This is a genomic window from Cellulomonas sp. zg-ZUI22 (assembly GCF_017353535.1).
In the GTDB taxonomy this organism is placed as follows: domain Bacteria; phylum Actinomycetota; class Actinomycetes; order Actinomycetales; family Cellulomonadaceae; genus Cellulomonas; species Cellulomonas wangleii.
In genome coordinates this window covers 1,491,949-1,681,822 of sequence record NZ_JAFMUZ010000001.1, presented here as the reverse complement: position 1 = coordinate 1,681,822, position 189,874 = coordinate 1,491,949, and the positions used below count along the sequence as shown (strand labels likewise).

The 189,874-nt window shown below is 74.7% G+C and carries 169 protein-coding genes, 1 tRNA gene and 2 riboswitches (1 of these 172 cut by a window edge); of the genes, 64 read left to right on the top strand and 106 right to left on the bottom strand.

Features of this window, described 5'->3' with window-relative positions:
• Positions 1–733: 733 nt before the first annotated feature.
• The 6 genes from J1G43_RS07745 to J1G43_RS07720 form a co-directional block, all read right to left on the bottom strand.
• Entirely contained in the window at positions 734–1,195 is a 462-nt protein-coding gene (locus J1G43_RS07745) for a hypothetical protein (protein ID WP_207338869.1), read from the bottom strand.
• 181 nt (positions 1,196–1,376) lie between these two features.
• Positions 1,377–1,559 (bottom strand): YbdD/YjiX family protein, encoded by a 183-nt coding sequence (locus J1G43_RS07740; protein WP_207338870.1) that lies wholly within the window; start codon positions 1,557–1,559, stop codon positions 1,377–1,379.
• A 1-nt stretch (position 1,560) separates the two neighbouring features.
• A complete protein-coding gene (locus J1G43_RS07735) occupies positions 1,561–3,930 on the bottom strand; it encodes a carbon starvation CstA family protein (protein ID WP_207378237.1) in 2,370 nt (789 codons plus the stop codon).
• Positions 3,931–4,242: 312 nt separating this feature from the next.
• Positions 4,243–4,419, bottom strand: a complete 177-nt coding sequence (locus J1G43_RS07730) for a hypothetical protein (protein WP_207338872.1) — start codon at positions 4,417–4,419, stop codon at positions 4,243–4,245.
• A gap of 39 nt (positions 4,420–4,458) precedes the next feature.
• Positions 4,459–4,968 (bottom strand): hypothetical protein, encoded by a 510-nt coding sequence (locus J1G43_RS07725; RefSeq protein ID WP_207338873.1) that lies wholly within the window; start codon positions 4,966–4,968, stop codon positions 4,459–4,461.
• Entirely contained in the window at positions 4,965–5,351 is a 387-nt protein-coding gene (locus J1G43_RS07720) for a hypothetical protein (protein WP_207338874.1), read from the bottom strand. The genes J1G43_RS07725 and J1G43_RS07720 overlap by 4 nt, the downstream gene beginning before the upstream one ends.
• Positions 5,352–5,705: 354 nt before the next feature.
• Here J1G43_RS07720 and J1G43_RS07715 point away from each other — a divergent pair, with 354 nt between their 5' ends.
• On the top strand, positions 5,706–7,271 hold the full coding sequence (locus J1G43_RS07715; RefSeq protein WP_207338875.1) for a UxaA family hydrolase: 1,566 nt from the start codon (positions 5,706–5,708) through the stop codon (positions 7,269–7,271).
• Positions 7,272–7,307: 36 nt separating this feature from the next.
• Here the strand turns inward: J1G43_RS07715 and J1G43_RS07710 are convergent, their stop codons facing one another.
• Complete coding sequence (locus J1G43_RS07710; protein ID WP_207378236.1) at positions 7,308–8,267, bottom strand: AraC family transcriptional regulator; 960 nt, start codon at positions 8,265–8,267, stop codon at positions 7,308–7,310.
• Positions 8,268–8,393: 126 nt separating this feature from the next.
• Between J1G43_RS07710 and J1G43_RS07705 the strand changes: the two genes are divergently transcribed.
• The 3 genes from J1G43_RS07705 to J1G43_RS07695 all read left to right on the top strand — a co-directional run bounded on the left by J1G43_RS07705 (position 8,394) and on the right by J1G43_RS07695 (position 13,159).
• Positions 8,394–9,116: an NAD(P)-dependent oxidoreductase gene (locus J1G43_RS07705; RefSeq protein WP_207370401.1), complete on the top strand. Its 723-nt coding sequence runs from the start codon at positions 8,394–8,396 to the stop codon at positions 9,114–9,116.
• 57 nt (positions 9,117–9,173) lie between these two features.
• Positions 9,174–9,590, top strand: a complete 417-nt coding sequence (locus J1G43_RS07700) for a Fur family transcriptional regulator (protein WP_207338878.1) — start codon at positions 9,174–9,176, stop codon at positions 9,588–9,590.
• 113 nt (positions 9,591–9,703) lie between these two features.
• Positions 9,704–13,159 (top strand): bifunctional proline dehydrogenase/L-glutamate gamma-semialdehyde dehydrogenase, encoded by a 3,456-nt coding sequence (locus J1G43_RS07695; protein ID WP_207378235.1) that lies wholly within the window; start codon positions 9,704–9,706, stop codon positions 13,157–13,159.
• Positions 13,160–13,163: 4 nt separating this feature from the next.
• Here the strand turns inward: J1G43_RS07695 and J1G43_RS07690 are convergent, their stop codons facing one another.
• Positions 13,164–13,865, bottom strand: coding sequence for an NUDIX domain-containing protein (locus J1G43_RS07690; protein ID WP_207378234.1), 702 nt, complete (start codon positions 13,863–13,865; stop codon positions 13,164–13,166).
• A gap of 79 nt (positions 13,866–13,944) precedes the next feature.
• On the opposite strand from J1G43_RS07690, the gene J1G43_RS07685 reads away from it, so the two are divergent.
• Positions 13,945–14,949 (top strand): SPFH domain-containing protein, encoded by a 1,005-nt coding sequence (locus J1G43_RS07685; protein ID WP_207370397.1) that lies wholly within the window; start codon positions 13,945–13,947, stop codon positions 14,947–14,949.
• Between the two features lies 1 nt (position 14,950).
• Entirely contained in the window at positions 14,951–15,844 is an 894-nt protein-coding gene (locus J1G43_RS07680) for a hypothetical protein (RefSeq protein WP_207370396.1), read from the top strand.
• A gap of 11 nt (positions 15,845–15,855) precedes the next feature.
• Here the strand turns inward: J1G43_RS07680 and J1G43_RS07675 are convergent, their stop codons facing one another.
• Positions 15,856–16,071 carry a hypothetical protein gene (locus tag J1G43_RS07675; RefSeq protein ID WP_207370395.1) on the bottom strand — a complete coding sequence of 72 codons (216 nt, stop codon included), beginning with the start codon at positions 16,069–16,071 and terminating at the stop codon, positions 15,856–15,858.
• Between the two features lie 125 nt (positions 16,072–16,196).
• On the opposite strand from J1G43_RS07675, the gene J1G43_RS07670 reads away from it, so the two are divergent.
• On the top strand, positions 16,197–16,829 hold the full coding sequence (locus J1G43_RS07670) for a sulfite oxidase-like oxidoreductase (RefSeq protein ID WP_307859507.1): 633 nt from the start codon (positions 16,197–16,199) through the stop codon (positions 16,827–16,829).
• A 77-nt stretch (positions 16,830–16,906) separates the two neighbouring features.
• The gene (locus J1G43_RS07665) at positions 16,907–17,629 is read left to right on the top strand and encodes an FAD-binding oxidoreductase (protein WP_307859506.1); all 723 of its coding nucleotides are present in this window, start codon (positions 16,907–16,909) and stop codon (positions 17,627–17,629) included.
• A gap of 20 nt (positions 17,630–17,649) precedes the next feature.
• On the opposite strand, the gene J1G43_RS07660 is transcribed toward J1G43_RS07665, so the two are convergent.
• Positions 17,650–18,618: a DUF808 domain-containing protein gene (locus tag J1G43_RS07660; protein ID WP_207370393.1), complete on the bottom strand. Its 969-nt coding sequence runs from the start codon at positions 18,616–18,618 to the stop codon at positions 17,650–17,652.
• Positions 18,619–18,732: 114 nt separating this feature from the next.
• Here J1G43_RS07660 and J1G43_RS07655 point away from each other — a divergent pair, with 114 nt between their 5' ends.
• Both J1G43_RS07655 and J1G43_RS07650 read left to right on the top strand, forming a co-directional pair.
• Positions 18,733–19,302: an MOSC domain-containing protein gene (locus J1G43_RS07655; RefSeq protein ID WP_207370392.1), complete on the top strand. Its 570-nt coding sequence runs from the start codon at positions 18,733–18,735 to the stop codon at positions 19,300–19,302.
• 34 nt (positions 19,303–19,336) lie between these two features.
• On the top strand, positions 19,337–19,678 hold the full coding sequence (locus J1G43_RS07650; RefSeq protein ID WP_207338887.1) for a DUF2200 domain-containing protein: 342 nt from the start codon (positions 19,337–19,339) through the stop codon (positions 19,676–19,678).
• A gap of 70 nt (positions 19,679–19,748) precedes the next feature.
• Here J1G43_RS07650 and J1G43_RS07645 read toward each other — a convergent pair whose 3' ends face one another.
• The 4 genes from J1G43_RS07645 to J1G43_RS07630 all read right to left on the bottom strand — a co-directional run bounded on the left by J1G43_RS07645 (position 19,749) and on the right by J1G43_RS07630 (position 24,746).
• Positions 19,749–20,279, bottom strand: a complete 531-nt coding sequence (locus tag J1G43_RS07645; RefSeq protein ID WP_207338888.1) for a hypothetical protein — start codon at positions 20,277–20,279, stop codon at positions 19,749–19,751.
• 257 nt (positions 20,280–20,536) lie between these two features.
• A tRNA-Met gene (locus J1G43_RS07640) sits at positions 20,537–20,610 on the bottom strand.
• A 19-nt stretch (positions 20,611–20,629) separates the two neighbouring features.
• Positions 20,630–21,613 (bottom strand): DMT family transporter, encoded by a 984-nt coding sequence (locus J1G43_RS07635; protein WP_207338889.1) that lies wholly within the window; start codon positions 21,611–21,613, stop codon positions 20,630–20,632.
• A gap of 130 nt (positions 21,614–21,743) precedes the next feature.
• Positions 21,744–24,746 (bottom strand): UPF0182 family protein, encoded by a 3,003-nt coding sequence (locus J1G43_RS07630; protein WP_207378233.1) that lies wholly within the window; start codon positions 24,744–24,746, stop codon positions 21,744–21,746.
• Between the two features lie 107 nt (positions 24,747–24,853).
• Between J1G43_RS07630 and J1G43_RS07625 the strand changes: the two genes are divergently transcribed.
• Complete coding sequence (locus tag J1G43_RS07625) at positions 24,854–25,435, top strand: PPA1309 family protein (protein WP_207370389.1); 582 nt, start codon at positions 24,854–24,856, stop codon at positions 25,433–25,435.
• Positions 25,436–25,481: 46 nt separating this feature from the next.
• Here the strand turns inward: J1G43_RS07625 and J1G43_RS07620 are convergent, their stop codons facing one another.
• Complete coding sequence (locus J1G43_RS07620) at positions 25,482–26,714, bottom strand: PDZ domain-containing protein (protein WP_207338892.1); 1,233 nt, start codon at positions 26,712–26,714, stop codon at positions 25,482–25,484.
• 125 nt (positions 26,715–26,839) lie between these two features.
• On the opposite strand from J1G43_RS07620, the gene J1G43_RS07615 reads away from it, so the two are divergent.
• A complete protein-coding gene (locus J1G43_RS07615) occupies positions 26,840–28,300 on the top strand; it encodes a zinc-dependent metalloprotease (protein ID WP_207378232.1) in 1,461 nt (486 codons plus the stop codon).
• A gap of 22 nt (positions 28,301–28,322) precedes the next feature.
• On the opposite strand, the gene J1G43_RS07610 is transcribed toward J1G43_RS07615, so the two are convergent.
• Positions 28,323–28,886, bottom strand: a complete 564-nt coding sequence (locus J1G43_RS07610; RefSeq protein WP_207800284.1) for a M48 family metallopeptidase — start codon at positions 28,884–28,886, stop codon at positions 28,323–28,325.
• 277 nt (positions 28,887–29,163) lie between these two features.
• Between J1G43_RS07610 and J1G43_RS07605 the strand changes: the two genes are divergently transcribed.
• Entirely contained in the window at positions 29,164–29,322 is a 159-nt protein-coding gene (locus J1G43_RS07605; RefSeq protein WP_089798585.1) for a DUF5679 domain-containing protein, read from the top strand.
• A gap of 269 nt (positions 29,323–29,591) precedes the next feature.
• Entirely contained in the window at positions 29,592–30,656 is a 1,065-nt protein-coding gene (locus J1G43_RS07600; protein ID WP_207378231.1) for a ThiF family adenylyltransferase, read from the top strand.
• An 85-nt stretch (positions 30,657–30,741) separates the two neighbouring features.
• On the opposite strand, the gene J1G43_RS07595 is transcribed toward J1G43_RS07600, so the two are convergent.
• The 3 genes from J1G43_RS07595 to J1G43_RS07585 all read right to left on the bottom strand — a co-directional run bounded on the left by J1G43_RS07595 (position 30,742) and on the right by J1G43_RS07585 (position 33,498).
• Positions 30,742–31,083: a WhiB family transcriptional regulator gene (locus J1G43_RS07595; RefSeq protein WP_307859505.1), complete on the bottom strand. Its 342-nt coding sequence runs from the start codon at positions 31,081–31,083 to the stop codon at positions 30,742–30,744.
• A 133-nt stretch (positions 31,084–31,216) separates the two neighbouring features.
• Positions 31,217–31,381: a hypothetical protein gene (locus J1G43_RS07590; protein ID WP_207338896.1), complete on the bottom strand. Its 165-nt coding sequence runs from the start codon at positions 31,379–31,381 to the stop codon at positions 31,217–31,219.
• Positions 31,382–31,485: 104 nt separating this feature from the next.
• The gene (locus tag J1G43_RS07585) at positions 31,486–33,498 is read right to left on the bottom strand and encodes an ATP-dependent helicase (protein WP_207338897.1); all 2,013 of its coding nucleotides are present in this window, start codon (positions 33,496–33,498) and stop codon (positions 31,486–31,488) included.
• Between the two features lie 80 nt (positions 33,499–33,578).
• Between J1G43_RS07585 and J1G43_RS07580 the strand changes: the two genes are divergently transcribed.
• Positions 33,579–33,839: a mycoredoxin gene (locus J1G43_RS07580; protein WP_207338898.1), complete on the top strand. Its 261-nt coding sequence runs from the start codon at positions 33,579–33,581 to the stop codon at positions 33,837–33,839.
• 11 nt (positions 33,840–33,850) lie between these two features.
• Here the strand turns inward: J1G43_RS07580 and nudC are convergent, their stop codons facing one another.
• A complete protein-coding gene (gene nudC / locus J1G43_RS07575) occupies positions 33,851–34,849 on the bottom strand; it encodes an NAD(+) diphosphatase (RefSeq protein ID WP_207378230.1) in 999 nt (332 codons plus the stop codon).
• A 234-nt stretch (positions 34,850–35,083) separates the two neighbouring features.
• Here nudC and J1G43_RS07570 point away from each other — a divergent pair, with 234 nt between their 5' ends.
• The gene (locus J1G43_RS07570; RefSeq protein WP_207338900.1) at positions 35,084–36,019 is read left to right on the top strand and encodes a phosphotransferase; all 936 of its coding nucleotides are present in this window, start codon (positions 35,084–35,086) and stop codon (positions 36,017–36,019) included.
• 58 nt (positions 36,020–36,077) lie between these two features.
• Here the strand turns inward: J1G43_RS07570 and J1G43_RS07565 are convergent, their stop codons facing one another.
• Positions 36,078–39,608 carry an ATP-dependent DNA helicase gene (locus tag J1G43_RS07565; RefSeq protein ID WP_207378229.1) on the bottom strand — a complete coding sequence of 1,177 codons (3,531 nt, stop codon included), beginning with the start codon at positions 39,606–39,608 and terminating at the stop codon, positions 36,078–36,080.
• A complete protein-coding gene (locus J1G43_RS07560; RefSeq protein ID WP_207378228.1) occupies positions 39,605–42,832 on the bottom strand; it encodes an ATP-dependent DNA helicase in 3,228 nt (1,075 codons plus the stop codon). Before J1G43_RS07560 ends, J1G43_RS07565 begins: the two co-directional genes overlap by 4 nt.
• Before the next feature lie 119 nt (positions 42,833–42,951).
• Between J1G43_RS07560 and J1G43_RS07555 the strand changes: the two genes are divergently transcribed.
• Positions 42,952–43,620, top strand: coding sequence for a TetR/AcrR family transcriptional regulator (locus J1G43_RS07555; RefSeq protein WP_207370383.1), 669 nt, complete (start codon positions 42,952–42,954; stop codon positions 43,618–43,620).
• 51 nt (positions 43,621–43,671) lie between these two features.
• A complete protein-coding gene (locus J1G43_RS07550; RefSeq protein ID WP_207338903.1) occupies positions 43,672–43,899 on the top strand; it encodes a DUF3107 domain-containing protein in 228 nt (75 codons plus the stop codon).
• Positions 43,900–43,972: 73 nt separating this feature from the next.
• Here J1G43_RS07550 and J1G43_RS07545 read toward each other — a convergent pair whose 3' ends face one another.
• Positions 43,973–44,749, bottom strand: coding sequence for a ferritin-like fold-containing protein (locus J1G43_RS07545; RefSeq protein ID WP_207338904.1), 777 nt, complete (start codon positions 44,747–44,749; stop codon positions 43,973–43,975).
• 358 nt (positions 44,750–45,107) lie between these two features.
• On the opposite strand from J1G43_RS07545, the gene J1G43_RS07540 reads away from it, so the two are divergent.
• Positions 45,108–46,967 (top strand): DEAD/DEAH box helicase, encoded by a 1,860-nt coding sequence (locus tag J1G43_RS07540; protein ID WP_207378227.1) that lies wholly within the window; start codon positions 45,108–45,110, stop codon positions 46,965–46,967.
• Positions 46,968–47,046: 79 nt separating this feature from the next.
• On the opposite strand, the gene J1G43_RS07535 is transcribed toward J1G43_RS07540, so the two are convergent.
• Complete coding sequence (locus J1G43_RS07535) at positions 47,047–47,667, bottom strand: MarC family protein (RefSeq protein ID WP_207338906.1); 621 nt, start codon at positions 47,665–47,667, stop codon at positions 47,047–47,049.
• Positions 47,664–48,506, bottom strand: a complete 843-nt coding sequence (locus J1G43_RS07530; RefSeq protein ID WP_207378226.1) for a PHP domain-containing protein — start codon at positions 48,504–48,506, stop codon at positions 47,664–47,666. Before J1G43_RS07530 ends, J1G43_RS07535 begins: the two co-directional genes overlap by 4 nt.
• Before the next feature lie 65 nt (positions 48,507–48,571).
• On the opposite strand from J1G43_RS07530, the gene J1G43_RS07525 reads away from it, so the two are divergent.
• Entirely contained in the window at positions 48,572–50,125 is a 1,554-nt protein-coding gene (locus tag J1G43_RS07525) for an aminopeptidase P family protein (protein ID WP_207338908.1), read from the top strand.
• 36 nt (positions 50,126–50,161) lie between these two features.
• Here the strand turns inward: J1G43_RS07525 and J1G43_RS07520 are convergent, their stop codons facing one another.
• On the bottom strand, positions 50,162–50,806 hold the full coding sequence (locus tag J1G43_RS07520; RefSeq protein WP_207338909.1) for a general stress protein: 645 nt from the start codon (positions 50,804–50,806) through the stop codon (positions 50,162–50,164).
• A 100-nt stretch (positions 50,807–50,906) separates the two neighbouring features.
• On the opposite strand from J1G43_RS07520, the gene J1G43_RS07515 reads away from it, so the two are divergent.
• The 14 genes from J1G43_RS07515 to J1G43_RS07450 all read left to right on the top strand — a co-directional run bounded on the left by J1G43_RS07515 (position 50,907) and on the right by J1G43_RS07450 (position 67,177).
• Positions 50,907–52,217: a magnesium transporter MgtE N-terminal domain-containing protein gene (locus tag J1G43_RS07515; protein WP_207338910.1), complete on the top strand. Its 1,311-nt coding sequence runs from the start codon at positions 50,907–50,909 to the stop codon at positions 52,215–52,217.
• Positions 52,210–52,752: a DUF1003 domain-containing protein gene (locus J1G43_RS07510; protein ID WP_207338911.1), complete on the top strand. Its 543-nt coding sequence runs from the start codon at positions 52,210–52,212 to the stop codon at positions 52,750–52,752. The genes J1G43_RS07515 and J1G43_RS07510 overlap by 8 nt, the downstream gene beginning before the upstream one ends.
• Before the next feature lie 53 nt (positions 52,753–52,805).
• The gene (locus tag J1G43_RS07505; protein ID WP_207338912.1) at positions 52,806–53,972 is read left to right on the top strand and encodes an Mrp/NBP35 family ATP-binding protein; all 1,167 of its coding nucleotides are present in this window, start codon (positions 52,806–52,808) and stop codon (positions 53,970–53,972) included.
• Positions 53,973–54,321: 349 nt separating this feature from the next.
• Entirely contained in the window at positions 54,322–55,755 is a 1,434-nt protein-coding gene (locus J1G43_RS07500) for an endo-1,4-beta-xylanase (protein WP_207338913.1), read from the top strand.
• 102 nt (positions 55,756–55,857) lie between these two features.
• Entirely contained in the window at positions 55,858–56,670 is an 813-nt protein-coding gene (locus J1G43_RS07495) for a DeoR/GlpR family DNA-binding transcription regulator (protein WP_207378225.1), read from the top strand.
• Positions 56,667–57,872, top strand: coding sequence for a galactose-1-phosphate uridylyltransferase (gene galT / locus J1G43_RS07490; protein WP_249670579.1), 1,206 nt, complete (start codon positions 56,667–56,669; stop codon positions 57,870–57,872). Before J1G43_RS07495 ends, galT begins: the two co-directional genes overlap by 4 nt.
• Before the next feature lie 89 nt (positions 57,873–57,961).
• Positions 57,962–59,209, top strand: a complete 1,248-nt coding sequence (gene galK / locus J1G43_RS07485; RefSeq protein WP_207378224.1) for a galactokinase — start codon at positions 57,962–57,964, stop codon at positions 59,207–59,209.
• A gap of 139 nt (positions 59,210–59,348) precedes the next feature.
• Positions 59,349–60,371: an efflux RND transporter periplasmic adaptor subunit gene (locus J1G43_RS07480; RefSeq protein ID WP_207378223.1), complete on the top strand. Its 1,023-nt coding sequence runs from the start codon at positions 59,349–59,351 to the stop codon at positions 60,369–60,371.
• The gene (locus J1G43_RS07475) at positions 60,368–61,174 is read left to right on the top strand and encodes an ABC transporter ATP-binding protein (protein ID WP_207338917.1); all 807 of its coding nucleotides are present in this window, start codon (positions 60,368–60,370) and stop codon (positions 61,172–61,174) included. Before J1G43_RS07480 ends, J1G43_RS07475 begins: the two co-directional genes overlap by 4 nt.
• Positions 61,171–62,379 carry an ABC transporter permease gene (locus tag J1G43_RS07470; protein ID WP_207338918.1) on the top strand — a complete coding sequence of 403 codons (1,209 nt, stop codon included), beginning with the start codon at positions 61,171–61,173 and terminating at the stop codon, positions 62,377–62,379. The genes J1G43_RS07475 and J1G43_RS07470 overlap by 4 nt, the downstream gene beginning before the upstream one ends.
• Before the next feature lie 206 nt (positions 62,380–62,585).
• Entirely contained in the window at positions 62,586–63,572 is a 987-nt protein-coding gene (locus J1G43_RS07465) for a hypothetical protein (protein WP_207378222.1), read from the top strand.
• A 28-nt stretch (positions 63,573–63,600) separates the two neighbouring features.
• Positions 63,601–65,220, top strand: coding sequence for a hypothetical protein (locus J1G43_RS07460; RefSeq protein WP_207378221.1), 1,620 nt, complete (start codon positions 63,601–63,603; stop codon positions 65,218–65,220).
• A complete protein-coding gene (locus tag J1G43_RS07455) occupies positions 65,217–65,936 on the top strand; it encodes an ABC transporter ATP-binding protein (protein WP_207370376.1) in 720 nt (239 codons plus the stop codon). The genes J1G43_RS07460 and J1G43_RS07455 overlap by 4 nt, the downstream gene beginning before the upstream one ends.
• Positions 65,933–67,177 (top strand): ABC transporter permease, encoded by a 1,245-nt coding sequence (locus tag J1G43_RS07450; protein WP_207378220.1) that lies wholly within the window; start codon positions 65,933–65,935, stop codon positions 67,175–67,177. The genes J1G43_RS07455 and J1G43_RS07450 overlap by 4 nt, the downstream gene beginning before the upstream one ends.
• Before the next feature lie 49 nt (positions 67,178–67,226).
• On the opposite strand, the gene J1G43_RS07445 is transcribed toward J1G43_RS07450, so the two are convergent.
• From J1G43_RS07445 to J1G43_RS07420, 6 genes are all read right to left on the bottom strand, one after another.
• A complete protein-coding gene (locus J1G43_RS07445; protein ID WP_207338923.1) occupies positions 67,227–68,039 on the bottom strand; it encodes an exodeoxyribonuclease III in 813 nt (270 codons plus the stop codon).
• Positions 68,040–68,096: 57 nt separating this feature from the next.
• Positions 68,097–68,576 (bottom strand): VOC family protein, encoded by a 480-nt coding sequence (locus J1G43_RS07440; RefSeq protein WP_207338924.1) that lies wholly within the window; start codon positions 68,574–68,576, stop codon positions 68,097–68,099.
• 167 nt (positions 68,577–68,743) lie between these two features.
• Positions 68,744–69,625, bottom strand: coding sequence for a bifunctional methylenetetrahydrofolate dehydrogenase/methenyltetrahydrofolate cyclohydrolase (locus tag J1G43_RS07435; RefSeq protein WP_207338925.1), 882 nt, complete (start codon positions 69,623–69,625; stop codon positions 68,744–68,746).
• Positions 69,626–69,639: 14 nt separating this feature from the next.
• Positions 69,640–70,920, bottom strand: a complete 1,281-nt coding sequence (glyA, locus tag J1G43_RS07430) for a serine hydroxymethyltransferase (protein WP_207370374.1) — start codon at positions 70,918–70,920, stop codon at positions 69,640–69,642.
• Positions 70,921–70,987: 67 nt separating this feature from the next.
• A riboswitch (ZMP/ZTP riboswitch) is annotated at positions 70,988–71,077 on the bottom strand.
• Positions 71,078–71,513: 436 nt separating this feature from the next.
• Entirely contained in the window at positions 71,514–73,013 is a 1,500-nt protein-coding gene (locus tag J1G43_RS07425; RefSeq protein ID WP_207378219.1) for a hypothetical protein, read from the bottom strand.
• Positions 73,014–73,170: 157 nt separating this feature from the next.
• Complete coding sequence (locus J1G43_RS07420) at positions 73,171–73,707, bottom strand: MarR family winged helix-turn-helix transcriptional regulator (RefSeq protein WP_374191788.1); 537 nt, start codon at positions 73,705–73,707, stop codon at positions 73,171–73,173.
• A 39-nt stretch (positions 73,708–73,746) separates the two neighbouring features.
• Between J1G43_RS07420 and J1G43_RS07415 the strand changes: the two genes are divergently transcribed.
• Positions 73,747–74,679, top strand: a complete 933-nt coding sequence (locus J1G43_RS07415) for a DMT family transporter (protein ID WP_207378218.1) — start codon at positions 73,747–73,749, stop codon at positions 74,677–74,679.
• Positions 74,680–74,751: 72 nt separating this feature from the next.
• On the opposite strand, the gene J1G43_RS07410 is transcribed toward J1G43_RS07415, so the two are convergent.
• The 3 genes from J1G43_RS07410 to J1G43_RS07400 all read right to left on the bottom strand — a co-directional run bounded on the left by J1G43_RS07410 (position 74,752) and on the right by J1G43_RS07400 (position 76,945).
• Positions 74,752–75,762, bottom strand: a complete 1,011-nt coding sequence (locus J1G43_RS07410) for a hypothetical protein (protein WP_207378217.1) — start codon at positions 75,760–75,762, stop codon at positions 74,752–74,754.
• Positions 75,759–76,331 (bottom strand): SigE family RNA polymerase sigma factor, encoded by a 573-nt coding sequence (locus J1G43_RS07405; RefSeq protein ID WP_372437905.1) that lies wholly within the window; start codon positions 76,329–76,331, stop codon positions 75,759–75,761. Before J1G43_RS07405 ends, J1G43_RS07410 begins: the two co-directional genes overlap by 4 nt.
• Positions 76,332–76,453: 122 nt before the next feature.
• Positions 76,454–76,945, bottom strand: coding sequence for a GNAT family N-acetyltransferase (locus tag J1G43_RS07400; protein ID WP_207338932.1), 492 nt, complete (start codon positions 76,943–76,945; stop codon positions 76,454–76,456).
• A 48-nt stretch (positions 76,946–76,993) separates the two neighbouring features.
• On the opposite strand from J1G43_RS07400, the gene purU reads away from it, so the two are divergent.
• The 3 genes from purU (at position 76,994) to J1G43_RS07385 (ending at position 80,152) form a co-directional block, all read left to right on the top strand.
• Positions 76,994–77,860, top strand: a complete 867-nt coding sequence (purU, locus tag J1G43_RS07395) for a formyltetrahydrofolate deformylase (RefSeq protein WP_307859503.1) — start codon at positions 76,994–76,996, stop codon at positions 77,858–77,860.
• A gap of 212 nt (positions 77,861–78,072) precedes the next feature.
• Positions 78,073–79,518: a PHB depolymerase family esterase gene (locus tag J1G43_RS07390; RefSeq protein ID WP_207370369.1), complete on the top strand. Its 1,446-nt coding sequence runs from the start codon at positions 78,073–78,075 to the stop codon at positions 79,516–79,518.
• A gap of 163 nt (positions 79,519–79,681) precedes the next feature.
• Positions 79,682–80,152, top strand: coding sequence for an aromatic ring-opening dioxygenase LigA (locus J1G43_RS07385; protein ID WP_207338935.1), 471 nt, complete (start codon positions 79,682–79,684; stop codon positions 80,150–80,152).
• A gap of 126 nt (positions 80,153–80,278) precedes the next feature.
• Here the strand turns inward: J1G43_RS07385 and J1G43_RS07380 are convergent, their stop codons facing one another.
• The 11 genes from J1G43_RS07380 to pulA form a co-directional block, all read right to left on the bottom strand.
• Positions 80,279–81,067 (bottom strand): ATP-binding cassette domain-containing protein, encoded by a 789-nt coding sequence (locus J1G43_RS07380; protein WP_307859502.1) that lies wholly within the window; start codon positions 81,065–81,067, stop codon positions 80,279–80,281.
• A gap of 62 nt (positions 81,068–81,129) precedes the next feature.
• Positions 81,130–82,335, bottom strand: a complete 1,206-nt coding sequence (locus tag J1G43_RS07375; protein ID WP_207339838.1) for an ROK family transcriptional regulator — start codon at positions 82,333–82,335, stop codon at positions 81,130–81,132.
• Positions 82,336–82,460: 125 nt separating this feature from the next.
• Entirely contained in the window at positions 82,461–83,639 is a 1,179-nt protein-coding gene (gene mmsB / locus J1G43_RS07370) for a multiple monosaccharide ABC transporter permease (RefSeq protein WP_207338937.1), read from the bottom strand.
• A complete protein-coding gene (gene mmsA / locus J1G43_RS07365) occupies positions 83,636–85,192 on the bottom strand; it encodes a multiple monosaccharide ABC transporter ATP-binding protein (protein WP_207338938.1) in 1,557 nt (518 codons plus the stop codon). Before mmsA (J1G43_RS07365) ends, mmsB (J1G43_RS07370) begins: the two co-directional genes overlap by 4 nt.
• Before the next feature lie 78 nt (positions 85,193–85,270).
• Complete coding sequence (chvE, locus tag J1G43_RS07360; protein ID WP_207338939.1) at positions 85,271–86,428, bottom strand: multiple monosaccharide ABC transporter substrate-binding protein; 1,158 nt, start codon at positions 86,426–86,428, stop codon at positions 85,271–85,273.
• 359 nt (positions 86,429–86,787) lie between these two features.
• Positions 86,788–87,570 carry an ATP-binding cassette domain-containing protein gene (locus tag J1G43_RS07355; protein WP_207338940.1) on the bottom strand — a complete coding sequence of 261 codons (783 nt, stop codon included), beginning with the start codon at positions 87,568–87,570 and terminating at the stop codon, positions 86,788–86,790.
• Positions 87,571–87,635: 65 nt separating this feature from the next.
• Positions 87,636–88,862 (bottom strand): ROK family transcriptional regulator, encoded by a 1,227-nt coding sequence (locus J1G43_RS07350; RefSeq protein ID WP_207378215.1) that lies wholly within the window; start codon positions 88,860–88,862, stop codon positions 87,636–87,638.
• Between the two features lie 47 nt (positions 88,863–88,909).
• Positions 88,910–90,148: a multiple monosaccharide ABC transporter permease gene (gene mmsB, locus J1G43_RS07345; RefSeq protein WP_207338942.1), complete on the bottom strand. Its 1,239-nt coding sequence runs from the start codon at positions 90,146–90,148 to the stop codon at positions 88,910–88,912.
• A complete protein-coding gene (gene mmsA / locus J1G43_RS07340) occupies positions 90,145–91,692 on the bottom strand; it encodes a multiple monosaccharide ABC transporter ATP-binding protein (protein ID WP_207338943.1) in 1,548 nt (515 codons plus the stop codon). Before mmsA (J1G43_RS07340) ends, mmsB (J1G43_RS07345) begins: the two co-directional genes overlap by 4 nt.
• A 74-nt stretch (positions 91,693–91,766) precedes the next feature.
• Positions 91,767–92,894 (bottom strand): multiple monosaccharide ABC transporter substrate-binding protein, encoded by a 1,128-nt coding sequence (gene chvE / locus J1G43_RS07335; protein WP_207338944.1) that lies wholly within the window; start codon positions 92,892–92,894, stop codon positions 91,767–91,769.
• Between the two features lie 273 nt (positions 92,895–93,167).
• Complete coding sequence (gene pulA, locus J1G43_RS07330; protein ID WP_207378214.1) at positions 93,168–99,053, bottom strand: pullulanase-type alpha-1,6-glucosidase; 5,886 nt, start codon at positions 99,051–99,053, stop codon at positions 93,168–93,170.
• A 263-nt stretch (positions 99,054–99,316) separates the two neighbouring features.
• On the opposite strand from pulA, the gene J1G43_RS07325 reads away from it, so the two are divergent.
• The gene (locus J1G43_RS07325; protein ID WP_207378213.1) at positions 99,317–100,624 is read left to right on the top strand and encodes an alkaline phosphatase; all 1,308 of its coding nucleotides are present in this window, start codon (positions 99,317–99,319) and stop codon (positions 100,622–100,624) included.
• Between the two features lie 87 nt (positions 100,625–100,711).
• Here the strand turns inward: J1G43_RS07325 and J1G43_RS07320 are convergent, their stop codons facing one another.
• Entirely contained in the window at positions 100,712–101,704 is a 993-nt protein-coding gene (locus J1G43_RS07320) for a malate dehydrogenase (RefSeq protein WP_207338947.1), read from the bottom strand.
• 135 nt (positions 101,705–101,839) lie between these two features.
• Positions 101,840–103,057 (bottom strand): NADP-dependent isocitrate dehydrogenase, encoded by a 1,218-nt coding sequence (locus tag J1G43_RS07315; RefSeq protein WP_207338948.1) that lies wholly within the window; start codon positions 103,055–103,057, stop codon positions 101,840–101,842.
• A gap of 245 nt (positions 103,058–103,302) precedes the next feature.
• On the opposite strand from J1G43_RS07315, the gene J1G43_RS07310 reads away from it, so the two are divergent.
• A complete protein-coding gene (locus J1G43_RS07310) occupies positions 103,303–104,466 on the top strand; it encodes an aquaporin (protein WP_242635224.1) in 1,164 nt (387 codons plus the stop codon).
• 138 nt (positions 104,467–104,604) lie between these two features.
• On the opposite strand, the gene J1G43_RS18990 is transcribed toward J1G43_RS07310, so the two are convergent.
• Complete coding sequence (locus J1G43_RS18990) at positions 104,605–105,285, bottom strand: hypothetical protein (protein ID WP_242635223.1); 681 nt, start codon at positions 105,283–105,285, stop codon at positions 104,605–104,607.
• A 129-nt stretch (positions 105,286–105,414) separates the two neighbouring features.
• On the opposite strand from J1G43_RS18990, the gene J1G43_RS07300 reads away from it, so the two are divergent.
• Positions 105,415–106,689: an NAD(P)/FAD-dependent oxidoreductase gene (locus J1G43_RS07300; RefSeq protein ID WP_207338949.1), complete on the top strand. Its 1,275-nt coding sequence runs from the start codon at positions 105,415–105,417 to the stop codon at positions 106,687–106,689.
• A gap of 75 nt (positions 106,690–106,764) precedes the next feature.
• Here J1G43_RS07300 and purH read toward each other — a convergent pair whose 3' ends face one another.
• Positions 106,765–108,399: a bifunctional phosphoribosylaminoimidazolecarboxamide formyltransferase/IMP cyclohydrolase gene (gene purH / locus J1G43_RS07295; protein WP_207338950.1), complete on the bottom strand. Its 1,635-nt coding sequence runs from the start codon at positions 108,397–108,399 to the stop codon at positions 106,765–106,767.
• 52 nt (positions 108,400–108,451) lie between these two features.
• Positions 108,452–108,541: riboswitch (ZMP/ZTP riboswitch) on the bottom strand.
• A gap of 55 nt (positions 108,542–108,596) precedes the next feature.
• Positions 108,597–109,256 (bottom strand): phosphoribosylglycinamide formyltransferase, encoded by a 660-nt coding sequence (gene purN, locus J1G43_RS07290; RefSeq protein ID WP_207338951.1) that lies wholly within the window; start codon positions 109,254–109,256, stop codon positions 108,597–108,599.
• 72 nt (positions 109,257–109,328) lie between these two features.
• On the opposite strand from purN, the gene J1G43_RS07285 reads away from it, so the two are divergent.
• Positions 109,329–110,021 carry a hypothetical protein gene (locus J1G43_RS07285; protein ID WP_207338952.1) on the top strand — a complete coding sequence of 231 codons (693 nt, stop codon included), beginning with the start codon at positions 109,329–109,331 and terminating at the stop codon, positions 110,019–110,021.
• Between the two features lie 18 nt (positions 110,022–110,039).
• Here J1G43_RS07285 and J1G43_RS07280 read toward each other — a convergent pair whose 3' ends face one another.
• The 3 genes from J1G43_RS07280 to sucC all read right to left on the bottom strand — a co-directional run bounded on the left by J1G43_RS07280 (position 110,040) and on the right by sucC (position 113,685).
• Positions 110,040–111,314: a DUF6350 family protein gene (locus J1G43_RS07280; protein ID WP_249670582.1), complete on the bottom strand. Its 1,275-nt coding sequence runs from the start codon at positions 111,312–111,314 to the stop codon at positions 110,040–110,042.
• Positions 111,315–111,593: 279 nt separating this feature from the next.
• Positions 111,594–112,472, bottom strand: a complete 879-nt coding sequence (gene sucD, locus J1G43_RS07275) for a succinate--CoA ligase subunit alpha (RefSeq protein ID WP_207338953.1) — start codon at positions 112,470–112,472, stop codon at positions 111,594–111,596.
• Between the two features lie 31 nt (positions 112,473–112,503).
• A complete protein-coding gene (gene sucC / locus J1G43_RS07270; RefSeq protein ID WP_207339841.1) occupies positions 112,504–113,685 on the bottom strand; it encodes an ADP-forming succinate--CoA ligase subunit beta in 1,182 nt (393 codons plus the stop codon).
• Positions 113,686–113,893: 208 nt separating this feature from the next.
• Between sucC and J1G43_RS07265 the strand changes: the two genes are divergently transcribed.
• Positions 113,894–114,562: a uridine kinase gene (locus J1G43_RS07265; protein WP_207378212.1), complete on the top strand. Its 669-nt coding sequence runs from the start codon at positions 113,894–113,896 to the stop codon at positions 114,560–114,562.
• Between the two features lie 47 nt (positions 114,563–114,609).
• Here J1G43_RS07265 and J1G43_RS07260 read toward each other — a convergent pair whose 3' ends face one another.
• From J1G43_RS07260 to J1G43_RS07245, 4 genes are all read right to left on the bottom strand, one after another.
• Positions 114,610–115,110, bottom strand: coding sequence for a hypothetical protein (locus tag J1G43_RS07260; protein WP_207338955.1), 501 nt, complete (start codon positions 115,108–115,110; stop codon positions 114,610–114,612).
• A gap of 185 nt (positions 115,111–115,295) precedes the next feature.
• Positions 115,296–116,870, bottom strand: coding sequence for an OmpA family protein (locus tag J1G43_RS07255; RefSeq protein WP_207338956.1), 1,575 nt, complete (start codon positions 116,868–116,870; stop codon positions 115,296–115,298).
• Positions 116,871–116,956: 86 nt separating this feature from the next.
• Positions 116,957–119,530 carry a DNA helicase PcrA gene (gene pcrA, locus J1G43_RS07250; protein ID WP_207338957.1) on the bottom strand — a complete coding sequence of 858 codons (2,574 nt, stop codon included), beginning with the start codon at positions 119,528–119,530 and terminating at the stop codon, positions 116,957–116,959.
• A gap of 57 nt (positions 119,531–119,587) precedes the next feature.
• On the bottom strand, positions 119,588–119,935 hold the full coding sequence (locus tag J1G43_RS07245; protein WP_207338958.1) for a hypothetical protein: 348 nt from the start codon (positions 119,933–119,935) through the stop codon (positions 119,588–119,590).
• 123 nt (positions 119,936–120,058) lie between these two features.
• Between J1G43_RS07245 and J1G43_RS07240 the strand changes: the two genes are divergently transcribed.
• Entirely contained in the window at positions 120,059–120,676 is a 618-nt protein-coding gene (locus J1G43_RS07240) for a hypothetical protein (RefSeq protein ID WP_207338959.1), read from the top strand.
• A gap of 31 nt (positions 120,677–120,707) precedes the next feature.
• Here the strand turns inward: J1G43_RS07240 and J1G43_RS07235 are convergent, their stop codons facing one another.
• Both J1G43_RS07235 and J1G43_RS07230 read right to left on the bottom strand, forming a co-directional pair.
• A complete protein-coding gene (locus J1G43_RS07235) occupies positions 120,708–121,319 on the bottom strand; it encodes a response regulator transcription factor (RefSeq protein WP_242635501.1) in 612 nt (203 codons plus the stop codon).
• A gap of 38 nt (positions 121,320–121,357) precedes the next feature.
• Positions 121,358–122,680: an ATP-binding protein gene (locus J1G43_RS07230; RefSeq protein ID WP_207338961.1), complete on the bottom strand. Its 1,323-nt coding sequence runs from the start codon at positions 122,678–122,680 to the stop codon at positions 121,358–121,360.
• A 148-nt stretch (positions 122,681–122,828) separates the two neighbouring features.
• On the opposite strand from J1G43_RS07230, the gene J1G43_RS07225 reads away from it, so the two are divergent.
• Together J1G43_RS07225 and J1G43_RS07220 are read left to right on the top strand one after the other, a co-directional pair.
• Complete coding sequence (locus tag J1G43_RS07225; RefSeq protein ID WP_207378211.1) at positions 122,829–124,307, top strand: PspC domain-containing protein; 1,479 nt, start codon at positions 122,829–122,831, stop codon at positions 124,305–124,307.
• Positions 124,307–124,627 (top strand): hypothetical protein, encoded by a 321-nt coding sequence (locus J1G43_RS07220; protein WP_207378210.1) that lies wholly within the window; start codon positions 124,307–124,309, stop codon positions 124,625–124,627. Before J1G43_RS07225 ends, J1G43_RS07220 begins: the two co-directional genes overlap by 1 nt.
• A gap of 146 nt (positions 124,628–124,773) precedes the next feature.
• Here J1G43_RS07220 and J1G43_RS07215 read toward each other — a convergent pair whose 3' ends face one another.
• The 24 genes from J1G43_RS07215 to J1G43_RS07100 all read right to left on the bottom strand — a co-directional run bounded on the left by J1G43_RS07215 (position 124,774) and on the right by J1G43_RS07100 (position 146,140).
• Positions 124,774–125,319, bottom strand: a complete 546-nt coding sequence (locus J1G43_RS07215) for an aromatic ring-opening dioxygenase LigA (protein ID WP_374191787.1) — start codon at positions 125,317–125,319, stop codon at positions 124,774–124,776.
• 170 nt (positions 125,320–125,489) lie between these two features.
• Positions 125,490–126,614 (bottom strand): glycosyltransferase family 4 protein, encoded by a 1,125-nt coding sequence (locus J1G43_RS07210; RefSeq protein WP_207370315.1) that lies wholly within the window; start codon positions 126,612–126,614, stop codon positions 125,490–125,492.
• A 9-nt stretch (positions 126,615–126,623) separates the two neighbouring features.
• Positions 126,624–127,043 (bottom strand): DUF3817 domain-containing protein, encoded by a 420-nt coding sequence (locus J1G43_RS07205; protein ID WP_207338965.1) that lies wholly within the window; start codon positions 127,041–127,043, stop codon positions 126,624–126,626.
• A gap of 56 nt (positions 127,044–127,099) precedes the next feature.
• On the bottom strand, positions 127,100–128,716 hold the full coding sequence (gene guaA, locus J1G43_RS07200; protein WP_307859501.1) for a glutamine-hydrolyzing GMP synthase: 1,617 nt from the start codon (positions 128,714–128,716) through the stop codon (positions 127,100–127,102).
• A gap of 74 nt (positions 128,717–128,790) precedes the next feature.
• Positions 128,791–129,345: a hypothetical protein gene (locus J1G43_RS07195; protein WP_207378209.1), complete on the bottom strand. Its 555-nt coding sequence runs from the start codon at positions 129,343–129,345 to the stop codon at positions 128,791–128,793.
• A gap of 2 nt (positions 129,346–129,347) precedes the next feature.
• Positions 129,348–129,911 carry a hypothetical protein gene (locus tag J1G43_RS07190; protein WP_207338967.1) on the bottom strand — a complete coding sequence of 188 codons (564 nt, stop codon included), beginning with the start codon at positions 129,909–129,911 and terminating at the stop codon, positions 129,348–129,350.
• A 56-nt stretch (positions 129,912–129,967) separates the two neighbouring features.
• A complete protein-coding gene (locus J1G43_RS07185; RefSeq protein WP_207338968.1) occupies positions 129,968–131,374 on the bottom strand; it encodes a hypothetical protein in 1,407 nt (468 codons plus the stop codon).
• A complete protein-coding gene (locus tag J1G43_RS07180) occupies positions 131,371–131,775 on the bottom strand; it encodes a hypothetical protein (RefSeq protein WP_207338969.1) in 405 nt (134 codons plus the stop codon). Before J1G43_RS07180 ends, J1G43_RS07185 begins: the two co-directional genes overlap by 4 nt.
• A gap of 204 nt (positions 131,776–131,979) precedes the next feature.
• Positions 131,980–132,519: a hypothetical protein gene (locus tag J1G43_RS07175; RefSeq protein ID WP_207378208.1), complete on the bottom strand. Its 540-nt coding sequence runs from the start codon at positions 132,517–132,519 to the stop codon at positions 131,980–131,982.
• 1 nt (position 132,520) lies between these two features.
• Positions 132,521–132,949 carry a hypothetical protein gene (locus J1G43_RS07170; RefSeq protein WP_207338971.1) on the bottom strand — a complete coding sequence of 143 codons (429 nt, stop codon included), beginning with the start codon at positions 132,947–132,949 and terminating at the stop codon, positions 132,521–132,523.
• Positions 132,950–132,978: 29 nt separating this feature from the next.
• Positions 132,979–134,412, bottom strand: a complete 1,434-nt coding sequence (locus J1G43_RS07165; protein ID WP_207338972.1) for a hypothetical protein — start codon at positions 134,410–134,412, stop codon at positions 132,979–132,981.
• A 165-nt stretch (positions 134,413–134,577) separates the two neighbouring features.
• Complete coding sequence (locus J1G43_RS07160; protein ID WP_207378207.1) at positions 134,578–135,201, bottom strand: hypothetical protein; 624 nt, start codon at positions 135,199–135,201, stop codon at positions 134,578–134,580.
• Positions 135,198–136,283, bottom strand: coding sequence for an OmpA family protein (locus J1G43_RS07155; RefSeq protein WP_207378206.1), 1,086 nt, complete (start codon positions 136,281–136,283; stop codon positions 135,198–135,200). Before J1G43_RS07155 ends, J1G43_RS07160 begins: the two co-directional genes overlap by 4 nt.
• A 53-nt stretch (positions 136,284–136,336) precedes the next feature.
• Positions 136,337–137,086 (bottom strand): hypothetical protein, encoded by a 750-nt coding sequence (locus J1G43_RS07150; protein ID WP_207378205.1) that lies wholly within the window; start codon positions 137,084–137,086, stop codon positions 136,337–136,339.
• Positions 137,087–137,188: 102 nt separating this feature from the next.
• A complete protein-coding gene (locus J1G43_RS07145; RefSeq protein WP_207338976.1) occupies positions 137,189–137,404 on the bottom strand; it encodes a hypothetical protein in 216 nt (71 codons plus the stop codon).
• 153 nt (positions 137,405–137,557) lie between these two features.
• A complete protein-coding gene (locus J1G43_RS07140) occupies positions 137,558–138,268 on the bottom strand; it encodes a response regulator transcription factor (protein ID WP_207338977.1) in 711 nt (236 codons plus the stop codon).
• The gene (locus tag J1G43_RS07135) at positions 138,261–139,448 is read right to left on the bottom strand and encodes a sensor histidine kinase (RefSeq protein WP_207378204.1); all 1,188 of its coding nucleotides are present in this window, start codon (positions 139,446–139,448) and stop codon (positions 138,261–138,263) included. Before J1G43_RS07135 ends, J1G43_RS07140 begins: the two co-directional genes overlap by 8 nt.
• Positions 139,445–140,359, bottom strand: a complete 915-nt coding sequence (locus J1G43_RS07130) for a type II secretion system F family protein (protein WP_207338979.1) — start codon at positions 140,357–140,359, stop codon at positions 139,445–139,447. The genes J1G43_RS07135 and J1G43_RS07130 overlap by 4 nt, the downstream gene beginning before the upstream one ends.
• Positions 140,356–141,279: a type II secretion system F family protein gene (locus J1G43_RS07125; protein ID WP_207378203.1), complete on the bottom strand. Its 924-nt coding sequence runs from the start codon at positions 141,277–141,279 to the stop codon at positions 140,356–140,358. The genes J1G43_RS07130 and J1G43_RS07125 overlap by 4 nt, the downstream gene beginning before the upstream one ends.
• Positions 141,276–142,694 (bottom strand): CpaF family protein, encoded by a 1,419-nt coding sequence (locus J1G43_RS07120; RefSeq protein WP_207338981.1) that lies wholly within the window; start codon positions 142,692–142,694, stop codon positions 141,276–141,278. Before J1G43_RS07120 ends, J1G43_RS07125 begins: the two co-directional genes overlap by 4 nt.
• Positions 142,691–143,041 carry a hypothetical protein gene (locus J1G43_RS07115; RefSeq protein ID WP_207378202.1) on the bottom strand — a complete coding sequence of 117 codons (351 nt, stop codon included), beginning with the start codon at positions 143,039–143,041 and terminating at the stop codon, positions 142,691–142,693. The genes J1G43_RS07120 and J1G43_RS07115 overlap by 4 nt, the downstream gene beginning before the upstream one ends.
• Entirely contained in the window at positions 143,038–144,606 is a 1,569-nt protein-coding gene (locus J1G43_RS07110; protein WP_207378201.1) for an AAA family ATPase, read from the bottom strand. The genes J1G43_RS07115 and J1G43_RS07110 overlap by 4 nt, the downstream gene beginning before the upstream one ends.
• Positions 144,606–145,334 carry a Flp pilus assembly protein CpaB gene (gene cpaB, locus J1G43_RS07105; protein ID WP_207338984.1) on the bottom strand — a complete coding sequence of 243 codons (729 nt, stop codon included), beginning with the start codon at positions 145,332–145,334 and terminating at the stop codon, positions 144,606–144,608. The genes J1G43_RS07110 and cpaB overlap by 1 nt, the downstream gene beginning before the upstream one ends.
• Entirely contained in the window at positions 145,331–146,140 is an 810-nt protein-coding gene (locus J1G43_RS07100; RefSeq protein WP_207370309.1) for a hypothetical protein, read from the bottom strand. Before J1G43_RS07100 ends, cpaB begins: the two co-directional genes overlap by 4 nt.
• Positions 146,141–146,297: 157 nt before the next feature.
• On the opposite strand from J1G43_RS07100, the gene J1G43_RS07095 reads away from it, so the two are divergent.
• The 3 genes from J1G43_RS07095 (at position 146,298) to J1G43_RS07085 (ending at position 150,501) form a co-directional block, all read left to right on the top strand.
• Positions 146,298–146,666 carry a DUF192 domain-containing protein gene (locus J1G43_RS07095; RefSeq protein WP_207370308.1) on the top strand — a complete coding sequence of 123 codons (369 nt, stop codon included), beginning with the start codon at positions 146,298–146,300 and terminating at the stop codon, positions 146,664–146,666.
• 263 nt (positions 146,667–146,929) lie between these two features.
• Positions 146,930–148,768, top strand: a complete 1,839-nt coding sequence (locus J1G43_RS07090; protein WP_207378200.1) for an ABC transporter ATP-binding protein — start codon at positions 146,930–146,932, stop codon at positions 148,766–148,768.
• A complete protein-coding gene (locus tag J1G43_RS07085; protein ID WP_207338988.1) occupies positions 148,765–150,501 on the top strand; it encodes an ABC transporter ATP-binding protein in 1,737 nt (578 codons plus the stop codon). The genes J1G43_RS07090 and J1G43_RS07085 overlap by 4 nt, the downstream gene beginning before the upstream one ends.
• 71 nt (positions 150,502–150,572) lie before the next feature.
• Here the strand turns inward: J1G43_RS07085 and J1G43_RS07080 are convergent, their stop codons facing one another.
• Positions 150,573–151,436 carry an SURF1 family protein gene (locus J1G43_RS07080; protein WP_207378199.1) on the bottom strand — a complete coding sequence of 288 codons (864 nt, stop codon included), beginning with the start codon at positions 151,434–151,436 and terminating at the stop codon, positions 150,573–150,575.
• Between the two features lie 224 nt (positions 151,437–151,660).
• Between J1G43_RS07080 and J1G43_RS07075 the strand changes: the two genes are divergently transcribed.
• From J1G43_RS07075 to J1G43_RS07065, 3 genes are all read left to right on the top strand, one after another.
• Entirely contained in the window at positions 151,661–154,216 is a 2,556-nt protein-coding gene (locus J1G43_RS07075) for a phosphoketolase (protein ID WP_242635221.1), read from the top strand.
• Positions 154,217–154,309: 93 nt separating this feature from the next.
• Entirely contained in the window at positions 154,310–156,430 is a 2,121-nt protein-coding gene (pta, locus tag J1G43_RS07070; protein WP_207339845.1) for a phosphate acetyltransferase, read from the top strand.
• Positions 156,427–157,647, top strand: coding sequence for an acetate kinase (locus J1G43_RS07065; RefSeq protein ID WP_207338990.1), 1,221 nt, complete (start codon positions 156,427–156,429; stop codon positions 157,645–157,647). Before pta ends, J1G43_RS07065 begins: the two co-directional genes overlap by 4 nt.
• Before the next feature lie 94 nt (positions 157,648–157,741).
• On the opposite strand, the gene J1G43_RS07060 is transcribed toward J1G43_RS07065, so the two are convergent.
• The 7 genes from J1G43_RS07060 to J1G43_RS07030 all read right to left on the bottom strand — a co-directional run bounded on the left by J1G43_RS07060 (position 157,742) and on the right by J1G43_RS07030 (position 165,348).
• Entirely contained in the window at positions 157,742–159,355 is a 1,614-nt protein-coding gene (locus tag J1G43_RS07060) for a succinic semialdehyde dehydrogenase (protein WP_207378198.1), read from the bottom strand.
• Positions 159,356–159,469: 114 nt separating this feature from the next.
• Positions 159,470–161,185 (bottom strand): phosphoenolpyruvate--protein phosphotransferase, encoded by a 1,716-nt coding sequence (gene ptsP, locus J1G43_RS07055; protein ID WP_207378197.1) that lies wholly within the window; start codon positions 161,183–161,185, stop codon positions 159,470–159,472.
• A complete protein-coding gene (locus J1G43_RS07050) occupies positions 161,182–161,481 on the bottom strand; it encodes an HPr family phosphocarrier protein (RefSeq protein WP_207338993.1) in 300 nt (99 codons plus the stop codon). The genes ptsP and J1G43_RS07050 overlap by 4 nt, the downstream gene beginning before the upstream one ends.
• A gap of 64 nt (positions 161,482–161,545) precedes the next feature.
• The gene (locus J1G43_RS07045) at positions 161,546–163,183 is read right to left on the bottom strand and encodes a PTS fructose transporter subunit IIC (RefSeq protein WP_207378196.1); all 1,638 of its coding nucleotides are present in this window, start codon (positions 163,181–163,183) and stop codon (positions 161,546–161,548) included.
• Positions 163,180–163,641, bottom strand: coding sequence for a PTS sugar transporter subunit IIA (locus J1G43_RS07040; protein WP_207338995.1), 462 nt, complete (start codon positions 163,639–163,641; stop codon positions 163,180–163,182). Before J1G43_RS07040 ends, J1G43_RS07045 begins: the two co-directional genes overlap by 4 nt.
• A 1-nt stretch (position 163,642) precedes the next feature.
• A complete protein-coding gene (gene pfkB, locus J1G43_RS07035; RefSeq protein ID WP_207338996.1) occupies positions 163,643–164,590 on the bottom strand; it encodes a 1-phosphofructokinase in 948 nt (315 codons plus the stop codon).
• The gene (locus J1G43_RS07030; RefSeq protein WP_207370359.1) at positions 164,587–165,348 is read right to left on the bottom strand and encodes a DeoR/GlpR family DNA-binding transcription regulator; all 762 of its coding nucleotides are present in this window, start codon (positions 165,346–165,348) and stop codon (positions 164,587–164,589) included. Before J1G43_RS07030 ends, pfkB begins: the two co-directional genes overlap by 4 nt.
• Positions 165,349–165,635: 287 nt before the next feature.
• Between J1G43_RS07030 and J1G43_RS07025 the strand changes: the two genes are divergently transcribed.
• From J1G43_RS07025 to J1G43_RS07005, 5 genes are read left to right on the top strand one after another with little or no spacing between them, the layout of a single operon-like run.
• Positions 165,636–166,694, top strand: coding sequence for an iron-siderophore ABC transporter substrate-binding protein (locus tag J1G43_RS07025; protein WP_207378195.1), 1,059 nt, complete (start codon positions 165,636–165,638; stop codon positions 166,692–166,694).
• The gene (locus tag J1G43_RS07020; RefSeq protein ID WP_207370301.1) at positions 166,691–167,746 is read left to right on the top strand and encodes an iron ABC transporter permease; all 1,056 of its coding nucleotides are present in this window, start codon (positions 166,691–166,693) and stop codon (positions 167,744–167,746) included. Before J1G43_RS07025 ends, J1G43_RS07020 begins: the two co-directional genes overlap by 4 nt.
• Positions 167,743–168,801, top strand: coding sequence for an iron chelate uptake ABC transporter family permease subunit (locus tag J1G43_RS07015; RefSeq protein ID WP_207338999.1), 1,059 nt, complete (start codon positions 167,743–167,745; stop codon positions 168,799–168,801). Before J1G43_RS07020 ends, J1G43_RS07015 begins: the two co-directional genes overlap by 4 nt.
• On the top strand, positions 168,798–169,673 hold the full coding sequence (locus tag J1G43_RS07010; RefSeq protein WP_207339000.1) for an ABC transporter ATP-binding protein: 876 nt from the start codon (positions 168,798–168,800) through the stop codon (positions 169,671–169,673). Before J1G43_RS07015 ends, J1G43_RS07010 begins: the two co-directional genes overlap by 4 nt.
• A 4-nt stretch (positions 169,674–169,677) precedes the next feature.
• The gene (locus tag J1G43_RS07005) at positions 169,678–170,778 is read left to right on the top strand and encodes an alpha/beta hydrolase (protein ID WP_207378194.1); all 1,101 of its coding nucleotides are present in this window, start codon (positions 169,678–169,680) and stop codon (positions 170,776–170,778) included.
• A 104-nt stretch (positions 170,779–170,882) separates the two neighbouring features.
• Here J1G43_RS07005 and J1G43_RS07000 read toward each other — a convergent pair whose 3' ends face one another.
• From J1G43_RS07000 to J1G43_RS06985, 4 genes are all read right to left on the bottom strand, one after another.
• On the bottom strand, positions 170,883–172,007 hold the full coding sequence (locus J1G43_RS07000) for a GuaB3 family IMP dehydrogenase-related protein (RefSeq protein ID WP_207339002.1): 1,125 nt from the start codon (positions 172,005–172,007) through the stop codon (positions 170,883–170,885).
• Between the two features lie 46 nt (positions 172,008–172,053).
• Complete coding sequence (gene guaB, locus J1G43_RS06995; RefSeq protein ID WP_207339003.1) at positions 172,054–173,577, bottom strand: IMP dehydrogenase; 1,524 nt, start codon at positions 173,575–173,577, stop codon at positions 172,054–172,056.
• A 42-nt stretch (positions 173,578–173,619) separates the two neighbouring features.
• Complete coding sequence (locus J1G43_RS06990) at positions 173,620–174,294, bottom strand: response regulator transcription factor (protein WP_207339004.1); 675 nt, start codon at positions 174,292–174,294, stop codon at positions 173,620–173,622.
• Between the two features lie 197 nt (positions 174,295–174,491).
• Positions 174,492–175,469: a MerR family transcriptional regulator gene (locus J1G43_RS06985; RefSeq protein ID WP_207370299.1), complete on the bottom strand. Its 978-nt coding sequence runs from the start codon at positions 175,467–175,469 to the stop codon at positions 174,492–174,494.
• Positions 175,470–175,727: 258 nt separating this feature from the next.
• Here J1G43_RS06985 and J1G43_RS06980 point away from each other — a divergent pair, with 258 nt between their 5' ends.
• Positions 175,728–176,024, top strand: a complete 297-nt coding sequence (locus tag J1G43_RS06980) for a WhiB family transcriptional regulator (RefSeq protein WP_203671336.1) — start codon at positions 175,728–175,730, stop codon at positions 176,022–176,024.
• A 211-nt stretch (positions 176,025–176,235) separates the two neighbouring features.
• Here J1G43_RS06980 and groES read toward each other — a convergent pair whose 3' ends face one another.
• On the bottom strand, positions 176,236–176,529 hold the full coding sequence (gene groES, locus J1G43_RS06975) for a co-chaperone GroES (RefSeq protein WP_207339006.1): 294 nt from the start codon (positions 176,527–176,529) through the stop codon (positions 176,236–176,238).
• Positions 176,530–176,792: 263 nt separating this feature from the next.
• Between groES and J1G43_RS06970 the strand changes: the two genes are divergently transcribed.
• Together J1G43_RS06970 and J1G43_RS06965 are read left to right on the top strand one after the other, a co-directional pair.
• Positions 176,793–177,995: a class I SAM-dependent methyltransferase gene (locus J1G43_RS06970; protein ID WP_207339007.1), complete on the top strand. Its 1,203-nt coding sequence runs from the start codon at positions 176,793–176,795 to the stop codon at positions 177,993–177,995.
• Entirely contained in the window at positions 177,995–179,143 is a 1,149-nt protein-coding gene (locus J1G43_RS06965) for a glutamate--cysteine ligase (RefSeq protein ID WP_207378193.1), read from the top strand. The genes J1G43_RS06970 and J1G43_RS06965 overlap by 1 nt, the downstream gene beginning before the upstream one ends.
• Before the next feature lie 30 nt (positions 179,144–179,173).
• Here J1G43_RS06965 and J1G43_RS06960 read toward each other — a convergent pair whose 3' ends face one another.
• A complete protein-coding gene (locus J1G43_RS06960) occupies positions 179,174–180,382 on the bottom strand; it encodes a hypothetical protein (RefSeq protein ID WP_207378192.1) in 1,209 nt (402 codons plus the stop codon).
• Between the two features lie 104 nt (positions 180,383–180,486).
• Between J1G43_RS06960 and J1G43_RS06955 the strand changes: the two genes are divergently transcribed.
• Together J1G43_RS06955 and J1G43_RS06950 are read left to right on the top strand one after the other, a co-directional pair.
• A complete protein-coding gene (locus J1G43_RS06955) occupies positions 180,487–180,876 on the top strand; it encodes a PadR family transcriptional regulator (protein ID WP_207339010.1) in 390 nt (129 codons plus the stop codon).
• Positions 180,873–181,436, top strand: coding sequence for a hypothetical protein (locus tag J1G43_RS06950; protein WP_207339011.1), 564 nt, complete (start codon positions 180,873–180,875; stop codon positions 181,434–181,436). Before J1G43_RS06955 ends, J1G43_RS06950 begins: the two co-directional genes overlap by 4 nt.
• 33 nt (positions 181,437–181,469) lie before the next feature.
• Here the strand turns inward: J1G43_RS06950 and tsaD are convergent, their stop codons facing one another.
• Positions 181,470–182,552 carry a tRNA (adenosine(37)-N6)-threonylcarbamoyltransferase complex transferase subunit TsaD gene (gene tsaD / locus J1G43_RS06945; protein ID WP_207370297.1) on the bottom strand — a complete coding sequence of 361 codons (1,083 nt, stop codon included), beginning with the start codon at positions 182,550–182,552 and terminating at the stop codon, positions 181,470–181,472.
• A gap of 47 nt (positions 182,553–182,599) precedes the next feature.
• Between tsaD and J1G43_RS06940 the strand changes: the two genes are divergently transcribed.
• Complete coding sequence (locus tag J1G43_RS06940; protein ID WP_207339013.1) at positions 182,600–183,265, top strand: malonic semialdehyde reductase; 666 nt, start codon at positions 182,600–182,602, stop codon at positions 183,263–183,265.
• A gap of 21 nt (positions 183,266–183,286) precedes the next feature.
• Here the strand turns inward: J1G43_RS06940 and J1G43_RS06935 are convergent, their stop codons facing one another.
• The 7 genes from J1G43_RS06935 to J1G43_RS06905 all read right to left on the bottom strand — a co-directional run bounded on the left by J1G43_RS06935 (position 183,287) and on the right by J1G43_RS06905 (position 189,340).
• Positions 183,287–184,168 (bottom strand): sulfurtransferase, encoded by an 882-nt coding sequence (locus J1G43_RS06935; RefSeq protein WP_207378191.1) that lies wholly within the window; start codon positions 184,166–184,168, stop codon positions 183,287–183,289.
• Positions 184,165–184,656 carry a ribosomal protein S18-alanine N-acetyltransferase gene (gene rimI / locus J1G43_RS06930; RefSeq protein WP_207339015.1) on the bottom strand — a complete coding sequence of 164 codons (492 nt, stop codon included), beginning with the start codon at positions 184,654–184,656 and terminating at the stop codon, positions 184,165–184,167. Before rimI ends, J1G43_RS06935 begins: the two co-directional genes overlap by 4 nt.
• Entirely contained in the window at positions 184,653–185,342 is a 690-nt protein-coding gene (gene tsaB / locus J1G43_RS06925; RefSeq protein WP_242635220.1) for a tRNA (adenosine(37)-N6)-threonylcarbamoyltransferase complex dimerization subunit type 1 TsaB, read from the bottom strand. The genes rimI and tsaB overlap by 4 nt, the downstream gene beginning before the upstream one ends.
• Positions 185,342–185,890 carry a tRNA (adenosine(37)-N6)-threonylcarbamoyltransferase complex ATPase subunit type 1 TsaE gene (gene tsaE, locus J1G43_RS06920; RefSeq protein WP_207339016.1) on the bottom strand — a complete coding sequence of 183 codons (549 nt, stop codon included), beginning with the start codon at positions 185,888–185,890 and terminating at the stop codon, positions 185,342–185,344. The genes tsaB and tsaE overlap by 1 nt, the downstream gene beginning before the upstream one ends.
• Positions 185,887–187,092, bottom strand: coding sequence for an alanine racemase (alr, locus tag J1G43_RS06915; RefSeq protein ID WP_249670583.1), 1,206 nt, complete (start codon positions 187,090–187,092; stop codon positions 185,887–185,889). Before alr ends, tsaE begins: the two co-directional genes overlap by 4 nt.
• A gap of 77 nt (positions 187,093–187,169) precedes the next feature.
• On the bottom strand, positions 187,170–187,847 hold the full coding sequence (locus tag J1G43_RS06910) for a nucleoside/nucleotide kinase family protein (protein WP_207339017.1): 678 nt from the start codon (positions 187,845–187,847) through the stop codon (positions 187,170–187,172).
• Positions 187,844–189,340 (bottom strand): NAD(P)H-hydrate epimerase, encoded by a 1,497-nt coding sequence (locus tag J1G43_RS06905; RefSeq protein WP_207378190.1) that lies wholly within the window; start codon positions 189,338–189,340, stop codon positions 187,844–187,846. The genes J1G43_RS06910 and J1G43_RS06905 overlap by 4 nt, the downstream gene beginning before the upstream one ends.
• A gap of 143 nt (positions 189,341–189,483) precedes the next feature.
• Between J1G43_RS06905 and J1G43_RS19605 the strand changes: the two genes are divergently transcribed.
• Positions 189,484–189,874, top strand: partial view of a hypothetical protein gene (locus J1G43_RS19605; protein WP_207378189.1) — the start only. The gene runs 1,085 nt beyond the window's last position; the window shows 391 of its 1,476 coding nt (coding positions 1–391); it begins with the start codon at positions 189,484–189,486; the stop codon falls past the right edge of the window.

Sequence of the window (189,874 nt, the reverse complement as noted above, 5' to 3'; positions counted from 1 at the left end):
AAGAGGGGCATCAACTGGCATCATCCCTGACCAGACCCACGGGGTGGACCCAGCCAGGCTCGACACCACAAACATGGCATCGACTACTTGGCACACTGTTGAGTTCTCAAGGAACAGACGCGCATCCTCGTCAACGCTTTCGCGCTTTCGCAGGAGGCTTTGTTCGATCTTCAATCTACCAGGCGTTCTCCGCGCCCCTGACCACCGTGGTGATCCAGGCCCTGGCGAACGCCGCCGCACGACTCTACCCGACGCGCTGAGCGCCGAGAACCACCATGCGGGGGATGCCCAGCTCCTGCGGGGACCGACCACCGAACGACTGCTCGGTGTCCGTTCCTCCCTGCTGGGCGGGCTAGAGGAACGTTACGCGGGCGCCGAGCGCACGGTCAAATCCCGGACGGGTGATGCGGACCACGGCGCCGCGAGCACGTCCCGTCCCTCCCGCCGTCCGCACCCGGCCCTTCTCTCCGGGTGCCGCGGCGTGCGCCCGTGGCGCCGCTGGCACGCGGCGGTGCGCCCGCCGCGGCCGGGCAGCAGGGGCTCGCGTGCGACCCCGACGTCCGGCTGCCCACCGGTCTGCCGCCGGCGCGACCACACCGACGTCGATGTCGGCTCCACCCCTGTGTTCGCGTGGTGTCCCGGCCGGAGGTCGTCCGCAGTCGACGCGGCGCCCACGCGCGGCGACGGCGCACGTCGCCGACAGACCTGTCCGCGCGGACGAGCTCCCGTCGCCTCACCTCATCGAGAGCGCGCGCATGGCGCGACGGTCGAACGACCAGCGCGCGGGGAGGGCGCCCAGCCGTCTTCCCAGCTCGGCACGGAGCGCGGCCGAGTCCTCCACCACCATGATCCGCATGGCGACGGAGGAGTGCCGGTCCCACAGCTCGACGAGGTCGGCGCCCCGCGGCACCCACTCGTAGTCGAGCCCGCTGATGTCCGAGATCGACATCGCCCTCACGCCACGCCGAGTCTGCTCCACGAGGTGGTCGCCGTCGATCCAGTGTCGTCTGACCGGACAGAAGGCGACGTAGACGACGGCACCGACGACGCACGCGCCGATGGACGCCGGCCGCCACGGTCCGTCGAGGGTGAGCAGACAGATCGGGACTCCCAGCAGGAGGCCCAGTGCGGAGAGGGCGACGCCGTTGGCGACGCTCTCCTCCTCGCTCACGAACTCCCGTCCCTGTGCGGGCACCGTCCACTCCTGACGTCAGGTCGTCGAACCCTCGAAGCCTGCCGCCACTCCCCTGCCCTGGCCACATGACCGAGCGCGTCGTGCTGCCGGCGCTGCGCGTCCCGAGGTAGCGGCAGGCGGGCGGGGCGAGGGAGCCCGGACCCGGGTGGCACTCACGTGCCCCGGGTCCGGGCCCCTCGCCTCAGCAGCAGCTCTCGTGCGCCACGCGCTCGCGCGCGTCGTCGCGTGCCCGCCACCACTGGGCGCGGGTCAGCGGCGGGTGGTCGCCGTGGTGGGTGGCGTGCGCGGCGACGTACCGGTCGTACGCCGCCTCACCCGTCATCTCCCGCACGTACCACCGCACGGCACGGAGCACCTTCCTCATCTCAGTGCGACCCTCCTGCCAGCAGCTTCGGGTCACCGACCACGGCGTACTCCGCCTCGACCTTGCGCTCGAGCGGGGTCGGCACCAGCAGCCCGGACGGTGCGTAGAAGTGCGACGGCTCGTCGGGGTCCTCGCTCGTGCCGACCTCGTCCCCGCGTCCGGCGCCGGCCTTCAGCGCCTTGACGACCGCCACGACGGCCGTCGCCATGAGCAGCCCGACGAGCACGACGAACAGGATCGACAGCGTGCCCTGGATCGCGGTGTTGCGCACGGTGGCCTCGGCGTTCGCGAGGGCGTCGCCCTCGAGCCCGCCGGCCGCGATCTTGTCCTTGGTCGCGTTGTGCAGCGCCCAGTAGCCGATCGCCAGGTCGCTGGAGAAGATCTTCTGGTAGGACGCCGTGAACGTCGTGGCGGTGTCGAACGCGAGCGGCACCAACGGGATCCAGGCCCACTTCACGAAGCCCTTCTTCACGACCATCACCGTGACGATCGTCAGCGCGCTCGCCGCGATGAGCTGGTTGGCGATGCCGAACAGCGGGAACAGCGTCCGGATGCCGCCGTTGGGGTCGGTGACGCCCATGAGCAGCAGCGATCCCCACGAGGCCACGACGACGCCCGTCGTGAGCCACGACCCCAGGCGCCAGCCCGGGTCCCGGAACCTCGGCAGCAGGTTGCCGATGGCATCACCCAGCTGGAACCGCGCGACGCGGGTCACCGCGTCCACGGCGGACAGGATGAACAGCGCCTCGAACATGATGGCGAAGTGGTACCAGAACGACATCATCGCTTTTCCGCCGACGACGTTGTGCATGATGTTCGCCATGCCGACCGCGAGCGTCGGTGCGCCGCCCGTGCGGGACACGATCGACGGCTCGCCGACGTCCTTGGCGACCTGCTCGAGGGCAGCGGCGCCCGTGAGCGTCACCTCCTCACCGTCGACGACGGAGTCCCACGTGACCTCCGGCTGGTTGCCGGCCGGGTCCGAGACGCCGAGGTTCGCGATGGCGGCCGCGGCGTTCTCCTCGGGCGTGCCGTCGGCCGAGTACTGCTCGCCGGCCGTCTGCTCGATCGACGCCGGGGACATGTTCATCGAGAAGTAGATGCCCTGGTTGAGGGAGACCGCGGCGGCCAGCGCCATGATGGCGACGAACGACTCCATGAGCATGCCGCCGTACCCGATCATGCGGACCTGCGACTCCTTCTGGACCATCTTGGGGGTGGTCCCGGAGGAGACCATCGCGTGCATGCCGGACAGGGCGCCGCAGGCGATGGTGATGAACAGGAACGGGAAGAGCGCCCCGGCGAACACCGGGCCCTCCGAGTTGAACGCGAACTCGGTGACGTCGGGCATCTGCGCGATGGGCCGCACGACGATGATCCCGACGGCGAGCAGGAGGATCGTCCCGACCTTCATGAACGTCGACAGGTAGTCGCGCGGCGTGAGCAGCAGCCACACGGGCAGCACGGCGGCGAAGAACCCGTAGATGACCATGCACACGACGAGCGTCGTCGGGGTGAGGTGGAAGAAGTCACCCCACGAGGACTCGGCGACGTAGCGTCCGCCGATGATCGCCGCCAGCAGCGCGACGAACCCGATGATCGACACCTCGGTGACCCGGCCCGGGCGCAGGTACCGCAGGTACAGGCCCATGAGCAGCGCGATCGGGATGGTGCAGCCGACCGAGAAGACGCCCCACGGGGACTCGGCCAGGGCGTTGACGCAGACCAGCGCGAGCACGGCCAGGACGATCATCAGCATGACGAACACGACGATGATGGCGACCGTGCCGCCGAAGCGCCCGATCTCGTCGCGTGCCATCTGGCCCAGCGACCGACCGCCGCGACGCATCGAGTAGAAGAGCACCAGCATGTCCTGCACGGCGCCGGCGACGACGACGCCGAGGATGATCCACAGCGTGCCGGGCAGGTAGCCCATCTGCGCCGCGAGCACGGGCCCGACCAGCGGCCCCGCACCGGCGATGGCGGCGAAGTGGTGCCCGTAGAGCACACGCCGGTCGGTGGGGTCGAAGTCCCGGCCGTTGTTGATGCGCTCGGCGGGGGTCGCCCGCCGGTCGTCGGGCCGCATGATGCGCCTCTGGATGTACAGCGCGTAGAACCGGTACGCGATCGCGTACGTCGACACCGCGGTGACGACGAACCAGATCGTGTTGACCTCCTCGCCGCGCACGACGGCGAGCATCATCCAGCCGAACGCCCCGAGCAGCGAGATGCCCACCCAGAGCGCCACCTTCATCGGCGTCCAGCGCGGCTTCTCGACGACGCCGACCGGTACCCCGGCGTCGTCACGCAGGATCTCCGCCTGTTCCTCCGGCGTGTACTCGGGCACGCGCGGTTCTTGCGTGGTCGTCATGTCAACTCCGTCGGTGACAGCGAGGCGGCCGTCGTCGCCCGCCCGACGGCCCTGAGCAGCACCATCGTGGACGTAGCCCGAGGATTGCGCACGGGACTCACGTCACTCGCGCCGCACCAGGTCCCGTGCCTGCGGACCGGCGGGTCGACCCGGTGCCGCGTATGCGCAGGTCTGCCGCCCTGAGGCACCGCTCACGGCTGGTCAGCGGCCCCGCGAGGGGCGGTCGGAGTGCGGATCGGCGACGCCTCCCGGCGCGGTGTGCACATCGTCCCGGCCGGGGCCGTCGTCGACCGACGACGAACCCGTAGCCGGTCATTCCGCGAGCCTCCACAGCAAGAGCAGTCCCAGGAAGACGACGAGCGACACCGAGCGCAGAGCTGACGGGTTCGCCCACGCCTCCAGCACGGTGCGGTCGGCGGTGCGTCGCCTCACGTCGACGAGCGTCAGCACCACCATGACCACGCCGGCGGCGATCACCACGAACTCCACGCGTCGAGCCACCTCCTCGTCACACAGCCCCGCGACCCGTCACAGGAGGCCCGCACGCCGCAGTGCTCTCGCCGACCCCGGGTCGTTCAGGGCTGCCGCGGGACTGCCCGTCCGGACCGCCGCCGCGAGCTGAGCCCGGAACTCGCGGGTTCCCCAGACCACCGGGACCTCGAGGGCGCGGCCATCGCTCCACTCGAGGTCGATCACGGACCCGTAGAACGGGATCCAGTGGAACGTCGCACCGATGAGGTCGGACATCTCGAAGACCTCGGGCCCGCGCCCCTCCTCACGCGTGATGGTCGCACCGGAGATCTCGATGACGAGGTGCTCAGAACGCAGCCACACGGCGATGACACCGACGGCGACGGTGCCGCCGACGGCCGACACGTACAGCCATGGCGGCTCGAGGAACGCCCATGACCCCAACCAGCAGAAGGCCACCATGAACGCGTACGCGGGCCACCCGAGCGAGTTCGAGTCGACGGTTCGACCGGGAGCACCACCGTCGACAAGCACCGCGTCACGCCCGGAACCGCGGTGACGGCTCACGACCTCACCACGGCCTCACGGAGCAGCCCTGCGCGCTCACGCACGCGGGACGGCGTGTCCGCCGTGAACCGGAGCTCGACGGGCAGGCGACGACCCACGACCTCGAGCGACACCATCGACACGACCCGCGAGTCGCTGAACCGGTTCGCGAAGCCGGAGTACGCGACGACGCGGACGTCGAGGATCTTCTCGCGGTCGATGCCGAAGGTCCGGAGCCACGAACGGACGAGGAGCCGGTCGGTACGGGGGTAGCAGCCGACGACCACCGCCCGCAGCGCGATGGCGACGGACGCCGCGAGCAGGCAGAGCGGGAGCGGCTCCGTGAGCGTGCCGGCACCCAGGGCTGCCACCACCAGGAGCAGCTCCAGCAGTCCGACGCTCACGGCAGCGGCTCGGCCGAGCCCGACAGGAGGGCGCACCCACCCCACCTCCACCGCTCGCGGACCTCGTCGCCGGCCACCACTCGCGGCCGCTGCGGGGATGCTATCGGCGCAGCTGCCCGTTGCGTCCCGTCTCACCCGGTCCCGGGATCAGGGAGCCGGCGCACGGCATCGCCGTGCCGACGCCACCGGTTCGTCACGGCACGGTGTCGGTGGGACCGCGACGGCAGCGAGGCCATCAGCGCATCGCACGAAGTGGCCGCCCGAGCGCGGACGCCGTCGGCGAGACCATCGACGGGCTCGTCACCCCATGACAGGATGTAAGCGGTTTCCCGCCCGACGACAGCAAGGAACCCGGTGCCCCTCGCCTCCCCCGGACGCTCCGACGCCGCCACGTCCACGCCGCCGCGCACCGCCCTCCTGCTCGCTCCCGGCGACGACGTCGCGGTGACCGTCGTGGACGTCCTCGCGGGCACCTCCGTGGCGCTGGGCGACACCGTCGTCACGGCGTCGAGCGACGTCCCGCGCGGCCACAAGCTCGCGGTCCGCCCCCTTCCCGCCGGCACCCAGGTGCACAAGTACGGCCAGGTCATCGGTCGCACGACCGCCGACGTCGCGGTCGGCGCCCACGTCCACGCGCACAACCTCGGCATGGACTCCGTGGCCCACGCGTACGAGTTCGGCACGGCGCGCGTCACGATCCCGCGGGCCACCACGACGCGCACGTTCGAGGGCTTCCGGCGCGCCGACGGCCGCGTCGGCACCCGCAGCTACGTCGGCATCGTGACGTCCGTGAACTGCTCGGCCTCCACCGCCCGCATGATCGCCGACCAGTTCCGCGGCCCGGTGATGGACGCGTGGCCGCACGTCGACGGCGTCGTCGCCCTGACGCACGACTCGGGGTGCGGGCTGGTGCCCGAGTCCGAGGGCGGGCAGGTGCTACGTCGAACGCTGCGCGGCTACGCGTCGCACCCCAACGTGCAGGGCCTGCTGGTGCTGGGCCTCGGCTGCGAGATGCTCGCCGTCCAGGGGCTGCTCGCGGACCTGCCGGCGTCCCCCGACACGCTCGTCGAGCACCTGACCATCCAGGACTCGGGCGGCATCCGGGCCACGGTCCGTGCGGGCGTCGCGGTCGTGCGGGCCATGCTCGACGACCTCGAGAGCCGCCGCCGCGAGACGGTCCCGGCCTCCGAGCTCGTCCTGGGCCTCAACTGCGGCGGGTCGGACGGCTACTCGGGCATCACGGCGAACCCCGCCCTGGGACGCGCATCGGACCTGCTGGTCGCCCAGGGCGGCACGAGCGTGCTGGCCGAGACGCCCGAGGTCTTCGGCGCCGAGCACCTGCTCACGCGCCGCGCCGTCAGCGAGGCCGTGGGCCGCCGCCTGCTCGACCGCATCGACTGGTGGCAGGACTACATGACCCGCGGCGGCGGCACGCTGGACAACAACCCGTCCCCCGGCAACAAGGCCGGCGGCCTGACGACGATCCTCGAGAAGTCCCTCGGCGCGGTCGCCAAGGGCGGCACCGCCGAGCTCACGGCCGTGTACGAGTACGCCGAGCCCGTGGTCGACAAGGGCTTCACCTTCATGGACACCCCGGGCTACGACCCGGTCTCCGTCACCGGCATCGTGGCGGGGGGCGCGACGGTCGTCGTGTTCACGACCGGCCGCGGGTCCGTGCTCGGCGCCAAGCCCGCGCCGTGCGTCAAGGTCGCCACCAGCACCGAGATGTACGAGCGCATGCGGGAGGACATGGACCTTGACGCCGGACGCATCGTCACCGGCACGGCGACGATCGACGAGGTCGGCGAGGAGATCCTCGACCTCGTGCTCGCCGTGGCGTCGGGGCGCGCCACCGTCAGCGAGGAGCTCGACCTGGGACGCGACGAGTTCGTGCCCTGGCAGCTGGGGGCCGTGACCTGACCGGCGACCCGCCGGACGGCCGCACCGCCCGGGTCGTCAGCGCGGCACCCGGCCGCCGTCGCGGCGCACGGAACCCGGTGACCGCCCCGTCGTGCGGGTGAACGCGCGGCTGAACGCCGCAGCGGACTCGTACCCGGCGGCCGCGGCCGCCTGCGCGACCCCGTCCCCGCGGGCGAGCCGGTCGGCGGCCACGTGCATGCGCCACGTCGCCACGTACTGCATCGCCGGCATGCCCACGACCTGCGTGAACCGCGCCGCGAACGCCGACCGCGACATCGCCACCTCCCGCGCGAGCGCCGCGACCGTCCAGGGACGCGCGGGATCCCGGTGCACGGCCGCGAGCGCTGCGCCGACGTCCGGGTCGCGCAGGGCGCCGAGCCACCCGTCGGTGGGCTCCTGCGCGTCGAGCCACGCGCGGACCGCCTGCACGACCAGGACGTCGGCGAGCCGCGTGAGGACCGCCTCGCCGCCGGGCCGCAGCTGCGCCAGCTCGGCGGTCATGAGCTCGAGCGTCCGCGCGACCCACGGCGCGCCGACCGACGCGGGTACGTGCAGGACCGCCGGCAGCAGGTCGAGCAGCGGGCGCGCCGCCGGACCGTCGACGGTGAGCACGCCGCACACGAGCTGCGTGCGGTCGCCCCGACCCTCGTGCCGCAGCACCGAGTAGCTCTCGGTGACGTACTCCTGCGGCAGCAGGTCGACCCTCCCCAGGGAGGGCGCGGCGAGGTCGCTCGCGAGCAGGTGCCCCCGCCCGTGCGGCACGAGCGCGAGCTCGCCGGCACCCAGCCGCAGGGGCGGTGCGCCGGCCACGTCCACCCAGACCTCGCCCTGCGTGACGACGTGGAAGGTCAGGCAGTCGCCGAACGCCGGCATGTCGACCGCCCACGGACCGGCGGCCTCCGTGCGGCAGTAGAAGACGCCTGCCACCCGCAGCCGGTGCAGCGCCTCACCGACGGCGTCGGGCGCGGGGCGGGGCGGGGCGATCACGAGGCTCACGGGATCTCCCGACGTGGACGATCGGTCATGCACGGGCGACTCAGGAGCATAGACCGTCCAGCCCGCCGCTGGTTCCCTGGACGCAGCAGCCGACCGCACCGGACGGCACGAACCTTGGAGGCCACCATGCAGGTACTCGTCGTCGGAGCAACCGGCGGATCCGGACGAGCCGCCGTCGCCGAGCTCGTCGCACGCGGCCACACCGTGACGGCACTGTCCCGGCACGGGTCGACCCTCGCCGGGCCGGGCGTGCGAGGCGTCGACGGGGACGCGACCGACGCCGCCACCGTGGACGCCGTCGTCGCCGGGCAGGACGCGGTCGTCGTGACGCTCGGCATCAGCGAGAGCCCCGTGCGCGTCCGCCTGCGTGGGCCCGCCCGCACGCCCGCGGACGTCCGCTCACGCGGCACCCGGACCGTGGTGGACGCCATGCGGCGGCACGGCGTGGACCGACTCGTCGTCCAGACGTCCTACGGCGTCGGGGCGACCCGTCCGCTGCTGCCGCCGGCCACCCGCCTCGCCTTCGCCCTGCTGCTCGCGCCGCAGATCGCGGACACCGAGCGGCAGGCGCGCGTCGTCCACTCCAGCGGCCTGGACTGGGTCGAGGTGCAGCCCGTCAACCTCGTCGACACGGACCTGCCCGGTCCGGCGTTCGCGTCGGTGACGGGCGAGCAGCGCGGCATGACCGTGTCGCGCACCCAGGTCGCCCGCTTCCTGGTCGACGCCGTCGAGGACGACGCGTACGTCGGTGCCGGGGTCGCGCTCTCGCACCTGACGCCGGCGCGCGCCACCCGTCCCCGTCGTCGCCGCTACACCCCCGAAGGATTCTCATCTACCGTGTCCCGTTGAGAACACGCCGGGCCGGAGGCAGGAGCCGCCCGGGCCGGACGCTCGGGAGGTGGGGGCATGGTCGGACAGCGGATGACGCGGCAGCGGGTCGCGATCGCGGAGCTGCTCGAGGACGTCGACGAGTTCCACAGCGCGCAGCAGATCCACCAGATGCTGCAGCAGCGCGGGCAGGAGATCGGCCTGGCGACGGTGTACCGCACCCTCAACGCGATGGCCGAGAAGGGTGACCTCGAGGTGCTGCTGCAGCCCACCGGGGAGCACACCTACCTGCGCTGCGAGCCGCGCAGCGAGCACCACCACCACCTGGTGTGCCGCGTGTGCGGCCGCACGGTCGAGGTCGCCGCACCGGAGCTCGAGCAGCTCGTCGACGCCCTCGCCGCCGGGCACGACTTCACCGACGTCGAGCACTCGATCGACTTCGTCGGCACCTGCCGCGACTGCGCACGCGCCGGACGCAGCCACCCCCGGTCCTGAGCTCCGCGGCACCCCGCCGCACGGCCTGTCACTTCCCCTGCCGGCCCGCACGTCCGGATACTGGCGGCACGCACCGCACCACCCGCGCGGTGCACCCCAGCAGCGAGGACGCCATGACCGACACGTCCACCTCGCCCGGCGGCACGACCGCCCAGGACCCCGCCGCACACGTCACGCAGGTGGTCGCGCTCGTGCGGCGCTGGCTGCGGGAGGCGGCCGACCACCCGGTCGACCCGGCGGCCGCCCACCTCGCCGCGCTGCTGCGCGGCGAGGACGGGCTGGCGTTCGCGGTCGGGTTCGTCGACGGCGTGGTCCGGCCCGAGGACCACGCCGTCGCGGCCCGCCGCCTGCGTGAGCTCGCCGTCCGACCCCCACGCTTCCTGGCCCCGCACCTGCGGGCCGCGGTGCGCGTGGGCGGCCTGGTCGCACCGGCGCTGCCGCACGTCGTGGTCCCCGTGGCGCGGCGCGTGCTGCGCCACATGGTCGGGCACCTGGTGGTCGACGCGACCGACCGCCGCCTGGGGCCGACGATCGCGCGGCTGCGCACGGACGGCACCCGCCTCAACGTCAACCTGCTCGGGGAGGCCGTGCTCGGGCAGCGTGAGGCCGCGCGCCGGCTCGCCGGGACGCGTCGGCTGCTCGCGCGCGACGACGTCGACTACGTGTCGGTCAAGGTGTCCGCCGTGGTCGCCCCGCACGCGCCGTGGGCGTTCGACGCCGCCGTCGACGACGTCGTCGCGCACCTGACGCCGCTGTTCGAGCAGGCGGCCGCCTCCCCCACCCGCAAGTTCGTGAACCTCGACATGGAGGAGTACAAGGACCTCGACCTCACGGTGGAGGTCTTCACCCGGCTGCTCGACCGCCCGGGGCTGACGGACCTCGAGGCGGGGATCGTCCTGCAGGCCTACCTGCCGGACGCCCTGCCGGCCATGCAGCGCCTGCAGGAGTGGGCGGCGGCCCGCCGCGCGCGCGGGGGCGCGGGCATCAAGGTGCGCCTGGTCAAGGGCGCGAACCTGCCGATGGAGCAGGTCGAGGCCGAGCTGCACGGTCTCCCGCTCGCCACGTGGGGCAGCAAGCGGGAGACCGACGCGCACTACAAGCGCGTGCTCGACTGGGCCCTGACCCCCGAGCGCGTCGCGAACGTGCGCCTCGGCGTGGCGGGGCACAACCTGTTCGACGTCGCGCACGCGTGGCTCCTGGCCGGTGAGCGCGGCGTGCGCGACCGCGTCGAGATCGAGATGCTCCTGGGCATGGCGCCCGGGCAGGCGGCCGCGGTGCGCCGCGACGTCGGCAGCCTGCTGCTCTACACCCCGGTGGTCGCGCCCCGGGAGTTCGACGTCGCGATCGCGTACCTCGTGCGGCGCCTCGAGGAGGGCGCGTCGAGCGACAACTTCATGTCCGCGGTCTTCGACCTCGCGCAGGACGAGGCCCTGTTCGACCGCGAGCGCACCCGCTTCCTGACCGCGCTGGACGACGCGACCGCACCGGTACCCGAGCGGCACCGCGTGCCCGACCGGCACGCGGCCGTCCCGCCCTCGGCGCCGGGCGCGTTCACCAGCACACCCGACACGGATCCCGCGGTCCGCGAGAACCGGGCCTGGGTGCGCGACCTGCTCGCGCGCGTGCCGGCGTCCCGGCTCGGCGTCGCCGGTGCGCAGGCGGCGCAGGTGACGGACGGCCGCGCGCTGGACGCCCTGGTGCGGGACGCGCGTGACGCGGGCCGGGCGTGGGGCGCGCGACCGGCGGCGGAGCGCGCCGCCGTCCTGGACCGCGCCGCCGACGCCCTCGGGGCACGCCGGGCGGACCTGCTGGAGGTCATGGCCGCCGAGGCCGGCAAGACGATCGACCAGGGCGACCCCGAGGTGTCCGAGGCGGTCGACTTCGCGCACTGGTACGCCGAGCTCGCCCGCGGCCTGGACCACGTCGACGGGGCGACGTTCGTGCCCGACGCGCTGACGCTCGTCACTCCCCCGTGGAACTTCCCGGTCGCGATCCCCGCCGGGTCGACGCTCGCGGCGCTGGCCGCCGGCTCGGCCGTCGTCCTCAAGCCCGCACGTCCCGCCGAGCGGTGCGGGGCTGTGCTCGCCGAGGCCCTCTGGGAGGCGGGTGTCCCGCGGGACGTGCTGCGCCTGGTGCAGGTCGACGAGGACGCCCTCGGCCGCGAGCTCGTCGCGCACCCCGCGGTGGACCGGGTGGTCCTCACCGGGGCCTACGAGACGGCCGAGCTCTTCCGCTCGTTCCGCCCCGACCTGCCGCTGCTGGCCGAGACCAGCGGCAAGAACGCGATCGTCGTGACGCCGTCGGCCGACCTGGACCTGGCGGTGCGCGACGTGGTCGCCTCGGCGTTCGGGCACGCGGGGCAGAAGTGCTCGGCGGCCTCGCTCGTCGTCCTGGTCGGATCGGTCGCGACGTCGCGACGGTTCCGCTCGCAGCTCCTCGACGCCGTGTCGTCGCTGGTCGTGGGGACGCCGGACGACGCGCGCACGCAGCTGGGCCCGCTGATCGAGCCCGCCGGCGGCAAGCTGCTCACAGGCCTGACGGACCTCGAGCCGGGTCAGGCGTGGGCGCTGGCCGCGCGCCGGCTCGACGACGCCGGCCGCCTGTGGACCCCCGGCGTGGTCACCGGGGTGCGGCGCGGGGCGCGCACGCACCGCACCGAGTACTTCGGGCCCGTGCTCGGCGTCATGACCGCGGCGACTCTCGACGAGGCGGTCGACGTGGTGAACGACGTCGACTACGGGCTGACGTCGGGCCTGCACAGCCTGGACGCCGACGAGATCGCCACGTGGCTCGACCGCGTGCAGGCAGGCAACCTCTACGTGAACCGCGGGACGACCGGCGCGATCGTGCGGCGTCAGCCGTTCGGCGGGTGGAAGCGGTCGGCCGTGGGCCCCGGCACCAAGGCCGGTGGCCCGAGCTACCTGGTCGGGCTGGGGTCGTGGGCCTCGGCCCCCGCCACGAGCACGGCACCCGTGGCCGCGGCGGCGGCCGCGCTGGTCGCCGCAGCCCGCGCCGAGCTGGCGAGCCCGGACGCCGACCGCGTCGAGCGCGCGGCCCGCAGCGACGCCGCCGCCCGGTCGGACCTGTTCGCGGCGCGCGACGTCAGCGCGCTGGCCTGCGAGCGCAACGTGCTGCGCCACCTGCCCGTGCCCGAGCCGGTGCTGGTGCGGCAGGCCGCGGACGCGCCCCCGGCCGACGTCGTGCGGGTCCTGGCGGCGGCTGCGGCGGCCGGGGCGCGGGTGGTCGTGTCGATCCCTGCGGACCTCCCGCCGCGCCTGGCGTCCGCGGCTGCCGCGCTCGGTGCCGTGCACGTGGAGGACGACACGGCGTGGTCCACCCGCGTCGGCGCGCTGCCCGGCGGCCGCGTCCGGCTCGTCGGCGGGGCCGCGGCGGACGTCGCCCGGGCCACCGGTGGGCGTCCCGACGTCGCGGTGTGGGACCACCCCGTGACCGAGGCGGGTCGCGTCGAGCTGCTGCCGTTCCTGCGCGAGCAGGCGGTCAGCGTCACGGCGCACCGGTTCGGCACGCCGCACGACCTGACGTCGCGGAGCCTGCCGCTGGGGCGGTGACAGGTCAGTCCCGCGTGATCGGCGGGTGCAGGGTGGTGACGTCGCCGAGCCGGTAGAGGGTGGCGGGGCGACCCCGCCCCTCGGAGCGGGTGCGCCCGGTGTCGACCAGCAGGCCCGGTACGCCGGTGACCTTGCGGTGGAAGTTGCGCGGGTCCAGCGCCCGGCCCCACACGGCCTCGTAGACACGCCGCAGGTCGGCGACCGTGAACTCGGGCCCGCAGAACGCGGCGGCGAGCGGGCTGTACTCGAGCTTGGCGCGGGCACGCTCGAGCCCGTCGGTCAGCACGCGCGCGTGGTCGAACGCGAGGGGCAGGCGCTGCGCGTCGGTGACCGGCACCCAGGCGGCACGCGCGGCGTCGCTGCCGGCGTGCGGCTCCGGCAGGTCGGGCGCCAACGCCAGGTACGCCACCGAGACGACCCGCATGCGGGGGTCGCGGTCCGGGTCGCCGTAGGACGCGAGCTGCTCGAGGTGGCCGGGGACGTCGCGCACGCCCGTCTCCTCCGACAGCTCGCGCTCGGCCGCGGCGTCGAGGCCCTCGTCCGGGCGCACGAACCCGCCGGGCAGCGCCCAGGCGCCCCGCCACGGGTCAGCGCCGCGCTCCACGAGCAGCACGTGCAGGACGTCACCCCGCAACGTGAGGACGACGAGGTCGACCGTGACCGCGAACGGCGGGTAGGAGGCGGCGTCGTAGCCAGGGAGCGTCATGCCCCGACCATATCTCGTCACGTTGACGAGATACCAGGCCCTGCTTTATCGTCGCCGTGACGACAAAGAAGGAGGAGACATGGCGACCATCACGCGCTACCCCGGGGTGCGGCACCTGCGCTCGACCCCCACGGCCCACGTCATGCAGCTGCGGGACGGCACGCTGCGCCGCTCGGGCGTCGGCCTGGCGTTCTGGTTCCGGCCCCTGACGGCGGTGCTGTCGGAGGTGCCCGTCGACGACCGCGAGCTGCCGCTCGTGGCGCACGCGCGCACCGCCGACCTGCAGGACGTCACCGCGCAGGTCACCGTCAGCTACCGCTTCGAGAACCCCGAGGTCGTGGCCCAGCGCCTCGACTTCAGCATCGACCCCGCCACCGGGCGGTGGACCGGCGAGCCGCTGCAGCAGGTCGGGCAGCTGCTCGGCGAGCTGGCCGCCGGCCACGTCATGGACGCGCTCGCCGGCGCGACGCTGCGCGAAGCCGTCTCGTCGGGCGCCGGCCCGCTGCGTCAGCAGGTCACCGCAGCGCTGGTGGCGGACAAGCGCGTGGCCGCCACCGGCCTGCGCGTCCTCGGCGCCCGCATCAGCTCGGTGCGGGCCGACGCCGACCTGGAGCGCGCGCTGCAGACGCCGGCGCGGGAGGCCGCACAGTCGGAGGCGGACCGCTCGACGTTCGAGCGCCGCGCCCTGGCCGTCGAGCGGGAGCGGGCCATCGCGGAGAACGAGCTCACCAACCGCATCGAGCTGGCGACCCGCGAGCAGCACCTCGTCACGCAGGAGGGCACCAACGCCCGCACCCGGGCCGACGAGGCCGCGGCCGCCGCGCTCATCGAGGCCCGCAGCCAGTCCGAGCGCCGCCAGCTGCACGCGACCTCGACGGCCGAGGCCACCCGGCTCCAGGGCGAGGCCGAGGGCGCCGCCGAGCGCGCCCGCATGGCCGCGCTCGCCGACGTCGAGCAGGGCGTCCTGCTGGCTGTCGCCCTGCGCGAGCTGGCCGCGCACCTGCCGGCGATCGGGCAGGTGACGGTCACGCCCGACATGCTCACCGGCGCACTGAGCGCGCTGACCGCCCGGCGGGGTGAGTGACGTGCCGCTCGCACCCCGCGCGGTGGTGGTCCACCGTCGCTCCGAGCTCGAGGAGCTGGTGGACCGCCACGGCACCCGCGGCCAGGTCGAGTTCTTCCTGCGCAGCCGTGGGCGGGACCTGGCCGACGTGCAGGGGCGCCACGACGCGCTCGCCGACGCGCTGCGCACCGTCCGGGCGGCCGTGCCGACGGACTGGCGGCGCGGCGACGTCGAGCGCGGCGACCTGCACCGGTTCGCGTTCGACCCGCAGGACGTCTGCCTCGTCGTGGGACCCGACGGGCTGGTCGCCAACACGGCGAAGTACCTGCGCGACCAGCCGGTCGTCGGCGTCGACCCTGAGCCGGGGCACAACGCCGGGGTCCTCGTGCGGCACGTCGCCGCGCAGGTGGCCGGCGTGCTGGGGGACGTCGTGCGCGGGTCCGCGCGCATCGAGGACCGGGCGCTCGTGCGCGCCGCCCTCGACGACGGCACGTCGCTCGACGCCCTCAACGAGGTGTACCTCGGCGACAGCGGTCACCAGTCGGCCCGGTACCGACTGACGTCCCCTGACGGCGACGAGCGGCAGTCGTCGTCGGGGGTGGTCGTCACCACCGGGACCGGTGCGACCGGCTGGGCGACCTCGCTCGCGCGCGGACGGGACGACGCCCCGCCCCTGCCCCGGCCGACCGAGCTCACGCTCGCCTGGTTCGTGCGCGAGGCGTGGCCCTCGCCCACCACCGGCGTGAGCCGCACCGCGGGGCTCCTGGCGGCCCGCGAGGAGCTGACGATCGTCGTCGAGTCCGACGCGCTGGTGCTGTTCGGCGACGGGCTGGAGGCGGACCGGCTCACCGCGACCTGGGGCCAGGCGGTACGGCTGAGCCTGTCGGACCGGCGGCTGCGGCTCGTCGCACCCTGAAGGCCGGGCCCTCAGGCGTCGGGGGCGTCGTCCCGCGCCACGAGGTACACACGCCCCGACGCGTCCCGCACCCGCTCGAACCCACCGCGCAGCTCACCCTCGCGTGCCCGCTCGGCCTCGTTCGTGCCGCGGCCCGGGACGCGAGGGTCGGTCACCTGGGCGGGCCCCACGAGGTGCTTCGCGAGCCACGCCGTCGCGTCGAGGCGTTCCTTGCGCTGCCTGGCCACATCACTCCGTTCGTGCGCCGGTCGTCCGACGCCCACTATGCCACCGGCCACCGGGAGCACGGCTGCCGCGACCGGCTGCCGCCCGGGGGTGTCGCGCGGTGCAGCCGCGGGTGTTCCATGGTCCCGTGACGCCGAGCGACGCATCGGGCGTGGACCCGACGGGCCTGACCCCGGGATTCCGGGGCCGTCCCCGCGTGTCCGGCGTCGCGCTGCCGCCCGGCCAGTACGAGGTGCACGACTTCCCCGTGCTGTCGGCCGGCCCGACGCCGAACATCGACACGGCGCACTGGCGGCTCGACGTCCGCACCGAGGACCACGCGACCTTCAGCTGGTCGTGGGCCGACCTCATGGCACTGCCCCAGGACGACGCCGTGGTGGACCTGCACTGCGTGACCCGGTGGTCGAAGTTCGGCACCCGGTGGCGGGGTGTCGGCCTCGACGTGCTGCTGGCCGACGTGCCGTCCGTCGCGCAGTACGCGCTGGTCGGCTGCTACGGCGGGTACACCACGAACCTGCCGCTCGCGGACCTGCTGGGCGGCCGGGCGTGGATCGCGCACACGTACGACGGACGCCCGCTGGATCCCGTGCACGGCGGCCCCGCCCGGCTGCTGGTGCCGCACCTGTACCTGTGGAAGTCCGCCAAGTGGGTCCGCTCGCTCACGCTCCTGCACGACGACCAGCGCGGGTTCTGGGAGCGGTACGGGTACCACGACTACGGCGACCCCTGGCGCGAGCAGCGCTACCAGGGCGACCCGTGACCGCGACCGACGCCGCCGCGACCGCGCGCAGTCCCGCACCCCTCGGTGAACGGTTCGCGTGCGCCGGCGGTTGGTGCGTGGCGAGCGTCGTGGACGCCTGGCCGGAGACGGCGACGGCCCGCACCCTCGTGCTCGACGTGCCGGGATGGCCCGGGCACCGCCCCGGGCAGCACGTGGACCTGCGCCTGACGGCCGCCGACGGGTACACCGCGTCGCGGGCGTACTCGGTGAGCGCCCCGACGGACCCGGCGCGACCGGGGCTGGTGCAGATCACGGTGCAGCGGGTCACGGGCGGCGAGGTCTCCCCGTACCTGGTGGACGACCTGCCCGTCGGCGCCGGGATCGAGGTGCGCGGACCGGTGGGCGGATGGTTCGTGTGGGAGCCGGGCACCGCGGGCGGTGCCCCGGTGCTGCTGCTGGCCGGCGGGTCGGGCGTCGCACCGCTGGTCGCGATGGTCCGCGCCCGACGGTCCGCGCAGGACCGCACGCCCGTCCGCGTCCTGTACTCGGTGCGCATGCCCACGGACGCACTGTTCCTCGACGAGCTGACCGCGCCGGGGCTCGACGGCGTCGAGACCGACGTGTGGTTCACCCGCGCCGCTCCCCCGGACGCGCCGCGGGCGCCGGCTCGTATCGGCCTGCGTGACCTCGCCCGCCACGGGTGGCCGGCCGACCTGGGACCCGTCTGCTACGTCTGCGGCCCCACCGGGTTCGTCGAGGCGATGACCCGCATGCTGCTGGTGCTGGGCCACGACCCGCGGTCGGTGCGGGCCGAGCGGTTCGGGCCCTCGACCGACTGAGCCGGCGCTGGTCTGGACCGTCAGTGCTCGGCTGCGGCGTCGCCCGCGGCGGCGCCCCGGTGCCGCCATCTGTGCACCTGGTGCATGACGAGCACGACCACCGCACCCACGACCAGGCCGAGCAGCGCCGACGCGGCGGTGTTGACCAGCCACGCGAGGAAGCCGCCGACGCCGGCGACGCCGTGCACGGCCTCCTCGAGGTGGTGCACCACGTCGTACAGGCCGTGCCAGCCGAGCTCGTCGATGCCGACCAGCAGGATGTGCCCGCCGACCCACAGCATCGCCGCGATGCCCACCGTGGACAGGACCGCCAGCACCTTCGGCATCGCGGTGACGAGCCCGCGCCCGAGCGCCGCCGACGCGCCGTTGCGCGTCTGCGCGAGCCGCAGGCCGATGTCGTCCATCTTCACGATCAGCGCCACCACGCCGTAGACGACCGCGGTGATGGCGAGCGCGACGACGACGAGGATGATCGCGCGCGACAGCAGCCCCTCGTCGGCGACCTCGTTGAGCGCGATCACCATGATCTCGGCCGACAGGATGAAGTCCGTGCGGATCGCGCCGCCGACCATCCGGGACTCCGCCTCCGGTCCCTGCTCGGGCGCCGTGACCTGCGGCTTCTCGTGGTGCTTGCCGCTGACCGCCTCCCACAGCTTCTCGGTGCCCTCGAACGCCAGGTACGTGCCGCCCACCATGAGGATGGGCGTGAGCAGCCACGGCAGGAACTGGCTGAGCAGCAGCGCCGCCGGGAGGATGAACAGCAGCTTGTTGCGCAGCGACCCCTTCGCGATCTTCCAGATCATCGGCAGCTCGCGGTTGGCCGTCACACCCTGCACGTAGCGCGGCGTCACCGCGGTGTCGTCGATGACCACCCCGGCGGCCTTGGCGCTCGCACGCCCCGCCGCCGCGCTCACGTCGTCGACCGACGCGGCCGCCAGCTTCGCGAGCGCCGCGATGTCGTCGAGGAGTGCCGCCAGACCGCCAGCCATGTGCCACCTTCGTCCGTGCCGTCATCGCGCGCCCGTGCGCACGCCACCGCACAGAGTAGGGCCGCGCGCGGGCGTGCGCGCGCGTGCGTCCGGGGCGTCGGTGAGACTCGTCGCGTGGACCCGCTGCACCGGTACGACGTCGAGATCCTGCACCTGCTCGTGTCGCCGGAGCACGCGTACTTCGGCCGGCCCCGCGACGGCGCCGCCGACGTCCCCACGCGCGACGCGGAGCACGCGCGGGTCGTCGCCGACAAGGGCATCGTCGGGGACCGGTTCTACGGCAGGGCCGTGCACCTGGACGCGTCGGTGACGCTGATCGCGGTCGAGGCGCTCGACGCGGTGTCGGCCGAGCTCGGGGTGCCGCGGTTCGACCCGATGCTCGCGCGGCGCAACGTGGTGCTCCGGGGCGCGCACCTCACCCCGCTGGTCGGCCAGGAGGTCGTGCTGGAGTCGGACGGGGACGCCGTGCGGCTGCGCGTCGGCCGGTTCGCGAACCCGTGCGCGTGGATGGACCGTGCGCTGGCGCCCGGGGCGCACCCGGCCCTGCGCGGCGGTCGCGGGGGCGTGCGCTGCCGGCCGCTCACCGACGGGGTGCTGCACCGCGGGCCGGCCGTGCTGGTGAGCCCCGTACCGCTGGACCCCGCGCGGGCCGGTGACCGCGTGCCCCGTCCGGTGCTGCCCTGACGCGCGCGCGACCCGCCGACGCTAGCCTCGACCCGTGAGCCGGATCTTCACCACCGCGTTCGGCGCGGTCTACCCGCTCTACGTCGCCAAGGCGGAGCGCAAGGGCCGCACGCGCGCCGAGGTGGACGAGGTCATCACCTGGCTCACGGGGTTCGACGGGCCGACCCTGCACGAGCACGTCGAGGCCGGCACGACGTTCGAGGACTTCTTCGGCGCCGCCGACCTGAACCCCGCGGCGTCCCTGATCACCGGCTCGGTCTGCGGCGTACGCGTGCAGGACGTCGAGGACCCCCTCATGCGCCGGATCCGGTACCTCGACAAGCTCGTCGACGAGCTGGCGAAGGGACGACCGATGGAGAAGATCCTGCGCGCCTGACCGCCCCGAAGGTGAGCTCGGGGCACGGACGGGGCGCGGTGGTCACCGCGACGCAGCGGAGACGCACCGGTCAGGCGGGCGACGCCGCCGGGATCCCGAGGACGGCGCCGATGTCCGCAGCCACCTTCTCGTGACCTCTGCCGGGGGCGCGGCTCAGCGGCCGGCCCCACCTCGTGAGCAGGATGAACTCGTGCTGCACGCCGTCCTTCCGCACGACGGTCAGCCCCGGGCGCACCCGGTGCCGCGTGTCCCGCACGTCCTGCGCACGCAGGGCAGCGATGTCCTCACGCGCGATGTGCAGGATCTCGTGGGCACCCTCCGGTCGCCACAGCCGCACGCCCTGCGCGCCGTACGCGAAGACGAGCGACCGGTCGTCCCAGAAACCCGCCGCCTCGAGGGCCTCCACCTGCTCCGGCGTGGGTCGCGCCCAGGTCGACGTCCACCCCGGCCCGTCGGCCCCGACGACCCGGCGTGCCCGCACGAGGCGACGGCCGGACCTCCAGTCGCCCACCAGTGCGGCCACCGCCATGCCCACCACGAACACGGAGAGGACGACGAGATCGAACCCCGGTGGCGGCGACGAGCCCACGAACGCGTTCATGCGGTCCCTCCAGGTACCCCGGACCACCGACCCCGGGAGGGAGGTGCCCCCGTCACGGCGTCCGCGTGCGGCGAGGCGCGTCGGGGCGAACAGGGAGCATCCTGGCAGTTCGTCCAGCGTCGGCGTCAATGCCTCGGAGAGATTCTCGCAGCCGTCACCCGACGGCCATCTGCGCTGTGCTCTCCCCGTGGCCACGCACGAGGCCCCGCACCAACGACGAAGGCCCGGACCATCAGGTCCGGGCCTTCGTCTTCTTGTAGCGGGGGCAGGATTTGAACCTGCGACCTCTGGGTTATGAGCCCAGCGAGCTACCGAGCTGCTCCACCCCGCGTCGGCTTGATAACCATACGTCAGGTCGGCCGGGCGTCCAAATCCGATCCCTGGTCAGACGTGGTGACGGCCGTCACGGGGGCTGCCGGCGGCGCGGGACGGGCCGCTGCGGGCCGCCGTGCGGCGCGCTGCGCGACCACGACGCCGAGCACCACGAGCAGGCCGCCGACCGGCTCGTACCAGTGCAGCCGCTCCCCCAGCACGAGGATGCCCAGCACCACGCCGACGACCGGGGTCAGGTACGTGACCGTGGACGCGCGCTGCGCGCCCCAGGCGACGACGACGCGGGTGTTCCACACGTAGGCCATGCCGGTGCCGAGTGCCCCGAGAGCGACCATCGACAGCACGATGGGCCACGTCAGCGTCACGGGGCCGGTGGCGACCACCGGTGCGGCGAGGAGGACCAGCAGCGCGCCGACACCGATCTGCCCGGCGGCGACGGTCTCGGCCGGCAGACCGAGCGGCATCACGAACCGCCGCAGGTACGTCATGCCCAGGCCGTAGCACGCGGTGGCGCCCAAGCACGCGAGAACGGCAGGCAGCGAGGCGTCGACCGCGCCGGCCCCCACGTACGTCCACGGGGCCATGACGACCACCACCCCGAGCCCGCCGACGGCCAGCCCGAGCCGCTGCCGCGCGGTCAGCCGCTCGGCCGGCAGCACCGCGGCCACGGCCAGCGACGTCATGAGCGGCGTCGTGGCGTTGAGGATGCTCGAGAGCCCGGAGGCCAGGTACTGCCCCGCCCACGCGAACAGCTCGAACGGCACCACGCACAGCAGGACGCCGAGCACGGCGAGGTGGCCCCACGTGCGCCACCCGCGCGGCCACGGCCGACGCAGCACCACCATGACGACGAGCATCGCGAGCGCACCGAGCCACAACCGCCCCGACGCGACCTGCGTCGGCGACAGCCCGTCCAGCGCGACCTTCATGAACAGGAAGCTCGAGCCCCACACGAGCGCCGCGGCGAGGTACTGCGCCAGCACGCGCTTCTCCGACGTCATGGTCCGAGGGTCGCAGGGACCACCGACATCGCGACAGCCGCGACAGCGCCGGGCGCGACGACGCCGGGTACGACGACGCCCGCCGAGCCCACCGGTGACGGCGGGCGCGACGGGCGTCGTCGGTAAGCGGTCAGCCCGCCAGACGCTCCTCCGCGGCGATGGCGTCCGCGATCGCCTGGTCGAGACGGTCCTGCGCCTCGCCGTACTTCGCGAAGTCGCGGTCGGCCAGGGCGGCCTCCCCGTCGACGATGGCCTGCTGCGCGCGCTGCAGTGCCTCGTCGAGCGCCGTGCGGGCGTCCGCGTCCGGCGCGGGCTGCGACGTCGCCTCGGACGTGGGCGCCGGCGTCGGGGCCGCGGTCGACCCGTCCGCCTCCTCACCCTCGTCGGCGACGTCCGGCGGGATCACCGGTTCGGCCCCGGCGTCACCGGCGTCCGCCCCCGAGTCGCCGCCGAACACCTGGTCGAGCGCGCCGTCGAGGGTCTCGGCGAACCCGATCTTGTCGCCGAAGGACACCAGCACGCGCTGCAGCAGCGGGAACGTGGTGCCGCTCGCGGCCTGCACGTACACCGGCTGGACGTAGAGCAGACCACCGCCCACCGGCAGCGTCAGCAGGTTGCCGCGCCGCACCGTGGAGTCACCGCGCTGCAGGATGTTCAGCTCGTTCGACACCGTCGGGTCGGCGGTGAAGTTGGCGCTCGCCTGGCCCGGACCGGGCACCGTCGAGTCACGCGGCAGCTCGAGCAGACGCATCTTGCCGTACGTCTCCGAGACCTGCCCCGCGGTGTTCCCGGCCTCGGCGTCGACCGCCAGGTACCCCGTCAGGACGTTGCGGGCGTTGCCACCTCCCGGGATGAACGTCGACATCAGCGAGAACGACGCCTCGTCCTCGCCCGGCATCTGCAGGGTGAGGTAGTACGGCGGCTGGGGCACGTCCGTGCTCGTGACCGTCGGGTCGGCGGGGTTCTGCCAGAAGTCGTTGCCGGAGAAGAACTCCGACGCGCTCGTCACGTGGTACTGCCCGAGCAGCGCCCGCTGGACCTTGAACAGGTCCTCCGGGTACCGGAGGTGGCTCATCAGGTCCGCCGAGATCTCGGACATCGGCTGCAGGGACGTCGGGAACACCTTCGTCCACGCCTTGAGGATCGGGTCCTCCGTGTCCCACGCGTACAGGTCGACCGACCCGTCGTACGCGTCCACCGTGGCCTTCACCGAGTTGCGGATGTAGTTGACCTGCTTGGGCAGCAGCGCCTGCACGGTGCTGCTGCGCTCCGTCAGGGAGTCCGTCGTCGCGTCCTCGAGGGAACGCACCGCGGCGTAGGGGTACTGGTCCGAGGTGGTGTACCCGTCGATGATCCACTTCACGCGCCCGTCGACCACGGCCGGGTACACCCGCCCGTCGAGGTCGAGGTACGGCGCCACCTTGGCGACGCGGTCCCGCGGGTCGCGGTCGTACAGGATCTGCGAGTTCTCGTTCACGCGCTCGGAGAACAGGATCTGCTCGTCGCCGAACTTCAGCGCGTACAGCACCTTGTGCCACAGGCCACCGACCGTGGGACCGGCCGAGACGTCCTGCGTCGGGAAGCGGAAGGGCACGGAGCCGGTGCCCGTGTCGTCGTCCGGGTAGTCGAACTCCCAGCCGTCGGAGTCCTCCGGCCCGCCGACGATCGAGTACTCGGGCGACGACTGGCCGAAGTAGATGCGCGGCTCGTACTCGCCGAGCTGCCCCACCGACGGGATCCCGCCCTCCCAGAAGGCCGGGGCACCCCGGGCACCGCGGGTGTTGCCGTACGCGGCGACGACACCGAACCCGTGGGTGTAGACCGTGGTGTCGTTGGTCCAGTTGCGCTGGGCGGCGTTGAGCCCCTCGAGGTCGAGCTCGCGGACCGCGATGACCGTGTCGCGGCTCTCGCCGTCGATCGTGTAGCGGTCCACCGACAGCGAGTCCGGGAAGTTGTAGAAGCCACGGATCTGCTGCAGCTGCTTGAACGACGGCGACACGATGTTCGGGTCGAGCAGACGGATCGACGCGGTGGTCTGCGCGTTCTCGCGCAGCGCGCCCGGCTCCGCCGTGACCTTCGCGTCGTACTCGCTGGTCTCCACGTCCTCGAGGTCGTAGGCCGCGAGCGTCGCGTCGATGTTGCGCTGGATGTACTCCTGCTCCGCGTCCTGCTGGTTCGGCTGGACCTGGAACCTCTGGACGACCGCGGGGTACACGCCGCCGACGACGACCGCCGCGACGACCATGAGGCCCACCCCGATGGCCGGCAGCCGCCAGTTGCCGGTGAACGCCGTCGCGATGAACGCGCCGGCCACGACGACCGCGGCGACCGCGAGGATCGCCTTGGACGGGATCACGGCGTGGACGTCGGTGAAGCCCGCGCCCTGCCAGCGCTGCTCACCGGTCTGCTGCTTGGTGAGGATCGAGTACCGGTCCAGCCAGTAGCCCGCCGCGATGGCCAGCAGCACCAGCGCACCCAGCACCGACAGGTGCACGCGGGCGGCGCGGGTGGTGCGCGGCGCGCCGGCGCCGCCGCCGATCCGCAGACCGCCGTACAGGTAGTGGGTCGCCACCGCCGCCACCGTGGACAGCACCAGCACCGCCATGAGGAACGACACGACGAACCGCAGCGCCGGCAGCGTGAAGAGGTAGAAGCCCAGGTCGATGCCCCACTGCGGATCGGTCTCGCCGACCTCGCCGCCGTTGAGCCACAGCTGGACGGTGCTCCACTGCTGGGAGGCGGCACCGCCGGCGAAGAGCCCCAGCACGACCGGCCCGACCACGAGCACCAGCCGACGCAGCGGCTCGATGGCCTCGCGGTACTGGTCGAGGTTGGCCTGCTCCTGCGTGGACGGCGCGTAGACGGGACGCGCACGGTAGGCGTAGCTCAGCGAGAAGCCGACGCCTGCGGCCATGATCGCGAACCCGAGCACGAACAGCAGCGCACGCGTCAGCCACTCGGTGCGCAGGACCTCGACGAACCCGAGCTGGGAGAACCACAGCACCTCGGTCCACACCTGCGCGAGCACCAGGAGCAGCACCGCGAGCACGGCCAGGGTGATCAGTGTCGGGACCAGGGGGCCGCGGCGGCGCGGCGCGACAGGTCGAGGGCGGGGTGGGGAGGCGAAGGTCACGGCGTTGCGGTCCTCGTGGGTCGTCGGGCGACGGGCGCATGGCGCGCCCACCATGCGAACGGGCGCGGCGCGTCCCAGGTTCCCACACGGGTGGGACGATGGGGCGCGTGAGCACGCCCCCCACCCCGCCGCAGCCCACCGACACGTCGGCCGAGGCCCGCGCCCGCCGCGCGCTGGCCGACGCCGTCCGCGAGATCGAGCACCACGTCGCCGCCGCCGGCTGGGACGCGCCCGTGCGCGTCTTCGCCCTGGTCCGCACGCAGAGCGCGCTCGACGCCGAGCCCGGTCTGGCCGACCAGCTGACGCCCGACGTGCTCGCCGCCGCACGCGCCGACGACCAGCACCTGACGTCGATCGAGCAGGAGGGCCTGCCGGCCGCCGAGGACCTCGAGCAGCTGCTCGGCGGCCTGACGTGGCCCCCGACGGTGGACGGTGCCGCGGTCACGGTGGAGCGCGTGGTGCTGCCGCCGGGCGTGGAGGAGGACCTCCCGGCCGACCCCGACCAGGCGCTGGCGGCGCTGCTGGCGCACCCGCAGCGGCAGGACGTCCGCCTGGCGGTGGGCGTGCTCCGCGACGGACCGGCGTGGTGCGCCGTGCGCACCCGCGCGCACGACAGCGACGACGCGGTGGGCCAGGGGCCCGACCTGGTGCCCGGGCTCGTCGAGGCCGTGCGCGCGACGCTGGCCTGACCCCGCCGGCCCCGCCGGGCCGGGACGTCCGGGGCGTCCGGGACGCTCAGTCCGCCGTGCAGGTGGGCAGGTCGTCGCCGGTGCCCGCACCGATCGCGACCATGGCCTCGCGCGCCTCGCGCAGCGTGGACACCTCGACCACGCGCAGCCCGTCGGGCACGTGCCCGACGACCTCGTCGCAGTTCGCCGACGGCGCCAGGAACCACGTGGCGCCGTCCCGGACCGCACCGGCCAGCTTCTGGCGGATCCCGCCGATCGGTCCCACGGCACCGGTCACGTCGATCGTCCCCGTGCCGGCGACGACCTCGCCGTCGACCTCGTCCTCGGGTGTCAGCAGGTCGACGAGGCCGAGCGCGAACATCGTGCCCGCGCTGGGCCCGCCGATGCCCTCGATGTTGATGCTGACGTCGATCGGCATGTCGAACGACGGGTCGATGAACACGCCGATCTGCGCACCCCCGCCCTCGCGCTCCCCCGTGACGATGGGCACGTCGACGGTCCGCGAGTGCCGGTTGACCGTGAGCGTCACGGTCGAGCCCGGCTCGACCTCCTGCAGCGCGCTCACCAGGGTCTGGTAGTCGGGCAGCGGCTCGCCGTCGAGCGCCGTCAGGACGTCCCCCTCCTCGAGCTTGCCCTCGGCGTCCGTGCCCTCGACGGTGCCGGCGACGACCAGCGTCGCGGGCACCTCGTAGCCGAGCTCGGTGAGCGCCGCGACGACCGCGTTCTCCTGCGACGACACCATGAGACCGGCGTTCGACTCGTCGAGCTCCTCCTGCGAGACGTCCTGCGGGTACACGGACTCCACCGGGCGGACCACGGAGTCCGGCGAGATCCAGCCGCCCAGCACGTTGAGCAGCCGGGCGGGGTAGCCCGGGCCCCCGACGCCCGAGATCGTGGTGAGGAGCAGCTCGCCCGTGGACGGGTAGGTCTCGGCGCCGGACACCTCGATCAGCGGGTCACCCTCGACCTCACCGAGCACGTCCTTGGTCGGCCCCGGCCCGTTGACCGCGTACGGCGCGGGGATCACGACCAGGACCCCGACCAGCACCGCCGCGACGAGGGTGCCGAGCGACAGCACGATCGCGCGGGGCGAGGGGGGTGCGGGCTCGAGCTGCTCGAGGTCCGCGGGGTCGGTGCCGTCCGCGGCCGGGTCACCGGCCTCGCGCGCGGAGTCGGTGCCGTGCGGCGGCGCGGCGACCTCGGTCACGTCCTGCGGGTCGCGCGGTCCCGGGTCGTCGGCCGGGCCGGTGGGCTTCTCGTCGAGCACGTGCACGATCATCCCCCACCGCGGTCGCACCGGGCCGCACCGGCCGTGTGCGCCGTGAGCGAACCGGGCGCAGCCACCGCCCGGGGTGGGCCGACACGCGGTTACCGTGGTGCTCCCCGGCCAGTCAGGAGGCCCGCATGAGCCCCGACGTCCCCTCCCCCGACGGACCCGACGCGACCGGTCCGCAGCAGTGGGAGCAGATGCTGCGCGCGATGCTCGGTCCCGCGGCGGACGACGCGATCCGTGAGATGCGCGCGATGGGTGTCGACCCCGCCGCGCTGGCGGCCGGGTCCGGCCTGCCCACCGACCCCGTCGCGCTCCAGCAGGCGCTGGGCCAGGTGCAGCGCATGCTCGCGACGTCCGGCGACGAGCCCGTGAACTGGGAGATGGCCCACGACCTGGCCCGCCAGCAGGCCGCGGCCGGCGGTGACCCCGCGCTGTCTCCCGGCCGCGTGAAGGAGGTCAGCGACGCGCTGTCGGTCGCCGAGCTGTGGCTCGACGCGGCGACCGAGCTCCCGCCGGCCGCGGGCACCGCCCACGCCTGGAGCCGCGCCGAGTGGGTGGAGGCGACGCTGCCCACGTGGCGCACGCTCACCGAGCCGGTCGCGGCGTCGCTCTCGGCCGCGCTGGCCGACGCGCTCGGTCCCGCCATCGGCGAGCTCGGCGAGGGTCTTCCCGGCGGCCTGCCGCCGGGGCTGCCGCCCGGCATGGCCGACCCCGCCCAGCTGCTGCGCGGTCTGGGCTCCGCGGTCTTCGGCCTGCAGGTCGGCCAGGCCGCGGGCACCCTGGCGCGTGAGGTCTTCGGCACCACCGACATCGGCCTGCCGCTGCTCGAGCGGCCCTCCCCCGCGCTGGTCGCGGCCAACGTCGACGCCTTCGCGGAGGGTCTGGACGTCCCGGTCGAGGAGGTGCGGCTCTACCTCGCGCTGCGCGAGGCGGCAGCGAACCGGCTCTTCGCGCACGTCCCCTGGCTGCGCGCGCACCTCCTCGACGCGGTCGCCGAGTACGCCCGCGGCATCGCGATCGACGTCGACCAGCTCGAGGACGCCGTGTCGTCGATCGACCCGAGCGACCCCGCGGCGCTGCAGGAGGCGTTGTCGGGCGGTGTGTTCGCCCCGCAGACGACGCCCGCGCAGCAGGCCGCCCTCGCCCGCCTGGAGCACGCCCTCGCGCTCGTCGAGGGCTGGGTCGACGAGGTCGCGACCACGGCCGCGACCCCGCACCTGCCGCACACCGTGCCGCTGCGGGAGATGGTGCGCCGTCGGCGCGCCGCCGGCGGTCCCGCGGAGCAGACGTTCGCCAGCCTCGTGGGCCTCGAGCTGCGGCCCCGGCGGCTGCGCGACGCGGCGACCGTGTGGGCGCACCTGACCGCCACGCGCGGTACCGCCGGGCGCGACGCCGTGTGGGAGCACCCCGACCTCGTCCCGACCCCCGCGGACCTCGACGACCCCCAGGGCTACGACGCACGTCGCGAGGCGGCGGTCGACGAGTCCGCGGACCTCGACCGCGCCCTGGCGCAGATCCTCGACGACGCGGCCGGCGCGGGCGGTGCCGCGCCCGACGGCGACGAGGGGACCCCTGGGACCCCCGCAGGCTGACCTGCCCGGTGAGCCGTCCGGCTCAGAGGTCGTCGGCGGGCGCGTCGGTGTCGTCGGTGCCCGGCTCGTCCGGCTCGTCGCCCTGCTCGTGCCCGTCCCGCGTGAACGCGCACCCCTCGAGGAACCCGCGGGCGCGCTGGGTGTGCGGGTAGGTGATCAGCTCGGCCCAGAACGCCTCGCCGTGACCCGGCTGCAGCAGGTGCGCCAGCTCGTGCAGCAGGACGTAGTCCAGCACCCAGCGCGGCATGCCCTGGACCCGGTCGGATATCCGGATGGTCCCGTCCGCGGGGGTGCACGAGCCCCAGCGGCGCCCCTGGTTCGACGACCACCGGACGCTGCTCGGCACCGCACGGCCGCCGAGGTAGCGGCGGGACAGCTCGGTGGCGCGCGCGACCAGCTGGTCGTCGGACGGACGACGCCGGCGGTCCTGGGCGGCGAGGCGGTCCACCATGCGCCCGACCCACTCGCGCTCCTGCGCGCGCGTGAAGCGCGCGGGGATCGCGACGATGGTCCGCCCGCCCTCGCGCCAGGCGCTGACGGTCCGGGCACGACGGCGCGAGCGCCGCACCTCGACCGCGGGGCCCAGGGCCGGCGCGTCGGGCGACGGTCCGGCGGCACCGGGGTCACGGCGTGCGGAATCGCGCGGCGTCGCCTCGCGCGATGTCGGCACACCCGCACGCTAGCGCGCGCGACCCGCCACACGGTGTCGTGACGCCCGGCTTCACCCGGTGCGCGCCAGGCCGCGTGCCCTGAGCGACCCGCCCACGGGCACCGGCCACTACTGTGTGACCGCACGGCGGCCGTCACGGTCCCTGCCCCGGGCGCGATGCCACCGCCCGGTGAGGAGCACGAGGAGGGACCACATGGCCGACACCTGGGCGGGCGAGTTCTACTGCGTGAAGTGCAAGGAGAAGCGGGAGACGGAGGGCGACGTCGTCGTCTCCGAGTCGGGTCGCCGGATGGCGAAGGCCGTCTGCCCCGTCTGCGGCACCAAGCTCAACCGGATCCTCGGCAAGGCCTGAGAGCGCCCCGTCGCGGTCGACCGCGACGACCACGAGGGCACCGTCGCACGCGACGGTGCCCTCGTCGCGTCCGGGCTCGACCATCAGGGCTCGTCGCATCCGGGCTCGACGCATCAGGGCTCGACACGTCCCGGCTCGACGCATCGGCGACGGGCGGGCGCCCTCGACCCGGCCGTCGTCGGGACGCCGGTCGGGACGATCCCGGTGGCCGCCCCCGGACCTGTGGACGACGCCGGCGGCGGCACGCCGCCCGGTGCCATCGTGGCGCGGTGACCGGTCCCGTCCCCCGCCCCGTCCAGCTGCGTCCGGGCCTGCGTGTGCTGCCGCGGGCCGCCGACGAGGTCCAGGTGGGCACCGACCCCCGCTGGGCGGTGCGCCTGGTGGGCCTGAGTGCCGCCGAGATGCGCCTGTGGACCGCCGTCGACGGCGCGACCGACCTGACGTCGCTGCCGGCCCTCGCGCGGACCGCCGGCGCCGACCCCGCCGCCGTGGCCGCCACGGTCGACGACCTGCGACACGCCGGCCTGACGCGGGCACGCCCCGACGCCACGGGCGCCGTGCACGGGCCGGCCGCCGCGGACGCCGCCGCGTGGACCCTGCTGCGCCCCGACGGCGCCGGCCCCGAGGTCGTGGCCGGGCGGGCCGGTGCGGTCGTCGGCGTGGTCGGTCTCGGCCCGACCGGGCTGGGCGTGGCGCGTCACCTCGCCGCTGCGGGCGTCGGCACGCTGCTGCTCGACGACGAGGCCCCCGTGCGCTCCCCCGACGTGGTCGCGGGCGGGCACCGGTGGGCCGACGTCGGCACGCCCCGGGTCGTGGCGGCGACCCGCGCGCTGCGGGAGGCAGCGCCCGGGACGCGGGTGACGACCGACGGTGAGCCGGACCTGGTCGTGGTCGTCGAGCAGCAGGCGGCGGACCCGCTGCGCACGGTCCGGCTCCTCGGCGAGCAGGTGACGCACCTGTCGGTGGTCCTGCGGCTCGCGGACGCCTCGGTCGGTCCGCTGGTGCGGCCCGGGACGGACCCGTGCCTCCGGTGCCTCGACCTGCACCGCTCGGACGCCGATCCGGGCTGGCCGACGGTCCTGGGAGCCGTCACCACCGGCGCACGGGACGCCGGTGAGGTGGGCGTGCTCGCCGGTGCGTGCGCCGCGCTCGCGGCCGCGCACGTCCTGGCCTTCCTGGCCGGGACGGCACCGGCGCTCCGGGGCACGACGGTCGAGATCTCCCTGCCGGACCTCCTGCACCGGGAGCGCCGCTGGTCGGCGCACCCCGCCTGCGGGTGCCTGGCTCCCCCGGTCGCACCGGCGTCGCGCGCCGTGGCGCCGCCGGGGACATGACGGACGCCGGGTCGCGCGAGCGGTGAGCTCGCGCGACCCGGCGTGGTGGTGGGTCCTGCCGGTGCCGGTCACGCGTCGTGGCGCGTCAGGCCGCCGAGGCGTCCTTGCGCGGCCTGCCACGGCCCCGCTTGGTCGGCACGACGACACCGCCGACGAAGACCTGACCGCCCCACACACCCCACGGCTCGGCGCGTTCCACGGCGCCCGCGAGGCAACCCTGGATCATCGGGCACTCGCGGCACAGGGCCTTCGCCCGCTCCACGTCGGCCTGCCGCTCGGCGAACCAGAGCTCGGCGTCGTGGGAACGGCACGGGATGAGGTCGGCGACCATCTGGTCGAACTGGTCGTCCGTCGTGGCGGTGCTGCCGGCGGGCCAGGGGCCGGAGCCGCCCTGGTTCACGGTGTCGAGCAGCGTGGTGAGCCGCACGATGTCCTCCTGGTGTCCTTGCGAGGTGAGCTGGGGGTACCGGATCGGGCCCGCTCGCCCCGGTGAGACCGGAGAGACGAGAAAGGCCGCGGATCCGAGATCGGACTCCGCGGCCTGCCTGGTGTGGCTGCTGCTACGGAGTCCTGGGGTGCAGATCGACGCGGGACGTCGCGGGACGCGGACGACGCTCGAGCCCGGCGACGGACGGAGCGATCCCCTGGAAGGTCCCGGCGGTGGGCGTGAGGGAACGCGCGTACGCGCGGACGAACGTCGACATGTCGATCATGTTGCTCTCCATCAGTGCACCCACCTCCTCTCCAGGTCGGGTCCCGCCTCTTCGGCAGCACCCCGCGAACAAGGACGTGACCACCCTAGGGCGGCCCGTCCGGGCGTCACAAGCAATTAACGGAAGTTCGTCCGCACGACTGGTCCGGGACCCTGCGGGTCGTCACCGGCGACCACCCGGAGCAGGGCGTCGCCGTACTCGTGCAGCCGCGTCTGCCCCAGTCCACGGACGTGCCGCAGGTCCTCCTGCGCCGTCGGCATGGCCGCGGCCACCGCCTCCAGCGCGACGTCCGGGAGCACCCGGAACGCGGGGACACCGCGCTCGTCGGCCACGTGGGCCCGCCACCGCCGCAACCGGTCCAGGACCGCGGGGTCGGCGGCGGCCGACGTCCGCCGTCCTGCGCCACGGTCCCGCTCCTCGCCCGGCCACAGGCCGGCGAGGAACCGCGAGCGGGTGCGGTTGGCCCGGGACCCGGGGGTGCGCGCCGCCGCGTAGGACAGCTCGAGGTGCCGTCGGGCACGCGTCACGCCGACGTAGAGCAGGCGGCGCTCCTCGGACACGGCCACCTCGGTCTGCGCCAGCGAGATCGGGAGCAGACCGTCCGACAGACCCGCCAGGAAGACCGCGTCCCACTCCAGGCCCTTGGCCGCGTGCAGGGACGCGAGGGTCACGCCGTCGACCGTGGGGGCGTGCTGCGCCGAGGCCCGGTCGTCGAGCTCGGCCACCAGATCGGCGAGGGTCGCCCCGCCGCGCGCCTCGACCATGTCGTCCGCCAGACCCACGAGCGCCTGCATGGCGTCCCACCGCTCACGCGCCGCACCGCGCGCGGCGGGCGGCTGCGGGGACCAGCCGACGGACGTGAGGATGTCCCGGACGGTCTGCCCCAGCGGCACGTCGGGGTCGGCCGACCGCGCCCCGCCCCGCAGCAGCACCAGGGCGTCCCGCACGTCCCGGCGCGCGAAGAACCGCTCGCCACCGCGCACCTGGTAACCGACGCCGGCGGCGGCCAGCGCCTGCTCGAATGCCTCCGACTGCACGTTGGTGCGGTACAGCACCGCGATCTCGCTCGCGGGGACGCCGGACGCGATCAACCGCGCCGCGCGGGCGGCGATCCCGCTCGCCTCGGCCTCGTCGTCGTCGTACGCCGTGTAGCGGACCTGCGGACCGTCGGGCTGCTGCGCCACGAGGTGCAGGGGCACGGGGTCGCCTGGCCGCCGGGTGGCCGTCAGCACCCGGTTGGCCAGGCCCACGACCTGCGGCGTGGAGCGGTAGTCCCGCACCAGGCGTACGACCCGGGTGCCCGGGTGCTTGCCCGCGAACGTGAGCAGGTGGTGCGGGGTCGCCCCGGCGAACGAGTAGATGGTCTGGCTCGGGTCCCCCACGACGCACACGTCGTGCCGGCCGCCCAGCCACTGGTCGAGCAGGTACTGCTGGAGCGGGCTGACGTCCTGGTACTCGTCGACGACGAAGTGCCGGTACTGCGCCCGCACCTCGTCGGCCACCTCGCCGCGCTGCGCGAGCATCGCCGCGAGCAGCAGCAGCACGTCCTCGAAGTCGATGACGCCGCGCTCGGTCTTGACGTCCTCGTAGGCCGTCAGCAGTCGCGCGACCGCCTGCGCGTCCTGCCCTGCGGGTGCGGGACGCCGCACGGCGGCGGCGGCGCGCTCGTAGTCCTCGGCGGTGACGAGCGACACCTTGGCCCACTCGATCTCGGCGGCGAGGTCCCGCACCGAGATGCGATCGACTCCCACGCCGACCCGACGCCCCGCCTCGGCGACGAGCGTGGCCTTCTGCTCCACCAGGCGCGGCGGCGCACCCCCCACGACGCGGGGCCAGAAGTGCCCGAGCTGGCGCAGCGCGGCTGCGTGGAACGTGCGCGCCTGGACGCCGCTCGCCCCCAGGTCACGCAGCCGTACCCGCATCTCGCCGGCCGCCCGCGCGGTGAAGGTGACGGCCAGCACCGAGGCCGGGCGGTACACACCGGTGCGCACGCCGTAGGCGATGCGGTGCGTCAGCGCACGGGTCTTGCCCGTACCGGCGCCGGCGAGGACGCAGACGGGACCGGTCAGAGCGGTCGCGACGGCGCGCTGCTCGGGATCGAGCGCGTCGAGGAGGGAGTCGGCGGACATCGGGTCCAGTCTCCCAGCACCCGCCGACACGCCGTGCGAGGATCTGTGGACGAGACGGACGGCGAGGACTGCGAGGAGCCATGACGACCCCCACCCCGGCACCGGGCACCGTGACGATGTACTCGACCACGTGGTGCGGCTACTGCCACCGCCTGCGCACGCAGCTCGACTCGGCGGGCATCGCGTACGACGTCGTCGACATCGAGCAGCAGCCGGACGCGGCACGGTTCGTGGAGGAGATCAACGGCGGGAACCAGACGGTGCCGACGGTCGTGTTCCCCGACGGGTCCGCCGCGACCAACCCGTCCCTCGCGCAGGTCCGCGAGCGCCTCGGGGTCTGAGGCGCCACGCCTCACCCGGGGAACGGGCCGCCCCACCACTGCTCGACGAGGGCACGTGCGATGGAGGCCCCGCCCGGCAGCAGGACGTCCCCGGACGCGACCGCGGCGGTCAGCTCGTCGCGTGTGAACCAGCGCGCGTCGGCCATCTCGACGCCGTCGACGCGGACGGCCGTGCTGGTCGCCCGTGCCCGGAAGCCGAGCATCAGCGAGGCCGGGAACGGCCACGGCTGGCTCCCGACGTAGTCGACCTCGTCGACGACGACGCCCGTCTCCTCGTGGACCTCGCGCCGCACGGCCTGCTCGGCCGACTCCCCCGCCTCGACGAACCCCGCGAGCGTCGACCAGCGGCCCGCCGGCCAGGCGGCGGCGTGCCCGAGCAGCAGGCGGTCGTCCGCGTCGACGACCGCCATGATGACCGCGGGGTCCGTGCGCGGGTAGTGCTCGGAGCCGTCGACGTCGCACACGCGGGACCAGCCCGCCTGCGCCACCCGCGTCGGCGCGCCGCACCGCGGGCAGCGCGGGTGCCGGTCGTGCCAGGCGTCGAGGGCGACCGCGGCCGTCGCGAGACCCGCGTCGTGGGCGTCGAGCGAGGCCCCGACGGTCCGCAGCGACCTCCAGCCGTCACGCGCCACCGGACCGTCGGGCAGGTGCACCAGGACGTCCGCCGGCTCGCCTCCGGTGCTCAGCCGGTGGCGGTCGTGCAGCCGCAGGGCGAGCACGCGCGTCCCGTCGTCCTCGACGCCCAGCAGCAGCCAGCGGTCGATCGGGGGTGCCGCCGCGTCCGCGGGCCCCGGGCCGCCCGCGGCGTACACCCGGGCGGCGTCGGCGGGCGTGAGCCAGCGCACGGCGGCCGCGCCCGTCAGCAGCAGCCCGCCGTCGCGCACGGCCAGCACCCGCGTGCGGGGCTCCGCGAGCGCGGCGGGCAGCACGTCCTGCCGGTCCCGCAGCAGGGCGGCGCGGTCCACGGAGGCCCGGGCGAGCGGAAGGTCGGGGAGGACGTCAGGGATCACCCGGCCACGCTAGCCGCCGGACCCGGCCGCCGCGGTCGGCCGTCCGCGGGCGGGCCGTCGGCGGCAGCACAGCGGCGGGCAGCGGCAGCGGCGGGCAGGGACAGCGGCGGCCGGGGACAGCGGCGGCACCGCAGGGCGCCGGCGGGCGCACGGGGACGTGCCCGGACGAACCGGGCGCCAACACGCCGTGCCGGACGGGCGGGAGCAGGCACGCGGCGTCCTACGCTTGCGGTCGTGACCCGTTCGCCGCTCGCACTCGCCGCACTCGCGACCGTCGCCGTCCCCGGTCTGGACGCCTACGACGTGCGGCGCCCCCTGCACCCGGGCTCGGACTTCGACGTCGCCGTGGTCGTGGACTCGGTGCGCCAGCGCTGGGTCGTCCGCGCCCCGCAGCACGCCGCTGCGGGTGCCGCGCTCGAGGCTGAGGTCGCTCTGCTCGAGGCGCTCGGCCCGTACGCCGACGACGGCCGCCTGCCGTTCGCCGTGCCGCGGCCCGCGGGCTTCGCGCACCTGCCCGAGGGTGGCCGCGCCAGCGTCCACCGGGAGGTGCCGGGCCGTCCGCTGGAGCTCGAGCGGCTGCGCCCCGGGCCCGGCCTCGCCGCCGCCGTCGGACGGGCCGTCGCCGCGGTGCACGAGCTGCCGACGTCGGTGGTCGAGAACGCGGGCCTGGCGGTGTACGACGCCGCCGGGTACCGCGACCGGCGGCAGGCGGAGGTGGACGAGGCGGCCGGCACGGGGCTCGTCCCGCCGGTGCTGCTGCGCCGCTGGGAGGAGATGCTCGAGGACGTCGCGATGTGGCGGTTCCGGCCGACGGTGGTGCACGGCGACCTGTCGAGCAACCACGTCCTGGTGGCCGACGGCGCGGTCGCCGGCGTGCTCGACTGGGGCTCCACGATGGTGGCGGACCCGGCCGACGACCTGTCCTGGTTGCTCGTGTCCGCACCGCAGGACGCGGTCGACGCGATCCTCGAGGCCTACCTGCTGCGCCGGACCGAGCTGACGGACCCGCACCTGGCCGACCGCGCGCTGCTCGCCGGCGAGCTGGCGCTGGCGCGGTGGCTGCTGCACGGCGTGCGCACCCACCGCAAGGACGTCGTCGACGACGCGGTGCAGATGCTGCACGACCTCGAGGAGCACACCCGCGTCGACGAGGCCGCTGGGGCGTACTGAGCCCGCGGGTCACCGGCCCGCCTGCCGCACCGAGCCGCTCGCAGCCCCGGCGACACCGTCAGGACCGCGAACCGCGGCGCGCACCGGGGCCGGCCCCGTGGCGCACCGCCCCGCGGGCGCCGCCCGACCCGGCGGGACCGTCCGACCGTGCGGGACCGTCCGACCCGGCGGGACCGTCCGGTGCCGCCTCGGCGAGCAGCCGCGCCACGTCGTCGGGGCCGGGCAGCCGGTCCGGGACCACGGTGACCCCGGCGCCGACGTAGCAGAAGGCCGCCCGCACCAGCTCGGGGTCGGTCCCGGTGAGCCGCGCCCACGCGATCCGGTAGACGGCCAGCTGCAGGTCGCGGGAGGCGCGGGCCGCGGTGTCGCGCGGGGGTGCGCCGGTCTTCCAGTCGACGACGACCACGGCCCCCGGGACGTCGGGACGGTCGGGGTCGGCGAAGACCGCGTCGATGCGCGAGCGCAGCACGTAGCCGCCGACGGTGGTCTCGACGTCGACCTCGACCGCCAGCGGCGAGCGGTGCGCCCACGGTGTGCGCAGGAAGGCGGCGCGCAGCTCGGCCTGGTCCGGGTCGCCCGGCAGGACGTCGTCGTCGGCGCCCGGCAGGTCGTCGACGTCGACGAGCGTGGCCCTGCCGTACCAGGACTCGACCCACGCGTGGAACGCGGTGCCGCGGCGGGCCTGCGGCGACGGCTCTCGCGGCACCGGACGCCGCAGCCCCAGCGCGAACTGCTCCGGCTGGGCGTCGAGGCGGACGAGCGACGACGCGGACAGGTGGGCCGGCAGCGCGACGCGGGCGTCCCCGCGACGGCGCGCCGCCTGCTCCGCGAGCAGCCGGTCCGCGAGCGCGTCCCAGTCCTCGGCACCGCCGTCATCGCGCCCGACCCCTGCTACGTCGGCCGCGTCATCGGTGCTCGCACGGTCGCCCGTGCCCCCGCCGGGGACACCGTCGTCCGGCGCCCGGGGTGCGGGCACGTCGCCCCGGCCCGGTGCCACCGACGCGAGCGCGGCCCGGACCGCGTCGGCCGCCGCGCTCACGGCGTCACGCCGGGGCGCGCCACCGTCCACCGCGAACGGGTCGGCCGGCCAGGTGGCCGCCGGCGTCAGGGCCGCCCGCGGGTTGGCTGCGCCCGGCTCGGGCTCGTCGGCACGGGCCACGACGTCCACGAGTCCCGCGTCGACCAGGTCCGTGAGGAACGGCGACAGCCGCCGGGCCGCCTTCGGGTCCCCCCAGTACGCCGCGGAGAGCAGCAGGTCCTCACGCGCCCGGGTGACGGCGACGTACGCCAGACGGCGCTCCTCGGCGACCTGGTGGTCGCCGGCGTCCAGCCGCAGCCGCTCCAGCCGGTCGGCGAGCTCCTTGGGCGACTCGGCGCCCGCGCACGCCAGGAGCGGCAGCTCGTCGGCGTCACCCCGCAGCGGGTACGGCAGCACACCCAGCCCCGTGAGCCACGCGGAGTCCTTGGGCCCGTCCTTGCCGAGCATCGCGGTGGCGGGCAACCCGCCGTCGACCATGCCCGCGACGGCCACGGCGTCCCACTCCAGGCCCTTCGCCGCGTGCACGGTCATCACCTGCACCGCGTCGGGGTCCGGCTCGGTGACGGGCAGCTCGAGGCCGTCCTCGCGGGCGTCCGCCGCCTCGAGCCACGCCAGGAACGCCCCCAGCGTGGGACGGTCGGCACCGCGGGCGAACTCCGCGGCCACGTCGGCGAACGCGTCGAGGTGGGCGCGCGCCCGGCCCGGTGTGACGTCGGCACGGGCCTGCACCTCGATGTCGAGGCCGAACAGCCGTTCGGCCTCCCCCACCAGCTCGGGGAGCGAGAGCCCCTGCTGCGCGCGGACGGCGCGCAGCACCCCGGCGAGCTCGGTGAGCCGCCGGCGCCCCTCCGCGCTGAGCGAGCGGCCGGCGGGGCTGCGCCAGCCGGGCGGGGGCGGGTCGTCCACCGCGTCGACCAGGCTGCGCTCGTCGACGACGTCGGCCTGCACCCCGGGCACCCGCGCGCCCGCCGGCCGGGCTCCCTGCCGCGCCCAGTCCCCCAGGGCGTGCAGGTCCGCGGCACCGAGCCGGGTGCGGGCACCGGTGAGCAGGCGCACGACCGCGTCGCCGCGCGTCGGGTCGTGCGCCGCCTGCAGCACGGCGACCAGGTCGACGACCTCGGGCGTCGCCAGCAGCCCGCCCAGTCCGACGACCTCGACCGGCAGCCCCGCGGCCCGCAGCGCCCGCCGGACGGGCTCGAACTGGGACCGCTTGCGGCACAGCACCGCGGCGGTCCGCCGGCCACCCGGCGCGTGGCCGGGGCGCCACCGCCGTCCGACCCAGGCGGCCACGGCCTCCGCCTCGTCCTCGACCGTGCTCGCGACGACCGCCTGCACGGCACCGGGCCCGGCTCCGGGCCGCGGCGCGAGCCGCGGCACCTCGACGCGGGCCGCACCGGTGCGCAGGGGCGCGGCGACGTGGTTGGCGGCGTCGAGCACGGCGACGTCGTTGCGCCACGACGTGGACAGCTGCGCCACGGCGGCGGGGCGTCGGTCCTGCGTGCCGTCCGGTGCCGTGACCACCACCGGGAACGCCGCGGGGAACCGCGCCAGCCCCCCGGGGCTGGCACCGCGCCAGCCGTAGATGGACTGGTGCGGGTCCCCGACGGCCGTGACCGGGTGACCGCCGGAGAACAGCGCCTGCAGCAGCACGAGCTGCGCGTACGACGTGTCCTGGTACTCGTCGAGCAGCACCACGCGGAACCGGTCGCGCTCCCCGGCCCCGACCTCCGGGACGTCGCGCGCGATCCGGGCGGCCAGCGCCACCTGGTCACCGAAGTCGAGGCTGTCGGCGGCCCGCTTGCGGGCACGGTAGTCGGCCACCAGGTCGAGCACCCGGGCACGCTCCCCCAGCGACGCCACGAGGTCACGGACCCGGGCGTACGGCGCGCGGGGTGGCGTGCCCGCCGGGGTGGCCTGCAGGTCCGCGACGATCGCCTCGATCCCCTGCCGCGCACCGGCGGGGTCCAGCAGGTGCTCGTCGAGCGCACCCGACAGGGACAGGACGGCCTCCACCACCGTCGACGTGGCCGCCGACGTCTCCAGGTCGCCCGCCCACGACTCGACCACCTGCGAGGCGAGCTGCCACTGCGCCGCCTCCCCCAGCAGCCGTGCCCCGGGCTCGACGCCCAGGCGCAACGCGTGGTCGGAGACGAGCGAGGCCGCGTACGCGTGGTACGTCGAGACGTGGGGCCGCGCGAGCTCGTCGACGACGCCCACGCCCGTCGGCAGCTCGACGCCCTCCGCCGCCGCCGACCTGGCCAGGGCGCGGAGCCGTCGCCGCACCCGCTCCGAGAGCTCCCCGGCCGCCTTGCGCGTGAAGGTGAGGCCCAGCACCTGCTCCGGCGCGACCAGCCCGTTGGCGACCAGCCACACGACGCGCGCCGCCATCGTCTCGGTCTTGCCGGACCCGGCACCCGCGACGACGAGCGACGGGAGCAGGGGCGCCTCGATGACGGCCCGCTGCTCCTCGGTCGGGGGATGCTGCCCCACGAGCCGGGCGATCTGCAGCGCGGACAGGCGCGTGGCCGCCGGCGCGACGTCGGCGCTCATGCCACCACCTGCCCGCCCTCGCCGCGCAGCGGGCACGAGCGGCGCACCGGGCAGCGGTCGCAGAGGTCGTTGGCACGGGCCTCGAAGCTCGACGCGGCCATCCGCCCCGCGACCTCGTCGACGAGCTCGCGAGCCCAGACCGGCCCGTCGTCCGGTGCACCCAGGCCGTCCTGCCGTCGTTGCGTCGGGGCGCCCGAGCCCTGTGCGAGGTGCACGAGCCGGGCACCGACGCTGCGGGTCCCCGGCTCCAGCCCGGGCACCGCCCCCTCGTCCACCGCGAGCTGGTAGGCACCGAGCTGCGCGTGCTCCGCCGCCTGCGCGAGCGTCGGGACGCGCGACCCCGTCTTGAGGTCGACGACCTCGACCGCGGTGCCTGCCTCGTCCCCCTCGGTCACGACGCGCTCCACGCGGTCCACCGACCCGCGCACCACGGCACGGTCGGTCTCGAGCGAGAACGGCGCCTCGACCAGCAGGGGCTCGCCGGAGTCCCGCAGGTACGCGGCGAGCCGGACCAGCATCGCGTCGGCCCGGCGCCGGGCGGCCAGCGCGGGCCAGCCCTCACCGAGGCCCAGCTCGTCCCACCGGCGGTCCAGCTCCGCGCGCAGCGTCGGCAGGTCGGCCGTCGGGTGCTCCTGGGCGATCGCGTGCACGAGGGTGCCGAGCGACTGCTGGGCGGACGACGCCGGAGTGCCCCCGGCCGTCTCGAGCGCCCACCGCAGCGCGCAGCGCTGGGCCGTCTCGAGGCGTGACGGCGAGACGGGGACCTTGACGTCGGCCGGCCACAGCGGCGCGTCGCTGGACGGCTCCGGCAGCCCGAACCACGACGCGGGGTCCGCGCCCGGCACGCCGTGCGCCGCCAGGCGGGCCAGCGTCCGGGCGGCGGCGGGGTCGGGACGCCCGTGGGCCGCCGTGCGCTCCAGGGTCGCCCGCAGGCGCGCGACCAGCCCGCGCAGGTCGAGCGGCGCCGGCGCACTGGTCCGCCGGGGGTCGGGGCCGTCGTCGTCGGACCCGGGCTGCACCAGGTCGACGAACGGCGACGGCGTCGCGTCCTGGTCGTCGACGGCGGTGACCAGCAGGTGGGTGCGGGCCCGCGAGCAGGCGAGCGCGAACGCGCGCAGCTCGTCCGCCAGGACGGCCGCCCGCGCCTCGCGCGCGGCCTCCTGCCCCGCGGCACCGGCCACCTGCCGTCCGTCGAGGAGGTCGACGAGCGCCTGCGCCCCGAGCATGGAGTCGCGCAGCCGCAGGTCCGGCCAGACGCCCTCCTGCACGCCCACCACCGCGACGACCTCCCACGACCCGCCCGCCGCACCGGCGGGGGTTAGCACGCTGACCCCCGCCGCGCGCGACGCGGGGGCCAGGGAGTCCGCCGGCAGGTCCTGCGCGAGCACCCAGTCGACGAACGCGAGCGGCGCCGCCTGCGGCATGCGCTCGACGAACGTCTCGGCCGCCCGGAACAGCGCCAGGACCGCGTCGAGGTCACGGTCCGCCCGCTCCCCGCCCGACCCGCCCGCGAGCGCGGCACGCCGCCAGGGGTCGGCCAGGCCGGCCCGGTCCCACACCGCCCACAGGACGGCCTGGACGTCCGCCCCGGGCTGCGCCGCCGCGTCGCGCCCCGCCTGCAGCACCGCGGCCAGGCGCTGCACCGGGCGCCCGACGTGCGGCTCCAGGGTCGCGGCCCGGTCCGGCGCGGACAGCGCCTCCACGAGCAGCAGGTCGCTCGACCGCCCACCGCCGCCCGCCAGCTCCTCCGCCCGCAGCGCACGACGGACACGGCGCAGCCCGACGGCGTCGAGCCCGCCCAGCGGTGAGCACGCCAGCCGGGCGGCCACCTCCGCGTCGAGCTCCTCCGGCCGCAGCGCGACCCGCACCGCGTCGAGCAGCGGGCGCACCGCCGGCTCGTCGCGCAGCGGCACGTCGCTGCCCACCACGCGGACCGGCACGCCCGCCTGGGCCAGCGCGCGCCGGACCGCCGTGACGCGGCTGCCGGCCCGCGCGAGCACGGCCATGCCGTCCCAGGGGATCTTGTCCTGCAGGTGGGCACGCCGCAGCCGGTGCGCCACCCACGCCGCCTCCTGCGCCGCGCTGGGCAGCACGGCGACGCGCGGCTCGGGCCCGGCGGCCCGGTCGGCGGGCACGTCGGCCCGGCGGTGGGCGACGGTGCCGGACGCCGCGACCCGCTGCGTGATCCGCTCGGTGACCTCGCGCAGGGGTGCGGTCTGGCGCCAGACCGTCCGCAGCACGACGTGCTCCGCGGCGAGCTCACCGGTCCCGGCCGCGGCGGCCCGGGCCACGAGCGCGGGCTGCGCACCGCGGAAGGTCTGCACCGCGACGTCCGGGTCGCCCAGCAGCAGCAGGCGCGCGCCGCCGTCGGCGAACGCGCGCAGCAGCCGCGCGGTGGCCGCCGTGCTCTCCTGGTGGTCGTCCACCACCACCAGGCTGCGCCGCGGGCACGGGACCCCGGGCACGTCGTCGTCCCAGCGCCGCAGCGCCGCCACCGCCGCGTCGACGACGACGGCAGGGTCCAGGCGCTCCCCGGCGTCCGGCGTCGACGTGGCGAGTGCCATCACGTCGAGGTACTCCTCGTAGACCCGGGCGGCCGCCACCCACGCCGGGCGCTCCTCGCGCCGCCCGAGCGCGGCGAGGTCGCCCGGTGCCAGCCCGCGCTCGGCCGCACGCATGAGCAGGTCGCGCAGCTCGTCGCGGAAGGCGCGGGTGCCCAGCGCGGCCTCCGGCACGCCCGGCGGCCACACGGGCCCGGGCACCTCCCCCGACGCGTGGCCCGCGAGCAGCTCGGCGAGCGCCACGTCCTGCTCCGGGCCGGAGACCAGCACCGGCGCGGGCTCCCCCAGGGCCCCCGCGCGCGCCCGCAGCACGGCGAAGGCGACCGCGGCGGGCGTCTGCACCAGCGGCCGCCCGGCGGTGCGCCCCAGGCGCACCGCGAGGCGGTCGCGCAGGTCGCCCGCGGCGCGGCGGCTCGCGGCCAGCACGAGGACGTCGTCCGGTGCCGTCCCCGCGTCGACGGCCGCGGCGGCCGCCTCCAGCGCGAGCGTCGTGCGACCCGTCCCCGGCGCACCCGTCACCAGCAGCACGCGGTCGGCGCCGGCGACCACGCGCTCGACCACCTCGCGCTGGCGGTCGTCCAGGACGGGGCGCGCACCGGCGCCGAGCGCGGCGCGCCGGACCAGGGGTGCGGCCACGAGCCGGGTGGTCGGTGCCGTCGTCACGGGCCCGATCACACCACGGCCCACCGACAGCCGGGACCGGGCACGCCGACCACGGGACGCGGGCTCCCGGGTGGCGGCCATGACCCCTGCACGCAACACGCCGTCGCTACGATCGCCTGATGACCAGCGCCCAGGACTCAGCCGAGCCGCGGCCGCGCGGACCCCGGATGGCGCGCGCCGAGCGCCGGTCCCAGCTCCTCGCGATCGCGCTCGAGCTGTTCGCCACGGAGGGCTTCCACCACGTCTCGATGGACGACATCGCCGACCGGGCGGAGGTGAGCAAGCCGGTGCTGTACCGGCACTTCCCGTCCAAGCTGGACCTGTACCTCGCGGTCGTGGACGAGCAGGGCACGGCGCTGCTCGCGGCCGTGGAGCAGGCGGTCGCGCCGATCGAGGCGGGGCCCGTCGGGCGCGGCGAGGGTCGTGCGGTCGTGGCCGCCGTGGTCGCGGCGTACGTCGAGTTCGTGCAGGTCGCCGGCGAGTCCTCCACGCTCCTGTTCGAGTCCGACGTCACCCACGACTCGCAGGTGCGCGGCCGGGTGGAGCACGCGTCGGCCGAGGCGACCCGCCGCATCGCGGACGTGCTGGCGGCGGCGACCGGACGGGACCGCGCCGACGCCGACGTGCTCGCCGCGGCCCTGGTCGCCACCGCGCAGGGCGCGGCCACCTACTGGCTGCGGCACGGTGACGGGCGCGGCGCGCAGCGGGTCGTCGACCTGGTCTCGGACCTGCAGTGGCGAGGGCTGGCCGGTCTCGTCCGTCCCGACTACCCGTACGAGGACGCCTAGGATCGTGGCGACCGCCCGGCGACGCCGGGACCCGTCCGATGAGGAGTGCCCGTGGAGATCACGATCGGCGTGCAGCACCTGTCGCGCGAGCTGACGCTCGAGTCCGACCAGACGGCGGACGAGATCGCAACGGCCGTCCGGGCCGCGCTCGACGGCACGGCGGCGACGCTCGAGCTGACGGACGTCCGCGGACGTCGCGTCGTCGTGCCCACCGCCGTCCTCGGCTTCGTCGAGATCGGCGCGGAGACCAAGGGCCGCGTGGGCTTCGGCACGATCTGAGCCGTCCACCCGGCGCCCGGCTGCGGCCGGGCGCCGGGTGCGTCCGGACCCCGCACCCGCGCGCGGCGACGGGTCAGGCGGTCAGGTGCAGCCGCGACATCCGGCGCGTGTGCTCGGCCGTCAGCTCGTTGAGCACGGGCGCCGGGATCTGGGCCGCCCGATCCTGCGTCCCGCCCGCGGCTGCAGCCGCACCCGCACCCGTACCCGCGCGGTCGAGCGACCGCGCGACCTCGGGCCGCTGCGCCAGCCGCTGCACCACGCCGAGCGCCTCTCCGACGAGGCGGCGCCCCCACAGCGCCAGCCGCGAGGACAGCACGTCGTCGCCTGCGCAGGCCTCGTCCAGCTCGCGCACCGCCAGCTCGGTGCGTGACGCGTCGTCGAGCACCTCGGCCACCAGCCGCGCCGAGTCGGGGTCCAGGCCACGGGCCACGAGCCGGCAGAAGTCGTCCGCGACGCCGTACCCGACGTACGTCTTGAGGAGCCGCTCGGCCCACGAGCTCGCCGGGGTGCGCGCGTCGAAGTCGTCGAGCAGCCCGTCGAACCGGCCGAACGCCGCCGACGCGTCGCCGCCGAGCTCGTCGATCCGCGCCAGGACGCGGTCCCGCCGCTCGACGCACCGGGCCGCCTGCCGGGAGAAGGCCAGCGCCTGCTCGGGCCCGGGCGCCTGCCGGGCGTCGTCGGCGAGCCGCTCGAACGCCTGGTGCTCCAGGCTCGCGACGAGGCCCAGGACCTCCACGGCGTCGTCGGCGTGCGCGGCGACGGCGTCCTTCCCGGCGCGGTTGGCGGACCGGTCGTCGGCGCCCGCCTTGCCGGGGCTGAGGGGACGGGCGTTGCCGGCGCTGGTCGTCATCCCGCGATCGTAACGCCGCCGGACGCGCCGGTCGGGGCAGCCGCCGGGGCACCGGGACGGACGTCCGATACACTGGCTGTGTACAACCCCGTACATCGGTTGCCCGTTCGTCTCGGTTTCCCGGTCCGGCCCGTGCCGCGACCCTCCCCGCTCGACGCGCACCGGCCCGCCTGCCCGCCGGGCTCTCCCGCCCGCGGACGTGCCGGCAGGGTGCGCCGCGCGGGGCGACTTCTACGATCGGCTGCCGGCCAACCCGCGTGGCGCAGCCCGCTGTCGCCCGGGGCGGACGAGCGCGCGACGCGCCGCCGGCCCCCCGGCCCGCACCGTGAGCCGCCACCCTGGCAGTGAAGAGCCGCCCGTGACCACCGACCAGACCGTCGACCAGGAGCAGCGCGACGACGCCTCCGTCGACTCCCCCACCACCGCCGAGGCCGTGACCGAGGTCCGCACCGCGGCCGACGCCGTGCCGACCGAGTCGCCGACCGGGTCCCGGCGCGCCGCCTCGGTGCAGGCGGTCGACGCCTCGTTCGCCGACTTCGACGTGCGCCCCGAGATCGTCGCGGCGCTCGCCGCCGCCGGCATCTCCCAGCCGTTCCCCATCCAGGCCATGACCCTGCCGGTCGCCCTGGCCGGCCACGACATCATCGGCCAGGCCAAGACCGGCACCGGCAAGACCCTCGGCTTCGGCGTCCCGCTGCTGCACCGCGTGGTCGCACCCGGTGAGGACGGCTACGACCGCCTGCCCGCCCCGGGCGAGCCGCAGGCGCTCGTCGTCGTGCCGACCCGTGAGCTCGCCGTGCAGGTCGCCGGCGACCTCGCGATGGCGTCCACCGGCCGCAAGGTCCGCATCGTGCAGGTCTACGGCGGGCGCGCGTACGAGCCGCAGGTCGAGGCCCTGCAGCGCGGCGCGGACGTCGTCGTCGGCACGCCCGGCCGCATGATCGACCTGCTGAACCAGCGCCACCTGCGGCTGAAGCACGCGACGGAGGTCGTGCTCGACGAGGCCGACGAGATGCTCGACCTGGGCTTCCTGCCCGACGTCGAGAAGCTGCTGGCCGCCACGCCGCCCAACCGGCACACCATGCTCTTCTCCGCGACCATGCCGGGGGCCGTCGTCGCGATGGCGCGGCGCTACATGTCGCAGCCCACGCACATCCGCGCGTCCGCGCCGGACGACGAGGGCCAGACGGTCAAGAACATCAAGCAGGTCGCATACCGCGCGCACGCGCTCGACAAGGTCGAGCTGCTCGCGCGGATCCTGCAGGCCAACGGCCGCGGCCTGACCATCGTGTTCGCGCGCACCAAGCGCACCGCCGCCAAGGTCGCCGACGAGCTCGTCGACCGCGGGTTCGCCGCCGGCGCCCTCCACGGCGACCTCGGTCAGGGCGCCCGCGAGCAGGCGCTGCGCGCGTTCCGCCACGGCAAGGTCGACGTGCTCGTCGCCACCGACGTCGCCGCGCGCGGCATCGACGTCGAGGACGTCACGCACGTCATCAACTACCAGTGCCCCGAGGACGAGAAGACGTACCTGCACCGCACCGGCCGCACCGGCCGCGCGGGCAACAAGGGCACGGCCGTGACGTTCGTCGACTGGGACGACCTGCCGCGCTGGGGCCTCATCGACAAGTCGCTCGACCTCGGCATCCCCACCCCGGTCGAGACGTACTCGTCGTCGGAGCACGTCTACACGGACCTCGACATCCCGAAGGGCGTCACGGGCCGGCTGCCGAAGTCGCAGCAGACCCGCGCCGGCCTGGGCGCCGAGGTGCTCGAGGACCTCGGCGAGACCGGCAAGCGCGGCGGCGGCGCACGACCCGCCCGCTCGGACGACGGTCGCCCCGGTCGCCGCGAGGGCGGCCGTGACGGCGGCCGTGACGGCGGCCGTGACGGCGGTCGCAGCGGGTCCCGGCCCGCGGAGCGGACCGGCGAGCCCGCGGAGCGGACCGGCGAGGGCGACGCCGAGGGCGGCTCCCGTCGCCGCCGGGGCGGCCGTGGCCGCACCGGTGCCGAGGGCGCACCCACGGGCGAGCGGACCGCCGAGCCGACGTCGGAGCGTCCCGCCGCTGACGCCGCGCCCTCGCGCCCGGCAGCCGACGGCGCCACCGGCCCCGACGCCGGCGAGTCCGGCGGACCGCGCCGTCGCCGTCGCCGTCGCTCGCGCGGCGGGTCCGCCGGTGCGTCGTCCGACGCCGGTTCGCCGGCCCCGACGGACGCCTGACCCCTGCACGTCCGTCCGGCCCCCTCACCCTGCGGTGAGGGGGCCGGACGCGTGAGAGGCCCGGACACGCCCGGACGCGTCAGACCTGGCGCGCGAACGTCAGCACGGCGTCCGCGAGCAGCTGCACCGCGATCGCGGCGAGCAGCAGGCCGGCGATCCGGCTGACGAGCATGGTCCCGGAGTCCTTGAGGACCCGGTGGATCACGCCGGCGAACCGCATGGACAGCCACAGGCACAGGTGCACGAGCACCACGCCCAGCGCCAGCGCGGCCCAGTCGGACGGCTCGGTGGACTGCTGGACGAACACCATGGTCGCGACGATCGCACCCGGGCCGGCGAGCAGCGGCGTGCCCAGCGGCACCAGGGCGACGTTGCCCTGCGTGCCCTCGTACCCCTCGTTGCTGTCCATCTTGCCGGTCAGCAGCTCCATCGCGACGAGCAGGAGCAGCAGGCCACCGGCACCCTGCAGCGCCTCGACCGACACGTGCAGGTAGTTCAGCAGCGACTGGCCGAACAGCGCGAAGCCGACGATGACACCGAAGGCGACGAGGATCGCCTGACGCGCCGCCCGCGTCCGCTGCTGCCGGGTCATGGACCCGGTGAGCGCGAGGAAGATCGGCACGGTCCCCGGCGGGTCCATGATGACGAACAAGGTGACGAACACCGACGCGAACAGCTGGATGTCGAGCACGCCGCTCACGCGGTCACCACCTCCGTCGTCCCCTGCCGGACGATCTCGTCCAGCACCTGCGGCTCGGTGAGGTTCTCGCCCAGCCGGTTGAGCTTTCCCGTGCCGTGGTAGTCGCTCGACCCCGTGACCAGCAGCCCGAGCCGCTCGGCGATCGCGAGCAGCCGCTCGCGCTGCGCCGGCGAGTGGTCACGGTGGAAGACCTCGAGGCCCGCCAGGCCCGCCTCGGCGAGCTCGTCGAACACGCGGTCGGGCACGATGCGTCCCCGGGCGTCGGCGGCCGGGTGCGCGAAGACCGGGACGCCGCCCGACGCGCGGATCGCCGCGACGGCGTCGGGGGCCTCGGGTGCGTAGTGGTCGACGTGGTACAGACCGTCGGACGCCAGGAGGTGCGCGAAGGCGACGTCCCGGTCGGGCACGACGCCCCGAGCGACCAGGGCGTCCGCGATGTGCGGGCGGCCGACGGCCACGGCGTCCCGCGCCTGGTCCAGCACGTCCTGCCAGGTGATCGGGACGTCCCGGGCCAGCCGCTCCACGATGCGCTGCGCGCGGTGCACGCGCGAGTCGCGGGCCCGCGCGAGCTCGTCGGCCAGGGCGGGGCGGTCCGGGTCCTGGAGGTACGACAGCAGGTGCACGCTGACGCCACGGGACCGGGCCGACACCTCGGTGCCCCGCACGAGCGCGACGCCGACGTCCCGCGCGGCGGCCGCCGCCTCGTCCCAGCCGTCCGTCGTGTCGTGGTCGGTGAGCGCGACGACGTCCAGGCCTGCGTCCCGAGCGGCGGTGACGAGCTCCGCGGGGGTCTGCGTGCCGTCCGACGCCCGGGAGTGCGTGTGGAGGTCGATGCGCACCTGCTCACGCTAGCCCCTCGCACCCGGGACACCGCGCCGGGGGCGGGCGGTGCGAGACTGGGAGGGTGTGCACCGACCAGCATCCCGAGAACCTCACCTCCGAGACGCTCACGCCGGCCGCCGAGGAGCAGCCGCTCGAGGAGCGCGGCTCCAACCGGTCGCACCGGCCGCAGTCACGGCGCTTCGTCGAGTTCGTGACGTCCGGCTGGGGCGAGCGTCCGGCGTCGACCGCCACCCGCGCCCCCGTCGCGGACATGGCCGCCGCACGGCGCAGCGCGCTCTCCGCGCAGTTCCCCGGCACGCGGCTCGTGGTGCCCGCCGGGTCGTTCAAGGTGCGGTCGAACGACACCGACTTCCGGTTCCGCCCGCACGCGGCCTTCGCCCACCTCACCGGGCTGGGCACCGAGCAGGAGCCCGACGCCGTGCTGGTGCTGCACCCCGTGCCGGACGGCACCGGCGACGACGGCAGCGCGCACCGCGCCGTGCTCTACATGAACCCGCTGGCCGGGCGCGACACCCCCGAGTTCTTCTCCGACGCCCGGTACGGCGAGTTCTGGGTGGGCGCACGGCCCACGCTCGACGAGATCGCCACGACCACCGGCATCACGACCGCGCACCTCGACGACCTGCGCGACGCCCTGGCGAAGGACGTGGGAGCCGGCGGTGTGCAGGTCCTGGTCGTCCCCGAGTCCGACGAGGCCGTCGAGGAGGTCGTCGCGCAGATCCGCGGCGAGGAAGCCACGGGCGAGGCCGACGCGCGGCTCGCGGAGGCGCTCTCGGAGCTGCGGCTCCTCAAGGACGCGTACGAGGTCGAGCAGATGCGGCTGGCGGTCGACGCGACGATCGCGGGCTTCGAGAAGGTGGTGCGCGCCCTGCCGCGCGCGGTCGCGCACCGTCGCGGCGAGCGCGTCATCGAGGGCACGTTCCTGGGGCACGCGCGCGAGGAGGGCAACGACGTCGGCTACACGACGATCGCCGCCGCGGGCGACCACGCGACCACGCTGCACTGGACCGACAACGACGGCCTGGTGCGCCCGGGCGAGCTGGTCCTCGTCGACGCCGGCGTGGAGGTCGACTCGCTCTACACCGCGGACGTCACCCGCACGCTGCCCGTGGACGGCACGTTCACGGAGGTGCAGCGCCGCGTCTACCAGGCCGTGCTCGACGCCGCCGACGCCGGGTTCGAGGCCGCGGTCCCCGGTGCCCGGTTCCGCGACGTGCACGACGCGGCCATGCGCGTGCTGGCCGCGAGGCTCGAGGAGTGGGGGCTGCTGCCGGTCAGCGCCGAGGAGTCCCTCCACCCCGACAACCAGCACCACCGCCGCTGGATGGTCCACGGCACGTCGCACCACCTCGGCCTCGACGTGCACGACTGCGCGCAGGCCCGGGCCGAGCTCTACCTGGACGGCGTGCTGCAGCCCGGCATGGTGTTCACCATCGAGCCGGGCCTGTACTTCAAGTCCGACGACCTGCTGGTGCCGGCCGAGTACCGCGGCATCGGGGTGCGCATCGAGGACGACGTCCTCGTCACGGCCGACGGCAACGAGAACCTCTCGGCGGCGCTGCCGCGGGACCCCGATGCCGTCGAGGCCTGGATGGCCGCGCTCCGCGAGGGCTGAGTCGGCGTCGCCCGGGCACCGGTGACCCGCCGGGGCTCAGGCGCTCGGAGGCGCCGGCGGTGCGGGCGGCTGCGCGGGCGGCGCGGGTGGCTGCTGCGCCGGCGGCGGGGTCGTGGGCGGTCCGTACCCCGGCCGGGGGTCGGACGGCGGGGCCCCGACCGGGGGTGCCGGCGGACGCACCGGCTCGGGCCAGCCCGAGACCACGCCCCCGGTGTCCGCCAGCAGGGTGCGCGCGCGGTGGGCGTGCTCGGCCTGGCACAGCACGGAGTACGACGTGGCGACGATCTGGCTGGCGGACGCGAAGTCCCGCCGACCGCGCGTGAGCGAGTACCCGATGACGGAGAACAGCAGCCCGAACGCACCGCCGAACAGCACGGCCGGCAGCATGACACTGGCGCCGCCCGTCGAGAACAGCGTGAGGATCAGCCCCACGAACAGGCCGAACCACGCACCGGACAGGAACCCGCCCAGCGCCGCGCTCGGGTACGACAGCCGACGGATGACGCGCTCGACCATGCGCAGGTCCGTGCCGACGATGGTCACCGCCCGCACCGGGAACTGCTTCTCGGCGAGCAGCTCGACGGCCTTCTGCGCCTGCAGGTACGTGCCGTAGGTCGCGACGGTCTCGCCCGTCGGCAGGGTGGGCGTCGTGGGGATGCGCTCGGACTGCGGGAACGACATGTGCTGATCCTCCCGCACCGGCCCCGGGGCCGCCAGGGAGCGTCCGGCTCGCCGGGCCGGCGGCGGGCCGGACGGGAGGTCGGCGTCTAGGCTGACCGGCGTGAGCAGCGTCGGCGCCCGGGTGTTCGTCGCGCGTCTCGCCGGCACCGCCGTCTTCGACCCGATCGGCGACGAGGTCGGCCGGGTGCGCGACGTCGTCGTGCTCGTGCGCCTGACGGGCGCACCCCGCGCGGTGGGCCTGGTGGTCGAGGTCCCCGGCCGGCGCCGGGTCTTCCTGCCGCTGACGCGCGTGACGGCGGTCGACGCGGGCCAGGTCATCTCCACCGGGCTGGTCAACATGCGCCGCTTCGAGCAGCGCGTGTCCGAGACCCTGGTGGTGGGCGAGCTGCTGGACCGTACGGTCGAGCTCGCCGACGGCTCGGGCACGGCGCGCGTCGAGGACGTGGCGATGGAGCTGCAGCGCAACGGCGACTGGTGGGTCACCAAGGTCTTCGTGCGGCGCACCGACCAGCGCGGTGGCCTGCTGCGCCGGCGGGGCGAGACGATGCTGCTGCCGATCGAGGAGGTCGTGGGCCTCGGTCGCCCGTCGGAGTCGCAGGGCGCCCAGCTGCTGCTCGCCCAGTACGAGGACCTCAAGCCCGCCGACCTGGCGGACGTGCTGCACGACATGGGCGTGCGGCGCCGGCTGGAGGTCGCCTCGGCGCTCGACGACGAGCGCCTGGCGGACGTGCTCGAGGAGCTGCCCGAGGACGACCAGGTGGCGATCCTGGGCGGGCTGGAGCGCGGGCGCGCGGCCGACGTGCTGGAGGCGATGCAGCCCGACGACGCCGCCGACCTGCTGGGCGAGCTGCCCCAGGAGCAGGCGGCAGAGCTGCTGGCGCTCATGGAGCCGGCCGAGGCCAAGGACGTGCGCCGCCTGCTGGCGTACGAGGACAACACCGCGGGGGGTCTGATGACCACCGAGCCGGTGATCCTGGGGCCGGAGACGTCGATCGCCGCGGCGCTGGCCCACGTGCGGCGACAGGACCTCAACCCCGCCCTCGCGTCGCTCGTCTTCGTCGCCCGCCCGCCCCTGGAGACGCCGACCGGCCGCTACATCGGCGTCGTGCACCTCCAGCGGATGCTGCGCGAGCCGCCGCACGAGGCGATCGGGCAGATCGTGGACACGGACCTGGAACCGGTCGCGGTGGACGCGCCGCTGCTGTCGGTGACGCGCCAGCTGGCGACGTACAACCTGCTGGCCCTGCCGGTCGTCGACGAGCAGCGCCGCCTGCTGGGCGCGGTGTCGGTCGACGACGTGCTGGACCACCTGCTGCCCGACGACTGGCGCGAGACCGACGACGTGCACGTGGGGCCGCCGACGCGGCCCACCGCGGTGACGCGCGACGGCAGGGCGGTGGGACGTGGCTGAGCGTCTCGACCAGCCGCGGGTGCGCGGCCGCTCCCTGCTGCCCCGCTGGCAGGTCGAGGCGGACGCCTCGGGCCGCGTCTCGGAGTCCATCGCGCGGTTCCTCGGCACGCCGCGGTTCATCCTGTACCTGACGGCGTTCTGCGTGGTGTGGCTCGCGTGGAACTCGTGGGGTCCGGAGCACCTGCGGTTCGACCAGTCGGAGAACGGCTTCACCGCCCTGACGCTGATGCTCTCGCTGCAGGCGTCGTACGCCGCCCCGCTGATCCTGCTCGCGCAGAACCGCCAGGCGGACCGGGACCGCGTCTCGGCGGAGCAGGACCGGCAGCGGGCCGAGCGCAACCTGGCCGACACGGAGTTCCTGGCCCGCGAGATGGCGTCGCTGCGCATCGCCCTGTCCGAGGTCGCCACCCGCGACTTCGTCCGCTCCGAGCTGCGGGGCCTCCTGGAGGACCTGCAGGCGGAGCAGGCCGCGGCCGCGGACGACCACCACGACCGGCGGCACGGCGACGCACGGCGCGGCACGGCCGACCGCTGACCACGGGGCGTCGGGCCCGCGGTGCGGCCCCGCGGGCGACCTACGATGGAGGGGTGCCGCCCCTCGAGAACCCCGCGCCCGCCGACCCGCTCGTCGACGCCGTCCGCACGGCCCTGGCCGGCGTGCAGGACCCCGAGATCCGTCGCCCGATCACGGACCTCGGGATGGTGCGGTCCGTGGAGGTCGAGCCGCGCGAGGGCGGTGCGTTCGTCGTCGTCGGTCTCGACCTGACCACGCCCGGGTGCCCGCTGAAGGAGACGCTCACGCGGGACGTGACGGCCGCGGTGGCACCCCTGGACGGGGTGGTCGGCGTGCGCGTCGACCTGGGTGTGATGTCGGCCGAGCAGCGCGCCGACCTGCGCACGATGCTGCGCGGCACCGACGCCGAGCCGCAGATCCCCTTCGCCCAGCCCGGGTCGTTGACCAAGGTCATCGCGGTCGCCTCGGGCAAGGGCGGCGTCGGCAAGTCGTCGGTCACGGCCAACCTGGCCGTCGCCATGGCCGCCGACGGCCTGCGCGTGGGCGTGGTCGACGCCGACATCTACGGCTTCTCCATCCCGCGGATGCTCGGCGTGGACCGCCCGCCGACGAAGGTCGACGACATGCTGCTGCCGCCGGTCGCCCACGACGTCAAGGTCGTGTCCATCGGCATGTTCGTGCCGGCCGGGCAGCCGGTGGTCTGGCGCGGGCCGATGCTGCACCGGGCGCTGCAGCAGTTCCTCGCGGACGTCTTCTGGGGCGACCTGGACGTGCTGCTGCTGGACCTGCCCCCCGGGACGGGCGACATCGCGATCTCCGTGGCGCAGCTGCTGCCGGGCTCCGAGCTGGTGGTCGTGACCACGCCGCAGGTCGCGGCGGCGGAGGTGGCGGAGCGCGCCGGTGCCGTGGCGGTGCAGACGCGCCAGCGCGTCGTGGGCGTGGTCGAGAACATGTCCTGGCTCGAGCAGCCCGACGGCAGCCGGTTGGAGCTGTTCGGCGCCGGCGGTGGGCAGCGGGTCGCAGACAACCTCGCGCGGCTCACCGGGGCTGCTGTGCCGCTGCTGGGGCAGGTGCCGCTGGACGTCGCGCTGCGGGAGGCCGGCGACGGCGGGGCACCGGTCGTCCTGACGGCGCCCGACTCCCCCGCGGCCGCGGTGCTGCGCTCGGTCGCCCGCACCCTCGCGTCCCGGCCGCGGAACCTGGCGGGCCGCCCGCTGGACCTGTCGCCCGTCGGGCGCTGAGTCGTCGCGCCGAGTCGTCGCGCCGAGTCGTCGCGCCGAGTCGCCGACGCCGCGGGAGCGGACCCCCGCCAGGGCCCGGGGCACGTCGTGGCCCCGCCCTTCGCGCCGATAATTTCGGTGCCGAGGCGCGCGAGCCCGCCGCCGCCGTGACCGCGAACGTGACGTGGGTCACGCCAGTTTCCAACCTAATCGCCCACAGCGAGCGGCGCGATCCCCTCTGAGAGTGGTGAAACGATTAGGGGCCCCTCGAAACTCTCTGCTCCGGCTCCGAAAGTATTGACGTTAAACCTCCCCTGAAGGACGGTGTGCTGCCGGCTTCTCGCCGGCAGACCACCCTGAGGAGGGATCGATGACGATCACACGTCACCGGCATGGACGCCGACGCGCCAGCGCCGTCAGCGCCGTCGCCGTGGCCACCCTGGCCGTGGCCCTGGCCGTGCCGGCCGCCGCAGCGGGCAGCACGCTCCAGGCGGCCGCCGCAGAGTCGGGTCGCTACTTCGGCACCGCGATCGCGGCCAGCCGGCTCAACGACGGGACCTACACGAACATCGCGAACCGTGAGTTCAACATGATCACGGCCGAGAACGAGATGAAGATGGACGCGATGCAGCCCAACCGCGGCCAGTTCAACTGGTCCTCGGGCGACCGCATCGTCAACTGGGCCCGGCAGAACGGCAAGCAGGTCCGCGGGCACGCCCTCGCGTGGCACTCCCAGCAGCCCGAGTGGATGCGGACCATGGAGGGCCCCAGCCTGCGCACGGCCATGCTCGACCACGTCACCCAGGTCGCCACGTACTACCGCGGCAAGATCCACAGCTGGGACGTGGTGAACGAGGCGTTCGCCGACGGGAACTCCGGCGGCCGCCGCGACTCCAACCTGCAGCGCACGGGCAACGACTGGATCGAGGCGGCCTTCCGCGCCGCCCGAGCGGCCGACCCCGGCGCCAAGCTCTGCTACAACGACTACAACACCGACAACTGGTCCCACGCCAAGACGCAGGGCGTCTACAACATGGTCAAGGACTTCAAGGCGCGCGGCGTACCGATCGACTGCGTCGGCTTCCAGGCGCACTTCAACTCGGGCAACCCGGTGCCGTCGAACTACGACGTGACGCTGCGGAACTTCGCCGCGCTCGGCGTGGACGTGCAGATCACCGAGCTCGACATCGAGGGCTCCGGCTCCTCGCAGGCGCAGCAGTTCCAGGGCGTCGTCCAGGCCTGCCTCTCCGTGGCCCGCTGCACCGGCATCACGGTGTGGGGCGTGCGTGACAGCGACTCGTGGCGCGCCTCGGGCACCCCGCTGCTGTTCGACGGCTCGGGCAACAAGAAGGCGGCCTACACGAGCACGCTCAACGCGCTCAACGCCGGCGGCACGCCGGTCCCGAGCACGAGCCCGACACCCGGCCCCTCGACGAGCCCGACGCCCGGCCCCAGCACCAGCCCGACGCCGACCCCGACGACGACGCCGCCGCCCACGGGCAGCGGCACCTGCACGGCGACGTACTCCGAGGGCCAGAAGTGGAACGACCGGTTCAACGGCACGGTGACCATCCGCGCCAACGGCAACATCAGCAGCTGGACCTCGACCGTCACGGTCCGGTCCCCGCAGCGCATCATCGCGACCTGGAGCGGCTCGCCCACCTGGGACAGCAGCGGCAACGTCATGACGATGCGTCCCAGCGGCAGCGGCGCCCTGGCTGACGGCCAGACGGTGTCGTTCGGCTTCACCGTGCAGCACGGCGGCAACTGGACGTGGCCGACGGTGGCCTGCTCGGCCTCCTGACGACCTGATCGTCCGCCCCGTCGTCGTGATGGCAGGGGCCCGGCACCGCAGGGCACCCCACTGAATGTTGGTTTCTGTTCGGTCGTGATGGATACTGTTCTCATGCTTGCCACCCAACGGCGGGAACGGATCCTCGACGAGATCCGGACGCACCGTGCCGTGCGCGTCGCCGACCTCGTCGCCGCGCTGGACGTCTCCGACATGACGGTCCGCCGCGACATCGCCGAGCTCGCCCGCGACGGCCTCGTGCGCCGCGTCCACGGCGGCGCCGTCGCCCCCGACACCCCCGCCCGCTCGACCGACGAGCCGGGCTTCGAGGCCAAGCGCACCTGGTCGTCGGCGGAGAAGTCCGCGATCGCCCGCGCCGCGCTCGCCGACGTCGAACCCGGCCAGTCGCTCGCACTGTCCGCCGGCACCACGACCTGGCTGCTGGCCACGCTGATCGCGGCCGACCCCGCGCTGCGCCCGCTCACGGTGGTGACCAACGGCCTGCGCGTCGCGGACGCGCTGCACGGCGTCCCCGACGTCGAGGTCGTGCTCACCGGCGGCACCCGCACCCCGTCGGACGCGCTCGTCGGGCCCGTCGCGGACGCCACCCTGCACCACCTGCGCGTCGACCGCGCCTTCCTCGGCGTCCACGGTCTGGACGCCGACGGCGCCACGACCCCCAACCTCGCCGAGGCCGCCACCGACCGCGCCCTGGTGCGCTGCGCGGCGGCGACCACGGTCCTGGCCGACCACACCAAGTGGGGCACGGTCGGCCTCGCGCGCATCTGCGGCCTCGACGAGATCGACACCCTGGTCGTCGACACGGGACTGGCCCCCGACGCCCGTGCCCACCTCGCCGACGCCGTCGCCCGCCTCGTGCTGGCCGCCCCGACCGCCACCCCCGCCACCCCCGGAGGCCAGCAGTGAGCACCGACCCGCAGCCCGACCTCGCCGCCCGCGTGCGCCGCACCGCCACCCGGCTGGCCGACGGCCGCGAGCTCATCTACTTCGACGACTCCGAGCCGTACGTCTCCGGGGCGGCCACGCGGCGGCTCGACGACCCGCGCCCGCTGCCGGACCGGTACGCCCCCGTCGTCGACGCCGACGGCGTCGCGCACCCCGTCACCGGACCCGAGCTGCGCCTGGACCCGCTCACCGGCGAGTGGATCCCCATGGCGGCGCACCGCATGAACCGCACGTTCCTGCCCCCGGCGGACGCGAACCCCCTCGCCCCGGCGCGGCCCGGCGCGGCCTACCAGGACGGGGAGATCCCCGACACCGACTACGACGTCGTCGTGTTCGAGAACCGGTTCCCCTCCCTCATGACCCTGCCCGGGGTGGAGACCGGCACCGAGCTCGTCGACGGCGAGCCGCTGTGGCAGCGTCGCGCGGGCGTGGGCCGCTGCGAGGTCATCTGCTTCTCGTCCGACCCGACCGCGTCCCTGGCCACCGTCGGGCCGCGGCGCATGCGCACGGTCGTCGAGGCGTGGACCGACCGCACGCGGGAGCTGTCCGCGCTGCCCGGTGTCGAGCAGGTGTTCTGCTTCGAGAACCGCGGCAAGGAGATCGGCGTCACCCTGCACCACCCGCACGGCCAGATCTACGCGTTCCCGTACGTGACCCCGCGGACGCAGGCGATGCTGCGGCAGGCCCGGGCGCACCACGAGGCCACAGGTCGGCTGCTGCTGCGCGACGTCCTCGACGCCGAGCTGCGCCACGGCCGCCGGGTGGTGCTGGAGTCCGAGCACTGGGTGGCGTACGTCCCGTACGCCGCGCGGTGGCCCGTCGAGGTGCACCTCGCACCGCGGCGCGACGTGCCGGACCTGCCGGCGCTGACCGACGCCGAGAAGGCCGACCTGTCGACCACCTACCTCACCCTGCTGCGCCGGCTCGACCAGTTCTTCGTCGACGGTGACGGCGGTGCGATCCCGCTGCCCTACATCAGCGGCTGGCACCAGGCCCCGGTGCACGAGGGGCGCGACGTGTCCCGCCTGCACCTGCAGGTCTTCTCCGTGCTGCGGGCGCCGGGCAAGCTCAAGTACCTGGCCGGGGTGGAGTCCGCGATGGCCTCGTGGATCTCCGACACCACGCCCGAGCGGATCGCGCGCCGCCTGCAGGAGCTCGCGTGAGCCGGTCGGCCGCGGGCACGCCCGCGACGCCCCCCTCGACCCCCACGGCACCCCCGCACCCCGCACGCACGAGCACGGAGCAGACCACCATGACCGACACCGCCACCGTCTGGACCGCGGCCTGGGACCGCCCGGCGGGCGAGGAGCGTGCCCGGGAGCTGTTCGACGCGACGTTCGGGACGGCGCCCGACGGCGTCTGGTCCGCCCCCGGCCGCGTCAACCTCATCGGTGAGCACACCGACTACAACGCCGGCCTCGCGCTGCCCGTCGCGCTGCCGCACCGCACGTACGCCGCGGTCGCGCGGCGCGACGACGACCTCGTGCGCCTGGTGTCCGCGCAGGAGCCGTCGGGGGTCCGCGAGGTCCGCCTGGCGCACGCCGTGCCCGGCGCGGTGAGGGGATGGGCGGCGTACGTCGTGGGCGTGGCGTGGGCGCTGCGCGAGGCGGGCCACGACGTCGGCGGGTTCGACGTCGCGATCGACTCGTGCGTGCCGTTCGGCGCCGGTCTGTCGTCGTCGGCGGCGCTCGAGGCGTCGGTCGCGGTCGCGCTCGACGCGGTGCACGGCCTCGGCCTGGCCGGTGGGGTCGACGCGGACGGCGCCGCACGTGACGACGCCGGTCGTGCCCGCGTCGCCGAGCTGTGCGTGCGCGCCGAGAACGAGATGGCGGGCGCACCGACGGGCGGCATGGACCAGGCCGCGTCGCTGCGGGCCCGCGCGGGGCACGCGCTGCTCCTGGACTGCCGGGACGGCGGCGTGCGGCACGTGCCCTTCGACCTGGCCGCGCACGGCCTGGCGCTGCTGGTGGTCGACACCCGTGCGGAGCACTCGCACGTCGACGGGGAGTACGCGCAGCGCCGCGCCGCGTGCGAGGACGCGGCACGTCGGCTCGGTGTCCCGTCGCTGCGGGAGGTCGCCGACGCGGCCGAGGGCACCGGTGCCGCGCTGGCCGCGCTCGCCACCGCCGCCGACGGCGACGTCCTCGTGCGCCGCGTCCGGCACGTCACGTCCGAGATCGCTCGCGTACGTGCCTTCGTCGAGGCGCTCGACGCGGGCGACGTGCCGGCGGCCGGGCCGCTCATGGACGCCTCGCACGCGTCGCTGCGGGACGACTACGAGGTCTCCTGCCATGAGCTCGACGTGGCCGTGGACGCGGCCCGCGCCGCCGGCGCGCTCGGGGCCCGGATGACCGGGGGCGGGTTCGGCGGGTCCGCGATCGCGCTGGTCCGGGCCGCGGACGTGGACGCGGTCGCGACGGCGGTGGCGGCGGCGTTCGCCGCGCGCGGCCTCGCCACGCCGGCGTTCGCGGTCGCGGTCGCGGGTCCTCCCGCGGCATGAGACCGGGCGGGTGACCCGTCCCGCAACGTCCTCCCGCAGGTTGACGCGACGTCCACGGGCTGCTCGCTAACCTCCCCAGGGTCGAGGCGTCCCGCAGTCGTGGTGCCGTCCCCGGCACCGACGTGAGGAGCTCACCGCAGTGGTCCGTCGCTACGTCTTTCCCACCCTGCGCATCATCATCTGGGCCGTCATCGCGGTGGCGCTGGTCCGCATCGCGTTCGCGGGTGCCGACGTCAGCACCGACGCGTCCGGGGCCGAGCCGACCGGACAGGTGGTCGAACCGACCGTCGAGGCGACGACCGCGACGATCACCAACGCGGTGACCGTCCGCGGCTCGGTCGTCGCGGACCCGGCCGTGCCCGTGCGCGCGACGCTGGCCGGCACGGTGTCCAAGGTGCTGGTGGCCGACGGTGCGCGGGTCGAGGCCGGCACGCCGGTCCTCGAGATCCGGCAGGAGACGCCGCAGGAGCCGCTGACCCGGACCGACCCCACGACGGGCGAGACCACGGTGACCGAGCGCAAGCCCAAGGTGGTCGTCGAGCAGGTCACGGCGCCGGTCGCCGGGACGCTCGCCATGCCGACCCTCAAGGACCAGGTCGTCTCGGTCGGCGACACGGTCGGCCAGGTCTCCCCCGGCACCCTGTCGGTCTCCGGGACCCTGACGCCGGACCAGCAGTACCGGCTGGTGGGCGCACCGGCCGAGGCGCAGGTGACCCTCAAGGGCGGGCCGGCTCCGTTCACCTGCAGCGGGCTGCGGATCGGCGCCGCCGCGCAGCCCTCGACGCCGGGCGACACGGAGACCGAGACCACGACCACCCCCTCCGGCACCATCGCGTGCTCGCTGCCGGGCGACGTGACCGCGTTCCCGGGGCTGGGGGCGGACCTCGAGATCGTCAACGGCACGGCCCCCGACGCGGTGGTCGTCCCCGTCAGCGCCGTGCAGGGCACCGTGCAGCGCGGCAACGTCTGGGTGGTCGCGGCCGAGGGCGCCGAGCCGGAGCAGCGCGAGGTCGGGCTCGGCCTGACGGACGGCCAGGTCGTGCAGATCACCGAGGGCCTGGCGCTCGGCGACCTGGTCATGCAGTTCGTCCCGGTGCCCGCCGACGAGGGCGAGGTCGACTGCGCCGACCCGTCGCAGTTCGACCCGGCGGTCTGCGCATGAGCCTCCTGGAGCTGACCGGGGTCACCCGGTCCGTCCGCCTGCCCGACGACCGGCTGCTGGAGATCCTGCGCGGCGTGACGCTGAGCGTGGACACCGGCGAGCACGTCGCCGTGGTGGGGCGGTCCGGCACCGGCAAGTCGACCCTCCTGAACATCCTCGGCCTGCTCGACGCCCCGACGGACGGCGAGTACCTGCTCGAGGGCACGCCCATCGGCCGGCTGTCCGCCCGCGAGCGCACGCGCCGGCGGGGCGAGGACTTCGGGTTCGTGTTCCAGCAGTTCAACCTGCTGGCCGGGCGCACCGCGCTGGAGAACGTCGCCGCGCCGTTGATGTACGCCCGGGGCCGGCAGTTCTGGCACCGGCGGACGCTCGCGGCGCAGATGCTCGACCGCGTCGGGCTGGGCGACCGGCTCGACACCATGCCCGAGAAGCTGTCGGGTGGCGAGCAGCAGCGCGTCGCCATCGCGCGGGCGCTGGTCCGCGGACCCCGCGTGATCCTCGCGGACGAGCCCACCGGTGCGCTGGACGTCGAGACCGGCCAGGAGGTCATGGGCCTGCTCGACGAGATCGCGTCGATCACGGGCGCGGCGCTGGTCACCATCACCCACGACCTGGCGGTCGCCGCCCGGGCGCAGCGCCACTACCGGCTGACCGAGGGGGTGCTCGTGCCCGTCGACCTGGGCGGAGCCGGCCACGAGTGGGTCGGGGACGTGCCCACGCTGCCCGGTGCGCGGGCGCTGCCCGGCGCCGTGCGGGGTGTCCCCGAGCTCGGCCCGTCCGTCCCGGCGCAGGTGCACCCGTGAGCGGGCTGGTCGGGGCGGTCGTCGAGGCCTGGGACGAGCTCCGGCTGCACAAGATGCGCGTCCTGCTCGCCCTGGTCGGGGTGGCCGCGGCGGTCACCGCCATCACCGCCGTGACAGCGGCCGTGCAGATGCTCGCGCAGGGCTTCACGGAGCAGGACGAGCGTTTCAACGGCCGGCAGGTGACGCTGAGCGTCGACGCGTGGGCCATGAGCCCCGACCTGCAGGCGGACACCGGGGCGCTGGACGCGGCCTACGCGACGGCGCTCGAGCGCTACGGCATCACCTACGCCAGCCGGGACATGTACACGCAGGTGCCGTTCCGCTTCCCCGACGGGACGCGGCCCACCGAGACACGTGTCGTCGACCCCGACCTGGGCACCATGCAGCGCATCGGGGTGGCCGAGGGCCGGTGGTTCACGGAGGCCGACGTCGAGACGTTCGCCCCCGTCGTCGTCGTCAACGAGGCGTTCCTGGACTCCCTCGGGGTCTCCGGGCTGGCGAGCCGCCCGACGGTCCTGCTCGGCGACGCGTCGCCGGTCCTGGCCACGATCGTGGGGGTCACGCCGAAGGCGTGGCAGGGCGAGGGGCCGTCGGCGTACGTCCTCCACGACCAGCTCGCGCGCTGGTACACGCCGGCCGAGCCCGAGTGGGGGCCGACCGTCCCGTCGCTCAAGGTGTGGGTGCCGCCCGAGGCGGCCGACGACCTGGCGCCCCGCCTGCGGCGCGACGTCATGGCGGCGCTGCCCGGGTGGGAGGTGCAGATCGGCGACAACCGGACGACCGGCTCGTCGGGCCTGGACGGTGCGGCACGGTGGGTGGCGCTCGGGGTGGGCGCCTTCGCGCTGTTCCTCGGCGGGCTGGGCCTGGTCAACATCGCCCTGGTCACCGTCCGCCACCGCATCCGCGAGATCGGCATCCGCCGGTCCTTCGGCGCCACGTCCGGCCGGATCTTCTTCGGGGTCCTCATGGAGTCGGTCGTCGCGACCGTCGTGGCCGGCCTGGTCGGCGTCGTGCTCGCCGTCGCGGTGGTCAAGAACATCCCGGTCGACTTCCTCTTCGGCGGCGGGATCCAGGACATGCCACCGTTCCCGGTGTCCGCGGCGGTCATCGGGATGGTGTGCGCGACGGGGGTCGGCGCGCTGGCGGGGCTCCTGCCCGCCACCGTGGCGGTCCGCGTCAAGGTGATCGACGCGATCCGGTACTGACGAGGCCGCCCGGGCGGGCACGCGTCACCGGACCCGCACAGGATCAGACCCTGGTAGCCCAACCTTTCGAGGGTTGTCCTCCCCACGTCGTCCTCACGTCATCCTCGCGCCCGACCCGGCGCCCACGACGCCCTGGCTATCGTCGGCCACGGCGCTCGTCGACAGTGCCCTGACTCTCGTCATCGACCCCCGAGAAAGGCACGCCGATGCGTCGCACCCCCGGCCTCCCCGTCCTCAGCCTCGCCGTCGCGGCACTCGTCCTCGCCGGCTGCACCGCAGGCGGGTCCGACGCCCCGTCGGACGACGCGACCGGACCGCTGAGCGCGTGGTTCGAGAAGGTCGGCGGCTCGTACGAGGGCGAGGACTACGAGCGGCAGCAGCGCGAGGCCGAGGAGATCGTCGCGGCGTGCATGGCCGAGGAGGGCTTCGAGTACGCGCCTGCCGAGCCGATGGCCGGGGGCGAGGCCGAGGACGCGCCGGAGATGGACACGAAGGAGTTCGCCGAGCAGTACGGGTACGGGGTCACCTTCAGCGACGAGCTGTACGGGAGCGGCGAGGACTGGGTCGACCCCAACGAGGACTACGTGGCCGTGATGTCCGAGAGCGAGCAGGCCGCCTACTACGAGGCGCTGATGGGGGCGATGGCGGACTACGACTACGCGGCGGACCCGGAGGGCACCAACATGCCGGGCTGGGAGGAGCAGGGCTGCAACGGCAAGGCCCAGCACGAGGTGTACGACCAGGACATCTGGTCGAACCCGTCGCTGGAGTCCTTCTGGGACGAGATGCAGCGCGAGTACGAGGGGCTCGCGGACGCGAACCCTGAGCTCGCCGAGGCGGAGAAGAAGTGGTCCGCGTGCATGGCCGAGGCCGGGTTCGACTTCGCCGGCCCCGACGAGGCGCAGCAGAGCGTCTACGACCAGTGGGACGCCCTGTACCAGGCCCTGCCGGCGTACGACCCCGACGCCGACCCCGACGAGCTCGACCCCGCGGCGTACGAGATCGACCCCGCCGCCGAGGCCGAGCTGCGCGAGCAGGAGCTGAGCCTCGCGCCCGCGGACTACGAGTGCCGCGCCTCCACGGGCTACGACGAGGCCTACGACGTCGCGAACCTGGAGCTCGAGAAGCGGCTCTGGGACAAGTACGGGGCAGAGCTCGAGGCCGCCACGGGTGGCAGCACCCCGAGCGAGTGACGGCCGCACCGGCACGGGGGGTCACGTCATGAGCAGGGTCACCACGCACGTGTCCGGCGGGCGGCGCACCATCGTCGTCATGGCGGTCGTCGCCGTCGTCTGCCTCGCGCTCGGCCTGCTGCTGTCCCGGCTGATCGTCTCGCCCGGCCAGGCCGCCGCGAACGCCGCCCCACCGACCGCCGGCCCCATCACGGTGCCGGTCGAGAGCCGGGTCATCGCCAACGAGGTCCTGCTGCGGGGTGACGTGGGGTACGACGACCCGGTCGACCTCGCGATGGAGACGGGCGACCTCGGCGGACCGGCCGTCGTCACCGGGCAGGTCAAGGAGGTCGGCGCCACGGTCGAGGCTGCCTCGGTCGCGCTCGAGGTCGTCGGTCGGCCCGTGATCGTCCTGCCCGGGGAGCTGCCGACGTACCGGACCCTGCGCTCGGGCGTCTCGGGGCCGGACGTGCAGCAGCTCAAGCACGCGCTGCGCGCCGTCGGTCTCGACGGCGGCGACCCGGGCGGCGCGACGTACGACGCCGCGACGGCGGCCGGCGTGCGCGCGCTGTACCAGAAGGTGGGCTACGAGGCGCCCACCGCCGGCCCGGAGGTCCAGCAGGCGGTGGAGGCCGCGCAGGAGGCCGTCACCGGTGCGCAGGCGTCGGTCCGCGCCGCGGAGGCGGGGCTGTCAGCCGCCGGGCGGGCAGCGGCGGGCACGCCGGTGGCGGCGCTCGACGGGGACGTGCAGGTCGCGGAGGCGCGCCTGGCGTACCTCACCGCGCAGTGCGCAGCCCCGCCGGCGGAGGACGCCGAGAGCGTCGTCGACTGCTCCCCACCCGCGCGGGTGGAGGCCGACGCGGCCCTGGCCACCGCCCGGGCGGCACGCGCCGCGGCGGACGTCGGGCCGGACACCACCGCCGAGCGCGAGGCGGTGCGCGCCGCGCGCGACGCGCTGACCGCCGCGCGCGAGACCCTGGCGAAGGCCCAGGCCGAGGCCATGACGCCGCTGCCCGCGACCGAGGTCGTCTACCTGCCGTCGCTGCCGCGGCGCGTGGACGCCGTCGAGGTGGAGCGGGGCGGGATCGTCCAGGGCGAGTTCATGAGCCTGTCGGGGGCGACGGTCCAGATCACCGCGTCGGCCTCGCGCGCGGACGCCGAGCTGCTGGTGCCGGGCACGGTGGGCACGGTCGCCGTCGACGGCACCGACGTCCCCGTGACGGTCGCGGAGATCACGGCCCCGAAGGCCGGCGCGGACAAGGAGGAGACGACCTCGGGCGGTGGCACCGCGCCGACCGGCGACCGCCGCCGGGTCGTCCTCAGCGTCGGTGAGCTGACACCCGAGCAGCTGGCCGCCGTGCAGGGCACCAACGTGCGGGTGCGGATCCCGGTCAGCTCGACCGACGGGGAGGTGCTGGCCGTCCCGCTGGCGGCCCTCACCGCGGGACCGGGCGGTGAGAGCCGGCTCGAGCTCGTCGCGGACGGCGGGAGCCGGCTCGTCGAGGTCACGACCGGCCTGGCCGCGTCGGGCTACGTCGAGATCGCCGGGTCGCAGGATCCGATCGAGGCCGGTGACCTGGTCGTGGTCGGCATCTCCCCGCAGGAGGGACCGTCCGACGACGGCACACCGGCCGGCGGGTCGGAGCCGGACGCCGAGGAGGACGCGTGACCGTGCTCGACCTCCTCGGCGCCGACGGTGCGACCGACGCGGTCCCCCCGGTCGTGGAGCTGCGGGGGGCCGCCCGGCAGTTCCCCGGCGACCCGCCGGTGAACGCCCTGCATCCCGCTGACCTGCAGGTCCGCGCCGGGGAGTACCTCTCGGTCGTTGGCCCGTCGGGCTCCGGGAAGTCGACGCTGCTGAACCTCCTCGGACTGCTGGACCGGCCCTCGAGCGGGGAGTACCTGGTCGACGGGATCCCCACGGCGCAGGCCGGGGAGCGGGAGCGGGCCGCCCTCCGGGCCCAGCACATCGGGTTCGTCTTCCAGGCGTTCCACCTGCTGCCGCACCGCACCGTGCTGGAGAACGTGCTGCTCGCGACGCTCTACAGCGGCGTCCCGCGCACCCAGCGGCGGGACCGGGCGGCCGAGGCGCTGGACCGCGTGGGGCTGAGCCACCGGCTCGACTTCCGCCCCACGGTCCTGTCCGGCGGGGAGCGCCAGCGCACAGCCGTCGCCCGCGCCGTCGTGTCGCAGCCGCGCGTCCTGCTGGCCGACGAGCCGACCGGCAACCTCGACTCCGAGAGCTCGGCCGCCGTGCTCGAGCTCTTCGACGAGCTGCACGCCGACGGCCTGACGCTCCTGGTCATCACGCACGAGGACGAGGTCTCCGCACGCGCCCAGCGGCGCGTGCGCATCACCGACGGCCACCTGCGGGAGATCACGTGACCGCCGTCGCGCAGCACGTGCCGCGCACGGACCGGTTCGGGGCGGGTGACCTCCTCGCGGAGGCCGCCGCCGGGATCGGGGCACGACCGGGCCGGCTGATGCTGACGATCCTCGGCACCGTGCTGGGCATCGCGTCCGTCGTGGTGACGGTGGGGCTGGCGCAGACCGCGGCCGGGCAGATCAACAAGCAGTTCGACGCGGTCGCCGCCACGCAGGGGGCGGCGGAGGCCGCGACCAGCAGGCTCGGCGGCGACGAGCTCGCGCTCGGCTCGCTGCCCTGGGACGCGCCCGCGCGGGCCGAGCGGCTCAACGGCGTCGAGGCCGCCGGCCTGGTGTCCGAGATCGAGGCCGAGGGGCTGGAGGTCACGGCCGTCCCGGTCCACGACCCGTCCGCGTCGCGGACGGCGAGCACGCCCGTGATGGCCACGAGCGCCGGTGCACTGGCCGCGCTCGACGGGCGCGTGGTGCAGGGCCGCTACTTCGACGCCGGCCACGACCAGCGGGGCGACCGTGTCGTGGTGCTCGGGGCGGACGCCGCCGAGCGTCTCGGCGTCGTGCGGGTCGACCGGCAGCCGTCGATCTTCATCGGCGAGCGCGCGTACCAGGTGATCGGCGTCGTCGACGACGTGGTGCGGCGCACCGACCTGCTGTCGGCGGTGATCCTGCCGAACGGGACCGCGCGTGCCGACCTGGGCCTGACCGTGCCGCAGGAGCTCCACCTGCACCTGCAGGTGGGTGCCGGACCGGTCGTCGGCTCGCAGCTGCCGACCGCCCTGAGCCCCGACGCGCCCGAGGCGGTGAAGGTGGCCGTGCCGACCGGGGGCTCGGCCGTGCAGCGCAGCGTGCAGGCCGACATCAGCGCGATCTTCCTGGCGCTCGGCGGTGTCGCGCTGCTCATCGGCGGGGTGGGGATCGCGAACGTGACCCTGCTGTCGGTGCTGGAGCGCGTCGGCGAGATCGGCCTGCGGCGCGCGCTCGGCGCGACCCGGCGCCAGATCGCCGCGCAGTTCATGGTCGAGTCCGTGGTCGTCGGCATGCTCGGTGGCCTCGTCGGCGCGGCCCTCGGCGTCGCCGTGGTCACCGCCGTGTCCGCCGCGTCCCGGTGGACGCCGATCCTCGACCTGCGGATGGTCGCCGTCGCGGCGCTCTCCGGTGGGCTGATCGGGCTGCTGGCCGGGCTCTACCCGTCGATGAAGGCGGCCTCGATCGAGCCGATCTCGGCCCTGCGCGGGGGCGTCTGACCGGGGCGCACGGCCCGGGCCGTGACGACGCCGTCGGCACGGCGCGTCATCACAGGTCGTACTCCACGACCACCGGGGCGTGGTCGCTGAACCGCGCGGCGTACGTCTCCGCCCGGTCCACCACGGCGGTGCGGGCTGCCCGGGCGAGCGCGGGCGTCGCCAGCTGGTAGTCGATGCGCCACCCGGCGTCGTTGTCGAAGGCCTGACCCCGCCAGGACCACCACGTGTAGGGCCCCGGTCCGGGACCACCGAGGTCGCGGCCCAGGTCCCGCCAGCCGAGCCCGTCGAACCACCGGTCCAGGTACGCGCGCTCCTCGGGCAGGAACCCGGCCTTCTTCAGGTTGCCCTTCCAGTTCTTGATGTCGACCTCGCGGTGGGCGATGTTGAGGTCGCCCGCGACCACCGCGAGCCCGTCGGCGGCCACCAGGGCCTCGAGCCGCGCGGTCACGTGCGCGAGGAACGCGTGCTTCTCGTCCATCGACGGCGCGCCGGCCGTGGCGGAGTGCAGGTAGGCGGACGCCACCGTGAGCGTGCGCGCAGGGTGCTCCCCCTCGGCCGGCACCTCGAGGTCGGCCTCGACCCACCGCCCGGCGTCGCCGGTGACACCCGTCCCGAGCCCGATGCGGACCGCGCTCATGGGCAGGCGCGACGCGATCGCCACCCCGGCGCGTCCCTTGGCGTGCCCCGCCTCGTGCGCCAGGTGCCACTCACCGGGCGGCAGGTGGTCGGCGAGGATCTCGTCCGAGCCGCGCACCTCCTGCAGCAGCAGGACGTCGGGCTTGCGGACGTCGAGCCACTCCCCCATGCCGCGGCGGAAGGCGGCCCGGATACCGTTGACGTTGACGGTGGCGACGCGGAGCACGCAGCCATCCTGCCCCACCCCGCCGGCACCACCGCCGCCACCACGACGTCGCGCTCGTCACCCCTGCGCGTAGGCGGCCTCCAGCGGCGCGATCTCCAGCTTCTGCATCCTCAGCATCGCCTGGGTGGCCCGCGCCACGCCCGCGGCATCGGGTCGCGACATGATCTCGTCGAGCGCCGTGGGCACGACCTGCCAGGACACCCCGTACCGGTCCTTGAGCCAGCCGCACTGGCTGTGCACCCCGCCGCCGGCCACGAGTGCGTCCCAGTAGTGGTCGACCTCCTCCTGGGTCTCCACGCCCAGCACGAACGAGAACGCCTCGTCGGGGGTGAACTGCGGACCGGCCGTGAGGATCGTCACGGCGTGCCCGTCGAGCTCCAGCTCGACGAGGAAGGGTTCCCCCTCGGCGACGTCGGGGACGCCGGCCGGCGCGTGCTGGACGCGGGTGATCCGCGACCGCGGTACCACGGAGACGTAGAACTGCGCGGCCTCGTGACCCCGCTCGGCGAACCACAGGTGGGACCGGACCATGCCCATGACGGGCTCCTCTCGTCGGCGCGTACCCCCGTACGGACCGGTGCCGTCCCCCCGACTCATCGCCCGGCACCTGCCGGCCGCGCCCCGCGTCCGAGGACGCCGGTCCCCACGACGCCGACGGGCCCGGGTCGACGTGCGACCCGGCCCGTGGGCGTGCGACGACGACGTCAGCCTGCCTGGCGCTCCGCGGTGGCGACGACGTTGGCCAGCAGCATCGCGCGGGTCATCGGCCCGACCCCGCCGGGGTTGGGCGAGACCCAGGACGCCACGTCCCAGACGTTCGGGTGGACGTCGCCGACGATCCGGCTGCGGCCCGTCTCGGGGTCCTCGACGCGCGAGACGCCCACGTCCACGACGACGGCGCCCGGCTTGACGATCTCCGAGGTGATGATGCTCGGCACGCCCGCCGCGGCGATGACGACGTCGGCGTTGCGCGTGTGCTCCGCGAGGTCCTCGGTGCCCGTGTGGGTGAGCGTCACCGTGGCGTTGACGGCGCGCCGCGTGAGCAGCAGGCCGATGGACCGGCCCACGGTCACGCCGCGCCCCACGACGACGACGTCGGCCCCGCGCAGCGGGACGTCGTGCCGCTCGAGCAGCTCGATGATGCCCGCGGGCGTGCACGGCAGCGGCGACGTGATCTCGTCGTTGACCCGCAGCACCAGCCGCCCGAGGTTCATCGGGTGCAGGCCGTCGGCGTCCTTCTCGGGGTCGACCAGCTCGAGCACGCGGTGCGTGTCGATGCCCTGCGGCAGCGGCAGCTGGACGATGTACCCGGTGCAGGACGGGTCGTCGTTCAGCCGCTGCACGGCGGCCTCGATGTCGGCCTGCGTGGCGTCGGCGGGCAGCTCCTCACGCAGGGAGGCGATGCCGACCTCGGCGCAGTCCTTGTGCTTGCCGTTGACGTACCAGCGCGAGGCGGGGTCGTCGCCGACGAGCAGCGTGCCGAGCCCGGGCACCACGCCGCGCGCGGCCAGCGCCGCGACGCGGGTGGTGAGGTCGGCCTTGATGGCGGCGGCCGTGGCGCTGCCGTCGAGCTTCTGAGCGGTCATCGGTGGGCCGCCGCTCAGTACTGCTGCAGGCCGGGGTACAGGGGGAACGCCTCGGTCAGCTTGCGCACCCGGGCGGCCAGCGCCTCGACGTCGGCCGACGTGCCCTCGACCAGTGCGGTGGCGATGATGTCGGCGACCTCGGTGAACTCCGCGTCGCCGAAGCCGCGCGTGGCCAGCGCGGGCGTGCCGATGCGCAGGCCGGACGTGACGCGCGGGGGGCGCGGGTCGAAGGGCACCGCGTTGCGGTTGACCGTGACGCCCGCGGAGTGCAGGAGGTCCTCGGCCTGCTGGCCGTCGAGCGTGGAGTGGCGCAGGTCGACGAGCACGAGGTGGACATCGGTGCCGCCGGTGAGCACCGAGACGCCGGCCGCGGCCACGTCCGGGGCGGTGAGGCGGTCGGCGATGATGCGCGCGCCGTCGATGGTGCGCTGCTGACGCGCCTTGAAGTCCTCGCCCGCGGCGATCTTGAACGCGACGGCCTTGGCGGCGATCACGTGCATGAGCGGGCCGCCCTGCTGGCCCGGGAACACCGCGGAGTCGATCTTCTTGGCGTACTCGCCCTTGCTGAGGATGAAGCCGGAGCGGGGGCCGCCGATGGTCTTGTGCACGGTGGACGACACGACGTCCGCGTACGGCACGGGCGACGGGTGCAGGTCCGCGGCGACCAGGCCGGCGAAGTGCGCCATGTCGACCCACAGCTTGGCGCCGACCTCGTCCGCGATCTCGCGGAACGCGGCGAAGTCGAGGTGGCGCGGGTACGCCGACCAGCCGCCGATGATCACGTCGGGCCGGTGCTGGAGGGCCGCCTTGCGCACGGCCTCGGGGTCGACCCGGAAGGTCTGCGGGTCGACGCCGTACGCGGCGACGTCGTAGAGCTTGCCCGAGAAGTTGATGCGCATGCCGTGCGTGAGGTGCCCGCCGTGCGCCAGGTCGAGGCCGAGGATCTTGTCGCCGGCGTTGATGAGCGCGTGCAGCACCGCGGCGTTGGCCGTGGCGCCCGAGTGCGGCTGGACGTTGGCGTGCTCGGCGCCGAACAGGGCCTTGGCACGGTCGATCGCGATGGTCTCGGCGATGTCGACCTGCTCGCAGCCGCCGTAGTAGCGGCGGCCCGGGTAGCCCTCGGCGTACTTGTTGGTCAGCACGGAGCCCTGCGCCTGCAGGACGGCGCGCGGCACGAAGTTCTCCGACGCGATCATCTCGAGGGTGTTCTGCTGGCGGGCCAGCTCACCGTCGAGGACGGCGGCGATCTCGGGGTCGAGGTCGGAGATGTTCTGGTCGAGCACGTTCTCGCTCATACGAAGGGCTCCTGTCGCAGTCAACTGTGCGGGCGTCCGGCGCACCGCACACGTCGGGTGTGGGGCGACCGAGGGCCCAGGCGTCCGACCCGTTGGTCCAGCTGCTGCGTCGCTCCCCGGTGGTGACCCACCTGCTGCGCCAGTCGCGACCGGGACAGCCTAGCAACGTGCCACGCGCGGCGGGCGTCGCGTCCACGGGACGCCGCCCACGAGCGCGCCGCGCGGCCCGTGGTCGACGGTCGGCCCGGCACCGATGCCCCCCCCACGCCACCCACGTCGGGGTGGAACGCGAACGGCCAGAGGGGCATGCCGTCGCCGTGGCCGACATGCATCTCGCCGGTCCCGACGTCGCCGCCCTCCCCCCACGGCCACGTGGACCCCGTGCACGTCGTCGCTGCACGCGGTGCGGACCTCGACGTCGAGCCACGCGTCGTCCAGACGGACCCCGGACCACCAGGCGACGAGGGCCCCGCCGCACCGTCCACGTGAGGTCGCCGCTCAGGGTGAGGTCGACGCACTCGTCCGCGTCGCCCGGGCGGGCGTCGGCCGCCTCGTGTCCCGCGTCCGCGGGTGCGAGCCGTGCGGGCGGCACGTCAGATGTACCCGCCGGTGCCGGGCGCGGCGGGCGCGGCCGGGGCGACGGGGCCCGGCCCCGGCCCGCGCAGCAGCACCACGCCGGCACCGCCGAGCGAGGCGGTGGCCAGCCACCGCATGCCGGACAGCGGGCAGACCCGGACGGACGCCGCCCGCCCCGCGACCGGGAGGACACCGGTCGCCACGCCGAGATGGGACGTCGCGTACCGCTCGGCGAAGCGCCCCACGAGGGCCGAGACCTGCCAGCACCGGCAGGTCGGGGCCTGCTCGAGCTCGGCGGCGTCCACCTCGGCGCGGGTGCGGGCCGCCGCACGTCGGCGACGCTCCCGGTCCGCGCGCACCCCCGCCCACACCGCGAGCGACGGGACGACCAGCCAGCACAGGCCGAACACGACGCCCGCGACCTGCACCGGGACGCCGTGCACGGGGTCGAGCGCCCACTGGCCCCACCACACACCGAGCGGCACGCCGACCCCGAGGCCGCACACCGCGCCGAGCGAAGGGAGCAGGCGCAGCGACGTCAGGTTCTCCTGCGGCTGACCGGACCTCTCGTCGAACCGCAGGGCGACGAGGGCGTCCCAGGCGCGGCCGTCGGCCACGGACATGCCGTGCACCGGTGGCCACCAGCGCCGCGACGCCCGGATCGCGGCAGCCCCGAGGATCATGCCGGGCAGCCCGTGCCGGACCAGCACCATGGAGAGCCCGAGCGCGACCACGAGCACCAGGAACGGGACGACGCGCTGCGAGATCCGGCGGCGCGGCGCGTGCGCGGCCTCCAGGGCGTCGAGCGCCTCGCTCCTCGGACCCAGGCGACAGACCGCGGCCGTCAGCAGGGCCGCACCGGCGGCGTCGCCCCGCGCCACGAGCAGGCGCGTCGTCGCCTCGAGCGTCGCGACGTCCTCCCAGGGGCGTGGGACCGCCCCGACCAGCTCGTGCGCCCCCTGGGCCACCCGTGTGACGAGCGCGCGCGGGTCGGTGCCGCGACGCCCCTGCACCCACGCCGCGACGCACCGGCTCAGGGCGTGGGGCGTGCGCACGCCGTGGTCCGCAACGACGCTGAGCCACACGTCGTCCGCGAGCGCCTGCTGACCTGCACCCTCGGCGGCGGCACCGAGCACGTACAGGTAGGTGAGCCGCACCTGCGCCGGGAGCGTCGAGCCGGCGGCCACGAGGCGCGACAGCTCGTCCTGGCGGCCGAGCGCCGCGCGGCACCCGAGCACGACGAGGTGGTCGACGTTGCGGGGGCCGTCCGCCGGCACGTCGGCCACGCCGGCCGTCTCGAGCAGCGCGAGCGCACCAGCGGCGTCGCCGGCGAGCAGCGCGAGACGGGCGCGCCCGGACGTGCCGCGCGGGTCGTCGACCTGCGACCACAGCGCCGCGGCCAGCGGTACGTCGTCGACGTCCTCGGCGGCGAGCGCCCACGCGCTCGACAGCTCCCGACGGTCGGCGCCGGCCGCCCCGTCGAGGGGATGGGACGAGGAGGCCGGGGCACGCGTCACACCCTGGCATCGGCAGGACGTACCCCCCGGTTGAGCGCATAACCGTCATCGGTGACGCACGGGCCCCGGGCGGCGGCCGCGCCTGCGGGCGCGGCTCATGCGCGAGGTCGCCGCACCGCGTGAGGCGGCCGCGGCACCCGTCGGGTGCACGGCCGCCTCACGCGGTGGTCGGCGGCTCCTCGAGCGCCGCGAGCCAGGTGCGCAGGGCGTCCTCGAGCCCGTGGGCCTCCGCCGGCGTCAGCACGTCGACGAGTCGACGCTCGTTGGCCATGTGGTCGGCGAACGCGGCGTCGATGACCTCGCGACCCCGCGCGGTGAGGGCGACGACGCGGGCGCGGGCGTCGCTGTCGCTCACGCGTCGCGTGACGAGCCCGGCCTGCTCCAGCCGGTCGATGCGCTTGGTCATGCCGCCGCTGGTGACCAGCGTGTGGAGGGCGAGGTCACCGGGCGAGCGCTCGTACGGCGCCCCGGCCCGACGCAGCGTGGCGAGGACGTCGAACTCGCCCTCGGTCAGGCCGTGCCGCTCGTAGACCGTGACGAGCTCCTCCGTGAGGTGCCGGGCGACGCGGTGCAGGCGCCCGATCACCTGCTGCGGCTGCAGGTCGAGGTCGGGGCGCTCCCGGTGCCACGCCTGAGCGATCAGGTCGAGGCGGTCGGGTGCGTTGTCGCCGCGCACGGGATCGGGCCTGTCCACCCCCGGAATATATCTTCCCCGTCAGACATTTTGTCTTCCATGGAAAATACCTGGCGCTGGTCGCTGCTCGCCGCCGTCGCACCCGTCACCTGGGGCGCGGCCTACTTCGTCACGGCGCACACCCTGCCCGCGACCCACCCGTTGTGGGGCTCGGTGCTGCGCGCGCTGCCCGCGGGGCTGGTCCTGCTCGCCCTCGCCCGCCGCGCACCCCGCGGCGCCTGGTGGTGGCGGTCGCTCGTCCTCGGCACGCTCAACATGAGCGCGTTCTTCGTGCTCGTGTACGTCGCCGCCCAGCGCCTGCCCACGTCCGTGGCCTCCACGGTGATGGCCGTGTCACCGTTCGCGCTCGTGCTCGTGGCCTGGCCGCTGCTCGGCCAGCGCCCGCGGGTCGCGTCGCTCGCCGGGGCGAGCCTCGGGTTCGCCGGCGTCGTCGCGATGCTCGTCACCGGGAGCGTGCGGATCGACCCGCTCGGCGTGCTCGCCGGCGCCGCCGCGATGGTCATGTCGTCCGTCGGGTTCGTCCTGGCCACGCGGTGGAAGGACGACGTCGACGTGCTGACGACGACGTCCTGGCAGCTGGTGGCCGGCGGGCTGCTGCTGGTGCCCGTCGCGGTCGTGGTCGAGGGCGCTCCCCCGGCGCTCGACGGTCGCGGCTGGCTCGGGCTGGCGTTCCTGTCGCTCGTCGCCACCGCGCTGGCCTACGTCGCGTGGTTCACCGCGCTGCGCCACCTGCCCGCGAGCGCCGTGGGGCTCGTCGGGCTGCTCAACCCCGTCACCGGCGTCGTCGTCGGGCTCACGCTCGGCGGCGAGCGCCTCACCGGGCTGCAGACGCTCGGCGTCGTGGCCGTCCTCGCCGCCGTGCTCCTCGGCCAGCCGGCGCTCCAGGCACGGCTGCGCGGCCGACGCGCGGCACCCGGCCGCGACCACGGCCCGGTGAGACCGCCGGCGCAGCTCACGCCGGTGGGCCGCTGAGCCACGGGCCGGTGCGCCACCCGGCGGCCCGGCCGACGCCGGCGCGGAGGTCCCGCCCGCCACCGCGCCGGTTCACCCCCGCGCGCACACCGCCCACGACTCGCAGCCGAGCGGCCCGAGCGACGGCGCCACGGGCGTCCGTTCCACCGGCCGCTGCTCGAGGAAGAGCGTCCGCTCGTCGTACTGCGGCGAGCGGCTCTCGAGCAGCAGACCCGTCGCGGGGTCACGGACCAGCAACGCCTGCGTGCCGTCGGCCGCGGTGCGCCGCAGCACCTCGCCTGCCCGGCCGCGCGAGTCCTGGCCGGTGCTCGACGACGTCCCCGGGACGAGGGCCGCGACCCCCCAGTACGCGTCGCGCAGGTCGCGGGGCAGCAGGCCGCCGCGATGGGAGAGCTCCTCGATCACCTGCTCGAACAGGGCGTCGTCACGAGACGGTCCGTCCGTCGGCAGGGCGTCGGCGATGGCGCGCGTGAGGTCGACGGGGTCGGTCGGCAGCGACCTCGGGTCCGACAGGGCGTCGTACCGCACACCGTCCAGGAGGTACGTGCCGCTGAGGACGTCGAGGGGCCCCAGACCGATGGCCCGGCCCAGGTCGCCGTCGATGACCAGCAGCCCCGGACGCTCGCGGCTCGTCCACCACTCGATGCGCTCGTCGATGTGCTCCGACCGCGAGCCCGGGCCCGGCGCGACCTCTTCACCCGTGCGCTTGTCGGCCAGGACGTACCAGTGCGAGGCGTCGCCGTCCCAGGGGTCGCCGGGTACGCCCGTGACCGTGCCGTCGTCCGCGACCGTCGCGACGGCAGGCGGGACGAGCGCGGCCGCCCCCACGGCGTCCGGCGACGCGCTCGGTGCGGGGGTCCTGCCGTCCGGCACCGCGGGGACGACCTGGGGCAGCCCCGCACCCGATGCCCCCCAGACTGTCCCGACGACCGCGACCAGGACGATCGCCGCACTCGTGCCCCACGTCACCGCGCGGCGGCGGCGCGCTCGCGGCACGACGTTCCGCACGTCGACCACGACCTGCGGGACGACCCTCTCCACCCGGTCGCGCAGCTGCTGGGCGATGTCCTCGTCCGCGGTCACCCCACACCTCCGTCCTGCGCGCCCGCCGGAGCGGCACCGCCGTCCTCGCCCATCGCCTCACGCAGCTGCCGCAGCGCGCGCGAGGCGGTCGACTTCACCGTTCCCACCGCGATGCCGAGGTCGTCCGCAACCTCCTTCTCGGTCAACCCCTCGAGGTGTCGCAGCACGACGACCCGACGCTGCCGCGGCGTGAGCAGCGCCAGCGCCCGCACCAGCCGGTCCCGGTCCGCGTGCACGTCCTGGGCGTCGGCGACACCGGTCTCCGGCAACCGGTCCGTCGAGAGGAGCACCTCACGACGGCGCCGGCGCCACGTCGAGATCCGCTGGTTCGCCAGCACGCGACGTGCATACGCCAGGGGCTCGCGCTCACGGGCGCGGTCCCAGACCAGGTAGGTACGCACGAGCGCCTGCTGCACGAGCTCGTCCGCCTGGTGCGCGTCGCCGCAGAGCAGCCACGCCGTGCGGGCGAGCGACGGCGCGGCCACGGTCATGAACGCGGCGAACTCCTCGTCGCGGCCGCGACCTGCCGGCAGCAGCGTCGCGACGGACTCGGTCGCGTCCTGCTCCACCGGCACGGTGCCCTCCCGGCTCGCTCTCCACGGACGCCGGTCTCGACGCCTCACACCCCCATACACGCCTGACGCCCCACGAAGGTTGCGTCGCGGGGCATCGGGATCGTTCCGGGTGCGGCTCAGGCCTGGACGGGCTCGCCGTCGCCGAGGAGCTTGCGCAGGTACGCGTAGGTGAGGTCGCCGGCCGTCCGGTCGTGCTGGTGCTCGTAGCCGGCCTTGTTGTAGAGCGCGATGTTCTGCAGGGAGTCGCGGCCGGTGAAGACCCAGACCTCCTCGATGCCGTCGGGCAGCGTCGGCAGGATCGCCGAGAGCAGCTCGGTCCCGATGCCCTTGCCCTGCAGGTCGGGCGCCACCGCGAACCGGCCGAGCGTGGCCTTGGTCCCCTCGACCAGCACGCGGATCGAGCCGACGAGCCGGTGGCCCCACCACGCGCCGAGCGTGATGACCCCGTCCGCCCGCAGGTCCTCCTCGAGCTCACGGAGCGTCTGCGTGAGCGGCGGGATGTTCGGGTCGCCGTACTGCTGCGCCTCGGTGACGAAGGCGGCGCGGCGCAGCGTGAGCAGCTCACCCGCGTCGTCCACGGTGACCGGGCGGATGTCGAGGGCCGTCATGGCGCCATGGTGTCAGCCCGCGGCGCCCGCGCACTACTCTCGGACCTCGTGTCCTCCACTTCGCCCGTCGACCCGACGCACCTCGTCCTGACCCTGTCGTGCCCCGACCGCCCCGGCATCGTCGCGGCCGTCGCCGGCCTGCTGGCCGAGCACGGGGGCAACATCACCGAGTCGCAGCAGTTCGGCGACCCGCTGTCGGGGCTGTTCTTCATGCGGGTCCAGGTGACGACCGACGTGCCGGTGACCCAGCTGCGGGCGGACCTGACGCGGCTGGCCGCGCGGTTCGAGATGGCCTGGCAGCTGGACGTCGCCGGGCGGCCCGTGCGCACGCTCGTCATGGTGTCGACCACCGCCCACTGCCTCAACGACCTGGCGTTCCGGCAGCGGTCGGAGGCACTGCCCATCGACCTGGTCGCGGTGGTCTCGAACCACGACCTGCTGCGGCCCATGGCGGACTTCTACGGCATCCCGTTCCACCACGTGCCCGTGACGGCCGCGACCAAGGCGGCCGCCGAGGAGCGGCTGCTCGCGCTGGTCGAGGAGCTCGACGTCGAGCTGGTGGTGCTCGCGCGGTACATGCAGATCCTCTCGGACGACCTGTGCCGGCGCCTGCAGGGCCGCGTCATCAACATCCACCACTCCTTCCTGCCGTCGTTCAAGGGCGCGCGCCCGTACGCGCAGGCGCACCAGCGGGGCGTCAAGCTCATCGGGGCGACCGCCCACTACGTGACCGGGGACCTCGACGAGGGACCGATCATCGAGCAGGACGTCGAGCGCGTCGACCACACGCACGCCGTCCAGGACCTCGTCGCGCTGGGCCAGGACGTCGAGCGGCGGGCGCTGGCGCGGGCGGTCCGGTGGCACGCCGAGCACCGCGTGCTGCTCGACGGCAACCGGACCATCGTCTTCCGCTGACGCGACCCACGGGGCCCGGTCGGCGCGCGTCGCCGGCCGGCTCGATCGTTCGCCCACGTCCGCCCGGAGGGACGGGCGCGTGCGAAGCGTTTCGGGGCGTGCGGTGGCCCCGCGGCAGGGACATGCTCGGCTCGACGGCCCGGCAATCGTTCGCCGGGTCGCGTCGACTGCGCCGCGCGCACTGCCGCGCCCGGCCGGGCCAGGAGGACACGATGAGAACACTCCGCAGCGGCGCGGGTCGCCGCACCGCCGTGCGCGCCGGGCTCCTGGGCACCGCGTTCGCACTCGCGCTGACCGGCGCGGCGCAGCTCGCGACCGCCCCGCCCGCGCAGGCCGCCTCGCTCGTCGAGGTGTCCGGGTTCGGCAGCAACCCCGGCGGGCTGCGGATGAACCTGTTCGTCCCCGACCGCCTCGCGGCGACCCCCGGGGTCCTCGTCGTCGTGCACTACTGCACGGGCAGCGCGCAGGCGATGTACAACGGCTCGCAGTTCGACGAGCTGGCCTCCCAGCACGGGTTCATCGCGATCTACCCGAGCACGAACCGGCCCGGCAACTGCTTCGACGTCTCGTCGACGGCCGCCATGACGCGTGACGGCGGCAGCGACCCGCAGAGCATCGTCCAGATGGTCCGGTACGTGCAGCAGCGGTACACCACCGACACGTCGCGCGTGTTCGTCACGGGCGTCTCCTCCGGTGCCATGACCACCCAGCTGCTGCTGGCGGAGTACCCCGACGTCTTCGCCGCCGGGTCGGCGTTCGCCGGGGTCCCCGCGACGTGCTTCTCGACCGGTGGCGCGGCCCCCGGCACCAGCGCGCAGGCCGGCTGGAACAGCGACTGCGCGCAGGGCCGGCGGATCCTCACCGCCCAGCAGTGGGGCGACCTCGCACGTGCGACCTACCCGGGGTACACGGGCAAGCGCCCGCGCGTGCAGCTCTGGCACGGCACGAACGACGAGACCCTGAACTTCCAGAACTTCACCGAGGCCGTGAAGCAGTGGACGAACGTGCTGGGCGTGAGCGCGACGCCCGCGTCCACGGAGACCATCGGCTCCAACCGCACCCGCGCCCGTTACGGCGGCACCGGGACGCAGGCCCCGCTGGAGACCAACCGGTTGCAGGGCACGTCGCACAACCTGCCCGTCGACGCGGCCGCGGCGATCGCGTTCTTCGGGCTGGACCAGGCGGCGCCGACGCCCACGCCCAGCGTGACGCCCACCCCGAGCGTGACCCCCACGCCGACGGTGACGCCGACCGTGACCCCCAGTCCCACCGTCACGCCGACGCCGACCACGACCCCCTCGCCCGGCACGACGCCGACGCCCGGCCCCACCCCGGCCGTGGGCGGGTGCGCCGTGACCTACGCGGTCAACCAGTGGAACACCGGCTTCACGGCGAACCTCACGGTGCGCAACACGTCGAGCACCCCGGTCGACGGCTGGACGCTGCGGTGGTCGTTCCCCTCGGGGCAGCAGGTGACGCAGTCGTGGAGCAGCACGGTCTCCCAGACGGGCAGCCAGGTCACGGCGACCAACGCCCCCTGGAACGGGTCGATCCCGCCCGGCGGCTCCGTGCAGATCGGGTTCAACGGGTCGCACACAGGTACCAACACGGCACCGACGGCGTTCACCCTCAACGGCGTGACCTGCGCGGTCGCCTGACGCGCGCACCGTTTCCCGCGGGTCCCGGGCTGCGGCCCGGGCCCGCGGCGCGCAGGGCCGGACTCGCAAATCGTTTCGTCTCATATCTCCTTGAGATTTCATCCACCACGGTGGGTGGCACCGGCGCCTCTCGGCACCGACGTACCGATCGAAGGGGAGTCCCATGTCCGCCGACGTCGCACCCACTGCCGCATCCTCCGGCGCCACCACGGCGCCCGCGCCCCGCGCCGCCCGCCGCACCCGCCTGCTGGGCACGCTCCTCACCGCCCTCGGGATCGTCATGGCCCTCGCCGGGGTCGCCACCTGGGGTGGCATCGCCCAGGGCCTCGCGCAGGAGGAGATCGTCGTCTCCGACAACGCCGCGGCGTTCGCGGGGTCGCCCGTGGTGACGCCCTGGACGGCGTGGGCCCAGGCCGAGGTGATCCGCACCGACCTGGACGAGATGACCGGCGGGCTGACCTACGCCGAGATGGACCGCGAGGACCCGCAGCGCCAGGCCGTCGCGACCGGGACGTTCCTGCGCGCCTCGCTCATCACGTCGGTCATCGCCTTCGGTGTCGCGCTCGCGCTCGTCGGCATCGGGACCGGGTTCGTCCTGGGCGGGCTGGGTCTGCGCAGCGCGTCGGCCGGTTGAGCGCCGCGGGGTGCGGGCGTGCGCGGTGCCGCCCGCACCCGCCTCGTCGGAGGCGTCGTGCGGGGCCGTCGCGCCCCGCCGCTCCTGGTCAGAGCATGCCGTCGAGGTCAGAGCATGCCGTCGAGGTCAGAGCACGGCGTCGAGCGGGTGCGTCCGGGAGACCTGCGTGGCTCCCGTGATCGCCGCGAGCAGCTCCTCCTGGGTGACCGAGCGGGCGTCGAACGACCCGTTGTTGCGGCCGTGGCGCAGCACCTCGATGCGGTCGGCGACCGCGCGCACGTCGTTGAGGTTGTGGCTGATCAGCACGACGCCCAGGCCCAGCTCACGCAGGCGCTGGATGTGCGTGAGCACCTCGGCCGTGTGCGCGACGGACAACGCCGCGGTCGGCTCGTCGAGGATCACCAGCCGGGGCGAGCCGATGAGGGTGCGGGCGATCGCGACCGTCTGCCGCTGCCCCGCGGACAGGTGGCCAATCGGGGTGCGCACGGACGGGATCCGGCTCGTCAGGTCCCGCAGGATGCCGCGGGCGACGCGCTCCATCTCGCCGTCCCGCATGAGCGAGCGCTCGCGCAGCTCGCGGCCCAGGAAGAGGTTGGCCGTGACGTCGAGGTTCTCGCACAGCGCGTAGTCCTGGAAGACCGTCGCGACACCTGCCTGGTGGGCGTCGGACGGCGAGCCGATGGTGATCGGCTCCCCGCCCATCTCGATCAGGCCCGCGTCGGGCTGCACGACCCCGGAGACCACCTTGGCGAGCGTCGACTTGCCGGCACCGTTGTCACCCACCAGCGCGACGACCTCGTGCGGGTGCACGGTGAGGTCCACGTCCACCAGCGCCTCGACCGCGCCGAACCGCTTGGACACCTGACGCAACGACAGCACCGGCGTCCGTCTGCCGACACCCACGGTCCCGACCACCTGCCCTCCGTCGCGCACGTGAGGACCAGTGAAACCCTCGCCCAGGGGCGCGTCAAACCTCGTCATGAGCCGCCTCCGGCGGGGGTGTCCGAGTGGTCGGCGATGTCCGGTGCACCGCTCACGGCGGCCTGGTCCGTGGCCTCGAGCGCCATCGCGAGCGCGCCGAGCACGGACGCCCGCACCCCCAGCTCACCGGGGACGACGTCGAGCGTGGCCACCTGGTTGAGCGGCACCCGGCGCGCGATCGCCTCACGCATCGGCTGCACCAGCACGTCACCGGTCTGCGCGAGCTCACCACCCACGACGACGCACTGCGGGTTGACGACCATGGCCATGCCCGCCACGACCCCACCGATGACCGCGCCGGCGTCCGCCACCACCTGCCGGCACCCCGGGTCACCCTCCGCGGCGCGCTGCACCACGTCACGGATGGTCAGCGCGCCGTGCGTCTCGGTCAGCGGCTCGACCAGCGCGGGGTACCCCACCACGGTGTCCAGGCAACCGCGCGAGCCGCACCGGCAGATGCGTCCCTGCGGGTCGACCTGGACGTGCCCGATCTCCCCCGCCGTGCCGCCGAACCCCCGGTGGAGGTGCCCGGACAGCACGATGCCGGCACCGGTCCCCGTGCCGACGGACACGTACACGACGTCCTGGTAGCCACGGGCGGCGCCGAACCTGCTCTCGGCCAGCGCGCCGAGGTTGGCCTCGTTGTCGACCAGCACCGGCTTGGCGAGCCGCTTGGCCAGCACGTGCACGACGGGGACCTCGTCCCAGCCCCGCAGCACCCCCCGCACCGTCACGAGACCCGTGCCGGGCTCGACCGGCGCCGGGAGCCCGACGCCCAGCCCCAGCAGGTCGTCGAGCGAGGCGCCCAGACGCTCCAGGAGGTCGACGACCAGCAGGGCCGCACGGTCCAGCGTGGTGTCGGCGCGGTGCTCGGCGGGCAGCGGCAGGGTCTGCTCGGCGACGATCTCGCGCGTGACGTCCGCGAGCGCGACCCGCAGGTGGCGCCGACCGACGTCGACGCCCGCGGCCAGCCCGGTGCGTCGGGCGATGGTGACCAGCTGCGCGCGCCGCCCGGAGCGGATGGTGCTGCGGGTGTCGACCACACCGGCGGCCAGCAGCTCCTTGACGATCGAGCTGACGGTGGCGGGCGACAGGCCCGTCGCGGCCGTGAGCTCGACCTGGGTGAGGCCGCCGTACCGCTTGACCGTCTCGACGACGAGAGCGCGGTTGGCGCCCCGGAGGGACGACTGCGATCCCGACATCGGTCCCCTCACGTCGGCCGAGCCTACTGGCGGCACCGCGGTCACGGGGCCGATCGACCCCGCGCCGCGGTGCACGGATGGGGACGGGCCCGCGCCGGCGCTGCCGGCACGGGCCCGTCGTGGCGTCAGCGCGCGTCGGCGCGACGCTTGTTCCAGACGTCGAAGGCGACGGCCAGGAGGAGCACGAGGCCCTTGACCATCTGCTGGATCGACTGCGGCACGCCCATCAGCTGCATGCCGTTGCTCATGACGGCCATGATCAGCGCACCGGTCATGGCGCCCGTCACGCGGCCCACGCCACCGGTCGTCGACGCCCCGCCGATGAACGCGGCGGCGATCGCGTCGAGCTCGAACATGTTGCCCGCGCTCGGCTGCGCGCCGTTCATGCGCGAGGAGTACACGACACCCGCGACACCGGCGAGCAGACCCATGTTCACGTAGGTCCAGAAGGTCACGACGCGGACCTTCACGCCGGACAGCTGCGCAGCGTTGAGGTTGCCACCGATCGCGTAGACGTGCCGGCCGAAGACCGAGCGCTGCGTGATGACGGAGTACGCCATGATCAGCACCGCGAGCAGGATCAGCACGTTCGGCAGGCCGCGGTACTGCGCGAGCTGGTACCCGAACCACATGACGACGACGCCGACGGCGACGATCTTGCCGACGAAGATCGGCATGGACTCGACGACCTGCTGGTACGCGATGCGCCCGCGGCGCGTGCGCCACTGGCTGACGGCGTACCCGGCCACGGCCACCGCGAAGATCACCAGCGTGAAGACGTCGACCCCGTAGCCCCCGAACCAGCCGTTCGTGGAGAACCCGTTGGCGATGTCGTAGTACGTGCCACCGAAGGGCGACAGCGAGACGTTGTCGAGGACCCGGTACGTCATGCCGCGGAACAGCAGCATGCCGGCCAGGGTGACGATGAACCCGGGGATCCCGACGTAGGCCACCCAGAAGCCCTGCCACATGCCGACCAGGACGCCGACGACGAGCGCAGCCAGCACGCCGATCCACCAGGGCGCACCGTGCCGGATGACCAGCACGCCCGCCACGGCGCCGGTGAGCGCGACCACCGACCCGACGGACAGGTCGATCTGACCCAGCACGATCACCATGACCATGCCGATGGCCAGGATGAGGATGTAGGAGTACTGCAGGACGATGTTCGTCAGGTTGCCCGGGCTGAGGAAGTTCGAGTTCATCAGCGAGAACATCAGCACGATGATCACGAACGCGATGAAGATCCCGCTCTGGCGGAGGTTCCGCGTCACCATGTCTCCGAAGCCGGCGATGGCCGTCATGATGCAAGGTCCTTTGCTGTCTCGCGCTCGATGGTCATGAGCTCCATCAGCCGCTCCTGGGTGGCCTGCGCGACGGGCACCTCACCGGTGATGCGCCCGAACGCCAGGGTGTAGATCCGGTCGCAGATGCCGAGCAGCTCGGGCAGCTCGGAGGAGATGACGACGACCGCCTTCCCCGCCGCGACCATCCGGTTGATGATCGTGTAGATCTCGTACTTGGCCCCGACGTCGATGCCACGCGTGGGCTCGTCGAGGATCAGCACGTCGGGCTCGGTGTAGAGCCACTTGGCGAGCACGACCTTCTGCTGGTTGCCCCCGGAGAGCTTGCCGGTGAGCGCCATGACGGTCGGGGCCTTGATGTTGAGGCTCGCGCGGTACTCCTCCGCGACCTTGATCTCCTCGTTGCCGTTGACCCAGCCCCGGGGGGCGAGGCGGCGGATGCCGGCGGCGGAGACGTTGCGGCGGATGTCCTCGATGAGGTTCAGGCCGTAGCGCTTGCGGTCCTCGGTGGCGTACGCGAGCCCGTGGGAGATCGCGGAGTCCACGTCGCGGACGGAGATCTCCTGCCCGTTCTTGTAGATGCGCCCCGTGATGCCACGGCCGTACGAGCGGCCGAAGATGCTCATCGCGAGCTCGGTGCGCCCCGCGCCCATCAGGCCGGCGATGCCGACGACCTCACCGGCGCGCACGGTGAACGACGCGCCGTCGATCACCACGCGGTCCGACTGCGTGGGGTGGCGCACGGTCCAGTCCTCGACGCGCAGCACCTCGTCGCCGATGGCGGGAGTGCGCTCGGGGTACCGGTGCTCCAGGTCACGGCCGACCATGCCGCGGATGATGCGGTCCTGGGTCGAGCCCGGCTCGGACATGTCCATCGTCTCGATGGTCCGGCCGTCGCGGATGATGGTCGTGCGGTCGGCGATCTCGGCGATCTCGTTCAGCTTGTGGCTGATGATGATCGACGTGATGCCCTGCTCCTTGAGATGGCGCAGGAGATCGAGCAGGTGCTCGGAGTCCGTGTCGTTCAGCGCGGCGGTCGGCTCGTCGAGGATGAGCAGCCTGACCTGCTTCGACAGCGCCTTCGCGATCTCGATGAGCTGCTGCTTGCCGACACCCAGCTGCGACACCTGCGTCGTCGGGTTCTCGGCGAGGCCCACGCGGGCCAGCAGCCTCGCGGCCTCGGAGTTGGCCTTGTTCCAGTCGATCAGCGGGCCGCTGCCCCGGACCTCGTTGCCCAGGAAGATGTTCTCCGCGACCGACAGGTACGGCACCAGCGCGAGCTCCTGGTGGATGATGACGATCCCGCGGCCCTCGGAGTCGTTGATCGAGCCGAACTCGACCTCCTCACCCTCGAAGACGATGTCGCCGTCGTAGGTGCCGTGCGGGTACACGCCGGACAGGACCTTCATGAGCGTCGACTTGCCGGCGCCGTTCTCCCCGCAGATGGCGTGGATCTCGCCGCGCCGCACGGTGAGGTTGACGTCCTGCAGCGCCTTGACCCCCGGGAAGGTCTTGGTGATGGACCGCATCTCGAGGATGTCGCTGTGGTCCATGACCCCTCCGTTCAGTGGTGGTGATGGGGCTGGGGGTGCGCGGCCCGGCCGGGTGACCGGCCGGGCCGCGCGATCGGGTCAGTCGGAGACGCCCGACGCGACCTCGTCAGCCGTCCAGTAGCCCGAGTCCACCAGGAGCGGGGTGATGTCGTCCGTGAACACCGTGTCCACGTCGAGCAGGAACGAGGGCACGACCTTCTTGCCGTTGTCGTACGTCTCGGTGTCGTTCGCCTCGGGCTCGTCGCCGTTGATGAACGCCTCGGTGACCTTGATGGACTGCTCCGCGAGCTTGCGGGTGTCCTTGAAGATCGTCGAGGACTGCACGCCGTCGGCGATGAGCTTGACGGAGGCGACCTCGGCGTCCTGCCCGGTCACGATCGGCAGGCCGGCCTCGATGGTCGGGCCCTGGCCGACGCCCTGCAGGGCGGTGATGATGCCGCGCGAGATGCCGTCGAACGGCGAGAGCACGCCCGCCAGCGTCGAGCCGTCGGAGTACGTGGAGGTCAGCAGGTCCTCCATGCGCTTCTGCGCGGCCTCCTGCGACCAGCGCAGCGTGGCGACGGTGTCGAAGTCGGTCTGCCCGGACTTCACGACGAGCGTGCCGTCGGTGATGTACGGGTCGAGGACCGACATGGCGCCCTCGAAGAAGAACCCGGCGTTGTTGTCGTCCGGCGAGCCGGCGAAGAGCTCGATGTTGAACGGGCCGGTCACGTCGGCGACCTCGGCACCCGCCTCGTCGACGATGCCCATGCCCCGCAGGAGCGCCGTGCCCTGGGCGACGCCGACCGCGAAGTTGTCGAACGTGACGTAGAAGTCGACGTTCTCGCTGTCGCGGATGAGGCGGTCGTAGGCGATGACCGGGATGTTCGCCGCTGCGGCCGCCTCGAGCTGGCTCGTGAGCGCGGTGCCGTCGATCGAGGCGACGATGAGCACGTCGGCGCCGCTCGTGATCATCTGGTCGATCTGCTGGGTCTGCGTCGGGATGTCGTCGCCCGCGTACTGCAGCTCGACCTTGTAGCCGAGCTTCTCCAGGCCGTCCTTGACGGCGTTGCCGTCGGCGATCCACCGCTCGGAGGTCTCGGTGGGCATGGCGACACCGATGGTGATGTCGCTCTTCTCGGCGCCGCCCCCGGCGCCCTCGGTGCTCTCGGTGCTCCCCGCACCGCCGCCGCCGCAGGCGGCCAGGCTCAGCGCCAGCGTGCCTGCTGCTGCCGCCATGGTGATCTTGCGTCGCATCTCGTTCGCTCCTTCTCGTCGTCGAGAGGTTCCGGTCCCGAATTCATCGGGCGTCCGAACGCGGTCGCTGCGCCGCGACCGACCGGAGGCTCCGGCTGCGTCGGGCGTGGACAGGGTCGTCGTCGTCCCGTGCAGTGCCCACACTCTGCTTTCGTTCGGAACCCGAAGTCAACCCACGCGGCCTGTCTCTTGGTTGCGAACTCATCACGACTTGGTGACGGTGCGCCGGACCGGTGGGCGAGAAGGCGACCAACCCACCGGATGCGCACCGGACGCACCCCGCGCAGGAGACCTCGCGGCGGCGTGCGCCCGCACCGCACGGCAGCGGCGGGGCGTACGGGGCACACCCCGCCCGGGCCTCAGGGCCGGACGGCGGCCGGGCGTCGGGGACCGTCCGGGCGCAGCGCGCCCGTGATCGCCGCGAGGATCTGCTCGTACCCGGTGGTGCGGGCGTCGAACGAGCCGTTGTTGCGACCGTGGCGCAGCACCTCGACGCGGTCCGCGACCGACCGCACGTCCGTCATGTTGTGGCTGATGAGGATCACACCCAGACCGAGGTCCCGCAGCCCTTCGATGTGCAGCAGCACCTCCGCGGTCTGGGCCACGGACAAGGCGGCGGTCGGCTCGTCCAGCACGACGATGCGCGGGTCGCCGATGAGCGTGCGCGCGATCGCGACCGCCTGCCGCTGCCCGGCCGACAGGTTCGCCAGCGGCACCCGCACCGAGGGCACACGACTCGTGAGGTCGCGCAGGATGCGCCGGGCCACCTGCTCCATGCGCTCGTCGTCACGGACGCCGCGGGCGTCGCGCAGCTCGCGGCCGAGGAAGAGGTTGGAGGTGACGTCGAGGTTGTCGCACAGGGCGAGGTCCTGGAAGACGGTCGCCACACCCAGCGCGTGGGCGGCCGCCGGCGTGGGGATGCTCACCGGCACGCCCTCGATCTCGACCAGCCCCGTGTCGGGCGCGAGCACGCCCGCGACCGTCTTGGCCAGCGTCGACTTGCCGGCGCCGTTGTCGCCGACCAGCGCCACCACCTCGTGGCGGTGCACGTCGAGGTCCACCCCGACCAGCGCCTCGACCCCACCGAACCGCTTGCTGATGCCGCGCATCGAGAGCAGCGGAACCCGCGTCCCGTCCGTCATGCTGGACCCACCCGCTCCCCGTCGCGCACGCGTCACGTGCAGTGAATCCCCCAGCCCTTGCGCGGTCAACCCTGTTCGGCACGCCCGTCGGCCGCGGCCGACGCACCGGGCAGGTCCGCCGTCACCCGCACGGGCACGTCCGCAGCGCGCAGGGCCAGCACCAGCGCCCCGACGACCTCGGCGCGCTGCCCCAGCCGGGCCGGCACCACCTCGAGCGGTGCGATCTGGTTGGGAAGGACGCGCCGGCGCACCGACTCGCGCAACGGCCCCAGCAGCACCTCGCCGGTCTCCGACAGCTCACCACCCACCACGACGCACTGCGGGTTGACCGCCGTACCCAGCCCGGCCACCACCGCCCCGATCGCGGCGCCGGCGTCCGCCACCACGCGCACGAACCCGGGATCACCCTGGCGGGTCCGCGCGATGACGTCGCGCAGCGCCAGCGAGCCGTGCGCCGCACGCAGGGGCGCCACCAGTGCGGGCTCCCCCACCACCGTGTCGAGGCAGCCGCGCGAGCCGCACCGGCAGATGTGGCCCGTCGGGTCCACCTGCACGTGCCCGATCTCCCCCGCGGTGCCCGCGAAGCCCCGGTGCACCTGGCCGTTGATGACGATGCCCGCCCCGGTGCCGTACGACGCGCGCACGTACACCGCGTCGCGGTAGCCGCGTGCCGCGCCGAGCGTCGCCTCCGCGAGCGCACCGAGGTTGGCGTCGTTGTCCACGTGCACCGGGCGACCCAGCCGCTTGGTGAGCACCTGGCCCAGGTGCTCCCCCTCCCATCCCGGCATCACCCCGGGCACCGAGACCATGCCGGTGTCCGTGTCCACGGGGGCGGGCACGCCCACGCCGATCCCCACGACCTCCTCGAGGTCCGAGCCGATGCGCTCCAGCAGGTCCATGACCAGCAGCGCCGCCCGGTCGAGCGTCGTGTCCGACGGGTGCTCGTACGGCAGGGGCAGTGCCTGCTCGGCCACCACCTCGTGCGCGAAGTCGCCGAGCGCGACGCGCAGGTGCCGGTGGCCGACCTGCACCCCCACGACCAGCCCGACGCGCCGCGCGAGCGTCACGAGCTGCGCACGCCGGCCGCTGCGCGTCGTGACGGCCGTGTCGACGAGCCCCGCGGCGAGCAGCTCCCGGACGATGTTCGACACGGTCGCCTGCGACAGCCCGGTCGCGGCGGCGAGCTCGACCTGCGTGAGCCCGCCGTACCGCTGCACCGTCCCGACGACCAGCGCCTTGTTCGCCTCACGCAGGGCGGTCTGCGATCCCGCTGCCGCCCCTCGCCTGCTCACCGTCGCAACCTACCGGCGCGCACGACCCCCGCCGCGCTGCCGCGCCCCTACTGCGTACCCGCGCGCCGCTTGTTGATCAGGTCGAACGCCACCGCCAGCAGCAGCACCATCCCCTTGATCGCCTGCTGCCACGAGGGGTCGACCGACAGGATGGACAGGCCCATGTTGAGCACGCCCATGATGAGTGCACCGACGATGGCCCCGGCGATCCGTCCGACACCGCCGGTGACGGCGGCACCACCGATGAAGCAGGCGGCGATCGCGTCGAGCTCGAAGTTCGCACCGGCGGCCGCCACGGCGGCGCCCGCCCGCGCGGTCGTCAGGACGGCCGCGACACCCGCGAGCAGGCCGATGTTGACGAAGATCCAGAAGTCGACCTTGCGGGTGTCGACCCCGGACAGCGCCGCCGCCGCGCGGTTGCCGCCGATGGCGTAGATGTGCCGACCGAACACCGTGCGGCCCATGAGGAACGAGTACACGACGACCAGCACGCCGACGATCACCAGGACGATGGGCGTGCCGCCGGCCGAGAACGACAGGATGACCGTCAGGGCCCCGATGCCCGCAGCGATCATCACGAGCTTCGTGACGAACAGGCCGAACGCCTCGACGTGCAGGTCGTGGCGGCGCAGCGCGCGACGCGCCCGCGCCTGCGTGAGCACGATCGCGGCCACCGCGAGCGCCCCGATCACGAGGGTGACGACGTCCATGTCGCCGGCGTACCCCAGGGCGGGTGGCAAGGACCCCTTGGAGATCCGGATGAAGGCCGGCGGCAGGCCCGCGAGGGTCTCGCCGACGATCACCAGCGCGAGCCCGCGGAACACGAGCATGCCGGCGAGCGTCACGATGAACGCGGGGATCCCGACGTACGCGACCCAGAACCCCTGCCAGGCGCCCACCAGCGCACCGACCGCGAGACCCACCAGGACGGCCGCGATCCACGGCAGACCGATCGGGTCGCGCATCGTGACCGCGACGATCCCGCCCACGAACGCGACGACCGACCCGACCGACAGGTCGATGTGACCGGCGACGATCACCATGAGCATGCCGATGGCCAGCACCATGATGTGCGCGTTCTGCTGGAACAGGGCGGCGAGGTTGTTGGGCAGCAGCAGCTTGCCGTCGGTCAGCACCTGGAACAGCAGCACGATGACGACGAGCGCGGCGAAGATGCCGTACTGCCGCGCGTTGCCGCCGAGGCCCTGCAGCCGCTGGGCGACCGAGAACCGGGGGGTGTCCGGCGGCATCGGCGAGGGAACGTTGACGTCGGTGCTGGTGCTCATCGGGCGATCCCGTCCTTGTCCATCGTCATGAAGTGCATGAGGTGCTCCTGGGTCGCGTCGGCCCGGGCCACCTCGCCCGTGACGCACCCCTGGCTGAACGCGTAGATCCGGTCGCAGACGCCGATGAGCTCGGGCAGCTCGGAGGAGATGACCAGGACGCCCTTGCCCTCGTCCGCCAGCCTGTTGATGATCGTGTAGATCTCGTACTTCGCCCCGACGTCGATGCCACGCGTCGGCTCGTCGAGGATCAGGACGTCCGGGTCGGCGTAGATCCACTTGGACAGGACGACCTTCTGCTGGTTGCCGCCCGAGAGCTTGCCCACCAGCGCCGCGATCGTCGGGGTGCGGATGTTGAGCTCCGTGCGGTACTGCTCGGCGACCCTGGCCTCGGCCTCCCGGTCGACGACGCCCCCGCGCGACAGCTTGTCGAGAGCGGCCGCGGAGACGTTGTGCTGCACCGAGTCGATGAGGTTGAGGCCGAACCGCTTGCGGTCCTCGGTCGCGTAGGCGATGCCGTGCGCGATCGCCTGCCGGACGCTCGCCGCGGTGATCTCCCGGCCGTCCTTGTACAGGCGACCGGAGATGCGCGTGCCGTACGAGCGGCCGAAGACGCTCATCGCCAGCTCGGTGCGTCCTGCGCCCATGAGCCCGGCGAGCCCGACGATCTCGCCGCGGCGCACCGTGAGGCCGGCGCCGTCGACGACCTTGCGCGTCTGGTCGACCGGGTGGTGCACGGTCCAGTCCTCGATCCGCAGCACCTCCTCGCCGATGCGGGGCGTGTGCTCGGGGAACCGGTGGTCGAGCGGGCGACCCACCATGCCGCGGATGATGCGCTCCTCGCTGACCGGCTCGCCGCCCCGCATGTCCAGGGACTCCACGGTCCGGCCGTCGCGCAGGATCGTCGTGGTGTCCGCGATCGCCTCGATCTCGTTGAGCTTGTGGCTGATGATGATCGAGGTGATGCCCTGACCGCGCAGCCCCTCGATGAGGCCGAGGAGGTGGGCGCTGTCCTCGTCGTTGAGGGCAGCGGTCGGCTCGTCGAGGATGAGCAGACGGACCTCCTTGGACAGCGCCTTGGCGATCTCGACGAGCTGCTGCTTGCCCACCCCGATGTCGCTGACGCGCGTGTCGGGCCGCTCCGTCAGACCCACGCGCTCGAGCAGCCGGGCGGCCTCGGCGTTGGTGCGGTTCCAGTCCACGACCCCGCGCGCCGCGCGCTCGTTGCCGAGGAAGATGTTCTCGGCGATCGACAGGTACGGGGACAGCGCGAGCTCCTGGTGGATGATGACCACGCCCTGCCGCTCGGAGTCGCGGATGCCGCGGAACTCCTGCACCTGCCCGTCGAGCAGGATGTCGCCCTCGTAGGTGCCGTGCGGGTAGATGCCCGACAGGACCTTCATGAGCGTCGACTTCCCGGCGCCGTTCTCGCCGCAGACCGCGTGGATCTCGCCGCGGCGTACCGCCAGGTTCACGTCGGAGAGGGCCTTGACGCCCGGGAAGGTCTTGGTGATGCCGCGCATCTCGAGGATGTGCTCGGTGTCCATGTGTCCTCGCTGGGTGGTCCGGCCGGGTCCGGCGGCCGGCCGCGCGACCGTGGGGTCGCGCGGCCGGCGCGCTCTCACAGACCGAGCTCGTCGGCGGTGTAGAACTCCGAGTCGACGAGGACCTCGACGTTGTCCGGCGTGATGACCTGCGGGTCGAGGAGGTAGGTCGGGACGACCTTCTCGCCGTTGTCGTAGGTCTCCTCGTCGTTGACCTCGACGGTCTCGCCGTCGAGGATCTGCTGGATCATCGTGGCGACCTGGTCACCCAGCATGCGGGTGTCCTTCCACACCGACATCGACTGCTTGCCGTCGATCATGTTGAGGACGTTCGCCTCGTCCGCGTCCTGCCCGGTGAGCACCGGGTAGTCCGCGCCGGGGGCGTACCCGGCGCCCGCGAGCGCCTGGGCGATGCCGAGCGCGAGGGAGTCGTTGGGCGACAGGACGACGTCGACCTTCGCACCGTCCGCGTAGAACGAGTTCAGGCGGTTCTCCATCTCGGCCTGGGCCGTGTCGGAGACCCAGCCCTGGATCCCGATGGACGTCCAGTCGTCGTTGGACGCCGGTTGCTTGCCCGACGGCACGACGAGCTGGCCGTTGTCGACGTACTCCGAGAGCACGTCCCACGCCCCGGCGAAGAAGAACTTCGCGTTGTTGTCGTCCGGCGACCCGGCGAACGGCTCGAGGTTGAACGGGCCCGCACCGCTCTCGAGGTCGAGCGCCTCGACGATGAACTCCCCCTGCATCGTGCCGACGCGGTAGTTGTCGAAGGTGGCGTAGTAGTCGACGTTCGGCGTGCCGAGCAGCAGACGGTCGTACGCGATGACGGTGACGCCCGCGTCCGCAGCCTGCTGGAGCGTCGGCGCGAGCGCCGTGTCGTCGATCGGCGCGACGACCAGGAAGTCAGCCCCCTGGTTGATCATGTTCTCCAGCTGGGTGACCTGCTGGTCGACCTTGTTGTCGGCGTACTGCAGGCTCGTCTCGTAGCCCGCCTCCTCCAGCAGGCCCTCGAGGTGCGCCCCGTCGCGGTTCCACCGCGGCAGGCTCTTCGTCGGCATCGCGATGCCGACGAAGGTGTCCTCCGCGCTGCCTCCTTCGGTGCTCTCGGTCGCCGAGTCCCGCTCGCTGCTGCAGGCCGCCATGGACCCGACGAGCACACCCGCGGCGACCATCGCGATCGCGCTCTTCTTCCACGCCAGTGACATCGTTGTCGCTCCCTCGTCGTGCCGCAGAGCCGGTCGGGGCACCGGTGGTCCGGGCCTCGCTCCGGCAACGGTGCCGGTCAGCCGGTACGGCTTCGCGTTGCATTCAAGACCTGAACGCTAGGGGTCGGCAAGACCCGTGACCATTCCGTGTCCTGACCGGAACGCCGGGATCGTCCTCGAGCCGTGGCACCCGGCGAACGGCACCTCCCGGGAGCAGCCGGGCGAACGACCGGGTTGTGCCTTCGAGGACTGAAGGCACAACCCGGTGCCGCCTCACCCGCAGAGACCCGGCAGCCAGCGTCCGAGCACCCCGCACGCACCGCGCCACCAGCCGCCGCCGGAGCCGGGGCGCGCGTCCTCGACGAGCACGGCCACGGTCCGCGCCGGGACCACCACGGTCCCGGTCGCCCGGTCGTAGGTGGTCCCCCGCACCACCGGGTCGACCCCGGTCGCCTGCACCGGCGAGAGCGCGTAGCCCCGGCCGGCGAGTGGTTCGACCGTCTGCGTGGTCGGCTCGTCGGACGCGTTGACCACGACCAGCAGTCCGTCGAGCCGCGGGTCCACGTCCGTGGGCGGGCGCCAGGAGCCGGCGCGCCGACGGTCGTCCACGTGCATGACGACCACGCCCGGTGCGGCCTCGGGACCGGACCCGGGGAAGGTGACCTTCTCCTCGATCAGCCGCGCGTCCCCGAGCCGGAACAGGCGCGTCGAGGAGCGCAGCTCCAGCAGCTCGGCGGACGCAGCCGCGGCCGTGGCGATGTCACCGGGTGCGGGCACCAGCGCGGGGTCCGCCAGCAGCGGCTGCTGGAAGCCCCACTTCGCCTCGTTGTCCGGCGCCGGGGGCAGCCCGCGGCCGAAGCCGTTGGTCTGCTGCGACCAGTCGAGCTCGTTGAACCAGTCACCCGAGTCGTAGGAGTTGCGGTCCAGCGACTTGCTGCGCAGCAGGTCGGCTCCCGCGTGCCAGAACGACGGCGTCTGGGCGAGCGTCGCCGTGGCGAGGGACACCGTGTTCATCCGGACCCGGTCCGCCATGGGCGTGTCCTGCGGCAGCTTGAGGTACAGGTTGTCGAACAGCGTCTCGTTGTCGTGCGCGTCGACGTACGTGACGACCTCCTCCGGGGAGTCGGCGTAGCCCGCCGGCTGCCCGTTGTAGTCGAGCTGGTCGCCGCGACGCACCGTGCCGTCGCTCGCGAGCAGCCGGTAGTCCCGCAGGTTGCCCGCCATGCCGAGCCGGACCAGGTCGGCCTGGTGCTGCACCCGCGCGAGCTGCTCGTCCGCGGTGCCGTTGACCGGCGCGCCGTTGGGGTCGGTGAACGCCCCGGAGCCGAAGCCCTGCAGCCGCGGGTCCTCGTCGAACGGGCCGCCGCCGCGCACCGCGTCGCGCAGCCGGTCGGAGAACGTCCCGATGCCCGTCCCGCCCAGCTGCCCCTGCGTGGCCTGCTCGAACAGCCGGTCGTCGGCCACCTCGCCGAAGTTCCAGCCCTCGCCGTACAGGTAGACCGCGGAGCCGTCGACGCCGTCACGCCGCGGGGTCAGGCGGTCGAGCGCGGCACGGACCTTCTCCATCGTCTGGCGCGAGTGGTGGCCCATGAGGTCGAAGCGGAAGCCGTCGACCTTGTGGTCCCGGGCCCACGTGACGACCGAGTCGACCATCATCTTCTCGGCCATGGCGTGCTCGGTGGCCACGTTCTGGCAGCAGGTCGACGTCTCCACCTGACCGGTCGCGTTCAGCCGGTGGTAGTACCCGGGCACGACGCGGTCCAGCACGCTCTTGGCGTCCTGCCCGCTGGCAGCCGTGTGGTTGAACACCTGGTCGAGGACCACCTGCAGGCCGTCGGCGTGCAGCGCCCCGACCATGGACCGGAACTCCGCGATGCGGGCACCCCCGTGGGCGTCGACCGCGTACGAGCCCTCGGGCGCGGTCCAGTGCCACGAGTCGTAGCCCCAGTTGAACGCGTCCTGGCCCGCGACGGCGCGGACGCACTCCTGCTGCTGCGGCGAGTCCGGCGGCAGCTCCGCGAGGTCGCAGCCCGGCGTCGCCTGCGCGTCCCGGTCCTCCTCGATCGACGCGATGTCGAACGTGGGCAGCAGGTGCACGGTCGTCAGCCCCGCGTCGGCCAGCCGCCGCAGGTGGTCGCGGCCGTCGCTGCTGCGCACGGCGAACGCGCCGTACGTGCCGCGCAGCCGCTCGGGCACCGTCTCGTCGGAGATCGAGAAGTCGCGCACGTGCAGCTCGTAGATCGTCTGGTCCACCGGCCGCACGACCGGCTGCCGCGTGCGCTCCCACTGCCGCGGGCGGTAGCGCGGGTCGTCGAGGTCGACGAGCACGCCGTGCGTCGAGCTCGGCGTCAGCGCCACCGCGTACGGGTCGGTGACCCGGTTGACCTCGACCTCCCCCGTCGTGGGCGCGTAGACCGTCACCTCCCACAGGTACGCCGCGCCGGCCCAGGCACGCGGCCCGGCCGCGGTCCACGAGCCGTCGGCCTGCCGCTTCGCGGCGGTCCGCACGGGATCGGCCGACGTGTCGACGGCGCCGCGCCGGTCCGCGGGCCACACCAGCAGGTCGACGTCCTGGGCGGTGGGCGCCCACAGCGCGAGCGACGGCGCGCCCTTGGCCCACGTGGTGCCCAGCGTGCGCTTCACCGCCCGGCTGCCGTACAGGTCGTCGAGCACGCCCGGAACCTGGACGCCGGTGATCGCCTGCGCGACACCGTCGGCGTCCGCCTGCCTCACCAGCAGCTCACCCGTGAGCAGCCGCTCGACCGCGGCGCGGTCGGCGTCGACGCGCAGCGCGAGGTACCCGGCGAGCGCCGGGAACCGGGCGCGCTGGGCTTCGGTCAACCCACCGGGCACGACCGCGAGCGCGACCTCCTCGCCGCCGGTGACCTGCCCGTCGACGACCTCGAGGGTCGCGTCGGCCGCGCCGTGCAGCGTGAAGCCGAGCGTCGTCGGGTCCGTCCCGCTCGGGACGAACGACGCGGGCCAGGCGAGCGTGCGTGCGTCGACCCAGTGCGCGGCGAGCTGCCCGGTGCCGGGAAGGGGCGGGTCCGAGGCCTGCACCGTCAGCACGTGCGTCGCCAGGTCGTACGTGAAGGTGACGGGCGCTCCGCCCGGCACCGAGAAGGCGATGTTCGCGCCGCCGCGGACGCCGTCGACGCCGTAGTTCTCGTCCCACGACAGACCGTGGGCGACCTTGACCTCGTAGGTGCCGGCCGCCAGGTCCGGCAGCGTGAGCGTCGCGGTGCCGTCACCGTCGCCGTCGACCAGGGCGGTCGCCAGGCACGCGGGGTCCCAGTCGGCGGCGCAGCCCGCCTCGCTCTGGTACGAGCCCGGCAGCGTGAGCAGGGCGCCCTGGGCCGACGACGTCACCTGGTGCGTGGTCGCGTCGTACACGAACGTCACCTGCTGCGGGCCGTCGCCCGTGACGGCGTACGTGATGTTGTCGCCGCCCGGGGTGCCGCCCGCGCCGTAGTTCTCGTCCCAGGTGCCCCCCACCGCGACCTTGTACTCGTACGAGCCCGGCGGGAGGGTGAACGTCCCGGAGTACACGAGCCCGTTGGTCGACGTCAGGCGTGCGGCCTCGCACTCCGGCTGCCAGTCGCCCGGGCAGCCCATCGCCGCGTTGTGGCTGCCGGGGACCGTGACGAGCGCGTCGCCGGGGCCGGCCGGCGGCTCGACGCCGTCGACCGCGACCCCGACGCTGCCGTACGTCGACGCCGCGCTGCGGGCGCCGGCCGCGTCCTCACGCACGGCGCGGTACTCCACCAGGGTGCCCGGCGCCAGGTCGGCGACGTCGTGGAAGACGCGCGGCGTGGTGGTCTCGGCGGTGCCGAGCGGCGTCCAGGCGTCGTCGCCGACGACCCGGTAGGCGAACGAGGTGGCTGCCGCCACGTCGTCGGCGACGTCGGCCGCCACGGGCGCGAGGCCGGTGAGTGCCGCCCCCGGCGCGGGCACGGTCAGGGCGATCGCGTCGTCGCCGGTGGCGACGGTCGTGCCGGCCCGCAGGACCGTGGCACCGAACGGCGGGACCGTGAGCGTGACCGCTCCCTCACCGTCGGCGGTGACCGGCGCGCCGTCGACCGCGTCCGTGCCCGACGTCGTGAGCAGCGGCGTGAACGTCGCGCCGGGGGTCAGCGTGTCGAGCGTGACCGTCGCCGGCGCGGCGGCGTTGTTGAGGGCGACCAGGTGCTCGACGTCGTCGTCGCCCACCCGCGAGAAGGCGTACACCGCGCCGTCCGCGTAGCGCTCGACCTGCGCCCCGGTGGTCAGCGCCGGCGTCGCGGCCCGCAGCTCCGCCAGCGCCGCGACGTGCGTGTAGAGCGCCGTGCCCGTGTCGTACCGGTCGACCGAGCCCGCGGGGGTGCCGTCGAGCAGCGCCTGGTCGGCGTACTCGTCGACCTGCGTGGCGAAGAGCGACTGCCGGGCGGCCTTGTCCCCGCCGCTCTGGCCGTCGTCGCCGACGAACCCCTGCTCGTCGCCGTAGTAGACGACGGGCTGGCCGCGCGTCAGGTACATCAGGGAGTGCGCCAGCCCGGAGCGCGCCTGCGGGTCCTCCGCGCCCTTCACGACGTACCCGATGCGGCCCATGTCGTGGTTGCCGAGGAACGTGGGCAGCGCCTGCGCGTTGCTCGTCGGCGTGGTGTAGCGGTCGTCGCTCGCGAACAGCGCCTGCAGCCCCGCGGCGGACAGGCCCTTGGCGTAGTTCGCCGCAGCCGCCTGGAAGGGGAAGTCGAGGACGGCGTTCATGTCGGTCTCACGCACGTAGGGCGCGGTGAGCGCGGCGTCGGCGTCGTAGACCTCGCCGAACATGAAGAAGTCCGGGTTCCCGGCCGCCGCCGCGTGCTGCGCGACCTGCGTGGTGAACACGTCCCAGAACTCACGGTCGACGTGCTTGACCGTGTCGATGCGGAAGCCGTCGACGCCCAGGTCGACCCACGCCTCGTAGACCTCGACGAAGCCGTCGACGACCGTGGGGTGCTCGGTCATGAGGTCGTCGAGCCCGCTGAAGTCCCCGTGCGTGACCGACTCCCCCTCCCACGTCGAGTTCCCGCGGTTGTGGTAGAGCGTCGGGTCGTTGAGCCACGCCGGGACCTTGAGGTCCGCCTCGGCCGGGTCGACCACGGGGGTGTAGGGGAACGACCGCTCCGCGTCGAGCGTCGGGAACTCGCCGGTGCCCGCGAAGTCCGCCGGGTCGAACGGCTCGCCCGTCGCGTCGCGGTACGGCTCGGTCGCCTGGTCGACGTAGTCCTGGGTGCCCTCGGCGTAGTCGATGACGTCGGCCGTGTGGTTCGTGATGATGTCGAAGTAGACCTTGATGCCGCGCGCGTGCGCGTCGTCGATGAGCGCCTCGAGCTCGGCGTTCGTGCCCAGGTGCGGGTCGATCCGCGTGAAGTCCGTGATCCAGTAGCCGTGGTAGCCGGCCGACGCGTCGGCGCCCGTCCCCTGCACCGGGCGGTTGAGGAACGACGGCGTCAGCCAGATCGCGGTGGTGCCCAGCCCCTCGATGTAGTCGAGCCGCTCGCGCAGTCCCGCCAGGTCGCCGCCGTGGTAGAAGCCCTTGTCGGTGGGGTCGAGGCCGGTGGTCAGGCGGTCACCGGTCAGGCCGCCCGTGTCGTTGGTCGGGTCACCGTTCGCGAACCGGTCGGTGAGGACGAAGTAGAAGCTCTCTCCCGCGCCGGCGTCGCGGACCGGGTCGGCGACCAGCGCGGCGTCGGCGTCGGTGTAGCCGCCCGTGAGGTCCTCGACGACCACGGACGTGCGGTGCGTGGCGTCGTCGTAGGTGAACGTGAGGTCGGCAGGGCCGGCGAGCACCAGCGGGGTGTTCGCGTCGGTGCCGTCGGCGCCGTACGACGCGTCCCAGCTGCCGTCGAGCGCCACCTTCCACTCGTGGCTGCCGGCGGGCACCGTGAACGTCGCGGAGAAGCGTCCGGGCACGTCGGTGGGGCCGAGCGTGGTCGCGGCGCAGGCGGGGTCCCAGTCGGCGGCGCAGCCGAGCTCGTCCTGCAGGCTGCCGACCAGCACGACGGACCCGGCGGCGGCCGCGGCGGGCGCCGTGAGCGCGAGGGCACCGCCGGCGGCGACGGCGGCGGCGGCCACCGCGGCGACGAGGCGACGGGCCGTGCGTGGGGCGGGTGGGCGGGGCTGGGGACGGCCGGCCATCGAGACTCCTTCGTCGCGGCACGTCGTCGTGCCGTGGTGGATGTGCAGCGACGGTAACCCGTTGCAAGAACTTGCAGCAAGGGTTTCGGGCAGAGCGGTCGAACCGGAGGAGCCGGGCGACCGGCAAGCGCTCCCCCGACAGGCACGGCCCGCGCCTCGCCCCCGTTGCCGACCACGGCCGGCGAGGGCATCGTGGACGCCACAGGCCCGCGGGGGCCCGGCGACGGTGACGACGACGTCCCGTACGAGGGGGAGGCGGCAGCATGCGCACGGTCCGGCAGACATGGTTCTCGGCGGGCGGCGCGGTCGCCCTGACGCTCGGCCTCGCGGCGAGCGCGTCGGTGCAGGGACAGCCCGACGGGCAGGGCGCGGACCGCGGGCGCGGGAGCCCCGCCACCGCGCGCAACGTCGTGCTGGTGGTCGGCGACGGGCTGGGCATCGCGGCGCGCGAGGCCATCCGGCTCGCCACGGTCGGCCAGGACGGGCAGCTCGCGATGGACGGGCTGCGGTACGCCGGGTGGACCCGCACGGACTCCGCCGACCCGGAGGAGGCCGTCACCGACTCGGCCGCGAGCGCGACCGCGTTCGCCACCGGGGTGCGCACGTACAACGGCGCGGTCTCGGTCGACGTCGACGGCAGGCCCGTGGCCACGCTGCTCGAGCACGCCCAGCGGCTGCGCAAGGCCACGGGCCTGGTCACCACGGCCCAGGTCACCGACGCGACACCCGCCGCCTTCGGGGCGCACGTCCCGGACCGCGGCGACCAGAGCGAGATCGCGCGGCAGTACGTCGAGGTCACGCGTCCCGACGTGATCCTGGGCGGCGGCGAGGACTGGTGGTACCCGGCGGGCGACGAGGGCGCGCACCCGGACGACCCGGACGACCCGCGCCCGGAGGTGTCGCGCAGCACGGCCGGCGACCTCGTCGCCCGTGCGCAGGCGGTCGGCTACGACTACGTGACGAACGCCGAGGAGCTGGCCGCCAGCCGGTCGGGGCGCGTCCTCGGGCTGTTCGCCAACGAGGAGATGTTCGAGCAGGCCCCCGAGGGGCAGGGCGACGAGTACGCCCCCACCGTCCCCCTGGCCACGATGACCGCCAAGGCGCTCGACGTCCTCTCCCGCGACCGGCAGGGCTTCTTCCTGCTGGTGGAGGAGGAGGGCGTCGACGAGATGGCCCACGCGAACAACGCCGCGCGGGCGATCCAGGCGGGGCAGGCGCTCGACGAGACCGTCGCGCTCGTCCGGGAGTTCGCCGAGCGGAACCCCGGCACCCTCGTGGTGGTCGTGGGCGACCACGAGACCGGCGGCCTCGCGGTCGAGAACGTCGACACCGCGGACGAGTCCGGCGACACCGCGAGCACGGAACCCGCCGTCACCCAGAGCCTGGAGGACGGCCCCTTCCCCATCGCGGGCAGCGACCTGCAGTTCACGGTCGACTGGACCACCGGGAGCCACACCGGCGGCGCCACCCCGCTGACGGCGGAGAGCCCCGGCGCGGACCGGCTCGCGCGGTCCCAGCACAGCACCGACGTGTTCGACGTGATCCGGGAGGCCATGCGCGGCCGCCGCTGACCGGGCGCGACGTGGCGTGGGCGGCCGGGCCAGCCCACGCCACGTCGAGACTCCCCGGGAGCAGGTCCCCGAGCCGTCGCGCGCCCGTCAGACGAGCCCGAGCGCCCGCACCGCCTCGCGCTCCTCGACGAGCTCCGCCACGGACGCGTCGATCCGCTCGCGCGAGAACGCGTCGACGTCCAGGTCGGGGACGATCGTGTAGGCGCCGCCGGCCGCGGTCACCGGGAACGACGAGATCAGCCCTTCCGGCACGCCGTACGACCCGTCGGACACCACCCCCGCCGACGTCCAGTCGCCGCTGGGCGTGCCGTGCACCCACGTGTGCACGTGGTCGATCGCCGCGTTCGCGGCCGAGGCCGCCGACGACGCGCCGCGGGCCTCGATGATCGCGGCGCCGCGCTTGGCGACCGTCGGGATGAACGTGTCGCGGACCCACGCGTCGTCGCCGACGACCTCGAGCGCGGGACGCCCCCCGATGGTCGCGTGCGTGAGGTCGGGGTACTGGGTGGCGGAGTGGTTGCCCCAGATCGCGAGGCGCGCGATGTCGTCGATGGCCGCGCCCGTGCGGTGCCGCAGCTGGGCCAGGGCACGGTTGTGGTCGAGCCGCGTCATCGCGGTGAACCGGTCCGCCGGGACGTCGGGCGCGTGGGACGACGCGATGTACGCGTTGGTGTTGGCCGGGTTGCCCACCACCAGGACACGCACGTCGGACGCGGCACCGGCGTTGATCGCCTCACCCTGCGGGCCGAAGATGCCGCCGTTCGCGCTGAGCAGGTCGCCGCGCTCCATGCCCTTGGTCCGCGGACGGGCACCCACCAGCAGCGCGACGTTCACGCCGTCGAACGCAGCCTTCGCGTCGTCGGTGATGTCGATACCGTCGAGCAGGGGGAAGGCGCAGTCGTCGAGCTCCATCGCCACACCCTCGGCGGCCTTCACCGCCGGCGGGATCTCCAGCATGCGCAGCCGCACGGGGGTGTCGGGCCCGAGCAGCTGGCCCGAGGCGATGCGGAAGGCGAGGGCGTACCCGATCTGACCGGCGGCGCCGGTGACGGTGACGACAGCGGGCGTGGAGACGGACACGGACGGGCTCCTTCGATCGGCCGACGGGCGGCGCGACACCCAAGGCGTCGACGCCTGCGTCGAACCTACCGGAGCGGCACGCACGACGGCGCCCTCCCCGGTGGGGAAGGCGCCGTCGTGGCGTGCGGCCGGGCGTCAGCCCAGGCGCGCGGCGAGGTTCTCGTCGAGCGCCGCGAGGAACTCCTCGGTCGTCAGCCACGGCTGCTCGGGGCCGACGAGCATCGCGAGGTCCTTCGTCATCTTGCCGCTCTCGACGGTCTTGATGACGACGTCCTCGAGCGTCTCGGCGAACTGCGTGACCTCGGGCGTGCCGTCCAGCTTGCCGCGGTGCTTCAGGCCACCGGTCCACGCGAAGATCGACGCGATCGGGTTGGTCGACGTCGGCTTGCCGGCCTGGTGCTGGCGGTAGTGGCGCGTGACGGTGCCGTGCGCCGCCTCGGCCTCGACGGTCTTGCCGTCCGGCGTCATGAGCACCGACGTCATCAGGCCCAGCGAGCCGAAGCCCTGCGCGACGGTGTCGGACTGGACGTCGCCGTCGTAGTTCTTGCACGCCCAGACGTAGCCGCCCTCCCACTTCATCGCGGCGGCGACCATGTCGTCGATCAGGCGGTGCTCGTACGTGAGGCCCGCGGCCTCGAACTTGTCCTTGTACTCGGTCTCGAACACCTCGGCGAAGATGTCCTTGAAGGCACCGTCGTACGCCTTGAGGATCGTGTTCTTCGTGGAGAGGTACACCGGGTACCCGCGCTGCAGGCCGTACGAGAACGAGGCGCGCGCGAAGTCGCGGATCGACTCGTTGAAGTTGTACATGCCCATCGCGACGCCGCCCGCCTCGGGCATCGTCACGACCTCGAACTGCTGGGGCTCGGAGCCGTCGGCCGGCTCGAACGTCATCGTGATCTTCCCGGCGCCGGGAACCTTGAAGTTCGTCGACTTGTACTGGTCGCCGTGGGCGTGACGGCCGATGATGATCGGCTTGTTCCAGCCCGGCACCAGCCGCGGGATGTTGGAGATGATGATCGGCTCGCGGAAGACGACGCCGCCGAGGATGTTGCGGATCGTGCCGTTGGGCGAGACCCACATCTTCTTCAGGCCGAACTCCTCGACGCGCGCCTCGTCCGGCGTGATCGTCGCGCACTTGACGCCGACGCCGTGCTCCTTGATGGCGTGCGCGGCGTCGATCGTGACCTGGTCGTCGGTGGCGTCCCGGTTCTGGATCGACAGGTCGTAGTAGCGCAGGTCGATGTCGAGGTACGGGTGGATCAGGCGGTCCTTGATGAACTGCCAGATGATGCGCGTCATCTCGTCGCCGTCGAGCTCGACGACCGGACCGACGACCTTGATCTTCGCCATGCGGGGGCCTGCCTCCTGTGCCGTGGGTGTGGCGGCAAGGTTACTCGACATCGAGAGACCTCGACGGCGACGGCGCGGCAGCCGTCCGCCCCGCGGCCCGCCCTGCGCGCCTGCGGCCCCGGCTGGCATGCTGGTCTTGCGTAGTTCGCCCCAGTGTCGCCCGTGCCACGCCCGTCCACCGGACGCAGCCCGACGGCATCGCGGCACCGACCGGTGGCCCGGCCACCTGACACGACAGGACCGACATGTCCCAGCAGAAGCCAGAGACACCCGACGGCACCCCGGAGCCCGGGGACACGACGGCCGCAGACGCCGCCCCGCAGCCGACGGCGAACGAGCCCGTCGAGGAGGTCGTCGTCGAGGAGGTCGTCGTCGAGGAGGTCGTCGTCGACGAGCCGGTCGACCGGCCCGCGACGGGCACCACGCCCGCCGCGGCCGCCGGACCTCCGGCGCCCGCCACGCCTCCCGCACCCGCCACCTCCCCCGCACCCGCCACGTCCCCCGCGCCGCCCGCTGCCACGGACGACGACGAGGACGACGACGACGACACGGGTGAGGAGTACGTCGTGCCCGCGGGGACGGTCGTCGCCGCCGCGCCCGGCCTGCCCGCACGGCTCGGCGCCGAGGCGTTCGGGACGTTCTTCCTCGTGCTGACCGGCGTCGGCATCGCGCTGTACGCGTCGTTCAGCAACGTCGGCGGCGGCCTCGGCGTGGCCCTCGGCTTCGGTGTCGCGGTCCTCGCCGGCATCGTCGCCGTCGGTCACGTCTCGGGCGGGCACTTCAACCCGGCCGTGACGCTCGGCGCCTGCCTCGCCGGCCGCACGCCCTTCCGCGACCTGCTGCCGTACTGGCTCGCGCAGGTCGTCGGCGGCGCGATCGCGGCCGCGGTGCTGTTCCTCACGGTCCCGGACACGCTCCCCGCCCTGCTCAGCCAGGGCGCCGAGGCGAGCACCCGCTCGTTCTTCAGCGGCACCGCCAACGGCTTCGGCGAGCACTCGCCGCTGGCCCTGCTGTCGAACGGCGGGGCGCAGTTCGGCCTCGTGGCCGCGCTCCTGGTCGAGGTCGTGGCCACCGCCGTGTTCGTCGGCGTGATCCTGGGCGCCACCGACCGGCGCGCCAACCGCCAGCACGTGCCGTTCGCCGTCGGCCTCACGCTGACGGTGATGCTGCTGCTCGCGACGCCCATCACCAACGGCTCGCTGAACCCCGCCCGCTCGCTGGCGACGGCGATCTTCTCCGACTCGTGGGCACTCGAGCAGGTCTGGCTCTTCTGGGTCGCGCCGCTGCTGGGTGCCGCCATCGCCGCTCTCGTGTACCGCGCGTTCGCGGCCGAGCCCGTCGAGGACTCCCTGTTCGGCGAGGACGAGCTCTACGTCGCCGACGAGGACGTGGTGGTCACGGAGCGCTGAGCCCGCGACGCGCACCAGGACGAGGCCCGGGGGCACCGCCCCCGGGCCTCGGCCGTCCCGCCGGACGACACGACCGGCGGTGCAGGCCGCGGGGTCGGCACGAGGCTGCGCGTCAGCCGGTCGGCACGAGGCTGCGCGTCAGCGCACCGGCACGATCTGCGCGAGCACCAGGAGCGCGAGCGCCCCGCTCACCAGGACGGCGACGTCGACGGGCTGCGAGCGCACCGTGACGGCGACGGGCGCGTCCTTCCCCGCACCGCGCACCACCGCGTAGCCCAGCAGCAGCACCGCCAGGACCCGCGTCCCGACCACCGCGTCGGTGAGGAAGGTGACGACGACGGCCACCGCGATGCCCGACAACGTCCACCACAGGGAGCGGTTGCGACCCGCCGCCAGCGACGCGCGCGCGATGCTGCGCGGATCGAGCGGACGCTCCTCCGGCGGGACCTCCGGCGCCTCGGGCGGCCCGTCGGGCACCGGCCCCGTCGACGTCCCGGCCGCGGCCGGCGCGGCGGCCGGCACCGGCGCGGGGGCCGGCGCCGGCGCGGGGGCCGTGGTCGGGGCGGGGACGGTGGCCGGGCGCACGGCGGCGCCGGGAGCCGCGCCGGAGGTCGCGAGCGGGGGGCCGACCGCCGGCTCGGACGCGGGGCGCCCGGTGCGCGGCGCCGCGACGTCGGGGCGGTCCCGCGCGTCGGGCCGCGCGTCGGGTCGTGCGTCGGGTCGTGTCGAGGGCGTCACGGGCCGCGTGGGCGGTACGGGGCGCGGGGGCCACACCGGCTCGGAGCGGCCGGGCGCGGGGGTGCGCGCGGGACCCGACATCCGTGCGCTCCCTCCGACGTCTGTCGCCGCCGGGCTGGGCCACGGCCCCGGCGACCCGCGGGCGGCGACCCGCGGGCGTGCGCGGTGTGGACCAGCGTACCGCTGCGGGCCCCTCGTTACGGTGATCCCGTGACGTCCGACCCGCAGCCCGCCCCCGGCTCCCCCGCCCCCGTCCCCCCCGACGTCCTCGTGGTCGGGGGCGGTCTGGCCGCGCTGCGGACGGTGGCCGCGCTGCGCGAGCACGGCTACGACGGCACGGTCCGCGTGCTGGGGTCCGAGGGGGTGGAGCCCTACGACCGTCCCCCGCTGTCGAAGCACCTGCTCGACCGACCGACCCCCGCGTGGCTCGCCGACGACCTGGGCCACGACCTGCACGCGCTCGCCGACGAGGTGCACCTGGACCGGCCCGCGCGGTCCCTGCGGGCCGCGGACGGCGGCGGCGCCGTCGTCACGACCGACCGCGGCGACGTGGCCGCCGCGTGCGTGGTGCTGGCGACCGGCGCCCACGCGGTGACCGTGCCGGGGTGGCGGGCCCGCACGCTGCACACGGCCGCCGACGCCGACGCGCTGCGGACGGCGCTCGGCGCGCCGGCGCGCCGGCTCGTGGTCGTCGGCGCGGGCTGGATCGGCGCGGAGGTGGCCGGGGTGGCCGCGGCCGCGGGGCACGCCGTCACGGTGCTCGAGGCGCGACCCGCCCCGCTCACGGCGGCGCTCGGCGACCACGTGGGCGGGCTGACCGTGCCGTGGTACGCCGCCGCGGGCGTCGACCTGCGCACCGGTGTGCAGGTCGCCGGCGTCGACGACCGGTCGGTGCACCTGGCGGACGGCACCCACGTGCCGGCGGACGCGGTGCTGGTCGCCGTCGGTGCGCGCCCCGCCACGCAGTGGCTCACCGGCGCGGTCCCGCTGCGGGGCGGCGCGGTGCCGGTCGACGAGTCGTACCGGGTGCTCGGGGCGTCGGGCCCGCTGCCGGGGCTGCACGCCGTGGGCGACGTCGCCGTCCGCCGGTCCCGTCGCCACGGCTGGGTGGCCGGCGGGCACTGGGACGAGGCGCTGCACGGGCCGGACGTGCTGGTGCGCCGGCTGCTGGGCGTCCCGGTCGCGGGACCCGAGGCGACCCCGTACGTCTTCTCGACGCAGCTGGGGCACGACCTCACCCTGTTCGGTCTGCCGGGTGGCGACGACACCGTGACGATCCTGGGTGATCCCGCCGCGGACGGCTGGACCGCCCTGTGGCACCGCGACGACACCGTGACCGGCGTGCTCGTGGTCGACCGACCCCGGGACGTGGGGGCGGCCCGGCGCCTCCTGGCGCGCGACGACCTGCCCCGCGTGGCGCTGCCCGACGCCGCGGCGCTGCCCGACGACCTGCGCACCCTGCTGCGGGCGGTCCCCGCGACCTGACCACCGGCCGCACGGGGGCGGGGCGACCCGGCGCCGCCCGCCCGCCGTGCGGTGGACGAGCGGCGCCCGTGCGGGTCAGTGGGCGAAGTGCCGGGTGCCCGTGAGGTAGAGCGTCACACCGGCCGCCCGCGCTGCCGCGACGACCTCCTCGTCACGCACGGAGCCTCCCGGCTGCACGACGGCGCGCACCCCGGCGTCGAGCAGCACCTGCAGGCCGTCCGCGAACGGGAAGAACGCGTCGGACGCCGCGACGGCGCCCCGCGCCCGCTCGACGTCACCGGCGTTGGCGCGCTCGACGGCCAGGCGGCACGAGTCGACGCGGTTGACCTGCCCCATCCCGACCCCGACGGACGCCCCGTCGCGGGCCAGCAGGATCGCGTTGGACTTCACCGCGCGCACCGCGCGCCAGGCGAACGCGAGGTCCGCGAGCGTGGCCTCGTCGGCGGCCTCCCCGGCGGCCAGCGTCCAGGCGGCCGGGTCGTCGCCGGGCGCGTCGACCCGGTCGACCGACTGCACCAGCAGCCCTCCGGACACGGCGCGCGTCTCGACCGCGGCCGACGGCGGGGTGTCGACCACCAGCAGGCGCAGGTTCTTCTTCCGCGTGAGGACCTCGAGGGCGTCGTCGTCGAAGCCCGGGGCGACGACGACCTCGGTGAACACCGGCGCGATCTGCTCGGCCGCGGCCCGCGTCACCTGCCGGTTGCTGGCGATGACGCCGCCGAACGCCGACACCGGGTCGCACGCGTGGGCCCGGGCGTGGGCGTCCGCCACGTCGGTGCCCACGGCGATCCCGCAGGGGTTGGCGTGCTTGACGATCGCGACGGTCGGGACGTCACCCTGGTCGTGGGCGGCCCGCCAGGCCGCGTCCGCGTCGACGTAGTTGTTGTAGCTCATGGCCTTGCCGTGCAGCCGCCGCGCCTGGGCCAGCCCGGCGGGGCCGTGGCCGGTCGTGTAGAGCGCGGCACGCTGGTGCGGGTTCTCGCCGTAGCGCAGCACGTCGGCGCGGTCCCAGGTCGCACCGAGCCACGCGGGGAACCCGGTCGCGACGCCGTCGACCTCGTCGGTCGTCGTCGCGACGCTGCCCATCCAGGAGGCCACCGCGACGTCGTACGTCGCCGTGTGCACGAAGGCCCGGGCCGCCAGGCGGGTGCGCTCCGCGAGGGTGAAGCCGCCGGCCGCGACCGCGGCGACGACGTCCGGGTAGCGCGCGGGCTCGACCACGACCGCGACGCTCGGGTGGTTCTTCGCGGCGGCGCGCACCATCGAGGGGCCGCCGATGTCGATCTGCTCGACGCACTCGTCGACACCGGCGCCGGAGGCCACGGTCTGCGTGAAGGGGTACAGGTTGACCACCACGAGCTCGAAGGCGGCGACGCCGAGCTCGTCGAGCTGGGCGAGGTGCTCCGGGCGGCGCGTGTCGGCGAGGATCCCGGCGTGCACGCGCGGGTGCAGCGTCTTGACACGGCCGTCAAGGCACTCGGGGAAGCCCGTGAGGTCCTCGACCCGCGTCACCGGGACGCCGGCCGCGGCGACCGTGGCCGCCGTCGACCCGGTCGACACCAGCTCGACGCCCGCGGCGTGCAGGGCGGTGGCGAGCTCGACCAGACCCGTCTTGTCGTAGACGGACAGCAGCGCCCGGCGCACCGGCCGGCGGGTCTCCCCCGCGGTCGGGTCGGCGACGGGGGCGAGGGGGGTGGTGTCGTGCGGCATGGCAGGGACCTTCCTGGGTCGGTCGGTGGTCCGGACGGACCTCGAGCAAAGACCCAGGCACCCAGGCGGGCGGTGCACGGACAGGGGTGGTGCTCGGTCGCTCCCCGGTGGTCCTCCACCCGCGCCAGTCACGACCGCGGCCCACTCTAGCGGCGCCCCGGCCACACGGAGCGACCGCGGTGGGCGTCCCTGCCGGGTCAGCCGCCCAGGACCACGCGGCGCCCCTCGACGCGCAGGCCGCCGCGCGCGATGCGCCCGACCACGTCCACCAGGAGCCTCCGCTCGACGACCTTGATCCGCTCGTGCAGCGTCTCCTCGTCGTCGTCGTCGGCCACCGGCACCGCCTCCTGCGCGACGATCGGGCCCGCGTCGACCCCGTCGTCCACGACGATCACCGAGCAGCCGCTGATCTTCACCCCGTACGCGAGCGCGTCGCGCACGCCGTGCGCGCCGGGGAACGCGGGCAGCAGGGCGGGGTGGGTGTTGACGGTCCGGCCGCCGAACCGGTCGAGGAACGCCGCCCCCACGAGCTTCATGAACCCGGCCAGCACGACCGTGTCCGGGGTGAACACCGCGACGGCCTCCGTGAGCGCACGGTCCCAGGACGCACGGTCGGGGAAGTCCGGCAGCGCCACGACCGCGGTCGGCACCCCCGCCGCGCGGGCGCGGTCGAGCGCGGCCGCGCCCGGGCGGTCGCTGACCACGCCGACCACGCGTGCGCCGTACGCCGGGTCGGCGTGCGCGTCGAGGAGCGCGGCGAGGTTGGACCCGGCACCGGAGACGAGCACCACGAGGCGGTGTGCCGCCGTGACCGGGGGCGTGGGCGGGACGGGGCCGGGCTGCGCGGAGGACGTCACGCGCCGCAACCTACCCGGCGGCACCGGCGCCCGGACGCACGTCCACCCCGTGACGTGCGGGAGAATGGCGGCATGGGCAACCCCTGGGCACCGCCGGAGCGGTCGACGACGCCGGACCACGCGACGCAGGACCCTGCGGCGGCGGGGCAGCCGGCGCAGGACCCGACGGCGGGGCAGCCGGCCCCCACGCACCAGCCCCGGGCTGCGCACGGAGCCGGCCTGCCGGGCGGCCCGGCGACGCCGGACCCCGCCGCACCCGGTGGGCCGTGGGCCCCGCACCCGGGCGCGCCCGTCCCCGCCGAGCCGCCGCACGGCACCGCACCGCACGGCACCCCTCCGCACGGCACCCCGCCGGACCCCGCAGGCGTGGCGCGCGCCACGCGCACCGCCGCCTGGAGCGCCGCTGCGCTGCTGGTCGCGGTGCTGCTGACCGGTTCGCCGTACCCGGGCATGCTCGCCGCACCGCTCGCCTCGGTCGCGGGTCTCGTGCTCGCGATCCTGGCCGTCGTCCGCGCGGCCGGTGCCCACGGACGCGGGCCGGTCATCGCGCTGCCGGTGGTGCTGCTCGTCGCGGCGCTCGGCTGGACCGTCATCAGCTCCGCCAGCCTGCTGTACGTGGGGGCGGCGCGCGACTACCAGCAGTGCGAGGCCGCCGCGCTGACGCAGCAGGCGCAGCGCGCGTGCGCGCAGCAGCTGGAGGAGGACATGAGCGAGCGGCTCGGGTCGATGGCGGGCCTGGTCGACGGCGGCCGCGCGCGCCCCTGAGGCGCGCTCGGTCCGCGCTCAGTCCTCCGCGCGGGCGCGTCCGACCCGCCGGCGCTCGCGCCGGTCGCGCACCGCGGCGCGCACCGCACCGTCGCTCGGTACGGCCGCCACCGCGGCGCCCAGCCCGCAGCCCGCCGCAGCGAGCAGACCCACCAGCAGCGGCTGCGCGCCGACCTGCGCCATGCGACCCGGCCCCGCGGCACCGCTCGCGGCCTCGACCAGCAGCGCCACGAGCACGCCGACCGTCACGGCGGTGACCCCGACGGCGACGAGGACGTCGCGGGCGCGCACCGACGCCAGCCACCGGTGCACGGCGAGGCCCGCCAGCGCGCCGACACCGAGGAGCAGGGCCGGCGCAGCGAGTGCCACACCGCCCTGCACGTCCGGCAGGGCGCCCAGCAGCGGCAGGGCCGGCAGCGGTCCACCGACCACCTCCCCCGGCGAGAACCGGGTCCCGGCGCCGACCTCGAAGCCCGGTCCCGCCACCCACGCGAGCGCCCACACCACGAGGTTCGGAACGAACGAGAGCTCGGCCAGGCCCAGGACGACCCCACCGATCGCGTCGAGGGACAGCCCGCGCACGACGTCGACGATGGTGGCATAGCCCGCGAGCACCCACAGCGTCGTCAGGACGGCGGCCACGGTCAGGGACGCCGCCACGGCGAGCAGCCCTGCGCGCAGCCCCACGACCACCGGGGCCGTCAGCCGCTCGGTCAGCGGCGCGACCAGCGTGCGCCACGGCGGTGCCTCCGGGCGCCGCAGCAGGCCCGCCCCGATGCCGGGCACGGCGACGAGCAGGCCGCCGAGCACCGCGCGCAGCGCACCGAGGGCGTCCGCGCCGGAGACGAGCCCGACCACGCCCGCCAGCAGACCGTAGGCGCCGACGGACGCGACCAACCCGACGCGCGTGGCGAGACCGGACCGCCGCGCGGAGGCGTAGCAGGTGAACAGGGCGAGCATCGTCAGGCCCAGCGGCACCACCGACACGACCGCGCCGTCCAGCACCGCAGGCACCCCGTGCGCGAGGAGCCACAGGTGCGTCGCGACCGCGACGGCGCGCGTCCAGGCGACGTCGGCGTTGGCAGGGTCGGCGGAGGTCGCCACGAAGACGGCGACCGCGGGCACGGCGAGCGTCAGCAGGGACAGCGCCGCGGCCTGCGCCGCCGTCAGCGCACCGACCGCCCAGCGGGGCGCCCCGTCGATCGCCGACGTGAAGAAGGTCGGACGCGGGTCGTCCTGCAGGACGCGGCGCGCGCGACCCGTGACGGGCACAGGACCGGTCGGGGTGGGCACCCGTCCATGGTCGCGGGTGCCCCCGGCGCGTCGCCGGACCCGGGCCCGGCGCGTCGCCGTCGACGAGCCGGTGCGGTGCCGTCGGCGAGCCGGTGCGGTGCCGTCGGCCCGTCGGCGCGGCACCGTCGGCGAGCCGGCGAGGCGTCTCGACTGCGCGGCGCTCCCCCGGACGTCGCCGCGCCGACCCGCGTCCCGACGACCCGCGTCCCACGGGCCGCTCCCGGACGCGCCGCGGCCCCGGTCCGTGGGACCGGGGCCGCGGGGACGGACGTCGTCGCGTCAGGCGCTGAGGATCTCGCGCGCCAGCGCGGCCGTCTCGGACGGGGTCTTCCCGACCTTGACGCCCGCGGCCTCGAGGGCCTCCTTCTTGGCCTGCGCCGTGCCCGACGAGCCGGAGACGATGGCGCCGGCGTGGCCCATGGTCTTGCCCTCGGGCGCGGTGAAGCCGGCGACGTAGCCCACGACGGGCTTGGTGACGTGCTCGGCGATGTACGCCGCCGCCCGCTCCTCGGCGTCGCCACCGATCTCGCCGATCATGACGATGAGCTCGGTCTCGGGGTCGGCCTCGAACGCGGCGAGCGCGTCGATGTGCGTCGTGCCGATGATCGGGTCGCCGCCGATGCCGATGGCGGTGGAGAACCCGAAGTCCCGCAGCTCGTACATCATCTGGTAGGTCAGCGTGCCGGACTTCGACACCAGCCCGACCTTGCCCGGGCCCGTGATGTCGGCGGGGATGATGCCCACGTTGGACTTGCCGGGGCTGATGAGGCCGGGGCAGTTGGGTCCGATGAGCCGGACGCCCTTCTCCTGGGCGTAGGAGAAGAACTCGGCCGTGTCCGCCACCGGGACGCCCTCGGTGATGATGACGACGAGCGGCACACCGGCGTCGACGGCCTCGATGACCGCCGCCTTGGTGTGCGCCGGCGGCACGAAGATGACGGAGACGTCGGCGCCGGTCTTGTCGACGGCCTCGACGACGGACCCGAACACCGGGACGTCGACGTCACCGAACGTGACCGTGGTGCCGGCCTTGCGGGGGTTCACCCCGCCGACCACGTCGGTGCCGGACGCGAGCATGCGGGTCGTGTGCTTCTGGCCCTCGGAGCCCGTCATGCCCTGGACGATGATCTTGGAGTCCTCGGTCAGGAAGATCGCCATGTGAAGTCTGCTTCTCTCTGCGTCGGGGGTCTCAGGCGGCGGCGTGCGCCAGGCGGGCGGCCGTGTCGGCGCCGCCGTCCATCGTGTCGGCCAGGGTGACCAGGGGGTGGCCCGCCTCCGCGAGGATGCGACGACCCTCGACCACGTTGTTGCCGTCCAGGCGGACGACCAGCGGCTTGGACGCCTCGTCCCCGAGGATCTCCAGCGCCGCGACGATGCCGTTGGCGACCGCGTCGCACGCCGTGATGCCGCCGAAGACGTTGACGAACACGGACTTGACCTGGGGGTCCGTGAGGATGATGTCCAGGCCCGCGGCCATGACCTCGGCCGAGGCGCCACCGCCGATGTCGAGGAAGTTGGCGGGCTTGACCCCGCCGTGCGCCTCGCCGGCGTACGCGACGACGTCCAGGGTGCTCATGACGAGCCCCGCGCCGTTGCCGATGATGCCGACCTCGCCGTCGAGCTTGACGTAGTTGAGGTCCTTCTCCTTGGCCTTCGCCTCACGCGGGTCCGCGGCGGCCTTGTCCTCGAGCGCCGCGTGGTCCGGGTGCCGGAAGCCCGCGTTCGCGTCGAGGGTGACCTTGCCGTCGAGCGCGACGACGTCGCCGTCCTCGGTGAGGACCAGCGGGTTGACCTCGACGAGCGTCGCGTCCTCCTCGCGGTACACCGTCCACAGCGTCTGCAGGACGTCCGCGACCTTGCCCGCGATCTCGGGGGCGAACCCGGCGGCGGCGACGATCTCGTCGGCCTTGGCCTGGTCGATGCCGGCGCGCGGGTCGACGGCGACCTTGGCGAGCGCCTCGGGACGCTCGACCGCGAGCTGCTCGATGTCCATGCCGCCCTCGACCGAGCACATCGCCAGGTAGCGGCGCTCGGCGCGGTCCAGCAGCAGCGAGAAGTAGAACTCCTGGGCGATCCTCGCGCCCGCCGCGATCATCACGCGGTGCACGGTGTGGCCCTTGATGTCCATGCCGAGGATCTCGCCGGCCTTCTCGGCGGCCTCGTCGGCCGACCGCGCGAGCTTCACGCCGCCCGCCTTGCCGCGCCCGCCGGTCTTCACCTGGGCCTTGACGACCACCACGCCGCCCTCGGGCGGCAGCAGCTGCTCGGCCGCCGCGCGCGCCTCCTCGGGCGTCGTGGCGACGATGCCGCCGAGCACGGGCACGCCGTGCTTCTCGAAGATGTCACGTGCCTGGTACTCGAACAGGTCCACCTGGTCCGGTTTCCTCTCGTCGACCGCGCGCAGCGACCTCGGTGCGGCCGCATCGCCCGGACGCATGCTATCGCCGGGACCGAGGTCCCTCGACATCAAGAGACTGTGGCCGGGCTCACCTTCTCAGCGGACCGTCCGCGGCGAGCCCGATCCCGGACCGCGCGGGCGACCGCCCCGTCCATCGCGCCCGGCCGGTACCGTCCGCCCCGTGACCGACGAGCGCAGCCGGGTGCTGCACCGCGTGGCGACGGCCGTGCCGGACGCGCACCGCCTCGGACGCCCGGTGCGGGTGGGCGTGGACGGCGTGGACGGCGTGGGCAAGACGACGTTCGCCGACGACCTCGCGGACCTGCTGCGCGCGGACGGCCGCGAGGTGCTGCGGGCGTCCGTCGACGGGTTCCACCGGCCGGCCGACGAGCGCTACCGCCGCGGACGCACCAGTCCCGAGGGGTTCTTCCTCGACTCGTACGACCTCGACGCCTTTCGGCGCATGCTGCTCGACCCGCTGGCACCAGGCCGCACGGGCCTGCGGCGGGTCCGGACGGCGGTGCGCGACGTCGTCACCGACACGGCCCTCGAGACCCCCTGGCGCGACGTCACCGACACGACGGTCGCCGTGGTCGACGGCGTCTTCCTGCAGCGCGGCGAGCTCGTGGACGCGTGGGACCTGCGGGTGTGGCTCGACGCGCCGTTCGAGGCGACGTACGCGCGCATGGCGGCGCGCGACGGCTGCCCGCCGGACCCCGCGCACCCCGCGAATGCGCGGTACCGCGAAGGTCAGCTGCTCTACCTGGCGGCGTGCCGCCCGGTCGAGCGCGCGCACGTGGTGCTCGACCACACCGACCCGAGCCGACCGCGGGTGGTACGAGGGGCCTGACGGTGACGGCGCCCGTCACGGACGGGCGACCCTCTGCGGGCACGCCCTCAGACGTCGCCACCCTCCCACGGGTAGCCGTGCCGCACGAAGGCCGCGCGCACCGCGTCCTTCGGCCCCTCGACGTCGTCGGCGAACAGCTCGCGGCCCTGCGCGCTCTCGACCACGACCTTCGACCCGCGCCGGTGGACGCCGTCGACCTGGTCGCGCCGGATGACCCGCTCGACCTGACCTCGGCGCACGACCTCGACCTGCGCGTCGCTGAGGACCAGCACGGCGGTGCCGGTGACGACCCACGCGGCGAGCAGCAGCCCGAGGACGGCGCCGAGCAGGGGACGTCCCCAGACGAGCCAGCTCCCGTCGAACGAGGCGAGAAGGCGCAACGGCCCCTGGAACGGCACCCACGGCAGCCCCGCCGCCCACCCCGCGAGCAGGGGCAGCAGCAGCCCGAGCGCCGCTCCCGCGGCCGCGAGCAGCCCGGCGACGAACCACCGCCCCTCGGTGTCGAAGCCACCCACCCGCGTCTCGCCGTTCGCGCTCTCCGTGACCACGAGCACACCGTAGCGGCGTGACCCGACCGTCGGGAGCGGCGGTCCGGGACGACACCCACCGGGTCGCCGGGACCCACCGCCCCGCCGCTGAGCGCCTCCGTCGCGGGCACGCCGGTCGCGAGCGGTTCGTCCTCGACCCGTACGCCCGCCCTGCACGGGTGGCACGACGCGGAGCCGGTCCGCGGTCAGCCGTCGACGACGGGCACGTCGGTGAGCCGGAAGGGCGCACGGCCGGCGACCTGCACGCCGGCGATGCTGCCGTGGAACCGGGGGGCGACGTCGACCGTGACGGTGTCGGTCCCGGGGTCGGGCCAGACCACGGTGACCAGCCGCGTCTCGCCGGGGTCGATGCTGTTGACGATCCGGTCGGACAACGGCTCGCGCTCGTCGTCCTGCGGGTCGGTGCGGTAGTCGACGGGGTACAGGCGCGTGCCACCGGAGACGAGCGTGACGTTGGTGGGTGCGGTCTGCAGCTGCGGGTCGAACGACCCGCGCGAGTCCCACGCGCCGACCGAGAGGGAGCCCAGGGACAGGTCGGCGGCGCCGGTGTTCGTGACCTCGAGACCACCGACGACGTAGCGCCCGACCCGGCGGACCTGCTCGAGCCGCACGTCGAAGGCGTCGTCGCCGGCCACGGAGACGCCGGTCGGACCAGGGGCGACCGGGCCCTGGGGGTCCGGCAGCGACCCGACGGCCTCGACGACCTCCTCCGGCTCCGGCCCGCCCGAGGTCTCGAGCACCAGCTCCACGCGCCGGTTCAGGGCACGCTCGGCCTCACCGCTGCCCGCCACGGCCGGCTGCGTCTCCCCCCGCCCCTCGACGGCGACGTCGAATGCGGCCAGGTCCGCGAGCCCGGCCACGCGCGCCGCGACCGTCGCCGCGCGGCGCTGCGAGAGGTCGAGGTTGTACGCCTCGTCGCCCTGGTCGTCGGTGTGACCGACGACCGTGAGCCTGCCGCCGTCGTGCCCCGCGACCTGCGCGGCCGCGGCCTGCAGGACGCCGTCGGCGTCGGGGGCGAGCTGGTCGGAGTCGAACGCGAAGAGCACGTCTGACGACACCGCGACCTCGAGGCGCTCGGTGCTCTGCCGCGACCGCACCTGGCCGCCCAGCACCTCGGTGTACGCCTCGAGCGTGAACGCGTCCTGCTGGACCGGAGCCCCCTCGACCAGCTCGGACGGCGGGACGGTGAGCACGCCGGCGTGGTCGGCGCTGACGACCGGGACCCCGGGGACCCACCCGGCGGCGGGCAGCAGCACGTCGACCGTCGCCGCGTCGGGCACGGGGAACGCGACGTAGAGGATCACGACGTCGTCGCCGGCGGCCTCGTCGGCCGCGTCGGTCGCGGGCCCGCCCGGGGTGCCGTTGCGCGTCATGACGACCCTGTCGTCGTCGGTGCGCAGCGCCCGCGTCACGGTCCCGGCGTCCAGGTCGACCACCCGGACCCCGTTGGGGCCCGGGCTGCCGATGCTCTCGAACACGAAGGAGAACGCGGACATCAGCGTCGGGTACGTCGCGCTCGCCGCGAGCCTGAGCACCGCCGCGTCGTCGTGCACGGCCAGCGGCCCGACCTGGAGGTCGACGGTCTCACCGTCCAGCACGGTCTCGACGACGACCGGCTCGACCGGCTCGACCGGTGCAGCCGCGGTGGCGGTCGCGCTCGGGGTCCCCGCCGGCACCGGCACGGCGCCTCCCCCGGTGCAGGCGGTCAGTGCCACCACCGCACCGACGGCCACCGCCAGAGCGGTCCTGGTCCTGCTCACGCGCGTGCTCCCGTCCTCGGCGTCCCGGCGGGACACGGTAGCGGACGGCGCGCACCTGCCCGCCCGGGACGGGCACGGGCCACCCGTCAGAGCTTGGTGACCGGGGAGTACCGCAGCAGCAGCCGCTTCTCGCCGTTCGAGCCGAAGTCGATCTTCGCGACGGCGTTCTGCCCGGCGCCCTCGAGCGCGACCACCGTGCCCAGCCCGTAGGAGTCGTGCGTGACCTTGTCGCCGACGGCGAGGTCCGGGACGGAGGCCCGCGGCGTCGCCGAGCCGAACGACGCACCCGTGCGGGGCAGCGGCTCGCGCTTCTCGCTGCGCACCGGGCCGCTGCTCGACCCCGACGAGCCGCGCTCACCCCACGAGGACGCGCCGCGCGACCCGCCGCCGGAGCCGAAGCCCGAGCCCCACCCGCCGCGCAGCCGCGACGTCGAGGACTCCCGGCGCCGCCAGTCGACGAGGTCCTCGGGGATGTCGTCGAGGAACCGGCTGGGCGGGAACTCGTTGGGCACGCCCCACGCGGTGCGCACCGCGGCGCGCGACACGTACAGCCGCTGCCGGGCACGCGTCAGCCCGACGTACGCCAGGCGCCGCTCCTCCGCGAGCTGGTCCGGGTCGGCCAGCGACCGCATGTGCGGGAACGTGCCGTCCTCCATGCCGGTGAGGAAGACGACGGGGAACTCGAGGCCCTTGGCGGTGTGCAGCGTCATGAGCGTCACCACGCCGGCGTCGCGCGCGGCTGCGGCGGTGGCCTCGTCGTCGACGCCGTCCGGCACGGGGATCTGGTCGGAGTCCGCCACGAGGGACACGCGCTCGAGGAAGTCCGTGAGGTCGCCCTCGGGGTCGGACTCCTCGAACTCCGCGGCCACGGCGTGCAGCTCCGCGAGGTTGTCGACGCGCGAGCCGTCCTGCGGGTCATCGCTGCCGCGCAGGGTCGTCAGGTAGCCGCTGCGGTCGAGCGCGGCCCCCAGCACCTGCGCGGGGCCGGCGCCGGACGCGGCGAGGTCGCGCAGCTCGTCGAGCATCGCGGCGAACGCGCGCAGCCCGGTCAGGGCGCGGGTGCCCAGGCCCGGCACCTCGTCGAGTCGTGCCAGCGCAGCACCGAACGAGATGCGCTCCCGCTCGGCGAACGCCGCGACCATCGCCTCCGAGCGCTCCCCCAGCCCACGCTTGGGCTCGTTGAGGATGCGGCGGGTGCTGACGTCGTCGTCGGGGTTGGCCACGGCGCGCAGGTAGGCGATCGCGTCCTTGATCTCCTTGCGCTCGTAGAAGCGCGTGCCGCCGACGACCTTGTACGGCAGGCCGACGCGGACCAGCACCTCCTCGAGGGCACGCGACTGCGCGTTCGCCCGGTAGAAGATCGCCACGTCGCCGGGGCGCACACCCTCGGTGTCGCCCAAGCGGTCGATCTCCTCGGCGACGAACCGCGCCTCCTCGTGCTCAGTGTCCGCGACGTACGCGACGATCTGCGGCCCGGCGCCCGAGTCGGTCCACAGGCGCTTGGCCTGCCGGCCGGAGTTCTTGCTGATGACCGCGTTGGCGGCCGACAGGATCGTCTGCGTCGAGCGGTAGTTCTGCTCGAGCAGGATCGTCGTGGCGTCCGGGTAGTCCTCCTCGAACTCCATGATGTTGCGGATCGAGGCGCCGCGGAACGCGTAGATCGACTGGTCCGCGTCGCCGACGACCGTCAGCTCGCCGCGCTCGACGCCGCCCTCGGCCGGCGCGCCCACGCCCGCGAGCTCGCGCACCAGGACGTACTGCGCGTGGTTGGTGTCCTGGTACTCGTCGACCAGGATGTGCCGGAACCGGCGCCGGTAGTGCTCGGCCACCTGCGGGAACGCCTGCAGCAGGTGCACGGTGCGCATGATGAGGTCGTCGAAGTCCAGGGCGTTGGCCTGCTGCAGCCGCTGCTGGTACCGCGTGTAGACCTGCGCGAGGACGGTGTCGAACTCGTCCGCGCGGCCACCGCCGTTGCTCGCGGCGAACGCGTCGGGGTCGACCAGCTCGTCCTTGAGCGCGGAGATCTTGTGGCCCAGCGCCTTCGCCGGGTACCTCTTCGGGTCGAGCTCCAGCTCACGTGCCACGAGCGTGAGCAGGCGCTGGGAGTCGGCCTGGTCGTAGATCGAGAAGCTCGTACGCAGCCCCAGCGTCGCGGCCTCGCGACGCAGGATCCGCACGCACGCCGAGTGGAACGTCGAGACCCACATGCGCTGCGCGGACGGCCCGACCAGGTGCTCGACGCGCTCGCGCATCTCGGCCGCGGCCTTGTTGGTGAAGGTGATCGCGAGGATCTCCCCCGCCCGCGCCCGGTGGGTCGCGAGCAGGTGCGCGATGCGGTGCGTGAGCACGCGCGTCTTGCCCGAGCCGGCGCCGGCGACGATGAGCAGCGGGCCACCCGCGTGCAGCACGGCGGCGCGCTGCTGCGGGTTGAGGCCGTCGAGCAGCGCGGCGGCGCGCTGCTCGTCGACGGCGGCGTCGTGCCGCGCCGCGGCGTTCAGGCGGGCCCGGTCGTCCTCGGCGGCGGGGTCCCGCTCGTCGTCCCGCGGGGGGACGACCAGCGGCAGACCGGACGACTCACCGGCGTGCGAGCGCGCGACGGCGGCGCGCGCGGCCGGGGCTCCGGGGACGGGCAGGGCGAGGCTCTCGAACAACGACGTCATGGCACCTCCCAGCCTAGGCGCCACCGCCGACATCCCCGCCCCGCGACGTGGGGCGCGTCAGCGCCAGAGGACGGCGATCGCGACGTTGAGGGCCGTCAGGCCCACGATCCCCCCGAGGTACCCGCGCGTGACGAGCTCGGGGCGGCGGCGACCGACGACGATCATCGCCGTCACCGCGAGCGCGACGACGAGCTTGACCGCGATCTTCGCGTTGTCGGGCTCGTGGCCCGCGACGCCCGACGACGCGAGCCCGACCAGCAGGATGCCGGTGACCAGCGCGGTGAGCACCCCGTGGAAGGCGCCCGGGTTCAGGGTCACGCCCTTCATCCCCGCGAGCACGCCGCCGAACACCATCGCCCACCCGAGCAGGTGGAGCACCACAAGAATCCCGTACACCGTGTCCATGGCCCCATGGTAGGCGATCTGACGTCGTGTCAGATCACCTCCCGGGACGGGTCCGCCCTGCGCGTCCGTCCCGGCCGGTAGCCTCACGCGCACACGCACACCGACGCGCGCGGAGGAACCCGGATGACCGACCTGCAACGCCACCCGGCCGCGGCGCTCGACGTCCCGGCCCTGGTCGCCCGCGCACGCGCCGCCGCGGGTCCCGACGGCCGCCTGCCCGTCGGCGACGTCGTCACCTGGGACACCTTCCCGTTCGAGGCGGACGGCGTGTGGCTGCGCGAGCTCGACGACCCGGTGGTCCCCGAGCCGCCGCGGCACGACGAGGACGCGCAGACCTGCTCGCGCTGCGCCCGCCCCGACGAGCGCTTCGCCTGGACGGACGACGCGTGGCGGCTCAGCGCACCCGACACGGTCAGCGTCCCGTCGGTGATCCTCGACCGACGCGCGCACGGCGACCTGGGCGACCTCGACGACGAGGCCGCCGCCGATCTCGGTCGGATGATCGTCCGCGTGGAGCGCGCGCTGGCCGCCGTGCCGGGCGTCGGGCGGGTGCACGTGCAGCGCTGGGGTGACGGCAACGGGCACCTGCACGTGTTCTTCTCCGCACGCCCCGAGGGCATGCTCCAGCTGCGCGGTCTCGTCATGCCGCTGTGGACGCTCCACCTGCCGGCGCTGCCCGACGACGAGTGGGCCGCGATCGTGGCGTCCGTCGTCGCACGGCTCGACGCCGGGCGCGCCTGAGGTCCACCTCGGGAGGCGGGCGGCGCGCGACTCAGAGCAGCCGGCGCGCCGCCGCCCACCGGGTCAGCTCGTTGCGGTTCGACAGCTGCAGCTTGCGCAGCACCGCCGAGACGTGCGTCTCCACCGTCTTGACCGAGATGAACAGCTCGCCGGCGACCTCGCGGTACGTGTACCCGCGGGCGATGAGCCGCATGACCTCGCGCTCGCGCGCCGAGAGCCGGTCGAGCTCGTCGTCACCCGTGGCGATGTCACCCGCCGCCGCACCGAAGGCGTCGAGCACGAACCCGGCCAGGCGCGGGGAGAACACCGCGTCCCCGCCGGCCACCCGCACGACCGCGTCGGACAGCGCCTGCGGGTCGATGTTCTTGGTGACGTAGCCGCGCGCGCCCACGCGGATGACCGCGACGACGTCCTCCGCCGCGTCCGACACGGACAGCGCGAGGAAGCGCGTGCCCGGCACGTCGACGCACCGCCGCACGACCTCCGCACCGCCACCCCCGTCGCCGCCCGGCAGGTGGACGTCGAGCAGCACCACGGGCGGGCGCAGGTCGTGCACCACCTGCACGGCGGAGTCCACGTCGGCCGCCTCGCCCACCACGTGCACCCGGGCGTCGAGCGACGCCTTCACGCCCGCACGGAACATGTGGTGGTCGTCGACCAGCACCACGTCGACCGGTTCGCTCACGCCTCGTCCTCCTCGTCCTCGCCCCTGCTGGACCCGCCGCCACCCACGGGCATGCACAGGTGCACCTCGGTGCCCCGTGCCGGGCTGCTGGTCACGCGTGCGGTGCCGCCGCGGCGCCGCACCCGCCCCATGATCGACTCCCGGACGCCGAACCTGTCGGCCCCGACGTCCTCCGGGTCGAAGCCGTCGCCGCGGTCGCGCACGAACACCTCGACCGCGTCCGGCCCGACCTCGAGGTACAGCGAGACGGGCGGCCGCCCGTGCACCACCGCGTTCACCAGCGCCTCGCGCGTGGCCTGCAGCAGCGCCAGGGTGTCCGGGTCCGGCACGCGGTCCCCCACGACGACCACGTCGACCGCCACGGGCTCCCCGCTCGGGCCGGACCGCGAGTCCTCGACCTCGGCCACGACGGCACGCAGCGCCCCGACCAGCGACGTCCCGGGCTCGTGACGGTCGTCGTACAGCCACTCGCGCAGCTCGCGCTCCTGCGCACGGGCCATGCGGGCCACCTCCGCCGGCTCGTCCGCCCGCGCGCGGATGAGCGCGAGGGTCTGCAGCACCGAGTCGTGCAGGTGCGCGGCGATGTCGGCCCGCTCCGCCTCACGTGCCCGCGCGGCCCGCTCGTCGCCCAGCTCGCGCACCAGCCGCACCCACCAGGGCGCCATGACCAGCCCCACACCCAGCAGCACCGCGAGCGCGGCCACGCCGGACTGCAGCAGCAGCACCGGCTCGACGCCCTGCCCCACGGCCTGCCCCGCGACGAGCAGGACCCCGGCTGCCGCGAGCAGCCCGCCGCCGATCAGCCGCAGCACGCTGATCCGACGCCCGTCCGGGCGCTCCCGCTGCACGGCGTCGAGCTGGCTCCAGGCGAGCGCGACGCCGACCAGCACGACGAGCACGGGCAGGGCCCACGCCGCGTCGATGTCGGCGCCGAGCCGCATCGCCACCATCACGGCGGCGGCGAGGACCAGCAGCGCGCCGAGCGCGAGCTCCGCCCACGGCACACGACGGCCGTCGGAGCGCAGGGGCTGCCGTCGCGCCAGGCGCTGCAGCGCGCTCGGACGCGCCGCGGCGGCCACCGCGGCCGGGTCACCCTCGGGCACCGTGATCCACCAGAAGACGTAGGCCGCCAGGCCGGCACCGGCCGCCGGGACGAGCGCGACGAGGGTGATGCGCACCAGCGCGACGGGCACGTCGAGGTGCGCGGCCAGCCCGGTCGCGACGCCGGCGAACCACCGGCCCTGCTCCGGGCGGCGCAGGGGCAGGCGGACGCGCGCGGGCGCGGCGGTCTGCGGCGGGGCGCCGGGTGGAGGGGTCACGCCCCGATCGTCACACGTCCGCGCACCTCACGGACCCATCCGCGCGCAGGATCAGGGGTGGCCGCGACGAATCCGGGGTCCGGGCCAGGGTCGGGTCAGGGACGGTCCCCGATGCGGCGGCACGGGACGCCGCGGCAGGCTCGGTGCCATGGACACGCAGACTCCCGCCGGCGGCGACGCCGGCACGCCGGGCCCGGCGCCCGGACCAGGTACCGGACCGCACCACGGACCGACACACCCGCCCGCGCACCAGGGCTTCTGGGCCGGGGTCCGCCGCACGGGCCTGCGCCGTTCCGACGAGCGCTGGCTCGGCGGCGTCGCCGGCGGACTGGCCGAGCGGGTCGGCGTCGACCCGCTGGTGGTGCGCGGCCTGTTCGCGGTCACGTTCCTCGTCGGCGGCCTGGGCCTGGTCCTGTACGGGGTGGCCTGGGCGCTGCTCCCGGACGACCGCGACGACCGCATCCTGCTGGAGCGGATGGGCGCCGGCGACGCGGACGGCGCCCTGCTCGGGGCCCTCGCGTTCGTCGTCGTCGGCTTCGCCCGCGGCGACGGCTGGTGGTGGTTCTGGGACGGCGGCAGCCCGCTCGGCGGTGCCGTGTGGCTCGCGTGCGTCGTCGGTCTGACCGTCCTCGTGGTCACGGCGGTGCAGCGCCACCAGCGCGGCACGGCACCCTGGCAGCACGGCGACGGGCGGCAGGGCTGGCCCGTCCCGTCCGCGGGACCCCCGTCCACCCCGCCGGGCGCCGCGCCCTACGGCACGCCCTACGGCACACCCACCGGCACAGCGGCAGCGGGCACACCGGCCGCGGCCGCGTGGGCGCAGACCTCGACGGCACCCCTGCCGACGAGCTCCCCGCAGGACGGCGCGCCCGCGCAGTGCGCACCCGTCCCCCCGTACGCCGTCGCGGGCCACCGCCCGCCGGGCCCCCCGTTCGCGGGCAGTCCGCCGGTCGCCCCGCGTCCCCCCCAGCGCGGTGCGGACGGTGCGACGGTCGGCGCGGTCGTCGGCCTGAGCGTGGTCGGCCTGGGGGTCCTGCTGCTGGCCGAGCGGATCGGCGCCTTCGACGGGCCCGTCTGGCTCACCGCCGGGGGCATCGCCCTGGTGCTCGCCGGGCTGGGCATCGTCTCGCTGGCGGCGCGCGGCCGCAGCAGCGGCTTCATCGGCTTCCTCGCCGTCGTCGGCCTGCTGGTGGCGGTCCCTGCGGCCCTGGCGCAGCAGTCCGACTGGGCCGACGTCGCCCGCGGCTGGGAGAACCGGGGACGCGACGTCACGGTGACCAGCCGGGCGGTCGCGGCGAACGGGTTCGAGCTGAACGCCGGACGCTCCCGCATCGACCTCACGGCCGTCCCGATCGACCCCGACGAGGTGCTGCGGGTGCCGATCAACGTGGGCACCGGGCAGCTGACCGTGATCGTGCCCCGGGACGCCGCCGTGCGGGCCCACGTCGACCACGCCATCGGGTCGGTGCGCTGGGAGATGGACGACGACATGCACGAGCAGAGCGGCGTCGGGCTCGGCGACCTCCTGTACGAGGACGACGACGCGGCCGCGGGCTCGCCGGACCTGGTGCTCGACATCGACGGAGGGGTCGGGCAGATCCGCATCATCGACGAGGGGAACGCATGATGAGCGACGACGTGACCGCCGACGACGCCACGGGACAGGGCACCAACGGACAGGGCACCAACGGACAGGGCACCCACGGACAGGGCACCACCCGGCCGGGCACGACGCCGGACCCGGAGCGGGGGCACCGTCCCCCGGTCCGGGTGGGCGGCGTGGTGTGGGGGCTCATCGTGGTGCTGGTCGGCGCCGGCGTCCTGCTGGTCGCCGCCGGCTACACGATCGACGTCCAGCTCGCCGTGATCGTGCTGCTCATCGCCGCGGGGGTGGGACTGATCGTGGGACCCGTGATCCAGGGCCTGCGCCGCGGCCGCACGCCGTAGCACCGTCCCGGGGCCCGGCCTGGAGGGGGCGGTGTCCCGGGACGCGCGAAGGGCCGGTACCCCTGAGGGGTACCGGCCCTTCGCGTCTGCCGTGCGGTCCGCTCGCCGGACCGCGCGGTGCGCGACCCGTGGAGGAAGCGGGTCGATCAGACCCGCTCGACGGCCGGCGTCGCGACGGCGGGCGCCTCGACACGGACGGCGATGCGGCGCAGGGCCTCACCGGTGATGATGAAGACGACGCCCAGGCCGAAGACCAGGAGGCCGACGCCGAAGGCCACGACCGAGGTGAACAGCGAGGCCCGCAGGAAGGAGCCGTTCATGACGGACGCACGGGCCGGGTCCTCCTTGTCGAGCTCGGCGTAGGTCTTGCCGCCCGAGCCGGCGAGCGCGTGCTTGTTGATGATGTCGGCCTGGGCCCAGGCCTCCCACGGCGTGTCGACGGTCTCGCCGCCGAACGCCGCGGCGTCCTCGGAGACGGTGATCTGCTCGGCGCGCAGGTTGGTGGACACCGCGATCCAGGTGCCGGTGCCGGCGACGGCGAAGACGGCGCCGAAGACGATGACGATGATCGCCAGAAGCTTGATGTGGGCGGGCTTCGACTGGACTGCTGCTGCGTTGGACATCTCGATCTCCCCGATCGTCTCTGTTCCCCCACGGGACCGGATGTCCGGCCCGGTGAGCCATCTGCTCACAGGAACAGCGTCGTCCCAGGTGAGCCCCGCTCGGTGGGACTCTGGTCCCGCCCGCGCACTAGGGTACTCACCCGTACGAGTGAACGGATCAGGCTACCCGGACCAAAGGCCCGGGGCGACGGTGTGACCTGCGACGTCGCGACGTGCACGCCGCGACGGATCCCGGGGGGTCAGACGAGCCGGGCAGCCCGTGCGTACTGCGCGCGCGCGGCGGCCAGCACGTGGTCCCAGTCGAACGGCGGCGGCTCGGCAGCGGCGCGCTGCCGCATCGCGGCCAGCAGGTCGCGGTCCTGCACCAGCCGCACGACCGCGTCGGTCATCGCCTCGTCGTCCGCGACGAGGAACCCGTCCACCCCGTCGGTGACGAACTCCCCCACCCCGGTGCCGGCGTGCGCCAGGACCACGAGCCCGGCGGTGCGGGCCTCCAGCGCCGCGATGCCGAAGGCCTCCAGGCGCGCCGGTGCGAGGAAGACGTCGGCGTCGGCGTAGGTCGCGCGGACCTCGGGCCGGTCCAGGCGGCCCCGCAGGTCGACGACGTCGCCCAGCCCTGCGGCGGACACCCGCGCCCGCACGGCGTCGCGGGCCGGGCCGTCGCCGATCAGCGTCAGACGGACCGCACCGGCCGGCAGCCGTCGCGCGGCCCCGGCCACGACGTCGACGAGCGGCACCGCGCGCTTGCGCGGTGCGAGCCGCATCGTGGCCACGAGGCGCACCGGAGCCCCGGGGTCGAGGACGGCGGGGCCGGCCGGCGCCCACAGCGCGGTGTCGATGCCGTTGGGCACGACGTCGACGCGGGAACCGAGCATCGTCCGGACCCGCTGCGCCGCCGCCCCGCTCACGGCGCTCAGCGCGGCGGGCAGCCGCGCCCACCGGGTGCGCCGCACGACCGGACCGGCGACCCCTGCGACGCCGTCGAGCATGCAGTGCCACGTGATCGCCGTGGGCAGCCCCAGGCCGGTGGCCACCCGCACCCCGTCGAACGCGAACGGGGACAGGACGCCCGCGTGGACGTGCACCGCGTCGGGCCGCACCTCGCGCAGCGCCGAGCGGATCAGGCCGGGGCCCGCCAGCGGGTTGACCGGCAGGTCGAAGGGCAGGCGCGCGCCCAGCCGGTGCACGTGGACCCCGTCCTCGACGTCCACCACACCGCCGCGCTCCCCGCCGGGGCCGAGCGTCGCCGTGAGGACGTGCACCTCGTCACCCGAGCGGACCTGGTGCCGGGCGAGGTCCCCGACCTGCGTCTCGATCCCCCCGGTGCGGGGCGCGAAGCAGTCGGAGACGTGGACGACCCGCACGCCGTGCCGTCAGCCCTGGGGCGCGGACGCGTCGATGCGCGCCTGCGCGTCGGCGTGCACGCGACGCTCGAGGACGAACGACATGACCGGCACGACCCCCGCCGCGGCCAGCGACACCAGGCGCCCGAGCCGCCACCGCAGCGTCGACCACAGGTCGAACACCGTGACGAGGTAGACCACGTAGATCCAGCCGTGGGCGAACGCGATCCACGAGCCCAGCACCGGCAGCGCGTCGCCCTCGGCGTCGACGCCCCCGGCCTGGAACACGTACTTGAGCAGCATCTCGACGCACAGCAGCAGCAGCATCGACCCGGTGATCCACGCCATGACCCGGTAGCGGGTCAGGGAGCCGCGGGCCCTGCGCGCCCACGCGGCGGCGTCGGGCACCCCCGGGCTGGTCGTCGGTGTGCTCGTCGGTCCGGTGCTCACGCTCGTCCTCTCGTCGTCCGTCGGGTAGCCGGCGGCCGCGTCCGCGGCCGGCCCGCTCACTCCCACTCGATCGTGCCCGGCGGCTTGCTCGTCACGTCGAGCACGACGCGGTTGACCTCGGGGACCTCGTTGGTGATGCGCGTGGAGATGGTGGCCAGCACGTCGTACGGCAGGCGGGTCCAGTCGGCCGTCATCGCGTCCTCGGACGACACGGGGCGCAGCACGACCGGGTGCCCGTAGGTGCGACCGTCGCCCTGCACGCCGACGGACCGCACGTCGGCCAGCAGCACCACCGGGCACTGCCAGATCTCGCGGTCCAGCCCGGCACGCGTCAGCTCCTCGCGCGCGATGGCGTCGGCCGCGCGCAGCGTCGTCAGGCGCTCCGCGGTGACCTCGCCGACGATCCGGATGCCCAGGCCGGGGCCGGGGAACGGCTGGCGCCACACGATGCCCTCGGGCACGCCGAGCTCCAGGCCCACCGCGCGCACCTCGTCCTTGAACAGCGTGCGCAGCGGCTCGACGAGCTCGAACTGCAGGTCGTCCGGGAGCCCTCCGACGTTGTGGTGCGACTTGATGTTGGCCGCGCCCTCGCCGCCGCCGGACTCCACGACGTCCGGGTAGAGCGTGCCCTGCACGAGGAACTTCACGGTCTCGCCGTGCGCGCCGGCGTCCTCGACGACCTCGCGCGCCGCGTCCTCGAAGACGCGGATGAACTCGCGGCCGATGATCTTGCGCTTGGTCTCGGGGTCGGTGTGCCCCGCGAGGGCGGTGACGAAGCGCTCGCGCGCGTCGACGACCTTGAGCTGCACGCCCGTGGCGTCGACGAAGTCCTTCTCGACCTGCTCGGCCTCGCCCTCGCGCAGCAGCCCGTGGTCGACGAACACGCACGTGAGCTGGTCCCCCACGGCGCGCTGCACGAGCGCGGCCGCGACGGACGAGTCCACCCCGCCGGACAGCCCGCAGATGACCCGGGCGTCGCCCACCTGGGCGCGGATGCGCTCGACCTGCTCGGCCACCACGTTGCCCGGGTTCCAGTCGGGGGTGATCCCGGCACCGCGGTACAGGAAGTTCTCCAGCGCCTTCTGCCCGAGCGGCGAGTGCTTCACCTCGGGGTGCCACTGCACGCCGTACAGGCGCCGCTCGCGGTCCTCGAACGCCGCGACGGGGCTGCCGGCGCTCGTCGCGAGCACCTCGAAGCCCTCCGGCGCGGCGTGCACGGCGTCGCCGTGGCTCATCCACACGGTCTGCTGCTCGGGGCTGCCGTCCAGCACGGTGCCCGGCTCGGTGATCTCCACCGCTGTGCCGCCGTACTCGCGCTGCCCCGTCTGCGCGACCGTGCCGCCCAGCGCCTGGGCCATCGCCTGGAAGCCGTAGCAGATGCCCAGGACCGGGACGCCGGCCTCGAACAGCTCGGGGCCGACGAACGGCGCCCCCGTCGCGTAGACCGACGACGGGCCGCCGGACAGGATGATGGCCGCCGGGTCCTTGGCGAGCATCTGCTCGACCGTCGCCGTGTGCGGCACGATCTCGGAGTACACGTTCGCCTCGCGCACGCGCCGCGCGATCAGCTGCGCGTACTGGGCGCCGAAGTCGACCACGAGGACCGGCCGGTGCGTCGTGGGCGAGAGGCTCGTGGGCGAGGGGGTCGTGGCGGGCTCGGGCGTCTGCGTCACGAGGTCAGCCTAGTCGGCGGCGGCACGCGTCCCGGGCCGTCGGCACCCGTCGTGACGACCGCCACGGGCGGACGTCACGCGCGGGCGCCGTCCCCCGCGCGCAGCGCGCGCCGCGTCACCCAGCCGAGCAGGACGAGCACCGGCCCCAGGAGGACGAGCACCCCGCCGAAGCCGGAGCTGCTGCGCGGTCCGCCCGGGTCCGCCGACACCGCGACCTCGGCGAGGTCACCGCCGCTGCAGGTGACGTCGGCGGCGGCCGCCGTCCCCCCTGTCAGCGCGAGCAGCGTCCACTCCCCCGTCCCCCCGGCGTCCCGGACGGTCGCGGGCCGTCCCTCGGTGCTGCCGACGGGCAGCGTCGCGACCTCCTGCCCGGAGGACCGGGCGGTGGTGCACGTGACCCCCTCCGCCGACGGCCGGCCCCAGACCGCGGTGTCGCGTCCCGACGGCAGCAGCTCCACCGCGGAGCCCGCGGCCCCGGTGCGCCACATCTCCACCGGCCGCTGGGCGCCCGGTCCGGTGCCGGTGACCAGCAGCACGCCCATGACGAGCACGAACGGCCCGCCGAGCAGCGCGACCCAGGACCACAGACGAGCCGTGCGCCGCAGGTTGCCGCGCGTGAAGACAGCCACCGTCAGCCGACCGTCACGGACGCGAGCACGTCGTGCGCGCCCGACTCGTCGAACGTGTCCGCCGGCGCGACGACCGCGACGATCGCCTGCGCGTCGTCCTCGAGGTCGACCACGAGGTACTCGTAGCGCATCTCGACGTCCTCGCTGCCGACCGTGACCGTCGCCCGGTAGCCGATCCACCCGGCCGCCTCCGCGCCCGGCCACGTCAGCTCGGCCTGCTCGACGTCCTCGGCGCCGACGCTCGCGTCGCCGACCGAGCCCAGGTTCTCGATCGCAGCCGCCGCGTCACGCGTCCGCTGCGACGTGACCGACGTGTGGACCCCGGTGCCGGGACCCTCGCCGGCGGCGCGCAGCGCGAACGCCTCGTCCGCCCGGTCGCCGGGCTGGGTCTCGAACTCCTCCCAGTCCGCCGGGGCCGCGAGGGTCACGGGACCCATCGCGTGCGACTCCCACCCCGCCGGGGGGTCGGCGGGGACGAGCGGTGCGCCCGTGCTCGCCTCGGACGTCCCGCACGCGGCGAGGACGAGCGGCAGGATCGCGAGCGCGAGCACGCGGGGGGACTTCACAAGGACCTCCAGGGGATGGTGGGGCCGGGTCGAGCCGGCGCCGTGACCGACGAGCATCACACCACGCACTCGGCGCGATCGACCATGCCGGTGCCGTCGAAGTACCGGTAGCCCGTCGTGGAACGCCCGCTCTCGATGCTCTCGATGGCCAGGCCGAGCTCGAGGCCGACCTTGCCCTGGGCGTTGACGCCGTCCTCGTTCTCCCACTGCGTGTACGTCTGCTCGTAGATGTACCCGCGGTCGGCCGCCGCCTCACCCAGCTCCCGGCCGAGCGCGACGGGGTCGAACCTGTCGAGCAGGGTCTGCGGCAGGTCGACGGAGTCGGTGATGCCCGGGTAGTACGGCAGGCCGGCGGCGTGCATGACGCGGGTCGCCAGGCGGCGGTCGGCGGTCGTCTCCAGCGGGATCTCCACGACCCGCTCGGTGTAGCTCGGGTCGCCGTCGATGCCTCCCGGACCGGAGTAGCTGTTGTCACCGACCGGGTTCCACATCGTGACGCTGCGGATCCGCAACGCCACGGGGTTCCCGTCCTCGTCGCGGTCGACCTCCATGACGGCGGCCATCGAGCCGTCGAGCGTGAACTGCTGGTAGATGTCGTAGCCGGACGCGGTCACGCCGTGGCCCTGCAGCCCGCCGCCGATGCCCATGTCGGCACGCAGGTAGTCGGTCGACGTGCCGTCCTTGCGGTGCGTGCGGCCGACGTAGGCCTCGAGGAACGCCTCGGCGCCCGCCGAGCCGATGATCGCGTTGGCGCCCGCGGACGCCTCACCCTCGACACCGCCCTCGACGAACCACTCGTCCGGGTCGAGCTGCTCGTACTCGTTGCTGCCGCCGAGCTCCTCGTTGAGCCAGTCGACGCCGTCGCGCAGGGGGTTGTCGTCCCCGAACCACAGGTCCTTGGTCTCGTCGTTGCGCTTGTGGTCCAGCACGCGCCGGGCCTCGTCCGCCGAGTGCACGATGTACGACTCGCCGCCGCCGACGACCAGGGCCGCGCTCGCGTCGGCGGTCGCGCCCAGGCCGTAGGACTGCCCGTCGTTCGTCACGCTCACGTCGAACCCGACGCCGACGCCGATCCCGAGGCCGCCCTCCCGGGCGCGCGTCAGCCGGTACGTCCCGTCACCGAGCTGCTCGATGACCCACTGCTCACCGCCCTCGACCGTGACGACGACCGTCACGGACGCGTTGTCCTCCTGGCCGTGCGAGGACACGACGCACTCCTCCGGCGGGACGTAGTCCTCGGCGTCGCGGCCGGGGGTGGGGTCGCAGCCGCCACCCTGCCCGAAGGCCTCCATGATGCGGCAGAGCGCCGCCGACGCCTGGTCGGCGGGCCGCATCGACGTCAGCGACAGGACCACCGCGGTGATGAGCACCGCGGCGATCGTGATGATGCCGATGTACTCCAGCGTGCCGATGCCCGCGTCACCCTGCAGGGCGCGCTCGCGCGCCGTCCGCCACCGCCTCATCGCCCGTACCCCGTCACTCGCTCGTGCGACCGTGCGCGCACGGTCGCCACCGTCCCCAGCACGACCACCAGCCACCCCACCAGGTCCACCAGGAGCGTCCCGACGCCCGCCGGCAGCACCAGCTGCCCGACGAACGTGCGCGCCGCCCACGTGAACGGGTCGGCCAGGAAGCCGACGAGCGCCGCGACGGCGACAGCGACGGCGGCCCGCGGCGTCACGTCGACGCCCTGCAGCCCGCGCCACGTGACGACGACCAGCACGAGAGCGACCAGCAGCGCCTTGAGCACCAGGGCCGGCACCGTCGGGAGGCCCGACAGCGCGATCACCCCCGCCGCCAAGGACACCGCCGCCGCACCGGCCGCGTACGCCGCGGCCATGACCGCGAGCCGGACCACCGTCACCGCGCACCTCCAGGTCGATCCGCGACGTCGGTGCGTCGCAGCGACGCAAGTCTGACCGGCGGCGCACCGTCGGCGGTGGGGCCAGGGGTCCGTTCCGACGCGGCAGGCCTGGGTCGTCGGGCCCACCGGCGCACCCGGCCGATGTCCCTGGACGCGGCGGTGGACGCGACGGCGGAGGGCGTCAGCCCTCGGCTGCGGAGGGCGTCAGCCCTCGGCGCCCGCCCGCACCGCGATGCTCGACTCGATGCCGGCGACGATCTCGTCCGGCAGGTCGCGCCCGGTGAGCTGCAGCCCGACGGTCGTCCCCGACTCGGGGTCCGCCGCCGCCCAGAAGACGCCGCTCACGTCGTCGTAGGTGAAGTCGTTGCGCTGCACCTCGAGCGTCGCGGTGTCCACGGGCGTCGACATGCCGGTCGAGCCGTAGCCCCAGCCCCCGACCTGCGCACCCGCGACGAACGTGTCCAGGCCACGCTGCGCACCGTCCTGGCCGAGCGCGGGCGCGCCGACCAGCAGGAGCGAGTCCGGGCCCAGCTCGCTGCTGTCGGCCCAGCCCACGCTCCACAGGTCGTCGGACTGCGCCGCCTCGACCCAGTCCTCGGGGACGGCGAACGACAGGGCGCCCGACTCGACGCGCTGCCAGCCCTCGGGGGTCGACGGGGCGCTCTCGCCGGCGTCCGAGCACCCCGTCAGACCGGCGACGAGCACCGCTCCGAGGACGAGTGCCGGCACGGGACGACGGGACACGTCACACCACCTCCGCATAGGACGACCGGCTGGCCGGCGTCCAGCGTACGTGCGCCAGCAGACCACCGGCCCCACCGGTCGCGAGCAGCACGATCACGGGCACCGCCACGTCGACGGCGTGGACGAGGGGCGGCACGTCGGCGCGCGACGCGGCCTCGAGCGAGCTCGCGACGGACATGCCGAACGCGACGAGCGCCGGCAGGGACACGGCGACCAGGCCACGCCGGCGCGGGGGCCGGACCACGGCCCGCGCCGTCGCGACGAGCACGGCCACGGCTCCGGCGACCACGCCGGGCACCACGAGCAGCGGCCATGCCGTGACGACCTCACCGCTGCGCGCGGTCAGCACACCGACCAGCACCGCGCCACCGACCAGCACCGCGACGTACGTCACCGTGCCCGCCACCCACGCCCACACGAGCCTGCGCATCGTCGTCACCTCGTTCCTCGTCCGCCCGGTCAGTTGCACAGGGCGTCGTCGACCAGCTGCCGCGCACCGTCGCGGCCCGGCGCGCCGAGGAACTGCGCCTCGGTCTTGGTGGCCGTGGCCTCCTCGGCGCTGATGTTGAAGCCGAACTCCCAGCCCTTCTTCACGGCGGCACCGAACTCCCAGGAGTCCTTGACGTTGTGGTACGTCACCCGGCTGAGCCTGGCCTGCTCGTACATGAGCTGCATGAACGGGTCGTCCGACGGCTTCTCCGGCATCATCGCCGAGAAGGGCAGGGTGAGCGTGGTGCCGGCGGCGTGGTCGTCGATCCAGCCCTGCACCAGGGCACGGTTCGCGTCGGTGACGTCCAGCTTGGTGGTGGTGACCACCGAGCGGGTCTCACCCTCGGCGAGGCTGCCGCTGGCGGCCTTGAACGTGTTGTTCCCGAGGCTGCCCGTGCCGCCGACCTCGTAGGCCGACTTGAAGGCGATCTGCGAGAGGTTGCCGTCCTTGTCGTACGTCGTCGTGAACGCCCCGGTGATCGAGCCCTCACCGGTGGCGTGGCCGACGATCATGCTGCCGCCGAGCGTGCCCTTGCCGCTGAGCTCGTACGTGTAGCTCTTCGAGCCGGACTGCTTGTCGTTCATGACGATCACCGAGCCGCCGGCCGTGACCGACCCGTTGACACCCAGCTTGGGGTCGATGAGCTTGTCGTTGCCCTTGTCGTCCTTGCTGGTCCCCGGGATGCGGGTGCCGGCGCTGGCCTTGAGGGCTGCCTCGAGCGAGATCTTCGAGTACGAGATCTTGGGGTCCTTGGGCGCCTCGACCCAGCCGTCCGTGAGCCACAGGTAGAACGCCATGCCCGCGGCGCCCTCACCCTTCATCTGCTCCTGCTGGATGAGGTAGTCGTCGAGCTGCTCACGCATCGACTCCCACTGCTTCTTCGAGTCGAACTCCCACGTCGAGCCGTACTCGAACTTCAGGTTCCCGCCCAGGCTGACCTCGGCGCCCGCGTTGTCACCGTCGCCGAGCTTGCCGGCGTCGAACGTCTTGGAGCCGAGGTTGCCGCTCGCACCGATGCCGCCGCCGTCCGTCAGCGTCGCGCGCACCGTGCCGTCGGAGTACTCCTGGACGATGAAGCCCGAGCTGTCGCTCAGCTTGAAGAACCAGATCTTGACCTCGGCGGAGTACTTCTCCTTGGACTCGGACAGCATGCAGACGCCCGGGTGGTAGTCCATGTCGTCGTCGGGGTCGGTCTCGGGCGTGGTGTCGCACCCACCCGCCCCGCCGTCGAGCGCGGCCGTCACGCGGCACAGCGCCGCGGCGGCGTAGGGACCCACGTTCGTGGTCCCCAGGACCGTCGCCACCACGAGGATCGCCGCGAGCGCGACCACGCCCATGTACTCGAGCGTGCTGACCCCTCGGTCGTCACCGCTCATGCGCGCCCGCACGGCCGCCACCCTCACGTCGCCTCCCGGTCCTGAGCATCCGTCCAGGCAGGACGCTACGGTCCTGCTCCCGCCGATCCGAGGGCCCACGGTTCTACCGGCGGGCCGCCGCTCACGGGTGGTGGTGGGGCCAGGGGCCCACCGCGGGGCCCACGGTCCCGCGGGCGGCTCCCCGGCCCGGGGTCACTCCCAGGTGACCGGGACCGTGACCGGATCGGCGCCGGGGAAGACGAGGACGACCTGCGACGCCCCGGCCGGCACCGGCGGGAACAGCGCCGAGCGCACCTGCGCGGTCCCGCCCACGATCTTGGGGAACGCCCCGCACGCGCACAGCGCGTCCAGCTCGATGTCGGGCTTGTCCATGATCGTGTACGGCTTGATCGACGACTCCTCGTCGGGGCGCAGCTCCAGGGAGCGCAGGTCGCTCGCCGTGCTCGTGCCCCACGAGTAGTGCTCGCTGCGGGGGCCGTCGCTGCCGTCCGCGGTCCGCATCGCGAAGGTCAGGTCGGTGCCGCGCTCCGAGGCCGTCAGGGACACCACGGTGACCTCGACGTCGTACGGCTCGCTGGCCGAGGCGACCACGGGCACCGTCAGGGTGGCCAGCGGCTCGTCGCCGCCCGCCTCGGCGTCGGTGACGTCCTCGTCGACGAGGACCGAGGCCGCGAAGTCCTCGACGCTCATGTCCGCCGCCGCCGTCGCGGCCGCCGACGCGCTCGGCGTGGGGTCGCCCTCGGCGTCACCGCCCGTGCAGCCGGCGACCAGCACCGCGGTGGCCGCGGCCACGACCAGCGTTCGACAGGCCCTCACGACCCCTCCTCGATCTCGTAGACGACCTCGACGCGACGGTTGAGCTGCATGTTCTCCGGGCTGTCGTTCGGTGCGACGGGCTCGTTCTCGCCGCGCCCGACCGCCGTGAACGTGACCCTGCCGCCCGCGGCCGGCTGCAGCGCCGCGACCACGGCCGCCGCGCGCTCCTGCGACAGCGCGTCGTTCGAGCTGGTGGACCCGTCGGAGTCGGTGTGCCCCACGACCTGGACCTCGCCCGTGGCGCGCGCCGCGATGTCGGCCGCGACCTGGGCGAGCACCTCCTGCGCGGCCGGCGTCAGCGCCGCCGAGCTCTTGTCGAACAGCACGTTCGCGTCGAGGGTCGTGGCGACGCGCTCGGACGTCTCCGCGGTCTGCGTCGCCGCGGTCGCGGTCCGTGTGACCAGGTCGAACGTCGAGCGCGCGGGGTCGGCCCCGAGACCCGCCACGTCGGGCACCGCCGGCCAGCCCGTGCCCGCCCGCGGGCCCGGCTCGTCGGCCACGGGCTCGAGGAGCCCCTCCTCGACGGGGACGGCGAGGACGGCGGCGCGCTGGTCCCCGACGAGCACGTCGACAGTGCCCGTGCCCGCGGGCAGCTCGGGGAACACGGCGTAGATGACCGGCAGCTCACCGGCCTCCGCCTTGACGTCGTCGAACACCGAGGTGGCGTCCTGCGCGACCAGCGGCAGGTAGGCCTTGCCGCCGGTGCGGTCGACGAGCACGAGCTGGCTGATCGCGTCGAAATCGTAGGCACCGGTCCCCGGACGGAAGATCGAGCTCATGTGCAGGTACGCCCCGGAGGACGCCGTGGTCCCCAACGACAGGTACAGCACCGTGCCGCCGTCGACCCGTCGCACGCCGTGGACGGCGCCGCGCACGAGCGGACCGGTGCCCTCGCCGCTGGTCCGGGCCGTGAACGTGCCGCGGACGGGGACGTCCACCCCCTCGACGCGCACGTCCTCGCCGTCCGGCGCCGGGGACGACGCGGCGGGCGCGGCCGCGGCCGACGACGCCACGAGGACGGCACCCGCGACCACGGCGACCACCCGGGCCGACCTGCTCGCGCGGCGACGGACTGACGACATGCTCGACCTCCAGGAAGTGGCGGTGCGTGACGACCGGCTCGGCGGGACGCAGATCATCGCACGAGGCGCGGTTCCAGCCGCGCGTCCAGCCAGGCCCGCATGGCGGTCCGCACGACGGCGACGTCACGCTCCGGGCCGAGGCTCACGAGCACGGCACCGCCGCCCGACGTGCAGGTGAACGTGTGGTCCCACCCGAAGACCGGCACCGGCGGCGGGGGCGGCGGAGGGGTCGGGCTCGGCGTGGGCGTGGCCGACGGGTCGGGCTCGGGCTCGGGGGTGGGCTCCGGCGGCGGGGGCGGCGGCTCGTACCCGACGATGACGCGCTCGCGCGTCAGCTCGCAGCGGTCGAGGGCGACGCCGACCTCGGCCTCGGCCTGCCGGTAGGTGCCACCGCGCAGGCCCTCCGGGTCCGGCGTGCGGACCTCGACGCGCACCCGGTCCGCGCGCAGGTCCGCGTGGTAGCGGGCGCCGACCAGCTCGGAGCCGTTGCGTCGCGCGTACGTCTGGGCGTCGGTGATGCCGACCGACGGGGCCATCGTCCCGCCGACCGTCCCACCGACGGGCACGACGAGCGCGGCGTCCAGGGCAGCCTCCCGCACGCGCTGCGCCGCGGCGAGCGCGGCGGCGTCGGCGGCGGACGACGAGCGCCCGGCCATCCCGGTGCTCGTGACCAGGGGGACCAGGACGAACGCGAGGAGCGCGAAGGCGCACAGCACGACGCCGACGATGAGGCCGAGAGCGGCGGCACCGCGGTCGTGGGCACCGCGGTCGGCGTGACGGCGGCGCGCGTGCGGGGTGGTCACGGTGTCCTCGCTCCTCGTGTCGGTGGGCGTGTGGGGACGGCGGAACGGCGCTGCGCCGGGACCCGCAGGGGTCCCGGCACAGCGCCGTGGCGGAGAGGGACGTCAGCCCCCGACGACGCCCTCGATCTCCGTGATGGCGCTGTCGACGAAGCCCTTGGGGTTCCAGCCCTTGACCGTGCCGATCACGGCGACGAGCAGGAGGCCGGCGACCACGAGGATGCCGATGTACTCGATGGTGCCCTGGCCGGCGTCACGGCCGCCGGCGTTCTCGAGCGCCTTCTGGATGCGGACCTGCGTCTTGACGAACATGCGCGTCATGGCTGACTCCTGACTCTGCTGCAGCGGGCTCCCCGCTGACCTGACCTGTGGTGATCCGGTGCGGCGTCCCGCTGTGGACCTCTGACGACGAGGACGACACTACGGACGAGCCGGACGCGGGCGACGGGTCCGTGGACCCAACTCAGGGCCCATTCACCCGCCCCGCGGGACCGGGCCCGCCGCACCACCGAGCCACACCGCGACGGCCTCGGCCCGGGTCCGTACACCCAGCTTCGCGAAGATGTGGTTGATGTGGTTCTTCACCGTCTTCTCGGACAGGAAGCACGTCGCCGCGATCTCCCGGTTGGTCTGCCCCGCCGCGACCAGCTCCATGACCTCCGCCTCGCGGGCCGACAGTCCGGCGTCGGGACGCACGGGTGCCGGCGCGGGCGCCGGGCGCAGCGCGTCGCGCATCACGGCCGCGGCGTGCGGCGACAGCACGAACGAGCCGGCCGCGACCGACAGGATGGTGCGCTCGAGGTCCCCCGCCTCGAACTGCCCGTGGACCAGGTAGCCGCTGGCCCCGGCCTCCACGGCCGCCCGGACCACCTCGGGGGCGTCGGAGTACGTGAGCATGAGGACCTTGCTCCACGCGGACACCTCGGCGGCGACCTGCACGCCGTCGCGGCGCGGCATCCGCACGTCGAGCAGCACCACGTCGGGCATGGTGGCCCGCACGACGCGCACGGCCTCCTCGCCGTCGGCGGCCTGCCCCACGACGCGCAGCCGGTCGGAGGCGTCGATGAGGCTCGTGAGCCCCATCCGGATCACGGAGTTGTCGTCCACGACGACGACCGTCACGTCCGTCACGGCGCGGTGCGCGCTCGTGTCCGTCCCGTCGCGCGTGCCCGTCGCCTCAGCCATGGAGCTCCACCAGTCCTCCGCTCTGCGGGGCGCGCCCGCCCGACGTCGCGTGGACGATCTCCACGCGGGTGCCCGCGCCGGGCCGGGACGACACGGCGAGCCGCACCCCCGCCTCGCGCGCACGCTCGTGCATGCCTGTCAGGCCGAAGTGGCCGTGCGGGCTCGTGCCGTCGACCCGGGGGGCGAACCCCTGGCCGTCGTCGGCGACGACGATGCGGCAGGCGTCCCCGGTCGCGGCGAGCTCGACGGTCACGTGCGACGCGCCGGCGTGCCGACGCACGTTCTCCAGGGCCTCCCCGACGATCGCGAGGACCTCGTAGCGCACCTCCGTGGGCAGGTCGACGGCGAACCGCACGACCAGCTCGCAGGGGATGCCCGTCTCCGCCTGCCACGCCTCGCAGCGGTCCCGCAGGACCTCGACCAGCGGACGGTCCGGCTGGTCCGCGCGCAGGCGCACGAGGATCTCGCGCGCCTCCCGTGCCGCGTCCTCCGCGGCGTCCCCGAGGGCGCGCGCGAGCTCGGCCGCGCGCGCGGGGTCCCGGTCGACCCATCCGACCAGGCCGCGGGCCCCCAGCGCGATGCCGTGCAGGGTCTTGCCGACGGAGTCGTGCATCTCCCGCGCGAGCCGGGCGCGCTCGTCGGCCGCGACGAGCGCACGCTGCGCCGCCTGCGTCTGCGCGTGCAGCGACGCCTGCTCGGCGTGGGCGCGGCGGACCGCGGCGCCGAGCCCCACGAGGCACAGGTACAGCGTCGGGACCCCGAGGGCGAGCATGAAGCCCTGGTCCCGCCCGTCCGTGGCCAGCGTCCGCACCACGACGTACCCCGCCGCGAGGATCAGCGCACCGGCGACGGCGGCGCGTCGCTCGGTGAGCATCCCGACGAGCAGCGCGCTGGAGAACGTGGCCAGCACCAGCGGGCTCTCGACGCCCAGGGCCGCCACGAGCCCCAGGTTGATGAGCACGTCCACCACGAGCACGAGCGGGTGCCGCGTCACCGCGTCCAGCATCGGCGGGTGGACGAGCACCGCGAAGCCCGGGCCGGCCAGCACGAGGACGCAGATCAGCAGCACGGGCGTGACCTGCTGCCCGACCATGCCGAACAGGGCGACGACGATCGCACCGAGCCGCACGAACATCGCCGCGGACACCAGCCGGTGGTGGAACCCGGGGCGGCCGGTCATCCCAGCCCTTCGGTCAGCGAGCCGAAGTCGATGTCCGCACCGATCCACAGCCCGACGAACACGAAGATGACGGCGGCCGGCACCAGGACGAGCGACGTGACCAGCGTGACGCGCGGGGCCATCCGCGCCGCGGCCTGCCGCATCCGCTGCCCGCTGTCGCGGCGCATGTCCAGCGCGATCTGCTTGAGGGACGCGGCGAGCGGCGCACCGAGCTCCTGGGACTGCAGGAGCGCCGAGACGAACTGCGCGACGGGCTCGGACGAGCTGCGTCGCCGGAAGGCGTCGAGCGCGTCGCGCACCGAGGCGCCGTTGGCGACCTGCTGGAGCGTCAGCTGGATCTCCTCGGCCAGGGGCCCGGAGAACCGGTCCGCGACGCGGGCCATCGCCTGCCGGAAGCTGACGCCGGCCATGACCGTGACCGCGAGCACGTCCAGGAAGTCCGGCAGGTCCTTGTCGATCTGCTCGCGACGCAGGCGCTGGGCGCGTGCGACCTGACTGAGCGGCAGCACGAGGGGCGCGACGTACGCCAGCGGCACCCACAGCAGGTTGCCCTGGAGCACGAACAGCACCGCGATGGGCGTGACCACGAGGAGCCACCAGGCGACGCGCTCGAGGAAGCCGTCGACGGTCAGACCGTCGGGCCGCCCGGCCTCGTCGATGCGTCGCTGCAGCGACGCGAGCCGCGCGGGACCCAGTGCGCGCCGCAGACGCGGCACCAGCCGCCGCGCGAGGCGCTGCAGCGGCGTCGTGCCCTCGGCGCGCCGCCGACGCTGGCCCTTGAGCAGCGCGAGGTCCTCGACCGCGAGCGTGTCCAGGGCGTCCGTGCGCATCGCCCGGTACCCCAGCAGGCCGAGGACCGTCGCGATCGCGGCGAGTCCCCCGCTGAGCAGCAGGACCGTGCCCGCGGTCATGACGGGAACCTCGTCATCCGGCGGATCACGAGTGCGCCGCCCACGAGCAGCCCTCCACCCACGAGCAGCGCACCGCGGCCCAGCCACTCCTGCGTCATGCGCTCGACGGTGCCGGGCTGGATGACGTTGAGGAGCACGAGGATGCCGAAGCCCATGCCGACGACCGTGTAGCCGGTGGCCGTGGCCTGCGCGAGCACCGTGCGCACCTCGCGGCGCGTCTCCTTGCGCTGCTCCAGCGTGTCGGCGATGTCGCGCAGCGCGGTCACGAGGGACCCGCCGCTGCGGGCCGAGACGAGCAAGGTCGAGCTCAGGACCGCGACCTCGCGCGAGGTCAGCCGCTCCTGGAGCTCCTCGATCGCGGTGTCCAGCGCGACGCCGAACCGCAGCCGGTCGGCCACGCGCCGCAGCTCGGGCCCGGCCGGGGCGGTCAGCTCGCCCGCGGCGACGCCGATCGCGGCCGCGATCGACAGGCCGGCGCTCGTCGCATTCGACAGCACGCGCGCGAGCTCGGGCATCTGGGAGATGAACTGCTCGTTGCGGCGCTGGCGCGTGCGGCCCAGCCACGTGCGCAGGCCGACGACCATCGCGACGACGCCCAGCACACCGAACGCGGGCGCGAGCGCCACCGACAGCAGCCAGGCCGCGACGGCACCCGAGGCGAGCGTCACCGCGGCGACCAGGGAGGGCGAGCGCTCCTCGCCCGCGAGGACGAGCTGGCGGCTGACCCACCGCCCGGGGCGGGTCTGGACGAACGACCGGTCCCACGCGTCGACGCGCGCGTTCCAGGACGCGGGGTTCTCGTCGACCACACCCTCGACGATCGCGCGGCGCCGGCTGTGCACGAAGGAGATGTCGGCGATGCCGACGACGAGCAGCACCGAGGCCGCCGCGACGCCGACGAGGATGAGCAGGACCGTCACGACGCGGCCACCTCGTCCTGCGCCTCGGCGGCGGCCGGCACGTCCTGCGGCTCGGCGACGGACGGCACGGCCTGCGGTGGGACCGCGGCACGGCCGATCGCCTCGCCGGCGATGCGCAGCCGGTCGAGCAGCCGCTGCGGGATGGGGTGCAGGACGAAGCGCCCCGGTGTGCCCGTCGGGCCCTGGGCCTCGGGGTCCCAGCGCATGATCGGCTGGACCTCGAAGTCCTCGCGGTGCTTCGACGCGACCCACCCGATCTCGACGACGCGCCGCGTGCCGTCCGCGCCGCGCAGCAGCTGCACGACGATGTCGATCGCGTTGTTCACCTGGTCGCGCAGCGCGTGGAACGGCACGTCGACGTCGCTCATCGACGCGAGCGTCTCCAGGCGGATCAGCGCGTCGACCGTGGAGTTGGCGTGCACGGTGGCGAGCGAGCCCTCGTGGCCGGTGTTCATCGCCTGCAGCATGTCGAGCGCCTCGCCGCCGCGGACCTCGCCGACGATGATGCGGTCGGGCCGCATGCGCAGCGCGTTGCGCACGAGGTCGCGGATCGTCACCTGGCCGTGGCCCTCGACGTTGGCCGGTCGCGTCTCGAGCCGGACCACGTGCTCCTGCCCGAGCGAGAGCTCGGCGGCGTCCTCGATCGTGATGATGCGCTGGCGACCCTGGATGAACGCGGACAGCGCGTTGAGGAAGGTCGTCTTCCCCGAGGAGGTACCGCCCGAGACGATGATGTTGGCGCGCGCGCGGACGCACGCGGCGAGCAGCTCGGCGCTGGCGGCGTCGAGCGTGCCGCGGCGCAGCAGCTCGTCCAGACCGTACGAGCGCGGGAAGAGACGGATCGTGACGGTCGGACCGTTGAGCGTCAGCGGCGGCAGGACGACGTGCACGCGCGCCCCGCGCGGCATGCGCTCGTCGGCGGGCAGGCGCGCGTCGACCATCGGGCTCGACTCGTCGACGCGGCGGTTGACCGTCGAGACGATGCGGTCGATGGTCTGACGCAGCTGCTCCTCGGTCGCGAAGGTGGTCGCCACGCGCTCGATCTGGCCGAACCGCTCCACGTAGATGGTGTCGTGCCCGTTGATCATGATCTCGGACACCGTCTCGTCCGCGAGCAGCGGCTCGAGGACGCCCAGGCCGATGGACTCGTCGACGACCCGCCGGATCAGGGCGTTGCGCTCCCGCGTCGTGAGGATGACGCCCTCGGTCGACACCAGGTGCGCCACGACCCGCTCGAGCCGCACGCGCCGCTGGCCGGTGTCGAGCCGGCCGAGCTCGTGCAGGTCGACCTCGTCGAGCAGCATGCGCTTGAACTGCGAGACGAGCTGCTCGTCGAGCTCGCTGCGCGCGAACGCCGACCCCGCGGCGACGGGGCTCGCGTCGGACCGGCGGTCCCAGTCGGAGAACCCGCTCATCGGCCGGTCCTCGGCATGGCGACCTGGCGGTCGACCTGGATCTGCGGGAACCCGGCGACGCGGCGCACGTCGAGCGTGACCTTCACCGTGTCGTGCGCGGGGTACGTGACGCGCGCGTCGAGCGTGCCGGGCAGCGACCGCTCCACGGCCTGCTGCACCGGACGACCGAGGCTCAGCGCGCGCGCACCGTCGCGGGCGGCCTGCGCGGCGGCGTCCGCCGCGACGACGTACCAGACGAACTGCATGATGCAGACGACCGCGAGCGCCACCGCGACCAGCCCGCCGACGACCTCGATGGTCGCCGTCCCCTCGTCCCGGCGGCGCAGGTCGCGCACGAGCCTGGTCATGGTTCCACCACCACTTCCCGTCCGATCGTGATCCGCCACGGCGTCGACGCGAGCCCGGGTGCCAGGATCGGCACCGCCATGCTGACCTCCACCTCGCGCCCCGTGGGGTCGCGCCGCACACGCAGGTCCGAGTGGTACCCACCCGGCACGGCGTCCTGCGTCGCCTGCCGCAGCTCGCTCGACGAGGCGTGCACCGCGGCCGCACGGGCCGCGGCCGACGCGCCGTAGCCGGTCCACAGGGCCGTCAGCCCGACGACCGCGAGCTGCACCACGACGACGCACACGACGACCACCGTCGGCAGCACGCCGACGAGCTCGATCGAGGCCGAGCCCTCGTCGGAGGCGGCGGTACGACGGCGGCGCCCGCGCGCGGCCTCCTCCCCGGCCGCCGGCGCCGAGGCTGCGGCGCGCCCGCGGCCGACGCCCACCGCGCGTCCGAACGCGCGCACCGACTGCCACCACGAGGCGTCCTCGACGTACTCGGGCGAGCGCGAGTTGACCGAGCGCTCGAGCTTGCGTCCCCGGTCCGTCAGCGTCACGTCGAGCACCGGGCTGGGCGAGAGCCGCGCGACGGTGTCGGGCTGGATCTCGTCGGCGCGCGAGTGCCGGTTGACCAGCACCCACGTGCTCTCCGGCTTGCGGACCGACAGCTGGTCCCACCAGCCGACGTTGCGGCGCAGGGCGCGCAGGCTCACCAGGTCCGGCGTCACGACCGCGACCGCCTCGTCGGCGATCTCGACGACCGCCGCCTGCAGCGGGGTGACCCGGGCGCCGGCGTCGATGACGACGAGGTCGTACTGCTGGCGCACCAGCCCGATGATCTGGCGGATCGCCGCCGGGGTCACCAGCGAGGCCTCGCGCACGTCCTCCGGCGGCAGCAGCAGGTGCACGCCGGACTCGTGCTCGAGGATCGCGTCGGCGACCGTACGGAACGACAGGTCGTCGGCGACCTTGGCGACGTCCGCGACGGACACCCGGTGCCGGGCCTCGATGAGGCTCGACACGTCGCCCTTCTCCAGGTCGAGGTCGATGACCAGGACGCGGTGGTCCGGGAGCTCGCGGCGCACGTCCCACGCGAGGTGGGTCGCGACCGTGGTGGCGCCGACGCCGCCCTTGGTGCCCGTGATCGCCAGCACGAGCGCCCGGTGGCCGGCGGTGCTGTCGGTCTGCTCGACCAGCAGGGACTGCAGGCGCGTCGACCAGTCGATCGCGTTCGTGATGCGCTGCTGCACCTCGGCGAACGACAGCGGGTACGTCAGCAGGCCGCGCGCCCCGGCGTCGGTGGCCTCGGCGAGCGTCTCGGGGTCGGAGTCGCCCGACACGATGAGCGTCACGCTCGCCGGGCGACGCAGGCTCAGGTCGCGGACGACCTGGTGGACCGGCTCGGGACCGAGCTGGTCGTGCAGCAGCACGAGGTTGGGGTCGCGCTCCACGACGACGCGAGCCAGCTCGGCGGTCGACTCGACCACGGCGAGCACCTCGACGTCCGCCACCTCCGCGAGCTGCGAGCGGAGGTCGTACGCGAGCGTCTGGTCCGCGCACCCGATGACGACTGTCCCGGCCATCAGCCCTGGCTCCCCTCGGGCACCGCGACGCCACCGAGGTCCTCGGCGTCGAACTCACCCTGCTCACCGGTGCGGTCCTCGCCCGTGCCGGTCGGCAGACCGACGAGGCGCACCTCCTGGGCGAACGCGGCGGCGTACGTCACCGCGAGCGCGTCGTTCGGCTCGAGCGCGAGCGTCACCGGGACGACCGCGGCCTCACCGGTCGGGCTGTCCTCGTCGAGGCGCACCTGGCTGCCGCGCACGGAGACCACGCGCACGTTCTGCACGAGCACGCGCACCTGCTTGGGCAGGCCGGGCACGTCGGCGAACACCGCGTAGATGTCGACGTAGTCGCCGGGCCGCACGCGGTCGGCGATGCCGGTGATCTGGTTCACCTGGATCGCGATCTCGCGCTCGGTGGCCGACAGCTCGGACGGCGGCACCAGCATGTCCTCCGACAGCAGCGTGCCCTGCGCGATGTTGAACCCGATGCGGCGGCCCACGAGGTCCTCGGCGTCGAGGCGGGCCGACTCGGACAGCCACCGCGCCGGCACCTCGTCGGCGACGATCGACGACTCCTCGATCGTGGCGAAGGCCGGCATGTCGTCGGCCGTCCGGTACACGGTCACCACCGACCCCACCTGGCTGGCGACGTTGTTGACGTAGGAGGCGACGACGAAGAACACGACGACGGCGAGGACGACGGCGAGCAGGACGAACAGCACGCCACGGCGCTGGCGGGGGTTCACGCGGGGACTCCTCGGGGGTCGGCGGCAGAGGGCCGCACGTGGCAGAACGGGCAGGTGTCGGAGAAGACGAGGGCCTCGCACACGTCGCAGCGGCCTCGGGCCGCCGGCAGCTCCAGGCGCCGGTCGGCGGGCAGGGCGACCAGCTCGACGGCCCCGTCGGACCCGGTGCGTCCGGCGGTGTCGAGCGCGAGCGCGGGGACGTCGGCCGTGCCGGTGGCGCCGGACGTCGTGAGCGCGTCCTGCAGACCGGCCGCGGGCACCCGTCCCAGGCCGGCGCCGTACAGCTCGCCGCGGGCCAGCACGGGCTCGGCAGGTTCCGCGCGGCCCACCGCGCGGGCCGCCGGCGCGGGGCCGGAGAACGTCACGACGAAGCCGTCGCCCCCGGGCAGCCACGAGCGCAGGTGCTGGCCGACCGCCACGGGCGGGTGCTCCAGCCTCGCGACGCTCGGCGTCCAGGCGCCGCTCCACGTCTGCTCGAGGAGCTGGTCGGCCACGACGCAGGCGATGCCGGCGTCCACGCCCGCCGCCGCGACCTGCCCGGCGACCAGGACGAGCGCGGCCGGACCGTGGTGCGCGACGCGCCACGCGACGGGCATCCCGGCGTCGGACAGCACCGCGGCGTGCCGCCGGACGAGTGCTTCGTGTCGCTTTTCACCCAGAATGAGGACGTGGCCGTCGCCCGGACGGAGTCGTTCCCGGAGTGCCGGGAGGTCGTGCGGGTCGACCAGCAGGAGGCCGTCGTTCTCGACCAGCTCCCGTGCGTCCGGCACGAGCGGCACGAGCGCCGACACGACGATGCGCTGCATGGATACCGTGATCTCCTCGGGGCCGTGGCCTGCGTTGACGCTATGACTGGCTGCGGTGCCGACACCTGGGAAAGGTGCATCAGGAATGCATCGGACACGTCGTAGGACATATGGCCCGGTGATGACCCGCCCGACGGATGATAGTGGGGAAAAAGCAATGGCCAATTCCAGCGCTCGGCTGTTCGTGGACGGCCGCGAGGTGGCCGACGTGGTGATCGCGGACACGTGGGCGCGGCGCGCCCGCGGCATGCTCGGACGCCGTCCCCTCCCCGACTCGATGTGGTTCGTGGGCGAGGCGGGCGTGCACGGGATGGGCATGACGCAGCCGCTCGACGTGGCCCTGCTCGACGACGCCGGACGCGTCGTCGCGACCACCGTGCTGCGCCCGTTCGGCATGACGCGGCCGCGGCGCGGCGTCGTCGACGTCCTCGAGGCACCCCGGGGCAGCTTCGCCGCGTGGGGTCTCGTCGTCGGCAGCACGCTCGCACGGCACGCCGACGACGCGGCGGCGACCGGCACGGGCTGAGGCATGCCCACATGCTCGGTGCCCACGGCCCTCCGGACGCAGGGCCCGTGGGCCGGTTCGACCCCGCCCGGCCTGGGCCCGCCGTGGGCCCGTCGACCCACGCGTGACCTGCGCGCCGGCGCGCTCGCGCGGGTCGCCGGGACCGACGGCGCGGGCGGCGGGCGGGACCGGCGGACGGGGACCGGCGGACGCGACGGGAACGACCGTCGCGGGCTGCACAAAACGCTTCTGGCCTGTCGGTGGCGCGACGTACGTTGACGGACGTGCGCTCACTCCCTCTCGCCGATCCCGGCACCCCGCCGCTGCGCGGCCCCGCCGCCTACCTCGGGTGGCTGGCCCGGCGCCAGTGGGGCATCCTCCTGGCGGCCGTCACCTGCGGCGTGGTCCAGTTCGCCTGCCAGGCGTTCCTGCCCTACCTGACCGGCCGGGCGATCGACGACGGCCTGGAGCAGGGCTTCGGCCCCGGCCTGCTGAGCGCCGCCGGCGCCCTGCTGGCCCTCGGCGTGCTGAGCGCGGCCGCGTCGGCCGTGGGCCACCGGTTCGACGTCGCCAACTGGCTGCGTGCGGCGTTCACGACGTCCCAGCTCGTCGGGCGGAGCACGGCGCGCACCGGGCACGCCGTGACGGCGGAGCTCCCGACGGGTGAGGTCGTGTCCGCCGTCGCGAACGACGCGCTGCGGGTCGGCGACCTGTTCGCCGTCACGGCCCGGTTCATCGGCTCGCTCACCGCGTACGCCGCCGTCGCCGTGCTCATGCTGCAGGTCTCCGTCCCGCTGGGCCTGGTCGTGGTGCTCGGCCTGCCCACGGTCGCCGCGGTCCTGGGCCTGCTGGTCAAGCCGCTGCAGCGTCGCCAGTCCGCGCAGCGCGAGGCCTCCGGGCGCCTGACGACCCTCGGCTCCGACACCGTCTCCGGGCTGCGCGTGCTGCGCGGGATCGGCGGCGAGTCGGTGTTCACCGGTCGCTACCGCCGCCAGTCGCAGCTGGTGCGCGAGCGCGGTGAGCACGTCGCGGTCACGCAGTCGTGGCTGGACGCGCTGCAGGTGCTGCTGCCCGGCATGTTCGTCATCGCGCTGGTGTGGCTGGGCGCCCACATGGCCCTCGAGGGCACCATCACGCCCGGGCAGCTGGTCACCACGTACGGCTACGCGGCGTTCCTCGGCTGGCCCGTGCAGAACGCCACCGAGTTCCTGCAGTCCGCGACGCGCGCCGTCGTGGCCGCCCGCAAGGTGCTGACCGTGCTGCGGGTCGTCCCCGCCGCCGGTGCGGCACCCGCGTCCGTCAGCACGCCCCCGCCGCCGGGCTCGCCGCTCGTGGACGAGGCGAGCGGCGTGACGCTCGAGGCCGGCCGGGTCGTCGCGCTGGTCTGCGCCGACCCGGACGAGTCCGCGCGCATCGCGACCCGGATGGGACGGTTCGACGACGACGCGGAGGCCGCGACGCCCGTGCGCCTCGGCGGGGTCCCGCTGCGCGACCTGCCGCTGGCCGAGGTGCGGCGGCGCGTCGTGGTCGCCGAGGCCATGCCGCAGCTGTTCTCCGGCTCGCTGGCCGCCGGCCTGGACGTGCGCGGCGGCGCGCTGCGCGAGGACCTGCTCGACGCGATCGCCCTCGCCGACGCCCAGGACGTGCTCGACTCCGTGCCCGACGGGCTGGACGGCGAGCTGCCGGAGAAGGGCCGGTCGCTGTCCGGCGGTCAGCGCCAGCGCGTCGCGCTCGCCCGCGCGCTGCTCACGCAGGCCGAGATCCTCGTGCTGGTCGAGCCGACCAGCGCGGTCGACGCCCACACCGAGGCGCGGATCGCCGCCCGGCTGTCCGACGCGCGCCGCGGGCGCACCACGCTCGTCGTCACCGCCAGCCCCCTGGTGCTCGACCACGTGGACGAGGTGCAGCTGGTCGTCGACGGCGCGCTCGTCGCCCGCGGCACCCACGCCGCGCTGCTCGACGGCGCGGCCGGCCCCGAGGTCGCCGCGACGTACCGCCGCGTGGTGGGCCGCCGCATGGACGACGACCTGCCCGTCGAGGAGTCGTTCGACCGCACCGACCCCCGCGGCCCGTCGTCGACGGACCGCTCCGCCGTCGACCTGCCCACCGGAGGTGCCGCATGAAGCTGCCCGTCGCCGACGCGGCCACCGTCCGCGCGTACGCGACCGAGCTGCTCGGCCGGCACCGCCGCCGGCTGGGCGGCCTGGCCGCGCTGCACACGCTCGCCGCCGTCGCCGGCCTGGCCGGGCCCCTGCTGCTCGGGCGTCTCGTCGACGCCGTGACGTCGGGCACCGACGCGCGGTACGTCAACACGCTCGTCGTGGTCGGGGCGGTCGCCGTCCTCACCCAGACCGGGCTCATCCGGTACGCGCAGCGCGCCTCGATGCTGTTCGGCGAGCAGGTCTTCGCCGAGCTGCGCGAGGAGTTCCTCGAGACCGTGACGTCGCTGCCGCTGTCGGTGGTCGAGCGCGCCGGCACCGGGGACCTGGTGGCCCGCACCACCAACGACGTCAACAAGCTGCAGCACGCCGTGCGGTTCGGGGTGCCGCGGGTGATCGTCGCCGTGGTGACGATCACGCTCACGGTGGTCGCGTGCCTCGTGATCGACCCGCTCGTGTCGCTCGCGCTGTTCGTCGGCGTGCCGACGATGGTGATCATGGTGCGCTGGTACCTGCGCCGTGCCACCCCCGCGTACGTCCGGGAGTCGGCGGCCTACGCCGTGCTCAACGGCACCATCACCGAGACCGTCGAAGGGGCGCGCACCGTCGACGCCCTGGGTCTGGGGGACGCCCGCGAGGAGCGCGTGCGCGACGACCTGCGGGAGGCCTTCGCGGCCGAGCGGGCGACGCTGCGGCTGCGGACCATCCTGTTCCCCGGCGTGGACCTGGCCTTCGTGCTGGCACCCGTCGCGGTCCTGGTGTGGGGCGGGTACCTCGCGTCGACCGGTCACGTGACGCTCGGGGCGGTCACCACGATCGTGCTGTACGCCTACCAGGTCACCGGTCCGGTGTGGGAGCTGATCTTCTGGGTCGACGAGATCCAGGTGGCGGCCACCGCCCTCGCGCGCATCGTGGGCGTGCGGCTGGTCGGGACCGACCGCGAGGCGGGTGACGCGCGCCCGGCCGACGAGCGCATCGCGACCCGCGGGCTGCGGTACGCGTACCGCGAGGGCCACGACGTGCTGCACGGGATCGACCTGGACCTGGCGCCCGGTGAGCGGCTCGCGGTCGTGGGCCCGTCGGGCGCGGGCAAGTCGACGCTCGGCCGCATGCTGGCCGGCATCCACCCGCCCACGGCCGGCACCGCGACCGTCGGGGGCGTCCCGCTGGTCGACCTGCCGCTCGAGGACCTGCGGGGGCACGTCGCCCTGGTGACGCAGGAGCACCACGTCTTCGTCGGGACCGTCGCGGAGAACCTGCGGCTGGCCAAGGTCGACGCGGACGACGACGACCTCGAGCGCGCCCTGCGCGCGGTCGACGCGTGGGACTGGGTGCAAGGGCTGCCCGAGGGGGCGGCCACCGAGGTCGGGTCGGGCGGCACCGCGCTGACCCCGGCGCAGGCGCAGCAGCTCGCGCTCGCGCGCCTCGTGCTGCTCGACCCGCACACGCTCGTGCTCGACGAGGCGACGTCGCTGCTCGACCCCCGCGCCGCCCGGCACCTGGAACGGTCGCTGTCGGCGGTGCTGGCCGGGCGCACGGTGGTCGCGATCGCGCACCGGCTGCACACGGCGCACGACGCCGACCGGGTGGCCGTGGTCGACGCGGGCCGGATCAGCGAGATCGGCCCGCACGACGAGCTGGTCGCGGCGGGCGGCGAGTACGCGGCGCTGTGGAGGTCGTGGCAGCACGAGGGCTGAGGGCGCCCGGGGCCCGCGCGCGGGCCCCGGCGTCCGGCTCCTCGCTCAGGGGCAGGGCTCAGGGGCAGGGCTCAGGCGCCGGGTCGCGCCTCGACCGGTGACGGCGCGGTCCGCCGGTCGTCGTCCTGACGCCCGCCGTCGTCGGGCGGACCGGCGGCGGGTGCCGCGCCCGGCAGCGGTGGGCGCCCCGCGGCCTCGTCACGCACCATCCGCCACCACAGCCCCGCGGCGAACAGCCCGAAGATCCACCACTGCGCCGCGTAGGCGAGGTTCTGCACGTTGAGCCCGGCGCCCGCGCGCGTCGGCGGCGCCAGGCCCTCGAGCCCGCCGGCCGTGGCCGGGTCGGTGGGGTCGCTGGTCTGGACCACCAGGTAGCCCGTGTAGACCGGTCCGCCCCAGGCGGCGAGGAGCTGGGCCGCGCTGATCGCGTCGGTGCGCCCGTCGACGATCGGCGCGCCGGCCTCCTCCGCGTACTGCAGCCACCCGACGACCTCGACGTGGCCGGCGGGCGCGGGGGCGACGTCGGGCGTCGCCGACCAGCCCCGGACGACCGGCAGCACGGCGGTCCCGTCGTCCGTCGGCACCCGCAGCGGCGTGAGCACCAGGTACCCGTCGGTGCGCCCGGCGTGCGCGCGGCCGGTGACCAGGAGGGTGTCCTCGTCGTCGTAGGTGCCCGTCACGACCACCTTGTGGGCCACGAGGTCGGCGCTGAACGTGTCGCCCGGTGCCAGCAGGTCGGCCAGCGGCTCCGGGTCGGCGGTGACGATCCGCTCGGCCTCCCGCGCCGCGGACGCCGCGCCGCGGACCTCGGCACGCTCGAGCTGCCACACGCCGAGCCGCGCGCACACGGCGGCGGCGGCCAGCAGCACCACCAGCAGCACCAGCATCCGGGGCCGGACCGCGGCGCGCCACACGGAGGTCGGGGTGTCGGCCACGCCTTCACGGTACCCGGGCCGACGCGCGGTCCCGTGCGATGCACCCCACCGGGCGGCGGTCCGTGGCGGACGTCACCCGATGCTTCTGCGGCACGGGCGCATCTGCGCTTGTATGGCTGTGATCAGGAGTACGGGCGCTGGTGGGCCGGACGTCCCAGGTCCCGCCCGGGCCTCACGGAATGCTGGGCTCCGCCCGGCCACTGGTACTTCCCTCGGGAGGGGACATGACATCCACCGCCGCGGACCCGCAGTCCGTCGTCAAGGCAGGTCCGATCGCATCGGGGAAGTTCGCCGCGACGGAGGCCCGCACGTCGTGGCGGGCCGGCTCCGGACAGCTCGACGACGCGACGCTGGAACGCATCGAGAAGTGGTGGCGTGCCGCCAACTACCTGTCGGTGGGCCAGATCTACCTGCTGGACAACCCGCTGCTGCGCCGCCCGCTCAGCCGTGACGACGTCAAGCCGCGGCTGCTGGGGCACTGGGGCACCACGCCGGGCCTGAACTTCCTGTACGCGCACCTCAACCGCGCCGTCGCGGAGCGCGAGCAGTCGACCATCTACATCACCGGCCCGGGCCACGGCGGCCCCGGCCTGGTGGCCAGCGCCTACCTGGACGGCACGTACTCGGAGGTCTACTCCGACATCACGCACGACGAGGAGGGCCTGCGCCGGCTGTTCCGGCAGTTCTCCTTCCCCGGCGGCATCCCCTCGCACGTGGCACCCGAGACGCCGGGCTCCATCCACGAGGGCGGCGAGCTCGGCTACGCGCTGAGCCACGCGTACGGCGCCGCGTTCGACAACCCGCACCTGCTGGTCGCCGCGGTCGTCGGCGACGGCGAGGCCGAGACGGGGCCGCTGGCCACCAGCTGGCACTCCAACAAGTTCGTCAACCCGCAGCAGGACGGCATCGTCCTGCCGATCCTGCACCTCAACGGCTACAAGATCGCCAACCCGACGGTCCTCGCGCGCATCAGCGACGAGGAGCTGCACGACCTCATGGTCGGGTACGGGCACAAGCCGCACGTCTTCGTGGCCGGCTTCGACGACGAGGACGTCCTGGAGGTCCACCGCCGGTTCGCCGTCCTGCTCGACGAGGTGCTCGACGAGATCGCCGAGATCAAGGCGCGGGCGGCGCGGGGCGACCTCACCCGCCCGCTGTACCCGATGATCGTCTTCCGCACCCCCAAGGGGTGGACGGGCCCGGCGGAGATCGACGGCAAGAAGACCACCGGCTCATGGCGGGCGCACCAGGTGCCGCTGGCCAACGCCCGTGACACCCCCGAGCACCTCGCGGTCCTCGAGGAGTGGCTGCGCTCGTACCGCCCGGACGAGCTGTTCGACGAGCAGGGGGCCGTCGACGAGGACGTCACGGCCCTGGCGCCGGAGGGCGACCTGCGGATGAGCGCCAACCCGCACACCAACGGCGGCCTGCTGCTGCGCGACCTGCGGATGCCGGACTTCCGGCAGTTCGCGCAGGACGTGCCCGCCCCGGGCGCGACGTTCGCGGAGGCACCGCGGGTGCTGGGCCAGTTCCTCACCGAGGTGATCCGCCGCAACCCCGAGAACTTCCGGATCTTCGGTCCCGACGAGACCGCGTCCAACCGGCTGCAGGCGGTGTACGAGGCCACGGACAAGCAGTGGAACGCGGAGTTCTACGGGCCCGACGTCGACGAGCACATGGCCCGTGCCGGACGCGTCATGGAGATGCTCTCGGAGCACCAGTGCCAGGGCTGGCTCGAGGGCTACCTGCTCACCGGGCGGCACGGCCTGTTCACGTCGTACGAGGCGTTCATCCACATCGTCGACTCGATGTTCAACCAGCACGCGAAGTGGCTCAAGGTCACCAACGACATCCCGTGGCGACGCCCGATCGCGAGCCTGAACTACCTGCTGTCGAGCCACGTGTGGCGGCAGGACCACAACGGCTTCAGCCACCAGGACCCCGGGTTCATCGACCACGTGGTGAACAAGAAGGCCGAGGTCGTGCGGGTCTACCTGCCGCCGGACGCCAACACGCTGCTGAGCACGTACGACCACTGCCTGCGCAGCAAGCAGTACGTGAACGTCGTCGTGTCCGGCAAGCAGCCCGCGCCGAACTTCCTCACGATGGACCAGGCGGTCGCGCACTGCACCCGCGGGCTGGGCATCTGGGAGTGGGCAGGCTCCGAGGCCCCCGACGAGGAGCCCGACGTGGTCCTGGGGTGCGCGGGCGACGTCCCGACGCTCGAGGTGCTGGCCGCCGCCGACATCCTGCGCCGCGAGATCCCGCAGCTGAAGGTGCGGGTCGTCAACGTCGTGGACCTCATGCGGCTGCAGGACGCCCGCGAGCACCCGCACGGGATGACCGACGCCGAGTTCGACACGATCTTCACGCACGACCGGCCGATCGTGTTCGCGTACCACGGGTACCCGTGGCTGATCCACCGCCTCACCTACCGTCGCAACGGGCACAACAACTTGCACGTGCGCGGGTACAAGGAGGAGGGCACCACCACGACGCCGTTCGACATGGTGATGCTCAACGACCTGGACAGGTACCACCTGGTGATCGACGTCATCGACCACGTGCACTGGCTGCGGGCGTCCAAGGCGGGCCTGCGTCAGCGTATGGTCGACGCGCGGATCCGCGCCCGGCAGTACACCCGCGAGCACGGCGAGGACATCCCCGAGGTGCGGGACTGGGTGTGGCCGGACGTCGGCGAGACCGCGACGGAGGAGGGTGGGCCGCAGCCCACCCGCAGCCCCGCCGCCGCCGCCGACACCGGCGGGGACAACGAGTAGCCCCACCGTCAGTGGTCGCGTCCGGGCACACCCGCCCGGACGCGACCGGACGACAGACAGCCCCTACCGGGGCGACGAGGAGTGAGCAGCACAGTGGCCCGGACGATCTACGTCATGTCGGCCGAGGGGGACACGGGCAAGTCCGTCGTCGCCCTCGGTCTCGTCGACCTGCTGACCCGCACCGTGCAGCGGGTCGGCGTGTTCCGCCCCGTCGCACGGTCGACGGAGGAGCGGGACTACGTGCTCGAGCTGCTGCTCGAGCACGACGGTGTCGACATCGCCTACGACGAGGCGGTGGGGGCCACGTACGACGAGGTCATCGCCGACCCCGAGGCGGCCCTCTCGCGCATCGTGTCCCGCTTCCACGACGTCGAGCGCCGGTGCGACGCCGTCGTGGTGGTCGGTACGGACTACACCGACGTGGCCGGCCCCACCGAGCTCGCGTACAACGCCCGCATCGCCGCGAACCTCGGCGCCCCGGTCGTGCTCGTCGTCAACGGCGCCCACCGCTCCCCCGAGGACGTGCACCACGCCGTCGACGTCGCGGCCACGGCCATCGCGGCGGACCACGCGCAGGTCGTGTCCGTCATCGCCAACCGCTGCGCGCCGGGCTCGCTGGACCGCATCCGTGAGGTGCTCGACGGCGCCGTGCCCGTGTGGGCGCTGCCGGACTCCCCGCTGCTCTACGCGCCCACGCTGCGCCAGCTCATGGACGCCGTCGGCGGCACCCTGACCGGGGGCGACGAGGAGCTGCTGGGCCGCGAGGTGCTCGACGTCCTGGTCGGCGCCATGTCGATCGAGAACCTGCTGGACCGGCTGCAGGACGGCGCCGTCGTCATCACCCCCGGCGACCGCGCGGACGTCCTGCTCGGCCTGCTCATGGCCCACCAGGCGGACGGCTTCCCGTCGCTCGCCGGTCTCATCCTCAACGGCGGCGTGAACCCTGCCCCGACGATCCAGCGCCTGGTGGAGGGTCTCGGCTCGCGCCTGCCGCTCATCACCACGTCGCTGGGGACGTTCCGCTCCGCCAGCGCGGCCGGCTCGACCCGCGGGCGCCTCACCCACGACGCGCAGCGCAAGGTCGACACGGCCCTCGCGCTGTTCGAGCAGCACGTCGACGGCGAGGCCCTGCTCGCGGCGCTGGACGTGTCGCGGCCCGAGGTCGTGACCCCGCTGATGTTCGAGTACGCGCTGCTGGACCGCGCCCGCAGCGACCGCAAGCGCATCGTCCTGCCCGAGGGCAACGACGACCGCATCCTGCGGGCGGCCTCCACGCTGCTGCAGCGCCAGGTCGCGGACCTGACGATCCTTGGTGACGAGGCCACGATCCGGACCCGGGCGAACGAGCTGGGCCTGGACCTGGACGGCGCGCAGGTCATCGACCCGAAGAACGGCGAGACCCTCGAGCGCTTCGCGGAGGTCTACACCGAGCTGCGCAAGCACAAGGGCATGACCGTCGAGCGCGCCCGCGAGATCGTGTCGTCGGTGTCGTACTTCGGCACGCTCATGGTGGAGCTCGGGCTGGCCGACGGCATGGTGTCCGGCGCCGTGCACACCACCGCGCACACCATCAAGCCGTCGTTCGAGATCATCAAGACGACGCCCGGCGTCGGCAGCGTCTCGTCCTGCTTCCTCATGTGCCTCGAGGACCGGGTGCTGGTCTACGCGGACTGCGCGGTCATCCCGGACCCGACGGCGGAGCAGCTCGCGGACATCGCGATCTCCTCGGCGGAGACCGCCACGCAGTTCGGCATCGAGCCGCGCATCGCCATGCTGTCGTACTCGACCGGCGAGTCCGGCTCGGGTGCCGACGTCGAGAAGGTGCGCGAGGCGACGCGGCTGGTCCGCGAGCGCCGCCCGGACCTGTCGGTCGAGGGCCCGATCCAGTACGACGCCGCCGTCGACGCCTCCGTCGCCCAGACGAAGATGCCCGACTCGGCCGTCGCCGGGCGGGCCACGGTGTTCGTCTTCCCGGACCTCAACACGGGCAACAACACCTACAAGGCGGTGCAGCGCTCCGCCGGCGCCGTGGCCATCGGCCCCGTGCTGCAGGGGCTGCGCAAGCCGGTCAACGACCTGTCGCGCGGCGCGCTCGTGCAGGACATCGTCAACACCGTCGCGATCACCGCGATCCAGGCGCAGGCACTGGCCCAGGCCGCCGCCTCGGCCGGCGAGGCCGGCGCCGTCACCACCCCGGAGGGATCCGCCCGATGAGCACCACCACCCCGTCCGAGCAGCCCCGCGCGAGCGTGCTCGTCATCAACTCGGGCTCCTCGTCCATCAAGTACCAGCTGGTCTCGCCGGAGGACGGCGAGGCGATCGCGTCCGGCATCGTCGAGCGCATCGGTGACACGGTCGGCGCCGTCAAGCACGTGGCGCACGGGACGACGACGAAGCGCGAGCTGCCGGTACCGGACCACGCCGAGGGGCTGCGCATCGTCCTGGGTCTGTTCGACGAGCTCGGGCCCGACCTGGAGTCCGCGCACGTCGTGGCCGTCGGGCACCGCGTGGTGCAGGGCGGCGCCCTGTTCGACGGTCCCGCACTCGTGACCCCCGAGGTCGAGCGGGACATCGAGGACCTGGCGCCCCTGGCGCCGCTGCACAACCCCGCGAACCTCACGGGCATCCGCGTCGCGCAGACCCTGCTGCCGGACGTGCCGCACGTCGTGGTGTTCGACACCGCGTTCTTCCGTCACCTGCCCGAGGCGGCGGCGACGTACGCCATCGACGAGGACGTGGCGACCCGCTACCGGGTGCGCCGCTACGGCGCCCACGGCACGTCGCACCAGTACGTGTCCCAGCAGGTCGCGCAGATCCTGGGCCGCCCGCTGGAGGACCTCAACCAGATCGTCCTGCACCTGGGCAACGGCGCGTCCGCGTCGGCCGTGCGCGGCGGTGTCGCGGTCGAGACCTCGATGGGCCTGACGCCGCTCGAGGGCCTGGTCATGGGCACCCGCTCGGGCGACGTCGACCCGGCGATCCTCATCCACCTGTACCGCAACGCGGGCATGAGCATCGACGAGCTCGACGACCTGCTGAACCGGCGCTCGGGCGTCAAGGGCCTGTCGGGCGTCAGCGACTTCCGTGCGCTGCACGACCTGGTGGCGCAGGGCGAGGCGGGTGCGCGCCGCGCGCTCGACGTGTACCTGCACCGGCTGCGCAAGTACATCGGCGCCTACCACGCGGTGCTGGGGCGGCTCGACGTCATCACGTTCACCGCCGGGATCGGCGAGAACGACGACATCGTGCGCGCCGGCGCCCTCGCGGGCCTGGAGGCCCTGGGCATCGAGGTCGACCTCGCGCGCAACGAGGGCCGCAAGAGCGAGCCCACGGTGATCTCGCCCGACGGGGCGAAGGTCACGGTGCTGGTGGTGCCGACCAACGAGGAGCTGGCGATCGCCCGTCAGGCCCTGGAGGTCGTCGGCGCCTGAGCGCCGGCCCCCCGTCCCGCAGGACACCGAGAGGTCGGTCCGGCCCGTGCCGGACCGGCCTCTCGTGCGTCAGGGGGTGCGGTGCGCGCCCGGTTCAGGGCAGTCGCAGGGCGCGCTCGAGGCGCAGCAGCCGCGTCAGCGCGCGGGGCCACACGTCGGACCCGAGCTCGTGGACCTGCCGCATGCCCAGCCCGCGGGACCCGTGCACGCCGCGCTGGGCCACGACGGACTGCGTCCACGTGGTCTCCCACAGCCCCTCCCGGCCGTGGCGCCGCCCGTGGCCGGACGCCCCGACCCCACCCAGCGGCGCGCCGACGCTGCCCCACAGCAGCTGGTGGGTGTCGTTGACGGACACCGCGCCGGCCCGCACCCGGGCGGCCAGCGCGGTGCCGCGCGCCGTCGAGCGGGTCCAGACGGCAGCGACCAGCCCCAGGTCGGAGTCGTTCATGGCGGCGACGGCCTCGTCGTCGGACGCCACCGGGTAGACCGCGACCACGGGGCCGAAGGTCTCCTCGCGGTGGGCCCGCGCCTCGGGCGGCACGTCGGTCAGCACGGTCGGCTCGTAGAAGTACGGCCCGAGGTCGGGTCGCTGCTCCCCGCCCGTCAGGACGGTGGCACCGTGCCCCACGGCGTCCTCGACGTGCTCGACGACCCGTGCCAGCTGGGCCGGCCCGACGAGGGAGCCCATGTCGGCGCGGTAGTCCAGGCCGGACCCGAGCCGCAGCGCGGTCGTGCGCCGGACCAGCGCCGCGACGAACTCGTCACGCACCTCCTCGCGGACGTAGATCCGCTCGACGGAGGCGCACAGCTGCCCGGCGGAGCCGAAGCACGCGCGCACGGCGCCCTCGGCGGCCGCCTCGACGTCCACGTCCTCCGCCACGTACATCGCGTTCTTGCCGCCGAGCTCCAGGGTGACCGGCACGCCGAGCTCCCCCGCGCGCTGCGCGACGACGCGCCCGGACCGGGTCGACCCCGTGAAGCCGGCGTGGTCGACGTGCTCGAGCAGCGCCATGCCCACGTCGGGACCGCTCACGACGACCTGCAGGAGGTCCGCGGGCAGACCGGCGTCCTCGAGCAGCTCGGCGCACCACAGCAGCGTCAGCGCGGTCTGCGGGTCGGCCCGCAGCAGGACCGCGTTGCCCGCGACGAGCGCGGGCAGCGCGTCGCCGAGGCCGAGCGACAGCGGGTAGTTCCACGGGGTGAGCACCGCGACGACGCCGAGCGGGTGGCGCAGCACGCGGCCCCGCGAGAACGGCCCCCACAGCCCACGCACGGCGCGCGGCGCGAGCAGGCGGCGCGCCCGCAGCGCGTAGTACCGGGCGGCGTTGGCGACCTCGCCGAGCTCCTCCCAGGCGTGCCCGCGGGCCTTGCCCGTCTCGACCTGCACCAGGTCGAGCACGTCCGACTGACGTTCCAGCAGCAGGTCGTGCACCCGCAGCAGGACGGCGGCGCGCTCCGCGACGGGACGGGCGGCCCACAGCCGCTGCGCGGCACGTGCCCGGCGGGCGGCGTCCGGCAGGTCGGCCGGCGTCGTCAGCGGCACGGCCGCGATGGGAGCGCCGGTGAACGGGGCGATGGACGCGGCCGTCGCGTGGCCGGCGGCGGCGACGACGCGGCCCAGCAGCGGGCGCACGTCGTCGGGCTCCAGCACGTACGTGGCGAGCGGGTCGGTCTCCGGGTCGTGCAGGTCGGCATGCTCGTGCGCCATCGCGCCAGGCTACGCCGCGCACCGGGAGCGCCGCCCGGACGCGCCGCGCCGCCGTCCCGCGGGACGTCCGCCCGACCGCGCGGGCCGGTGGCGGCTCGCAGGACGAGCGGGGCGTCAGAGGGCGAGGGTGGTGCGCACCTCGGGGTCCACGAGGGCCAGGGCCGCGGCGCGCGCCTCCGGGGCGGTGCGCGCCGCCAGCGCGGCGTCGGCGACCTCCTCGCAGGTCAGCAGGGTGTGCCGGCGCAGCGCGTACCGGACGGCCGGGAGCGCGCCCGGGGCCATCGACAGGCTGGTGACGCCCAGGCCGACGAGCACGAGCGCCATCAGCGGGTCCCCCGCGGACTCCCCGCACACCCCGACCGGCTTGCGCGTGGCGCGCCCGGCGCGGGCCGTCGCGGCGACGAGGTCGAGCACGGCGGGCTGCCACATGTCGAGCAGGTCGGCGAGCTCCCCGCGCAGCCTGTCGGTCGCCATCGCGTACTGCGCGAGGTCGTTGGTGCCCAGGGAGACGAAGTCGACCTCGGCGAGGACGTCCGCCGCCCGCAGCGCGGCGGCCGGCACCTCGACCATCACGCCCACGGTGTCCACCCCCGCCGCGCGGGCCCGGGTCGCGAAGTCGCGGGCCTCGTCGGGCGTCGCGACCATCGGCGCCATCACCCACGGCGAGGCGCCGGTCGCCGCGCGGGCGCGGCCCAGCGCGGCCAGCTGGGTGTCGAGCAGCTCGGGGTGGGCGCGCACCAGCCGGTACCCGCGGACCCCGAGCGCGGGGTTCTCCTCGTCGGGGAGCGTGGCGAACGCGAGCGGCTTGTCGGCACCGGCGTCCAGGGTGCGCACGACGACCTTGCGGCCGTCCGCCGCGCGCAGCACGGCGGCGTAGGTCTCGGCCTGCTCCTCGACGCTCGGCGCGGTCGCGCGGTCGAGGAAGAGCACCTCGGTGCGGAACAGCCCCACGCCCTCGGCGCTCGCCACGAGACGCTCCGCGTCCGCGGCGGTGCCGATGTTCGCCAGCAGCCCGACGGTGCGGCCGTCGGCCGTCGCCCCCGGTGCGGTGTCGTCCGCGAGCATCGCCTCGGTCGCGCGGCGACGCTCGAGGGCGGCGCGCACGTCCTCGCCGGGGTCGGGGAGCACGGTGCCCGCGGCGGCGTCGACCGCCACGACCGTCCCGTCCTCCAGGCCCGTGGCGCCGGTGACCCGGACCACGCACGGCAGCCCCAGCTGGCCGGCGATGATCGCGGTGTGCCCGGTGGGACCGCCGAGCTCGGTGACGATGGCGACGACCTTGGTGAGGTCCAGCGCGGCGGTGTCCGCCGGGGCCAGGTCCCGCGCGACCACCACCGAGGGACGCTCGAGGTACGGCACCCCCGGCTCGGGCAGCCTGAGGGTGCGGGCCACGACGCGGTCGCGCACGGAGCGCAGGTCGGTGACCCGCTCGGCGAGGTACCCGCCCGCCTGCTCGAACATGCCGGCGAACGTCTCGACGACGCCGTCGACGGCCGCGACCGGCGGCTCCCCGGAGTCGATGCGGGTGAGCACCTGACCGCGCAGCGCCGTGTCGTCGGCCATCTGGGCGGTGGCGGCCAGGACGTCGCGGACCGTGCCCGTCGCGGCGGCGGCCTGCTCGCGCAGTCCTGCCGCGACCTCGTCGAACGCACGCTCCACCGTCTCCCGGACCCGGGCCGGGGCGGCCTCGACGCCGTCCACCAGGAGCGGTGCGCCGGGGTCCACCGCCGGTGCCGCCCGCACGAGCGCCACCGGCCCCACGGCGGCCCCGCGTCCCACGCCGACGCCGTGCAGCGCGCCCGCGGGGGCGCCGACCGGTGCGCCCGTCACGACGCCGCCCCCGACGGCGCGGTCGGCTCGGGCGCGTCGAGGTCCGTGGCGAGCAGGGCCACGAGCTCGTCGAGGACGCGGTCCGCGTCGGGCCCCTCGGCCGCGAGCGTCACCTCCTCGCCGTGCGGCACACCCAAGGACATCACCAGCAGGATGCTCGACGCGTCGACGGGCGCACCGCCCGGCCGGGCGATGGTGACGGGCACACCGCCGGCGGCGACGGCCTGCGTGAACAGCATCGCGGGGCGGGCGTGCAGCCCGACACGGGACGCGACGGCGACGGTGCGCTCGGCCATGGGGTGGTCTCCTTCGACGGCGGTCGGGTGACGACGGGTGGTGCCGGGTGCTGGGGTGAGCCGCTCAGGTCGCGGTGAGCTCGGGGTCGCGCGCCTCCTCGGCGGCGCGCTCGGCCGCGACGGCGGGGTCGTGCGCGAGCGTCTTGAGGACCACGACGACCAGCGCGCTCACGAGGGTCCCGACGACGACGGCCAGGAGGAACCCGACGGGGTTGCCGATGAGCGGCAGGACCCAGATGCCGCCGTGCGGGGCGACGAGCGTCGAGCCGACCGCCATGACGATCCCGCCGGTGGCGGCCGACCCCACGACCGAGGACACGATGACGCGCCAGGGGTCGGCAGCCGCGAACGGGATGGCCCCCTCGGAGATGAACGAGGCGCCCAGCAGCCACGCGGCCTTGCCGTTCTCCTGCTCGGCGTGCGTGAACAGCCGCTTGCGCACCGTGCTGGCCAGCGCCAGGGCGAGCGGTGCGACCATGCCGGCGCCCATGACCGCGGCCATGATCCGGTACTGCGTCGCGTCGGTCGCCAGCCCCTCGGTCGCCAGGCCCGTGACGGCGAACGTGTAGGCCACCTTGTTGACCGGGCCGCCCAGGTCGAAGCCCATCATGGCGCCGAGCAGCAGACCCAGCAGCACGGCGCTGGACCCGGACAGGCCCTCGAGCCAGCTCGACAGCCCGTCCATGGCCGCGGCGATGGGCCTCCCGATGAGCACGAGCATGACGACGCCGACGATCGCGGACGACAGCAGCGGGATGACGACGACGGGCATGATCCCGCGCACCCCCCGCGGCACCTTCCACCGGCTGATCCAGAGCGCGACCCCACCGGCGAGGAAGCCGGTGACCAGACCACCGAGGAACCCGGCGCCGACGAACCCGGCGGCGGCGCCACCGAGGAACCCGGGCACGAGGCCGGGGCGGTCGGCGATCGCGTACGCGATGTACCCGGACAGCACGGGCACGAGGAACCCGAAGGCGAGCTGCCCGGTCGCCAGCAGCACGACCGACCAGTCCTGCAGCGACGCGAAGTCGAACGAGGCGACGACCTCGGCCTGGTCCACCGCGGTGACCTCGATGGCCCCCTCGGCCCCGCCCCACGCGACCTGCGCCAGCATGTAGGACAGCGCGATGAGGATCCCGCCGGCGGCGACGAACGGGATCATGTACGACACGCCCGTCATGAGCCACTGCCGCACGCGGGTTCCCGCGCCGACGCTGCGGGCGCCGGACCGTGCAGCGGGCGTCGCGGCGGGCCGGCCGCCGGGGGCCGGCGTGGCGGACCCGGAGGCGCCCGCACCGCCGCCGCCGCCGGCCGCACCGGCTCCGGCTGCAGCGCCGCCGGTCGCCGCACCCGCGGGCGGCGGCGTCTCCCCCGCGCCACCGCCCGCCCGGCTCGCCTCGACCGCCGCGACCGCCGCCGCGAGGACACCGGGCGCGTCGTGCACCGCCTTCTGCACCCCGACGTCGACGAACGGCTTGCCGGCGAACCGCTGCTTGTCCTTGACCTCGAGGTCCGCGGCGTAGATGACGCCGTCCGCCTCCGCGATGATCGCCGGGTCCAGCGGCGTGGAGCCGGCCGACCCCTGCGTCTCGACGTGGACCTCGTGGCCGGCGGCGCGACCCGCCTGCTCGAGGGCCTCGGCGGCCATGTACGTGTGGGCGATCCCCGTGGGGCACGAGGACACGGCGACGATCTTCATGCGGGGACCACCTCTCGCGTCACGATCTCGGACACCGTCGCGGCGTCCGGCGCCTCGAGCAGCGAGGTGCGGAACGACTCGTGCACGAGCCGTCGCGCGAGCGCCGCCAGGATCTGCAGGTGGTCCGCGTCACCGGACGCGGGGGCCGCGATGAGGAAGACGAGGCGCGCGGGCCCGTCGGGTGCCCCCCAGTCCACGCCCTCGGCGAGCTTGCCGACGGCGAGGCTCGGCGCGACGACGTGCTCGGAGCGGGCGTGCGGCAGGCCGATGCCACCGGGCATGCCGGTGGCCATCTGCGCCTCGCGCGCGGCGACGTCGGCCGCGAACCCGTCGGCGTCCGTCACCCGACCGGCCGCGACGAGCAGGTCGACGAGCCGGCGCGTCACGGCCGTGCGGTCGGCGGCGACCAGGTCGACCGCGACCAGGTCGGGGGTGATGAGCGGGGTGGTCGTGCCCATGTCAGAGCTCCTTGAGTGCCAGGTCCGGGTCGGGGTCCTCGACGACGCGGACCGCGTCGAGGTCGATCTGCTCGGGAACGGGGACCGCCGTGCCGGGCAGCAGCACCGCGGCGCGCCCCCACGCCACGGCGGTGCGGAGCTTGGCGGCGGCCGTGCCGGGCGTGGCGACGAAGCCCGCGAGCGTGGCGTCGCCCGCCCCGACGGTCGACAGCGGCACGAGAGGCGGTCCCCCCGCCCACCAGGTGCGGTCCGCGTGGACGAGCAGCGCACCGTGCGCGCCCAGGCTCACCAGGACGGCCCGCGTGCCCAGCGCGATGACCTCCCGCGCGGCGGTGACGACCTCGCCCACCGTGCCCAGGGCGCGGCCCACCAGCTCGGACAGCTCGTCCTCGTTCGGCTTGACCAGGGCCAGGCCGCCCGAGCGGACGGCGCGCGCGAACGGTGCCCCCGAGGTGTCGAGCACCACGGGCACGCCGTACCGCCCGGCCATGCCGCTGAGCCGCACGTAGAACGAGTCCCCCGCGCCCGCCGGGAGCGATCCGGCGCCCACCACCGCACGGGGAGCGGCCCCCAGCTGCATCTCCACCGCGGCGAGCAGCGCGTCCAGCTCGGCGCCGGACAGCGTGTGCCCGGGCGCGTTGACCTTCGTGGTGGCGCCGTCCGCCTCGGACAGCGTGATGTTGCTGCGGGTGCTGCCCGCGACGGGCACGGGGACGGCCGGCACACCGTGCTCGGCGAGCAGGGCGACGAGCTGGGCGCCGTCGGCGCCGCCCACGGGCAGCACCGCGAGCGCGTCCACGCCCTGCCGGCCGAGCGCACGGGCGACGTTGAGCCCCTTGCCGCCGGGGTCCACGTGCGTGGCGTGGGCGCGGTTCACCTCGCCGACGACGAGGCGGTCGAGGTCGAGCGCCCGGTCGAGGCTGGGGTTGGGGGTCACGGTGACGATCACGCGCGCACCACCCGCACCCCGGCCGCCTCGATGTCGTCGGCCGCCTCGGGCTCGACGTCCGAGTCCGTGACGAGGGTGTCGACCTCGGCGACGTCGACGACGCGTGCCAGGTCGACGTGCCCGACCTTCGTGTGGTCGGCGAGCACCACGGTGCGGCGGGCCGCGGCGACGAGAGCCCGCTTGACGGCGGCCTCGGCGAGGTCGGGGGTCGTGACGCCGTGCTCGGCGGTGACGCCGTTGGCACCGAGGAACGCGACGTCGACGTGGATCTCGGCGAGGTCGCGCAGCGCCCACGTCCCGACGGAGGCCAGCGTGCGCCCCCGGACCGTGCCCCCGATCAGGTGCAGGACGACACCGGGCCGGGCCGCCAGCACGGTCGCGACGGGCAGCGCGTGGGTGACCACGGTGAGCTCGCGGTCGGCGGGCAGCATCTCCGCGAGCCGGAGGGTCGTCGTGCCGGCGTCGAGCAGCACGGCGCCGGTATCGGGCAGCTCGTCGAGGGCGGCCTTGGCGATGCGCTCCTTCTCCCCCGACAGCAGGTCCTGACGGTCGACGAGCCCGGGCTCGAACCCGAGGCGCTCGACAGGGAGCGCCCCACCGTGCACGCGGCGCACCAGGCCGTGGCGCTCGAGCGCGGTGAGGTCGCGGCGGATGGTCTCCGGGGTGACGTCGAGCTCGACGGCCAGGCGCGTGACGTCGACGCGGCCGTCGGCGCGAGCACGCGTCAGGATCTGCTGGTGCCGCTCCGGTGCGTACACGTCGACTCCGTCCGGTGCCACCGAGACGGCGGCTCCTTCAGCATCACCCCGACCGCGGGAGGGGGCAACTCATCCGGACATGTCCGGATCTGGACAGATGTCCGCTCCTGCGAGGCCGCTCGACCGGGCGGGCGACCGGGCGGGCCCGTCGTGACGACGTGTCCCACGTCACCCTCCCGAGCCTCCGCGGCGTGCGGTAAGGTAAGCCTCACCTACGAAGCCCGCGCTCGCGGGCCCGTCGGGGCGTCCCGGACGCGCCGACGACTGCGACCCCAGCGAAGGACACCATGCGCACTGCGCCCTCCCGCCGCGCCCTGCGACCCCTGGTCGCCCTGACCGCCGCGTCGCTCCTGCTCGCGGCCTGCAGCACCGCCGACCCCGAGCCCGCCGCCACCGACCCGGCGGCCGGGTCGGGCTCCGACACCTTCCCCGTGACGCTCGAGAACACCTTCGGCGAGACCACGATCGAGGCCGAGCCGACCCGCGTCGCCACCGTCAACTGGGGCAACCACGACGTGCCGATCGCCCTGGGCATCGTCCCCGTCGGCTTCGCCAAGGCGTCCTACGGCGACGACGACGCCGACGGCGTCCTGCCCTGGACGTACGAGGGCCTCGAGGCCCTCGACGCGACCGGCGACGCGCTGCCCGTGCTGTTCGACGAGACCGCGGGGATCCCGTTCGAGGCCGTCAACAACACCGAGCCGGACGTGGTGCTCGCGGCCTACTCGGGCCTGACCGAGGAGGACTGGACCACGCTGTCCCAGATCGCCCCCACCGTCTCGTACCCCGAGGCCGCGTGGGGCACGAACTGGAAGGACATGGCCCTGATCGACGGCCGGGCGCTGGGCCGCGAGGCCGAGGCGCAGGAGCTCGTCGACGACGTCCTCGCCCAGGTCGACGCCGCGCTGGCCGAGCGCCCCGACGTCGAGGGCAAGACGTTCGCGTACACGTACCTCGACCCGTCCGACCCCAGCACCATCGGGGTGTACACGCCGCTCGACGCGCGCGTGCAGCTGGTCGAGGACCTCGGCATGACCGTCGCACCGTCGGTCGTCGAGCTCGCGGGCGACACCGACCAGTTCTTCGTCGACCTGTCCGCCGAGCAGGCGGACGCGCTGTCCGACGTCGACGTCCTCATCACGTACGGCGACGAGTCCACGCTGGCCGCGATGCAGGCCGACCCGCTGCTGAGCAAGATCCCCGCCGTCGCGCGCGGCTCCGTCGCGGTCGTGCCGGACGGCGCGCCCCTCGCGTCCGCCACCTCCGGGCCGACGATCCTGTCCGTGCCGTGGGCGCTCGACGCGTACCTCGACCTGTTCCAGGCCGCCGCCGAGAACGTCGGATGACGCTGACCGCCGCGCCGGGCACGCCGGCCGCACCCGCAGGGGTGCGGCCGGCGGCCCTGCGCCGGCGGCGCACCGTCGGGGTCGCGCTGTGCGTCCTGGCGGTGCTGCTGGCCGTCGTCGCTTCCCTCGCCTTCGGGACGCGCGTGGTCGGCTGGTCCGACGTCGTGGCCGGGGTGCTCGCCCCCGACACGTCCGACATCGCCCAGGCGGCCGTCCGCTCGCGGGTCGCCCGCACGGTGCTGGGGCTGCTGGTCGGGGCCGCCCTCGGTGTGGGCGGGGCCGTGCTGCAGGGCCTGACCCGCAACCCGCTGGCCGACCCCGCGCTGCTCGGCATCAGCTCGGGCGCATCGCTCGCCGTCGTGCTGGGCATCATGCTGCTGGGCCTGTCCACGCTCTCGCAGTACGTGTGGCTGGCCTTCGCCGGCGCCGCGGTCTCCTCGGTGCTCGTGTACGCCATCGCCTCCCTCGGCCGCGAGGGCGCCACACCCCTCAAGCTCGCGCTGGCGGGCGCGGCCACCACCGCCGCGCTCGGCTCCGGCGTCTCCATGGTGCTGCTGTCACGCACCGACGTCCTCGACACGTTCCGGTTCTGGCAGGTCGGCTCCCTGGGCCGCGCCTCGTTCCCCGAGATCGCGCAGGTCATGCCCTTCCTCGTGGTGGGTGCCGTGCTGGCGCTCGGCTGCGCCCGCGGCATGGACGCCATCGCGCTCGGCGACGACGTCGCAGTCGCCCTGGGGCGGCGCGTCGGTACCGTCCGGGCCGTCGGCGGGGCCGCTGCCGTGCTGCTGTGCGGCACCGCGGTCGCGGCCGCCGGACCCATCGGGTTCGTCGGCCTGGTGGTCCCGCACCTCGCCCGCACCTTCACCGGCCCCAGCCACCGGTGGCTGCTGCCCTCCTCCGCCGCCCTCGGCGCCGCCCTGCTGCTCGCCGCCGACGTCGTCGGGCGCGTCGTGGCCCGCCCGCAGGAGATCGAGGTCGGCATCGTGACGGCCGTGCTGGGAGCCCCCGTGTTCATCGCCATCATCCGGCGGCGCAAGGTGGCCGAGCTGTGACCGCCGTGCTGCCGACCGCCACGACCGCGCCCGCCGGCGCGGCCGTCGCCCGCGGGCGACGTGCCCGGCTGCGCCGACGGCGGGTCGTGCTGCTGGTCCTCGCGGTCGCCGTCGTCGCGGTCGCCGTGGTGGCGCTGTGCGTCGGCGAGCGCACCTACCCGCCGGGTGAGGTGCTGCGGGTGCTCCTGGGCGAGCAGGTGCCCGGCGCGTCGTTCAACGTCGGGGTGCTGCGCGCCCCGCGCGTGCTCACCGGCGTGCTCGTGGGGCTCGCGTTCGGCATGGGCGGCGTCGTCTTCCAGACGATGCTGCGGAACCCGCTGGCCAGCCCCGACATCATCGGCGTGAGCGCCGGGTCGAGCGCCGCGGCGGTCGTCGCCATCACGATGTTCGGGTTGTCCGGCACCACGCTGTCCGTCGTGGCGGTGGTCGCCGGCCTGGGCGTGGCCGCCGCGATCTACGCGCTGTCCTGGCGCAGCGGCGTCCAGGGGGCACGGCTGGTGCTGATCGGCATCGCCGTCGGCGCGATGCTGGACTCGGTGATCGCGTACGCGCTGACCCGCGCCGGCGTCTACGACGCGAGCGAGGCGCTGCGCTGGCTCACGGGCTCCCTGAACTCCGCCTTCTGGCCCGGTGTCGCACCGCTCGCCGGCGCGCTGGCGGTCCTCGTGCCCGTCCTGCTGGTGCTCGCCCGCCGCCTGCCCGCCCTGCAGCTGGGCGACGACGCGGCCGCCGGGCTCGGCGTGCGCCCCGACCGCTCGCGGCTGGCGCTGCTGCTCGTGGCGGTCGCCGTCATCGCCGTCGCCACCGCGGCGACCGGCCCGATCGCCTTCGTCGCGTTCCTCTCCGGCCCCATCGCGCACCGCCTGGTGCGCGGCACCGGGTCGCTGCTGGTGCCCGCCGCGCTCGTCGGCGCGCTGCTCGTGCTCGTCGCCGACCTGGTCGGCCAGCACCTGCTGGTGCACCGCTTCCCCGTCGGCGTCGTCACCGGCGTCCTCGGGGCGCCCTACCTGCTCTGGCTGCTGGCCAGGACCAACCGCTCCGGAGGATCCCTGTGACGGACCCCGTCCACACGCTCGCGGTCGAGGGCGTGACCGTCGGCTACGACGAGCGGGTCGTGGTGCACGACATGACCCTCGAGGTCCCGCCCGGCGCCGTCACGGCGATCGTGGGGGCCAACGGCTGCGGCAAGTCGACGCTGCTGCGGGCGATGGCCCGGTTGCTGCGCGCCCGCGCAGGCCGCGTGCTGCTCGACGGCACCCCCATCGACGCCATGCCGTCGCGCGAGGTCGCCACCGTGCTGGGCCTGCTGCCGCAGGCGCCGGTCAGCCCCGAGGGCATCGCCGTCGCCGACCTGGTCGGGCGCGGCCGGTACCCGCACCAGGGCTGGTTCCGCCGGTGGACGGCGCACGACGACGCCGTGGTCGAGGAGGCGCTGCGGGCCACCGACATCCTCGACCTGGCCGACCGGCCGGTCGACGAGCTCTCCGGCGGACAGCGGCAGCGCGTGTGGATCGCCATGGCGCTCGCCCAGCAGACCGACATCCTGCTGCTCGACGAGCCCACGACGTTCCTCGACGTGGCGCACCAGGTGGAGGTCCTCGACCTGCTGGTGGACCTCAACCGCGACCACGGCACGACGATCGTCATGGTGCTGCACGACCTGAACCTGGCCGCCCGCTACGCCGACCACCTGGTCGCCATGACCGACGGGCGGCTGTACGCGCAGGGCGACCCGTCCGACGTGGTCACCGAGACGATGGTGCGCGACGTCTTCGGGATGGCCGCGCGCGTCGTGCCCGACCCGGTGAGCGGCTGCCCCCTCGTGCTGCCCCTCGGCCGGCACCGCACGGGCCGGGCCGCGCAGCCGACCGAGGACGGCACCAGCGTGCCGCCCGCCGAGCGCCCGGCGGCCCAGCCCGTACCGTGAGGTGATGACGTCCGGCGGCGACGCTGCGGACCCGGCGCCCGGGTGGCGCCCGGACGTGCTCGGCGCCGGCTACGAGCAGCACACGCTGCCGCTGCCGCCGGACGACGCCGGGCCCGTGGTCGCCACCCTCGTCCGCCGCGTCCCGGCCGCGGACGACCCCGACCTGGGGCTGGACGTGCTGTACGTCCACGGGTGGTCGGACTACTTCTTCCAGACCGAGCTGGCGGACTTCTGGGGCACCCAGGGCGCCCGGTTCTTCGCTCTCGACCTGCGCCGTTACGGCCGCAGCCTGCGCCCGGGCCAGATCCCGGGGTTCGTGACGGACCTGGCCACCTACGACGAGGACGTCGCCGCCGCGCGCGCGGTGATGGCGCAGGACGTGCCGACGGACCGGCCGCGGCGGCTCGTCCTCATGGGCCACTCGACGGGCGGGCTGACCCTCAGCCTGTGGGCGGCGCGCCACCCGGGCGAGGCAGCCGCGCTCGTCCTGAACTCCCCCTGGCTCGAGCTGCAGATCCGCGAGGTCGGCCGCGCGCTGCTCGAGCCCGTGCTGCAGGTCGACGCGCGGCTGCGGCCCGCTCACCGCCTGCCCGTGGTCGACCGCGGCTACTACACCCGCGTCGTGTCCGACGCCTACGGCGGCGAGTGGCACTACGACCTCACGTGGCGTCCGGAGCGCGGGTTCCGCGTCACCTCCGGCTGGCTCGCAGCGATCCTCGCCGGGCAGGACCGGCTCGCCCGCGGCCTGGACCTGGCGGCGCCGGCCCTCGTGCTGCTCTCGACGCGCAGCGCGCTGCTGCCCCGCTGGGACCCGTCGATGACGCGGGCGGACGTCGCGCTCGACGTCGACGGCGTGGCCCGCCGGGCGGCCGACCTGGGCCGGCACGTGACGATCGCGCGCATCGAGGACGCCCTGCACGACGTGGTGCTGTCCCCGCCGGCCGTCCGTCGGGAGGCCTACGCCACGACGGCGCGGTGGGTGGCGGGCACGGTGACGCTCACCGACGCGGCAGCCGCCGCCGGCCGTGCGCCGCGGCCCCACGGCCCCGCACCGTCGCGCCCGCGCCTGCACGTGCGGGGACCGGACCGGCGCCGACGCCGCTGAGGCGTCGGCGCAGGTCGGGTCACGACGACCGGGTCACGACGACGGGGTCATGACGACCCGGGTCACGACGACCGGGTCAGGACGACCAGGTCATGACGATCAGGTCAGAACGGCTGGTACGGGGAGACGACGACCTCGATGCGCTGGAACTCCTTGAGGTCGGAGTAGCCGGTCGTGGCCATCGCGCGGCGCAGCGCGCCGATGAGGTTGAGCGTGCCGTCGGCGGTGCGGCCGGGACCGAACAGGATCTGCTCGAGCGTGCCGACCGTGCCGACCTCGACGCGCTCGCCGCGGGGCAGCTGCGGGTGGTGCGCCTCCGGCCCCCAGTGGAAGCCGCGACCGGGGGCGTCGCTCGCCCGCGCCAGGGCCGCACCCAGCATCACGGCGTCGGCCCCGCAGGCGATCGCCTTGACGAGGTCCCCGGAGCGGCCCACGCCGCCGTCGGCGATGACGTGCACGTACCGGCCACCGGACTCGTCGAGGTAGTCGCGCCGGGCGGCGGCGACGTCCGCGACCGCGGACGCCATGGGCGCGTGGATGCCGAGGGACACGCGCGTGGTGTGCGCGGCACCCCCACCGAAGCCGACGAGGACGCCGGCCGCACCGGTGCGCATGAGGTGCAGCGCCGCCGTGTACGTCGACGCACCGCCCACGATCACGGGGACGTCGAGCTCGTAGATGAAGCGCTTGAGGTTGAGCGGCTCGGCGCGACCCGACACGTGCTCCGCGGACACCGTGGTGCCGCGGATCACGAACAGGTCCACACCCGCGTCGACGACCGTGCGCCAGTGCTCCTGCGTGCGCTGCGGGCTGAGCGCGCCGGCCACGACGACACCGGCGTCCCGCACCTCCTGCAGGCGGGCGCGGATCAGCTCGGGCCGGATCGGGGCGGCGTAGACCTCCTGCATGCGGGCGGTCGCGTGCCGGGCGTCCAGCGTGGCGATCTCCTCGAGCAGGCCCGACGGGTCCTCGTAGCGCGTCCACAGACCCTCGAGGTCCAGGACGCCCAGGCCGCCGGCACGCCCGAGGGCGACGGCCGTCGCGGGGCTCATCACGGAGTCCATCGGCGCGGCGAGGACGGGCAGGTCGAAGTGGTAGGCGTCGATCTGCCAGCCGACCGACACCTCCTCCGGGTCGCGGGTGCGCCGCGAGGGCACCACCGCGATGTCGTCGAAGGAGTACGCCCGGCGTCCCCGCTTGCCCCGCCCGATCTCGATGTCGCTGGTCACCCGACGAGAATACCGGCGCGCGCCGGTGGCCCGGCGCGCAGTGCGCTCAGCGACCCGTGTAGTTGGGCGCCTCGACCGTCATCTGGATGTCGTGCGGGTGCGACTCCTTGAGCCCCGCGGGCGTGATGCGGATGAACTGCCCGCGCTGCTGCAGCTCGGGGATGGTGTGCGCACCGACGTAGAACATCGACTGGTGCAGCCCGCCGACCAGCTGGTGCGCGACGGCCGACAGCGGACCGCGGTACGGCACCTGGCCCTCGATGCCCTCGGGCACGATCTTCTCGTCGGTGGTGACGTCCGCCTGGAAGTACCGGTCCTTGGAGTAGGACACGCGCCCGCGCGACGCCATGGCCCCGAGCGAGCCCATCCCGCGGTAGTGCTTGAACTGCTTGCCGTTGACGAACACGAGGTCGCCGGGCGACTCGTCGCAGCCCGCGAGCAGCGAGCCGAGCATGACGGTGTCGGCCCCGGCCACCAGCGCCTTGGCGATGTCCCCGGAGTACTGCAGGCCGCCGTCGCCGATGACCGGCACACCCGCCGGACGGCACACCTGGGAGGCGTCGTGGATGGCGGTGACCTGCGGCACCCCGACGCCCGCCACGACGCGGGTGGTGCAGATGGACCCCGGACCGACGCCCACCTTGACGGCGTCGACGCCCGCCTCGACCAGCGCCTGCGCGCCGGCGCGGGTCGCGACGTTGCCGCCGATGACCTGCACGTGCCGGGTGGCCGGGTCGGACTTCAGGCGCCGCACCATGTCGAGCATGAGCCGGGCGTGGCCGTTGGCCGTGTCGACCACGAGCACGTCGACGGCCGCCTCGACCAGTGCCGTCGCCCGCTCCCACGCGTCACCGAAGAACCCGATCGCGGCGCCGACGACCAGCCGGCCCTCGGCGTCCTTGGTGGCGTGCGGGTACTGCTCGGACTTCACGAAGTCCTTGACGGTGATGAGGCCCGCGAGCTTGCCGTGCTCGTCGACGAGCGGCAGCTTCTCGACCTTGTGCTTGGCCAGCAGGGCGGCGGCGTCGGCGCGCTCGATCCCCACCGGGGCGGTCACCAGCGGCATCGACGTCATCTCGTCGCGCACCCGACGGGTCGCGAACTCGGCGGGCGGCACGAACCGCAGGTCGCGGTTGGTGATGATGCCCACGAGGCGCCCGTCGGCGTCGACCACGGGCAGGCCGGACACCCGGTAGGTGCCGCACAGCGCGTCGAGCTCGGCCAGCGTCGCGTCCGGCCCCACCGTCACGGGGTCGGACACCATGCCGGACTCGGACCGCTTGACCAGGTCCACCTGGTGCGCCTGGTCCTGGATCGAGAGGTTGCGGTGCAGGATCCCGACGCCGCCCTGGCGGGCCATCGCGACGGCCATCCGGGACTCGGTGACGGTGTCCATCGCCGCCGACACCAGCGGCACGCGCACCGAGATCTCGCGGGTCAGTCGCGAGGACGTGTCGACCTCGGACGGGATGACGTCCGTCTCACCGGGCAGCAGCAGGACGTCGTCGTACGTGAGTCCGACCCGGGCGAACGGGTCCGCGGGAGACGTGGAGGAGTCGGGCGCCGTCATCCCGTCAGGATACGTGGCCCGCGGGACGACGGGGACGTGCGGTCAGTCGATGATCCCGCGCCGCAGACCGATCGCGACGGCCTGCGCACGGTCCGACGCACCGAGCTTGCGGAACAGTCGCCGCGCGTGCGTCTTGACCGTGTCCTCGGACAGGAACAGCTCCTGGCCGATCTGGGCGTTCGACCGCCCGTGGCTCATGCCGACGAGCACCTCGATCTCGCGCTTGGTCAGCACCGGGGTCGGCTCGGCGGTGCGGGCGGCGACACCGGCGTCGCTGCGCGCCGCGTGCGGCTCCTGCAGGGGCGACGCCGGGTGCGGCACCGCCTGCTGACCGCCCGGCACCGACGTCACGGGGCTCGCCTGCACGTGCGCGGCGACGGCCGCGAGCTCCGCGCGGCCCACGTCGGGCGCGAGGAAGCCCCGCGCACCGAGCGCCAGCGCCCGGTCGAGCGCCTCACCGTCCTCGGGGCCGGCCAGCAGGACGACCGCCGCGGAGGGCGCGACCGAGCGCAGGCGACGGATCGCCTCGGCGGGGCCCGCACCGGGCAGGTGCGCGTCGAGCAGGACGACGGTGGGAGCGATGCGTCGCGCCAGGGCGATGAGCTCGTCCGCGGACGCGGCAGCTCGCACGGGCGCCAGCGACGGCACACCGATCGATGTCACGACGAGCCGCTCACGCACGGTCGCCGAGCCGTGGCAGACCACGACTCCAGCCATGGGGTTCCTCCTCGCGCCGATCCCGGTTACCACATGCGTGCACGGGTCCATGCCTGCATCGGCGTTACCGGTGGGTCACGTTAGCCTCCGGGACGCACCGGAGAGAATCTGGCGTCCCGTTTTCTCCCGGTTGTCGGGCCCCACGTGCTATGTCGTCACGCGAACGGGTCACCCGTCGCGTCCCGGACGGCACCGGGTCATGGCGCCGACGACTGCGCGACGGCCGCCAGCGCCTCGTGCAGCAGGCCCGGCAGGGTGCGGGCGCGGTGCACGGTGCGGTCGAGCGGCACCCGGTCCTCGGCACCCTCCGCCACCATGACGAACTGCGGCAGGTCCGTGCGCTCGCCCGCCAGCCGTGCCACGACCGACAGGTCCGGCGCGGGCGACTCGGAGAGCGTGACCACGGCGCGGGCCCGGGTCATGAGCGCGAGCTCGCCGGCGTGCCGGGTGGACACGGGCCCGGCGACGAGCCGCGCGTCGACGCCGCCGTCGACGAGCGCGGCGGCCAGCACGTGCGCGAGGACCGGACGCACCTCCCCCGGCACCGGCAGCAGCAGGACGACCGGCGCACCGGTCGGCGGCGGGGCCGCGGTCCGGGCACGCAGCGCCGCGAGCACGGCACCGAGCAGGGTCTCGCGGGCGTCGACCCCGGGCCGCTCGACCACCGTGCGGCGCGCCAGCGCCGCGAGGGCGGGCTGCACCAGGTCGGACCACCAGACCGTGAGGTCGGTGCCGGCGGTGTCCAGCAGGGCGGTGCACCGGTCCGCACGGCCCGCCAGCGCGGCGTCGACCAGCGCGACGACACCGCCGGCGCCGGGCGCCGCGCGGCCGGGGACGTCCCCGGCCGCGGGTGGCGCGTCGGGCACCCCCGCGGGCAGCCGGCCCGTCAGGTCGTCGCTGGCGGCCGTCGGCGGCGGCCCCGTGTCGGGCGCCTGCGCGAGCCGCGCCGCCTCCGCCGGGGCGACGCCGTCGATGGTGAGGCGCCGCATCACCAGCAGGCGCTCGAGGTCCTGCGCGGTGTAGCGGCGGTGCGCGCCGGCGGAGTGCTCGGAGGGGCCCAGCCCGTAGCGCCGGTCCCAGGTGCGCAGCGTCGCGGGAGCCACGCCCAGACGGCGCGCGACGGCGGCGACGGTGAGCGCCGGTGCGCCGACGCTCTCCTCTCCTGCGGGGACCATGACGCGATTGTGCCAGTCCCGTGGCGCGATCCGGGTGGCGACCTCCCGGACCCGCCGCGGGTCGCGGACGCACGTCCTGCACCGACGTCCAGATCGCGCCAGTGAAACGCGTCACGAGATCGCGTCGAGGAAGGGTCTTGAACAACTTCTGGCGCGGTTGTACGGTTGCGGCACGTCGACCCGGGAAACCGTGGACGACCACCGACTTTCGTCCCGGCGTCGCCGCTGGACGTCAACGCAGGAGCCAAGGAGGAGCACATGGCCGAGATCTCGCGTCTGCCCGGACCGGTGATGGACCTGTGGGAGTGGCAGTTCGACGGCGCGTGCCGCGACGCCGACCAGGACCTGTTCTTCCACCCGGAGGGCGAGCGAGGCTCGGCCCGCCGCCGACGCGCGGAGGCCGCCAAGGCCATCTGCGCCTCGTGCCCCGTGCTGAACGAGTGCCGCGAGCAGTCGCTGGCGGTCCGCGAGCCCTACGGCGTGTGGGGCGGCCTGTCCGAGGAGGAGCGCGCGGCGGTCCTCGCCGAGCGTGCCGGACGCCGCGTCACCGCCTGACCTCCGTCCCCGTCGACGCCCGTCACCGCTGACAGGCGTCGACGGGTGACGGACGTCCGGCCCGACCGCAGCAGGTCCGGCCCCGCTCCCGCCCGGACCCGGCGAGCAACGACGACGAAGGCCCCCTCCCGCGGGAGGGGGCCTTCGTCGTGCCGTGGACGACCCGCCGTGGTGGCGGGCGGCCGTCCGGGCGGCGTGCTGCGAGCTGTCGTCAGGCGACGATCGCGAGGATGTCGCGCGCGGAGAGGATGAGGTACTCCTCGCCGTCGTACTTCACCTCGGTGCCGCCGTACTTCGAGTAGATGACCTTGTCGCCGACAGCCACGTCCAGCGGGACGCGGTTGCCGTTGTCGTCGATACGACCCGGGCCCACCGCCAGGACCTCGCCCTCCTGGGGCTTCTCCTTGGCGCTGTCCGGGATGACGAGACCAGACGCGGTCGTCGTCTCGGCCTCCAGGGTCTTGACGACGATCCGGTCCTCGAGGGGCTTGATGGAGACCGACACAGCGGACCTCCCCTTCGCATGTTGAGTAGTTCAGGCAGGGTCTGCGCCGCACCGTCGCCGCCGTCGTCGCGGGTGCCGGGGCCACCGGAGCGGTTGGCACCCTCCCAGGGAGAGTGCCAGCTCCTCACTCTAGGAACGCGTTAGCACTCGGTCAACCCGAGTGCCAACGACACGACCACGCGGGTGACCACGGTGCACGTCGTCGCACGCTGCGCGGACGTCGGGTGGTGTCCCCACGGCGAGGGGCGTGGGAAGGTGGGGCCGTGGACGACGCCGGACTGGTCAAGCTCCTCAGTCCCGACGGCTGGGCGCTGCTGCAAGCCCTGCCCCCGTACGACGAGCGGCTCGCGCTGCCGATCGCGGAGCGCCTGCAGAAGGACGGGCTCGACCCCGCCCTCGTGGCCGCCGCGCTCACGCAGTCGCGGCTCCGCCTGCGGGCCCGCGCCAAGCTCGGCGAGTTCGCCGACGGCATGCTGTTCACGGTGCACGGGCTGGAGCAGGCGACCCGCCTCGAGGTCGCGGCGCACCACGCCCGCCGCTACCGCGACGCGGGCTGCACGTACGTCGCCGACCTCACCTGCGGCCTGGGCGCCGACGCGCTCGCCATGGCGGGCGTCGGGCTGCGGGTGCTGGCCACGGACGTCGACGAGACGACCGCGGCGCTGGCGACCGTGAACCTGCGCGCGTTCCCGGAGGTCCAGGTACGCCTGGGCGACGGCCTCGCGCTCGACCTGGCGGCCGAGGGCGTCGACGGCGTGTACGCCGACCCCGCACGCCGCACGGGCACCGGGCGGCGCGTCTTCGACCCCCGGGCGTACTCCCCGCCGCTCGACGAGGTGCTCGCCGTGCGCGGCACCGTCCCGGCGCTCGGCCTCAAGCTCGGCCCCGGGCTGGCGCACCGGGACCTGCCCGTGGACGCCGAGGCGCAGTGGGTGTCGGCCGACGGCGAGGTGGTCGAGCTCGGGCTGTGGTTCGGACCGCTCGCACCCGACGGGCCCGGGCGCTCGGCGCTCGTCCTGCGGGCCGGCGCGGCGCACACGCTGCGCGCGGACCCCGACGGCGACGACGACGCACCACCCGTCGGCCCGGTCGGCGGCTACCTGTACGAGCCGGACGGCGCCGTCATCCGCGCCGGCCTGGTCGGCACGGTGGCGCACCGCGTGCGGGGACGGCTGATCGACCCCACCATCGCCTACGTGACCTCCGACGCCCTCGCCGACCGGACCGCGTGGCACCCGCTGGCCACGGCGTACCGCGTGCTGGACGACCTGCCGTTCGGCCTCAAGCGCCTGCGCACGTACCTGCGCGAGCGGGGCGTCGGCCGCCTGACCATCAAGAAGCGCGGGACCGCCGTGGTGCCCGAGACGCTGCGGCGCCAGCTCGACCTGCGGGGCGACGCCGAGGGCACGATCGTCCTGACGCGCGTCGCCGGGCAGCAGCGGGTCCTCGTCGTGGAGCCGCTCTGATGGCGGCGCCCGTCGCCCTGCCCTTCGCGCAGTCGGAGCGGTCGACCGTCGGCATCGAGTGGGAGGTCGCGCTCGTCGACGCCGACTCGGGCGACCTGCGTCAGGCGGCCCAGGCGATCTTCGAGGCCGTGCGCCCCGCGGAGGGCGCCGACCACCCGCACATCACGTCCGAGCTGCTGCTCAACACCGTCGAGGTGTCGTCCGGCAAGTGCTCGACCGTCGCCGAGGCCGGCGCGGACCTGCAGCGCGCGCTCGACGAGGTCGCCGCGGCCGCGAGCCCGCTGCGCATCGAGCTCATGGGCGCCGGGACGCACCCGTTCGCGAACTGGGCGACGCAGCGCGTGACGGACAAGGAGCGCTACGCCACCCTCATCGACCGCACCCAGTGGTGGGGCCGGCAGATGCTCATCTACGGCGTGCACGTGCACGTGGGCATCGAGGACCGCGACAAGGTCCTGCCGCTGAGCCGCGCGATGCTGACGGTGTTCCCGCACATCCAGTCGCTGTCGGCGTCCTCGCCGTTCTGGGGCGGCAAGGACACGGGGTACGCGTCGAACCGCGCGCTGCTCTTCCAGCAGCTGCCGACGGCGGGGCTGCCCCCGCAGTTCGAGCGGTGGGCGCAGCTCGAGCAGTACGTGGGCGACATGATCCACACCGGCGTCATCGACCGCGTCGACGAGGTCCGGTGGGACATCCGCCCGTCGCCGCGGTTCGGGACGCTGGAGATGCGGATCGCCGACGGCGCCGCGAACCTGCTCGAGGTGACGGCGATCAGCGCGCTCACGCACTGCCTGGTCGAGCACTTCTCGTCGATGATCGACGCGGGCGAGCCGCTGCCGACGATGCCGCCGTGGTTCGTGCAGGAGAACAAGTGGCGCTCGGCGCGCTACGGCATGGACGCGATCGTCATCACGAACGCGGCGGGCGACGAGGAGCTCGTGACGGACTCGGTGAGCCGGTGGATCAGCGAGCTGGCGCCCGTGGCGCAGCGGCTGGGCTGCACCGCCGAGCTGGAGCAGGTCCGCACGATCCTGCGCCGCGGCGCGTCGTACCAGCGGCAGCGTGCGGTGGCACGGCGTCATGCCGGCGAGCTCGAGCCGGTGGTGCGGGCACTGGTCGCGGAGCTGGCGGCGGGTCGACCGCTCTGACCGCAGGGTGCTGCGGTGTCGGTGCCGACCTCAGGTCCACCGCCACGACGCGAGGAGCCCGTCGAGTGCGGGCACGGGGCCGGAGTCGTGCGCCGTGCGCGTCAGCGCCCACGTCCAGGTGCGCCCCGCCCGGTCGGCGCGCGCCTCGGTGCGCAGCACGCCGTCCCCCACGGCGAACGTGCGGACCAGCACGTCACCCGCAGGCGTGGCCCGCGCCGTGACGGGTCCCACCGCGCGCACCGACGGCCCGTAGGGGTGCACGTACGGCGTCTCGAGCGCCGTCCGGGCGTCGCGTCCGTCGGCAGACGGCGCCGACGTGACGACCAGCGCCGCACCGCGCGTGAGCCGCACGTACAGGTGCGTCCACGTGTCGTCACTCCCCGGCACGTCGACGGCGGTCGGCGCCGCCGGCAGCAGGCACGAGGCGACGTCGACGCCCCCGGGTCCGCCGACCGCGACGGGCACGGTCGCGACGCACGGGTCGTCGGGGATGTCGGGCGGGGCGGGGCGGGCAGGTGCGGCGGGGTCGTCGGGCAGCCATCTCCAGGTCGCGAGCACGGCGTCGACGAAGCGGTCGGCGTCGAGCTCCGTGTCCGCGTCACCGCGCATCACCCCGATGGCGAAGGCCCACCCGTCGTGGTCGACGTGCGTGTCCGTGACGCGCCGGTTCCCCACGACGAACGTGGTGCGCCAGGCGGGACCGGCGGCCGTCACGGCGTGCACGACGTCACCGACGTGGCGGGTCCCGTCGCCCCCGAGCGCGCGGCACATGACCGGACGGTCGGGGGCCGCGGGCATCACCTCCCCGCGCGTGACCGCCCCGACGCGACCGTTGCACGCGACGAGCAGCGCGCGCCCGGGACCCAGCCCGACGACGACGTCCGTCCGGTTGCCGCCCTCCCCCAGGCGGCCCGCGCGCGGGTCGTTGGGACCGGGCGCGAGGAACGCCTCCCCGGGGCGACCGTCGCCGAGCGGCGCGACGCGGACCGGCACGGTGGGCACGGCGGGGTCCGCTCCCTGCGGGAGGGCCGCGAACCCGCGCGGCGCCCGCGCGACCGGGACGATCTCGCGCACGTGACGCACGGCGACGGCCCGGTCCTGCGGCGACAGGTGGGGGTCCAGCCTGCGGATCATGCGGCGGCGAAGCCGCCACCGCCCGAGCGGGCCGAGGTCACGCACGAACAGCCACACCAGCTGGAGGCCGACGACGACCACGAGGAGGGCGTACACATCGCTCACCCCGTCGCTGTCGGCACCGGGGCGGGTGGCCTTGACCCGCCCGTCCGGACACCGCGAGGACCGGCTATCTTGCATAGCCGGCTACCCGGCGTTACTGTTCAGCGGTGCACCGACCCCGCGACCCCCAGCTGCTCAAGGGCGTGCTGCCGATGCTCGTCCTCGCCGCGCTGGCGCACGACGAGACCTACGGCTACGAGCTCGTCACGGCGCTGCGCGAGGCCGGCCTGGACGACCTGTCGACGGGGACGCTCTACCCCGTCCTCAGCCGGCTCGAGCACGACGGGCTCGTGACGTCGCGGCTCGTCCCGTCGTCGTCCGGCCCCGCACGCAAGTACTACCGCCTGAGCGCACCGGGCGTGGCCGCCCTGGACGAGCGGCGGGCGGCCTGGGACACGCTCGTGCACACCGTCGAGGGCGTCCTCGACGCCGTTCCCCCGCCCGACGTCCACCCGTACGTCCCACCCCGCGCCGACCACCCGAGGAGGACCCCATGACCCTCACCGCCGACCTGCCGGGGCGACCCGCCCCACAGCCGGGCCTGCACGTCGGGCGCCGGGACCGGCTCCGGCTCGAGGTGTGGCTGTGGCGCCTCGCGCAGGCGATGGACGACTACCCGCGGCGTGCCGCTCGCGAGATCCGCCGGGACCTGCGCGCGTCCGCGCTCGACGAGGCGTCGCGCGTCGGCATGGCGGCGGCGCTGCGCGACCTCGGCCGGCCCTCCCGCCTCGCGGCGGCGTACTTCGCCGAGCTGGACCGGCCGCGCCCGCGCTGGACGGACGGCGCCGTGCTCGCCTTCCTGGTCGGGGCCGCGTTCCCCGTGTACCTGGCCTGCGCGTGGGCCGTGGGGGCCACGCAGGCGGTCGCTGCCATGGGCGGCGGCACCGTGGAGCTCACGTGGCTGTGGGCCCCGGTCACGGTGGAGAGCACCGACGACGCGATGGGCGTCGAGTTCGCGACGGCGTGGCAGCCGCTGGCCGTCGCCCTGGGTCTCGGGTCGATCGCGTTCGCGCTGGGCGCGCGCGTGTGGCGGCTGTGGGGGACGCCCCGGCCCTGACGACCCTCGGATGCGGCGCCCGCCAGGGTGGGGTCAGACCAGGACCTGGGTCAGCGGCATCGTCGAGTCCACCGGCAGGTCCAGCGGCGACGGCGGCATCCCGCGCCGCACGACCGCGGACCCGAGCGCCGCGATCATCGCGCCGTTGTCGGTGCAGTAGCGGATCGGCGGGATGCGCAGCTCGATGCCCGCCTCCGCGCAGCGGGCCGCGGCCATGTCCCGCAGCTGGGAGTTCGCGGAGAACCCACCCCCGACCACGAGCGTCGAGACTCCCTCGCGGCGGCACGCGGCGATCGTCTTCGCGGTGAGCACGTCGGCCACGGCGGCCGCGAACGACGCCGCGACGTCCGGCAGCGGGACGTCCTCACCCGCGTCGCGACGGGCCTCGACCCACCGCGCGACCGCGGTCTTGAGGCCGGAGAACGAGAAGTCCGTGGCGTGCTTCGCCTGGTCCTTGGGTGCGGTGAGCCCGCGGGGGAACCGGATCGCCTCCGGGTCGCCCTCACGCGCGAGGCGGTCGATGTGCGGACCGCCGGGGTACGGCAGCCCGAGCAGGCGCCCGACCTTGTCGAACGCCTCACCCGCCGCGTCGTCGAGCGTCGAGCCGAGCTCGGTGACGTTCACGGTGTCGTCGATCATCAGCAGCGACGAGTGCCCGCCGGACACGACCAGTGCCATGACGCGCTCGGGGAACGCGCCGTCCACCAGCTCGTCGACCACGGCGTGCCCGATGACGTGGTTGACGCCGTACAGCGGCTTGCCCAGGCCGACCGCGAGCGCCTTGGCTGCCGCGGCGCCGATGGTCAGCGGCCCGACGAGGCCGGGGCCCGCGGTCACCGCGATCGCGTCGACGTCGTCGAGCGTGACCTCCGCCGTGGCGAGCGCGCGCTCGATCGTGGGAACCATCGCCTCGAGGTGGGCGCGCGAGGCGATCTCGGGGATGATCCCGCCGAACCGCGCGTGCTCGTCCACCGAGCTGGCCACGGCGTCGACGAGCAGGTCGTAACCGCGCACGAGGCCGACGCCGGTCTCGTCGCAGGAGGTCTCGATCCCGAGGACGAGGGGTGCAGTCACGCCGTCCAGGATAGGCGCGCGCGACGACGTGGCCGATCTCATGGTTGCCCCGGGGTATCGATGCGTCCGCATGGACTGTTGCGGGGACCGTGACCACCAGCGAGATCATCGACGACCCGACCCTCGACCCGACCGCGCTCGAGGGCGCTGCGGACCCCGACGCCCTCGCACCGGTCCCCCCGGTCGTCGCCGCGCTGTTCCGCGACGCCCGCACCGTGGGCCGGTTCCGCGACGCGCCCGTGCCCGACGACCTGGTGCGCGACGTCCACGACGCCGTCCGCTGGGGGCCCACCGCCAACAACTCGACGCCGCTGCGCCTGCTCGTCGTCCGCAGCCCCGAGGCCCGCGAGCGCCTCGCGGCGCACGTGGCCGAGTTCAACCGGGAGCGCGTCCTCGCGGCACCGCTCACGCTCGTCGTCGCGGCGGACACCGACTTCCACCACCACTTCCCCACCCTGGTGCCGCACGCCCCCACGTCGGGCGAGCGCCTCGCCGGCGTGCCCGACGTGCGCGAGCGCATGGCACGCGAGAACGCGTGGCTGCAGACCGGCTACCTCGTCGTCGGCCTGCGCGCCGCCGGGCTGGGCGTCGGCCCGATGACGGGCATCGACGCCGCCGCCATCGACGCCGACCTGCTCGCCGGCACCTCGTGGCGGACGCTGTCCGTCCTCAACGTCGGGTGGCCCGACGGCACCGGCACCGAGCGGCCGCGTGCCCCGCGCCTGGGGTGGGACGTCGTCGCGCGCGAGGTCTGACCCGCCGGCGCGGCCGGTCCGTCAGTCCGTGGCGACCGGCCGCGCGGGGTCGTGCGACCACTGGGACCACGAGCCCGGGTACAGCGCGGCGTCGACACCCAGCGAGGCGAGCGCCGCGACCTCGTGCGCGGCCGTCACCCCCGAGCCGCAGTAGACCCCGACCGGTCCGGGCGTCGGGTGCCCCGTGCCCGCGGGGGCCCCGGGCACCGGCACGCCGAGCGCCGCGAAGCGGGCCGCCAGCGCCCCGGCGTCGAGGAACCGCCCGTCCGCCGTGAGGTTCCCGGCCGTCGGCGCGCTCACCGCCCCGGGCACGTGGCCGGCACGCGGGTCCACGGGCTCGACCCGCCCCGCGTAGCGCTCGGCCGCGCGCGCGTCCAGCAGCAGACCGTGCACGGCGAGGTCCGCCGCACCGTCGGCGTCGACGGTGCCCAGGCCCCCCGGGACCAGCACGACGTCACCCGGCTCCGCGGTCACCTCACCGGGCTCCACGCGGTAGCCGGCGCCGGTCCACGCGGGCAGGCCGCCGTCGAGGATCCGCACGTCGCGCACACCCGCCCAGCGCAGCAGCCACCACGCACGGGCGGCCGAGGTGCCTCCCGCGTCGTCGTACGCGACGACCGCGGACCCCTCGCGCACGCCCCAGCGCCGGGCCGCCCGCTCCAGGTCGGCCACGTCGGGCAGCGGGTGCCGCCCCGCGGCCGGGGACGGCGGCGCGGCGAGCTCGGTGTCGAGGTCGACGTACACGGCGCCGGGCAGGTGCGCCTCGAGGTACCGCTCGTGGCCGTCCGTGCGTCCCAGCGCCCAGCGCACGTCGAGCAGCACCGGCGGCTCGTCGTCCGCCAGCAGCCGCGCCAGCTCGTCCGCGTCGACGAGGACCCGCCGGCGTACCGTGTCCGCGCTCATCGCTCCTCCTCCTGCGCACCCGTCCCGCGGGGCAGCAGCAGCTGCATGGTCCACGCGTCGACGTTCTCCGGCTGGTAGTAGCCGCGGCGGCGGCCGAGCTGCGTGAACCCGAGGCTCTCGTAGAGGTGGATCGCGGGGGCGTTGTCGACCCGCACCTCGAGCAGCACGGACTCCGCACGGAGCTCGCGCGCCCGGTCCAGGAGGGTGACCAGCATGCGACGGGCGATGCCGCGGCCCTGGTAGCCCGGGTCGGTGGCGACCGTCATGATCTGGACGTCACGACCGTCGAACCACATGCCGGCGTACCCGACGAGCGAGCCGCCCGGCAGCTCCGCGCCCACGTAGGTGCGCCCGGGCCCGACGAGCTCGTCCGCGAGCATCTGCCGTGACCAGGCGCTGACCCCGAACAGCGTGCGCTCCATGCGGTCGAGCGCGGACAGGTCGGCGGCGACCAGCGGCCGGACCAGCACGTCGACGGATGCGCTCACGCGAGGACCCGCTTGGCCCCCGTCGGGGGGACGGCGTCGGGACGGCGCAGGTACAGCGGGTCGGCGGGCAGATCCTCGCCGGCGGCGAGGCGACGCTGCGCGATCCACACGAGGAGCGCGGGGTTCGGGTGGCGCAGCGTCGGGTAGCGCGCGTCCAGGCGCGGGTCGGGGGCGCCGAACACCTCCGGGTACAGGTCGCGGCCCGCACCCAGCACGACGTCGTCGGGGGTCCGCGGGACGTCCGCCGGTGCCGCGACGTCGGGGCCGGCGACGGGCACCGCGGCACGGTCACGTACCTCGTACCGCGACCAGTAGACCTCGCGGCGGCGCGCGTCCGTCACGACGAGCAGCGGCGTGCCGTCCGTCAGGTCGGCGAACCGGGCCGCGGCCTCGGCCACGGCGTCCAGGCTCGGCACACCGTGCACGGGCACACCGAGCGCCAGGCCCAGGACCCGGGCCGTCACCAGGCCCACGCGCAGCCCCGTGAACAGCGCGGGCCCGGTGCCCACGACGATGCTCTCGATGTCCCGCACCGACCGCCCCTGCCGCTCGATCAGCTCGGCGACCAGCGGCGCGAGCAGCTCGGCGTGGCGGCGCGGCTCGCCGTCGGAGAGCGTCTCGGCGCGGACGTCATCCAGCACGAGCGCCGCGGCGACCTCGTCCGACGTGTCGATCCCCAGGTGCATCAGGACTCCCCCTGCTCGCGTGCCGTCGGCGTCGCTGCGGCCTGACCCGGCAGCTCGACGCCCTCCCACCGGTCCCCCACGCCCTGCACGGTGAGCACCCGCTCACCGGCGGCGGCGTCCTCGACGTCGTCGCCGACACCGCCGTGCGGGCGCTCCAGTCGCAGCTCGAGGCGGTCGTCCGTCAGCCCTTCGACCCAGCCCTCGCCCCACTCCACGACCGTGACGGCCTCGTCGAGCGCCGCGTCGAGATCGAGCGCCTCGACCTCGTCCAGCGACCCGAGGCGGTACGCGTCGACGTGCACGAGCGCGGGACCCCGCGTGCCGTCCGGCCGCGGCAGCGGCGGGTGCTCGCGCGCGATGACGAACGTCGGCGACGCGACCTGCCCGCGCACGCCCAGGCCCTCGCCGAGGCCCTGCGTGAGGGTCGTCTTGCCGGCACCCAGGTCACCGGTGAGGACGAGCAGGTCACCGGGCTTCAGGACGCCCGCGAGAGCGCGGCCCCACGCGCGCGTCGCCTCGGCGTCGGGCAGGCGGACCTGCGTGGTCATGCGGCACCTCCGGTGCTCGTGGTCGGCGCGGCCACCGCCGGCTCGCCGCGCTCGGTGTCGACGTAGGTGCGCGGCACGCGCGCACCGAGGCGGGTGACCACCTCGTAGGAGATCGTGCCCGCGACCTCGGCCCAGTCCTGGGCGGTCGGGGCGCCGTCACGACCGTCGCCCCACAGCACGACGCGGTCGCCCGCGGCCTCCTGCGCGCCCGGTCCGAGGTCGAGGACGACCTGGTCCATGCACACGCGCCCGGCGACGCCCAGGCGACGCCCGCCGACCTGCACGGGGCCGCCCCACCGGTCACGGCTGCCCGACGCGTGCCGCGGGAGACCGTCGGCGTACCCCAGGGGCACGACGCCGAGCACCGTGTCGTGCGGCACGACGTACTCGTGGCCGTACGACACCCCGGACCCGGCGGGCACGTGCTTGACCGTCGCCAGCTGCGCCTCCAGCGTCATGGCGGGCACCAGCCCGAACCGGTCGTGCGAGCCCACCTGCGGCACGGGCGAGAGCCCGTAGACCGCGATCCCGGGCCGTACGAGGTCCCAGTGCAGCGCCGGTGCGGTGAGCGTGGCGGCCGAGTTGGCCAGGTGGCGCACCTCGAGCCGCGCACCGGCGGCCTCGACGAGCGCGACCGCCTCGGCGAACACCGCGGCCTGCTGCAGCACCACCGGGTGGCCCGGGTCGTCCGCGAACGCCAGGTGCGACCACACGCCGACGACGCGCACCAGGCCCTCCGCCTCGGCCGCGAGCGCGGCCGTGAGGACGTCGGGCAGGTCGCCGGGCATGAGCCCGTTGCGGCCCAGCCCCGTGTCGACCTTGAGGTGCACACGCGCGGTGCGGCCCGCCGTGCGGGCGGCGGCGACGACCTCGTCCAGCGCCCAGCGCGACGCGACGGACAGGTCGACGTCCGCCTCGACGGCCTCGCGCAGGGGTGCACCGGGGGCGTACAGCCACGTGAGGATCCGCGCGCCGGTGACCCCGGCCCGTCGCAGGTGCAGCGCCTCGGGGACCTGCGCCGTGCCGAGCCACGTGGCACCGCCCTCGAGTGCCGCGAGCGCGGCGGGCACCAGCCCGTGCCCGTACGCGTCGGCCTTCACGACGGCCATGACCTGCGCGCTCGGTGCGTGCGCCGCCAGGGCGCGGACGTTGCCACGCACGGCGCCCAGGTCGACCACCGCACGTGCCGGGAAGTCGTTCACGCCCGCCAGTCTCTCACCGCGGTGCGCTGCCACGTGACGACGGCCGACCGGCCCGCCGGGGACGCGCGACCGGCCGCTCAGCCCAGCAGGTCCGGGCCGACGACGAGGTCCGCGCGCGCGGCCGTCGGCGCGACCAGCCGGGCGTTGGCGGCGTCCGGGCCGGTCGACCACGCCAGCGCCGCGGCGGGCGGCTTGCCGAAGCGCTCGTGCCGCGCGACGAGGCGGGCGAGGCGCAGGTCGTCCGGCGGCGCCACGAACCACGACTCGTCCAGCAGCCCGGCGACGGGACCGAACCCGTGGTCGTCGAGCAGCAGGTAGTTGCCCTCGGTGACGACCAGGGGCACCTCGGCGGGCACGGCGACCGCACCCGCCACCGGGTTGCGCAGGTCCCGGCGGTACTCCGGGGCGTACACGACGTGCCCGGGGCGGGGCACGCGCAGCCGCCGCAGCAGCGCGACGTAGCCGTCGGCGTCGAACGTGTCCGGCGCCCCCTTGCGGTCGGCGCGGCCGATCCGCTCCAGCTCGGCCTGCGCGAGGTGGAACCCGTCCATCGGCACGACGACGCAGGCGTCCCCGAGCGTCGCGGCCACCTGGGCCGCCAGCGTGGACTTGCCGGCGCCCGGTGCACCGGCGATGCCGAGCACGCGCCGTCCGCCGACGCCCAGCAGCGCCCGCAGCCGCCGCTCCAGCGCCGGGGCGAGCGGCTCGACGACGTGGTCCGCGGGGGCCGGGCCCGGTGCGCGGGGTCCGGTCATGCGCGCAGCAGCCCGGCGACGACGGCGGGCAGCGCGTCGGCCACGTCCCCGGCGGACACCGGCCCCCCGGGGTTGGCGTGGTGCGCGGCGCGCCCGTGGACGAGCGCGGCGGCGGCCGCGAGCGCCGCCGGCAGGGTCGGGTCAGCCACCGCGTCGGCCGAACGGCCGGCCAGCAGGGCACCGAGCACGCCGCCCAGGACGTCGCCGGCACCGGCGGTCGCCAGCCACGACGGGCCGTCTGCCTGGGCGTACGCCGCGCCGTGGGGCCCGACGACGACCGTGGTGCCGCCCTTGAGCAGGACGGTCGCACCCGTCAGGTCGTGCGCGCGGCGCGCGTGGACCAGCGGCGCCGCCTCGACCTCGGCGCGGGTGGCGTGCGCACCACGCGCGACGAGCAGTGCGGCGAGCTCCCCCGCGTGCGGCGTGAGGACCACGTGGGGCGGCACCCGGTCGGGCAGGATCTCGAGCGCGCCCGCGTCGACCACCGCCGGCTCGTCGTGCGCGAGCGCGTGGCTCAGCGCGTCGCGCACGCGGGCGCGCTGCTCGGGGTCGTCGGGCGCGACGCCGGAGCCGACGACCCACGCCTGCACGCGCCCCTCCCCGACGACGACCTCCGGGTGCGCCGCCAGCACCTGCGGTCCGGCCGACCCGAGGTAGCGCACCATGCCGACACCGGCACGGACCGCGCCCGCCGCCTGCAACACCGCGGCACCCGGGTACCGGGCCGACCCCGCGACCACGCCGAGCACGCCGCGCACGTACTTGTGCGCGTCACGGCCCGGCAACGGCCACAGGGCGGCGACGTCGGTCGCCTCGAGCCGCGCCACGGCGGGGCGGGGCGGCAACGTCAGCCCCAGGTCGACCACCTCGACGCGACCTGCCGCATCCGCCGCGGGTGGCAGCAGCAGCGCCGGCTTGCACGCGCCGAAGGTCACCGTGAGGTCGACATCCGGTACCTCACCGGTGCGGGTGCCGTCGTCGACGCCGACCCCGGAGGGCACGTCGACCGCGACGACCAGCGGGCGGGCGTCGGCGTCGAGGGTCCGCAGCCGGGCCAGCAGGCGCGCGCCGGGGCCGCGCACCCCGCCGCGCCCGCCGATGCCCAGCAGCCCGTCGAGCACCACGTCCGCGCGCGCCAGATCCTGTGCGGCGTCGTCCGCAGCGGCGTCGTCGAGCGTCGGGACGACGCGTCCGTGCGCGGCCCGCAGGGCGTCCAGACCGCCGGCGTGGGTGCGGTCCGACGTGAGCAGCGCCGTGACCTGCGCACCGCGTCGCGCCAGCAGCGCCCCGGCGTGCAGCGTGTCGCCGCCGTTGTTGCCGGACCCGACCAGCAGCGTCACCCGCGCGCCGCCGACACGGCCGCGCGTGGCACGCAGCTCCCGCCCCACGTGCACCGCCAGCGCGAACGCCGCGCGCTCCATCAGCGGCACCCCGGACGCGAGCAGCGGTCGCTCGGCCGCACGCACGTCGTCCGCGGTCCACGAGGTCAGCACCCGACCATCCTGCCGTGCCGGCGGGAACCGCGCCCGGACGGCTGCCCACCGGACACCGGCTTCCGCGCGTCGCCACGGACCGGTACTTTCCGGACCGACGGGCTCTCGGGGCGGCAGTCACACGGCGGGGAAGGTGCGTGACGGTGCGCGTGGTGGAGGTCAGCGCGGACGCGGTCGCGGGTGTGCGCTCGGACGTCGCGGCGGTGCGGGAGTCGCTGGACGCGGACTGGGGGTCGCTGCGGTCACGGGCGCTGGCACTCGGAGTGCGCACCTCGGGGTTCGACGACGTGCTGGGCGCCGGTGACCGCCTCGGCACCCACGTGCTGCCCGTGGTCGACCGGCACCTGGACCGGGCCCGGGCGCTGGAGCAGCTGCGGTACGGGACGACCGGCCGCCCGCTGCCCGTGCTCGACGTGGACCCCGCACCCCTCGCCGTGCCGTTCACCTCCTCCCCCATCGGTGACGGCGGCACGACCCTGACCTGGGCGGCCACCTCCTCGGCCGAGGTCGCCGCCGACCAGCGGCAGACCGAGG

Bases quoted from the DNA above. Each gene is read 5' to 3' on its own strand.
- J1G43_RS07740 (WP_207338870.1), bottom strand. From the start codon at position 1,559: ATGAGGAAGGTGCTCCGTGCCGTGCGGTGGTACGTGCGGGAGATGACG.
- J1G43_RS07735 (WP_207378237.1), bottom strand. From the start codon at position 3,930: ATGACGACCACGCAAGAACCGCGCGTGCCCGAGTACACGCCGGAGGAA.
- J1G43_RS07705 (WP_207370401.1), top strand. From the start codon at position 8,394: ATGCAGGTACTCGTCGTCGGAGCAACCGGCGGATCCGGACGAGCCGCC.
- J1G43_RS07700 (WP_207338878.1), top strand. From the start codon at position 9,174: ATGGTCGGACAGCGGATGACGCGGCAGCGGGTCGCGATCGCGGAGCTG.
- J1G43_RS07695 (WP_207378235.1), top strand. From the start codon at position 9,704: ATGACCGACACGTCCACCTCGCCCGGCGGCACGACCGCCCAGGACCCC.
- J1G43_RS07690 (WP_207378234.1), bottom strand. From the start codon at position 13,865: ATGACGCTCCCTGGCTACGACGCCGCCTCCTACCCGCCGTTCGCGGTC.
- J1G43_RS07685 (WP_207370397.1), top strand. From the start codon at position 13,945: ATGGCGACCATCACGCGCTACCCCGGGGTGCGGCACCTGCGCTCGACC.
- J1G43_RS07660 (WP_207370393.1), bottom strand. From the start codon at position 18,618: ATGGCTGGCGGTCTGGCGGCACTCCTCGACGACATCGCGGCGCTCGCG.
- J1G43_RS07645 (WP_207338888.1), bottom strand. From the start codon at position 20,279: ATGAACGCGTTCGTGGGCTCGTCGCCGCCACCGGGGTTCGATCTCGTC.
- J1G43_RS07635 (WP_207338889.1), bottom strand. From the start codon at position 21,613: ATGACGTCGGAGAAGCGCGTGCTGGCGCAGTACCTCGCCGCGGCGCTC.
- J1G43_RS07620 (WP_207338892.1), bottom strand. From the start codon at position 26,714: ATGATCGTGCACGTGCTCGACGAGAAGCCCACCGGCCCGGCCGACGAC.
- J1G43_RS07615 (WP_207378232.1), top strand. From the start codon at position 26,840: ATGAGCCCCGACGTCCCCTCCCCCGACGGACCCGACGCGACCGGTCCG.
- J1G43_RS07605 (WP_089798585.1), top strand. From the start codon at position 29,164: ATGGCCGACACCTGGGCGGGCGAGTTCTACTGCGTGAAGTGCAAGGAG.
- J1G43_RS07590 (WP_207338896.1), bottom strand. From the start codon at position 31,381: ATGGAGAGCAACATGATCGACATGTCGACGTTCGTCCGCGCGTACGCG.
- J1G43_RS07585 (WP_207338897.1), bottom strand. From the start codon at position 33,498: ATGTCCGCCGACTCCCTCCTCGACGCGCTCGATCCCGAGCAGCGCGCC.
- J1G43_RS07580 (WP_207338898.1), top strand. From the start codon at position 33,579: ATGACGACCCCCACCCCGGCACCGGGCACCGTGACGATGTACTCGACC.
- J1G43_RS07565 (WP_207378229.1), bottom strand. From the start codon at position 39,608: ATGAGCGCCGACGTCGCGCCGGCGGCCACGCGCCTGTCCGCGCTGCAG.
- J1G43_RS07555 (WP_207370383.1), top strand. From the start codon at position 42,952: ATGACCAGCGCCCAGGACTCAGCCGAGCCGCGGCCGCGCGGACCCCGG.
- J1G43_RS07545 (WP_207338904.1), bottom strand. From the start codon at position 44,749: ATGACGACCAGCGCCGGCAACGCCCGTCCCCTCAGCCCCGGCAAGGCG.
- J1G43_RS07520 (WP_207338909.1), bottom strand. From the start codon at position 50,806: ATGTCGTTCCCGCAGTCCGAGCGCATCCCCACGACGCCCACCCTGCCG.
- J1G43_RS07500 (WP_207338913.1), top strand. From the start codon at position 54,322: ATGACGATCACACGTCACCGGCATGGACGCCGACGCGCCAGCGCCGTC.
- J1G43_RS07495 (WP_207378225.1), top strand. From the start codon at position 55,858: ATGCTTGCCACCCAACGGCGGGAACGGATCCTCGACGAGATCCGGACG.
- galK (WP_207378224.1), top strand. From the start codon at position 57,962: ATGACCGACACCGCCACCGTCTGGACCGCGGCCTGGGACCGCCCGGCG.
- J1G43_RS07475 (WP_207338917.1), top strand. From the start codon at position 60,368: ATGAGCCTCCTGGAGCTGACCGGGGTCACCCGGTCCGTCCGCCTGCCC.
- J1G43_RS07465 (WP_207378222.1), top strand. From the start codon at position 62,586: ATGCGTCGCACCCCCGGCCTCCCCGTCCTCAGCCTCGCCGTCGCGGCA.
- J1G43_RS07460 (WP_207378221.1), top strand. From the start codon at position 63,601: ATGAGCAGGGTCACCACGCACGTGTCCGGCGGGCGGCGCACCATCGTC.
- J1G43_RS07440 (WP_207338924.1), bottom strand. From the start codon at position 68,576: ATGGGCATGGTCCGGTCCCACCTGTGGTTCGCCGAGCGGGGTCACGAG.
- J1G43_RS07435 (WP_207338925.1), bottom strand. From the start codon at position 69,625: ATGACCGCTCAGAAGCTCGACGGCAGCGCCACGGCCGCCGCCATCAAG.
- glyA (WP_207370374.1), bottom strand. From the start codon at position 70,920: ATGAGCGAGAACGTGCTCGACCAGAACATCTCCGACCTCGACCCCGAG.
- J1G43_RS07415 (WP_207378218.1), top strand. From the start codon at position 73,747: ATGGAAAATACCTGGCGCTGGTCGCTGCTCGCCGCCGTCGCACCCGTC.
- J1G43_RS07400 (WP_207338932.1), bottom strand. From the start codon at position 76,945: ATGACGGCCCTCGACATCCGCCCGGTCACCGTGGACGACGCGGGTGAG.
- J1G43_RS07390 (WP_207370369.1), top strand. From the start codon at position 78,073: ATGAGAACACTCCGCAGCGGCGCGGGTCGCCGCACCGCCGTGCGCGCC.
- J1G43_RS07385 (WP_207338935.1), top strand. From the start codon at position 79,682: ATGTCCGCCGACGTCGCACCCACTGCCGCATCCTCCGGCGCCACCACG.
- J1G43_RS07375 (WP_207339838.1), bottom strand. From the start codon at position 82,335: ATGTCGGGATCGCAGTCGTCCCTCCGGGGCGCCAACCGCGCTCTCGTC.
- mmsB (WP_207338937.1), bottom strand. From the start codon at position 83,639: ATGACGGCCATCGCCGGCTTCGGAGACATGGTGACGCGGAACCTCCGC.
- mmsA (WP_207338938.1), bottom strand. From the start codon at position 85,192: ATGGACCACAGCGACATCCTCGAGATGCGGTCCATCACCAAGACCTTC.
- chvE (WP_207338939.1), bottom strand. From the start codon at position 86,428: ATGCGACGCAAGATCACCATGGCGGCAGCAGCAGGCACGCTGGCGCTG.
- J1G43_RS07355 (WP_207338940.1), bottom strand. From the start codon at position 87,570: ATGACGGACGGGACGCGGGTTCCGCTGCTCTCGATGCGCGGCATCAGC.
- mmsB (WP_207338942.1), bottom strand. From the start codon at position 90,148: ATGAGCACCAGCACCGACGTCAACGTTCCCTCGCCGATGCCGCCGGAC.
- mmsA (WP_207338943.1), bottom strand. From the start codon at position 91,692: ATGGACACCGAGCACATCCTCGAGATGCGCGGCATCACCAAGACCTTC.
- chvE (WP_207338944.1), bottom strand. From the start codon at position 92,894: ATGTCACTGGCGTGGAAGAAGAGCGCGATCGCGATGGTCGCCGCGGGT.
- pulA (WP_207378214.1), bottom strand. From the start codon at position 99,053: ATGGCCGGCCGTCCCCAGCCCCGCCCACCCGCCCCACGCACGGCCCGT.
- J1G43_RS07325 (WP_207378213.1), top strand. From the start codon at position 99,317: ATGCGCACGGTCCGGCAGACATGGTTCTCGGCGGGCGGCGCGGTCGCC.
- J1G43_RS07315 (WP_207338948.1), bottom strand. From the start codon at position 103,057: ATGGCGAAGATCAAGGTCGTCGGTCCGGTCGTCGAGCTCGACGGCGAC.
- J1G43_RS07310 (WP_242635224.1), top strand. From the start codon at position 103,303: ATGTCCCAGCAGAAGCCAGAGACACCCGACGGCACCCCGGAGCCCGGG.
- J1G43_RS18990 (WP_242635223.1), bottom strand. From the start codon at position 105,285: ATGTCGGGTCCCGCGCGCACCCCCGCGCCCGGCCGCTCCGAGCCGGTG.
- purH (WP_207338950.1), bottom strand. From the start codon at position 108,399: ATGCCGCACGACACCACCCCCCTCGCCCCCGTCGCCGACCCGACCGCG.
- J1G43_RS07285 (WP_207338952.1), top strand. From the start codon at position 109,329: ATGGGCAACCCCTGGGCACCGCCGGAGCGGTCGACGACGCCGGACCAC.
- sucD (WP_207338953.1), bottom strand. From the start codon at position 112,472: ATGGCGATCTTCCTGACCGAGGACTCCAAGATCATCGTCCAGGGCATG.
- pcrA (WP_207338957.1), bottom strand. From the start codon at position 119,530: ATGACGTCGTTGTTCGAGAGCCTCGCCCTGCCCGTCCCCGGAGCCCCG.
- J1G43_RS07245 (WP_207338958.1), bottom strand. From the start codon at position 119,935: ATGGACACGGTGTACGGGATTCTTGTGGTGCTCCACCTGCTCGGGTGG.
- J1G43_RS07240 (WP_207338959.1), top strand. From the start codon at position 120,059: ATGACCGACCTGCAACGCCACCCGGCCGCGGCGCTCGACGTCCCGGCC.
- J1G43_RS07235 (WP_242635501.1), bottom strand. From the start codon at position 121,319: ATGTTCCGTGCGGGCGTGAAGGCGTCGCTCGACGCCCGGGTGCACGTG.
- J1G43_RS07225 (WP_207378211.1), top strand. From the start codon at position 122,829: ATGGACACGCAGACTCCCGCCGGCGGCGACGCCGGCACGCCGGGCCCG.
- J1G43_RS07220 (WP_207378210.1), top strand. From the start codon at position 124,307: ATGAGCGACGACGTGACCGCCGACGACGCCACGGGACAGGGCACCAAC.
- J1G43_RS07185 (WP_207338968.1), bottom strand. From the start codon at position 131,374: ATGAGGCGGTGGCGGACGGCGCGCGAGCGCGCCCTGCAGGGTGACGCG.
- J1G43_RS07170 (WP_207338971.1), bottom strand. From the start codon at position 132,949: ATGCGCAGGCTCGTGTGGGCGTGGGTGGCGGGCACGGTGACGTACGTC.
- J1G43_RS07155 (WP_207378206.1), bottom strand. From the start codon at position 136,283: ATGTCGTCAGTCCGTCGCCGCGCGAGCAGGTCGGCCCGGGTGGTCGCC.
- J1G43_RS07145 (WP_207338976.1), bottom strand. From the start codon at position 137,404: ATGACGCGCATGTTCGTCAAGACGCAGGTCCGCATCCAGAAGGCGCTC.
- J1G43_RS07140 (WP_207338977.1), bottom strand. From the start codon at position 138,268: ATGGCTGAGGCGACGGGCACGCGCGACGGGACGGACACGAGCGCGCAC.
- J1G43_RS07135 (WP_207378204.1), bottom strand. From the start codon at position 139,448: ATGACCGGCCGCCCCGGGTTCCACCACCGGCTGGTGTCCGCGGCGATG.
- J1G43_RS07130 (WP_207338979.1), bottom strand. From the start codon at position 140,359: ATGACCGCGGGCACGGTCCTGCTGCTCAGCGGGGGACTCGCCGCGATC.
- J1G43_RS07120 (WP_207338981.1), bottom strand. From the start codon at position 142,694: ATGAGCGGGTTCTCCGACTGGGACCGCCGGTCCGACGCGAGCCCCGTC.
- J1G43_RS07115 (WP_207378202.1), bottom strand. From the start codon at position 143,041: ATGACCAGGCTCGTGCGCGACCTGCGCCGCCGGGACGAGGGGACGGCG.
- J1G43_RS07110 (WP_207378201.1), bottom strand. From the start codon at position 144,606: ATGGCCGGGACAGTCGTCATCGGGTGCGCGGACCAGACGCTCGCGTAC.
- J1G43_RS07100 (WP_207370309.1), bottom strand. From the start codon at position 146,140: ATGCAGCGCATCGTCGTGTCGGCGCTCGTGCCGCTCGTGCCGGACGCA.
- J1G43_RS07095 (WP_207370308.1), top strand. From the start codon at position 146,298: ATGGCCAATTCCAGCGCTCGGCTGTTCGTGGACGGCCGCGAGGTGGCC.
- J1G43_RS07085 (WP_207338988.1), top strand. From the start codon at position 148,765: ATGAAGCTGCCCGTCGCCGACGCGGCCACCGTCCGCGCGTACGCGACC.
- J1G43_RS07075 (WP_242635221.1), top strand. From the start codon at position 151,661: ATGACATCCACCGCCGCGGACCCGCAGTCCGTCGTCAAGGCAGGTCCG.
- J1G43_RS07065 (WP_207338990.1), top strand. From the start codon at position 156,427: ATGAGCACCACCACCCCGTCCGAGCAGCCCCGCGCGAGCGTGCTCGTC.
- J1G43_RS07060 (WP_207378198.1), bottom strand. From the start codon at position 159,355: ATGGCGCACGAGCATGCCGACCTGCACGACCCGGAGACCGACCCGCTC.
- J1G43_RS07050 (WP_207338993.1), bottom strand. From the start codon at position 161,481: ATGGCCGAGCGCACCGTCGCCGTCGCGTCCCGTGTCGGGCTGCACGCC.
- J1G43_RS07045 (WP_207378196.1), bottom strand. From the start codon at position 163,183: ATGAAGATCGTCGCCGTGTCCTCGTGCCCCACGGGGATCGCCCACACG.
- J1G43_RS07040 (WP_207338995.1), bottom strand. From the start codon at position 163,641: ATGGGCACGACCACCCCGCTCATCACCCCCGACCTGGTCGCGGTCGAC.
- J1G43_RS07025 (WP_207378195.1), top strand. From the start codon at position 165,636: ATGCGCACTGCGCCCTCCCGCCGCGCCCTGCGACCCCTGGTCGCCCTG.
- J1G43_RS07020 (WP_207370301.1), top strand. From the start codon at position 166,691: ATGACGCTGACCGCCGCGCCGGGCACGCCGGCCGCACCCGCAGGGGTG.
- J1G43_RS07005 (WP_207378194.1), top strand. From the start codon at position 169,678: ATGACGTCCGGCGGCGACGCTGCGGACCCGGCGCCCGGGTGGCGCCCG.
- guaB (WP_207339003.1), bottom strand. From the start codon at position 173,577: ATGACGGCGCCCGACTCCTCCACGTCTCCCGCGGACCCGTTCGCCCGG.
- J1G43_RS06990 (WP_207339004.1), bottom strand. From the start codon at position 174,294: ATGGCTGGAGTCGTGGTCTGCCACGGCTCGGCGACCGTGCGTGAGCGG.
- J1G43_RS06985 (WP_207370299.1), bottom strand. From the start codon at position 175,469: ATGGTCCCCGCAGGAGAGGAGAGCGTCGGCGCACCGGCGCTCACCGTC.
- J1G43_RS06980 (WP_203671336.1), top strand. From the start codon at position 175,728: ATGGCCGAGATCTCGCGTCTGCCCGGACCGGTGATGGACCTGTGGGAG.
- J1G43_RS06965 (WP_207378193.1), top strand. From the start codon at position 177,995: ATGGCGGCGCCCGTCGCCCTGCCCTTCGCGCAGTCGGAGCGGTCGACC.
- J1G43_RS06950 (WP_207339011.1), top strand. From the start codon at position 180,873: ATGACCCTCACCGCCGACCTGCCGGGGCGACCCGCCCCACAGCCGGGC.
- tsaD (WP_207370297.1), bottom strand. From the start codon at position 182,552: ATGAGATCGGCCACGTCGTCGCGCGCGCCTATCCTGGACGGCGTGACT.
- J1G43_RS06935 (WP_207378191.1), bottom strand. From the start codon at position 184,168: ATGAGCGCGGACACGGTACGCCGGCGGGTCCTCGTCGACGCGGACGAG.
- tsaB (WP_242635220.1), bottom strand. From the start codon at position 185,342: ATGCACCTGGGGATCGACACGTCGGACGAGGTCGCCGCGGCGCTCGTG.
- tsaE (WP_207339016.1), bottom strand. From the start codon at position 185,890: ATGACCACGCAGGTCCGCCTGCCCGACGCCGAGGCGACGCGCGCGTGG.
- J1G43_RS06910 (WP_207339017.1), bottom strand. From the start codon at position 187,847: ATGACCGGACCCCGCGCACCGGGCCCGGCCCCCGCGGACCACGTCGTC.